Genomic DNA, 178367 nt, shown 5'->3' on the forward strand with positions numbered 1-178367 from the left:
ACGGGCGCAAGATGTCCAAGAGCTACGACAACACCATTCCGTTGTTCACCAGCGCCAAGGACATGAAAGACGCCATCTCGCGCATCGTGACCGATTCGCGTGCGCCTGGCGAAGCCAAGGACCCGGACACTTCGCACCTGTTCACCCTCTACCAGGCCTTCGCCACGCCAGAACAGTGCGCCGGGTTCCGCGACGAGTTGTTGCAGGGCCTGGGCTGGGGCGATGCCAAGCAGCGCCTGTTCCAGTTGCTGGACGGTCAGTTGGCGGAAAAACGCGAGCACTACCACCAGCTGATCGCGCGCCCGGCCGACCTTGAGGATATCCTGCTGGCGGGGGCCGCCAAGGCCCGCAAGATTGCCACCCCGTTCCTGGAGCAACTGCGCGAGGCGGTTGGCCTGCGCTCGTTCCGCAGCAGCGTGCAAACCAGTACCGAAGTGAAGAAAAAGGCCGCCAAGAGCGCGCGTTTCGTCAGCTTCCGTGATGAGGACGGCAGCTTCCGCTTCCGCCTGCTGGCCGCCGACGGTGAGCAACTGCTGTTGTCGCGCAGCTTTGCCGACGGCAAGAGTGCAGGTGCGGTGAGCAAGCAACTGCAGCAGGGTGCTGAGGCCGATGTGCGTGTGCAGGGCCTGGGTTTCGGCTTGTGGCTCAACGGTGAACAGGTTGCCGACGGGCCGCAGTTCGCCAGCGCAGAAGCGCGGGATGCAGCCATTCGAAGCCTGCACGAAGCCCTGACCCCACAACAGGACTGAGGCAATTCGCCGCAACTCCAATTGCCATAAAGCGGGCCGGTCGCTACAGTGACGGCCCGTTTTTTGTTGCCTCGCTAACGAATCATGACTCCCTTAGAACGCTATCAAGCAGATCTGAAACGTCCCGACTTCTTCCATGACGCGGCGCAGGAAACTGCTGTGCGTCACCTGCAGCGCCTGTACGACGACCTGGTACAGGCGCAGAACAACAAGCCAGGGGTATTCGGCAAGCTGTTCGGCAAGAAGGAGCAGACCCCGGTCAAGGGCCTGTACTTCTGGGGTGGAGTAGGGCGGGGCAAGACCTACCTGGTCGATACCTTCTACGAGGCGCTGCCGTTCAAGCAGAAAATGCGCACCCACTTCCACCGCTTCATGAAGCGTGTGCACGAGGAAATGAAGACCCTCAAGGGTGAGAAGAACCCGCTGACCATCATTGCCAAGCGCTTCAGCGAAGAGGCCAAGGTGATCTGCTTCGACGAGTTCTTCGTTTCGGACATTACCGATGCGATGATCCTCGGCACCTTGATGGAAGAGCTGTTCAAGAACGGCGTGTCGCTGGTCGCCACCTCCAACATCGTGCCCGACGGCCTGTACAAGGACGGCCTGCAGCGCGCGCGTTTCCTGCCGGCCATCGCCATGATCAAGCAGTACACCGACGTGGTGAACGTCGACAGCGGCGTGGACTACCGCCTGCGTCATCTGGAGCAGGCCGAACTGTTCCACTACCCGCTCAATGAGGCAGCGCACGAAAGCATGCGTGCCAGCTTCAAGGCGCTGACCCCGGAATGCACCCAGGCGGTCGAAAATGACGTGCTGATGATCGAGAACCGCCCGATCAATGCCTTGCGTACGTGCGACGACGTTGCCTGGTTCGACTTCCGGGCATTATGCGACGGGCCGCGTAGCCAGAACGACTACATCGAGCTGGGCAAGATCTTCCACGCGGTGCTGCTGAGCAATGTCGAGCAGATGGGGGTGACCACCGATGATATCGCGCGGCGTTTCATCAACATGGTGGACGAGTTCTACGACCGCAATGTCAAGCTGATCATCTCGGCTGAGGTGGAGCTAAAAGACCTGTACACCGGTGGGCGCCTGAGCTTCGAGTTCCAGCGTACCCTGAGCCGCTTGCTGGAGATGCAGTCGCACGAGTTCCTGTCTCGGGCGCACAAGCCCTGAGATCAGCGGCAAGCTTCTAGCTGCAAGCCTCAAGAAAAAGCCGGAGCAGGCCACGAGCTGCTCCGGCTTTTTGCTTTGTCTTGTAGCTTGCAGCTAGAAACTTGCCGCTGCTGGAAGCCCTCAAGCCTCCTGCATGAACTGCTGCCGGTACTGGTTCGGCGACAACTCGGTATGCTGGCGGAACAGCCGCGCAAAGAAGCTGGCATCGTCGTAACCGACCTCGTAACTGATGGTCTTGATGCTCTTGCGCGTGCTCGACAACAACCCCTTGGCCGTTTCGATCCGCAGCCGTTGCAGGTAGTGCAGCGGCTTGTCGCCGGTCGCCCCCTGGAACCGGCGCATGAAGTTGCGGATGCTCATGCCGTGGTTGCGGGCCACATCCTCGAAGCGGAACTTGTCCGCGAAGTGCTCTTCCAGCCAGTGCTGGATCTGCAGGATGATCAGGTCCTGATGCAGCTTCTGCCCGCCAAACCCCATGCGCCCCGGCGTGTAGTTGCGCTGCACTTCGTAGAGGATGTCGCGCGACACCGCACGGGCCACATTGGCCCCGCAGAAACGCTCGATCAGATAGATGTACAGGTCACAGGCCGAAGTGGCGCCGCCAGCGCAATAGATGTTGTCGGCGTCGGTCAGGTGCTTGTCCTGGTTCAGGCGGATCTTCGGGAAGCGCTCGGCGAAGCTGCTGAAGAAGCGCCAGTAGGTGGTCGCCTCCTTGCCGTCGAGCAGGCCACTTTCGGCCAGCCAGAACACGCCACTGGCCTCGGCGCACAGCACCGCGCCGCGGGCGTGCTGGTTACGCAGCCACGGCAGCACCTGTGGGTAGCGTTGCAGCAGGTTGTCGAAGTCGTCCCAGTAGGCTGGCAGGATGATGACATCGGCGTCATCCAGGCCGCCGTCGACCGGTAGCTGAACATTGCTGAAGCTGTCCACGGGCAGGCCATCGGGGCTCACCAGGCGGATCTCGAACATGGGCTGCAAGCCCAGGCCCAGCTGCTTGCCGTAGCGCAGGCTGGCGAGGTGGAAGAAGTCCTTGGCCTGCATCAAGGTCGAAGCGAACACCTTGTCAATGGCCAGGATGCTGACGCGCCGCAGCGACGCGGGGGGTTGGGTAAACATCATTGTCATTGTTCTTATAGGGTAGAGTGGTCAATCACCGGCTGGATCGTCTTATTTTTTTGGTCGAGCTGCAAGCGTCAAGCTTCAAGCTTCAAGCTTCAAGCTTCAAGCTGCAAGATAAAGCAGGTCAGCATGCGGACCGCTCTGTCTTGTAGCTTGTAGCTTGCAGCTTGCAGCTTGCAGCTTGCAGCTTGCAGCTTGCAGCTTGTAGCTTGCAGCTTGTAGCTTGCAGCTTGCAGCTTGCAGCTTGTAGCTTGTAGCTTGTAGCTTGCAGCTTGCAGCTTGCAGCTCTGATCAAGGTGCCGGGTTCGGCTGCGCCTGGTGAATGGCTTCGATCGCCGCCAGCAGCTCGTCGCTCAGGTGCAGCTCGGCGCTGGCCAGGTTGCTGTCCAGTTGCTCCAGGCTGGTAGCGCCAATGATGTTGCTGGTCACGAACGGCTGGCCCGTCACGAACGCCAGGGCCATCTGTGCCGGGTCCAGGCCGTGTTCGCGGGCCAGCTGCACGTAGCGGCTGCAGGCGGCCACGGTCTGCGGGTTGGAGTAGCGGGCAAAGCGGCTGAACAGGGTCAGGCGGGCGTTTTCCGGCCGAGCGCCGTTCTCGTACTTGCCCGACAGCATGCCGAATGCCAGCGGCGAGTACGCCAGCAAACCGCATTGCTCGCGAATGGCGACTTCCGCCAGGCCCACCTCGAAGCTGCGGTTGAGCAGGTTGTACGGGTTCTGGATCGACACCGCCCGTGGCCAGCCCCGGCTTTCGGCCAGTTGCAGGAATTTCATGGTGCCCCACGGCGTTTCGTTGGACAGGCCAACATGACGGATCTTGCCCGCCCGTACCTGGTCGTCCAGCACTTCCAGCGTTTCTTCCAGCGGCGTGAAGTGATCGTGCGGCAGGTGCTGGTAGCCCAGTTTGCCGAAGAAGTTGGTGCTGCGTTCCGGCCAGTGCAGCTGGTACAGGTCGATGCGATCGGTCTGCAGGCGCTTGAGGCTCTCGTCCAGCGCCGCGACGATGTGCTGGCGGTTGTGCTTGAGCTGGCCATCGCGGATGTGGCTGATGCCGTTGCCGGGGCCGGCAACCTTGCTGGCCAGCACCCAGTCATCCCGGTCACCGTTGGCCCTGAACCAGTTGCCGATGATGCGCTCGGTAGCGGCGTAGGTTTCCGCACGTGGCGGCACCGGGTACATTTCGGCCGTGTCGATGAAGTTGATCCCCGCGGCCTTGGCCCGGGCAATTTGGCCGAAAGCCTCTTCCTGGTCGTTCTGCTCGCCCCAGGTCATGGTGCCCAGGCACAGGGCGCTGACGTTGAGGTCGGTTCGGCCGAGCTGGCGGTATTCCATCGGGTAAACACTCCTTGGCAATGGAAGCTCATCAAAGCAGGTTGAAATTTCTCGCGCAATCTGGATAATTCAGCCCCTCTCCGCGTGGCGGAAGTGATGCACCATCACGCAGGAAGAACCCCGTCGAATATTGGCGTGCCCGACCCGAGCCCCCAAAAGCGTCAGTGTTCGGCTGCGCGCTTGCCCTTGGCAAGCTGTGCACTATCCAGTAAGATTCGCCGTCTATTTTTCGCTGGGCGGCCTCTGAGGCTTTAGAGAATGAAAACTTTTACTGCTAAACCGGAAACAGTAAAGCGCGAGTGGTTCGTAGTCGACGCCGCTGGCCAGACCCTGGGTCGTCTGGCTACCGAAATCGCTACCCGTCTGCGTGGCAAACACAAACCAGAATACACCCCTCACGTTGACACCGGCGACTACATCGTCGTTATCAACGCTGAACAGGTTCGTGTGACTGGTGCCAAGTCTTCCGACAAGATGTACTACTCCCACTCCGGTTTCCCGGGCGGTATCAAGGAAATTAACTTCGAGAAGTTGATCGCCAAGGCCCCTGAGCGTGTTATCGAAACCGCGGTCAAAGGCATGCTGCCTAAGAACCCGCTGGGTCGCGACATGTACCGTAAGCTGAAAGTGTACGCGGGTGCTGCTCACCCACACACTGCTCAGCAGCCTCAAGAACTGAAGATCTAACGGGATAGTTCATTATGTCGGCGACTCAAAATTACGGCACTGGCCGTCGCAAGACCGCAACCGCTCGCGTATTCCTGCGTCCGGGTACTGGTAACATCTCCATCAACAACCGTTCTCTGGACGTGTTCTTCGGTCGCGAAACCGCTCGCATGGTTGTTCGTCAGCCGCTCGAGCTGACCGAAACCGTTGAGAAGTTCGACATCTACGTCACCGTTTCCGGTGGTGGTGTCAGCGGTCAGGCCGGTGCGATCCGTCACGGTATCACCCGCGCGCTGATGGAATACGACGAAACCCTGCGTGGCGCTCTGCGTCGTGCTGGCTACGTCACCCGCGACGCTCGTGAAGTCGAGCGTAAGAAAGTGGGTCTGCGTAAAGCGCGTAAGCGTCCTCAGTACTCCAAGCGTTAATACCGCTTCGGCAGTCGAAAAGAGCCCGGTTCCTTGGAACCGGGCTTTTTTTTTGCCTTGAACTAACCTGTCAGCATGTCTGTGGCCGCTCGTCGCATAGACGCAGATCAAGCAAAGCGCTGGTAGTGGGCCCTTGCCCGGCTAATCCCTTGTCAGTGTGTGGATTTGTTTCTTACCATGGCGACCAAATTTTAGTGCCACAGACACAACCTAAGTACAGGCCTGGTTCAACAGGCCAAGCAAGCTGATGGGAGAGGACTGAATGAGCAATGACGGCGTCAACGCAGGCCGGCGCCGCTTCCTCGTAGCCGCGACATCCGTGGTCGGGGCAGCGGGAGCAGTGGGGGCTGCGGTACCGTTCGTGGGGTCATGGTTTCCCAGTGCCAAGGCGAAAGCCGCGGGAGCACCGGTGAAGGTCAATATCGCCAAGGTCGAGGCCGGGCAGCAGATGGTAGCCGAGTGGCGAGGCCAGCCGGTGTTCATCGTCAGGCGCACCGAGGAGATCCTCGGTAACCTGAAGAAAATTACCGGCGAATTGTCTGATCCCGATTCCAAGTCTTCGGTGCAGCCGACCTATGTCGACCCCGAAGTCCGCTCCATCAAGCCGGAAATCCTCATTCTCGTCGGCCTGTGCACGCACCTGGGCTGCTCGCCCACCTTCCGCCCGGAGGTTGCGCCAGCCGACCTGGGCCCTAAATGGGTGGGTGGCTACTTCTGCCCGTGCCACGGCTCCCACTACGACCTGGCTGGGCGTGTCTACAAGTCGCAGCCGGCGCCACTCAACCTGCCCGTACCGCCGCACTCGTACGAGTCGGACGATATCATCGTCATCGGCGTCGACCAGGAGAAAGCATGATGAGCAAGTTCATGGACTGGATTGATGCTCGCTTCCCCGCGACCAAGATGTGGGAAGATCACCTGAGCAAGTATTACGCGCCCAAGAACTTCAACTTCCTGTATTTCTTTGGCTCCCTGGCATTACTGGTGCTGGTCAACCAGATCGTCACCGGTGTGTGGCTGACCATGAGCTTCACGCCCTCGGCAGAAGAGGCATTCGCCTCGGTCGAGTACATCATGCGTGACGTCGAATATGGCTGGATTCTGCGCTACCTGCACTCCACGGGTGCTTCGGCGTTCTTCATCGTGGTTTACCTGCACATGTTCCGCGGCCTGCTCTACGGCTCCTACCAGAAGCCCCGCGAGCTGGTCTGGCTGTTCGGCATGTTGATCTACCTGGCGCTGATGGCCGAGGCCTTCATGGGTTACCTGCTGCCGTGGGGCCAGATGTCCTACTGGGGTGCCCAGGTCATCATTTCGCTGTTCGGTGCCATCCCGGTGATTGGTGGCGACCTCACCCAATGGATTCGTGGTGACTACCTGATCTCCGGCATTACCCTGAACCGCTTCTTCGCCCTGCATGTGGTCGCCCTGCCTATCGTCATCCTCGGCCTGGTGGTGCTGCACATTCTTGCCCTGCACGAAGTGGGTTCGAACAACCCCGATGGCATCGACATCAAGAAGAACAAGGACGAAAACGGCATTCCGCTCGATGGCATTCCGTTCCACCCGTACTACACCGTCAAGGATATTGTCGGCGTGGTGGTGTTCCTCTTCGTGTTCTGTGCGGTGGTGTTCTTCTTCCCGGAAATGGGCGGTTACTTCCTGGAAAAGCCGAACTTCGAGCAGGCCAACGCGTTCAAGACCCCGGAACATATTGCCCCTGTGTGGTACTTCACACCGTTCTACGCCATCTTGCGTGCGGTGCCTGACAAGTTGATGGGTGTGATCGCCATGGGGGCGGCGATTGCGGTGCTGTTCGTACTGCCCTGGCTCGATCGCAGCCCGGTGCGTTCCATGCGTTACAAAGGCTGGATCAGCAAGCTCTTCCTGCTGGTGTTCTGCGTGGCCTTCGTCATCCTCGGCGTGCTGGGCGTGCTGGCACCGACACCTGGGCGCACGCTGTTGTCGCAGGTGTGCACGGTGCTGTACTTCGCCTACTTCCTGTTGATGCCGTTCTACACAAGGCTCGAGAAGACCAAACCGGTTCCGGAAAGGGTGACTGGCTGATGAAAAAGTTGATTGCAGTATTTTTGCTGGCACTGATGCCTGCCTTTTGCTTCGCTGCCGAACACGGGCTGGAACTGGACAAGGTCGATATCGACCTGACCGACAAGGCCGCCATGCAGGACGGCGCGCGGACGTTCGCCAACTATTGCATGGGCTGCCACAGTGCCAAGTTCCAACGCTACGAGCGTGTGGCCGATGACTTGGGCATCCCCCACGAGCTGATGCTCGAAAAGCTGGTGTTTACCGGGGCCAAGATCGGTGATCACATGCAGATCGGCATGAAGCCCGAAGACGCCAAGACCTGGTTCGGTGCCGCGCCGCCCGACCTGACCCTGGTGGCCAGGGTGCGTGGTACCGATTGGCTGTACACCTACCTGCGCAGTTTCTACGAGGACCCCTCGCGGCCTTATGGGGTGAACAACAAGGTGTTCCCGAACGTCGGCATGCCCAACGTGTTGGTCGGCCTGCAGGGCAACCAGGTAATTGGCTGCAAGCAGGTGCAGACGGTGACCGATGGGAAGAAGCAATTCGACCCGTTGACCGGTAGCCCGATTACCCATGAAGCCTGTGACCAGCTGACCGTTACGCCGAAATCCGGTACCCTGACCGCCGAGCAGTTCGACGAGAAGGTCAAGAACCTGGTGACCTTCCTGGCCTATTCGGCCAACCCGGTCAAACTGGAAAGCCAGCGCATCGGTACCTATGTGTTGCTGTACCTGGCTTTCTTCTTCGTATTCGCCTATTTGCTCAAGCGTGAATACTGGAAGGACGTGCACTGATCACGCAGTAATTTCTGGTTGTTGAACGCGCCCGGGGCGCCTGGCAGAAATGCCAGGATGCCCCGGGCGCGTTTTCATTTAAAGTTGCACAGCATCTCGTGCGAGGAGCCGCTACATGGGCGCAACCAACAGGTTAGCCTGCTATTCCGACCCCGCTGACCATTATTCTCATCGGGTACGCCTGGTGCTGGCCGAGAAGGGTGTCAGCGTGCAGGTCATCGATGTCGATCCGGCGCGCCTGCCGCCCAGGCTGGCCGAGGTCAACCCGTATGGCAGTGTGCCGACCCTGGTCGACCGTGACCTGGCGTTGTATGAATCGACCGTGGTGATGGAATACCTCGAGGAGCGTTACCCGCACCCGCCGCTGATGCCGGTATACCCGGTTGCGCGCGGCAACAGCCGTTTGCTGATACACCGCATTCAGCGCGACTGGTGTGCCCTGGCCGATAGCGTGCTCGATTCGCGCAGCAGCGAGGCTGCCCGAAGTGAAGCGCGCAAGGCCCTGCGCGAAAGCCTGACCGGTGTTTCGCCATTGTTCAATGAGTTCGCCTGTTTCATGAGCGATGAGCAAAGCCTGGTCGATTGTTGTCTACTGCCCATACTCTGGCGCCTGCCAGTGTTGGGCATCGAGTTGCCCCGGCAAGCGAAACCGCTGCTGGATTACATGGAGCGCCAGTTCGCCCGCGAGCCATTCCAGGCGAGCCTGTCCTCTGTAGAACGTGAAATGCGTAAGCTTTAAGGAGCCGTTGATGAACTCCAGTCGCCCCTATCTGGTTCGAGCACTGTACGAGTGGATCGTCGACAACGATTGCACGCCCCATATGCTGGTCAATGCCGAATACGCACAGGTGCAGGTACCGGATGGTTTCGCCAATGATGGCCAGATTGTCCTGAATATTTCGCCAAGTGCTGTGCGCAACCTGCACATGGATAACGACGCGGTCAGTTTCGAGGGCCGTTTCAGTGGCGTGACCCATTTGCTGTTCGTGCCGGTTGGCGCCATCCTGGGCATCTACGCCCGCGAAAATGGCCAAGGCATGGTCTTCGAGCTGGAGCAGCCGCTGACGGATGGCGATGACCTGCAAGACGATGATGTGCAGCCGGATGACGATGGCCCGCCAGAAGGTGGTGGCCAGCCGCCGCGCCCGACTGGTCGACCAAGCCTGAAAGTGGTCAAGTAGTAAAAAAAGGCGACCTTGTAGGGTTAATGCCAGCAGTTAAGTAATTTGGGGCCGCTTTGCGGCCCTTCGCGGGCACGCCCGCTCCCACATGGAATCGCGTGTGGGAGCGGGCGTGCCCGCGAAGGGCTGCAAAGCAGCCCCAATAACGCTTGACTGACAGGCATCAACCTTGAAGGGTCGCCTTTTTTAGGCCGGGATTGTTGCCTTGCCGGCCCAGGGTTCCTCAGTCGATGTACTCGAAGAGTTTGACGATTTTTTGCACACCCGATACACCCTGTACTACGGCGGTGGCGGAATTGGCCTCCTGCTGGGTCACCAGGCCGAGCAGGTAGACGATACCGTTCTCGGTAATGACCTTGATTCGCGAACTGGGCACGGCGCTGTCAGTCAGCATCTGGGTCTTGATCTTGGTGGTCAGCCAGGCATCGTTGTTGCGCGCCAGAATCGAAGACGGCTGCATGACCTGCAGCTCGTTGTGCACCTTTTTCACCCGTTGAACCTGGCTGGCGGTTTGCTCGGCAAGGCTCTTGAGGTCGGCGCGTGGTGTTTGGCCAGCGAGCAGGACGATACCGTTGTAGCTGCTGACAACGATGTGCGAGCCCTTGTCCAGGTCCGGGTTGGCCTTGGAGATGTTGACCGCGGCTTTAGTTTCGATCAGCGAGTCGTCGATCTTGCTGCCGATGGTGCGCGTGCCGCGGTCGTCTTCAATGGGCGAATTGCGGGCAGAGGTGAGTACCGAGCTGCAGCCGGTAACGCTCAGGCACAGAGTCAGGGCCAGCAGGCCAAGGCGCATAGGGGTCATTCTTCACTCCCGAACAGTTGGCTGTCGATCAGGTCGCACAGGCAGTGGATCGCCAGCAGGTGGACTTCCTGGATGCGCGCGGTCACTGTCGAAGGTACGCGGATTTCCACGTCCTCTGGCAGCAGCAGCGAGGCCATGCCGCCGCCGTCGCGCCCCGTCATTGCTACGACAATCATTTCGCGGTCATGCGCGGCCTGGATCGCCTGGATCACGTTGGCCGAGTTACCGCTGGTGGAGATCGCCAGCAGAACATCGCCCGGTTGGCCCAGTGCGCGGATCTGCTTGGAAAAGACTTCGTTATAGCTGTAGTCATTGGCGATCGACGTCAGGGTCGAACTGTCGGTGGTCAAGGCGATGGCCGGCAAACTCGGGCGTTCGCGCTCGAAGCGGTTGAGCAGTTCCGAGGAAAAGTGCTGGGCGTCGCCGGCCGAGCCGCCGTTGCCACAGGCGAGCATCTTGCCCTCATTGAGCAGCGCATTGACCATGACCAGGCTGGCCTGCTCGATGTGCGGTGCCAGGATGTCCATCGCCTGTTGCTTGGTTTCGATGCTGGCCTGGAACAGCCGGCGAATTCGGGATTGCATGTCCATCTGGTGACCTTAAATGGGGCGGTGGCCTTTGTTACGCGCAACAACGACCAGCCCGCGATACATAGAGCAAAAAAAACGTAGAGGGTTCAGCACTCGAAGGCGTTTTTCAGCCACTGAAGCGGTTTGCCTGCATGGTGGCTACCCTGCAGGGCGACAACGTCGAAGCGGCAGGGGTGGTTGCCCCATTGGGGCTCCTTGAGCAGGAACAGGCTGGCCGCATGCACCAGCCGTTTCTGCTTGCGCCCATCGATACTGGCGAGGGCGCCTCCGAAGGCCGCGTGCAACCGGTAGCGGACTTCGACGAATACTACTGTATCGGCGTCGAGCATGACCAGATCAAGCTCGCCGCCTTTGCATCGCCAGTTGCGCGCCAGCAGCCGCAGGCCTTGCCCCTGAAGGTACTCAAGGGCTTGGGTTTCTGCAGCGTGGCCGGCGCCGGTCGGTGATGCTGCAGCCATCAGCGCGGGGTATCAGGCAGGCGCTTGACCTGGCCGCCAGCGAATTCAGCCCATGGCAGTTGGCGCTCCACACGCTGGTTGGCGTTGATGCTCAAGCTGCCGGAAAGGCCCTGGACGCGGTTATCCGGCAGCGCCTTCAGTTGGCCCAGTCGCGGTGCCAGGCTGTAGGCATCGACGCCCATGGCGTACAGGCGGCCCAGGCTGCCGGCCGCTTGCGGCCACTGCTGCACCACCTGTTGGCGCAGGCTGTTGCTGGTATCGAGCAGCCACGGGGTTTCGCAGAAGCGGATGCCGTTCATGTCGTTGTACTGGTTGACGTCACCGCTGGCGCTGTACAGGTTGGAAGTGGCGTACACCGGTACGTCACCGGCGTACTGGAAATTCAGGGTCGGCTTGATCTGTTGCGCTTGCTGAGGGGTAGAGGCAAGGAAGAGGAAGTCGATGTCCTGGCGGCGCGAAGGTTGTGCGGCGATGTTGCCGCCAACCGTGCTCTGCAGGCTCTTGGCGCGGCTTTCGCTCTGGCGCAGCTGGAACAGGTCGGCAATCTGCTGGGCCAGCGCAACCGGTTGCGCGATGCGTTGGGCTGCGAGCACGGTGCCGCCATTGCCTTCCCAGTCCTGGCGGAAGGCGGCCAGCACGCGATCACCCCATTCGCCGCTCGGCACCAGGGCTACGGCGCGGACCATGCCATCGGCACGGGCGCGACGGGATACTTCGCGTGCTTCGTCCTCGGCCGCCAGGCCGAACTGGAACAATTGCGGCGGGGCCACCTGGCCAGCATCGGCGTAGTTGAGCGCCAGGGTGGTGATCGGCAGTTGCGGTTTGCTGGCCAATTGCTTGACCAGCGGTTTTTCCAGCGGGCCGATGACCAGCTGCACGCCTGCGGCCTGGGCCTGGCGGTAGAAGTCGTCGAGCGAGCCGATGCGCGAGCTGTCGAACACCTGCACCGCAGGGGCGGCTTGGCCAGCCTGCTGGGCCTGGAAGTGGGCGGCCATGAAGCCGTCACGCAGGGCCCGGGCAACCCCGGCCAGTGGCCCTTCCTGGGGCAGCAGCAGGGCGATTTTGGTCAGCGGTTGGCTGGCCAGTTCCTTGAGCTTGACCAGTGGCACTGGCAACTGTTTGGCAGCCGGGTGGTCCGGGTGCTGTTTGACCCAGCTCTCGATGGCGCTCTGTTGCTGCTCAAGGGTGCCGGCACTTTTCACCGCCAGGGCCAGGCTGGTCCAGCCGGCCAGAGTCTGGTCAGTGGCCGGCTGCTGCAACTGCTCGGCCGGCAGCGAGGCGACCAAGGCCCAGATGGCGTCGTTGTTTGCGCTGGCGGCCTGGTCGCTGAGCAATGGGGCCAGCAGTACGCGCTGTTGCGCGGCGGCCAGGGCCTGGCCATCGGCCTCCAGCGCGGCGGCGTGCACGTAGTAGGTGCGCGCCTGCTGTTCCTTCGGCAGCTCGGGAACGTGCTGCAGGCTTGGGTGGGCCAGGGCGGCCAGGGCAGCCTTGGGTTGGTTGCGGCTCATGGCCAGTTCGGCCGCCAGGGTGCTGGCGAACACTTGCTGGGCCGGCTTGAGCGTGTCCAGCGGGACCTGCTCGAGAATGCGTGCGGCGCGGGGGAAGTCCTTCTGCTTGTAGGCCAGGTCGGCTGCGCTCAGGCGCAGCAGGGCGGCGTCTTGCGCAGACTTGCTGGAAGCAGCCTGCTCGAGCAGTTGCTCGATGCTGGCATCCGGGGTGCGTGGCAGTTCGCCCAGGCTGGATGAGGGCGAGCTGGCGCAGGCTGCCAGCAGGGCAGCGAGGCAGAGGGCTGTGAGCAGCCGCAGGCAAGCGATCATGTAAAGGTCCTGTTACTCGATCAAGTTGGCCGGCAATTGTACCCAAGCACTGGCCGGGGCGCGATGTTGCCGTGTCGATCCTTCACTATAGGTGGCTTGCCGCCGGTCGCGTATGAAGTTCTTTGCGCCCTGTTGCGGGCGCTCGGGCTACAATGGCGCCTTTGATCCGAATGACAGGTGTGCGCAGTGACTGATGTGGCAGGGGCTTCTAAATCCACCGTGGGAACGCTGTATGTGGTGGCAACTCCCATCGGCAACCTCGATGACATGAGCGCCCGAGCGCTCAAGGTGCTGGCAGACGTGGCGCTGATCGCAGCCGAAGACACTCGCCATTCGATCCGTCTGCTGCAACATTTTGGCATCGATACACCACTGGCGGCCTGCCACGAGCATAACGAGCGGGACGAAGGCGGGCGCTTTCTCGGCAAGCTGTTGGCCGGCGAAGATGTGGCGCTGGTTTCCGATGCCGGTACCCCGTTGATTTCCGACCCTGGCTACCACCTGGTGCGCCAGGCGCGGGCTGCCGGGGTCAGCGTGGTGCCGGTGCCGGGCGCCTGTGCCTTGATCGCGGCATTGTCGGCGGCGGGCCTGCCCTCGGACCGTTTCATTTTCGAAGGTTTCCTGCCGGCCAGGCAGGCGGGGCGCCTGGCACGCCTGGAGCAAGTGCGCGAAGAGCCGCGCACGCTGATTTTCTATGAAGCGCCGCACCGTATCCTCGAGTGCCTCGAGGACATGGAAACGGTGTTTGGCGGTGAGCGCCCAGCATTATTGGCGCGCGAACTGACGAAAACCTTCGAGACGCTCAAGGGCTTGCCCCTGGCCGAGTTGCGGGCGTTCGTCGCCGGTGATAGCAACCAGCAGCGCGGTGAGTGCGTGGTACTGGTCGGTGGCTGGAGTGCACCGGAGGGCGAGCAGGCCATCAGTAGCGAGGCCCAGCGCGTGCTCGACCTGTTGCTGGCCGAGTTGCCGCTGAAGCGGGCGGCGGCGCTTGCCTCGGAAATTACCGGCGTGCGCAAGAATCTTTTGTATCAACTTGCCCTGGATAAACAGAAGGCTCAGTAGTGGCAAATTGATATAAATGCTGCTGGCGCTTGTTCTTGAGCGCGTGTGCCGTTACCCTTGTCGGCGGAGAGTCGATCGGACAGTCGCTGCCGTCTTTTGTTCCGCAAAAGTTCGGGGGAGGAAAGTCCGGGCTCCATAGGGCAGAGTGCCAGGTAACGCCTGGGAGGCGTGAGCCTACGGAAAGTGCCACAGAAAATAACCGCCTAAGCACTTCGGTGCCGGTAAGGGTGAAAAGGTGCGGTAAGAGCGCACCGCACGGCTGGCAACAGTTCGTGGCTAGGTAAACCCCACTCGGAGCAAGACCAAATAGGGTTCCATCAGGCGTGGCCCGCGTCGGAACCGGGTAGGTTGCTAGAGGCGTCCAGTGATGGCCGTCGTAGAGGAATGACTGTCCTCGACAAAACCCGGCTTACAGATCGACTCTCCACCTTTCTTTTCTGCATCTTTCGATAGCAGACCCCCCTTTGGTAATACCGAAAAAATCTTACTCTTAATAAATCACTTTAAGTTCAAGCCCCAGTGGCTTGTGCGGGTTTGATTTTTCTCGTGTTTTTTTCATTGTGAAATACCTTTCACAATCCTTTAACGCGCTAAATCTCGGTCCTGTAAGGCTTTTCCTTCCGAACGTGCCTTGACGGTGCCTCCGGCGGATTCCTATAGTGTGCGCAAGTGGCAGAAAGTGGGATGAAGTGGGTTTTCTGGCACAAAAAAGATAACATTGTGGGGAATCGCAGCCGTGTTCCGCGGAGCCAACGCCGTCAGTCTCGATGCCAAGGGCCGTCTCGCCATGCCGAGCCGGTACCGTGACGAGCTCGATTCGCGTTGCAACGGTCAGCTGATCGTGACCATCGACGCCGTGGACCCGTGCTTGTGTGTTTATCCCCTCGATGAGTGGGAACAGATAGAAGCCAAGTTGCGTGCCCTGCCATCGTTGCGTGAGGAAAACCGCCGCCTGCAGCGATTGCTGATTGGCAATGCGGTAGACCTGGAACTCGATGGCAGTGGGCGTTTCCTGGTGCCGCCCCGTTTGCGTGAGTACGCCAAGCTCGACAAGAAGGCGATGCTGGTGGGGCAACTGAACAAATTCCAGCTGTGGGATGAAGATGCCTGGAACGCGGTTTCGGCAGCCGACCTTGCAGCTATTCAACAACCGGGCGCCATGCCCGACGAATTGCGTGACCTGATCCTGTGACCATAGATAGCGGCTTCAACCACATTACCGTCCTGCTCGACGAAGCTGTCGAGGCATTGGCCTTGCGCGCCGACGGTTGCTATCTGGACGGCACGTTTGGCCGTGGCGGACACAGCCGCCTGATCCTCAGCAAGCTCGGGCCGCAAGGGCGGCTGCTGGGCTTCGACAAAGACCCACAAGCGATTGCCACAGGGCAAGCGCTGGCGGCCGAAGACGGCCGCTTTGTCATTGTGCAGCGCAGCTTTGCCGAGCTGGGCGCAGAAGTGGCCGAGCGCGGCCTGCATGGCAAGGTCAGCGGCGTGTTGCTGGACCTTGGCGTGTCCTCGCCGCAACTGGACGACCCCGAGCGGGGCTTCAGCTTTCTCAATGATGGCCCGCTGGACATGCGCATGAACCCCGACCAGGGCGTCAGCGCTGCCGAATTCATTGCCACCGCACCGGTGGAAGAAATTGCTCGCGTGTTCAAGGAATACGGCGAAGAGCGCTTTGCCGGGCGCATGGCGCGTGCCGTGGTCGAGCGCCGCGAAAAGCAGCCGTTCACCCGCACTGCCGACCTGGCAGAGGTGCTCAAGGTGGCCAACCCGGCCTGGGAAAAGGGCAAGAACCCGGCTACCCGCGCCTTCCAGGGCTTGCGCATCCACGTCAACAATGAGCTGGGTGACCTGGAGGCGGGGCTCGAGGCCGCGCTCGACGCACTCGAAGTCGGCGGTCGGCTGGCGGTCATCAGCTTCCACTCGCTGGAAGATCGCATCGTCAAACTGTTCATGCGCAAGCTGGTCAAGGGCGAGGCCGACAACCTGCCACGCAACTTGCCGGTGCAGCACAAGGTCTTCGAGCCCAAGGTCAAGCTCATCGGCAAGGCCCAGTTCGCCTCCGAAGCCGAGCTCAAGGCCAACCCGCGGTCGCGCAGCGCCGTGATGCGTGTGGCGGAGAAGTTGCGGTGAGCAGGCTGTTCGCCAAGCCCTTGCCAGGCGGGAGCTTCCTGATGCTCCTGCTGTTCGTTGCCGTGCTGGTTTCGGCCATTGCGGTGTCCTACAGCGCGCACTGGAACCGCCAGTTGCTCAATACCCTGTACGGTGAGCTGAACGAGCGCGACAAGGCCCAGGCCGAGTGGGGCCGGTTGATCCTCGAGCAGAGCACCTGGACCGCTGCCAGCCGTATCGAGAACCTTGCGTCCGAGCAATTGAAGATGTGCGTGCCTGCGGCTGACGAAGTGCGGATGGTGGCGCCATGATGAAACTCGAAGGCGCACTGTACCCATGGCGCTTCCGCGTGGTCATCGGCCTGCTGGCACTCATGGTCGGGGCCATCTGCTGGCGCATCATCGACCTGCAGGTGGTCGACCGCGACTTCCTCAAGGGCCAGGGCGACGCGCGCAGCCTGCGCCACATCTCGATCCCGGCACACCGTGGGCTGATTACCGACCGCAACGGTGAGCCATTGGCGGTCAGTACCCCGGTCACGACCCTGTGGGCCAACCCCAAGGAAATGCAGGCCTCCAAAGAGCGCTGGCCGCAATTGGCAGCAGCGTTGGGACAAAACCCGCAGCAGCTGAGCGAGCGCCTGACCCAGCAGGCCAACAAAGAGTTCATCTACCTGGTCCGCGGCCTGACCCCGGAGCAGGGCCAGCATGTGCTCGACCTGAAAGTGCCCGGCGTGTACGGGCTGGAAGAATTCCGCCGGTTCTACCCGGCCGGTGATGTCACTGCGCATATGGTCGGCTTCACCGACCTGGACGACCACGGGCGCGAAGGGGTCGAGCTGGCCTATGACGAGTGGCTGGCCGGCGTGCCTGGCAAGCGCCAGGTGATCAAGGACCGGCGCGGCCGGCTGATCAAGGACATTCAGGTCACCAAGAACGCCAAGGCCGGGAAGACCTTGGCGTTGTCGATTGACCTGCGTCTGCAGTACCTGGCTACCCGCGAGCTGCGCAACGCCATTGCCGAACAGAACGCCAAGGCCGGCAGCCTGGTGATCATGGACGTCAAGACCGGTGAGGTCCTGGCCATGGTCAACCAGCCCACCTACAACCCCAACAACCGCCGCAGCATGTTCCCGGCGGCCATGCGTAACCGGGCGATCATCGACGTGTTCGAGCCAGGTTCGACGGTGAAGCCGATCTCCATGAGCGCAGCGCTGGAAAGCGGCCGCTGGAAACCTACCGACAAGGTCGAGGTATACCCCGGCAGCCTGCAGATCGGCCGCTACACCATCAAGGACGTGTCGCGCAGCGAGGGTCCGATCCTCGACCTGACCGGCATCCTGATCAACTCCAGTAACGTGGGCATGAGCAAGATCGCCTTCGATATCGGTGGCGAGGCCATCTACCGCGTGATGTCCCAGGTCGGCCTGGGCCAGTACACCGGCCTTGGCTTCCCGGGTGAGCGTGTCGGCAACCTGCCGAACCACCGCGAGTGGCGCAAGGCCGAGACGGCCACCCTGTCTTACGGCTACGGCGTGTCGGTGACCGCCCTGCAGTTGGTGCATGCCTACGCGGCATTGGCCAACGACGGCAAGATGGTCCCGCTGTCGATCCTCAAGGTGGACAAGGCGCCCGAGGCCGTGCAGGCCATTCCGAAGGAGACCGCGGAAACCATCCAGGGCATGTTGCAGCAGGTGATCGAGGCCCCGCGTGGCGTGTTCCGCGCCCAGGTGCCGTTCTACCACGTGGCCGGCAAGTCCGGTACTGCACGTAAAGCCACGGTGGGTTCCAAGGGGTACACCGAAAACGCCTACCGCTCGCTGTTTGCAGGCTTCGGCCCGATGAGCGATCCGCGTTACGCCATCGTCGTGGTGATCGACGAGCCAGGCAAGGGTGGCTACTTCGGTGGCCTGGTTTCGGCACCGGTGTTCAGCAAGGTCATGTCCGGCACCCTGCGCCTGATGAACGTGCCGCCAGACAACCTGCCGCCGCCAGCTGCTGCTGCACCTGCCGGGCAACCACAAGTCAATGCTGCCGCTGCCAAGGGAGGGCGTGGGTGATGACAATGCCATTGAGCAAACTGTTCGCCCACGCCAGCCGCGACCCGATGATCCGCGAACTGACCCTGGACAGCCGCAACGTGCGCCCGGGTGACTTGTTCCTGGCAGTGCCGGGGGCCAAGGTCGATGGCCGTGGGCACATTGCCGATGCCTTGGCCCGTGGTGCTGCCGCCGTGGCTTATGAAGAGCAGGGCGCCAACGTGCTGCCGTTGACCGATGTGCCGCTGATCCCGGTCAAAGGCCTGATCGCTCAGCTGTCGGATATTGCCGGCCGCTTCTATGGCGACCCCAGCCGGCAGCTGGACCTGGTCGGCGTGACCGGTACCAACGGCAAGACCAGTGTCACCCAATTGCTCGCGCAGGCTTTGGATCTGCTCGGCAAGCGCTGCGGCCTGATCGGCACCCTCGGTACCGGGTTCTACGGTGAACTGCAAAGTGGCCGCCTGACCACCCCTGACCCGATTGCCGTGCAGTCGACGCTGTATGGCCTGAAAAAGGCTGGCGCCAAAGCCGTGGCCATGGAGGTGTCTTCCCATGCCCTGGAACAAGGCCGCGTGGCTGCACTGGCTTTCGACATTGCGGTGATGACCAACCTGTCCCGCGATCACCTCGACTATCACGGCAGCATGCAGGCGTACGAAGCGGCCAAGGCCAAGCTGTTCGCCTGGCCGAGCCTGCGCTGCCAGGTGGTGAACCTGGACGACGAGTTCGGTCGGCGCCTGGCTCAAGCTTTCGACGATAGAGCGCCGGCAGATCCTATCGAGTCACGGCTGCTCAGCTATAGCCTGGAAAACCGGGACGCGGATCTATTCTGCACCAAGGCCGAATTCGATGACCATGGCGTGCGCGCCACATTGGTCACTGCCCAGGGTGAACGCATTCTGCGCAGCCAGTTGCTGGGCCGTTTCAACCTGAGCAACATGCTGGCGGCGGTGGCAACCCTGCTGGCAATGGACTTCGCCCTCGACGAGATTCTCAGCGTCATCCCCAAACTGCAAGGGCCGGTTGGCCGCATGCAGCGCCTGGGTGGCGGTGCCAAGCCATTGGTGGTGGTCGACTACGCACATACGCCAGATGCGCTGGAGAAGGTTCTGGAAGCCCTGCGCCCGCATGCTCACGGCCAGCTGCTGTGCCTGTTCGGCTGCGGTGGCGACCGTGATCGCGGCAAGCGCCCACTGATGGCCGAAGTGGCCGAGCGCCTGGCGGACCGCGTCCTGGTCACCGACGACAACCCGCGTAGCGAAGACCCGCTGCGTATCTTCGACGACATTCGCCCCGGTTTTGCCAAGCCTGCCGGGGTGGAGTTCATCGCTGGCCGCGGCGCGGCCATTGCGCACCTGATTGCCACCGCTGCTGCCGACGACGTGATCGTGCTGGCCGGCAAGGGGCACGAGGATTACCAGGAGATCAACGGCGAGCGCCATGAGTTCTCCGACTTGATCGAAGCCGAAAAGGCACTTGCAGCCTGGGAGGCTCCACATGCTTAAGCCCATGTCACTCAGCCAGCTGGCCCCGCTGCTGAACGGTCAGCAGATCGGCGCCGATGCGGCGTTCACCGGCGTCAGCATCGACAGCCGCAGTGTCAGTGCCGGGCAACTGTTCGTCGCCTTGACCGGCCCGCGTTTCGACGGCCACGACTACCTGGCCGATGTCAAAGCCAAGGGTGCCGTCGCGGCGCTGGTCGAGCGCGAGGTGGCCGATGTCGACCTGCCGCAATTGCGCGTGGCTGACTGCCGCCTGGCCCTGGGCCAGCTCGGGGCACTGAACCGTGCCGCCTACGACAAGCCAGTGGTGGCCATTACCGGTTCCAGCGGCAAGACCACAGTCAAGGAAATGCTTGCCAGCATCCTGCGCACCCGTGGTCTTGTGCACGCCACCCGTGGCAACCTCAACAACGACCTCGGTGCGCCGCTGACCCTGCTGGAAATCGCTGCGCAGCACAGTGCTGCGGTGATCGAGCTGGGCGCTTCGCGCATCGGTGAAATTCGCTACACCGTCGGCCTGACCCGGCCGCAGGTGGTCGTCATCAACAACGCCGGTACCGCGCATGTTGGCGAGTTCGGCGGCCCGGAGAAAATCGTCGAAGCCAAAGGCGAGATTCTTGAAGGCTTGGGCGAGGGCGGTATCGCCATTCTCAACCTGGACGACAAGGCCTTCGCGACCTGGAAGGCCCGTGCCGGGGCGCACAAGGTCATCAGCTTCGCCCGCAGCGACGCCCGTGCCGATTTCCATGCCAGCGCCATTGGGCGCGACGCCCGTGGTTGCCCGTCATTCCAGCTGCATGGCGCCGGCGAGGTGGCCCAGGTGCAGCTCAATGTGCTCGGTGAGCACAATGTCAGCAACGCCCTGGCCGCTGCCGCCGCTGCCCATGCCGTTGGTCTGAGCTTGGCTGGCATTGCAGCTGGCCTTGCGGCGGTGCAGCCGGTCAAGGGCCGCACCGTGGCGCAGATCGCGCCCAGTGGCGTGCGTGTGATCGACGACAGTTACAACGCAAATCCCACCTCGATGTGCGCGGCCATTGATATACTCGCCGGCTTCTCCGGCCGCACCGTCCTGGTGCTTGGGGATATCGGCGAACTGGGGCAGTGGGCGGAAGAAGGCCACCGGCAGGTGGGTGACTACGCGCGCGGCAAGGTCGACGCCCTGTACGCAGTGGGTTCCAACATGAAACATGCGGTCGAGGCGTTCGGCGCCAATGGCCGTCATTTCGCTACTCAAGCTGAGCTGATCGACGCGGTTAGTGCCGAAAACGCCAGCGACACCACTATTTTGATCAAGGGCTCGCGCAGCGCTGCGATGGAAAACGTCGTGGCGGCTTTGTGCGGTGCCAGCGGGGAGAAACATTAATGCTGCTGCTGTTGGCCGAGTATCTGCAACAGTTCCACAAAGGCTTCGCGGTCTTTCAGTACCTGTCCCTGCGCGGGATTCTGGGTGTACTGACCGCGTTGTCCCTGGCGCTGTGGCTGGGGCCGTGGATGATCCGTACGCTGCAAATTCGCCAGATCGGCCAGGCCGTACGTAACGACGGCCCGCAATCGCACCTGTCCAAGTCCGGCACCCCGACCATGGGCGGCGCACTGATCCTGTCGGCCATCGCTGTCAGCACCCTGCTGTGGGCCGACCTGAGCAACCGCTACGTCTGGGTTGTGCTGATCGTCACCCTGGCCTTCGGTGCCATCGGCTGGGTCGACGACTACCGCAAGGTGATCGAAAAGAATTCGCGGGGCCTGCCAAGCCGCTGGAAGTACTTCTGGCAGTCGGTGTTCGGCCTGGCGGCAGCGGTGTTCCTGTACAAGACCGCACCGACCAGCGTCGAAACCACGCTGATCCTGCCCTTCATCAAGGACGTCACCATTCCGCTGGGCGTCGGCTTCGTGGTGCTGACCTACTTCGTCATCGTCGGCTCCAGCAACGCGGTCAACCTCACCGACGGCCTCGACGGCCTGGCGATCATGCCCACGGTGATGGTCGGCGGCGCGCTGGGCATCTTCTGCTACCTGTCGGGTAACGTGAAATTCGCCGAGTACCTGCTGATTCCTTACGTGCCTGGCTCGGGCGAACTGATCGTGTTCTGTGGCGCCTTGATCGGTGCCGGCCTGGGCTTTTTGTGGTTCAACACCTACCCGGCACAAGTCTTCATGGGTGACGTCGGCGCGCTGGCGCTGGGCGCTGCCCTGGGCACCATCGCGGTGATCGTGCGCCAGGAAATCGTGCTGTTCATCATGGGCGGTATCTTTGTCGTGGAAACCCTGTCGGTGGTGATTCAAGTCGCCTCGTTCAAGCTGACCGGCAAACGGGTGTTCCGCATGGCACCGATCCACCACCACTTTGAACTCAAGGGCTGGCCAGAGCCACGCGTGATCGTCCGCTTCTGGATCATCACCGTGATCCTGGTGCTGATCGGCCTTGCCACCCTGAAACTGAGGTAGATGAGCGTGTCTTTGATCGCTTCCGACCAATTCCGCATCGTTGTCGGCCTCGGCAAGAGCGGCATGTCACTGGTTCGCTTCCTGGCGAGCCGGGGCATTGCCTTTGCGGTCGCCGACACCCGCGAGCAACCGCCGGAACTGGACACCCTGCGCCGTGAGTACCCGCAGGTGGAAGTGCGCTGTGGTGAACTGGACGTGGACTTCCTGTGCCGCGCCAACGAGCTGTACGTGAGCCCTGGCCTGGCCCTGGCTACCCCGGCCCTGCAGCAGGCCGCTGCGCGGGGCGTGCAGCTGTCGGGGGACATCGAGCTGTTCGCCCGCCATGCCAAGGCGCCGATCATCGCCATCAGCGGTTCCAACGCCAAGAGCACCGTGACCACGCTGGTGGGTGAAATGGCAGCCAAGGCCGGCAAGCGCGTGGCCGTGGGCGGTAACCTGGGGACCCCGGCACTGGACCTGCTGGCCGATGACGTCGAGCTGTACGTGCTGGAGCTGTCGAGCTTCCAGCTGGAAACCACCGACCAGCTCAATGCCGAAGTGGCCACCGTGCTGAACATCAGCGAAGACCACATGGACCGCTACAGCGGCCTGCCGGCCTATCACCTGGCCAAGCACCGCATCTTCCGCGGTGCCAGGCAGGTGGTCGTGAACCGCCAGGACGCCCTGAGCCGGCCACTGCCGGTAGAAGGCCGCCCTTGCTGGTCCTTCGGCCTCAACCAACCAGACTTCAAGGCGTTCGGCCTGCGCGAAGTGGATGGCGAGAAATACCTGGCGTTCGAATTCCAGGCATTGCTGCCGGTGCGCGAGCTGAAGATTCGCGGCGCCCATAACCAGAGCAATGCACTGGCGGCGTTGGCCTTGGGCCATGCTGCCGGCTTGCCGTTCGAGCCGATGCTCGAAGCGCTGCGCGAATTCGCGGGCCTGGCCCACCGTTGCCAGTGGGTGCGCGAGCGTGACGGCGTGAACTGGTACGACGATTCCAAGGCCACCAATGTCGGTGCTGCATTGGCCGCCATCGAAGGCCTGGGGGCCGATATCGAGGGCAAGCTGGTGTTGATCGCAGGTGGCGACGGCAAAGGCGCCGAGTTCGGCGCCCTGCGTGAACCGGTCAAGCGGTTTTGCCGCGCCGTGGTGTTGCTGGGCCGTGATGCCGAGCGCCTTGCCCAAGCCTTGGGTGATGACGTGCCGCTGGTGCGGGTAAAAACCCTCGACGACGCCGTGCAACAGTGCGCCGACCTGGCCCGGGCCGGGGATGCCGTGCTGTTGTCGCCAGCCTGCGCCAGCCTCGACATGTTCCGGAACTTCGAAGAACGCGGGCGGCTGTTCGCCCAGGCAGCGGGGGCCCTGGCATGATCTTCGGTGTGCTCAAGCCCTATCCGTCGCCGCTGATCAGCGGCCGTGGCATCGACCTCGACTTCGCGATGCTGGCCGGCTGCCTGGCCTTGCTCGGCCTGGGCCTGGTGATGATCACCTCGGCCTCCTCGGAAGTGGCTGCAGTGCAGTCGGGCAACCCGCTGTACCACATGTTCCGCCACCTGGTGTACGTGTTCCTGGGCCTGGTGGCTTGTGGTGCGACGCTGATGATCCCGATCGCCACCTGGCAGCGCATGGGCTTCCTCATGCTGCTGGGCGCCTTCGGCTTGCTGGTGCTGGTGCTGGTGCCGGGGATCGGCCGTGAAGTGAACGGCTCCATGCGCTGGATCGGCTTCAGCTTCTTCAACGTGCAGCCTTCGGAAATCGCCAAGGTGTTCGTGGTGGTCTACCTGGCCGGGTACCTGGTGCGCCGCCAGACCGAAGTCCGCGAGACCTGGATGGGCTTCTTCAAACCCTTCATCGTGTTGCTGCCGATGGCTGCGCTGCTGCTGATGGAACCGGACTTCGGCGCCACCGTGGTGATGATGGGCGCGGCCGCGGCCATGTTGTTCCTTGGCGGTGTCGGGCTGTTCCGCTTCAGCCTGATGGTGGTGCTGGCAGTGCTGGCGGTGTTCGTTCTGGTGCAGGCGCAGCCTTACCGCATGGCGCGCCTGATCACCTTTACCGACCCATGGTCCGACCAGTTCGGCTCCGGTTACCAGTTGACCCAGGCGTTGATCGCGTTCGGCCGTGGCGAGTGGCTGGGCGTGGGCTTGGGCAACAGCGTGCAGAAGCAGTTCTACCTGCCTGAAGCGCACACCGACTTCGTGTTCTCGGTACTGGCCGAAGAGCTGGGCGTGGTCGGCTCGCTGGTGACCATCGCCCTGTTCGTGTTCGTGACCGTCCGCGCCCTGTACATCGGCCTGTGGGCGGAGAAGGCCAAGCAGTTCTTCGCCGCGTACATGGCGTTCGGCCTGGCCTTCCTGTGGATCGGCCAGTTCCTGATCAACATCGGGGTGAACGTCGGCTTGCTGCCGACCAAAGGCCTGACCCTGCCGTTCCTCAGCTACGGGGGCAGCTCGCTGGTCATCTGTTGTGCTTGCGTGGGCTTGCTATTGCGTATCGAGTGGGAAAGCCGTACGCACCTGGGCAGCGAGGAGCACGAATTCAGCGAAAGCGATTTTGCCGAGGAGACCAGTCATGGCCGCTGACGGCAAGAACGTACTGATCATGGCCGGCGGTACCGGCGGGCACGTGTTCCCGGCCCTGGCCTGCGCCCGTGAGTTCCAGGCGCGCGGGTACAGCGTGCATTGGCTGGGCACCCCGCGCGGCATCGAGAATGAACTGGTGCCCCAGGCCGGCCTGCCGCTGCACCTGATCCAGGTCAGCGGCCTGCGCGGCAAAGGCAAGCTGTCGTTGCTCAAGGCACCCTTGACCCTGGTCAAGGCCGTTCTCCAGGCAAGGCGGATCATTCGCCAGCTCAAGCCGGTGTGCGTGCTGGGCTTTGGTGGTTATGTGACCGGCCCCGGCGGCGTGGCTGCGCGGCTGTGTGGCGTGCCGCTGGTGATCCATGAGCAGAACGCCCGCGCCGGTACCGCCAACCGCTTGCTGGTGCCGCTGTCTGCGCGGGTTTGCGAGGCGTTCCCGAACACCTTCGAGGCCAGCGACAAGCGCCGCACCACCGGCAACCCGGTGCGCCCCGAGCTGTTCCTGGATGCGCCGCGCGCGCCCTTGGCCGAACGCCGGGCACGGGTGTTGGTGCTGGGCGGCAGCCTGGGGGCGGAACCATTGAACAAATTGTTGCCTAAGGCCCTGTCCGAAGTGCCTGCTGCCGTGCGGCCCGAGGTGTTTCACCAGGCCGGCAAGCAGCACGCGCAGATCACCGCCGAGCGTTATCACGAGGCCGGCGTCGAGGCTCAGGTCGAGCCTTTCATCAAGGACATGGCCCAAGCCTATGGCTGGGCCGACATGGTGGTGTGTCGGGCGGGTGCGCTGACCGTCAGCGAGCTGGCGGCGGCAGGCCTGCCTTCGGTGCTGGTGCCGTTGCCTCACGCAATCGACGATCACCAGACCCACAACGCTCAATATCTGGCTCGCGAAGGTGCTGCCTTCCTGATGCCACAAGCGACAACTGGCGCAGCGCAGCTCGCTGAACGCCTGAACGAGGTGCTGATGCAACCCGAGAAACTCAATGTCATGGCAGGTACCGCACGGCGCCTGGCCAAACCTGCAGCAACCAGCACCGTGGTCGATATCTGCCTGGAGGTGGCCCATGGTTGAGAGCCAGAAAGCCATGCCCCAGCCGAAAATGGGTCGTATCCGTCGCATTCACTTCGTCGGTATCGGCGGCGTGGGCATGTGCGGCATTGCCGAAGTGTTGCTGAACCTGGGCTATGAAGTGTCCGGTTCCGACCTGAAAGCCTCGCCGGTCACCGAGCGGCTGGAGTCATTCGGTGCCGAGATCTTCGTCGGCCACCGTGCCGAAAACGCTGCCACTGCCGATGTGCTGGTGGTTTCCAGCGCCATCAACCCGGCCAACCCGGAAGTGGCCACCGCCCTCGAGCGGCGCATTCCGGTGGTACCGCGTGCCGAGATGCTCGCCGAACTGATGCGCTACCGCCACGGTGTGGCAGTCGCCGGTACACACGGCAAGACCACCACCACCAGCCTGCTGGCCTCGGTATTCGCCGCCGGCGGTCTGGACCCGACCTTCGTCATCGGGGGTCGCCTGACCGCGGCCGGCACCAATGCCCAGCTGGGCACCAGCCGCTACCTGATCGCCGAAGCCGATGAGAGCGATGCCAGCTTCCTGCACCTGCAGCCGATGGTGGCTGTGGTCACCAACATCGACGCCGACCACATGGCGACCTATGAAGGCGACTTCAACAAACTGAAGAAAACCTTCGTCGAGTTCCTGCACAACCTGCCGTTCTATGGCCTGGCGGTGATGTGCCTGGACGACCCGGTGGTACGCGAGATTCTGCCGCAGGTGAAGCGCCCGACCGTGACCTACGGTTTCAGCGAAGAGGCCGACATCCGCGCCATCAATGTGCGCCAGCAGGGTATGCAGACCCATTTCACCGTGCTGCGCCGCGACTGCGAGCCGCTGGACGTGTCGGTGAACATGCCGGGCAACCACAACGTGCTCAATGCCCTGGCCACCATCGCCATTGCCACTGACGAAGGCATCACTGACGAAGCCATCGTGCAGGGCCTTTCCGGCTTCCAGGGCGTTGGCCGTCGCTTCCAGGTCTACGGCGAGCTGCCGGTCGAAGACGGCAGCGTGATGCTGGTCGATGACTACGGCCACCACCCGACCGAAGTGGCCGCCGTGATCAAGGCTGTGCGTGGTGGCTGGCCAAGCCGCCGCCTGGTGATCGTCTACCAGCCGCACCGCTATAGCCGCACCCGCGACCTGTACGACGATTTCGTTCAGGTGCTGGGCGATGCCAACGTGCTGCTGCTGATGGAGGTGTACCCGGCTGGCGAAGAGCCAATACCTGGCGCCGACAGCCGGCAGCTGTGCCACAGCATTCGCCAGCGCGGCAAGCTCGACCCGATCTACATCGAACGTGGCGCCGAGCTGGCGCCACTGGTCAAGCCGTTGCTGCGCGCTGGCGACATCCTGCTCTGCCAGGGTGCCGGTGACGTTGGCGGCCTGGCCCCGCAACTGATGAAAAGCCCGCTGTTCGCTGGCGCCAAGCAGGAGAAGTCGAAATGACCAGCGCCTACGACAAGCTGCACTCTACCCTCGACGTGAAAGCGTTTGGCCGCGTTGCCGTGCTGTACGGCGGCAAGAGTGCCGAGCGCGAAGTGTCGCTCAAGTCCGGCGCCGCCGTGATCGATGCGCTGACCACCGCCGGTGTCGACGTCGTTGCCATCGACGTCGGTGACGACCTGCTCGACCGCCTGCAGAACGAGAAGATCGACCGCGCCTTCATCATCCTCCACGGCCGTGGCGGTGAGGATGGCAGCATGCAGGGGCTGCTGGAGTGCCTGGGCATCCCTTATACCGGTAGCGGCATCCTCGCTTCGGCCCTGGCCATGGACAAGCTGCGTACCAAGCAGGTGTGGCAGAGCCTGGGCATTCCTACCCCGCGCCACGCGGTGCTGGCGAGTGAAAGCGATTGTTTGCAGGCCAGTACGGAACTGGGCTTCCCGCTGATCGTCAAACCCGCCCATGAAGGCTCTAGCATCGGCATGGCCAAGGTGAACAGCGCCGAGGAACTGATCGCCGCCTGGCAAGACGCTGCCCAGTACGATTCCCAGGTACTGGTAGAGCAGTGGATCCACGGCCCGGAGTTCACCATTGCGGTGCTGCGCGGCCAGGTGCTGCCGCCGATCGCCCTGGGTACACCGCACGTGTTCTACGACTACGACGCCAAGTACATCGCCAACGATACCCAGTACCGCATTCCGTGCGGCCTGGATAGCGCCAAGGAACAGGAACTGATCGACCTGACCGCCCGTGCCTGTGATGCCGTTGGCATTGAGGGCTGGGGGCGGCTGGACGTGATGCAGGACGAGCAAGGCCGGTTCTGGCTGCTCGAAGTAAACACCGCACCCGGCATGACCGATCATAGCCTGGTGCCCATGGCGGCCCGCGCGGCTGGCCTGGACTTCCAGCAACTGGTGCTGGCAATCCTGGCCGAAAGCGTGGCGACGCGAGGTTAATCATCATGCAAGGCGCAATGATACGTCAGCAGCAACCCGTAACCGGCCGTAGCAAGCCGGTGCCGCGTGGTGCCAGCAGGCTGGTGGCCGACGAGCCCGTATCGGCGCGCCTGCCGCGGCCCAGCCTCGGCGGCCTGAAGCGCCTGCTGTGGCCGGTATTGCTGGTGGCAGCAGGCTTCGGTGCCTACGAAGGGGCCATCCGCCTGATGCCTTATGCCGACCGGCCCATCGCCAAGATCGATGTGCAGGGCGACCTCACCTACATCAGCCAGCAGTCGGTGCAGCAGCGTATCGCCCCTTACGTGGCCGCGAGCTTCTTCAGTGTCGACCTGCCGGCGATGCGTGCGGAGCTCGAGCAGATGCCCTGGATCGCCCACGCCGAAGTGCGCCGGGTGTGGCCTGACGAGGTGGTCATCCGCCTGGAAGAACAGCTGCCGGTGGCGCGCTGGGGCGACGAAGCCTTGCTCAACAACCAGGGCCAGGCATTCACCCCGCGTGAGCTGGCCAACTATGAGCACCTGCCGCAGCTTGCCGGGCCGCAGCGTGCCCAGCAACAAGTCATGCAGCAGTATCAGGTACTGAGCCAGATGCTGCGCCCCTTGGGCTTTTCCATCGCTCGCCTGGAGCTGCGCGAGCGAGGCAGCTGGTTCCTGACCACTGGCGCGAGCAGCGCCGGGCCGGGCATCGAGCTGCTGCTGGGGCGCGACCATCTGGTGGAGAAGATGCGCCGTTTCATTGCCATTTACGACAAGACACTCAAAGACCAGATCAGCACTATCGCCCGCATTGATCTGCGTTATTCCAACGGACTTGCCGTTGGTTGGCGGGAACCGATTGCACCGACGACGGCCCAACCCGCCGTTGCGAAGAATTAGAGAGAGGCAGGACCATGGCAAACGCGCATAGCGGCAAAATGATCGTCGGGCTGGATATTGGCACCTCCAAGGTGGTGGCACTGGTCGGCGAAGTGGGCGAAGACGGCACCCTGGAAATCGTCGGTATCGGCACACACCCGTCCCGCGGCCTGAAAAAAGGCGTGGTGGTGAACATCGAGTCGACCGTGCAATCGATCCAGCGCGCCGTCGAAGAAGCGCAGCTGATGGCCGGCTGCCGCATCCACTCGGCGTTCGTGGGCGTCGCCGGTAACCATATCCGCAGCCTGAACTCCCACGGCATCGTCGCCATCCGTGACCGCGAGGTCAGCCTGGCCGACCTGGAGCGGGTACTGGACGCGGCCCAGGCGGTGGCCATTCCGGCCGACCAGCGCGTGCTGCACACCCTGCCGCAGGACTACGTGATCGACAACCAGGAAGGCGTCCGCGAGCCGCTGGGCATGTCTGGCGTGCGTCTGGAAGCCAAGGTTCACGTGGTGACCTGCGCGGTCAACGCGGCACAGAACATCGAAAAGTGCGTGCGCCGCTGCGGCCTGGAAATCGACGACATCATCCTCGAGCAGCTGGCTTCGGCCTATTCGGTGCTCACCGACGATGAAAAGGAATTGGGCGTGTGCCTGGTCGACATCGGTGGCGGTACCACCGACATCGCCATCTTCACCGAAGGCGCGATCCGCCACACAGCGGTCATTCCGATTGCCGGCGACCAGGTGACCAACGACATCGCCATGGCCCTGCGTACCCCGACCCAGTACGCCGAAGAAATCAAGATCCGCTACGCCTGCGCCCTGGCCAAACTGGCGGGCGCTGGCGAGACCATCAAGGTGCCGAGCGTGGGCGACCGCCCACCGCGCGAGCTGTCGCGTCAGGCCCTGGCCGAGGTGGTGGAGCCGCGTTACGACGAGCTCTTCACCCTGATCCAGGCCGAACTGCGCCGCAGCGGGTACGAGGACCTGGTGCCAGCGGGCATCGTCCTCACCGGCGGTACCGCGAAGATGGAAGGTGCCGTGGAACTGGCCGAGGAAATCTTCCACATGCCGGTACGCCTGGGCGTACCGCACAGCGTTCGGGGCCTGAGCGACGTGGTTCGCAACCCCATCTATTCCACCGGCGTGGGCTTGCTCACCTACGGCCTGCTCAAGCAGTCCGAGGACATGGTCCTGACCGGCAGCAGCAACAGCAGCAACAACAGCTATGGCGATGAACCGAAGGCCCCAGTGCTTGAACGCTTCAAGCGCTGGGTACAGGGCAACTTCTAAGTTTCAAAGCAGTAGTGGTAGGCGCAACAACTAGAGAACTGTAAGGAGAGGGAAAATGTTCGAGCTCGTAGACAACGTCCCGCAAAGCCCGGTCATCAAAGTGATCGGCGTTGGTGGTGGTGGCGGCAACGCCGTCAACCACATGGTCAAGAGCAGCATCGAAGGCGTGGAATTCATCTGCGCCAACACGGATGCTCAGGCCCTGAAAAACATTGGTGCACGCACCATCCTGCAATTGGGCACTGGCGTGACCAAGGGCCTGGGTGCTGGCGCCAATCCGGAAGTCGGCCGTCAGGCCGCACTGGAAGACCGTGAGCGCATCGCCGAAGTGCTGCAAGGCACCAACATGGTGTTCATCACCACTGGCATGGGCGGCGGTACCGGTACCGGTGCTGCACCGATCATTGCCGAAGTGGCCAAGGAAATGGGCATCCTCACCGTAGCCGTGGTGACCCGTCCGTTCCCGTTCGAGGGCCGCAAGCGCATGCAGATCGCCGATGAAGGCATCCGCATGCTGGCTGAAAGCGTCGACTCGTTGATCACCATCCCCAACGAGAAACTGCTGACCATCCTGGGCAAGGATGCCAGCCTGCTGTCCGCCTTCGCCAAGGCCGACGATGTACTGGCCGGTGCCGTGCGCGGTATCTCCGACATCATCAAGCGCCCGGGCATGATCAACGTCGACTTCGCCGACGTGCGCACCGTCATGGGTGAAATGGGCATGGCGATGATGGGTACTGGTTGCGCCAGCGGCCCGAACCGTGCACGCGAAGCCACCGAAGCAGCCATCCGCAACCCGCTGCTGGAAGATGTCAACCTGCAGGGCGCCCGCGGCATCCTGGTGAACATCACCGCTGGCCCGGACCTGTCGCTGGGTGAATACTCCGACGTGGGTAGCATCATCGAAGCCTTCGCCTCTGACCACGCCATGGTCAAGGTCGGTACCGTGATCGATCCGGACATGCGTGACGAACTGCACGTGACCGTTGTGGCCACCGGCCTGGGCGCGCGTATCGAGAAGCCTGTGAAGGTGGTCGACAACACCCTGCAGACTGCCCAGCAGGCGTACGAAGCGTCCAACCCGGCGCCCGTTCGTCAGGAGCAGCCAGCCGTGAACTACCGTGACCTGGAGCGCCCGACCGTAATGCGCAACCAGGCCCACGCCGGTGCTGCGGCAGCCGCGAAAATGAACCCTCAGGATGACCTGGATTACCTGGATATCCCGGCATTCCTGCGTCGTCAGGCTGATTAATGGAATTTATCAGGGGTATAAAGGTGATTGGTATTCATCAAAGGTTGGGTCTGTTATCATCCCCAGCCTTTGTTGATACCTGTTCGCAATTTGCGCTGAAGCGGCCAATGCCATGATTAAACAACGCACCCTGAAGAATACCATCCGTGCCACAGGTGTCGGCCTGCACTCCGGGGAGAAGGTTTACCTGACCCTCAAGCCTGCACCTGTTGACACCGGCATCGTCTTCCGCCGCGCCGACCTCGACCCTGTGGTCGAGATCCCTGCGCGTGCGGCCAACGTCGGCGAGACCACCATGTCGACGACGCTGGTCAACGGTGACGTCAAGGTCGATACGGTCGAGCACCTGCTCTCCGCCATGGCGGGCCTGGGCATCGATAACGCCTACGTCGAGCTCTCCGCCTCGGAAGTGCCGATCATGGATGGCAGCGCCGGTCCCTTCGTATTCCTGATTCAGTCTGCCGGCCTGGAAGAACAGGACGCAGCCAAGAAGTTCATCCGCATCCTGCGTGAGGTGACTGTGGAAGAGGGCGACAAGCGCGCCACTTTCCTGCCTTTCGACGGTTTCAAGGTGAGCTTCGAGATCGACTTCGATCACCCGGTCCTCAAGGGCCAGACCCAGAGCGCGGTTGTCGACTTCTCCAGCACCTCGTTCGTGAAGGAAGTCAGCCGCGCCCGCACGTTCGGTTTCATGCGTGACATCGAGTACCTGCGCAAGCACAACCTTGCGTTGGGTGGCAGTGTCGAGAATGCCATCGTGGTCGACGAGACAGGTGTGCTCAACGAAGACGGCCTTCGTTCCGATGACGAATTCGTCAAGCACAAGATCCTCGACGCCATTGGCGACCTCTACCTGCTGGGCAACAGCCTGATCGGCGAGTTCAAGGGCTACAAGTCCGGCCACGCGCTGAACAACCAGCTGTTGCGCAAGCTGATTGCCGAAACCGATGCCTGGGAAGTGGTCACGTTCGAAGATGCCAGTACGGCACCGATCTCGTACATGCGCCCTGTTGCGGCCGTGTAAGTTCGAACACTCTCTCTAGTGTTGTAATCAAGGCCACCTTTGGGTGGCCTTTTTTATTGCTTGTCGCCAGCGTGGGCGGCCAAGCGCTCCAGTGCAGCGCGCAGCTTGGGGTCGGCGATGCCCTCGGCGGTGTCACGCAGGCTTGCCGCGGCGCTGGTGGACAGCTCGGCAGCATGCCCGCCGCGTTTGGCCGGTACCAGGGGCGGCTGCACCTTGTAGAGGATGCGCCGGAGGTTGCCAAAGGCTTCCATGGCCTGCAATGCGGCCAGCAGGCGCTTCTGCTGGTAGCGCAGGCGGGTAGCCCAATGGCCATCGGTAACCACCAGCAACAAGGTGCCATCGCGCCATGAGGCCACGTGGCAATGCTCGCGGGCAGCCGGTTGCAGCTGGCTTTCCAGCAGGCGCTGCAGGTGTTCCAGGCGTTCGGCCTGGTTCAGCAGCAGGCGCAGCGGGCGCACCTGGCGCAGCAGGGCCGAGGGTGGCTGGGCGGGGGAGGGTTTGTAGGCCATGGGGGTACGCATGAGGTTACAAGATCGGCAGTTTAACACCTGTAGAACCTGTGCTGGCCGCTTCGCGGGCACGCCCGCTCCCACAGGGATTGCGCAACACTCAGGCCTGTAGTGATCCTGTGGGAGCGGGCGCGCCCGCGAAGAGGCCAGCACAGGCAACGCAAGATAAGACTGGTTCTCGATACCTTTCATGTTGCCAAACCTTGAACTCAGGGAAAATGCCCCTATCTAAACCAAGCCCCTGCCAAAGCGCTGTGCCAGCATCGTGGAAATCCACCACTGTCCTCACCATCGTTTCCGGGTAGAATGCTCGTTCGCATGCGGCCTCAGGGCTGCACGGGCGACTCATGGGGCCGCCCTCCATCCCTACGTGTGGAAGATCCTGCCGATATGTTTGCGCCTTTGTTAAAAAAACTTTTTGGAAGCAAGAACGAGCGTGAAGTAAAACGCATGCTCAAGACGGTGAGTATCGTCAATGCCTTCGAAGAGAAGATGGTGGCCCTCTCCGACGAGCAACTGCGGGGCAAGACTGCAGAGTTCAAGGAGCGCCTGGCCAAAGGCGAGACACTGGACCAATTGTTGCCCGAAGCCTTTGCCGTGGCCCGCGAGGCCGGCAAGCGCGTGATGGGCATGCGCCACTTCGACGTTCAGTTGATTGGCGGCATGACCCTGCACGAAGGCATGATCGCAGAAATGCGTACCGGTGAAGGCAAGACCTTGGTCGGTACCCTGGCCGTGTACCTCAACGCACTGTCCGGCAAGGGCGTGCATGTGGTTACCGTCAACGACTACCTGGCCCGCCGTGATGCCAACTGGATGCGCCCGCTGTACGAGTTTCTCGGCCTGTCGGTCGGTATCGTATCGGCCTTCCAGCCGCCGGAAGAAAAGCGTGCTGCCTATGCGGCCGACATCACCTACGGCACCAACAACGAATTCGGTTTCGACTACCTGCGCGACAACATGGCGTTCAGCCAGGACGAGAAGTTCCAGCGTGAACTGAACTTCGCCGTGATCGACGAAGTGGACTCCATTCTCATCGACGAAGCGCGCACCCCGCTGATCATTTCCGGCCAGGCCGAAGACAGCTCCAAGCTGTACATCGAGATCAACCGCCTGATCCCGCGCCTGACCCAGCACATCGAAGAAGTCGAAGGCCAGGTCACTCAGGAAGGCCACTTCACCATCGACGAGAAGAGCCGCCAGGTCGAGCTCAACGAGGCCGGTCACCAGTTCATCGAAGAGATGCTGACCCAGGCCGGGTTGCTGGCCGAAGGCGAGAGCCTGTACTCGGCGCATAACCTGGGCCTGCTGACCCACGTGTATGCCGGCCTGCGCGCGCACAAGCTGTTCCACCGCAACATCGAGTACATCGTCCAGGACGGCCAGGTACTGCTGATCGACGAGCACACCGGCCGGACCATGCCGGGCCGGCGCCTGTCCGAAGGCCTGCACCAGGCCATCGAGGCCAAGGAAAACCTGAACATCCAGGCCGAGAGCCAGACCCTGGCTTCGACCACCTTCCAGAACTACTTCCGCCTGTACACCAAGCTGTCCGGCATGACCGGTACCGCCGACACCGAAGCCTTCGAGTTCCAGTCGATCTACGCGCTGAACGTGATGGTCATCCCGCCGAACAAGCCGCTGGCGCGCAAGGACTTCAACGACCTGGTGTACCTGACCGCCGACGAGAAGTACGCCGCGATCATTGCCGACATCAAGGAAAGCATGAAGCAGGGCCGGCCGATTCTGGTTGGTACCGCGACCATCGAAACGTCCGAACACATGTCGAACCTGCTGAAGAAAGAAGGTATCGACCACAAGGTGCTGAACGCCAAGTACCACGAGAAAGAAGCCGAAATCATCGCCCAGGCCGGTGCGCCGGGTGCCCTGACCATCGCCACCAACATGGCCGGCCGTGGTACCGACATCCTGCTGGGCGGTAATTGGGAAGCCGAGGTGGCCGCCCTGGAAAACCCGACCGCCGAGCAGATCGCCCAGATCAAGGCCGACTGGCAGAAGCGTCACCAGCAGGTGATCGAGGCCGGTGGCCTGCACGTGATTGCCTCCGAGCGCCACGAGTCGCGCCGTATCGACAACCAGTTGCGTGGCCGTTCCGGCCGTCAGGGCGACCCGGGTTCCAGCCGCTTCTACCTGTCGCTGGAAGACAGCCTGATGCGTATCTTCGCCTCCGACCGGGTGAAGAACTTCATGAAGGCCCTGGGCATGCAGGCGGGCGAGGCCATCGAACACCGCATGGTCACCAATGCCATCGAGAAGGCGCAGCGCAAGGTCGAAGGCCGCAACTTCGACATCCGCAAGCAGTTGCTTGAATACGACGACGTGGCCAACGAGCAGCGCAAGGTGATCTACCACATGCGCAACAGCCTGCTGGCGGCCGAGAACATTGGCGACACCATCGTCGAATTCCGCAAGGAAGTCCTGGACGCTACCATCAGCCAGCACATTCCGCCGCAGTCGCTGCCCGAGCAGTGGGACGTGGCCGGCCTGGAGGCATCGCTGGCCAGCGACTTCGCCATCAAGCTGCCGATCCAGCAGTGGCTCGACGAAGACGACCACCTCTACGAGGAGACGCTGCGCGAGAAGCTGCTGAACGAGATCACCACGGCCTACACCGAGAAAGAAGACCAGGCCGGCCTCGACGCCCTGCGTACCTTCGAGAAGCAGATTCTGCTGCGTGTGCTGGACGACCTGTGGAAAGACCACCTGTCGACCATGGACCACCTGCGCCACGGTATCCACCTGCGTGGCTATGCGCAGAAGAACCCCAAGCAGGAGTACAAGCGCGAGTCGTTCAGCCTGTTCCAGGAGCTGCTGGAGTCGATCAAGCGCGATACCATCCGCGTGCTGTCGCACGTTCAGGTACGCCGCGAAGACCCGGTCGAAGAGGAAGCCCGCCTGCGCCGCGAGGCCGAGGAGCTGGCCAGCCGCATGCAGTTCGAGCACGCCCCAGCCCCTGGCCTGGAAGGCGAGCAGCTGAGCGAGGAGGAGGCCGAAGTGGCCGTTGCCTCGGCGCCGGTGCGCAACGAGCAGAAGCTGGGCCGCAATGAGCCTTGCTGGTGTGGTTCGGGCAAGAAGTTCAAGCATTGCCACGGGCAGATCGAGTGATCTGACCTGGGTGTTGTAACCTGATACATCCTGGGGCCGCTTTGCGGCCCCGTTTTTTGTACATCCACCGAATTTTCTAGGAGCGCTCTAATGGCTGTTGGTCTTGGTCCTTTGCCCACCCTGCACCCGGTTGCGGGTTTTGAACTCGGCATCGCTTCTGCCGGCATCAAGCGTCCTGGGCGCAAGGATGTGGTGGTCATGCGCTGCGCCGAAGGCTCCAGCGTGGCGGGCGTGTTCACCCTCAACGCGTTCTGCGCGGCACCGGTGATCCTCTCCAAGCAGCGTGTACAGGGCACCGTGCGCTACCTGTTGACCAACACCGGTAATGCCAACGCCGGTACCGGCGCCCCAGGGCTGGCAGCCGCCGAACGCACCTGCGCCAAGCTGGCCGAACTGGCCGGCGTACCCGCCGAATCGGTACTGCCGTTCTCCACCGGGGTGATCGGCGAGCCACTGCCGGTCGAAAAGATCGAAGGCGCGCTGCAGGCCGCCCTCGATAACCTGTCGGAGAACAACTGGGCCGAAGCGGCCACGGGCATCATGACCACCGATACCTTGCCCAAGGGCGCCAGCCGCCAGTTCCAGCACGATGGCGTGACAGTGACCGTGACCGGTATCAGCAAGGGCGCCGGCATGATCCGCCCGAACATGGCCACCATGCTTGGCTACATCGCCACCGACGCCAAGGTTGCCCCGGCGGTGCTCAAGGACCTGATGCTGGACGGCGCCAACAAGTCGTTCAACCGCATCACCATCGATGGCGACACCTCGACCAACGATTGCTGCATGCTGATCGCCACCGGCAAGGCCAACCTGCCAGAGGTCACCGAAGCCAGTGGTGCGCTGTTCGAGGCCCTGAAAAAAGCCGTGTTCGAAGTGTGCATGGACGTGGCCCAGGCCATCGTGCGTGACGGCGAAGGTGCGACCAAGTTCGTGACCGTGCAGGTCAACGGCGGTGGCAACCACCAGGAATGCCTGGACGTCGGTTACGCAGTGGCCCACTCGCCGCTGATCAAGACCGCACTGTTCGCGTCGGACCCGAACTGGGGCCGTATTCTCGCCGCGGTGGGCCGTGCCGGTGTGCCGGAGCTGGACGTGAGCCTGATCGACGTCTACCTGGATAACGTGTGCATCGCCAGCCAGGGCGGCCGCAGCCCCAGCTACACCGAAGCCCAGGGCTCGGCAGTGATGGCCCAGGAAGAGATCACGATCCGGATCGAACTGGGCCGTGGCCAGTGCAGCGAAACCATCTGGACCACCGACCTGTCGCACGAGTACGTGAAGATCAACGCCGAATACCGTACCTGATGCAGTGCTGGGGTCGGGCAACGGCCCCACAATTCCAGAACCAGGAGACGAACCATGAGCGATCACCTGAACTTCGGCGACACGTTGCGCGCCTTGTTGCAGGCTGGCCTGGCGGAGCGTGAAGTGTGAAACGGATTCATGTTGTAGCAGCAGTCATTCGTGGCGCCGATGGCCGCATTCTGATCGCGCGGCGGGCCGCCACCCAGCACCAGGGTGGCCTGTGGGAGTTTCCCGGCGGCAAGGTCGAAGCCGGTGAAAGCGTGGATGCGGCACTGGCCCGCGAGCTGCGCGAAGAGCTGGGTATCGAGGTAAGCCGTTCGCGTGCGCTGATCAAGGTCAGCCACGACTACCCGGACAAGCAGGTGTTGCTGGACGTGCGTGAAGTGCAGGCCTTTACCGGCGAAGCGCATGGCGCCGAGGGTCAGCCGCTGGCGTGGGTTGCCCCGCGCGATTTGCCGCAGTACGAATTCCCCGAGGCCAACCAGCCGATCGTGGCTGCCGCGCGCCTGCCGGACCAGTACCTGATTACCCCCGATGGCCTGGAAGTGCCGCAACTGCTCAAGGGCATCCAGAAGGCGGTTGCCAGCGGCATTCGCCTGATTCAGTTGCGCGCCCCGGACATGTACGACCCCAAGTACCGCGACGTGGCGGTGGATGCGGTTGGGCTGTGTGCGGGCAAGGCGCAGTTGATGCTCAAGGGGCCGCTGGAATGGCTGGGCGATTTCCCTTCGGCCGGCTGGCACCTGACCGCGGCGCAGTTGCGCAAGTACGCCGCCAAAGGTCGGCCGTTTCCCCGCGAGCGGTGGTTGGCGGCTTCCTGCCACTGCGCCGAAGAGCTGGCACTGGCCGAGCAGATGGGCGTCGACTTCGTCACCCTGTCGCCAGTCCAGGCAACCCAGACCCACCCCGAGGCGGCGCCGTTGGGCTGGGACGAAGCTCGACGTTTGCTGGCTGGGTTCAGCAAGCCGGTGTACTTGCTGGGTGGGGTAGGGCCGGGTGAGCGCGAGCGAGCCTGGGAAGCCGGGGCCCAGGGTGTGGCCGGCATCCGGGCATTCTGGCCCGAGGCCTGAGCCATTGGGGCGGCCCTTCACGACACCGCGCAGGCCGCCCGGAACCTGTCAGCCCTGCGGCTTTTCAGCAGGCTGCCACAACACCTCGGCCACCCCCTGTCGCCGCCCGATGATCCGCGCCGCCACGAACAGCAGGTCGGACAGGCGGTTGATGTACGCCAGACCCACCCCTTCCAGTGGTTCCAGCGCATGCAGCTGCTGGCAGCGCCGCTCGGCGCTGCGCGCCAGGCTGCGGCACACATGGGCCTGCGCCACCAGCATCGAACCACTGGGCAGGATGAAGTTCTTCAGCGGCCCCAGCTCTTCGTTCCACACATCGATGACCGCCTCCAGGCGCTCCACTTCTGCCTGGTTCAAGGCCTGGTAGCTGGGCATGGCCAGCTCGCCACCCAAGTCGAACAAGCGGTGCTGACACGGCGCGAGCACCGTAGTGACCTCTTCCAGGCCTTGCTCGGCCAGGCCTGCCAAAAGCACCCCGAGTTGGCTGTTGAGGCTGTCTACCTCGCCAATGGCTTCTATGCGCGGGTGGCTTTTCGGCACCCGCCGGCCGTCGCCCAGGCCGGTTTCGCCCTGGTCGCCGGTACGGGTGTAGATCTTCGATAGGCGGTTGCCCATGTCATTGCTCCGGTAAGGTCGGCGCCGCTGCTGCCGGCTGGCCGAGGGGCAGGCGCAGGGTGAAGCACGTACCCTGGCCAGGCGTGGAGTGCACCTCCATCTGCCCCTTGTGGTTGTTGGTGATGATGAAGTACGAAACCGACAGGCCCAGCCCGGTGCCCTGGCCGATTTCCTTGGTGGTGAAGAACGGCTCGAAGGTGCGCTTGCGCACGGCCTCTGGCATGCCGACGCCATTGTCCTCGACCTGAATCTCCGCCCACGGCGGGTTCAGCCGGGTGCGCAGGGTGATCCGCCCCGGCTCGCTCGGTTGCGGGCGCAGGTGGATGGCCTGGGCGGCGTTCTTCAACAAGTTCAACAGTACCTGTTCCAGTTCGTTGGCAGTGCACGGCACAGGCCCCAGTTCAGGGTCGAACTGCCGGACGATGGCCTGCCCCTTGAAGTCGAAACCGATCGCCAGGTCGAAGTCGTTGCCGGCAATTTCCACCGCCTGGTCGATCAGCGCCGGCAACTCGCAAGGCTCCAGCTGTCGGTTGCTGCGGCGGCTGAAGCTGAGCATGTGGGTGACGATCTTCGCCGCGCGGGCCCCGGCCTGCTGAATGCCATCGAGCAGTTGCGGCACTTCGCGGCTGGCCAGGTAGCGGTTGATCATGGCCAGGTCGAGGCCAAGCTCGCTGGCCTGTTCCTGGTTGCGGGGCAGGTCTGCCGACAGGCGTCGGCGGATGTTCTGTACGTTGTGCAGGATGGCGCCCAGCGGGTTGTTGATTTCGTGAGCCATGCCCGCCGCCAGGCCGCCGACCGAGAGCATTTTTTCCGACTGGACCATCATTTCTTCCAGCGACAGGCGCTGGGTGATGTCGTCGATGCGGATCACCACGCCGCGCCCGCCGCCGCCGGTGAGCGGGTAGAAGGTGAGGGCGTAATGGCGCAGCTCGTCGCCCTTGGGCCAGGTGACCCGCTCGATCTTGGCCACCCGGTGCTTTTCCACGGTTTCCTTCAGTTGCGGCAGGAACGGCTTCAGCGGCTCGAAGGCGATGAATACCGGCTGGTTCAGCGCCTCATGCAACGGCGTGCCGGAGAGGACCGTGGCTTCGTGATTCCACTGGGTGACATAGAGCTGTTCGTCCAGGGCAATCAATGCCGAGGGCATCGAGTCGATGATGCTGTTGAGGTAGTTCTGGAAACCGGTGAGTTTTTTCTCGATCTTGCTGCGCACCTGCACTTCCAGTTCCAGCTTGCGGTTGGTATGGCGGGTTTCCTCGGCCAGGCCCTGGGCCTGGTCATAGGCATCCTGGAACTCGTCACGGGCGCGTTTGAGTTGCTGCTCACGGGCCTCGATGCGCGAAAGCATGGTGTTGAAGGCGTCGGCCAGGCTGCCGATCTCATCGTCGTTGCCACGCCGGGCGCGCAGGGCGTAGCTCTCTTCGCGGGTGACCTGGCGGCTGAGTTCTTCAAGCTGGTTGATCGGTTGGGTGATCAGGCGTTTGATCTGGCGGGCGATGAAGATCCACAGCAGGATGCTGAACACCAGGATAGCCAGGCTGGCACTGAGCGTGCCGGTGTAGAACGCGGTGGGCAGCTCGCTGCTGGCCACCAGCAACAGATGGGCCGGCGGGTTGGCCTCGCGCGGGATGCGGATCAGTTGGGTGCTGCGAAACTCCATCAGGCGCCAGCCGTCGATGTTGCGAAAGCGCTTGGGCAAGGTCAACGGGTCGCCATGCTGGAGTTGCGCCAGCATGCGACCGTCCCCCCCGTACACGGCTGCCGCGCGCAGCGGGGTGTAGCTGTCCAGCTCCTTGAGCAGGGCACTGGCGGTGTCTGGGGTGTCGCCCGCGCGCTCGGCCAGTTGCGGGTTGGCCACCAGCCGGCCGATGGTCTGCAGGGCCTGGGGTGCCATGCTCTCCTGGGTGATCCAGTAAGCCGCGCTGATGAAGGTGAGGTTGGCCACCAGCAGGATGGTCACCAGCAATACCAGCAGGGCCGCCAGCAGCTTCTGCCCGACCGGGAGGTTTTCCAGGCGATGGCGCAAGGTCATGGGCTAGGCAGTGTCCGTATCCAGGTAATAGGGCTGCGTCAGTCGCAGGGCAAGCCACGTAAGCGCAGGTGTTCGACCAGGCGTTGCAGCAGGTGTTCCAGTTGCGGCAGCTGCAGGCCGTGCCGGGCGGCAACCCGGCAGGCATGGCCGAGCAGGTAATGCACCTCGGTGCGTCGGCCTGCGTGCACGTCCTGGTACATGGAAGAGTAGTTGGCTGCGGTGGCCACGATCACCCGTTGCACTTCTTCGTCCAGGCCCTCGGCCGCTTGCGGCTGGCCACAGCGGCGTAGCAGTGCGGCCAGTTCGGTACACAGGCCATGTACTTCCCCCAGGTGGCCCAGCAAGCCGCCGTTCTGGCAAGCGTGCAGCACGGTCAGCGGGTTGATCGCGCAGTTGAGGGCCAGCTTGCGCCACAGGCGGGTGAGGATATCCACCGTCCATTCGGCAGGGATGCCTGCTTCGTGCAGGTCATCGAACCAGGCCGGCAGCGCCGGGTTGCGCGGGTCGCCCAGCCAGTTGAAGCCATGCCCGGCGAAACGCACTTGCCAGTCGCCTTCGCGGAAGGCGCCTTCGGTGCTGGAGGCGAAAACGCAGCGCGCCTGTGGCAGCAGGTCTGCCACCGCGTCCTGGCTGCCCAGGCCGTTCTGTAGCAGTAGCACGTCTGCGCCCTCGGCCAGGCGTGGTACCAGGCCGGCAATCGCCGGGGCCGCGTCGTAGGCCTTGCAGGCCACCAGCAGGCGATGGATCGGCCCGTCAGCCTGGGCGGTTTCGGCGGGTATGGCGTAGTGCCTGGGCTGTTCTTGCTCGATCAACGTCAGGCCGCCAGCCTGCTCATAGGCCTGCAGCCGTTGCCGATCGCGCAGCACCAGGCGCACTGCCTTGCCCGCGCGTGCCAGGCGGCAAGCCCACAGGCTGCCGAGGCTGCCGGCGCCGAGAATATGCCAGGTGCTGCTCATATGCGTTTCGCAACCCGTTATAATGAGCCCGCATTTTAACCGTCAAACCCGGCGCGCTCCATCTTCAGCCTGAGCGCGCTTTTATTTTGGGAGAACAACCATGCCTTCGTTCGACGTGGTATCGGAACTGGACAAGCACGAAGTGCAGAACGCGGTGGACAACGCCATCAAGGACCTGGACCGCCGTTACGACCTCAAAGGCAAGGGCTCCTTCGAGTTCAAGGACAAAGAGCAGACCGTGATGCTCACCGCCGAGGAAGAGTTCCAGCTCGAAGCCATGCTGGAAATCCTGCGCCTGGCGCTGGTCAAGCGCAAGATCGACGTGAAATGCCTGGAAACCAAGGACCCGTATGCGTCCGGCAAGGAAAAGAAACAGGAAGCCAAGTTCCGCGAGGGTATCGACAAGGACCTGGCCAAGAAGATCGTCGCCACCATCAAGGACGGCAAGCTGAAGGTGCAGGCCGCCATCCAGGGTGAGCAGGTACGGGTAACCGGCAAGAAACGCGACGACCTGCAGGAAGCCATTGCCTTGCTGCGGACCAAGGAATTCGAGATGCCGCTGCAGTTCAACAACTTCCGCGACTGATGCGGGTGTGGCCAGGAACCCCCATGGCTCAATGATGTCCATGGGGGCCGGGGCCGTGTGATAGCGCGGTCTGTTCTACCGTGTACTTGCCGTTCGGCATCAGGAGATGAATATGGATTTGAACGCTGAAGTCGATCAGCTGGTTCGCCAGTCGCAAACCTGGATCCCCTTGATCATGCAATACGGCAGCCGTGTGCTGCTGGCGCTGGTGACCCTGGCGGTCGGCTGGTGGATCATCAACAAGGTCAGCGCCCGCCTGGGCAAGCTGGTCGGCCTGCGCAATGCCGACCTGGCGTTGCAGGGCTTCATCAGCACCCTGGCCAACATCGTGCTGAAGGTCCTGCTGCTGGTCAGCGTGGCGTCGATGATCGGCATCGAGACCACCTCGTTCGTCGCGGCTATCGGTGCCGCCGGCCTGGCCATCGGCCTGGCGCTGCAGGGTAGCCTGGCCAACTTCGCTGGCGGCGTGCTGATCCTGATGTTCCGCCCGTTTCGCATCGGCGACTGGATCGAGGCACAAGGTGTTGCCGGCACTGTCGACAGCATCCAGATCTTCCACACCGTGCTGCGCACCGGTGATAACAAGACGGTGATCATGCCCAACGGCAGCCTGTCCAATGGCATCATCACCAACACCAACCGCCAGCCCACGCGCAAGGTGGTGTTCGATGTGGGCGTGGATTACGAGGCCGATTTGCAGAAGGCCCGCAATGTGTTGCTGGAGCTGGCCCAGGACCCTCGTGTGCTGGCCGACCCCGCTCCGCAAGCGGTGGTGGCGACGCTGGGTGACAGTTCGATCACCGTGTCGCTGCGCTTGTGGACCAAGACCGCCGATTACTGGGATGTGATGTTCATGCTCAACGAGCAGGCGCGTGACCGCCTGAAGGCCGAAGGGATCGACATTCCGTTCCCGCAGCGGGTCATTCGGGTGGTGCAGGAAACTGCCGCCCAGTAACAGCGCATCAGTGCCGGGGCTGCACAGCGGCCCCGCTTTTTTCGCCCCGATTACACTTGTTCACAGCAAACCTCTGCAATTTCTGGCATATACCCTGCTCCTGCCTGTCACCCCTGATATGCCATCATGAAACCACTGCTGTACATCACCCCCCTGCGGGCCTTGCTGTTTGGCCTGACCCTGGCCCTGTTCGAACTGCTGACCTACCTGGCCAGTGACGCGGTGATGCCGGCCATGCCGGTCGTGGTCGGCGACCTGAAGGCCAGCCCTGAATACATCCCCCATGCCCTCAACCTGTACTTGCTCGGTGGCGTTGTGCTGCAGTGGCTGATCGGCCCGCTGGCAGACCGCTATGGTCGGCGCCCGTTGCTGCTGGCCGGCTGCGCATTCTTCGGCCTGGCCTGCCTGGCGACCTTCTGGGCCCATGATATTGGCCTGTTCAACCTGTTGCGCCTGTTGCAGGGGATAGGCCTGGGCTTTGTGGTCACGGTCAGCTACCCGGCGCTGAATGAGGCATTCAGCGAGGCGGATGCCGTGCGCATGATGGCGCTGCTGGCCAATATCGCGCTGCTGTCGCCGCTGCTTGGCCCGCTGGTCGGGGCCTTGCTGTTGCAGTGGCTGGACTGGCGTTGGCTGTTCGTGGCTTTCGCCGTGGGGGCCGTGGTGTGCTGGGGGCTGCTGTACCGGCTCATGCCCGAAACCCTGGGGGTAGAGCGCCGCGACGGTTCGCGCCTGGCGTTCACGCCGATCCACCTGTTGCCATTGTTGGCAGGCTACGGCCAATTGCTCGGCAACCGCCGCTTTGTCGCGGGCAGCGCCGCCCTGGGCCTGGTCGGGTTGCCGCTGATTGGCTGGATTGGCCTGTCACCGGTATTGCTCATTCACGATGAGGGCCTGACGACCCTGGAATATGCGCTGTGGCAGCTGCCGGTGTTTGGCGGGTTGATCCTGGGCAACCTGATCATCAACCGTATTGCCGACCGCTACCCGCTGCCGGCCCTGGTTCGTGGCGCCCTGTGGCCGTACCTGGCAGGGTTGAGCGTGATGGTGCTGGCGACATGGTATTGGCCGAGCGTGACCAGCTTGGTGGCAGGCATGTCGTTGTATGCACTGGGCCTGGGTGTGGCCAACGCGGTGCTGTACCGCATGACGCTGTTTTCCAGCGAGCAAAGCAAAGGCCTGGTCTCGGCCATGCTGGGGATGATTACTATCGCCCTGTTGGGGCTGGGTGGGGCGTTGCTGGCCATGATCGGCGCCGGCGCCAGCTTGCTGCATTTCGCACTGGCGGCGGGGCTGGCGGGCGCGCTGGCGCTGTGGCCGTTGTGGTTTGTGGTGGGCGGCCGGCCGGGGCAAGGGGCCGTGGCTGACTGATCTGCAGTACCTGTGCCTTGTCGATCTGTAACTTGCCAAGGTCGCTATCGTGGCCTGCATGCGGGTCTTCCTGGTGCGACTCAATGCCATGCTCAGGACTGGCGAGCCTTGGCTGGATCTGGTGTTGCCTCAGCCGAAGAGGGTGTAGATCAACAGCCAAAATGCAGGACTCGAAGATCACACGGTTCCTGTGGGAGCGGGCGTGCCCGCGAACACCGGCACAGCCGGTGCCAGACACCGCGTCGCCTGCTTCGCGGGCAAGCCCGCTCCCACAATGAATCGCGCAGCTTTTCAAATTCTGAGAAAGACAGTTGCTCCTACAGGCGGGGCTGGCGGGCGCACTGGCGCTGTAACAGCCACACACAATCGCAATGTGGATTTACCCGCGTTGCCCATCAGGCCGCCGCGCCTGGCTCTGCAAGCGGTTTACCGCGGCCAGTCTCCTGGCGCCACTGCAAGGCGATCAGGATCAGCGTAGGCACGCCCAGCAGGGCAGTAATCAGGAAGAAGTCGTGATAGCCGAACTTCTCCACCATCACCCCCGAGTACCCACCGATCAACCGCGGCAGCAACAGCATGATCGAGCTGAGCAGCGCGTACTGGGTGGCCGAGAACTTCAGGTTGGTCAGGCTCGACAGGTACGCCACGAACGCAGACGTGGCCATGCCGGAGCTGAAGTTGTCCAGCGAAATGGTGACCACCAGCATTTCCAGGTTAGGCCCCATGTCCGCCAGCATCAGGAACAGGATGTTGGTGCCCGCCGAAGCCGCGCCACCAATGAACAGGATGGGCATGATGCCGAAGCGCACGATCAGCAGCCCGCCGATACCGGCACCGACCAAGGTCATGATCAGGCCGAAGATCTTGCTGACACTGGCGATCTGGTCTTTGGTGAAGCCCATGTCGATATAGAACACGTTGGCCATCACGCCCATCACCGTGTCCGACATGCGGTAGGTGGCGATCAGGCCTAGCAATAGCAAAGCCTGCCAGCGGTAGCGGGCAATGAAGTCGTTGACCGGGGTCAGCACCGGGGCCAGGCCGCGGCGGCCCAGGCTCGACAGGCACGCCCAGGTCAGCAGCACATAGAGGATCAGGCGCAGGAAGGCGCGGTCTTCGAGCAACAGGTCGAGCGGCGTGGCATCCCCGGAGATGACCGTGGACCAGCCGGTATTGAACATCTGGGTGAAACTGGCGGGCACCGACACCAGCAGGATGATCAGCACGAACACCGAGGCCATCTGGTGCACCAGGCCGTAGCGCGCAGCCGACAGCTGGGTGCGCAGCGGCACCGGCGGTTCGCGCATGACCAGGGTCGTGAACAGCGCGGGCAGCATCATCACCCCGAACATCACGTAGGTGCCGGCCCAGGCTTTATGCAGGTAACTGAAGCCGGTAGACCCGAACCACTCGGCGAAGAACAGCGCGCCGGCGGTGGCGAGCAGGGCGGCGACCCGGTAGCCGGCCATGTAGCTGGCGGCCAGGGCGGCCTGGCGCTGGTCGTCGGCGATTTCCAGGCGGTAGGCATCCACCGCGATGTCCTGGGTGGCCGAGGCAAAGGCCACCAGCACGGCCATGGCGATCAACCAGGATAGATGTTGTTGCGGATCGCACAGGCTCATGCCGACCAGGCCGATCACCACCAGTGCCTGCGACAGCAGCAGCCACGAGCGCCGGCGCCCCAGGCCGCCGAGCAGCGGCAGGCGCCATTGGTCGAGCAACGGTGACCACACCCACTTGAAGGCGTAGGCCAGGCCGATCAGGCTGGCGTAACCAATGGTTTCGCGGGCCACCCCAGCCTCGCGCAGCCACACCGACAGGGTCGAGAACACCAACATGTAGGGCAGGCCGGCGGCGAAACCGAGCAGCAAAAGTACCAGGGTTGACGGGCTGGCATAGGCAGCGAGCGCAGCGCGCCAGGTTTTACGGGGCATGGGCCAACATCTGCCTCAAGTTTTCGAAAACAAAGCGCGCACTCTAACCGCTGTGATCTGTCGGGCGCCAGCCATGGCGCGTCATATCCACACGATTGTTGGTCACATTCACGCCTTCTGCACGCAGCCGCGCCCGTTGTTCATCCCCGGCCGGTGTGCCCAGCGCCAGGCTCAGGCGGCCCCCTGCGCCCAGCACCCGGTGCCATGGCAGGCGGGTTTGCGCAGGCAGTTGCCCGAGGGTGCGCCCTACCCAGCGGGCTGCGCGGCCAAGCCCGGCCAGCGCTGCGAGCTGGCCATAGCTCACGACTTTGCCCGCCGGTACTTGGCCAAGCACCGAATACAGTGCCGTTCGTCGACCTTCGGCCGATTCCGGCATGTGCTCAGGTCCCCCAGACATGGCGCCCCCCTTGGGCTGTGGATGAAACCAGACAAATGGTCAGGTAAATGCGTATTGAACTCAATGCCAGGCTGCCGGTCTGTGCTTGCTCTGGTCGGCGGTAACTGGATAATGCCCGGCTTTTTTCTTCGAATCGAACCGTATTACGTCTATGCATTCTAGATCCCTGTTGTGCCTGCTCGCTGCTTCCCTGTGCGCCTCACCGGCGTTGGCCGATACCGTGTGGATGAAGAACGGTGACCGGCTCAGTGGCAAGATCAAAGTCTTCGATGGCGGCAAGCTGCTGCTGGAAACGCCCTACGGCGGCTCCATTGCCCTGGACTGGAAACAGGTGCAGACCCTGGAAAGCGACCAGGAACTGCTGGTCAAGCAGGACGCCTACACGGGCGAGAAGGCCAAGTCGCTGAAGGCCGCTGAACCGGGCAAGGTGACCTTGGCCAACGGCGAGGCACCCAAGACCGTGGAGCTGGCCAGCATCGAGCAGATCATGAAGCCCAAGCCCCTGGTCGAAGACTTCGTGTGGAAAGGCAACGTGGATGTGGCGCTGGACTACAAGCGCGCCGAAAACGATACCGACGACTACGATGTCAGCTTCAAGACCACGGCCCGCCACGGCCGCTGGCGGCACAACGCCGAAGGCGAGTACAACCGCGAAACCAAGGACGACGTCACCACCACCGACAACTGGAGTGCCGAATACGCGCTGGACCGCTTCATTACCGAGAAGTGGTTCTGGCAGGGGCGGGCGGAATACAAGCGTGACCGCATCGAAGACCTTGCCCGCCAGCGCACCGTCGGTACCGGCCCGGGTTACCAGTTCTGGGACAACGAACTCGGCGCATTCTCGCTGGGGTCGCTGATCAACCGCACCGACTTCGAGTACCAGGACGGCAGCAAGGACAACTTCTATTCCGCTGCCGTGAAGTGGGACTACACCCGTTACCTGATCGGCAAGAACGTGCAGCTGTTCACCAACGGCGAGCTCGCCAAACCGCTGGGTGGGGTGGCCGACTATTCACTGGATGCCGAGGTGGGGCTGCGCTACAAGGTTACCGAATGGGCTTCGCTCAACCTCAAGGCGGAGCGTGACATCATCAGCGGCACGAGTGAAAGCGATCTGGAGAAGACGCGCTATACCGCGGGCTTTGGCGTGACCTGGTAAACCGCCGGGCCGCACCGCGGCCCCATTGGCACCCGGTGTGATAATGCTTATCTTGTCACCCATCCCGTTTGCCACCAGGAGCCGCACCCAGTGAGTACCAACGCCATCCGCCCAGCCCGGGAACTGCTGCTCAAGGAATACCGCGGCGTGCTCTCGACGCATTCCAAGTCGATGCCCGGCTACCCGTTCGGCTCGGTGGTGCCGTACTGCCTGGACGCTCACGGCAACCCGCTGATCCTCATAAGCCGCATTGCCCAGCACACCCACAACCTGCAAAAAGATCCCAAGTGCTCGCTGCTGGTAGGTGAGCGCGAAGCTGAGGATGTGCAGGCGGTGGGGCGCCTTACGGTAATGGCCGAAGCGCACAAGCTGGTCGAGGCAGACGCCATCGAGGCTGCCGCCGAGCGTTACTACCGCTACTTCCCGGACGCTGCCGGCTACCATAAGGCTCACGATTTCGACTTCTGGGTGCTGCAGCCGGTACGCCACCGCTACATCGGCGGCTTCGGCGCGATCCACTGGCTCGACCAGGTCACCCTGGCCAACCCGTTCGCCGGCACGGCCGAGGCCAGCATGGTCGAACACATGAACAGCGACCATGCCAATGCCATAGCCCACTATGTGCAACTGACCGGCCTGCCGGACCATGCCGCAGCGCAAATGGCTGGGGTGGACAGCGAAGGCATGCACCTGCGCATCGGCCAGGGGGTGTACTGGTTACCCTTCCCGCATATTTGCAATACGCCGACACAAGTCCGCGAAGCCCTGGTTTTGCTGGCGCGCGCCGATCAGTGGCCCACGCCTGCAGGGGGCGAGGGTTGAAAAAGCGTGCACTTGCATCCACTTGATGGTCTTAAAGGAAGGTTCTCTTCCGACGAGGAATGCTTTGATGCGTGCTTTTCTACTGTTGCTTCTGCTGTTTCCAGTGCTGGAGCTGTTCGTATTCGTCAAGGTCAGCGCGGCCATCGGTTTCTTCCCGGCGCTGTTGCTGATCATCGCCGGTTCCGCCTTGGGTGTGCTGGTCATGCGTGTGGCTGGCCTGGCCACCGCCCTGCGCGCCCGGGAAAGCCTGCAGCGCGGTGAGTTGCCTGCCGAGGACATGTTCCAGGGCATGATGCTGGCGGTGGGCGGTGGTTTGCTGCTGCTGCCGGGCTTTATCAGCGACGTGCTGGGCCTGCTGTGCCTGCTGCCGTTCACCCGCCATCTGGCCGCGCGCAAGCTGCGCGAACGCGCCGAGGCCCAGGCCATGCGCCAGCGCGCGTTCCAGGACGACCCGTTCCAGGCCCAGCCGCGCGATGGCGGCCACCGGCCGAACGTGATCGAGGGCGAGTACGAGCGCCGCGACAAGTAACCACCGTTTTCCACTACGGGGCCGCACATGCGGCCCCGCGTTTTTTCCGCGAGCTGAAAAATTTTGTAGGGCAAGCCTTGTAATTGGATATGGCGGCCTCATGTATGTGGTCACCGCAAGGTTTCTGGCATTAACGCCAGACATTACTCAGGTGGCTTGCCCTTGGCGGGCTACCTTCCGGCAACGCCGGACAGCCTCAACCCGCCGGTTTCGATACCGGCCGATGAAAACCACAATTTGGGAGAGATCGACAATGAAGCTTCGTCCTCTGCATGACCGCGTAGTCATCCGTCGCAGCGAAGAAGAATCGAAAACCGCTGGCGGTATCGTCCTGCCGGGTTCGGCCGCTGAAAAACCTAACCGCGGCGAAGTCGTTGCTGTTGGCACCGGTCGCGTTCTGGACAACGGCGAAGTCCGTGCACTGGCCGTCAAGGTCGGTGACAAAGTGGTTTTCGGCCCTTACTCGGGCAGCAACACCGTGAAAGTCGATGGCGAAGACCTGCTGGTCATGGCCGAGAATGAAATCCTCGCCGTTATCGAAGGCTGATTTCCCCGACTTCCCGTTACTCCAAAGAATTTCCAAGGATTAAACGATCATGGCTGCTAAAGACGTAAAATTCGGCGACTCCGCTCGTAAAAAAATGCTGGTTGGTGTCAACGTTCTGGCTGACGCGGTAAAAGCTACCCTCGGCCCGAAAGGTCGTAACGTGGTTCTGGCCAAGAGCTTCGGCGCGCCAACCATCACCAAGGACGGCGTTTCCGTCGCCAAAGAAATCGAGCTGAAAGACGCTTTCGAAAACATGGGCGCCCAGCTGGTCAAGGAAGTCGCTTCCAAGGCCAACGACGCCGCCGGTGACGGCACCACCACCGCCACCGTTCTGGCCCAGGCCATCGTCAACGAAGGCCTGAAAGCCGTCGCTGCCGGCATGAACCCGATGGACCTGAAGCGCGGTATCGACAAGGCCACTGCTGCCGTTGTCGCCGAGCTGAAGAACCTGTCCAAGCCATGCGCCGATTCCAAGGCCATCGCTCAGGTCGGTACCATCTCCGCCAACTCCGACAGCTCCATCGGTGAAATCATCGCCGAAGCCATGGAAAAAGTCGGTAAAGAAGGCGTGATCACCGTTGAAGAAGGCTCGGGCCTGGAAAACGAACTGTCCGTCGTAGAAGGCATGCAGTTCGACCGCGGCTACCTGTCGCCTTACTTCGTCAACAAGCCAGACACCATGGTTGCCGAGCTGGAAAGCCCGCTGCTGCTGCTGGTCGACAAGAAAATCTCCAACATCCGCGAGCTGCTGCCTGTGCTGGAAGCCGTTGCTAAGGCCGGCCGCCCACTGCTGATCGTTGCCGAAGACGTCGAAGGCGAAGCGCTGGCTACCCTGGTAGTCAACAACATGCGCGGCATCGTCAAGGTTGCAGCGGTCAAGGCACCTGGCTTCGGCGACCGCCGCAAGGCCATGCTGCAGGACATCGCCGTTCTGACCGGTGGCCAGGTCATCTCCGAAGAAATCGGCCTGTCGCTGGAAACCGCTACCCTGGAGCACCTGGGTAACGCCAAGCGCGTGATCCTGTCCAAGGAAAACACCACCATCATCGATGGTGCTGGCGCTGACACCGAGATCGAAGCACGCGTCAAGCAGATCCGTGCCCAGATCGAAGAAACCTCTTCGGACTACGACCGTGAGAAGCTGCAAGAGCGTCTGGCCAAGCTGGCCGGCGGTGTTGCCGTGATCAAGGTCGGTGCTGGTACCGAAGTTGAAATGAAAGAGAAGAAAGCCCGCGTTGAAGACGCCCTGCACGCTACCCGTGCAGCCGTTGAAGAAGGCGTGGTGCCTGGCGGTGGTGTTGCCCTGGTTCGCGCCCTGGCAGCCATTATCGACCTCAAAGGCGACAACGAAGACCAGAACGTCGGTATCGCCTTGCTGCGCCGCGCTGTCGAAGCGCCGCTGCGCCAGATCACTGCCAACGCCGGCGACGAGCCAAGCGTTGTCGCTGACAAGGTCAAGCAAGGTTCGGGTAACTTCGGTTACAACGCTGCCTCCGGCGAGTACGGCGACATGATCGAGATGGGTATCCTGGACCCAGCCAAGGTCACTCGTTCGGCGCTGCAAGCTGCTGCTTCGATCGGCGGTCTGATGATCACCACCGAAGCTATGGTTGCCGACCTGCCAGAAGACAAGCCAGCTGCTGGCATGCCTGACATGGGCGGCATGGGTGGCATGGGCGGCATGATGTAAGCCAGCCTTACCCCCGGCACCATGAGAAAGCCCCGGTTCGCGAGAACCGGGGCTTTTTTTATTCTCCTGTGGGCGCCATTGGGCCGCTAAGCGGCCCCGGCTTCAGGCAACGCTGTTTTTGACCGCGGGCACTTCTACCATGCCCCGGCGATACAGCACCAGATAATACGACCCCAACCCGATCAACCAGCAGAACACCGCCGTCCACACGTTGTGCGACAGGAAGTGCGCCCCTTGCAGCATGCGCCCAACGCCAAGCAGCGAACCTGCCAGCAAGGCCACCACGAATGCCGCCCGCGCCAGGCGCGGCTTGCGGTCACGCAACATGAAGAACAGGCCGAACAGGCAGAACCCGGTCGCGGCATGCCCGCCCGGCCAGCACAGCCCGGGCTTGTCGGTGGCCGGCCGTGGTTGCAGCAGCTTGCTGTAGGTTTCGGTACCGCCAAACTGGGTGAGGCTCCAGGGGCACTGCACCTGCGTCACCTTCTTCAGGGGCGTGACAAACGCGGTGGACAAACCCAGCGCCAACACCAGGCAGCCCAGCTCGCGGCGCCAGCCAAACAGGCGCTTTACGAAAAAGCTGGCGGCGAAGGTCAGCAGCGCTATCAGCCCCAGCAGGATCACCCCCTGCTTGACCCGGTCATGCAGGATGTTTTCCAGCCAATAACTGTGGCGGCCAATGAACTGCCCGGCGACAGGGTCGAAGAACAGCTTGGCGAGGTCCATGTCGATCGACGTCAGCTCCAGCAGAATCAGGGCCAACGCGGTCGCCAACGGAATACCCAGGTACAGCCAGTAATTGATCGGGCGAGGGCGGGTTGCTTGCTGCATGGCGGCTCCAGGGCGGGAAAAAGATCGGCCATTGTCGTCGGCCCGCTATTCTGTGTCCGTGAAGGATCAGTGAAAAAACCGTCAAGTGCGGTGAATTTTTCCGGGGGCTGGTGCCCTGCAGGCATAGGCCGTAAGCTGCGCCTGCCGCGCACCACAGCGAGAAGCGCCGCACAGGAGAAACCGATGCGCATTCTTTTGGTTGAAGACAACCGCGATATCCTGGCCAACCTGGCCGATTACCTGGGCATGAAGGGCTATACCGTCGACTGCGCCCAGGATGGCCTGTCCGGGCTGCACCTGGCTGCCACCGAGCACTATGACCTGATCGTGCTCGACATCATGTTGCCCGGTATCGATGGCTACACGCTGTGCAAGCGCCTGCGCGAAGACGCCCGCCGCGACACGCCGGTGATCATGCTTACCGCCCGCGACCAGTTGGACGACCGCCTGCAAGGCTTCCGTTCCGGGGCCGACGACTACCTGCTCAAGCCGTTTGCCCTGTCCGAGCTGGCGGCACGCATCGAAGCCGTGCTGCGCCGGGCCCAGGGCGGCGGGCGGCGCAGCCTGCAGGTGGCTGATCTGAGCTATGACCTCGACACCCTGGAGGTCACCCGCCAGGGCCGCATGCTCAAGCTCAACCCGGTCGGCCTCAAGCTGTTGGCCGTGTTGATGCAGAAGAGCCCTCATGTATTGCGCCGCGAAGTGCTGGAAGAAGCCCTGTGGGGGGACGACTGCCCCGACAGTGACAGCCTGCGCAGCCATGTGCACCAACTGCGCCAGGTGATCGACAAACCGTTCGAAAAACCGCTGCTGCATACCGTCCATGGCGTCGGCTATCGCCTCGCCGAGGGTCGTGATGGAGTTTAAGCAAAGCCTTGCCCAGCGCATCATCATCGCCTTTGCCCTGATGAGCGCGCTGGTGGCCGGGGCCTTCGCCTTCGGTATCGTCGGCACCGTGCACCTGGTGGAAGAGCGGCTGATTTCATCGGTACTGGGCGGTGACTTGCAGCGCCTGCTGCGCATGGACAGCGTCAGCGACTGGAGCCACCGCCCGCGCCCCGACCAGTTGTTCTACTTCAGCGGTGGGCGGGACGACTTCGAGCTGCCCAAAGACCTGCGCCACCTGGACCGTGGCTTCCACGAAGTATTCCGCGACCAGCTTTCCTACCACGCGATGGTCGAGATCGTCGATGGCCGCCGCTATGTCTTGCTGCAGGACCAAAGCGACTTCGAGGAGCGCGAGCGTGTGCTGTTCGCGGTGGTGCTGGTGGGCTTCGTGCTCAGCCTGGTGCTGGCGGTGATCCTGGGCTGGCTGGTGGCGCGGCGGGTGATGGCACCGGTGATCCGCCTGGCGCGGCAAGTTCGCCACCGTGACCAGCTGCTGGGCCTGGCGCCGCCGTTGGCGCCGGACTACGCGGCGGACGAAGTCGGCCAGCTGGCGGTAGCGTTCGATGACACGCTGGGCCGCCTGCGCGATGCGCTGACCCGTGAACGGCTGTTCACCAGTGACGTCAGCCATGAGTTGCGCACCCCATTGATGGTGCTGGCCACGTCCTGCGAGCTGCTGCAGGAAAACCCCAACCTCGACACCCGCGCGCGCAGTCAGGTGGAGCGCGTGGCGCGGGCAACCGAAGAGATGCGCGAGCTGGTCAAGACCTTCCTGATGCTGGCCAGGGCGCAACGTGATGAAGGCGCAGTAGCCTCCCGGGCGACCCTGCGCGAAGTGGCCAACGAGCTGATCGGGGTGTGGCGCGACACCATCGAACAGAAGGGCCTGACCCTGTATTTCGATGGCCAGGCCAGTGCCAGCGCAGTGCTGTACAACGCGACCTTCCTGCAGTCGGTGATGGGCAACCTGCTGCGCAATGCGGCGCACTACACCGATGCCGGCTACATCCGCCTGAGCCTGGAAAGCAATGGCTTCAGCGTGGAAGACAGTGGCGTGGGCATACCGGAAGAACAGCGCGAAGCCATGTTCAAGCCGTTCGTGCGCGGTGACGAGCGGCGCGGCGAGGGTCTTGGGCTGGGCTTGTCGCTGGTGCAGCGTATCTGCGACGACCAGGGCTGGCGGGTGACCTTGACTTCTTCTGTACCCCATGGCTGCCGTTTCCATGTCGACTTGAGCAATACGCGGGTGAAAGAAGAGCCGGACGTCGTGGCTGGGTAATGTGTTGTTACACGTGTTACCGTGGCCAACACTTTTTTCACATCAGCATGACCTGATTCCTACGCGCATTTACCTAATGTGAGCGCAATGGAATCAGGAGATGCTCAATGCGTAGCCCTATCAAGCTTGAATTTTCCGAGAAGTACGACAAAGACCATGCCCGAGAGTACTTTCTCAAGCACCAGGATGGCTTGGCCCGCCGGCTGTCTCACAAGCGAGATGAACAACTGGCCCGCCGCGCACTGGCGCTGGCGGGTGAGCCTGGCCTGGTCCTGGACTTGCCCTGCGGCGCTGGTCGTTTCTGGCCGCTGCTGGCAGAAAAGAACAACCGCGTCATCATCGGTGCCGATAATTCCGAGGCGATGATCGAGACCGCCTGTGCTGCGCAACCGCCAGAAGTGGTGGCGCGGGTACGGCCTTTGCAGACATCGGCATTCGACATCGACTTGCCAGACAACTCCGTCGACAGCATTTTTTGTATGCGGCTGTTTCACCATATCGGCGAGGCAGCCCACAGAAAGAAAATTCTTTCTGAATTTCAACGAGTTAGCCGTGATAGTGTGATCTTGTCACTGTGGGTGGACGGCAACTTCAAGGCTTGGCGGCGCAGGAAACTGGAACAGCGCCGCAGCACCAAAGCCGAGCAGAATCATTACCAGAACCGGTTTGTGTTACCGGCCGACACGGTCGAAGAAGAATTCCGCGCCGCCGGTTTCAGGATCCAGGAACGCCTCGACTTCCTGCCGTTCTATGCCATGTGGCGGGTTTATGTATTGCGTAAGGGGTAGTGTTTGATGGCTGTAGCCCAGAATGGGGAGTCGCGCTTCGATTTTTACTGGCGCCAGCAAGGCGAGTGGGTAGAGGAGCCTAACCAGCGCCGGGGTGGCGAAAGTGGTGTGCAACGGCTCAACGATGCCAACGGCAAACTGCTGTATGCAAAGCGTCAGGTCGGGCATATCTATCGCAGCCTGTTGCACCCTTTCGGCCGGCCAACTGTGCTGCGTGAACTCGATGCGCTGAACAGCTTCGAGCAACTGGGGGTGCGTGTGCCGCGCCTGGTGTTCTGTGGTGCCCAGCGCGATGCCGACCACCAGTGGCGGGCGCTGCTGGTCAGCGAAGCACTGGACGGATTTGTGGAGCTGGACACCTGGCATGCCCAAGGTGCCCGAGACCGTTACCCACAGGTGGTCCACGAGCGCATGCTCAAGGACCTTGCCGAAAACCTGGCGCGCATGCACCTGGGCCATTGGCAGCACGGCTGCCTGTACGGCAAGCATGTGTTCGTCAAGGTGCTGGGTGAGGGCGAGCAAGCCCGTGTCGAAGTGGCGCTGCTCGACCTCGAGAAGTGTCGGCGACGTTTCAGTTGCCAGCGCGCGGCGGGTAACGACCTGCGCCAATTGCGCCGCCATTCGTCGCTCAACGAGGCGGAATGGCAGACGCTACTCTACTTTTACAAGGTGGTGTTTGGCAGCGCTGTCAAAGGGTTAGGGTAATGAAACTAGAAATAGCTCGAGCTTTGTTCCTGGTAGCGGGCCTGGCGGTGACCACTGTAGCGGTGGCTGCCTGGGAAGAGCCGAGGCCGACGGTATTCAGCAAGGCTGAGATGGCCGCCCAGTGCGCACTGCCGCGGGACGTGAAACCGCAGCAGAAGGCGAGGGTAGAGCCGGATCAGGATCTGTTGCTGTTGCTGTTCGGCCTGCGCCAAGGGTTGCGGCCATTTGGTTGAAACCGGTGTAGCTGTACATGCCAGAGGCCTCGCAAGCGCGAGGCCTCTGGCGTTTCTGCAGGTGGCCCTCGGTGGGCGGGTTTCAGGCGGCAGCAGGTTCCTTGGCCACCTTCTTGTGCGCCAGCAGGGTGTAGATACAAGGCAGCACGAACAGGGTGAACAGCGTGCCGATCGACATGCCGGTCGCGATCACGGCACCGATGTCGAAGCGGCTTACCGCCCCGGCCCCGGTCGCGAGGATCAGCGGCACCATGCCGAACACCATTGCCGCCGTGGTCATCAGCACCGGCCGCAGGCGAATCGCCGCTGCTTCTTCGATTGCCTCGCGCGCGCCCAGGCCAAGCTCATCACGTAACTGGTTGGCGAACTCGACGATCAGGATGCCGTGTTTGCTGATCAGCCCGATCAATGTCACCAGCCCGACCTGGGTGTAGATGTTCATGCTCGACAGGCCCAGGAACAGTGGCAACAGCGCCCCGCAGATCGACAACGGTACCGTAACCAGAATCACCAGCGGATCCCGGAAACTTTCGAACTGGGCCGCCAGGACCAGGAAGATGATCGCCAGCGCCAGGCCAAAGGTCACCCACAGTGCGCTGCCTTCTTGCACGTACTGGCGGGCCACGCCGGCATAGTCGAAGGCGTAACCTTCCGGTGCCTCTTCGCGGGCGATGTCCTGCACGGTCTTCAGCGCTTCGCCCAGGCTGACCATCGGTACGCCTTGAATGATGGCCGAGTTCAACTGCTGGAACTGGTTGAGCTGCCGCGGGCGAGCGCGGTCGGTGAGGGTGACCAGGGTCGCCAGCGGCAGCAGCTTGCCCTGGTCGTTCTTCACGTAGTAGTTGTTCAGCCAACCGGGGTTGTCGCGGTATGCGCGCTCGGCTTGAGCAATGACCTTGTAGCTGCGCCCGTCGAGGGTGAAACGGTTGATTTCGGCTTCACCCAGCAAGGTGGCCAGGGTACTGCCGAGGACGTCCATCGATACCCCCATTTGCGCCGCCTTGGCCCGGTCTATATCGACCACCACCTCGGGTTTGTCAAAGGCCAGGTCGATGTCGAGGAAGGCGAACTTGCCCGATGCCTGGGCCCGAGCCTTGATGCGTTGGGCCACCTCCAGCAGTGCCGGGTAGTCGCCTGCGGTGTTGATCACGAACTGGAACGGCAGGCCTTCGCCGGTGCCGGGCAGCGATGGCAGGTTGAAGCCGAAGATCTGCAGGCCGGCGACCTCTTCCAGCTTGGCCTGTACCAGTGGCAGCAGCTCCATTTGGGTACGCTCGCGCTCGTTCCAGGGCTTTAGCAGGAAGCCACCGATGCCGCTCTGCACACCATTGAAACCGTTGATCTGGAACGACGAATAGTATTCGGGGAAGGTCTTGAACAGTGGGGTGAACTGGTTGGTGTGGGCGTTGAGGTAGTCAAGGTTGGCTGGCTGCGGGGAGCTGCTGATCATGAAGATCACCCCCTGGTCCTCGTTGGGGGCCAGTTCGTTCTGGGTGAACTTCAGCAGTAGCGGAATCAGGCACAGGATGATCACGGCAAACACCAGCACCACCGGCCGGCTGTCGAGCGTGCCGTGCAGCAGGCGCTGGTAGCGTACCTTCAGGCGCGCGAACTGCCGATCGAGCCAGTGGGCCAGGCCGCTGGAATTCTGCTCGCGGCGCAGCAGCAGGGCGCACATCATCGGTGACAGGGTCAGGGCGACGATACCGGAAATGACGACTGCGCCGGCCAGGGTAAGGGCGAACTCCTTGAACAGCGCCCCGGTGAGCCCGCTGAGAAAGCCGATGGGCGCATACACCGCTGCCAGGGTGATGGTCATCGACACCACCGGCATGGCGATCTCGCGCGCGCCTTCCAGGGCTGCATCGAACGGCGACTGGCCTTCTTCGATATGCCGGTGAATGTTCTCCACCACCACGATCGCATCGTCCACCACCAGCCCGATGGCCAAAACCATGGCCAGCAGGGTCAGCAAGTTCAGCGAGTAGCCCATCATCTGCATGAAGAACAACACGCCAATCATCGACAGCGGAATGGTCACCACCGGGATCAGCACCGAGCGCAGGGCGCCAAGGAACAGGAACACCACTAGGATGACGATCAGCACCGCTTCGCCGAGGGTCTTGATCACTTCGTCGATGGAGGCCTGGATGAACAGCGTGGCGTCGTAGGCGATCGACACCTTCAGCGCCGAGGGCAACTGGCTTTCCAGGTCGGGCATGACCCGCCGTACTTCCTTGATCACCTCCAGCGGGTTGGCGGCGGGCGTGGCCTTGATGCCGATGTACACCGAGGGCGTGCCGTCGAATGAGCTGACGGTGTCGTAGTTCTCTGCCCCCATCTCCACCCGCGCCACGTCACCGAGCAGTACGCGGCTGTCGCCACTGGTCTTGACCGGCAGGGCGGCGAACGCCTCGGCTGACTTCAGCTCGGTGCTGGCGTTGATGCTGGTGACCACGTATTCGCCTTTGACTTCGCCGGCAGCGGACAGGAAGTTGTAGCGGCGCACGGCGTCGGTCACGTCGCTGGCCGCCAAGCCGAAACCGGCCAGTTTCACCGGGTCCAGCCACAGACGCATGGCAAATACCTGGTTACCGAGGATTTCTGCCTCGGCCATGCCGGGTAGCGTGGCCAGCTTGGGCTGGATCACCCGTGACAGGTAGTCGGTGATTTGCGGGTTGCTCATCTGTTCGCTGTAGAAGCTGATGTACATCAGCGCCGAAGCATCGGCGGCTTCCTTGCTGAGTACCGGGTCTTCGGCGTTCTGCGGCAGCTTGTTGCGCACTTCGTTGGCCTTGGCCAGCAGTTCGGTGAACAGCCTGTCGCTGTCGGCACCGATGCGCGCGTAGATGGATATGACGGAAAAATTCTGCCGGCTGACCGAGGTCATGTAGTCGATACCTTCGGCGCTGGCCAGGCTTTGCTGCAGCGGCTGGGTGATGTAGCCCTGGATGGTTTCGGCGTTGGCCCCGGGGTAGGCCGTGGTGACGGTGATCAGGGCGTTTTCCATGCGCGGGTACTGGCGGATCTGCAGCGTGTGCCAGGCCTGGATACCCAGCAACAGGATCAGCAGGCTGACCACGCTGGCCAGCACCGGGCGACGGATGAACGGGTCGGTGAACGCCATGCCAGCCTCCAGTCAGTCCTTGGTCGCGGCGCCCGCAGCGGGCTTGACGGCCTGGTCCTGGCCGATTCGGATTGCGGCGCCGGGGGTCAGCTTCAGCTGCCCGGCAGTGACTACCTGTTCCCCGGCCTGCAACCCTTTGCTGACCACCACCACGCCGTCACGGCGCTCGCCGGTCTGCACGGTGCGCTGTTCGGCGACCCATTGCGGTTGGCCCTGTTCATCGTGCTGCGGCTTGCCGTGCTGGTCCTTTTTAGCGGTGGCGACATATACCGAGTTGCCGTACAGGGTGTAGGTAATGGCACTTTCCGGCACCACCACCTGCAACTGCGGATCGGGCAGCAGGACCTGCAGGCTGGCGAACATGCCCGGCAGCAATTTGCCGTCGGGGTTGGCCAGGGTCGCGCGCACCAGCAGGTTTCGCGTGGTTTCATCGACCTTGGGGTTGATGGCGCTGAGGCGGGCGGGGAAGGTCTGGTCCGGGTAGGCAGCCACTTGCACCAGCACCTGCTGGCCGAGGCTCAGCCGGGGCAAGGCCTGTTCCGGCACGTTGAAGTCGACGTACAGGCCGGAGGTGTCCTGCAGGGTCGCGATGACGGTGCCTGGCGCCAGATAATCGCCGACATCCACCTGGCGGATGCCCAGGGTGCCACTGAAGGGCGCGCTGATGCTTTTCTTGTTCTTCGAAGCCTTGAGCTGCTCGACCACCGCCTGGTTGCGCTGGTACTGGGCATTGAGGCGGTCGTATTCGCCACGGGAGATCGCCGAGTCGCCCACCAGTTGCCGCCCGCGGCCGAAGTCGACCTTGGCCAGGCCCAGGTCGGCCACGGCGGTGCCGAGCAATGCGGTTTCCTGGTCATCGTTGAGCCGCAGCAGCAGCTGCCCGGCCTTGACCGTTTGCCCAGAGTCGAAATACAGGGCCTTGACGATGCCTTCGACTTCCAGGCTCAGCTCGACACCCTGCAGCGCCTTGAGGCTGCCGACCGCGGGCAGGCGCTGTTGCCACTGGCGTTGTTCGGCCAAGGCTGCCGCCACGGTGATAGGCGGCTTGGGGGCAGTGAACATCTGGATCTGCTGGTAGATCGAGAAAGCCTTGTAGCCCCCCAGGGCCAGCACGATCAGCAGAACCACGGCCAACATGATAAGCATGCGGCGGCGCAGCATAGGTCCGGTTCCTTGGATGCAGTTGTTATTCGTTCTGGCACGACAACGGGCGATCCTGCCCACGTGTGGATGGGGGAAGTATTGACTGTTTTTTGTCTGAAGGGGAGTAAATTGTCTGCACCGGCCCTATCGCTGGCTTGCCAGCTCCCACAGGGATCGCCTCAGGGCTGATAGATGCTGTGGCGAGCAGCTGGCAAGGGTAGCCGCAGTATCTTCAGCGCCTGTGAGATCGAGCGCCGCCCGCGCGGCGCATCGCGAGCTGCGCTCGCTCCTACGCTGTTTCGGGCCAATTATGCCTGTGGAATTTGCGCGCGAACGCCTTGGCGCATGCCTCAATGTCGCGTCGTATGAACCAGGCGGTCGCGCGCACCTGGCACAGGGGTTACTGGCCCGAAACAAACGTAGGAGCGAGCGCAGCTCGCGATGCGCCGCGCGGGCGGCGCTCGCTCTCACAGGCGCTGCATATCTTCTGACGAACATCTGCCAGCCCTGATGCGATCCCTGTGGGAGCTGGCTTGCCGGCGATAGGGCCCGTGAAGGCCACGGATCAATCAGACCAGATGCAGGTGGTTGTCCCAGAACCCGGACGGCAGGCTCATCGGTTGCCCGACCAGTTGTGCCTTGGTGCAATCGTAGAAGCGGCAGCGGCCCTGCCCGGAGGTCACGACAAACCCGTCCTTGACCGCACCGACCCCGGCACAGTCGGGCATAGGGGCGTCGAGCCGCACAGCGCCGCTGTCCAGGTCCCAGATGAACAGGCGGTTGGCCCGTGGCGCGGTCAGCGCCACCAGCCGCAGCTCGCTGTGGATAGCCACACTGGCGGTGTACTGGGCCATGGCCTGCAGTTGCTGCTCGGGCACCGGAAAGGCCTTGAACGGCTCGCCCGGGCGCTTGATGGCCAGCAACTCGGCCGTTTCATCGGCGTCGCCCATGAACTGCTGGCAGGCGGCAATGGTGCCATCGCTGCCCACTGCCAGGTGGCGCACGCTGTTCATCTGCTGGGCGAGGGTTTCCTTGCTCAACAAGGTGCCGTCACGCTGCATCAGCACCAGGCTCGGCTCCATGGCATCGAGGTTCATCTCGACCCGGCTTTCGGCCTCGGTGCGGATCCCGCCGTTGGCCACCACCAGGGTTTCGCCGTCGGGTAGCCAGGCCACCTCGTGCGGGCCAATGCCGTGGGTGGGGAGCTCGCCGGTGTGTACCAGGCGCGCACCTTCGAAGCGGTACACGCCGAGCACGCCCCGCCCCGGGTCGCGGGTGTCGTTCTCGGTGGCGTACAGCCATTCGCCGCCTTTGTGCACCACCGCATGGCCGTAGAAGTGCCGGTCCGCTTGCGAAACCACCGTTTGCAGCAAGCGCCCGTCGCGCAAGTCGACCAGGTAGCTTTCGGTACCGGGGCGGCGAGCGACGAACAGGGCGATCGGCTGTTCAGGGTGATGGATGATGGCATGGCAACGCTGGGCAACTTGGGTGCTGAACACCTGGGTGCCGTCCAGGCGGAACCCCACGGCATAGTGCTTGCCGTCGCCGTCGTCACGCGCCGAGAGCAGCAAGGGTTCGCTGCCTTTGTTGCGGAACAGGCTCCAGCCACCCAGGGTAAGGGCGCTGAGCAGTACGCTACCGAGTTTGATTGCCTGGCGTCGCAGCATGATCAGTCACCGTCGTTGGCATTGAAGCCCAGCTGGATGTTCAACGCCTTGGCCAGGTCGCCTTCGTGCAGGCGGTGGACCACGTTGAGGCTGTCATAGAGCTGGTTGAGGGTTTGTTGGCCCGCGTCGTCGGCCAGCAACTCGCCCAGGGTCTTCTGGTTGTCGGCCAGCAGTTTGAGCGAGGTAGCGTAGGCGGCGTCGATCTTGTCTGCCAACGCTTTCTGATCACTGGGCAGCAGGCCGCGCAAACCCTGGTTGTCGACCCCAACCCACACGGTCTGGGCAGCCTTGAGGGTGGCTTCCAGGCTTTTCAGTGAGCTGTGGCTGCGCCAGGCCTCGGCCTGCAGCGGCTGCGCGATGCCCTTGCTCTGGCGGCCCATGGGGGCGCCGAGTTTTTTCTTCAGCGTATCCAGTGCGGTCACCTGGGAGCGCAGCAGGTCGGCAATGGCCTCGTGGGAATCGGCGTAGCGCTGGTTGGGGAACTTGGTCATCTGCGAGAGCATGCCGTCGGTGCTGTTCCAGCTCTTGAGGATGTCCTCGGCCAACAGCTTCTGGTGCTCGCTGATGGCGACCAGCAGCGGGCAATAACGGGCCTTCTGTTCGGCTGTGGCGATGTCCGGCTTGCTGTCGAACAGAATGTATTCATAGGCCGACAGCCCACGCACCACCACGCTGGCCTTGCCCAGGGCGGCCACATCGACTGGCTTGTCGCCGTTGACCAATTGCTCTACCTGGCGGCCGACCAGGTTTTTCTTGTCGGGCCAGAACTGCACCTGCCAGGCGCGGTTGCCTTCGGCCAGTGGGCCCACCAGCAGCGGTTGCAGTTCAGCCCAGGCTTTTTGTGCGTTGAGGAAGTCGGCACGGGCCTTTTCCAGGTCTTCCTTGCCTTCGCAGTAGGCCAAGGCGCTGGCGGCCAGGGTACGGTCGGCTTCGACCCAGCGGCTGTAGGTGGGCAGGATCACCTGTTTGGCGATGGCGGCGGAGGTCACTGCTTGCGGGTCCTGCGGCGAGCAGGCGCCGAGGGCGAGTGCGGCGAGGCTGGTGAACAACAATTTGGGTCGGAACATGCCGGCTCCTTTGCGCGTTTAAAGGGAATTCAGGAACGCCAGCAGCGCGGCGCGCTGCTCGGCATTGAACGTAAGAACGAAATTGCGTGCCGCTTCGGCTTCGCCACCATGCCAAAGCACGGCTTCGAGCAGGTTGCGCGCACGGCCATCGTGCAGGAACTGGCTGTGGCCACTGACCGTTTCGCTCAGGCCGATGCCCCACAGCGGCGCGGTACGCCAGTCCTGGCCGTTGGCGGCGAATTCGGTGCGCTCGTCGGCCAGGCCCGGCCCCATGTCGTGCAGCAGCAGGTCGCTGTAGGGGCGGATGACCTGGTTGGCCAGCTCTGGTTCGGTTGCATCGGCGGCGGTGGTGAACTGCGGTGTATGGCAACCCTGGCAGCCGGCCTGGTAGAACAGGTTCTTGCCCGCCAGCACCTGTGGCGCGCCCACGTCGCGGCGTGCCGGCACGGCCAGGTTGCGGGTATAGAAGGTGACCAGGCGCAGAATGTTGTCGCTGACTTCCTTCTCGCCATCGGCGCCATCGCCATTGGGCGCAGCCAGGCACGCGGCTTGTGCCGCCGTGCAGTCGTCCTTGGGCTGCAGGGTACTGGTCAGGCCCATGTCGCCGGCGAAGGCATGCACGTTCTGCTGGTTGACGTTGGGTTGGCCGGCCTTCCAGCCGAAGCGCCCGACCACGGTCTTGCCCTGGGCGTCATCCCATACCCGGTTGGCCCGCCCGCGAATGCCGTCGTGGTTACGGTCGTCGGGGTCTTCGTTGGCCAGCAGGGCGGCTTCGGGGATGGCTTCGAGCAGGCCCAGGCCGATCATCGGCGGGGCCACCCGTGCGGAAAACCGGGTGTCGGGGTGCATCACGCCGTAGCCCAACTGAGTGATTTGCAGGCTTGGCTTGCGCAGTTGCACCTGATGGCCATCCTCGAACGTCACCGTGTGCTGGGCATAGCTCACCCGCACCTTGCCTTCCGGGGCCACGCCGGGGATGGCCATGTCTTGCAACTGGGTGCCATAGACCGGTTCCGGCACCACGCCGATGCGCTCGATCACCTTGGCCAGGTAGGGTTGGTCGGGGATAGACAGGCGCACCAGCATGCCGACGGCGTTGCTGTCATTGGCGGCTGGGGGGTGACCACGGCCGTCGCGCACATGGCAGTTCTGGCAGGCATTGGTGTTGAACAGCGGGCCCAGGCCATCGCGTGCAGTCGTGGTAGAGGGGGCGATCACCCAGGGGCTGCGGAAGAAGCTGTTGCCTACGGCGAAGTCCAGCCGCCGTTCCGGCGAAAGGTTGGCCGAGGGCTGGGCGTAGGCGTTGCGGTCACTGCGCTGTACGGTGGCCAGGCCAGCCGACAAGGCTTCGCCGGGCTCGGCCTGGGTGAAGCGCGGGGCGTCGTCACAGGCAGCGAGGGCAAAGGCCAGCAGCAAGGGGCTGAGTCGAAACAGCGACAAGGACATCGAGAATCCTGGGCTTGAGCAAAAAACCGGCGTGCAAGCTTAGCAGGCCCAGGATCATTGAATAAGAGCAATTTGCGTTTGCTCGATGAAATCGTCGTTGCTTGTGGCGCTCAGGCGAGATGCAGCTTGAACTGGCGGTTCACCAGGCTGACGATCAGGTTCTTGTGGCCACCATTGCGATTGTTGCCGGCCACTTCGATGACCTCGTCGCTGTCATAGTCCATGGTGTGGGCAGCGAGCTGTTTGATGGCATTCTCGTGGGCCGGTTTCCAGTAATCCTGGAAGACCCAGATGCTGGCTTCGGCAGCGGGGCCGAGAATGAGGCGCAAGGCTTTGTGGTTTTCATTGGTATTGCCGATCCACGGTACGGCCAGTTCGCCGTTCCAGGCGTGCTGGGCGCCGACTGCAACGCTTTTGCTGCGGTTCTCACCGTCGACCACGGTCAGGGTGTAGGGGGTGTTGTTGGCGATGGAGCACAGGTAGGTGACGCTGGCCATGTGAAGGTCCTTTTACGGTCGGGTTTCTGGGCGGGGTAGCGGGCTGCTCGGGCTGCGGTAGACGTAAACACCAAGCAAGGTGATCTCGTTGAAAGGCGGGTCCAGTTCGGCGGGGTCGAAGCGCCCCAGCAGCTGCAGGCCCTGGGCAAAGGCGACAGCCTCGAACATCTTGCGGTCGGGTTCGTTGGGGTCGTACAGGTAGATCTTGCCGGAGTGGGCAAGCACCCTGCACATCTCCAGGGCCACGTGGTAAGTGATGGGGGCGCCCATCAGGGTTACGTGGGGTATGGCGCGGGTGTCCAGCGGGAAACGGGGCGCATCGTATTCATCGACCTGATACAGGTGGGGGATGCGCTCGCCTGTGCGCGGCCCGTTGGAAATGCGCTGGCCGGCTTTATTCAGGTTATAGGCGTGGGTGAAGCCGGTAATGATGTCCTTGCCCCCCACGCGCTGAACGATTCGGCCTTCCCCCCAAACATCAAGAATCTGTAGCACTGCGCCCTCCGGCCTGGTGATCCCGTGAATGGGGCCAGAATGAAGGGCGAAAGGCAGGACAGGCATCTGGAACCACAGCACCTGCAGCACAAACGCAAACGCCCGGCACAAGGCCGGGCGTTCGGGGTGAGGCGCCGTTACCGAATCAGAACTCGTGGTCCGCGGTATCCGGGTTCAGGTTGGCAATACCGAGCTTGCCCGCAGCCTGTTCGATCGCACCGGTCTGCTTGACCAGGGCGGCGATGGCATCGCGAACGATCTGGTTGCCGGCAGCGTTGTCGGGGGCGATCAACTGGTCGTAGTGCTCGCCTTTCTGCGCATGGTCGACCATGACCTGGATCTTGGCCTCAGTGGCCTCCAGGTCGGCCTTGAGGGTGGCGTCGGCCGCCGGGTCAACCTTGGCTACCAGCGACGACAGGCTCGGGCCGCTGACCTTGGTGCCGTCCGGGCGGGTGTACTCGCCCAGGTAGACATTGCGGATACCCTTGGCATCGTAGAAGTGCGAGTAGTGGGTGTTGTCGCTGAAGCAGTCCTGCTCGTCTTCCGGCGAGTTGGCTTCCAGGGAAACCTTCATGCGTTCACCGGCCAGTTCGCCCAGCGACAGGCTGCCCATGCCGAACAGCATCTTGCGCAGGCCATCGTTGACCGGCTCGGCTTCGAGCTTGGCGCGGTAGTTGTCGGCGACGTTCGGAGCCCAGTTGCCGACCATCTCTTCAAGGTCGGTGACCAGCAACTGGGTCACGGCTTTGAGGTAGGCGCGGCGGCGCTCGTTGTGGCCGCCGGTAGCACCCTGGCCTTCCAGGTAGTCCGACGCCGGGCGGGCGCCTGCGCCTGGGCCGGTACCGTTGAGGTCCTGGCCCCACAGCAGGAATTCGATGGCGTGGTAGCCCGTGGCGACGTTGGCTTCGGACCCTGCCAGTTCGTTCAGGCTGGCCAGCTTCTCGGGGGTGATGTCCTTGACGTCGATCTTTTCTTCGCCGACCTGGATCTCGGTGTTGGCGATGATGTTGGCGCTGGCGGCGGGGTTGCCCAGGGCATGCTCGTAGCTCTTGTCGACATAGTCGATCAGGCCTTCGTCCAACGGCCACGCATTCACCTGGCCTTCCCAGTCGTCGATGATGGTGTTGCCGAAGCGGAAGGCTTCGCTCTGCAGGTAAGGCACGCGTGCAGCAACCCAGGCTTGCTTGGCAGCCTTCAGGGTTTCATCGTCTGGCTTGGCAAGGAACGCGTCGACAGCGGTCTGCAGGGTTTTTGCGGTGCTCAGCGAGTCGCTGTACACGGCATAGACCATTTCTGCGTAATGCTTGACCACGGCTTTGCCAGCGGCTTCGTCGACAGCCCCTGGCGCTGCAGCGGTGGTGCTGGCGGCAGCGGGTGCCTGCGCTTGCGCAGCGGCAGCCTTGTCGTCTTTTTCGCCGCAACCGGCGAGGGCGATGGCCATGGCCAGCAGACTGGCGGAGGCCAGAGGCATTCGAATCATTATGGGTTTCCTGCGTCGTGTGGTTGGACAGTGCGCCTAGGCATGCGAAACGGCAACATCATGCGAAAGATTTGCATTTGCTGTAAAGGGGCGGGGGCGTATTTCATGCAAATCCAGGTCGCTGGCTTGGCCGGCCGAGCAGGTTCAGAGCATCGAGACCTGATTGCGTTGGGCTTGCTTGAGGAAGTGGGTCAGTTCACGCGCCGACAACGGCTTGCTGTAGTGATAGCCCTGGCCCTCGTGGCAGCCCTGGGCAATGATGTAGGTTTCCTGCTCGGCGGTTTCCACGCCTTCGGCGATGACCTGCATGCCCAGGCTTTTGCCCAGCTGGATGATGGCGCGAACGATGGTAGCGTCGTCATCGTCGTCAAGCAGGTCCTGGACGAAGCTCTTGTCGATCTTGATCTTGTCCAGCGGCAATGACTTCAGGTAGCTGAGCGACGAGTAACCGGTGCCGAAGTCGTCGATCGCAATCAGCGCCCCGGAACGGCGCAGGCTCAGCAGGTGCTGGGCGGCGGTGCTGATGTCTTCCATCAGGCCGGTTTCGGTGACCTCCAGCTCCAGGCTGCGCGGTGGCAGGCGGTAGGCCTGCAACAGGTTGTTGACCACCCGCGGCAGCTCGCTGTGGTGCAACTGCACGGTAGACAGGTTGACCGCCATGCGCAGGTCGCTGAAGCCCAGGTCGTGCCATTCGCGCAATTGCCGGCAGGCCTGGTCGAGTACCCACTCGCCGATGCTGATGATGCTGCCGTTCTGTTCGGCCAGCGGGATGAACTGGTCGGGCGGCACCATGCCCAGTTCCGGGTGCTGCCAGCGCAGCAGGGCCTCCACGCCGACCACGCGGTGGTCGCGGTAGCTGATCTGTGGCTGGTACACCAGGTACAGCTGGTTACGCGGCAAGGCTTCGCGCAGGTCCTTCTCCAACTCGCGGCGGCGGCGCATTTCACTGTCGACGCTGGCAATGTAGAACTGGTAGCGGTTGCGCGAGCGGGCCTTGGCCAGGGTCATGGTCTGCTCGGCTTTCTGCAGGAGCTTTTCCGTGCTGTCGCCGTCTTCCGGGAACAGGGTGATGCCGATGGTGGCGCGCAGGCGGATCTGCTGGTGATCGAGGTCGAACGGCACCTCCAGGTCATCCAGGATGCTTTGCGCCAGTTCGGCAGCTTCGTAGGGCTGCTCGATGTTGGCTTGCACCAGGGCAAACTGGTCGCCGCCCAGCCGCGCCAGGGCACCCAGGCGGCCGCTATGCGCCCGCAGGCGGTCGGCCAGGGCCAGTAACAGTTGGTCACCCACCTGGTAACTGAATTGTTCGTTGATGCCCTTGAAGTCGTCCAGGCCCACGCACAGTACCGCCACCCGGTGTTGCAGGCGGCCACCGTCGACCAGGATCTTGTCCAGTTGCTGTTGCAGCTGCTGGCGGTTGGGCAGGCCAGTCAGGAAGTCGTATTGGGCCATGCGCTGCAGGCTGTTTTCCGCTTCGTGACGCAGGTGGGTGTTGCGCTCGATCGAAGCCAGCAACTGGTTGGCCGTGTTGACCCAAAGGCCCAGTTCGTTCTTTTCGTGCCCCTTCAGCAGCGGGATCTGGTGCTGGCTGGGGCGGTCGGGGTTGATCTGCGTGAGGTGCTCGATGATCTTCGACAGCGGCTTGGTCAGCAGCCAGTGGTAGACCAGGTACAGCACCAGGCCCATGGCCAGGGCGCGCAATACGCCGGAGATGAAGATGATGACCGCGTTGATCAGGAAATCTTCACCATACGAAGAGGTGTCGAGGGTGATGCTGAGGTCGCCGTAATATTCGCTGTAGGGGCCGCGGCCGACCAGTTGCGTGGTGTAGGTACGTTCCTGGCCGAGAATCAGGTCGGTCAGCCAGCGCATGGAGGTGTCCCGCAGCGGCCTGGACTTTTCTGCCAGCATGGTTTCATTCGGGTGGCCGATGGACGCCATGCGTACCGACTCGTCCTGGAACAGGCCTTCCATCACCTGCATGCCCATTTCACGGTCGAGGCTGTACACCGCCTGGGTCGACGGGTCGCGGAACATGTCGAGGATGCGCTGGGCATCGTTGTTCACGGTCTGGCGGGTCTTGTAGGTGTCGTAGACAATTTGCGCACAGCTGAGCAGTACGCCGACCGCCAGCGCCGACAGCAGCACGACCCTGAGCAACTTGACCGACAAGCTGTTCCGCAATTCCAGCTTCAATGGGGTTTCCTTAATCCATGCGCATGGCATCATTTTGCCATCAACGATGACGATACACTATCGGCCTACCATGAGCAGTGTATCGGTTGCCTGCCCCTGCAACTTGAGTGCGCTGTCTCAATCTTCCAAAGATTTGATGTTAGCGCGCTCTGCCGCCTGAGCAAGCAAAACCGTGCGGCTCGGTGTACCGGCGCGGCGGCCCCTGGCAGGCACAAAAAAACCCGGCACATGGCCGGGTTTTCTGTTCAAGGCTGGGTGACTCAGGCCTTGAAGGTCTTGCCTTCGAACTGCTCGGCAACGAAGGCCCAGTTGACCAGGTTCCAGAACGCCTCGACGTACTTCGGACGCAGGTTGCGGTAGTCGATGTAGTAGGCGTGTTCCCAGACGTCGCAGGTCAGCAGCGGGGTGTCGCCGCTGGTCAGCGGGCAGCCGGCGCCAATGGTGCTGGCCAGGGCCAGGGAGCCGTCGGCTTTCTTCACCAGCCAGCCCCAGCCGGAACCGAAGGTGCCGACCGAAGTCTTGGTGAACTCTTCCTTGAACTTGTCGAAGGAACCGAAGGCCGCGTTGATGGCATCGGCCAGGGCGCCGGTTGGCTGGCCGCCGCCGTTTGGCGACAGGCAGTTCCAGTAGAAGGTGTGGTTCCAGACTTGAGCGGCGTTGTTGAAGATGCCGCCCGAAGAGGCCTTGACGATTTCTTCGAGGGACTTGCCTTCGAATTCGGTGCCTGGGACCAGGTTGTTCAGGTTCACGACATAGGTGTTGTGGTGCTTGTCGTGGTGATACTCCAGGGTTTCCTTGGAGATGTGCGGCTGCAGGGCATCGTGGGCGTACGGCAGCGGCGGCAATTCAAAAGCCATGGTGGATCTCCTGATTCAGGTCTGTTTGCGGTTTGCGCAAGGCCGATCACGGGCGGCCCGATCAGCGTCGGCGAGTTTTTACTCTTTGCGACGCAAGGGCTGGATCATAGCACCGGGTCCGGCGCATAACCACGCAACAAACATAGGGAATAGAGGTTCCGGGGCGGTCGAGCCATGCCGACCGGTGGTCTCGGGCTCTGCCTGCCAGGGCCCTTGGGATCAGTTGAAGATCAACTGCGCCGCCACCGCAAACATCATGACCGCCACCATCAGGTCGAGCATGCGCCAGGTTGCCGGCCGCGCCAGCCACGGGGCCAGCCAGGCCGCGCCGAGCGCCAGGGTCGAGAACCACAGCAGTGAAGCGCTGGCGGCACCGGCCACATAAGCCCCGGGCTCGGTCTGCTGGGCGCCCAGCGAGCCGATCAGCAACACCGTGTCGAGGTACACGTGCGGGTTCAGCAACGTCACCGCCAAGGCACTGAGCAGTACCGCACGGCGTGAACGTGTGCCCTGGCCCTGCTGGTGCTGCAGGCTCTGTTTCGAACAGGCACTGCGCAAAGCCTTGGCCCCGTACCAGATGAGGAACACCGCACCGCCCCAGCGGGCGATCGCCAGCAGGGTCGGGTTGTGCGCCAGTACGGTGGCCAGGCCAAACACACCGGCCGCCACCAGGATGGCATCGCAGACGATGCACAGCACTGCCACCGGCAGGTGGTGCTCGCGGCGCAGGCTTTGAGCAAGTACGAAGGCGTTCTGGGCGCCGATGGCCATGATCAGGCCGAAGGCCACCAGCATGCCGTTGAGATAGCTTTGCCACATGGCCGGGCTCCCCGAAAAGGTCATAAAAGATGCTGGCCATTGTGTGGGTTGGGGCGGTATAAGAAAAACAAATAAAGCTGATCCCTCATTAGGAAAATCGATGTTCGACTACAAGCTGCTTGCCGCCCTGGCGGCCGTGATCGAACAGGGCGGTTTCGAGCGTGCCGCGCAAGTGCTGGGCCTGTCGCAATCGGCCATTTCCCAGCGCATCAAACTGCTCGAGGCGCGGGTCGGCCAGCCCGTGCTGGTGCGCGCTACCCCGCCCAGCCCGACAGAGGTCGGCCGCCAGTTGCTCAACCATGTGCAGCAGGTACGCCTGCTTGAACGTGACCTGCAGCGCCAGGTGCCGGCGCTGGACGAAGAAGGCATGCCAGAGCGCCTGCGCATCGCCCTCAACGCCGACAGCCTGGCCACTTGGTGGGCTGGCGCGGTGGGCAACTTCTGTGCGCAGCAGAACGTGCTGACCGACCTGGTGGTGGAAGACCAGGAAGTGGGCCTGAAGCGCATGCGTGCGGGTGAGGTGGCAGCCTGCCTGTGTGGCAGTGAACGGCCTGTGGCCGGGGCACGCAGCCTACCATTGGGGGCAATGCGTTATCGGGCGTTGGCCAGCCCCGGGTTCATGGCGCGCCATTTTCCCCAAGGCTTTGTCGCCAGCCGCCTGGCCCGCACCCCGGCCATCGTGTACGGCCCGGACGACTTCCTGCAGCACCGCTACCTGGCGTCGCTGGGCATGGAGGATGGTTTCCTGCACCACCTGTGCCCGTCATCCGAAGGCTTCCTGCGCATGACCGAGGCGGGCCTGGGCTGGGGGCTGGTGCCCGAATTGCAGGCCCGCGAGCAACTGGCCGGTGGGCAGTTGGTGGAAATTTGCAGCGATACCCCCATCGATGTGCCGCTGTACTGGCATCATTGGCGCAATGGCGGGCAATTGCTCGCGCAACTGACCGAGCATCTGCGGCATACGGCAGGGCAATGGCTGGTGCCGTTGTAGCCGCGGCTGGCGTCAGTTGCATCTGAAATCTGGCAAGACGGAGTGTTACATGCGAATTCTGGTCACCGGCGCGAGTGGCTTCATTGGCGGGCGCTTTGCGCGTTTCGCCCTGGAGCAGGGCCTGGACGTGCGGGTCAGCGGCCGCCGTGCGGAGGGGGTGGAGCACCTGGTCAAGCGCGGTGCCCAGTTCATCCCCGGCGACCTGAACGATGCCGAGCTGGCCCGGCGCCTTTGCCAGGGCGTCGAAGCGGTGGTGCACTGTGCCGGCGCGGTGGGGCACTGGGGGCGTTATCAGGATTTCCACCAAGCCAACGTGGTGGTCACCGAGAACGTGGTCGAAGGGTGCCTCAAGGAGCACGTGCGGCGCCTGGTGCACCTGTCGTCGCCGTCCATGTACTTCAACGGCCGCTCGCGCCTCGACATCCGGGAAGACCAGCTGCCGCGCCGGTTCCATGACCATTATGGGAAAACCAAGTACCTGGCCGAGCAGCAAGTGTTCGGTGCGCAGGAGTTCGGCCTCGAGGTGTTGGCACTGCGCCCCCGCTTCGTCACCGGGGCCGGCGATGCCAGCATCTTCCCGCGGCTGATGCAGATGCAGCGCAAGGGCCGGGTCGCGATCATCGGCAATGGCCTGAACAAGGTTGATTTCACCAGTGTGCACAACCTCAACGAGGCACTGCTCAGCGCCCTGTTCGCCGATGACCGGGCATTGGGCCAGGCCTACAACATCAGCAACGGCCAGCCGCTGCCGTTGTGGGACGTGGTCAATTACGTAATGCGCCAGATGCAGTTGCCGCAGGTGACCCGCTACCGTTCCTACGGCCTGGCCTACAGCCTGGCTGCGCTCAACGAAGCCGCCTGCATGCTATGGCCGGGGCGCCCGCAACCGACCTTGTCGCGGTTGGGAATGCAGGTCATGAGCCGTGATTTCACCCTCGACATCAGCCGCGCCAGGCAGTACCTGGACTATCAGCCGAAGGTCAGCCTGTGGACGGCGTTGGATGAATTCTGCGCCTGGTGGAAACATCAGCCCCCGGGGCAGTGAACGCGGCGCGCCGATTAGGGTCAGCAGTGCGCCGCGCGAGCGGTTTATACTCCTGTTTCTTTGCTATTACCGCGGTTGAACTCACCCATGCGCAACGATGCTCACGACGATTTCGATGATGTGCCAACCCTGCGGGCCGGCACCCCTGATGATGACGAACTGTTGCCGGCGCACGTGGCCCGTAGCCGCCAGAAGGCGGCCAGGCCGGCCAGCACCGGGCCTTTGTGGGTGCTGCTGGGGGCCTCGTTCATAGCCCTGGCCGGGCTGGGCTGGTGGAGCTTCCAGCAGATCTCGCTGATGGAGCAGCAACTGGTGGCCACCCAGGAAAGCTTTGCCCGCATCAGCGAGGATGCAGCGGGGCGCTTGCAGGCAATCAGTGGCAAGGTCGCTGCCAGCGAATCGTCGGTCAACACCGGCAGCGAGGCGCTCAAGCTGCAGATCCGCCAGTTGCAGGCCAGCCTGGCCGAGCAGAGCAAGCAGCAGCAAGGCGTAGCTGGCCAGGCCGGCGACCTGGGCAAGCGCCTGGAGCAGGTGCTGGCCGATACCCGTGAGCAGCAGAAAGCCGTGACCGAATTGCAGGGCCAGCTGCAGGCGCAGTTGAAGGCGGTGAATGCCGAGCTGGCGGCGTTGAAGTCGGGCCAGGTAGACGGTGGCAAGCTTGATGGGCAGCTCAAAAACCTGAGCGAAGAGGTGGCTGCGCTGAAGAAGCAGGGCAACCCGAGTGCGGCGATCGAAAGCCTGGAGCAGGACGTGCTGGTGCTCAAGACGCAAATGGAAAACCGCGGCTCCTCGGGCTCGAGTGGCGCATCGGTACAGGAGTTCGATGCGTTCCGCGGGCAGACCACGCGCAACCTCAACACCCTACAGAGCCAGATCCAGAACCTGCAGCAGCAAATCAACGCTCGGCCCTGAAATGGCCTGAACCCGCTGCTACAGGTGCACGGTAGCAGCGGGTTCGCTGGGTTACAGGCGCGGGTAATCGATATACCCCACCGGCCCCTTGCTATAGAACGTTTCGGGGTGCGCCTCGTTCAACGGTGCATCTGCTGCCAGGCGTGCCGGCAGGTCCGGGTTGGCAATGAACGGCACCCCGAACGCCACCGCATCGGCCTTGCCATCGGCCAGCGCTGCATTGGCACTTGCCTTGTCGAAACGCTCGTTGACGATGTATGGCCCACCAAACGCCGCCTTGATCAACGGCCCGATGCTATCGTCGGCTTCACGCTCCCGCGAGCAGATGAAGGCGATGCCGCGTTTGCCCAGTTCGCGGGCAACGTACGTGAACGTCTCGGCACGGTCGGCGTCACCCATGTCGTGGGCGTCGGCACGTGGTGCCAGGTGCACGCCGACCCGGTTGGCCCCCCACACCTCGATGGCGGCATCGGTCACTTCCAGCAGCAGGCGTGCGCGGTTTTCCAGCGAGCCGCCGTAGCGGTCGGTGCGCTGGTTGGTACTGCTTTGCAGGAACTGGTCGAGCAGGTAGCCATTGGCGCCGTGAATTTCCACACCATCGAAGCCGGCGGCCTTGGCGTTTTCTGCACCGCTGCGGTAGGCCTCGACGATGTCGCTGATTTCTTCGGTTTCCAGTGCGCGCGGGGTGGGGTAGTCACTCAGCGGGCGTACCAGGCTGACATGCCCCTTGGCCTGGATCGCGCTGGGGGCCACCGGCAGTTCGCCGTTCAGGTAGCTGGGGTGCGAGATACGCCCCACGTGCCACAGTTGCAGGAACATGCGCCCGCCAGCGCCATGCACGGCTTTGGTGACATTGGTCCAGCCGCGGACTTGCTCATCGTTCCAGATACCGGGCGTATCCGGGTAGCCGACGCCCATGGCGGTGACCGAGGTTGCCTCGCTGAGAATCAGCCCGGCGCTGGCGCGTTGGACGTAGTACTCGGCCATCAGAGCATTGGGCACGCGACCCTCGTCTGCACGGCAGCGAGTGAGTGGGGCCATGATGATGCGGTTGGGCAACTGCAGGTCGCCCAGGGTGATCGGATCGAAAAGCGTGGTCATGTCGGTTACCTGCTGGTCAAAGCGCTTGGCGCAGTTGTTCCAGGAACGCCTGGATGGTGGCTTCGTTGCGTTTGAAGAAATGCCATTGGCCGATCTTCTGGCTGCTGATCAGCCCGGCACGCTGCAAGGTGGCCAGGTGGGCGGAGACGGTCGACTGCGAAAGGCCGCAGCGTTGGTCGATCTGCCCGGCACACACACCGTTTTCGGTGCTGTGGTACTGGTCCGGGAACTGGTTTGCCGGGTCTTTCAGCCAGCTGAGAATTTCTCGCCTGACCGGGTGGGCCAGCGCTTTTATGATTTCGTCGAGATCGAGTGGCATGGCGTGAGGCTCGTTGTAGCGGTATATCGCGATAGGGCGAAATATAAATCGCTGAATGCCGATATCCAAATATCCAGTGGTGCTTAGCTGAGTGCAAATCGCTATATCGCGTTATAACGATATTAGGCGCCGCGGTGGTAGACTGCGCTCATGAACTACCTTGCACATTTGCACCTGGGCGGGCCGGCCCCGCAACAACTGCTGGGCAGCCTGTACGGCGATTTCGTCAAAGGCTCGCTGCACGGGCGCTTCCCGCCTGCCTTGGAGGCGGCTATCCGGTTGCACCGGCATATCGACAGCTATACCGACCGGCACCCATTGGTACTGGCGGCGCTGGCGCGGTTCCCGCGTGAGCGGCGGCGCTTCGCCGGCATCGTACTGGACGTGTTTTTCGACCACTGCCTGGCGCGGCATTGGCACGACTATGCCGAGCAGCCTTTGGCGCAGTTCACTGGCGCGTTTTATCGGGTATTGCTGGCGGAGCCTGAGCTGCCGGGGCGGCTGGCGCGCATTGCGCCGTTCATGGCTGCCGATGACTGGTTGGGCGCTTATGGCGACTTCGCCACGCTGGAACAGGTGTTCAACGGCATCGGCCGGCGGCTGTCGCGCCCAGACGCGATGGCGGGGGTGATGGTGGAACTGGAGCGGCTGTACGAGCCGCTGCTGGCGGACTTTCGCGCGTTCTACCCGCAATTGCAGGCGTTTGCAGCGGCGGGGCGAGTGTCAGGCGGCTGATGTTGGTTGCCTGTGGTGGCCCTATCGCCGGCAAGCCAGCTCCCACAGGGATCGCCTCAGGGCTGACAGGTGGTTGCCACAAGGTATGGCAGCGCCTGTTAGAGCGAGCGCCGCCCGCGCGGCGCATCGCGAGCTGCGCTCGCTCCTACGTTTGTTTCGGGCCAATTATTCCTGTGGGATTTGCGCGCGAACGCCTTGGCGCATGCCTCAAAATCGTGTCGTACGAACAAAGCGGCCGCGCGCGCCTGTCACAGGCGTTACTGGCCCGAAACAAACGTAGGAGCGAGCGCAGCTCGCGATTGCGCCGCGCGGGCGGCGCTCGATCTCACAGGCGCTGAAGATGCTCCGGCTACCCTTGCCAGGAACCATAGAATCTCCCACAAGTTCACTGCAGATTTGCAGGCCAACGCAGTACCTGTAAAGCCGGCTTGCCGGCGATAGGGCCGCAACATGAGATAGAGATCAGGCAGCCCGCGCCTGCCGCCGTGGCGCCGCCTCGACGTTTTCGAACCCATACAACGCCAGGTGAATCGCCTGCTGTGCCTGCATTGCCAGCAGCGCACGTTCCTTGCCCACAGTCCCGATGGGCGGCAACAGGTGAATGCACACCTGCGCACGTGGCTGGGCGAACAGGCGCAGCAGGTGCGCCACCAGGTCGTCGTTACCAACAAAAGGCGCAACCGGGTCGATCTGGCCGTCGCGCAGGTATTGGATGGCCACTGGCTGCACCGCTACGCCACGGTCGATGGCCGGTGCCAGCAGGCGGCCATGGAAAGTGCGCAAGGCGTGACCGCTGGTGGTGGTGCCTTCAGGAAAGATCAGCAGCGGCCTGGCCAGGCCCAGTTGCCTGGCAATCTGCTCGCGCAGCCGTTCGCTGTCGCCGCCCCCACGACGAATAAACAGCGTGCCGGCCTGTTCCGCCAGCCAGCCGGCCAGCGGCCACTGGCGCACTTCGGCCTTGGACAGGAATGACAGGGGCATCAGCATGCCCAGCAGGGGGATGTCGGTCCACGACACATGGTTGCTGACCCACAACATCGGCCGCTGCGGCAACGCACCGCGCACCTGCACGTCGAAGGGCAGGGCTGCGACCAGGCGCTTCATGAACAGGCAGGTCCAGCGCTGGCGCCGTTCGAGCGAGGCCTTCAGGCCTAGCCGCTGCCCCACGGCGATCACGCTGGCCATCAGCGCGCCGAGCAGCACGACCAGCAGCAGCCTGCAGACGCGGGCGAGTACCCGCAGCCTGGGCATCAGACTGCCGCCTTGAAGTGGCGGGCGTAGCGCGGGCACAGGTCGTCGCGCTTGAGCAGGATGAACACGTCGGCGACCTGGAAGTCTTCGTCCCAGCACGGCTCGCCGCAGATCTTTGCACCCAGGCGCATGTAGGCTTTGAGCAGCGGTGGCAGTTCGGCGATGACGTTGTTGGGCAGCGCCAGGTTCGGCAGCGGCTTCTTCGGTTCGGCGCGCAGGTGCTCGGTGCACAGGTAGCGCTCGCGCAGGCGCTGCATCACGGCCTGGGCCTGTACGCCACCGTCCTGCATGGGGATGCTGGCGCAGCCCATCAGGTAACGGTAGTGGCCTTCGTTGAGGACCTCGGCCAGCTCGCCCCAGAGCACGGCAATGGTGCCGCCATTGCGGTAGGCGGGGGCTACGCAGGTGCGCCCCAGTTCAAGGATCGGCCCTTGCAGCTGCAACAGGCCGTGCAGGCGGAATTCTTCTTCGCTGTAGAACCGCCCCAGGCTGCTGGCGGCCTGGTGGTCAAGCAGCCGGGTAGTGGCCACCAGCTTGCCGGTACTCAGGTCGCGTACACCAATGTGGCGGCAGTGCACGTCGTAGTCGTCCATGTCCAGGCCGTGCTCGGCACCTTTGAGTTTGGCCTTGAATTCTGCGCTGAACACTTGGTAACGCAAGGCTTGGGCTTCTTGCAGCGCCTTGGCGCCAACCAGGCGTTCGGCTTGCAGACGGCGTTCAGTGCTGTTGTCGCCAGCGTGAGCGATCCGAGTCATTGCGAGTCTCCATAAGCCAGCCATGAAGGGTTGCGGCCGGTCGGCTTTGTTGTGCAAAGTCAGCCTAGGTAGACGCGGTGTCACCCCGGTGAAGCTTTGGTGATGCTTGCGTGACAACCCCCAGGGGCTCGTACGTGCCATTCCAGGCCCTGCGGCCGCAGATAGACGCGGCGGGGCCGGTGCATTGGGCCGAGCTGTGGCAGCGGGATCAGGGGGTGATGGCGCTGGCTGCGGCGGCGCGGGAGAAACGGCTGCACAAGGCCTGGGCTGCTGTGGGCTCTGCACGAGTGCGCAAGCCCCAGCAGGGCACGCCGCTTGCTGCCGGTAAAGCGGGCGGGTAAGGTTGGCGGCTTGGTTTTCCGAGATTTGTCATGTTCAAGTTGCCCTCCGCGCTCTTCGCCCTGTTGCTGGCTGTTTGCCTGCCCGCCCATGCCAACTGGCACCTCGATGGCGAGTCTTCGCGCTTGTCGTTCATTACCGGCAAGAACGGCGATACCGCCGAAGTGCATCGCTTCCTGGTGCTGCATGGTTCGGTCGACAACAAGGGCGTGGCGGGCTTGCGCATCGAGATGGATTCGGTCAGCAGTGGCATCCCCCTGCGTGACGAGCAGATGCGTGACCAGCTGTTCGAGGTCGGCCGCTTTGCCGAGGCCACGGTGAAGGCGCAAATCGACCTGCGTCCGATCAATGACCTGGCCGATGGTGCCCAGATCGAGCTGCGCCTGCCGCTGACGGTCACCTTGCACGGGCAGTCGCACCGCTACAACGCCTTGTTGCTGGCAACCCGCCTGGATGCGCGACGGTTCCAGGTGGTCACCCTCGAGCCACTGCTGCTGCGTGCCGAGGACTTTGGCCTGCTGCCGGGGCTGGAAAACCTGCGCAAGTTTGCCAAGCTCAAATCCATCAACCCGTCGGTGCCGGTCAATGCGGTGCTGATTTTCACCGCGCGCTGACATGCCGGGGCCGGTATTTCCCTGGCGGGAGGGTAACCAGTTCGAGTTGCTGATCGACGGCCCCGAGTTCTTTCCGCGCATGCTTGCGGCGATCGAGCGCGCCGAGTCGCAGGTAGACCTGGAACTCTACCTGGTCGAGGCTGGGGCTTGTGCCGAGGCGGTGGTCGAAGCGCTGGAGCACACGGCCCGGCGGGGTGTGCGAGTGCGCTGCCTGTTCGACGACTACGGTTCGCTGGCCTTCAACAGCACGCTACGCCAGCGCTTGCTGGCGGCGGGCGTGGACCTGCGCTGGTACAACCGCCTACGCTGGAAGCGCGGCCTGCGCAACTTGTACCGCGACCACCGCAAGCTGCTGTTGGTGGACGAGCGCTGGGCCGTGGTCGGCGGCACGGGCGTAACCGATGAGTTCTGGACACCCGGCCAGGCGCGCAGTGACTGGCACGAGGTCATGGTACAGATGCAAGGCCCGGTGGTGGCCGACTGGCAAGTGCTGTTCGACCGCCAGTGGCATGCCAACAACCGCCGCACCGCATGGCGCCCCGCCGAGGGCTTTGGCTTGCCGCGCCTGCCCAAGGTGCCGGCGCAGGGGCAGGGCATGGGCCGGGTAGCCTACGCCGACGCCCGTCAGCACCAGGACATCCTGCACGCGCTGGTGCGCGCCCTGAACAGCGGCAAGCAACGGGTATGGCTGGCCACGCCCTACTTCTTGCCAACCTGGAGTGTACGCCGTTCCTTACGCCGGGCCGCCAGCAAGGGCCTGGACGTGCGGCTGCTGCTGACCGGGCCGCGCACCGACCACCCCTCGGTCAGGTATGCCGGGCACCGCTACTACCCGCGCCTGCTGCGCGCTGGTGTACGCATTTTCGAGTACCAGCCGTGCTTCCTGCACCTGAAGATGGCCGTGGTGGACGACTGGGTCAGCGTTGGCTCCTGCAACTTCGACCATTGGAACCTGCGCTTCAACCTGGAAGCCAACATCGAGGCACTGGACCCACCGCTGACGGCGGCCGTGGTCGCCAGCTTCGAGCGCGATTTTGCCCTGAGCGAGGAAGTCGACCTGGCCCATTGGCACGCCCGGCCGCTGTGGCGGCGGGTCAAGCAGCGCATCTGGGGCTGGCTCGACCGGCTGGTGGTGAACCTGCTCGACCGCCGCGACTGATAGCGGCTATCGTGCAATGACTGTTCACGGGCGAGCGAAGGAGTGTGTGCGATGACGGCGAAAAAAATTCTGATGCTGGTCGGCGATTACGTCGAGGATTACGAAGCAATGGTGCCGTTCCAGGCACTGAGCATGGTCGGCCACACGGTGCACGCGGTGTGTCCGGAGAAGCTGGCGGGGCAGACCGTGCGTACCGCGATTCATGATTTCGAGGGTGAGCAGACCTACAGCGAAAAACCCGGGCACAACTTTGCCCTGAACTTCGATTTCGTGCGCGTGCGGCCCGAGCGCTACGACGCGCTGCTGATCCCGGGTGGCCGGGCGCCGGAGTACCTGCGCCTGGACGAGAAGGTGCTGGAACTGGTGCGGGCGTTCGACCAGGCCGGCAAGCCGATTGCAGCAGTGTGCCATGGTGCGCAGTTGCTGGCAGCGGCCGGGGTGCTGGAAGGGCGCGAATGCAGCGCCTACCCGGCGTGTGCGCCGGAGGTGCGGCTGGCGGGTGGGACGTTCATCGACATCGCCGTGGACCAGGCCCATGTGGATGGCAACCTGGTAACCGCCCCGGCCTGGCCGGCGCACCCGGCGTGGCTGGCGGCCTTCCTCAAGGTGCTGGGCACCCGCATCGCCTGACAGGGGTGTTCGCAGGTGAACCCGCGAACAGGCCCGTACAGGCTCAACCTACCTGTTCAACCCAGTCATTGAGGTTGTAGTAGTTGGTCACGCGGGCAATCTTGCCGCAATGGATGTAGAAGAAGGCCCCGGCCGGCAGCACGTAGGTCTGCCCGTTCGCCGGCGGCAACCCATCGTCATTGGCCAGGTACTGGCCATGCACGGTGAACTCCGCCGCCGCACGGCTGCCGTCGGCGTTCTGCATGACCACGATGTCGGCCAGGCGCTCGCGGTAGCAGCGGTTCATCTTGTCCATGAACGCTGCAAACCTGGCCTTGCCCATCTGCCGCTCGCCCTGGTTGATGTCGTGGATCACGTCTTCGCTGAGCAGTGCCAGAAAGCCCGGCATGTCGCCGGCGTTGAAGGCGGCGTAGTACGCATTTACCAGTTCGGTAGCGGTCATGGAACAATACCTGTCGTGTAGGGAAAAGGCGGGTCGTTGCCCCGGATGATACGGTTCCCCCTCAAGCCCGGCTTAGCCGAGCGCGTCATCCACATCGACAAAACGACCGCCAAGCATGGAAATACGCCTGTTGCACGGCGCCGCTATCGCGCCCTATATCGATGACCTCGCTCGCTTGCGCCTCACCGTATTCCGCGAGTTCCCCTACCTGTACGACGGCACCCCGGAGTACGAAGCCGACTACCTGGCCAACTATGCCCGTTCCGGGCGCAGCCTGGTGGTGCTGGCGCTGGACCAAGGCCAGGTGGTGGGTGCATCTACCGGCCTGCCGCTGGTGGACGTGGCCCCGGAGTTCCAGCAGCCGTTCCTGGCCCAGGGGCGGGACCCGGCCAGCGTTTATTACTTTGGTGAGTCGCTGGTATTGCCGGAGTACCGCGGCCAAGGTTTGGGCGTGCGTTTCTTCATCGAACGCGAGTCTTATGCCCACAAACTGGCCGAGTTCGACTACTGCGCGTTCTGTGCGGTCGAGCGGCCCGGTGTACACCCGCGCCGGCCTGCAGACTACAAGCCGTTGCATGGCTTCTGGCGTAACCGCGGCTTCCTGCACGACCCGTCGCTGCGCACCCGCTATGCCTGGCGTGACCTGGACGAGCAGGAAAGCTCCGACAAGCTGATGTCGTTCTGGCTGAAGGAACTGCCGGTATGATCCGCCTGGCGGCCTGCCAGTACGCCATCGAACTGCATGAAACCTGGGACGCCTACGCCGATCACCTGCAGGGCCTGTGCGCCGAAGCGGTGGCGGCGGGCGCCCGTTTGCTGTTGCTGCCCGAGTATGCCGGGCTGGTACTCAGCGGCCAGTTGAAGGGTGAACAGCGGGGCGACCTGCTGGGTTCGATTGCCGGGATCCAACCGCTGATCGGCGCCTGGGCAGCCTTGTGTGAACGCATGGCCAGGCGCTGGGGCATCTACCTGCAGCCGGGGAGCGTGCCGGTGCTGGACAGTGACGGTGCCTACCGCAACCGCGCCTGGCTGTTCGGTCCCGAGGGGCCGCTGGGCTACCAGGACAAACTGATGATGACCCGCTTCGAGCGAGAGCAGTGGGGCATCAGCGCCGGCCAGGGGCTGCGGGTGTTCGATACTGCACTGGGGCGTGTAGGCATTCTGATCTGCTACGACAATGAGTTCCCGATGCTGGCCCGGCAGTTGGCCGAGTTGGGTGCCGACCTGATCCTGGCACCGAGCTGCACCGACACCGAGGCGGGCTATCACCGGGTGCGCATCGGTGCCCAGGCACGGGCGCTGGAGAACCAGATAGCGGTGTTGCAGAGCCCGACGGTAGGGCTGGCGGCCTGGTCGCCGGCGCTGGATGAGAATATTGGCCGGGCAGGGTTGTTCGTACCGCCGGACCATGGCATGCCGGGGGACGGTGTGGTTGCCTTGAGCGCAGCGCTGGAGCCGGGCAGAAGCCAGTGGCTGGTGTGTGACGTGGACCTTGAGGAAGTACGGCGGGTGCGGCGGGAAGGGCAGGTGTTTACCCGCAGGGACTGGCCAGAGCAGTTTGACAGAGTGCGTTGAAAGCAGAGGCGCCTGCTTCGCGGGTGAACCCGCTCCCACCGGGGACATGAGGTCCCTGTAGGAGCGGGTTCACCCGCGAAGCAGGCGCCGCTGTTACATCAGGTTTACTTGACTTCGACTGCCAGGCTCTGGGCAATCTTGCTCTGCCACAGGGCCGGGCCAGTGATGTGCACCGACTCACCGTTGCTGTCTACGGCAACGGTGACTGGCATGTCCTTGACCTCGAACTCGTAGATCGCTTCCATGCCCAGTTCGGCGAAGGCCAGTACCTTGGACTTGCGGATAGCCTGGGCTACCAGGTAGGCAGCGCCGCCCACGGCCATCAGGTATACGGCCTTGTTGTCCTTGATCGCTTCGATCGCGGTCGGGCCACGTTCGGACTTGCCGATCATGCCCAGCAGGCCCGTCTGCTCGAGGATCTGGCGGGTGAACTTGTCCATGCGGGTCGCGGTGGTCGGGCCGGCAGGGCCAACCACTTCGTCACCGACTGGGTCGACCGGGCCAACGTAGTAGATGAAGCGGCCTTTGAGGTCCACTGGCAGCGCTTCGCCACGGTTGAGCATTTCCACCATGCGCTTGTGCGCGGCGTCGCGGCCGGTCAGCATCTTGCCGTTGAGCAGGATGGTTTCGCCCGGCTTCCAGCTGGCGACTTCTTCCGGGGTGATATCGTCGAGGTTGACGCGACGTGCGCTTGGGCCGGCTTCCCAGACGATTTCCGGGTAGGCGTCCAGCGATGGCGCTTCCAGCTCGGCCGGGCCGGAGCCATCGAGCACGAAGTGCGCGTGGCGGGTGGCGGCGCAGTTGGGGATCATGCACACCGGCAGCGAAGCGGCGTGGGTCGGGTAGTCCATGATCTTCACGTCGAGCACGGTGGTCAGGCCACCCAGGCCCTGGGCACCGATGCCCAGTTGGTTGACCTTCTCGAACAGCTCCAGGCGGATTTCTTCCAGGCGGTTCTGCGGGCCACGGGCTTTGAGCTCATGAATGTCGATGGACTCCATCAACACTTCCTTGGCCATGACCGCGGCCTTCTCGGCGGTACCGCCAATGCCGATGCCGAGCATGCCAGGCGGGCACCAGCCAGCACCCATGGTCGGTACGGTCTTGAGCACCCAGTCGACGATCGAGTCGGACGGGTTGAGCATGGCCATCTTCGACTTGTTCTCCGAGCCGCCGCCCTTGGCGGCGACATCGACCTCGACCTTGTCGCCAGGCACGATGGAATAGTGGATAACGGCCGGGGTGTTGTCCTTGGTGTTCTTGCGGGCACCGGCCGGGTCGGCCAGGATCGAGGCACGCAGGACGTTTTCAGGCAGGTTGTAGGCGCGACGCACACCTTCGTTGATCATGTCGTCGACGCTCAGGGTGGCACCGTCCCAGCGCACATCCATACCCACGCGCACGAACACGGTGACGATACCGGTGTCCTGGCAGATCGGGCGGTGGCCGGTGGCGCACATGCGCGAGTTGATCAGGATCTGGGCGATGGAGTCGCGGGCAGCAGGCGACTCTTCGCGCAGATAGGCCTCGTGCATGGCCTGGATGAAATCGACGGGGTGGTAGTACGAGATGAATTGCAGGGCGTCGGCGACGCTCTGAATCAGGTCGTCTTGCTTGATCACGGTCATGCAGCGCGCTCCTCTTAAAGACGGGAACATTCATAGAGACGCTCGACGGTGCCGACCAGCATGTCGAGACGCCTTGCAAAGGCGCGCCGGCAGCATGGCCGACGCAAAAGGGCGCGGCAGTATAGCGTGCCTCACCGCGTGACACACCTGCGAGTGGTCTGGACCTTGGTCGGTTGAGGCTGGGCATCCTTTTTGCTGCTGACGCCTGTGGTTGGCCTTACTATCGACGGGCGCGCAGAGCGCCCCCCACAACCTGAAGCGGGAAGAGATACCTGAAGATGCCCGAACTTTGCGTAGGCGAGCACCGCTGGGCGGTGCCGACCGGCAGCAACCTGCTCGATGCCCTGAACGAGGCCGGGCTCAACGTGCCCTACAGCTGCCGCGCCGGAAGCTGCCACGCCTGCCTGGTGCACTGCCAGGCCGGGCAGCCGCTGGACGCCATGCCTGAGGCCATGGCCCTGGACCAGCACGCCCTGGGCTGGCGCCTGGCTTGCCAGTGCAGGGTGATCGAGGACTTGCAGGTTGCGTTGTTCGACCCGCAGCGCGATGGTGTGCCGGCGCACGTCTGTGCGCTGGACTGGTACGGTGACGTGTTGCGTGTACGGCTACGGCCCGAGCGGGCGGTGCGTTACCAGGCGGGGCAGCATGTGGTGCTGTGGAATGGTTCGGTAGCGCGGCCTTATTCACTGGCCAGCCTGCCGGGGGAAGATGACTTCCTGGAGTTTCACATCGATTGCCGGCGCCCCGGCGCTTTTTGCGACAAGGCTCGTGGTTTGCAGGTAGCAGATGTGCTGCGCCTGGGCGAATTCAGGGGGGGTGCGTTGCACTACGACCTGGATTGGCAGGATCGGCCGCTCTGGCTGCTGGCAGCCGGAACCGGGCTTGCGCCGTTGTGGGGGATCTTGCGTGAGGCCGTGCGGCAGGGGCATCGCGGCGAGATTCGGGTGCTGCATGTGGCGCGCAACAGCGCCGGGCACTATCTGGCTGAACCCCTGATGCAGCTGCAAGGCGTGCAGGTCGAGCTGGTCCTGGAAGAGCAGATGGATGAAGCGCTGGCGCGGTTGCGCCCGCCTTCGCGGCAGACGGTGGCGCTGGTGTGTGGGGCAGCGGGGAGTGTGGACCGGTTTGCGCGGCGGCTGTTCATTGCCGGCGTGCCGCGGGGGCAAGTATTTACTGACGTCTTCGTTGAACATGCCTGAGGCAGTCGGGTTGACTGTGCCGGCCTATTCGCGGGCTCGCCCGCTCCCACAGGGGTAACGACAGGCCTGAGGCTAGCGCTGTACCTGTAGGAGCGGGCATGCCCGCGAAGGGCCGCAGAGCGGCCCCCCTCTGAGGCAGGCTCAGCCGACCAGCGGATCACCCACATGCAGGATCTTCATGCCATTGGTGCCACCGATGGTGTGGTAGCTGTCACCTTTGGTCAGGATCACCCAGTCGCCTTGTTCTACCAAGCCGCGCTTGAGCAGTTCGTCGACGGCTGCCTGGCTGACTTTGTCAGCCGGCAGCGAAGCGGGGTCGAAGGCAATCGGGTAGACGCCACGGAACATATTGGCCCGTGCCTGCGTCGCGCGGTGCGGCGAGAGCGCGAAGATCGGCACGTGCGAGCGCAGGCGCGACATGATCAGCGGGGTGTAGCCGCTTTCAGTCAAGGCGATGATCGCCTTCACGCCCGGGAAGTGGTTGGCCGTGTACATCGCCGCCAGGGCGATGCTTTCGTCGCAGCGCTCGAAGGTGGTGTGCAGGCGGTGGCTGGAGCGCTGGCTGGTCGGGTGCTTCTCGGCACCGGAGCAGATGCGGGCCATGGCCTGTACGGCTTCGATCGGGTACGAACCGGCAGCACTTTCCGCCGACAGCATGACCGCGTCGGTGTTGTCGAGCACGGCGTTGGCCACGTCGGACACTTCGGCACGGGTCGGCATCGGGTTCTGGATCATCGACTCCATCATCTGGGTCGCCACGATCACTGCCTTGTTGTTGCGGCGAGCGTGCTGGATGATCTTCTTCTGAATGGCGATCAGCTCGGCGTCGCCGATTTCCACGCCCAAGTCACCGCGGGCGACCATGACGGCATCGGAAGCGAGGATCAGCTTGTCCAGGGTCTCGTCGTCGGCAACGGCTTCGGCGCGCTCGATCTTGGCCACCAGCCAGGCGCTGCCACCGGACTCGTCACGCAGCTTGCGCGCGTATTCCATGTCGCTGGCGTCCCGCGGGAACGACACGGCCAGGTAGTCCAGGTCCATTTCCGCAGCCAGCTTGATGTCGGCCTTGTCTTTTTCGGTCAGGGCCGGTGCGGTCAGGCCGCCACCTTTACGGTTGATGCCCTTGTGGTCCGACAGCGGGCCACCGATGATCACCACGCAGTGCAGGGCATCGGCGGTGGCGGTTTCGACGCGCATGACCACGCGGCCATCGTCGAGCAGCAGTTCGTCACCGACACCGCAGTCCTTGACCAGGTCCGGGTAGTCGATGCCGACGATATCCTGGTTGCCTTCGGTCAGCGGGTGGGCGGTGGAGAAGGTGAACTTGTCACCGATCTTCAGTTCGATGCGCTTGTTGGCGAACTTCGCGATGCGGATCTTCGGACCCTGCAGGTCGCCCAGCAGTGCAACATGGCGGCCGTTCTTGGCAGCGATGTCGCGGATCAGGCGCGCGCGGGCCTTGTGCTCGTCCGGCGTGCCGTGGGAGAAGTTCAGGCGTGCCACGTCGAGACCGGCAAGGATCAGCTGTTCGATCACTTCCGGCGAGTTGCTGGCGGGGCCAAGGGTGGCGACGATTTTGGTACGGCGGATGCTCATGCACAGACTCCTATAGTGAAGCGCAGCGAAAGGCTACTCCTGAATCTCGCTGTAGTCATTGTTCCGTTGCACTACCTGTGACTTCCGGGGTAGGGCAGCTGCAAGCTACAAGCAGTAAGCTACAAGGAAAAGCGCGCGCGGCATTCATGCCGCTCGTGGCGGCCTGGCACTTGTCGCTCGCCGCTGAAGAAAACCCGACAGCGGCCGATAGGTTTGCTATCAAAGGAGATTGCCATGCGAGCCCTGATCGTTTTTGCCCTCGCCGCCAGTGCTGTCGGCTGTACCCGCTGGTCCATGGACCACCACCTGAACAATGCCTATCGCGCCTATGACCGGGGTGATTGCGCGCGGGTGATGCTGGAGCTATCACAAGTAGACCGTACCAGCCGCGCGCGCCCGTTCATCCACCCCGAAGTGTCGCTGCTGCGCGGCCAGTGCCTGGAGCGCCAGGCGTTATACGTGGACGCCGCCCAGACCTACCAGTACCTGATCCAGCAATACCCGCGCAACGAGTACGCCTATCGCGCCCAGGCCCGCCTGCAGACGCTGGAGAAGCTCGGCCATTTGCGTGGTACCGAAGCGGCCGTGGCCCGGCCGGCGACTACTGCACCTTGGCGCTAATACAAAGGTGTGGTTTATTTCACGGGATTCGCAGCGCGTGCTGCGCTAATCTGTAACCCAGCTGTTACAACAACCGCCAGTACCTTGTATTCCTGGCATCAGGTACGGAATACACTCGCCATCATGTTCAACAAACGCCGCATCGAACGCCATCAGCTCCCTTGTGCCCTCAAGGTGTTCAACCGCTTTACCGACCAGGAAATCGGCCTGCTCGGCAACGCCTCGGAAGACGGCCTGATGGTCATCAGCCAACTGCCCGTGCTGGTAGGGCCCGATTATGAACTGCAACTTCGCATGCCGCTGGCCGGCGGCGGGTTCCAGTTCGTCAACCTGACCGCCAGTTGCCTGTGGTGCAGTGAGGACCAGACCCCTGGGCATTACGATTCGGGCTTCATGCTGCTGCAGGCCCCGCGCGAGTACGACGATTTCGTGCGCTCGCTGCGCGACTATTTCAGCTTCCGCCCGGCCAACGCCTCTGCCTGAGCCTTGGCGCCCTGGAATCGCGTTAGAATCGGGTCGATCTCGCAAGACAGGACGACCCCGTGACCTCCAGCATTTTCTGGCACGACTACGAAACCACCGGCATCAACCCGCGCTGTGACCGGCCGCTGCAGGTCGCCGGCCTGCGCACCGACTTCGACCTCAACGAGATCGACGAGCCGATCAGCCTTTACTGCCGCCCCGCCGACGATATTCTGCCGCACCCGGCCGCGTGCCTGGTGACTGGCATCACCCCGCAGTTACTGGCCGAGCAGGGCCTGTGCGAAGCCGAATTCATGACCCGCGTGCATGCGCAGCTGGCCCAACCAGGCACCTGTGGGGCGGGCTACAACACCCTGCGTTTCGATGACGAAGTGACCCGCTACAGCCTGTACCGGAATTTTTTCGACCCCTATGCCCGTGAATGGCAGGGCGGCAACAGCCGCTGGGACCTGATCGACATCGTGCGCACGGCCTACGCCCTGCGCCCGGAGGGCATCGAGTGGCCGCAGCAGGACGGGCGCACCAGCCTGCGTCTGGAGCTGTTGAGCAAGGCCAACGGCATTGATCACGGGCATGCGCATGAAGCGCTTTCCGACGTGCGGGCAACCATTGCCCTGGCGCGACTGATCCGGCAAAAACAGCCCAAGTTGTATGACTGGCTGTTCCAGTTGCGCAGCAAGCATAAAGTCATGGAACAGATCCGCTTGCTACAACCGCTGGTGCATGTATCCGGGCGTTTTTCAGCAGCGCGTAATTACCTGGGGGTGGTCTTGCCATTGGCCTGGCACCCGCACAATCGCAATGCACTGATTGTCTGCGACCTGCATCAGGAAACCCTGCCATTACTCAGGGAAAGTGCTGAAGTATTACGTCAGCGCTTGTACACCCGGCACGAGGATTTGGCCGAGGGCGAACTACCGGTGCCGCTTAAACTGGTACAGATCAATCGCTGCCCGGTACTTGCGCCACTGTCGGTATTACGCCCTGCCGATCAACAGCGGCTGGGCATCGACTTGACGTTGTTACAATCGCGCGGTGAACAGTTGGCCGATCAACAGGCGCAATGGCAGGACAAGCTGGAGCACATTTACGGCAAGGACGATTTCGCGCCGAGTGAGGACCCGGAGCAGCAGTTGTATAACGGTTTTATTGGTGACCGTGACCGGCGTCTATGCGAGCAAGTTCGTGCGCTGGAGCCGGCGCAATTGGGCCGGGGGCAGTGGCTGTTCGATGACCCGCGCTTGCCTGAGCTGTTGTTCCGTTACCGGGCGCGCAACTTTCCGGACACCTTGACCCCCGAGGAGCGCCAGCGGTGGTATGCGTTCTGCCAGCAGCGCCTTAGCCAGCCGCAGTGGGGGGCGCCGAACACATTGGGTGATTTCGAGCAGGCGCGCCTGCAAGCCTGGGAGCGCGCCGACGAGGCCGGGCGGCGCGTGCTGGAGGCATGGCAAGTACATGCCCGGAACTTGCAACAACAGTTTGCAATTGACTGAAGGGCAGACAATCAAAAACGCCGGCAATGTGCCGGCGTTTTTGATTGCGATAAGCAAAGGCCCGGGCTGAACAATCAGTCCAGCAGGGTAGCCCAGCTCTCGACCACGTCGCCGCCCCACTTGGCTTTCCACTCTTTCAGGGTCTTGTGGTTGCCGCCTTTGGTTTCGATCACTTCACCGTTGTGCGGGTTCTTGTATTGCTTGACCTTGCGGGCACGCTTGGTAGCAACAGCCTTGACGGTGCCACGCGGTGCTTTGCTCAGTTTCGACTCAGGGTCGAGCAGGGCAATCACGTCGCGCAGGGACTTGGAGTACTCGCCCATCAGGTTGCGCAGTTTGCCTTCGAACTCCAGCTCTTTCTTCAGCTTGTCGTCCTGCGACAGGTTGGCCAGGCGAGCCTGAAGTTCTTTGATGGCTTCTTCGGTGGCGCGGTACTCGTTGATCAGGGACATGGAGTGTTCCTTAATGCGTGTTCGGAAATGTGTGGGGCAATAATAGACAGCCGATACTCGCAAGTAAACATAATGTTGGGCAATTAACTGTTGATTAAGCTGTGACAATATTTCTCCGGTGAACAAAAATTTACATTAGCGTGTGCCATTTCGCCGGCTGTGTCAGATAGTGTCCACATTGCCAGCGTGGTTGCTACAGTGGCCGCGACCGCTGCAATCAATACTGCGCTTTTCCTTGCGTGCCGCTAGAATAAGCGCCTTTGCGAAGTTCTGGAGTCTCATTCATGCGCACCTATCGTCTGGTGATCGCCTGCCCCGACCGTGTAGGGATCGTGGCGAAAGTCAGTAATTTCCTGGCCTTGTACAATGGCTGGATCAACGAAGCCAGCCATCACTCCGATGAGCAGAGCGGCTGGTTCTTCATGCGTCATGAAATCCGCGCCGAATCATTGCCCTTCGGTATCGAAGCCTTCCGTGAGGCGTTTGCGCCGATTGCCGAAGAGTTCTCCATGACCTGGCGGATAACCGACTCGGCGCAGAAAAAGCGCGTGGTGCTGATGGCCAGCCGCGAGTCGCATTGCCTGGCTGACCTGTTGCACCGCTGGCATACCGATGAACTGGACTGCGAGATCCCGTGTGTCATTTCCAACCACGACGACCTGCGCAGCATGGTCGAGTGGCACGGCATACCGTTCTTCCATGTACCGGTCGACCCCAAGGACAAGGCCCCGGCCTTTGCCGAAGTGTCGCGCCTGGTCGAAGAACACGCGGCCGATGTCGTGGTGCTGGCCCGCTACATGCAAATCCTGCCGCCGCAACTGTGCCGGGACTACGCGGAGAAGGTCATCAACATTCACCACAGTTTCCTGCCGTCGTTCGTGGGTGCCAAGCCTTACCACCAGGCCGCGCTGCGTGGGGTGAAACTGATCGGTGCAACGTGCCACTACGTCACCGAAGAACTGGATGCCGGCCCGATCATCGAGCAGGACGTGGTGCGCGTCAGCCACGCCGACAGCATCGAAGACATGGTTCGCTTTGGCCGTGATGTGGAAAAGATGGTGCTGGCACGTGGCCTGCGTTATCACCTCGAAGACCGCGTGCTTGTGCATGGCAACAAGACGGTGGTCTTCGACTGATACCGTTGGGTTGCCTGCAAGCCTTTGGGGCTGCTCGGCAGCCCTATCGCTACGCTTGAGGAACATACCGATGGCCAAACGGCGCAACCAACCCACCGCCACGGCCCCGCCCACCGTAGGTGAAGGCTGCCTGGCGCGCTATGACCCGCAAGCGCTGGCCGACACCGACGGCACCGATTTCCCCGGCGCCGCCGAACTGTGGCAGCGGCTCAACCCGCCTGGCGCCGCCAGCGCGTCAGCAACGGACGCGCCAGCAGGCACACGAACACCGGCCCGCCTGCCAGCAGGTAAAAGTAATAAGTGACTGCCCGCCAGATGAGGATCGCCGCGGCGGCGGTGGAGCTGCCCACCAGCGGCGTCAGCAGGCTTGCAGACGTCAGCTCGGCCGCACCTGCCCCGCCCGGTAGCAGGCTGAATTGCCCGGCACTGAGCGACAACATCTGCACCAGAAAGCTGGGGATCCATGCCAGCTCCCCGCCCAACCCGCGCAATACCAGGTACAACACGCTGTAGCGCAGCCCCCAGTGGATGCAGGTGAGGGTGAACACCAGCGCCAGCGTGCGCTTGGGCAACTGCCAGGTCTGCGCCAGTGCGGCGATGAAGTGCAGCAGTTTGCGGGCCCAGCGGCGCTTGCGCGGTGCGGCCACGCCCAGGCGTTGCAGCAGCCTGCCGTTGAGGCGCATGAGCGCGCGGCGGTAGCGCAGCAAGCCGATCACCCCGACCAGCGCACTGCACAGCAGCAACGCACTGCCCAGCAACATGCTCTGCTGGCTGTGGCCCAGGCTGTGAAACAATGCGTAGCCCGCAATCGCCAGCATCGCGCAGAAAAAGAACAGCAGGTCGTTCAATTGGTCCATGGCGAACACGGCCCCACTGCGCGCCGGGCCGATGCGCTCGCGTGCCAGCAGCGCCATCAGGGTCAACGGGCCACCGCTGCCGCCGGGGGTGGTGCAGATGGCGAACTCGGTGGCCATCACCACGCCCAGGCTGCGCAGGTGCCCAAGCCTTGCGCCTTGCTGGCCCAGCAACAGGCGCAGGCGCATGGCGTTGATCACCCAGCACAGCAGGATCATGCCCAGCAGGGTCAGCAACAGGCCAGGATCGAACCCTTGCAACCGGGGCAGCAGGTCACTGCCGCCAAGCAGGGCTGGCACCAGCATTGCTGCGATAAGTGCCAGGCCTAGCCAGGCCAGACGGCTCATGCGCTGACCTGGCGGTCCAGCCAGGCGGACTTGGTGAGGGGTTCGCGACCTTGAGCCATCAGGGTGCGCAGGGTATTGAGCCAGTACTCGCGGGAGCTACGGTGGCGCATGTCCACCGGGTGCAGGCCCAGGCGCAGGGTTTCGGCGTTCTGCCACCGTCTGCACTGCCAGTCGCACAGGGCCCGCGAAAGCCCCCGGCGCCAAGCACTGCGGGCGCTCCACACCAGCCCTGGCGCCTTGATCGGGGTGAACTCGGGCAAGCGGTACAGGTGCTGCGGTGTGCTGGTGTAGCGCAAAGGCAGCTGGCGCAGCGCCTGGCGGGTGCCTTCGCTCATCAACCAGGCTGGCGCCACGAAACCTGCCACTGGCCATTGCTGTTGGGCGAACACGGCCAGGCCCTGTTCCAGGCGCTGCAGGGCCTGCTGTTGATCAAGGCCATAGAACTCGCCTTCGTGGGTATAGATACGGCGCATGAAGAAGTCGCCTGGCGTGCGCGGCGGCGGGCCGTTGTCGGCATGGTAGTAGCCATGCAGCGCCAGTTCGTCGCCCTCGGCCAGGCGCCGTTCAAGCAGGCGGCAGAACGCCGGTGAGCGCAACAGCGGGTTGCGCTGGTGAAAGTCCGGAACCACCAGCCAAGTCATTGGCACACCGCCGATAGCATCCACAGCCTCCACGAAAGGTTGGTAGTCGGGCCATGTTTCAGGCGCGACATCATGCAGTACCAGCATCAGGCTACGCGGTGCGGGGCGTGTCTCAAGCATGGGCGCGCACCAGAGGCTGATGGCCGAGCACGGCCTGGTAGTGCTGCAGCAGGCCCGCGACCACGTTGTCCCATGAATAGTGTTGCTCGACATGGCGGCGCGCCTGCGCGCCCAGCTTGCGCACACCTGCCTCGAATGCCTCGCGCACGGCTGTGGCCATGGCCTGGGCATCGTTGGCTGTACACAGGCGGCCGCACTGGTCATTGACGATTTCGCCGAAGGCACCCGCGCGCACGGCGACCACCGGCGTTGCACTGGCCATGGCTTCGAGAATGACCAGACCGAAGGTTTCCTGGTCGCCGGCATGCACCAGCAAGTCGGCGCTGGCCATCAGCCGGGCGACCTCCTCTGGCGGGCAGAACTGGCCGATGACACTGACGTTGTCCGGCACATTGGCGGGCATGCCGGAGCCCACCAACAGCAGGTGGTAGGGGTGGCCCAGCTGCTGCATGCAGGCCAGCAACACCGGCAGGTTCTTTTCCCGGGAGCCACGCCCGGCGTAGATCAGCAGGCGGGTGGTATCGGCGATACCCAGCTCGGCACGCACATTGGCGTCGCGTTTGGACGGGTGGAACGTGGCCAGGTCCACGCCCAGCGGCTGTACGTGTACATCGCGCACGCCCAGGCGGCGCAGTTTGTCGGCCATGACCCGGCTGGGGGCCAGCACCCGGTCGAAATTCCCGTATAGCTTGCTGACATAGGCCTCTACATTGGGCGTGAACCAGTTGCCCATGCGGTTGCTGACCAGCAGCGGCAGGTCGGAGTGGTAGAAGCCGATTACCGGCACGTCCAGCTGGCGCCGGGCCTCCAGTGCCGCCCAGGCAGTCAGGTACGGGTCGCCGACCTCGATCAGGTCCGGCTTGAGCGAACGCAGGGTCTTGCACCACGGGGCCAGGCGTACGGGGAAGCGGTAGCCTTTGCCAAAAGGCAGCGGCAGTGCCGGTACTTGGTAGATGCCGTCGGCATTGTGGGCGCTGGCACCAGGAATCAACAGGCTATGGCGTACGCCCTGGATGGCGTCGAGGCGGTGATGTTTGGCATCAAGATAAGTTCGTACGCCACCGCTGGCGGGGGCGTAGAACATGGTGATGTCGGCGATGTGCACGATCAGCATCCCTCCGGGATCGTCTTTCGGGTCTGTCATCTGGCGCTTGGTTGGCGGCGATGACACGCCTAAAGGTTGACCTTTCAGAAGGATAGTTTGTTCGATCGGGGTTGCGCGGCAAGCTGCCCCAGGGGAGGGGGTGAATCTGTTCCCCTGGGGCGCGTGGGACTAGATCCGGAAACTGCCCACCAGGTGCTTCAGGCGCCCGGCCTGCTGCTCCAGGTCGGAGCACGCACGCAGGGTGGCCTGCAGGTTCTCCACACCTTCCTGGTTGAGCATGTTGATCTCGTTGATATCCATGTTGATGGCTTCGACCACGGCAGTCTGCTCCTCGGTGGCGGTGGCCACCGACTGGTTCATGCCATCGATCTCGCCAATGCGCACGGTTACGCTGTCCAGCCGTTCGCCGGCCTGGTTGGCGATCTGCATGCTGTCGCTGCTGTGGCGCTGGCTCTGATCCATGGTTTCGACCGATGCGCGGGCACCCACCTGCAGTTCTTCGATCATGGCCTGCACCTGTTGCGCCGATTCCTGGGTGCGGTGGGCCAGGTTGCGTACCTCATCGGCCACCACGGCGAAACCACGCCCGGCTTCACCGGCGCGGGCCGCTTCGATGGCGGCGTTCAAGGCCAGCAGGTTGGTCTGCTGGGAGATACTGGTAATCACTTCCAGAATCTGGCCGATGTTCACGGTTTTGCTGTTGAGGGTCTCGATGTGCTCGCTGGAGGTGACGATCAGGTCCGAGAGCCGGTTCATCGCCGCAATGTTGCGCTCGACCACCTGTTGGCCTTCTTCGGCCAGCAGCCTTGCAGAGCTGGCGTGCTGCGAGGCCTGGGCAGCGTTGCCGGCGATTTCCTGGGCCGCGGCCCCCAGCTCGTTGATGGCCGCGGCCACGCTGTTGGTGCGGTTGGCCTGCTCATCGGAGTTGGTCATTGATGAGTTCGAGGCGCTGATCACCCGCAGCGCCACTTCGTTGACTTGCTCGGTGGCCGAGGACACTTCGCGGATGCTGCTGTGAATACGCTCGACGAAGCGGTTGAAGGCGTTGCCGAGAATGCCGAATTCATCGTGGTTATGGACGCGCAGGCGCTTGGTCAGGTCGCCCTCACCTTCGGCGATGTCTTCCATGGCGCGGGTCATGGTGTGCAACGGCTGCATCAGTACGCGAATCAGCAAGCCGAGCAAGGCGATGATGATGACCACGGCGACGACCGTGGCAACCACCGCCGAGGTGCGGAAGGTGCTCAGCATCGAGAAGGCCTTGGCCTTGTCCACCGACAGGCCAATGTACCAATTGGCCGAGGGCAGGCCGGTGATCGGGGTGAATGTCAGCAAACGTGCCTGGCCGTCGCTTTGCACTTCGGTCAGTTCGTTGCTCAGTTTGGGTGTGTGTTGCGGGAACAGGTCTGACAGCGACTTCATCACCAGGGCCTGGTCCGGGTGTACCAGGATCTTGCCCTGGTCATTGACCAGGAAGGCATAGCCCATACCACCAAAGTCCAGCGAGTTGATGATTTGCACCAGACCGTCCAGCGCCAGGTCGCCACCGACCACACCCACGCTGCTGGAGACCTTGCTGAGGATGCCGATGACCATCTTGTTGGTGGTCATGTCGATGTACGGTTCGGTCAACATGGCCCCGCTGGCATTCATGCCATCCTTGTACCAGGGTCGGGTGCGAGGGTCGTAACCGTCGGGCATCTTCGCGTCCGGGCGAACACTGAAGCCGCCGTCGATCTTGCCCAGGTAAACGGTCAGGAAGCTGGAGAGCAGTGCGCGCTGGCCCATGAAGGTTTCAGCGTTGGCCGGGTTCTGGGCAATGTTCTGCGCCAGGTTTTCCACCAGTTTGATACGCCCGTCGAACAGGTTGCGGATGTTGGTGGACGTGGAAGTACCCATTTCAGCCAGGTAGTTTTCCAGGTCCTCGCGGATGGCATTACGCTGCAGGTAATCGTTGTAAAGGGTGAAAAGGCTGAAGGCGAGTATGACGATCAGTGAGGCGGCCAACAGTATCTTGTGGCTGAAACGCAGGCTTTTATTCATGGCGTAATCGGTTCCGCTAAGGTTTTAATCAGGGCGTTCGCACGAGTGAGGCCGCAAGGCTGTGCAATATCCGGAAAAATCCCTTTTCGGTTGTTCCTCTCTTCTAAGGCGAATATCACCCGAAGGTATCGGCAGGTTTCAGTTAAAGCTTGAGCAGGGGATTAAAGAGATGTCGGAAACTTCGACCATAGTTGTGGGATCGGGCCCGGATGGCCAGCCGCTCGGGCAAGCCATGCGCCTGGCCAACCGCCACGGCCTGGTGGCAGGCGCCACCGGTACTGGCAAGACCGTCACCTTGCAACGCCTGGCGGAAGTGTTCAGTGACGCCGGGGTCGCGGTGTTTGCCGCCGACGTGAAAGGTGACTTGTGTGGCCTGGGCGCCGCCGGTGCACCGCAGGGCAAGGTGGCCGAACGCATCGCCGGCATGCCTTGGCTTGGGCATACGCCACGGGCCTACCCGGTGACGTTGTGGGACATCGCGGGGCAGTCCGGCCACCCGCTGCGCACGACCCTCAGTGAAATGGGGCCGCTGCTGCTGGGCAACTTGCTGGAACTGACCGACAGCCAGCAGGCGGCGTTGTATGCAGCGTTCAAGGTCGCCGACCGTGAAGGCCTGTTGCTGCTCGACCTGAAAGACCTCAAGGCGCTGCTTGCCCACCTGAAAGACAACCCGCAATTGCTGGGTGAAGACAGCGCGCTGATGACCACCGCCTCGACCCAGGCCTTGTTGCGCCGGCTGGCAACCCTCGAGCAACAGGGGGCCGAGGCGCTGTTCGGCGAGCCGGCGTTGCAACTGGAAGACCTGTTGCGTCCGGACCCCGATGGCCGCGGCCGGATCCACCTGCTTGATGCCAGCCGCTTGGTGCATGAAGCCCCCAAGGTCTACGCCACCTTCCTGTTGTGGCTGCTGGCCGAATTGTTCGAGCAGTTGCCCGAGCGCGGCGATGCCGAAAAACCGCTGCTGGCGTTGTTCTTCGACGAGGCGCACCTGTTGTTCAACGGCACGCCCAAGGCGCTGCAGGAGCGCCTGGAGCAGGTGGTACGGCTGATCCGGTCCAAAGGTGTGGGCGTGTTCTTCGTCACCCAGTCGCCGGGTGACTTGCCGGATGCGGTGCTGGCCCAGTTGGGCTTGCGCATTCAGCATGGCTTGCGGGCATTCACGGCGAAGGAGCAGAAGGCATTGCGGGCGGTAGCCGATGGCTTCCGCCCCAACCCGGCGTTCGACACCTTGAGCGTGCTCACCGAACTGGGCATCGGCGAAGCGCTACTGGGGGCGCTTGAAGAGAAGGGAACCCCGGCCATGGTCCAGCGCGTGTTGGTGGCACCGCCGCAATCGCGGATCGGGCCGTTGAGTGCTGCTGAGCGCGGTGCGCTGATTGCTGCTTCGCCGCTGGCCGGGCGCTATGACAAGCCGGTGGACCGTGAGTCGGCCTATGAAATGCTGACCCAGCGCAAAGGCGAGGCCGTGGAGCCGGCGCCGCAACCGAAGGCCGATGAAGAGAGCTTTGCCGACAAGGCCGGTGAGTTCTTGCAGAGTGCGGCGGGGCAGGCGATCAAATCGGCGGTGCGACAGGCAGCCAACCAGTTGGGGCGGCAACTGGTGCGGGGGTTGATGGGGTCGTTGTTGGGGGGCAGGAAAAAATAGTTGGCTGCCACCTGGACCGTATCGAGCCTGGGGGGGAATGCCAGTCAGTTAAGCGTTACTGGGGCTGCTTTGCAGCCCTTCGCGGGCACGCCCGCTCCTACAGGTTGGGCGCTGAACTCAAGAAATGCGCGATCCCCTGTGGGAGCGGGCGTGCCCGCGAAGGGTCGCAAAGCGGCCCCAAATTACTTAACTGACAGGCATTAGCCCCGTGGGCGCCTTTGTCTATTGCGGTGTCACTCAGCCAATGGCCTTGGACGCCAGCCAGAACAAGCCGGCCGCCAGGCCCATCGAGGCTGGCAGGGTCAGAACCCAAGCCATCAGGATGGTTTTGACGGTGCCACCTTGCAGGCCGCTTTTGTTGGCGACCATGGTGCCGGCCACGCCGGACGACAGCACGTGAGTGGTCGAAACCGGCAAGGCGAACACGTTGGCCATGCCGATGGCACAGGCCGCGGTGATCTGTGCCGACATGCCCTGGGCATAGGTCATGCCCTGCTTGCCGATCTTCTCGCCAACGGTCAGCACCACACGCTTCCAGCCCACCATGGTGCCCAGGCCCAAGGCCAGGGCAACGGCCACGATCACCCAGAACGGGGCATATTCAGTGGTAGCGGTAAGGTCTTTGCGCAGTTTTTCCAGGTCGGCCTTTTCGCGGGCTTCCAGGCCAGGCAGCTTGCCAACCTTCTTCGCGGTGTCGTCCAGGCACAGCAGGTAGCGGCGTACTTCAACGCGCTTCTCGGCAGCCAGGCTGTGATAGTCGGTCACGCCTTGCAACGAGGTCTGCAGTGCGGCGATGGTCGGCTCGGTCTGCTGCGGGTTGCAACTGAACTGTTCCGGCAGGTCGCTGGCCTTGGCCTTGCCCAGGGCCAGGAACTCGCCCAGGGTGGCGGCGTTGCGCTCGTAGAACTGGCTCATGTGCAAGGTGGCGTCGCGGGTACGCTCGATCTGATAGGTGGTGCTGTTCAGGTCGAGCACGAACTTGGCCGGAACGATACCGATCAGCACCAGCATGATCAGGCCAATGCCTTTCTGGCCGTCGTTGGAACCGTGCACGAAGCTCACGCCCATGGCAGAAACCACCAGGACCAGGCGGTTCCAGAAGGGCGGGTGCTTCTTGTCGTCGAGTTTACGGCGCTGTTCGGGGGTCTTGTGCATCTTCGACAGCGGGCGCCACCACTTCAGGCCGAGCAGCACCAGGGCAGCCACGGCGAAGCCGGCCATTGGCGAGACCACCAGCGACATGGCTATGTCGATGGCTTTCTGCCAGTTAACGCCGTCTCCGAGCGGGATGTCGTTGATCAGGGCATTGGCCAGACCTACACCCAGAATAGAGCCGATCAGCGTGTGCGAGCTGGAAGCGGGAATACCGAAGTACCAGGTGCCGAGGTTCCAGGTGATGGCCGCGGCCAGCAGGGAGAAGACCATGGCCAGGCCGTGCCCGGTGTTCACATTGATCAGCAACTCCACCGGCAGCAGGTGCACGATGGCGTAGGCCACCCCGACACCGCCCAGCAGTACGCCGAAGAAGTTGAACACGCCGGAGAAGAACACGGCGAGGTGGGGAGGCATGGCTTTGGTATAGATGACGGTAGCTACCGCGTTTGCGGTGTCATGAAAGCCATTGATGAACTCGAAGGCGAGTACGAAGGTCAAGGCGAGCAGCAGGCTCACCAATACCCAGGCATCCAGTCCGCTGAATAAATCGATCATGAAGGTTGTCTGGCGGTCATAGGGGGGCGGGATTATGCCAGAAAACCTTGGCAATCGATGCACCTCCAGCAGGCCGTTGGCACGGCCAAAAGCGCCAAAGCTGCCCTGCGAGCGGCCCTTGATTACAGGGCAAGTTCAGCTTAAATCGGCGAATTGCTGCGAAAAGCAGGTCAAAAACGTAAAGGTCCAGCTTCGGCGCTAATTAAAACGATCGTTTGAAATTTGTGAAAATCCATTTCACTTAGCTTGGGTAATAAGACCAACACGCCCGGCAGAGCCGGGCGGACACAGCGCTGCATTGACCCGGGTCAGGGGTTCTCGCTGCGTAGTTCCTTTTCCATGCGTTCCAGTTCCTGGCTGAAAGCCTGGTCTCGCAGGCTGGCGCGTTTGCGCCAGGGTTTGCGCTCCGGTTCCGTTTGTGCGGCATAGGTGGTGACTTCGCCGCCGTAGACATCCTTGTAACGTTCAGCCTGGCGCTCGAGTTCTGCGCGCAGTTCATCTTTCGTCACATGCAGTACCTGAATTAAGTGTAATCACGGGGGTAACGCGTTATGCGCTTGTGCGCGCTGTTCCGGCCGCAACGTCTTGGTTCCACGGAAGGTTCCGTGGGCACAATTGCGTCACGACTGTCGTGCCGATTATAGCAACCGATAATTTGCCGAACATCGTTATTTAACCAGCACCGCCATCATCCGACGCACGTTATGGCATGTGCGGGTAAACAAGTTGGGGCTTTCTTACAAGTTTGAAAGGCATGCCGGATAAAAGTTCGGGCAACAAGCTGACGAGGCGGGAATGAAAAACGGCCCCGCCGAAAGGCGAGGCCGTTGCCTGGGGACTTCTACGGTGGGTACCTGACCAGTCTCTCCAAAGAAGCCACATGTGGCAGGAGAAAGGTATAAGCAAAAGTGTCAGCGGTCAATTGCGATTATCGGCCGTTTGTTCGATAATCGCACGAACCGGCGTTTTTTTTGAGGTGTGCGATGAGTGACGAAACGGTGGACAACGCTTCTGCCAGCCCAGAGGCGGCACGGCCTGTGTTGGCGGCCATGGCGCCGCCGATCGTGGCCTCGCCGGCCAAGCGCATCCAGGCTTTCACCGGCGACCCGGACTTCATGACATCCCTGGCCCGTGGCCTGGCGGTGATCCAGGCTTTCCAGGAGCGCAAGCGCCACCTCACCATCGCCCAGATCAGCCACCGTACCGAAATACCCCGGGCCGCCGTGCGCCGTTGCCTGCACACGCTGATCAAGCTGGGCTATGCCACCACCGACGGGCGCACCTACTCGCTGCTACCCAAAGTGCTGACCCTGGGGCATGCCTACCTGTCATCCACGCCATTGGCGATTTCGGCCCAGCCGTACCTGGACCGCATCAGCGACCAGCTGCACGAGGCGGCCAACATGGCCACCCTCGAAGGTGACGACATCCTTTATATAGCCCGTTCGGCCACAGTCGAGCGCCTGATTTCGGTCGATTTGTCGGTGGGCGGGCGCCTGCCCGCCTACTGCACGTCGATGGGGCGCATTCTGCTGGCGGCGCTGGATGACACCAGCCTGCGCGAATACCTGGAGCGGGCCGACCTCAAGGCGCGCACCAGCCGTACCTTGCATGATGCCGAATCGTTGTTCGCCTGTATTCAGCAGGTCCGCGCCCAAGGCTGGTGTGTAGTGGACCAGGAACTGGAGCAGGGGCTGCGCTCGATTGCCGTGCCGGTGTATGACGCTTCCGGGCAGGTGCTGGCAGCCTTGAACGTAAGTACCCACGTCGGGCGGGTCACGCGCAGCGAACTGGAGCAGCGCTTCTTGCCGATCCTGCTGGCTGCCAGCCGGGACCTGTGCCACCAGCTGTTTGGTTGAGCGCGCAAGGGGGGGGGGCGCGCCAGCGGTTTTTTGAACAGGCAAAACGGTTTCCTGTGCGATAAACGCACAGTGTCGCTCGCGGCGAATTGCGTCACCTGCGCCCGCTGATTAATGTCTCTCGCAACGGTCGGCTGTGCCGACCGAACAAGAAAAACATGAGGCACATACCATGCATACTGTCCCTAGGCTGCTGCGCTCGCACCCGCATGCAGTTTCGTTGTATCCAGGCTGACCCAGGCCATTTTCCCTAGCGTTGCCCACCTGTACCGGCTAGCCGAGTGCAATGGCCTGGCTGTGCCCCCTATTCTGGATAACAACAATGAACCAAGCGCAAACCAACGTCGGCGCAAGCCTTGACGTCCAGTCGTTCATCAATCAGCAACCGTTGTCCCGCTATCAGTGGCGGGTCGTGCTGCTGTGTTTTCTGATCGTCTTCCTCGATGGCCTGGACACGGCCGCCATGGGCTTCATCGCCCCGGCCCTGTCGCAGGAATGGGGCATTGACCGTGCCAGCCTGGGCCCGGTGATGAGTGCCGCGTTGATCGGCATGGTCTTCGGCGCCCTGGGCTCGGGGCCGCTGGCCGACCGCTTTGGCCGCAAGGGCGTGCTGGTGGGTGCTGTACTGGTATTCGGTGGCTTCAGCCTGGCCTCGGCCTATGCCACCAACGTCGACCAGTTGCTGGTGCTGCGCTTCCTGACCGGCCTTGGCCTGGGGGCGGGTATGCCCAACGCCACCACGCTGCTGTCGGAGTACACCCCAGAGCGGCTCAAGTCGCTGCTGGTCACCAGCATGTTCTGCGGCTTCAACCTGGGTATGGCCGGCGGTGGCTTCATTTCCGCGAAAATGATCCCGGCCTATGGCTGGCACAGCCTGCTGGTAGTCGGTGGCGTGCTGCCGTTGCTGCTGGCCGTGGTGCTGATGGTCTGGCTGCCGGAGTCGGCGCGCTTCCTGGTGGTGCGTAACCGTGGCACTGACAGGGTGCGCAAGACCTTGTCGCCGATCGCCCCGCAGGTGGTGGCCGAGGCGGCGAGCTTCAGCGTGCCGGAACAGAAGGCCGTGGCCGCCCGCAACGTGTTCTCGGTGATTTTCTCTGGCACCTACGGCCTGGGTACCGTACTGCTGTGGCTGACTTATTTCATGGGCCTGGTGATCGTCTATCTGCTGACCAGCTGGCTGCCGACCCTGATGCGTGACAGTGGCGCGAGCATGGAGCAGGCGGCCTTTATCGGTGCCTTGTTCCAGTTTGGTGGCGTGCTGAGTGCGGTCGGTGTGGGTTGGGCCATGGACCGCTTCAACCCGCACAAGGTGATTGGCATTTTCTACCTGCTGGCCGGGGTATTCGCCTACGCCGTAGGGCAGAGCCTGGGCAATATCACCTTGCTGGCTACGCTGGTACTGGTGGCTGGTATGTGCGTGAACGGCGCCCAGTCGGCCATGCCGTCGCTGGCGGCGCGCTTCTACCCGACCCAAGGCCGGGCGACCGGGGTATCGTGGATGCTGGGCATCGGCCGCTTCGGCGCGATACTCGGGGCCTGGAGCGGCGCAACCCTGTTGGGCCTGGGCTGGAGCTTCGAGCAGGTGCTCACGGCGCTGCTGGTGCCGGCGGCGCTGGCTACCGTTGGGGTGGTGGTGAAAGGGCTGGTGAGCCACGCCGACGCCACCTGATAGCGAGGCCGGCCTTGCCGGCCAGGCGCTGTACGAAGGTGGGTAGCAAGGCAACAAATAGTTCGATAATCGCACGAATAGTCGATTATCGGATTGTAAGCTACCCACCGGCCTCCTTAATCTGAGCTTACTGAAGCACCCTGACCAGGAGCCTCCAATGCCACGTGCAGACCACCACCGAACCCACCGAAATCAAGCTGCCACCCCGCGTGACCTTGATGCCCGTACCGCCGCGGCCCATGGCCAGCCGGCAGGAGAAGCCTGATGCGAGACGTATTCATCTGTGACGCCATCCGTACCCCGATTGGCCGCTTTGGCGGTGCCCTGGCCGGTGTGCGTGCCGACGACCTGGCCGCCGTGCCACTGAAGGCGCTGATCGAGCGCAACCCCGGTGTGCAGTGGGACCAGGTTGACGAGGTGTTCTTCGGGTGCGCTAACCAGGCAGGTGAAGACAACCGCAACGTGGCGCGCATGGCGCTGCTGCTGGCCGGCCTGCCCGAAAGCATTCCGGGCGTCACCCTGAACCGCCTGTGTGCCTCGGGCATGGATGCCATTGGCACTGCTTTCCGCGCCATTGCCAGCGGGGAAATGGAGCTGGCCATCGCCGGGGGGGTGGAATCGATGTCGCGGGCCCCGTTCGTCATGGGCAAGGCCGAAAGCGGCTATTCGCGCAACATGAAGCTGGAAGACACGACCATCGGCTGGCGCTTCATCAACCCGCTGATGAAGAGCCAGTACGGCGTGGACTCCATGCCGGAAACCGCCGACAACGTGGCCGACGATTATCAGGTATCGCGCGCCGACCAGGATGCTTTCGCCTTGCGCAGCCAGCAAAAGGCCGCTGCAGCGCAGGCAGCCGGCTTTTTTGCCGAAGAAATCGTGCCGGTGCGCATCGCCCATAAGAAGGGTGAAGTGATCGTCGAGCGTGATGAACACCTGCGCCCGGAGACCACCCTGGAAGCGTTGACCAAGCTCAAGCCGGTCAACGGCCCGGACAAGACCGTCACCGCCGGCAACGCTTCGGGCGTCAACGATGGTGCGGCAGCACTGATCCTGGCCTCGGCTGAAGCGGTGAAGAAGCATGGCCTTACCCCGCGTGCCCGCGTTCTCGGCATGGCCAGCGGTGGCGTTGCGCCACGGGTGATGGGCATTGGCCCGGTCCCGGCAGTGCGTAAGCTGACCGAGCGCCTGGGTGTGGCGGTGAATGATTTCGATGTGATCGAGCTCAATGAAGCGTTCGCCAGCCAAGGCCTGGCAGTGCTGCGTGAGCTGGGCGTGGCCGATGATGCGCCGCAGGTGAACCCCAATGGCGGCGCGATCGCGCTGGGCCACCCGCTGGGCATGAGCGGTGCTCGCCTGGTGCTGACGGCGCTGCATCAACTGGAGAAAAGCGGTGGCCGTAAAGGCCTGGCGACCATGTGCGTGGGCGTCGGCCAAGGCTTGGCGCTGGCCATCGAACGGGTTTGACCTGTCCTGGCCCCTTCGTGGGGCAAGCCGGGTGTCACAGTATGGTCGTTGCCCACTGCACAACGGCAAACTGTGGCAGCAGGCTTGCCCCGCGAAGGGGCCGGCACCTTCGACTCAAGGCCAATTGCCAGCCTCAAGGCGGAACGAGGTGTTACCAGGTATGTCTAGAATAACCTGGGACCCTTCAGGAGTAATCTCACCATGACCTCAGCCTATTACACCGGTGAAGAGCGCAGCAAGCGCATCTTCGCTATCGTTGGTGCCTCTTCGGGCAACCTGGTGGAATGGTTCGACTTTTACGTCTATGCCTTCTGCGCGATCTACTTCGCCCCGGCGTTCTTCCCCTCCGACGACCCCACGGTGCAGTTGCTGAACACCGCGGGGGTATTCGCCGCAGGCTTCTTGATGCGCCCGATTGGTGGCTGGATCTTCGGCCGCCTCGCTGACCGCCATGGCCGCAAGAACTCGCTGATGATCTCGGTGCTGATGATGTGCTTCGGCTCGCTGATGATCGCCTGCCTGCCCACCTATGCCAGCATTGGCACCTGGGCCCCGGCGCTGCTGTTGCTGGCGCGCCTGATCCAGGGCCTGTCGGTGGGTGGCGAGTACGGCACCACCGCCACGTACATGAGTGAGGTGGCCCTGCGCGGCCAGCGCGGCTTCTTTGCCTCGTTCCAGTACGTGACGCTGATCGGCGGCCAGCTTTTGGCCGTGCTGGTGGTAGTGATCCTGCAGCAGCTGCTGACCGAGGATGAGCTGCGTGCCTGGGGCTGGCGCATTCCGTTCGTGGTCGGGGCCATTGCAGCACTGATCTCGTTGATGCTGCGCCGCTCGCTGCACGAAACCAGCAGCGCCGAAACCCGTCAGGACAAGGATGCCGGCACCATCAAAGGCTTGTTCAGCAACCACGCTGCAGCCTTCATCACCGTGCTGGGCTACACCGCAGGTGGGTCGCTGATTTTCTACACCTTCACCACCTACATGCAGAAGTACCTGGTGAATACCGCTGGCATGACGGCGAAGAACGCCAGTTATGTGATGACGGCTGCACTGTTCCTGTTCATGGTGCTGCAGCCGTTCTTCGGCATGCTGTCCGACCGTATTGGCCGACGCAATTCCATGCTGCTGTTCGGCGCGTTGGGAACGCTGTTCACCGTGCCGCTGCTGATGGCGTTGAAAACCGTGACCAGCCCGTTCATGGCCTTCGTGCTGATCAGCCTGGCACTGTGCATCGTCAGTTTCTATACCTCGATCAGCGGCCTGGTGAAGGCCGAGATGTTCCCGCCGCAAGTTCGCGCGCTGGGTGTAGGCCTGGCTTACGCGGTGGCCAACGCGGCATTCGGCGGTTCGGCCGAGTACGTGGCCCTGGGGCTGAAGACCATGGGTATGGAGAATACGTTCTACTGGTACGTGACAGCGATGATGGCGATAGCCTTCCTGTTCAGCCTGCGCCTGCCGAAGCAGGCCGAGTACCTGCACCATGATCATTAAGGAAGCTGCATGAGCAACCAACTGTTCGACGCCTACTTCACCGCGCCGGCCATGCGCGAGGTGTTTTCCGACCGTGGCCGCCTGCAGGGCATGCTGGATTTCGAGGCCGCGCTCGCCCGCGCCGAGGCTTCGGTCGGCTTGGTTCCGCACAGCGCCGTGGCCGCCATCGAGGCGGCCTGCCAGGCCGAGCGCTATGACGTAGGCGCCCTGGCCAATGCCATCGCCAGCGCTGGCAATTCGGCAATCCCGCTGGTGAAGGCGTTGGGCAAGGTGATCGCCACCGGCGTGCCCGAGGCCGAGCGTTATGTGCACTTGGGCGCTACCAGCCAGGATGCGATGGACACCGGCTTGGTATTGCAGTTGCGCGCTGCCCTCGACTTGCTGGAAAGCGACCTTGGCCAGCTTGCCGAAACCTTGGCGCAGCAGGCCTTGAAGCACGCCGACACCCCCATGGTGGGGCGCACGTGGCTGCAACATGCCACGCCGGTGACCTTGGGCATGAAGCTGGCCGGGGTGCTTGGCGCCGTGACCCGCCATCGCCAGCGCTTGCAGGCGTTGCGCCCGCGCTTGCTGGTGCTGCAGTTCGGCGGCGCCTCGGGCAGCCTGGCGGCCTTGGGCAGCAAGGCGCTGCCGGTGGCCGAGGCGCTGGCCGAGCAACTGCGGCTGGCCCTGCCGGAACAGCCTTGGCACACCCAGCGCGACCGCTTGGTGGAGTTTGCCTCGGTGCTGGGCATGATCGCCGGCAGCCTGGGCAAGTTCGGCCGCGATGTCAGCTTGCTGATGCAAACCGAGGCTGGCGAGGTGTTCGAGCCTTCCGCGCCGGGCAAGGGCGGCTCTTCGACCATGCCTCACAAGCGTAACCCGGTGGGGGCCGCCGTTCTGATCGGGGCCGCCACCCGGGTGCCGGGGCTGGTTTCGACGATGTTCAGCGCCATGCCCCAGGAACACGAGCGCAGCCTGGGGTTGTGGCATGCCGAATGGGAAACCCTGCCAGAAATCTGCTGCCTGGTCTCCGGTGCGTTGCGCCAGGCCCAGGTGATTGCCGAGGGGATGGAGGTGGATGCCGACCGCATGCGCCGCAACCTCGACCTGACCCAGGGCCTGGTGCTGGCCGAGGCAGTGAGCATTGTGCTGGCACAGCGCCTGGGCCGCGACCGCGCCCACCACCTGCTGGAGCAATGCTGCCAGCGCGCCGTGGCCGAGCAGCGTCACCTGCGTGTCGTGCTGGGTGACGAGCCGCAGGTCAGCGCCGAACTGTCCGCCGAGGAACTCGATCGCTTGCTCGACCCTGCCCATTACCTGGGCCAGGCCCGCGTCTGGGTGGCGCGCGCCGTGTCCGAACATCAACGTTTTACTGCCTGAAGGAGACCGCTGTGGCGCATTTGCAACTGGCCGATGGCGTTTTGAATTACCAACTCGATGGCCCGGCAGACGCCCCGGTGCTGGTCCTGTCCAACTCGCTGGGTACCGACCTGGGCATGTGGGACGCCCAGATGCCGCTGTGGGCCGAGCAATTTCGGGTGCTGCGCTACGACACCCGTGGCCACGGTGCATCGCTGGTCACCGAAGGCCCTTATTCCATGGAGCAACTGGGCCGCGATGTGCTGGCGTTGCTCGATGGCCTGGACATTGCCAAGGCGCACTTTGTCGGCTTGTCGATGGGTGGCCTGATTGGCCAGTGGCTGGGCATCAATGCCGGTGACCGGTTGCGTAGCCTGACCTTGTGCAACACCGCCGCCAAAATCGCCAATGACGAGGTGTGGAACACCCGTATCGACACCGTGCTCAAGGGCGGCCAGCAGGCCATGGTCGACCTGCGCGATGCGTCCATTGCCCGCTGGTTCACCCCAGGCTTTGCCCAGGCACAAGCCGCAGAGGCCCAGCGTATCTGCCAGATGCTGGCGCAGACCAGCCCCCAGGGGTATGCCGGCAACTGCGCGGCGGTGCGCGATGCCGACTTCCGTGAGCAACTCGGTCGCATCCAGGTGCCGACGTTGATCGTGGCAGGGACAGAAGATGTGGTAACCACCCCGGCGCACGGCCAGTTCATGCAAACCGGTATTGCCGGTGCCGAATACGTCGAGTTCCCGGCAGCGCACCTGTCCAACGTCGAGATTGGCGAGGCGTTCAGCCGCCGCGTGCTCGCCTTCCTGTTGGCTCACTGAGGACCCTGCCATGGACGAGAAACAACGCTACGACGCCGGCATGCAAGTACGCCGCGCGGTACTGGGCGATGCCCACGTGGACCGCAGCCTGGAAAAGCTCAACGACTTCAATGGCGAGTTCCAGGAAATGATTACCCGCCACGCGTGGGGTGACATCTGGACCCGCCCCGGCCTGCCACGTCACACCCGCAGCCTGATCACCATTGCCATGCTGATCGGCATGAACCGTAACGACGAACTGAAGCTGCACCTGCGCGCGGCGGCCAACAACGGCGTGACCCGCGACGAGATCAAGGAAGTGCTGATGCAGAGCGCGATCTACTGCGGCATTCCAGCGGCCAACGCCACCTTCCACCTGGCGGAGTCGGTGTGGGACGAGCTAGGGGTAGAGTCGCGTAGCTGACCCTCACGCGGCCCCGCCTGTAGGAGCGGCCTTGTGTCGCGATGGGCTGCGCAGCAGCCCCGGAATATCAGCTTCGCAGCTACGATTGCCGGGGCCGCTGCGCAGCCCATCGCGACACAAGGCCGCTCCTACACAGGTGCCGGGATTACAGCGCGACACAAGGCCGCTCAGGTGCCACGGTTACATCGAGCGTATGGCCACCGGGCCTGCGTTGCTTTCCACAGCCTGCTTCAGGGCCGGGCACAAGCCCAACATGAAGGCCGCTTCTGCCACCACGAACAAAGGCCCGATGATCAGGCCACTGATATCGTCCACAAACGCCGGTTTTCGGCCTTCGTAATAGTGGCCGACGAACTGGATGATCCAGCCCAGCACGAACGCGCCCACCCCGGCACCGAGCCAAAGCCCGGTAGGCTGCACCGCCAGCACCTGGCCAACCCACAGGCACAAGCCCAGCAACACCCCCATCACCAGCCCGAAGCGCAGGTCCAGGCGCAGGTAGAACCAGACCGAAGCCGCTGCCGCCAGCAGGGCAGGGGACAGCCATATGCCAGCAACCTCCCACCCGGGGCGGGACAGCAGGATGGTGACTGCCAGCACGATCATGGGGATGCCGATGAAGTGGGTGACGATGTTGCGCGGGTCGCGGTGGTAACTGGCGTACTGGCTCAGGTGGTCGACGAGCGTTTTCATTGTTGTGCCTCCCTGGTTTGCCTGGGCTGGTCAAGCTGCCTGTCAGGGCACTGCGCGGCGGTCACACGCCGCGACAGGCCCGGTACAGGCAACGGGTATAGCTCAGGATAGCCCGCAGCCACCACTATCATCAGCGGGGCGAATGGCAGGGGCGCCCCGCGGGCTTATCCAGCGGGGCCATGGCGCACATTGGCAGGGCTTACAGCAGGTTCAGCGGGTAGCTCACGATCAGGCGGTTCTCGTCGAAGGCGTTGGTGCTGAAGTCACGGCGCATGGTGGAGTTGCGCCATTTCACCGACAGGTCCTTGAAACTGCCCGATTGGATCACGTACGCCAATTCGGTCTCCCGGGCCCATTCCTTGCCATCATCAACGTTGCCGACGGTCACGTTCTCACCCTTGATATAGCGGTTCATCAGGGTCAGGCCGGGAACGCCAACGGTGGCGAAGTTGAAGTCATGGCGCACCTGCCAGGAGCGTTCCTTGGCGTTGTCGAAGCTGGAGTTGTAGCTGTCGTTGGCCAGGGTCCCGCCGCTGGTGCCATTGACTCGCATCCAGGCATCGTCGCCGCTGACCTTTTGCAGGCCCACGTAGAACGTATGGCCCTGGTAGCGCGCCGAGAGCAGCGCCGAGGCGGTACGGTTGTCCAGTTTGCCGGCGCGCTCGGCGCCGTCTTCCTTGCCGATGAAGTAGCCCAGGTTGGCGCCCAGGGTCCAGTCGCCCAGCGGCTGGCTGTGGGTCAGGTTCAGGTATTGTTGGTGGTAGATGTCCTTGAGCTGGGCATCCCACAGGCCAATCATGGTGCGTTTGTCGTTGAAGGTGTATTCGCCGCCACCGAAATTGAACCGGTCGGAGGTGAACGCGCCTTTGCCGTTCATCGACATGTCTTCCATGCTGGCATCGTTGCGCGGGCTGTTGCCGCGGAACTGGCCGGCGTACAGCGTCAGGCCGGCGATTTCCCGGGAGGTCAGCTGGCCACCGCGGAAGGTTTGCGGCAGCGAACGGCCGTCGTCCGAACGCAGGATCGGCAGCACCGGCATCCATTCCCCGACTTTCAGTTCGGTTTCGGAAAGCTTGGCCTTCAACGCCACACCCAGGCGGCCAAAATCATCGGCTGGGCGGCCGTCGTCGTGCACGGGTAGCAGGTGGGTGTTGGTGGTGCCTTTGCCACCGTCGAGCTTGACCGAATACAGGCCCAGCACGTCCACGCCGAAACCGATGGTGCCTTGGGTGAAGCCGGAGCGGGCATCCAGAATGAAGCTCTGCGTCCATTCTTCGGCCTTGCCCTGTGGGTTGGCCGGGTCAACGAAGTTACGGTTGATGTAGAAGTTGCGCAGGTTGAGGGTGGCCTTGGCGTCTTCCAGGAAACCGCCTTGGTCGGCAGCGAAGACGGGGAGGGCGCAGGACATGGCCAACAGGCCGGGCAGCAGCTGGCGTGCGGTTTGCGAAGTGCTCATCTGTCGTGGATCTCTTGTTTTTATGGGGCGTTGCGTGGGGGGATGGTGCGGCGTGAGGCGGGGGTGAGGCAATTCGTCGCAAACGGAAGGGGGCGATAATCGAACGGAATGTTCCAGTTGGTTAATTACTGACACATTTTGCAGCAGCCATGAAAAAGGCCCACCGCCAGGGTGGGCCTTGTGCTGTACCGAGCCAGGTCAGCCTTTGGGTGTATCCACCGCTGCTTGCTGGTTGGCCTGGCCAGTGCGCTCGTACCAGCCACCGCCCAGCGCCTTGTACAGGTTGACCTCGCTGGTCAGCTGCGACAGGCGATCGCCGATCAGCGCTTGCTGGGCACTGAACAGGTTGCGCTGGGCATCGAGGAAGGTCAGGTTGCTGTCGATACCGATACGGTAGCGGCGCTCGGCCAGGCGATAGTAGTCCTGGTTGGCTTGCACCAGGTCGCGTTGCGCCTGCAATTGCTCTTCGAAGGTCTTGCGCGCTGCCAGGCCATCGGAGACTTCCTGGAAGGCCGTCTGGATGGTTTTTTCGTACTTGGCGACGTTGATGTCCTTCTGGATTTTCGAGTAGTCCAGGCTGGCCTTCAGGCTGCCGGCGTTGAAGATCGGCAGGTTGATCTGCGGCTGGAACAGCCAGGTGCCCTGGCCGCCGGAGAACAGGTGGCCCATGTCGGGGCTCAGGCTGCCGGCGTTGGCCGTCAGGCTGATGCTTGGGAAGAACGCTGCGCGGGCGGCGCCGATATTGGCGTTGGCGGCCTTGAGCAGGTGTTCGGCTTCCTGGATGTCCGGGCGGCGCTGGAGGATGTCGGACGGCAAGCCGGCCGGTACTTCCGCCAGTTGATCGGCGTCGAGCTCCAGCGGCTTGGGCAGGTTGGCAGGAATGCCGGTGCCCAGCAGCACGGTCAGGCTGTTGACGTCCTGGGCGACCAGGCGCTGGTACTGCGAATACTTGACCCGGGCCCCTTCCACGGCGGTGCGTGCCTGGCTCAAGTCCAGTGCCGAGGCCACGCCCACTTCATTGCTGCGACGGGTGAGGTTGTAGCTTTCCTCGTAGGTCTTCAGCGTTTCTTCGGTCAGCTTGAACAGCGCCTGGTCGGCCTGCCAGGTGTAATAGGCGTTGGCCACGCTGGCCACCAGGGCAATTTGCGTGGACCGCCGTGCCTGTTCGCTGGACAGGTAGGTTTCCAGGGCTTGCTCGGTCAGGCTGCGTACCCGGCCGAACAGGTCCAGTTCATAGGCGCTAACACCCAGCGTGGCCGAGTATTGGCTGGTGATGCTGGACTCACCGGTTTGCGACATGTTCGCCGGTACCCGCTGGCGGCTACCGCTGGCGTTGGCGGAAACCGCCGGGAACAGGTCGGCCCGCTGAATGCGATACTGCGCGCGGTACGCGTCGAGGTTCAGTGCGGCAACACGCAGGTCGCGGTTGTTGACCAGCGAAGTCTGGATCAGCTGCTGCAGTGCCGGGTCACGGAAGAACTGGCGCCAGCCCTGTTCGGCAGCGGCGACGTCTGCCGATTGCGTGGGGGAATATGCAGGGCCTTGCGGCCACTGCGCAGCCACCGGCGATTCCGGGGTCTGGTAGTCAGGGATCAGCGAGCAGCCGCCCAGAATGAAAGCGGTTACCGCCAGGGACAACAAAGACTTGGTCATTGCCCAGCCTCATAACGTGGAGTTTCAGGGGTGGCGTCTTTTTCCGGCTTTTTGCTGCCGAACAGCGACGACACTGCGACGAAGAATAGCGGTACCCAGAAGATTGCCAGCACGGTCGCGCTGATCATGCCGCCGATCACGCCGGTGCCGATGGCGTGCTGGCTGCCGGCGCCCGCGCCGCTGGCGATGGTCAACGGTACCACGCCAAGGATGAATGCCAGCGAGGTCATGATGATCGGGCGCAGACGCATGCGGCAGGCTTCGATCGCGGCGTCGTACAGGCTGCGACCCTGCTCGTGCAGTTCCTTGGCGAACTCGACGATCAGAATGGCGTTTTTCGCCGCCAGGCCGATGGTGGTCAACAGGCCGACCAGGAAGTACACGTCGTTGGACAGGCCGCGCAGGCTGGTGGCGATCAGTGCACCGATGATACCCAGCGGTACCACCAGCACCACGGCGATCGGAATCGACCAGCTTTCATACAGCGCTGCCAGGCACAGGAACACGAACAGTACCGAGAGGGCGAACAGTGCCGGCATCTGCGAGCCGGAGAGTTTTTCCTCGTAGGACATGCCGGTCCAGGAGAAGCCCACACCGCTAGGCAGTTCGCCGGCAATGCGCTCGACCTCGGCCATGGCTTCACCGGTGCTGTAGCCAGGCGCCGGGGCACCGAGAATCTCCATGGCCTCCACACCGTTGTAACGCGACAGCTTGGGCGAACCGTAGCTCCACTCACCCTTGGCGAAGGAGGAGAACGGCACCATCTCGCCAGCGCCATTGCGCACGTACCACTTCTGCAGGTCTTCAGGGCTCATCCGCGCGTTGGCTTCGCCCTGGATGTACACCTTCTTGACCCGGCCACGGTCGATGAAGTCGTTGACGTAGCTGGCACCCAAGGCGATGGACAGGGTGTTGTTGATGTCGGCAATGGTCACGCCCAGGGCGCTGGCACGCTCGTCATCGATGGTCAGCTGGTACTGCGGCTCGTCGTTCAGGCCGTTCGGGCGTACGCCACTGAGCACTTTGCTCTGCGACGCCTTGGCCAGGAACTCGTTGCGCGCTTCCATCAGCTTGGCATGGCCGACACCGCCGCGGTCCTGCAGGAACACGTCGAAACCCGTGGCGTTACCCAGTTCCAGCACCGCCGGTGGGGCAAACGCGAACACCATGGCATCGCGGAAGGTGAAGAAGTGCTGCTGGGCGCGTTGGGCCAAGGCGAACACGCTGTTTTCCTGGGACCGTTCACCCCATGGCTTGAGCATGATGAATGCCATGCCCGAGCTTTGGCCACGGCCGGCGAAGTTGAAGCCGTTGACGGTGAATACCGACGACACGGTGTCGGCTTCATCCTTGAGCAGGTATTCACGCATCTGGTCGACCACCACCTGGGTGCGCTCGGCACTGGAGCCGGCCGGGGTCTGCACTTGGGCGAACAGCACGCCCTGGTCTTCCTCGGGCAGGAACGCGGTAGGGATGCGGGCGAACAGCCAGATCATGCCAACCACGATCAGTGCATAGGCCAGCAGGAACGGCACCTTGTTGCGCAGGATGGCACCCACGCTGCGCTCGTAGCCGTTGACGCTGCGGTCGAAGTTGCGGTTGAACCAGCCGAAGAAGCCACCTTTGGCGGTGTGGTGCTCGCCCTTTTTCAGCGGCTTGAGCATGGTCGCGCACAGGGCAGGGGTGAAGATCAGCGCCACCAGCACCGACAGCCCCATGGCCGAAACGATGGTGATGGAGAACTGCCGGTAGATTACGCCGGTGGAGCCACTGAAGAACGCCATGGGCAGCAGAACCGCCGACAGCACCAGGGCGATACCCACCAGGGCGCCCTGGATCTGCTCCATGGAGCGCTTGGTCGCCTCCTTGGGCGGCAGGCCGTCTTCGGACATGACCCGCTCGACGTTCTCCACCACGACGATGGCGTCGTCCACCAGCAAGCCGATGGCCAGCACCATGGCGAACATGGTCAGGGTGTTGATGCTGAAACCCGCAGCGGCAAGGATGCCGAAGGTACCCAGCAACACCACCGGCACGGTCATGGTGGTGATGATGGTGGCGCGGAAGTTCTGCAGGAACAGGTACATCACCAGGAACACCAGCACCACGGCTTCGATCAGCGTATGGATTACGCCACTGATCGACTCGGTGACCACCGGCGTGGTGTCATACGGGAATACCGCTTTCACCCCAGGCGGGAAGAAGGGTTCCAGGTCGCTGATGGTCTGGCGCAGCGCCTTGGCCGTGTCCAGGGCGTTGGCGCCGGTGGCCAGCTTCACGGCCAGACCGGAGGCCGGCTTGCCGTTGAACTGGGCGCTGATGGCATAGTTTTCACCGCCCAGGCCAACCTCGGCGACATCCCCCAGGCGCACCTGGGAACCGTCGTTGTTGACCTTGAGCAGGATCTTCTCGAACTGCTCGGCGGTCTGCAGGCGGGTCTTGCCGATGATGGTCGCGTTCAGCTGGGTACCCGGCATGGCCGGCAGGCCGCCGAGCTGGCCGGAGGACACCTGCACGTTCTGCGCAGCCACGGCGTTCTTGACGTCGACCGGGGTCAGCTGAAACTTGTTCAGCTTGGCCGGGTCGAGCCAGATGCGCATGGCGTACTGTGCACCGAACACCTGGAAGTCGCCCACACCGGCAGTACGCGAGATCGGGTCCTGCATGTTGGAGACGATGTAGTTGGCGAGGTCGTCCTTGGTCATGCTGCCGTCTTCGGACACCAGGCCGATCACCATCAGGAAGTTCTTCACTGCCTTGGTAACACGGATACCTTGCTGCTGCACTTCCTGCGGCAGCAGCGGGGTGGCCAGGTTCAGCTTGTTCTGCACCTGCACCTGCGCGGTGTCGGGGTTGGTGCCTTGCTCGAAGGTGGCGGTAATGGTCATGCTGCCGTCGGAGTTGCTTTCCGACGACACATAACGCAGGTTGTCGATACCGTTGAGCTGCTGCTCGATCACCTGGACCACGGTGTCCTGCACGGTCTGCGCCGAAGCGCCCGGGTAGGTCACGGCGATGGCGATGGCCGGCGGCGCGATGCTGGGGTACTGGTTGATCGGCAGCTTCAGGATCGACAAGGCCCCGACCAGCATGATCACCAAGGCGATCACCCAGGCGAAGATCGGGCGATCGATAAAGAACTTCGACATGGTTTACTCCGCTTTGGCGTCTGCTTTCGCCGCGTTGGCCTGATCAGGGCTGCCCGGCTTCTTGACGTTGGTGGCTTCGCTGACCTTGACCTCGACGCCAGGGCGCACGTACTGCAGGCCTTCGGTGATCAGGCGGTCACCCGGGTTGAGGCCTTCTTCGATCAGCCAGTCGCTGCCCAGGGTTCGGTTGGCCTTGAGCTGACGCAGTTCGACCTTGTTGTCCTTGTTCACCACCAGCGCGGTTGGCGCACCTTTCAGGTCGCGGGTAACGCCCTGTTGCGGGGCCAGAATGGCGTTGGCGTTGACCCCGGCCTTCAACCGCGCATGCACGAACATACCGGGCAGTAGGGTGTGGTCAGGGTTGGGGAACAGCGCACGCAGGGTCACCGAACCGGTGGTCTCGTCGACTGCGACTTCCGAGAACTCCAGGCGGCCTTCCTGCTTGAACAGGCTGCCGTCTTCGAGCACCAGCTGTACCGAGGCGGCGTTGTCGCCAGCCTTCTGCAACTGGCCGCTTTCCAGGTCGCGGCGCAGCTTGAGCAGCTCGGCAGTGGACTGGGTAACGTCGACGTAGATCGGGTCGAGTTGCTGGATGGTGGCCATGGCGTTGGTCTGGCCGTTGTTCACCAGCGCACCTTCAGTGACCGCTGAGCGGCCGATACGCCCGCTGATAGGGGCCAGCACCTTGGTGTAGCGCAGGTCGATCTGTGCACTTTTCAGCGAGGCTTCTGCCTGCAACCGTTTGGCATTGGCGTCGTCGTATTCCTGCTTCGACACGGCCTGCTCGTCGATCAGTTGCTTGTAACGCTCGGCCAGCGAGCGGGTAGCTTGCAGGTTGGCCTGGGCGTTACCTAGCGCTGCCTCGTACACGGCAGGGTCGATCTGGTAGAGCTGCTGGCCTTCCTTGACGTCGCTGCCTTCCTTGAACAGGCGCTTGAGAATGATGCCATTGACCTGCGGGCGCACTTCGGCAATGCGGTAGGCACTGGTGCGCCCCGGCAATTCCGAGGTCAGGGTGAAAGGTTGTGGCTGGATGGTTACGACGCCGACCTGAGGAGCCTGCGCCGCTGGCGCTGCTTCTTCTTTCTTACAGCCACTGAGCAGTGTTGCCAGGGCGACGGCGGAAACCAGAGCGGTAACGGCTGGCTTGAATTGCATGAGGATCCTCGGGTCGCAGGAGCAGGTAGACGCTCAAGAATAATGGAAGAGTCGAGATCTGGAGAAATTTGCTATCCGGTAGATAAATAGCTTGCTAAGGAATATACTTACATTCATGGTTGTTTGTAAATACCGCTTGGTTGTACCCAGGTACCGCCACAGCCCGTGATTAGCCCCGCCGCGAGGCGCCCTGCAGAGGTGCCCGCGAAATGTTCCCCCGTGCGCAGCGCGCGTTCGGGCCCGATGAGGTTGTACTGCCATGGTCCGTCGAACCAAAGAGGAAGCCCAGGAAACCCGCGCCCAGATCATCGAGGCAGCGGAAAAGGCCTTCTACAAGCGCGGGGTTGCGCGAACCACGCTGGCCGACATCGCCGAGTTGGCGGGGGTGACCCGCGGGGCGATCTACTGGCACTTCAACAACAAGGCCGAACTGGTGCAGGCGTTGCTCGACAGCCTGCATGAAACCCATGACCATTTGGCGCGCGCGAGCGAAAGCGAGGACGAGGTCGACCCGCTGGGCTGCATGCGCAAGCTGCTGTTGCAGGTGTTCAACGAGCTGGTGCTCGATGCCCGAACCCGGCGTATCAATGAGATCCTGCATCACAAGTGCGAGTTCACCGATGACATGTGTGAGATTCGCCAGCAGCGCCAGGCCGCAGTGCTGGATTGCCACAGGGGCATTACCCTGGCCCTGGCCAATGCCGTGCGCCGGGGCCAGTTGCCGGGCGAGCTGGATGTCGAGCGCGCGGCGGTGGCCTTGTTTGCCTATGTCGATGGCCTGATCGGGCGCTGGCTGTTGTTGCCGGACAGCATTGACCTGTTGGCGGATGTCGACAAATGGGTCGATACCGGGCTGGATATGCTGCGCTTGAGCCCGGCGCTGCGCAAATGACTCTTTGTTAAGGATTGTGAGGGAGTGTTTCCGCTTTGTATTAAGGGACGATTAATGCGTTGCGTTCCCTCAGCCAGGCACCGTGCCTGCACCATGGCCAGGTGCTCAACGGCCGCGCAGTTGCCGGTCCGGTAACGCCACCGCCGCGATCAGCCCTAGCACTGCGACCAGCGCGCTGCCCAGCAACAGCTGGCGGAATGTCTGCAGCAACCGCCCTTGGGTGGCCACGTCCACCTCGCCCGCCTTCAAGCTCCCCAGCAACGGGTTACCGAGCAATTCGAAACCGCCCTGGTGCAGCAGTGCCAGCAACAGGCTGGACATGCATGCCACGCCCATGGCCCCGCCCAGCGAGCGGAACAGGTTGGTGGTGCTGGTGGCGACGCCGATGTCCTGGCTGGCCACCGCGCTTTGCGTGGCTACCAGCGAGGTCGGGAACTGCAGGCCACAGGCTATCCCGGTCAACAGCATGAACAGTGCGCTGGGCAACGCCGACTGCGGCGAGGTGAAGGCCATGCCGACGATGGCCAGCGGCATCAATATTGCGCCGGCAAGGATCTGCGGTTTGTAGCGCCCGGTGAGGCTGGTCATGTGCCCACCGGTGAACGCCCCCATGGGCAGCCCCATCACCAGCGGGAGTAGATGCAGGGCGGCGCTGTCGGCCCCTGCACCGGTGATGCCTTGGTAGCGCAAGGGCATGAGCATGGTCAGGGAAATGGACTGGAAGCTGGCGAAGAAGATCACCCCCCAACACAGCACGGCTACCCGATTGCCGAACAGGCCAAGTGGCAGCAACGGTTCCGCGCAGCGGCTTTCGTGGGCAATGAACAAGCCCAGGCCCAGCACGGCGCAGGCGAACAATGCCAGCACGGCCGGGTCGCCCCAGCCATGGCCCTGGCCGACCAGGGTGATGCCCAGCAGCAGGCTGCCCAGGCCGAGAATCAACAGTACAGCGCCAAGGTAGTCGACCTGGGCCTGGCGGCGTTGTACCGGCATGCCCGCCAAGGCTCGCTGAATCGACCACAAGGCCAGCAGCCCCAGCGGCAGGTTGATCCAGAACACGCCGCGCCATGACAGGTATTCGGTCAACCAACCGCCCAGCACGGGCCCGGCGACACTGGCCACGGCATACATGCTGCTGAAGTAGCCCTGATAACGGCCACGCTCGCGGGGCGGCACGAAGTCACCGATGATCGCCTGGCTGACCGAGACCATGCCACCTGCGCCGATACCTTGCAGTACCCGGGCCAGCACCAGTTGCTGCATGTCCTGGGCCAGCGCGCAGGCGATCGAGGCCAGGGTGAACAGGCTGATGCCGGTCAGGATCATGCGCCGTCGGCCATACAGGTCGCCCAGTTTGCCGTAGATGGGCACGGCGATGGTCATGGCGACCATGTAGCCGGAAATGACCCAGGCCAGCAGGCCGACATCGTTGAACTGGGCCGAGATGGCTGGCAGCGAGACGGCGACAATGGTCTGGTCCAGGGCGCCGAGAAAGATCGCCAGCATCAGGGCGGTGAGCACGTTGCGCAGGGTGGTGGGGGGCAGGGCGGCGGTCACGGGGGTACCTTGGTTATCGGTTTTGGCATCTTCGCGGGCATGCCACTCCCACCGGTAAAGCTCAGGCTCGAGCATGAGCCCTATCTGTGGGAGCGGGCGTGCCCGCGAACAGGCCCTCGAATTGTAACCCGAGTTAGGTAGCTTCCTATGTACTAACTGCATCCCCTATGCCGAATCGGCATTGGCGTATTCATCCAGTGCAGCATGGCCGCGTGATATCGTTGGTATGCCACAGGGGCCGAATACCGCGGGTTGCACCAGCTTGGTGCAACATTATGCCGCAGGTTTCACGGGCCCCTGTCTCCCACACCTTTTATTCCTCTGCCTGCATGCCGAGCATGACCGCCCACATGGCGACGGTTGGAACAGGTCAGGTAGACCCGATTGCAGGGGTCGGTAGTTACCGTTCAAAATTTGCACATAATTGCGGAGTGATCATGCCCAAGGCTTCCCATCAAGATCTGCGTTTTGCCTTCCGCGAGCTGCTCGCTTCAGGTTCCTGTTACCACACCGCCTCGGTGTTCGATCCGATGTCGGCACGCATTGCGGCTGACCTGGGGTTCGAGGTCGGTATCCTCGGCGGCTCGGTCGCCTCGTTGCAGGTGCTGGCTGCGCCGGACTTTGCTTTGATCACCCTCAGTGAGTTCGTCGAGCAGGCCACCCGGATTGGCCGCGTGGCGCAGTTGCCGGTGCTGGCCGACGCCGACCATGGCTATGGCAACGCACTGAACGTGATGCGCACGGTGATCGAGCTGGAGCGCGCCGGGGTGGCTGCCCTGACCATCGAGGACACCCTGCTGCCAGCCCAGTTCGGGCGCAAGTCCACCGACCTGATCCCGGTTGATGAGGGCGTTGGCAAGATCCGGGCGGCATTGGAGGCCCGGGTCGATTCGTCGTTGTCGATCATCGCCCGTACCAATGCTGGCGTGCTCACCACCGAAGAAATCATCGTGCGTACCCAGAGCTACCAGAAGGCCGGTGCCGATGGTATCTGCATGGTGGGCGTAAAGGACTTCGAGCAGCTCGAAAAGATCGCCGAGCACCTGACCGTGCCCCTGATGCTGGTCACCTATGGCAACCCGAACCTGCATGACGACGAGCGCCTGGCACGCCTGGGCGTGCGCATAGCCGTCGATGGCCACGCGGCGTACTTTGCTGCAATCAAAGCCACCTACGACTGCTTGCGGCTGCAGCGCGGCAAGCAGAACAAGTCGGACAACCTCAGCGCCACCGAACTCTCGCACACCTACACCCAGCCCGAGGACTACATCCGCTGGGCCAAGGAGTACATGAGCGTCGAGGAGTGACCGGCAGGGCGCCGTCAACGCAACGGACGGCGCTCAAGGTACGGCGACAGGTGGGACCAAGGCGCATAGCCATGCCGGCTGGCCGGCGATGAGGCCATCATGCCCATGACAGATCGCGGTCCCACTCTGGGTCGTCCTTGAACCGCTCCACCAGAAAATCCAGCATGCTGCGCAAGGTGGCCGGCATGTGCTTGCGCGAGGTGTACACCGCATTCAGGTTCAGCTCGCGCGGCCTGGCGTGTGCCAGCAGCCGCACCAGTTCACCTTTGCGCAGGGCGTCGGCGGCCTGGTAGGTCGGCAACATGGCGATGCCGGCCCCAGCCAGTGCCGCCTTCTGCAAGGTCATTGCCTCATTGGCGCTGATGTTGCCGGCCACCGGCACGCTCACCTGCTGGCCGGCCACGTCGAAGTGCCACAGGCTATGGCCGAAGTAGGCATGGGTCAGGCAGTTGTGCCGGCTCAGTTCCTCGACCTGTTGCGGGGTGCCATGCTCGTGCAGATAGGCGGGTGCCGCACAGACCACCGACCGGCACACGCTCAGGCGCCTGGCAATCAGGTTGGGGTCCAGGTCGTTGCTGGTGCGGATGGCCAGGTCGATACGCTCGTCCACCAGGTTGACGGTGCGGTCGAGCATCTGCAGATCAACCTTCACGCCGGGGTAACGCTGTACATAAGCCGCGATGGCATCCACCAGTTGGGCCTGGCCGAACGAGGTGCTGACGCTGATGCGCAATGCCCCCTTGGGGGCATCGTCCGGCTGTTGTACTGCGGCCTGCAGGTCACCGGCCAGGTCCAGCAATTGCCGGCAACGGGGCAGGGTTTCCTGGCCGGCGGCCGTCAGGCTGAGCTTGCGTGTGGTGCGTTGCATCAGGCGTGCACCCACCCAGTCTTCCAGCTCGGCCAGGTAACGCGATACGACCGGCCGCGACAGTTGCAGGTGATCCGCCGCCGCTGACTGGCTGCCCAGGTCGACAACGGTGACAAAGACGCGCATGGCGTTCAGACGGTCCATGACTTGCTCGCTTTCAGAAACAAACTATGTCCAAGCATCGCATTTTTTGTTACGGATCGGGCAACTAAGCTGTGGGTCATCGATCTAGCGGAAGGCTTACCCAATGTCCCTGTTCACCCCTCTGCGTGGCCTGTTGCTGGCCTGCGTCACCCTCGCTGGTCCGGCCATGGCCGCCGAGCCTTTGCACCTGGAAGTCTACAACCCCGGCCACGACGCTATTTTCCCGGTGAGCTCGGTAATTGTCAGTGGCGAGCACGATGCGGTGCTGGTCGATGCCCAGTTCGGCAAGGCCCAGGCCGAGCAACTGGTGCAACGCCTGCGGGCGGGTGGCAAGCACCTGACCAGCATCTACATCAGCCACGGTGACCCGGATTACTACTTTGGCCTGGATACCGTGACCCAGGCGTTCCCCGACGCCAAGGTGCTGGCTTCGGCTGCCACCGTTGCGCACATCCGCCAGACCATGGAGGCCAAGCTGGCCTACTGGGGGCCGCAGATGGGGGCCGACAAACCGGCGCGGCTGGTGCTGCCTCAGGTGCTCGAAGGCGACCGCCTGACCCTGGAGGGGCAAGCCCTGGAAGTGGTCGGCCTGGACGGCCCTCAGCCTGACCGCAGTTTCGTCTGGATCCCTTCGATCAAGGCCGTGGTCGGCGGTGTCGTGGTAGCCGAGCACATTCATGTGTGGATGGCGGATACGCAAACGCCCAAGTCCCATGCCGACTGGCTGAGCACCCTGGCGCGCATCGAAGCGCTGGCGCCGCGCACGGTCGTCCCGGGCCACTACCTGGGCGATAGCAGCCGTTCGTTGGAGGCCGTGCGTTTCACGGCCAACTACATTCGCGATTTCGACAGCGAGGCCGCCAAGGCGAAAGATGCCGACGCGCTGATCAAGGCGATGAAGCAGCGTTACCCGGGCCTGGCCGATGAAAGCTCGCTGGAGCTGGGGGCCAAGGTCGCCAAGGGCGAAATGAAGTGGTAATTCCGTTCAGTTGATGGAGCGTATGACATGAGCAAGATTGCAATCATCGGCGCCACCGGTCGTGCTGGCAGCCAGTTGCTGGAAGAGGCCCTGCGCCGTGGCCATAACGTGGTGGCGATTGCCCGCGACCCGTCGCAGCTGCAGGGGCGTGACGGGGTGACCATCAAGGCGCTGGATGCCAAGGACGGCACAGCCCTGGAGGCAGCAGTGACAGGTGTGGATGCAGTACTGAGTGCAGCGCACTTCTCCACCATCGAGCCGCAGGCGATCATCGAGCCGGTCAAGCGTGCCGGGGTCAAACGCCTGCTGGTGGTTGGCGGTGCCGCCAGCCTGTTGCTGCCGTCGGGGCAGCGGGTGATCGACAGCCCGGATTTCCCGGAGGCCTACAGGGCCGAGGCCACGGGCGGTGTGCGTTTTCTGGAGGCGTTGCAGGGCGAGCAGGACCTGGATTGGACCTTCCTCTCACCGTCGGCGGAGTTTGTTGAAGGCGAGCGCAGCGGGCACTACACGCTGGGCAAGGACCATCTGCTGATCGGTGCGGATGGCAAGAGCTGGATCACCTTTGCCGACTATGCGATTGCCATGCTGGATGAGCTGGAGAAACCGCAGCATTCGCGGCAGCGGTTCACGGTCGGGTATTGAGTCGCCTGCTTCGCGGGCTCGCCCGCTCCCACAGGTAGTGCACAGGTTTCAAATACTGTGCGTCACCTGTGGGAGCGGGCGAGCCCGCGAACAGGCCTTCACAGGCTGGCCTGGCCCTCCAGCCAGTCCAGCAACTCCAGCAACCCCGCCGGCAGGTTCCTGGCCTGGCTCACCAGGTAGTAGCCCTTACCGGTCAGCACCTTCAGCGCAAACGGCATGCAAAGCCGCCCGCTACGCAAGTCATCGCCAATCAGCGACCAATCACCGATAGCCACGCCTGTCCCCTGAGACGCCATGGCCATGGCCATGTCCAGCGTTTCGAAGTGCTGCTTCGGCCCCTGCGCAGTCAGCGTTACCCCAGCCGCCTGCAGCCATAACCACCAATCATGCTCATCCCGCGAGGGGTGCAGCAACATGTGCCGCGCCAGGTCTTCAACTTGCTGCAAGGGCAGCGGCCCCTCACGCAAAGACGGTGCGCACACCGGCGTGAGTTGCTCATCGAACAGCTTGCGCACCTGCAGCCCGTGGTTCGGTGCCCCGCCATAGACCACCGCGGCATCAAAGCCCTCGCGGCGCAAATCCACGCCATGCTGAACGGTCGTGGTCAGTTCCACCGGTACATCCGGGCGCAGTGCCTGCCATTCCATCAGGCGCGGCAGCAGCCAGCGCATCACGCATGTGGGGGCCTTCAACTGCAGGGTCGTGCTGTGCTCTCCCACCTCACGCACCCCTTGTTCGATCAGCGCAAACACCTGTTGCACCCGTGGCAGCCAGTCCTGGCCTTCACGGGTCAGGCTCAAGCCGCGGGCCTGGCGCTGGAACAGGGCATAACCCAAGTGCTGCTCCAGGGCGGCGATCTGCCGGCTGACGGCGCCCTGGGTGATGTGCAACTGCTGCCCCGCGCGGGTGAAATTGCAGCACTGGGCGGTGATCAGGAAGGTATGCAAGGCGGGTAGGGGCGGGAGGCGTTTCATCGCAATAAGCCATGACTTCAGGACATGGCTAGTATGTGTTTTTTTGCATTGTGGCGATAGCCGTGGCTTGGGTCCAATAAGCGCATAACCCAACAAGATCGATGGTGAACCCCGATGGCAACCTGCGGCGAAGTGCTGGTCAAACTCCTTGAAGGCTATGGCGTGGACCATGTCTTCGGCATCCCCGGCGTGCATACGGTGGAGCTGTACCGAGGCCTGGCGGGCTCGTCCATTCACCATATCACCCCGCGCCACGAGCAGGGCGCCGGGTTCATGGCTGACGGCTATGCGCGCACCCGTGGCAAACCCGGGGTGTGCTTCATCATTACCGGCCCGGGCATGACCAACATCGCCACCGCCATGGGCCAGGCCTATGCCGATTCGATTCCGATGCTGGTGATCTCCAGCGTGCAGTCGCGTGACCAGTTGGGCGGTGGCCGTGGCAAGCTGCACGAGTTGCCTGACCAGGCGGCGCTGGTGGCGGGTGTCGCGGCGTTTTCGCACACCCTAATGAATGCAGCCGACCTGCCACAGGTATTGGCGCGGGCCTTCGCGGTATTCGACAGCGCCCGGCCGCGCCCGGTGCATATCGAAATACCGCTGGATGTGCTGGTTCAGCCCGCCGACCAACTGTTGCCAGGCCGCCCGGTACGGGGTAACCGGGCAGGGGCTGCACCGCAGGCCGTGGCGCAGATGGCTGAACGCCTGGCAAGCGCGCGGCGGCCATTGATCCTCGCCGGTGGCGGTGCCTTGGCAGCAGGTGCTGCGTTGGCCCGCCTGGCCGAGCACCTGCAGGCACCGGTAGCCCTGACCATCAATGCCAAGGGCTTGCTGCCATCCAGCCACCCGCTGCAGATTGGCTCGACCCAGTCGCTACCGGCTACGCGGGCGCTGGTGGCCGAGGCCGACGTGGTGCTGGCGATCGGTACCGAACTGGCCGAAACCGATTATGACGTGACCTTCAAAGGCGGTTTCGACATCCCGGGGAGCCTGCTGCGCATCGACATCGACCCGGACCAGACCGTGCGCAACTACCTGCCGGAACTGGCACTGGTGGCCGATGCCGAACTGGCTGCCGAAGCGCTGCTGGCGGCCTTGCAGGCGCAGCCGCAGGGGGTATACGACCGCAACTGGGGGCGGGCTCGCGTGACCAGGCTGCGGGACGCCTTGGCAACCGGCTGGGACCAGCCGACCCTGAGCCAGACACGCTTGTTGACGGCCATCGTGCAGCGCCTGCCCGGTGTTGTGTTGGTGGGCGATTCTACCCAGCCGGTCTACACCGGTAACCTGACCTTGGACATGGACCAGCCGCGCCGCTGGTTCAACGCCTCGACGGGCTACGGCACCCTGGGCTATGCCTTGCCGGCGGCCATGGGTGCCTGGTTGGGCAGTGCCGAGCACGCTGCTGAACGGGCGCCAGTGGTGTGCCTGATTGGCGATGGCGGCCTGCAATTCACGCTGCCGGAGTTGGCCAGTGCCGTGGAGGCGCAGGTGCCGTTGATCGTGCTGCTGTGGAATAACCAGGGCTACGAAGAGATCAAGAAGTACATGCTCAACCGGGCGATCGAGCCGGTCGGCGTGGATATCCATACCCCAGACTTCATCGGCGTGGCGCGGGCGTTAGGGGCCGCAGCGCAGAGCGTGGCGGATGTGGCGCAGTTGCAGGCGGCGCTGGGGCAGGCGGTGGAGCGCAAGGGGCCGACATTGATCCAGGTAGACCAGCACCAGTGGCAGGGCACGGTTGTCGGTTGAACATTGAGTCTTGGGTTGCTGGTGCTGGCCCTATCGCTGGCAAGCCAGCTCCCACAAATGGACTGCCCCCAAGAAGTTGGACACCAATCCAATTTCTTGGGGGCAGTCCACCCTGTGGGAGATTCTATGGTTCCTGGCAAGGGTAGCCGGAGCATCTTCAGCGCCTGTGAGATCGAGCGCCGCCCGCGCGGCGCTCGCTCTAACAGGCGCTGCCATACCTTGTGGCAAACACCTGTCAGCCCTAAGGCGATCCCTGTGGGAGCTGGCTTGCCAGCGATGGGGCCGGCACAGCCACCCTGAACTTCAGCCAGCATTGGCCCGCAACCGAGCCACATCCCGAATGGGCGGCGCGCCGTACAGCCGGCTGTACTCGCGGCTGAACTGCGAGGGGCTTTCATAGCCCACCCGGTAGGCCGCCACCGCCGCCTCGAGCCCGTCGTTGAGCATCAACCGCCGTGCCTCCTGCAGGCGCAGTTGCTTCTGGTACTGCAACGGGCTCATCGAGGTCACCGCCTTGAAGCGGTGGTGCAAGGTCGAGGTGCTGAGGTTGACCTCACGGGCCAGGTCCTCGATACGCAGTGGCTGTTGGTAGTGGTTGTTGAGCCAGGCGATGGCCTGGCAAACCCGGTGGGTCTGGCTGTTCGCCAAGGCGATTTCGTACAGCCGATAACCCTGCGGCCCACGCAACAGGCGGTAGAGGATCTCACGGCGGACCAGCGGCGCCAGCATGGGGATGTCGCGTGGGCTATCCAGCAGGCGCAGCAACCGCAACAGGGCGTCGAGCAACGCCGCATCGGTTTTATCCACGTACAGGCCACGGCCCGATGGCTTGTTGGGCACCAGCATCGGGCCGCTTTCGGCGATCAACTGGCTGATCTCGGCCGGGTCCAGGTCCATGCGCAAACCCAGGCTGGGGTGCTCGGGGCTGGCATCGAGCCGCACGCCGCTCAACGGCAGGGTGACCGAAACCACCATGTAGTGCAGTGGATCGTAGGCATACTGCTCGTCCCCCAGAAACAGGCTTTTGCTGCCTTGTGCAAGGATGCACAAGGCCGGTTGCGCCAGGGTGGGGACCGAGCGCACATTCTCGGTGTAGCGCACCAGGTACAGATCCGCGATGGCCGACGCCGGGCCGTGGGGCTCGCCGGCATGGCGGGTAATCAGCTCGGCCAGCTCCAGGCGCTGCAGTTCCAGGGTCGGGTCGGTGGGCGTGGCGATGGTCATGATGCTTTCCTCTGCTGACGGTCGCAGCATAGGTTTGGGCAACGGCCGACGCTAGTCGAAAGCTGCACGTCGCTTGCCTGATCCTGCCGCGCCGCAGGATCAGGCAAGCGGCGAGCAGTAATGGCCTAACGTGTCGTGCGGGCGAACCCCTAACCTTGGCAGCCTGGCTTTTTCGTCCGCTTGCTTCAAGGAGATTGTGCAATGGCCCTAAAACAACCGGTCACCCATCTTGCGTTCATTCGTGCCAGCAGCGGGCGCTCGGCGGAGCTTGGCGCGCGCCTGCGTGACCTGCTCGAGCCGTCGCTGCGTGCGCCGGGTTGCCTGAGCTTCAGCGTACAGCGTTCGCAGGCCGACGCTGACCTGTGGCTGCTCAGCGGCAGTTGGCAGGACCAACAGGCCATGAGTGGCTATTTTGCGTCGCCCACGCTGGAGGTGTTTGGTGAGCTGGTGCAGGCGCAGGTGGTCAGCAGCCTGGACTTGCATACATTCGACTGATGGCATGGCCCCTCCCACAGGGCGCGCGCTGGCTGGGGTTTGGGTTAACATGCCGGGCCATGATCAAGCAGGCAGAGAGCAACATGGCACGTAGGGAATTCCCGCAGTTCGAAGCGGTGTCGGCGATGGTGCCGGCCGAAGGTGGTGGCTATCACGCGGCCATCGCAGTCAAAGCCCTGGGTATGGGCGGCGCGCCGCGTTTTCACAAAGTGCTCGACGGCCAGGTGTTCAAGGGCGCCGTGGCCGCCGACGAAGCGGCCACGGCCGAACTGCAGCGCCTGCAAGGCGTTAGCGCTGAGGGTGAGCTGGTCTGGTGATCAGGCCGGCGGGCGGGCCATCTTGAACAGGTTGCCCAGCTCGAAATAGTCCGCCGGGCCACCACCGCGCAAGATAGGTTCGGCTGCCGCGGTATCGTAAATACCGTTCTTCAGCAGGTGGTCGGCAATGTGCACGGCCACCACTTCCCCAAGAATCAGCCAGCTGGGTACCAGCGCCTGGTCGGCCCGCTTGAGCTGGACGATCTGGCTGACCTTGCACTCGAACGCGACCGGGGTTTCGCCCACGCGCGGCACCTTGACCAGGCTTGACGGTGTGGCGGTGAGGCCGCTCAACTCGAATTCACTGACCTCGGCAGCCACGGGCGCACAGCTCTGGTTCATCTGCTCGGCCAGCGATCGCGTGGCCAGGTTCCAGACGAATTCACCGGTCTGCTCGATATTGTTCAGGCTGTCTTTGCGCCCGACACTGCAGAAACCGATGATTGGCGGGATGTAGTTGAAGGCATTGAAGAAGCTGTAGGGCGCCAGGTTCAAGCGTCCCTCGCGGTCTTGCGAAGAGATCCAGCCGATAGGACGAGGGCCGACGATGGCGTTGAAGGGGTCGTGGGGCAGGCCGTGGCCTTTGGCGGGTTCGTAGTAATACATTGTGCTGGGCTTACTGGCCCTACCTCCTGGTAGACAAGAAGCCTAGTGTGCCAAGCCTTTGCTTGCCTGCAAATGATCAAGCCCGGCAAAAGCCGGGCTGGGCGCTCGCAGCAGGGATCAGCTGATGCGGTTGGCGTTGGTGCGGTCGAAGCCGTCTTCGGCGAAGCGTTGGCCGCCAGTGCGGTCGAAGCCGTCTTCGGCGAAGCGTTGGCCGCCGGTGCGGTCGAAGCCGTCTTCGGCAAAGCGTTGGCCGCCGGTGCGGTCGAAGCCGTCTTCAGCGTAGCTGGCCGACTGGGTCTGGGCTGCGGCAAAGATGTGGGCATTGGTCCGGTCGAAACCATCTTCGGCAAAGGCGCCAGTGGCGAAAACCGACAGGGCCAGGGTGAGGATCAGTTTGTTTTTCATGGTCATTGCTCCAGGGGTTTGTGGGTTGTTTGTTTCCGTGACTTAAATATTACGCCCAATATGCTGATTAAAAAGCGCAAATATATGCACTAAATAATCGAGTTATTCGATATTTTAGGGTGCTGTAACCGTCGTATAGGCGTTTGCCTGGCCGGGCACGGGTTGATGCATGCACCCTTAATCAGTCAGCCCGTGCAGGCTGAAGGGTGGCAATTAATAGGGGATTAAGAAGAACACCTGATGCAGATCACCGATGAAGGTTTTTTCATCGCTTACCTACCTATTTTTCAGCCCACCAGCACCGTCGGCACCACGATGTCCGACTTCATGGACCCTACCCTGGGCATGGTCTATGCCATGAGCCGAATAGCTCAGCTAATCGGCTCATGGGGCATTAAGGGGGCATAAAAAAAGGCGCCCTGCACGTTGGGCGCCCTTGCAGAACGGCCTTACCGGGTCACTCGGTGGTGATACGTGAGTGCTGTTTGGTGTCCTTCATCGTCGCGTACACCAGCAGCGAGCAGGCGATACAGGCGGTGACGTACCAATAGAAGCCGCTTTCCATGCCCGCGCTCTTGAACCACAGCGCCACGTACTCGGCGGTGCCGCCGAAGATCGAAACGGTCAGTGCGTAGGGCAGGCCCACGCCAAGGGCGCGGATTTCGGTCGGGAACAGTTCAGCTTTGACCACGGCGTTGATAGAGGTGTAGCCACTGACGATGATCAGCGCTGCCATGATCAGGAAGAACGCCCCCCACCAGGTCTGGATGGTATGCAGGGTGCTGAGGATCGGCACGGTGAACAGGGTGCCCAGTACACCGAAGGCGATCAGGATCGGGCGCCGGCCGATCTTGTCGGACAGACCGCCGATCACAGGCTGCAGGCACATGAACAGGAACAATGTGGCGGCCGAGATCGTGGTCGAGTCGCTGATGCTCATGCCCACGGTATTGACCAGGTACTTCTGCATGTAGGTGGTGTAGGTGTAGAAGGCCAGGGTACCGCCCATGGTCAGGCCAACCACGGTCATCAGTTCCTTGGGGTGGCGCAGCAGGGTGCGCATCAGGCTTTCCTTGGCTTTTTCCTTCTTGGTGAACGAGGCGGTTTCTTCCATGCCACGGCGCAGGTACAGCGCGACCACGGCGCACAGCGCACCGATCACGAAGGGTACGCGCCAGCCCCAGGCATACAGCTGCTCGGTAGTCAGGGTCTGTTGCAGGACGATCAGCACTGCCAGGGCGATGAGCTGGCCGGAGATGAGGGTCACGTACTGGAAGCTGGAGAAGAAGCCGCGGCGGTCCTTGCTGGCCATTTCGCTGAGGTAGGTCGCCGAGGTGCCGTATTCGCCACCCACCGACAGGCCCTGCATCAGGCGGGCGATGACCAGCAGGACCGGTGCGGCGAAGCCGATGGTTTCATAGCCAGGCGTCAGGGCGATGACCAGCGAGCCGGCGCACATCAGCAGTACCGAGGCCATCAGCGCGGCCTTGCGGCCTTTGCGGTCGGCGTAAAGGCCCATCAGCCAGCCGCCGATCGGGCGCATCAAAAAGCCAACGGCGAAAATCGCGGCGGTGTTGAGCAGTTGTGCAGTGGAGTCGCCGGCCGGGAAGAAGGCCTTGGCGAAATACAGCGAGAATGCGGCGTAGACGTACCAGTCGTACCATTCGACCATGTTGCCGATGGACCCGCTGAAGATCGACTTCAGGCGGCTGGCGGTAGTTTTTTCTGCGGCAGGCGCAGCGGCCGCCCCAGCGGGCAGGGAGGTGGCGTTATCCATCAGGGATACCTTCTCGTTGTTGTTGTGGAGCGCGCCTGGGCGCAGCTGACACGAGCATTTGCAGAAGGTGTGCCAAACCGGGGTGGGCCGACCCAAACCGGGGCAATAGGCCGCTTTGCGGGCACTTTGCCGGCCACGCGCCTGCGAGCCAGGCCCTGAAAGTGCTTTGCATGGGCGGAATTCTGCCTATCGCCAGCCAGTGATAGGCGGAATTCCGCTTATCACTGGCCGGTAAAATCGTCCCGCGACAACCCGTGCCGCTGCATCTTTTCGTTCAGCGTTCGCCGCGGCAGTTGCAACGCCTCCATCACCGCACTGATCGCGCCCCCATGCTGGCGCAACGCTGCACGCAGGCACTGGGCCTCGAACGCCTCCATCTGCTCGCTCAGCGATTGCCCGGCAGGGGCCACCTCGGTACCGGGTGAACCCAGGCCCAATGCATGCCGCTCTGCCGCATTGGCCAGCTCGCGCACGTTACCCGGCCAGTCATGCGCCAGCAGTTGTGCCAGTTGCGCGCCCGACAGCGGCGGCGCAGCGCGGCCAAGCCGGTCGGCAGCAGCGCGGGCGAAGTGGTCGAACAGCAGCGGAATGTCTTCGCGCCGTTCGCGCAAAGGCGCCAGGCGCAACTCGGCAACGTTCAGGCGGTAGGCAAGGTCTTCACGGAAGCGCCCGGCACGGGCCTCCTCCAGCAAGTCGGGCTTGGTTGCGGCGATGATGCGCAGGTCAACGTTGATACTCTGGTTCGCCCCCAGGCGCTCGAGCTTCTGCTCCTGGATCACCCGCAGCAGTTTGGCCTGCTGGGCCAGCGGCATGCTTTCGATTTCATCGAGAAACACCGTGCCGCCGTTGGCATATTCCAGCTTGCCGACGCGCTTGCCCTGCGCACCGGTGAAGGCGCCGCTCTCATGGCCGAACAGCTCGGCCTCGAACAATGCCTCAGGAATGGCCGCGCAATTGAGCGCCACGAATGGCTTGGCCGCGCGTGGCCCGAAATCGTGGAGGCAGCGGGCTACACGTTCTTTGCCGCTGCCTGTCTCGCCCCGGATCAGCACATTGACCGGCAGGCTGGCCAGGTCCAGCACCTGCCGCCGCAGCAGTTGCACGCCCTGGGACATGCCCAGCAGCGTGCCTTCCAGGCGTGACTTGAGGTCCGCCTGCTCGTGCAGGCGGCGGTTCTCCAGCACCAACTGGCGTTTTTCCAGAGCCCGCCGCAGGCTGCCCAGCAGGTGTTGCGGGGTGAAGGGTTTTTCCAGGAAGTCGTAGGCCCCGTTGCGCATGGCCTCCACGGCCATGGGGACATCGCCGTGGCCGGTCAGCAGGATCACAGGCAGGTCGGGGTCGTCCGCCTGCAGGCGTTCGAGTAACTGCAGGCCACCCATGCCGGGCATGCGCACATCGCTGATGATCACACCCGGGAAGTGCTTCGGCAGCTGGCTCAGGCAGTCTTCGGCGCGGGCAAACAGCTGCACGTTGAAACCCGACAGGCTCAGCCATTGCTCGACCGCTGTGCGGATACTGGCTTCATCGTCGATGACGATCACTGAATTGAACATGCAGGCTCCAGGTCTTGGGGCAGGGTAAGGCTCAGGCGCGCACCGCCAGAGAGGTTCTCGGCCTGCAGCTGGCCGCCGACCTCATGGACGATACCGTAGGAGATCGCCAGGCCAAGGCCCAGCCCTTCGCCCACGGGCTTGGTGGTGAAGAAGGGGTCGAAGACCTTGGCCAGGTCGGCCTCGGCTATGCCGCCACCGGAGTCGAGCACACTCAGGCGCCACCGTTCGCCATCGGCTTCGATGCGGATCTCCAGGCGCTTGTAGCGTTTGTCGGCCATGGCGTCGAGGGCGTTGCGCAACAGGTTGATCAGTACCTGTTCCAGGCGGATGGCATCGCCCCGTACCCAGGCCGGGCGTGCGAGGTACAGCGCGACCTCGACCTGTTCGCTGCGGATACGCGTTTCCAGCAGGTGCAGTGCCTGATCGACCACGGTGGCCAGGTCCAGGCGCTCGCGCAAGCCCATCGGGCTGTTACGGGCGAAGGTCTTGAGGTGACTGGTGAGCGCTGCCATGCGCGTGAGCATCTGCTCCAGCGGCTCGAGTGCCTGCCGCGCTTCAGCAGACCGGCCATTGTCGAGCAGCAGGCGCACGGTTTCCAGTTGCATGCGCTGGGTCGTCAGCGGTTGGTTGATTTCGTGGGCCATGGCCGCCGACATCTGGCCCAGCGCGGCCAGTTTGGCGGATTGCACCAGGCCCTCCTGGGCGGTACGCAGCTCGCGGGTACGTTCCTCGACCTGGCGCTTGAGCTCTTCCCGGCTGCGCTGGCGCAGGCGTGCCAGGCGCAGGCGCTGGCTGATGAACAACGCCGCGAACACCAGGCTCAGCCATACGGCAGCAGCGCCGAGTGCGGCGTTGCGGCCGTCTGCCGCCACCTGCGGCTTGCGCAGCAGGTGCAAGGTCCAGCCTTCGCCTGCCAGCGGCAGGCTTTCCCACAGGTACTCGGCGCTGCCGTCGGGGCCTTGCACGCGGCTGAGGGTGCTGTTGGCAGCGAAGCGCGTGAGCACCTGATGGTGCAGCGGCACCAGCGGCTGCTTGTCGTACTGGCGTGTTTCGGCAAGTTCGGCACGGTCGGCGCCGCGCAGTGGCTGCAGCTCGCGGTAGCGCCAGCCGTCCTGGTTGGCAATGAAGGTGATGCCGCGGGCATCGCTGACCAGCAGGATATCGCTGCCCTGGCGCCATTCGCGTTCCAGCTCCGGGAACTCCAGTTTGACCACCATGGCGCCGAGAAAACGGCCATGTTCGTCGTTGACTGCGCTGGCCAGAAAGTACCCCGGTACCCCGCTGGTCACGCCAACGGCATAGAAGCGGCCCGTACCCTGGCTGCGGGTTTGCTTGAAGTAGGGCCGAAAGCCGTAGTTGGAGCCGACGTAGGTGCTGGGTAGCCGCCAGTTGCTGGCTGCCACGGCCAGGCCGGTGCGGTCGAGCAGTTCGAGGGTCGAAGAGTTGGCCGCACCATTGATACGTTCGAGCTTGCGGTTCAAGGCGCCTTGCACCGTCTCGCTGACCGGGCCGCGCAGGGCGTCGATCAGTTCCGGGTCCAGCGCCAGCACGGCTGGCAGGGCCCGGTAGCGGTCGATCAGCGTATGCAGGCTATTGGCGTACAAGCCCAGTTGCTGGTGGGCACGTTGTGCGTCGTTTTCCATGGCCTGGCGCTTGGCCTGGTGCATCGCCCAACCGGCACTGAGGGCAGTGCCTAGCAGGATCAGCAGGGTAATCAGCCCCAGCCGCAGGGCGCGAAAGGAAAAGGGCATGGCGCGGATCCGGGTCATTGGGACATCGGGGCTGGCCCTTACCCGGGCTTGCCCGCCCCCACGTGTGAGTACCTGTGGGAACGGGCAAGCCCGCGAAAGGGCAGGTACAGGCGACCGTTCAGTTACAGCAATTCAAAACTCTGCTGCTGCACCGCCTGGGAGTCGAGCCCGACCTGGACATTGAACTCCCCGGGCTCGGCAACCCGCTGCAACTGGCCATTGTAGAACTTCAGGTCTTCCTCGCTGATGCGGAAGCTCAAGGTGCGCGTCTCACCGGGCTTGAGCATCAGTTTCTGGAAGTTCTTCAGCTCTTTGACCGGGCGGCTCATCGATGCCGAGACATCCTGCAGGTACAGCTGCACCACGGTCTCGCCTGCCAGCTTGCCGGTGTTCTTCACCGTGACCTTGGCTTGCAGCGTATCGCCGCGCCTGAGGTTGTTGGCCGACAGCGTCAGGCCCGACAGCTCGAAGCTGCTGTAGCTCAGGCCGTAGCCGAACGGGTACAGCGGGCCGTTGGGCTCTTCGAAGTACTGCGAGGTGTAGTTGCCGGGTTTGCCTGGCGTGAACGGCCGGCCGATACGGGTGTGGTTGTAGTACATCGGGATCTGCCCGACCGAGCGCGGGAAGGTGAAGGCCAGCTTGCCGGACGGGTTGTAGTCACCGAACAGCACGTCGGCAATGGCATTGCCGCCTTCGGTACCGGCGAACCAGGTTTCGAGAATGGCATCGGCCTGTTCACGTTCCCAGCTGATCGACAGCGGGCGGCCGTTCATCAGCACCAGTACCAGTGGCTTGCCGGTCGCCTTCAAGGCCTTGATCAGTTCACGCTGGCTGGCAGGAATCTCCAGGGTGGTGCGGCTCGACGACTCGTGGGACATGCCGCGGGACTCGCCAACCACGGCCACTACCACGTCGGCTTGTTGCGCAGCCTTGACCGCTTCATCGATGAGCACCGCAGGGGGGCGCGGGTCGTCGACGATTTCCGGGGCATCGAAGTTGAGGAAGTTCAGGTAGTCGAGGATGGCCTTGTCGCCGGTGATGTTGGAGCCTTTGGCGTAGACCAGTTTGGCCTTGCCTTCCACGGCGCGGCGCAGGCCTTCGCGTACTGTGACCGAATGCGCCGGTTTGCCGTCGGCGGCCCAGCTGCCCATCATGTCGATCGGGGCATCGGCCAGGGGCCCGACCAGCGCGAGGGTCCCGGTTTTTTTCAGCGGCAGGGTCTGGTTGTGGTTTTCCAGCAGCACCAGGCTGCGACGCGCCACGTCACGGGCGGCTTCGCGGTGCAGGCGGTCGCTGCCGTAGTAGTCTTTCAGGTCGGTTTCGGCCTTGCCAATGCGCACGTACGGGTCCTTGAACAGGCCCATGTCGTATTTGGCCCCCAGCACTTCGCGCACGGCCTGGTCCAGTTCGTGCTGGCTCACCTCGCCAGACTTCAGCAGGCCTGGCAGTTCCTGGCCGTACAGGGTGTCGTTCATGCTCATGTCGATGCCGGCCTTGATAGCCAGCTTGGCGGCTTCGCGGCCGTCGCGGGCGACGCCATGGCGGATCAGTTCCTGGATGGCCCCGTGGTCGCTGATGGTCACACCCTTGAAGCCCCACTCCTTGCGCAGCAGGTCGTTCATCAGCCAGGTGTTGGAGGTGGCCGGCACACCGTTGATCGAGTTCAGCGCCACCATGACGCCCCCGGCACCGGCATCGAGTGCGGCGCGGTAGGGCGGCAAGTAATCGTTGTACATTTTCGGCAGGCTCATATCGACCGTGTTGTAGTCGCGCCCGCCTTCTACCGCACCGTACAACGCAAAGTGCTTGACGATGGCCATGATGCTGTCGGGGTTGGCCGGGCTGCTGCCCTGGAACGAGCGCACCATGACCTGGCCGATCTTCGAGGTCAGGTAGGTATCCTCGCCGAAACCTTCACTGGTGCGGCCCCAGCGGGGGTCGCGGGCAATATCGACCATGGGGGCGAAGGTCATGTCCAGGGCGTCGGCCGAGGCTTCGATGGCGGCGGTGCGGCCCACTTTGGCCACCGCGTCCATGTCCCAGGTGGCGGCCATGCCCAGCCCGATCGGGAAGATCGTGCGCTCGCCGTGGACGGTGTCGTAGGCGAAGAACATCGGGATTTTCAGGCGGCTGCGCATGGCCGCATCCTGCATCGGCCGGTTTTCCGGCGCGGTGCGGGAATTGAAGGTACCGCCAATGCGGCCAGCGGCGATTTCCTCGCGAATCTTGTCGCGCGGCATTTCCGGGCCGATGCTGATCAGGCGCAGTTGGCCGATTTTCTCGGCTTCGGTCATCTGGCTGACCAGATGGTCGATGAAGGCCTGCTTGTCCTGCAGGGGCGGGGCGGAGGTGGCGGCGAGGGCCGCCTGACTGGCAAGGCCCATGGCCAGGCCCAGCAAAGACAGTTTCATCATCAGTTCCGTTGTGGGGCCTCTGCCGTATCCAGGGTGGTACGCGCGCGGCCGAAGTTTTCAGGCGGCTATTGTTGTACGATTTGCAGGCAATGCTTCCAGCGGCCGATTATGCCTGAATATGTCACCCGCGGACGAAGCCCCGTATGCCGGGACAACAACTATAAGAAAGCTCAGAGACCGACGGCATGACCCCTTTTGACGAGTATGATCAGCGGCAGATTGCCGAAGCCATAGCCCGTGCCGAGCGGCACACCGACGCCGAACTGGTGACGGTACTGGCGCGGCGTGCCGACGACTATGCGTATTGGCCGCTGCTTTGGGCTGCCGTGCTGGCACTGGCCGTGCCGGGCCTGCTGCAGTGGCTGCTGGGCTGGCCGGGCGTGCGTGGCTTGTTGGTGGCCAACATGCTGCTGTTTGTCGGCTTGTGCCTGCTGCTGCGCAGCCCGCGCCTGGCCGGCTGGCTGATCCCCCAGGTGCTGCGCCGCTGGCGTGCTTCGCGCCTGGCGCACCAGCAATTTCGCGAGCTGAACCTGCAGCGCACGGCGGCTGGCACGGGGGTGCTGATTTTCGTCAGCGAGGCGGAGCGGCATGTGGAAATACTGGTTGACCGCGGCATCGAGCACTGCCTGGATGCCAGCGCTCGGGCGGCACTCGTCAGCCGGCTTGCCGAACAGGTGCGCCAGGGGCGGACCCTGCAGGGTTTTGTCGAATGCATCGAGGCCTGCGGCGAGTTACTGAGCGAGCAGGTGCCACCGACCCATGCGCGTAACGAGCTGCCAAACCGCCTGGTGATTCTCGACTGAGGCAGCATGCAGGCGCGCACTTGGATAAGGGCAGGCAGTTCGGGGCTGCTGTGCAGCCCATCGCCAGCCCCTATTGAACAATACATAACTTGTTGATTCAGCCGGGCCCTTGTGGGAGCGGGCGCGCCCGCGAACACCGGCGTAGCCGGTGCCAGCCACCGCGTTGGGCTCTTCGCGGGCTCGCCCGCTCCCACACAGGCCGCGTCGCGCTTGCGGCAGGTGTTTGCCACAAGCTATGCAGCGCCTAGCCTGGCCTGGGCGTGACGCGGCCGTGGGTGGCCAAGGTATGCCTGGCCGCACGGCACACGGTAGAATGAGCGTTCCGCTACCCAAGGCCCCTTTGTCCATGCCCGCCAGTCATTCCGCTTCCGCCGCGCCGGACGCACTCGCCCAGTTCCTCGACCTGCTGAACGCTGCCCTGCAGGGCGGCACGTTAAGCAAGCTGGTGCTGGCGCGCCATGTCGGTGCCGACCAGACCCTGCAACGAATCATCGCCAAGCCGCTGCAGGTCAAGGGCCAGCCCTGCCTGTCGCTGGTCTACCGTCACCAGACCCGAGACATCACCCGCAACCTGGCACTGGACGCTGCCTTGACGCTGGTGGCCGAGTTGCTGCCGGGCAGCTTCCGCAACGCCCACCTCTTCGATGCCGATGGCGAAGTACAGCTGACCTTCAGCAAGAAGGGCAAGCCGATCCTTCAGCGCCATGGCGCACAAGCCCCGCGCGAGGCCGCGCCCGCCAGTGGCCATGACCGTGAGAAAAAACGCTACCTGGAGCTGTCGCGCCCATTCCTGCGCGACCTTGGCGTGACCGACGCGCAGGGGGCACTGATCCCGTCCATGTCGCGCAAGTGGAAGCAGATCAACAAGTTCATCGAGGTCTTCGACCACGCCCTGGCCAGCGCCCCGGTGCCGACACAGCAGGTACTGCGGGTGGCCGACTTTGGCTCGGGCAAGGGCTACCTGACCTTCGCCATGCATGATTACCTGCGCAATACATTGGGCCGCGAAGCGCAGGTGACCGGGGTTGAACTGCGCCAGGACATGGTCGACCTGTGCAACGCCGCCGCGGTGCGGCTGCAGCATGCGGGCCTGGAGTTCCAATGTGGTGACGTGCGCAGCGTGGTGCCCGACGCCATCGAGGTGATGATCGCCCTGCATGCCTGTGACATCGCCACCGACTATGCCATCCATACCGGCATCCGCAGCAATGCCGCGATCATCATGTGTTCGCCGTGCTGCCACAAGCAGATCCGCCCGCAACTGCACAGCCCGGGCCTGCTGCAGCCAATGCTGCAATACGGCCTGCACCTGGGCCAGCAGGCCGAAATGCTCACGGACAGCTTGCGGGCGCTGTACCTGGAGGCCTGTGGTTATGAGACCAAGGTGTTCGAGTTCATCTCCCTGGAGCACACCAACAAGAACAAGATGATTCTTGCGGTGAAGCGGCGCCAGCCGGGCGACAACCGTGCGCTGCTGGAGAAAATCGCTCAGCTCAAGGCGTTCTATGGGGTGCAGGAGCATTGCCTGGAGACGCTGTTGCGGTGCGACGGGCTGCTCTGAGCGGGCGCGTATCCCTACCATCCCTACAGAATTCCTTTGCCCTTGATCGGTAATGCTTGTAGGGCATTTCCTAGCCGTGCCTTTCAAGGGGTTCTCTGATCAGCGTTTCTGTAGTGTGACGTGCTCAGTAGTCAGTTAGCCGGGTTGTCATTTGACAACCAATGAGCAGTAAGTCCACACTGGAGAAAAGCTGATGGCCCGCCCCAGTCATGCCAGGAAAGAGGTTGAATTGGCCTTGAGGCACGCGGAATCAAAGGGATGGAGAGTTGCGGTAGGCGGGGGACATTGTTGGGGAAAAATGTATTGCCCTTTCAACGATGCCGACTGTCGATGCGGGGAGTATTGCATTACCAGCATATGGAGCACGCCACGTAACGCCGGTAATTTAGCGCGACAGTTGAGGCGTGTGGTTGATCACTGTTCGGCTGACAGGCTGGCAATGTGTACCCCCAAGGAGGAGTAGCGATGGAGTATGAGTTCACTCTCAGGTATCAGCTGAGCGGGAACGAAGATATCGATGCGTTGCTGGAGCGCCTGGCTCAGTACGGATGTGATGATGCATTGGCTGGTGTAGGTCAACCTGGGCGTCTGGCATTGGCATTCACTCGCCAGGCGACATCTGCCAGGCAGGCCATCGAGAGCGCATTGAGTGATGTTGCCAGAGCGGTTCCAGGCGCTCGCCTGATCGAAGCGACCCCCGATCTGGTCGGGCTCAGCGATGTGGCGGAACTCATCGGTGTATCTCGGCAGAACATGCGCAAATTGATGCTCGCCCATGCAGGTAGCTTCCCAGTACCCGTGCATGATGGCAGCACCGCTCTGTGGCACCTGGCCGATGTGTTGCCATGGCTGCAGGCGCGAGGGAGCTACCCGATCGGCAAGAGCACGTTGGAGCTTGCGCGCATGGCAATGGCCGTTAACGTGTCCAAAGCATACGAACGCGTGCTCGGCGAGCCAGACCTGGCCCCTTCAACAGGCGCCTGAGGCTGGCCTCAACCTCGGGTGGCCACGGCTTCGATAGACAGCGATGCCTGCCCCAGCGGATGGGTCGTGGCATCGAAGAAGTGCAGTGACGTGCCCGGCATGGCGCCCAGGCGACCGACGAAATGCTGCTTCTGGTTGATCACCGACGCTTCACTCAACGGCCGAATGGCGATCGCCAGGTGCTTGGGCCCGGCCATTCGAATGGCGTCGAGCAGGTGCTGGTCAGTGCTGTCCAGGTGCTGGCCGAACAGGCACAGGCCACGGTGTTCCTGGGCCAGCTGCCCCAGGCACCAGCTGAGGTAGTCCGAGTGGCGGATGGCGCGCAGTTTCTCGTCGCTGCGGTCTTCATTGACGAACAGCGGCACCTCACCGGGAATGTTCACGGCAAAACCTTCCAGCAGCTCGGCGCTCTCGGCGCTGCGTTGACGGGTGGTGCCGTCGGGTTGCTTGAGCAGGTGCAAGCCACCGTGCAGGTGCATCACCCGGGTACCCTCGCTGCTGCGCCGGCGCACATCGAAGTAACCCTGCTCGTCGAACAGGTCGGCGAAGCCCTGCGGGGCATGTTGCAGGGCCCAAGGCAGCAGCAGGTCGTAGTTGCTGGTGTAGACGCTGCGATAGCCACGCAAGGCCTGATTGAGCACGGCCAGGGTTGCCGGGGGCATCAGCCGCCAGGGCAGATGCACGGTGCGCACGGCGTGGATCAGCGCTTCCTTGATCGAGTAATAGCGGTTGAGCGGCGCAGTGGAGTTGATGGCGAGCGCAGCATTGGCGCGCACGGTGGTGTTGAGCGCGCTGAGCACCGGTTCGAACAGCTCCGTGCCCAAGGACTTGAACAGGGCCTGGTCGCTGATCGCCAGGCCTTTCTTGCGACCGGCGCGTTGCGCCTCCTCGAACAGCGAGAAATAGCCGAACGGCTTCCACACTGCGCGGCTGGCGCCGTTACCCAGCAGCAGGGCATCGCAGGGGTGGCGGGCGGCAAGTTCCGGCCAGGGCAGGAGAGGGGCGTCGAGTGCAGGCATGCTGGGTCCATTGGTGGTGCGGGCGCGGGGCGACTTTAGCATGTCAGGCGGGGGCAAGGGGTATCAACCCTGCCTGGCCGTCGGCACGCTGCGCTTACGGTTACGCCATACCCGGTAGGCCCGGATGCCGGCGCGCACCGAACCGAACAGCAATTTGTCCTCCATCTCGCGCGCCATGCCCGAGCGCACCAGCATGCGCAGGAAGCTGCCGCGGGCACGGGCGATGGCGAAGAAAATGCCCTGCGCGGCCAGGGTGTCGCGCACTTCACGCAATGCGGCCATGCCGCTGACATCGATACTGGTCACGGCCTCGGCATCGAACAACACGGCCTTGGGCTGGGCCTCGCCTTGCACCGCCTCGAGAAGGCGCATCTTGAAGTAGTCGGCATTGAAGAACAGGATTGCGTCGTCAAAACGGTAGACCACCAGGCCGGGCACCGTCCGCGCATCCTTGAACTTGCGAATGTCGACCTGGCCTTCGGTGCCCGGCAGCCAGCCGAGCACGGCGTCGGTAGGCTGGTAGATGCTGTACAGCAGGCGCAGTATCGCCAAGGTCACGGCAAACACGATGCCGGGCAGCACGCCCAGCCCCAGCACCCCCACGGTGGTCAGCAGGCACAGCCAGAATTCGAAACGGCTCAGGCGCCGAATGTGGCCCAATGACTTGATATCGATCAGCCCCCAGCCAGCCATCAGCAGCACCGCGCCCAGCGCCGCCTGAGGGATCCACGCCATGGGCGCGGTGAAAAACAAAAGGATCAAGGCGATCACCAGGGCGGCGACGATGCCGACCAGCTGGCTTTTGCCCCCGACCATGTCGTTGACGGCGGTGCGCGAATCGGCACCGCTGATGGCAAAACCCTGGGAAACCCCGGCGGCCAGATTGCTCACGCCCAACGCCACGAACTCGTGGTTGGCGTTGATGGCGTAGCCATGCCGGGCAGCGAAACTGCGCGCGGTGAGCATGGCGCTGCAGAAACTGACCGTGGCGATACCCAGGGCGTCGCGCAGCAGGCTTTTCATTTCGGCCAGGTTGCTGTGTGGCCAGGCCAGTTGCGGGATGCCGGCCGGCACCGGGCCGAGTATGGCGACGCCGAAGCGGTCGAGGCCGAACAGACCCACCAGCAGCATGAACAGCGCCACCACCGTTAGCGCGGCCGGCAGGCGCGGGTAGCGGCGTGGCAGCCAGATCAGCAGGCCTAGGGCGGCCAGGCCGATGCACAACGTCAACCCGTGGATTTCGCCCAGGCGTTGGAGGAAGTTGATCAGGCTGAGGATGAAACCGTCGCCCTCGATGCTGAACCCCACCACCTTGGACAACTGCCCGGCGATCAGGCTCAGGCCGATACCGTTGAGGTAGCCGATCAGAATCGGCCGCGAGAAGAAGCTGGCGATGAACCCGGCCCGCGCAAGGCCAGCGGCAATCAGCATGACCCCGACCAGTACGGTGACGATGACCGACAGCTCGGCAGTGCGTTGCGGGTCGCCCAAGGCCAGCGGCGCCACGGCCCCGGCAATCATGGCGCAGGTAGCCGCGTCGGGGCCGACCATCAACTGGCGCGAGCTCCCGATCAGCGCGTAGACCATCATCGGCAGCACACAGGCGTACAGGCCGTACTGCGGCGGCAGGCCCACGATCTGGGCGTAGGCGATGGCAATCGGGATCTGGATGGCTGCCACCGACAGCCCTGCCTGCAGGTCGGCGTGGAGCCATTCGCGGCGGTAGTGCAGCAGGTTGGCAAGGCCCGGTAGCCAGCGGGAGAGCAACATGCGTCGTCCTTTCGAAATGTTTCACGAAACCTTGGGTGCATTGAAACGGATCGACAGGCAATTGGCCATGCTGCTGATCATCGAAAGCAGCAGATCGAAGCGATTGGTAGAAACGAAAAAAGGAGCGAACGCTCCTTTTGACAGCGATGACGTTGCCGGAACGCCATGCGGGGGAATGTAATGTGGAGCGGGTAGAGGGAATCGAACCCTCAACTAAAGCTTGGGAAGCTTTCGTTTTACCACTAAACTATACCCGCCTTACGCCGCACTTTTTACCAGAACCCTGCGGGAAATAGAAGCCCACGTTATAAAAAAAGCGTGTCGGCGCCCCATGCCGGCGGGTATCCGCACCAAGGCGCCGAGTTGCTCAGATAGCCAGTGCATGCTGCCCCTGTTGCAGCGGCTGGTAACGTTGCCGGGCTTCACGCAGGGTTGGCTTGAGGAAGCCCAGCATGGCATTGCGGGTGTCCTCGCAGGCGGCCTTGGTCTCCATGTCCAGAAAGTGCCCTGCACCGCGGATAACCCCAAACTGGCTGCGCCCCACGTGTTTGCCGAACTGCCGTGCATCTGCGGCCGTGGTGTACTCGTCGCGTTCACCATTGATGAACAACACCGGAATATCGATAGCGCGCGCGCCCTCCAGTGCCCGTGCCAGGTCATGTTGCAGCACCTGGTTGATGTGGAAGTGCATCTGCGCGTATTCGTGGCTGTCCAGGCTGCTGACGTGCCGGTAGTTGAACCGCTTGAACAGCGACGGCAGGTACTTGCCGATGGTGTCGTTGATCAGGTTGCCGACTTGATAGCGGTCGCAGGCGGCCAGGTACTGGCAACCGCGCGCCAGGTAGTCGCGCATTGGTTCATTGATCACCGGCGAGAACGAACTCACCACGGCCTTCTTCACACACCGCGGCTGGTGCGCCAGTGCCAGTAGCGTGCTGGCACCGCCCCACGAGAACGACATCACGTGGTCGGCCTGGAAGTGATCGATCAGTTCAAGGAGGATATGCGCCTCGGTCTCCTTGCTGATCAGCCGTTCGTGGCGGTTGTGCGGTTTGGATTTGCCCGCGTAGGGCTGGTCGAACAGGACGACATTGAACTGCGGGTGCAGGTTGCGCACCGTCTGGGCGAACGAGGCTGTGGTGGCCAGCGAGCCGTTGATCAGGATGATCGTATTCTCAGCCGCATCCGCGCGATAGAACTCCGTGTAAACCCGATACTGACCTTGAATATCAAGTACAGCGATTTCTGGCCTCATGTCATCGACTCCTGGCGCAAAAAGGGTATTCGCGTCACCTGGTGGCTTGTCGCGGCAACGGGTCGTTCACTTTTGGCGGCGGCTTGGCCGAACACTCAAGCCACTGGCTCAAAGAGAGCGCATTCCCGAAACAGGACATCAGGGTGCACGTTCTTTATGACAGGTAGGCATTCGCCTGAAGAGTAACCGGGGCCCTGTGTCGATCCTTGGCACTTGCGTCGACGGTGTTGTTGTATGGCGGGCAATCTGCCGTGCCCCAAGGCATCTAGGCCCTGGGTGGCCGACAAAAAGTGTCTGGGTCTACGATCGTGACTTAGCGGTCACATGCAGACTGACGATTGGGATTCAAGCAGGGGGGCGGGGATCCTGCAAGTGCCGTTCGGGCTTAATTGTGACGTTTGGCGCTGAGCGGTCGTATGGCGCGCGCTCAGCGGTAGGTTGCGCGAGTTCGCGGGCGGGCTAGACGGTGCCTATTTCTTCCGGCGTGAGTTGCCGAAAGGCGCCGGGCGCCAACCCCGGGTCGAGCCGGATCGCCCCCATGCTCTCCCGGTGCAGCCCCACGACCTTGTTGTCGAAAAACCCGAACATGCGTTTGACCTGGTGATAGCGCCCTTCGACAATCGCCAGCCGCGCCTGGCGCGGCCCTAGAATGTCCAGCTGGGCGGGCTGGGTGGTGAGGTTCTCAAAGGCGAAGTAGAAGCCTTCACGGAACTTGGCCACATAGTGCTCGGCAATCTCGTCCTCGGTTTCCACCAGGTACTGCTTGGGCAGCTTGGTCGCTGGCTGGGTCAGGCGGCGCGACCACTGGCCATCGTTGGTCAGGATCATCAGGCCGGTGGTGTTGAAGTCCAGGCGCCCGGCGATGTGCAGGTCTGCACGCAGCGCCGCCGGCAACAGCTCGAGCACAGTGGGGTGCTGTGGGTCGTGGGTTGCGCTCACGCAGCCGGCCGGCTTGTGCAGCATCAGGTAGCGCGCCGGGCGGCCAGCCTGCAGCAACTGCTCGTCCAGTTGCACCCGGCTGAACTCCCGCACCTCGGCCAGCGGGTCGCTGATGACCTGGCCATCCAGGCGCACACGGCGCTGGGCCAGCATCAGCCGGGCCTGCTGGCGGTTACAGTGGGGCAGGTTGGCAAGGAAACGATCGAGGCGCATGGCTTGGCGTCAGCTGGAAGGGCGTGATTGGAGTTGGTCTTCAACGGCGGCGCAGCGCGGGCACAGGCAGGCTTTGTCCCGCAGCGCGGCGGGCAGTGCCTGGAGCACGCTCGGGTCGATGGTGACACCGTAGCACCAGCAGGCCTGGGTGGCGCGGCGTGGGTCGGCCAGGCTGCAGTGGTTGAGCGCGCCGCAAGCGGGGCAGTGTTGCTGATCAGTCATGGGGTTTCGCTACAGACACGGTTGCGGCCAGCCTGTTTGGCACGATAAAGGGCACGGTCGGCGCGGGTCAGCAGGGTGTGCAGGGTATCCCCCGGTCGCAGGCTGCTCAGGCCGATGCTGGTGGTCAGGCGCAGTGGCTGGTCGTCATAGCTGAAGGTCAGCTGTTCGGTGCGCTGGCGGATCTTTTCCGCCACCTCGATGGCGTGCCGACCCTCGGCTTCACGCAGCAGCACGATGAATTCCTCGCCACCCCAGCGGCACAGTATATCCGACTGGCGCAGGCTGCTTTGCAGCACATTGGCGAACTGGCGCAGCACTTCGTCGCCTGCCAGGTGGCCATGGGTATCGTTCAACGCCTTGAAGTGGTCCAGGTCGAACAGCAATGCCATCAGCGGGCCATTGTCGCGCTGGGCTTCGCGCAGGGCCTGGGCAGCCAGCAGGTCGAAGCTGCGCCGGTTGAGCAGGCCGGTGAGGCTGTCGAGCGTCGCCAAGGCCTCTGTGCTGGCCTGATGGCGGCGGACCATGGCGTGTACCAGTGCCAGTACCACCAGGGTGATCATGGTGCAGATCGCCAGGTTCAGGTACAGCGAGTGACGAATGCGATCGAGCGCGCCGGTTTCCCGTTTGTCCACCAGCAGGTACCAGTCCAGCTCAGGCAACTGGCGCACGTTGAGGAAGTGGCTGTGCTGGTCGCTGTCACGGTACTCGTGGCTGCCTTCACTGGGTACAGGCCGTTCGGCTAGCAGGTCCTGCAGTTCGGGGTTGGCACTGAGCTGCTGGCCCACCTGTAGGCCATGCGGGCCGCCTGCCGAGCCGGTCAGCAGCACCTTGCCCTTGGCGTCGGTGAACAGCACCGCGCGCTGGTAGCGTTGTTGATAGCGGTCGATCAGCTTGACCACCGACGATACGCTCAGGCCGACACCGGCGGCGCCGATGAAGCGTTGCTGATAGTCATGCACCTGATAGTTGATGAATACGGTCAGGCTGTCATGGTTGGCCATGTCGAGGTCGACGTTGATCTCATAAGGCGCCTTGAGGTCACGCAGGCGGAAGTACCAGGCGTCGCGCCAGGCACCAGGGTCGACATGCTTGAGCACCCCCTTGGCCTGGTAGTAGGTCAGGGTGCGGTCGGATACGAAAAATGAGGTGAAGGTGTCCTGCTTGCCCATGATCTCGCCCAGGTAGCGGGTCATGCGTGCAGTGTCCTGCTCGCCGGACAGCACCCAGTCGCGCAGGAAGGTGTCCTGGGCCATCATCGAGGCGATCAGTACCGGGCGAATCAGGTCTTTCTGGATTTCCGAGTAGACCGTGTCGGAGGTCAGCGGCAATTCGGTGTTGATGATGCCGTCACGGATAGCGCTGCGCGAAGCGAAGTAACTGAGCAGCGAGGTGGCGAGAAAGCCGCAGGCCAGCAGCAACAGGAGGGTGAAGATCAGCGAACGCTGCGAAAACAGGGTGGAACGTAAAGGCATGATCTTCCCATGATGTGTGCCGAGCCGCCCATTCTAGTGAGGTGGCCCTGAAATGACTGCAAGTTTTTCGGTGCCCGAGCAGCTGTATCAAATTATTGCAGGAATGGCACTGCACCTTGTTACCGGTGTCTTATTCAATGTCGATGAACACATTTCGCATCGACGCCCGACAGCGCCGCTGTGCGGGCACTCCAGCGGTCCAGGAGGCCGCCATGTCCTATCGAATCCTGTTGATCGCCCTGCTGGGGTCGATGACTTCCGCCTGCGCGCCTTACTACGAGAGTGGCAGCTACTACCGCTCCGACTATTACACCAGCGACCGCTATGCAGCGCCCGGGTACTATCGTTATGACCGTTACTACGTGGCGCCACAGCCACGCTACTACTACCAGCCGGCACCACGCTACTACTACCAGCCCGCCCCGCGTTACCGCTATCAGCCCGCACCCAACTACCGGCCGCAGCCACGCCCGCCGGTGACCCAGTGGCACGGTAACCCGCGCCATGACTATGGCAACCGCCAGCGTGATGACTACCGGGGTGACCGGGACCGGCACGACTACCGCGATGGCAGCCAGCGCTACCCGCGGGGCGGCTGGCAATCCAATGGGCCAGGCAATGGCGGTGGGCCAGGTGATGGGCCGCGCGGGCAGGGGCAATGGCAGCGCTAGGCAGCCACTGCACTAACCCAGGTCCGCCAGCGGGTGACTGCCCTCCCACACCTTGGCGAAGTGCGCCTCAACCACCGCTGCGGGCACCTGCGCCACATCCGGCCAGTGCCAGCGCGGCTGGTTGTCCTTGTCCAGCAGGCGGGCGCGTACGCCTTCACTGAACTCCGGGTGGCGGCAGCAGTTCAGGCTCATGCAGTACTCCATCTGCAACACTTGCGCCAGTGACAGGTGTCGCGCCCGGCGAATCTGCTCCCAAACCAGATGGGCGGTCAGCGGGCAGCCTTGCTGCAGCCGTTGGCCGGCGTCGGCCAGCAATGGGTCGTCATGGTGCTTCAGGTTTTCCAGCGCGCGCCATGCGGCAGCCGCATCGGCAACATCGAGCAACGCGTCGATCACTGCCCGGCGCGGCAACCATTGAGCGGCCGGTAATTCGGCACACACGCGGTGCTGTTCGGCCTTGAGCAGGCTGTTGAGCTGCAAAGCGGTGTGTTCCTGCCAGTTCAGTTGCAGCAGCTCATCGACCAGGGTTTCTTGCTGGTGCTCACCCAGGAAGCGGTCGGCCAAACCCAGGTCCAGGGCATCGCGGGCGTTGAGCGGGGCGCCGGTCAGGCCAAGGAACAGCCCCAGTTTGCCTGGCAGCCGGGCCAGGAACCAGCTGGCACCCACGTCCGGGTACAAGCCGATGCTGACCTCTGGCATGGCCAAACGGCTGCTGGGTGTGACAATGCGCACGTTGGCGCCTTGCAGTAACCCCATGCCGCCGCCCAGAACATGGCCATGCCCCCAGCACAGCAACGGTTTGGGGTAGGTGTGCAGGCTGTAGTCCAGGCGGTATTCGGCGGCGAAGAAGGTGGCGGCCAGCGGTGGCACGCTGCCAGGTTGATCGCGGCAAGCCTGGGCCAGCGCGCGCACATCACCCCCCGCGCAGAATGCCTTGGCGCCGCTGCCACGCAACAGCACGCAGACCACCCCGGGGTCGCGCGCCCACGCCTGCAGCTGGTCGCCCAGCGCCTCGATCATCGGCAGGGTCAGGGCATTGAGCGCCATGGGCGCATCGAGGGTGGCGATGCCCATGCGGGCGCCATCGGCGCCGGTAAGCACCTCGCAATGAATGGTCATGGGCTACCTCGCGCAAGTCATGGCCCAAGTATGGCTTGCCTGGCCAATCATGCCGGTCGTCGGTCGGATCGTTTGACAAGCGGGTAGGGCTTACCTAGTGTCGCGCCATTGTTTATGGAAGGCCCCATGACTGACGACGACCGTATCAAACTCGAACCCAGCTGGAAGGCCGCGTTGCGCGGTGAGTTCGACCAGCCCTACATGCATCAGCTGCGCGAGTTCCTGCGTAGCGAGTACGCTGCCGGCAAGCAGATCTACCCGCCAGGGCCGCTGATCTTCAACGCGCTCAACTCGACACCGCTGCAACAGGTGAAAGTGGTGATCCTCGGCCAGGACCCTTACCACGGGCCGGGCCAGGCGCACGGCTTGTGCTTCTCGGTGCAACCCGGGGTGGCCACGCCGCCGTCGCTGGTCAATATCTACAAAGAGTTGCAGCGGGACCTGAACATCCCGATCGCCAGCCACGGCTACCTGCAAAGCTGGGCCGAGCAAGGCGTGCTGCTGCTCAACACCACCATGACGGTCGAGCGCGCGAATGCGGCCTCGCATGCCAAGAAAGGCTGGGAGCACTTTACCGACCGGATCATCCAGGTCGTCAGCGAGCAGTGCCCGCACGTGGTGTTCCTGCTGTGGGGCGCCCATGCGCAGAGCAAGCAGAAGCTGATCGATGGCACCAAGCACCTGGTGCTGAAGTCGGTGCACCCGTCACCGTTGTCGGCTTACCGCGGCTTTCTCGGCTGCGGGCACTTCAGCCGCACCAACAGCTTCCTCGAGCAGCGCGGGTTGGCGCCGATCAACTGGGCCTTGCCGCCGTTGTAGTCATGTGGACTGGCGCAGCGCCTGGCCAGCGGGTTCGCCGCTCGCCGGGCGCCGCGTTCATCGAGGCCTGGCGTTCCACGCGCGGAACAACGGCTCGGCCAGAAACAGCACCAGCAGCAGCCGCATCACCTGCAGTGCCGTCACCAGCGGCACCGACAGCTGCAGTGTCTCTGCGGTCAAGCTCATTTCGGCAATCCCGCCTGGCATCATGCCCAGTGTCAGCGAGCGCAAGTCCAGTGCCGTCAGGACGCTCAGTGCCCAGGCGGCCAGGGCGGCAATGGCCATGCACAATGCCGTGGCCAGCAGGGTGCGGGCGAGAAACGATGGGGCGCGGCGGAAGAATTCGCGGTTGAAGTGGCAGGCCAGGGCGCTGCCAATCAACCATTGGCCGATCTGGCTGGCGCCGTTGGGCAGGGCGATCTGCAGGTTGGTGGCCAGGCTCACCGAGGCCGCCACCAGCAGTGGCCCGAACAGCCATGGGTTGGGCTGGCGCAAGCGCTGCCACAGCAGGGCCACGGCGATGCCCAGCGGGGCAATCAGGGCCAACCAGCTCCAACTTACGCTGCCTGCGTGGTTGAGCGCGACGCCGTCGCCCAGCAGGTACTTGAATACTGCCGGTACGCACAACACCACAGCCAGCACCCGCAGGCTCTGCGCGGCCGCCACCTGGCTGAGCACCGCGCCGTTGCGCGCGCCAAGGTTGACCATCTCTCCCGAACCGCCGGGCATGCTGGCGAAGAACGCAGTGGCGCGGTCCTCGCCGCTGCGCCTGAGCAGCCACACGCTGATCACGCTGGTCACGGTAGTGAACACCGCGCTGAAGAAAATCAGGACGAAGTGGCTGGCGACTTGCTCGATCACCGCCGGGGTGAAGTGCAGGCCAATGCCGATGCCGATGACCCACTGCCCGCATCTGCGGCCATTGGGTATTTCCGGCAATTGCCAGGGCGTCAGGCAGCGCACCAGGATGATGGCCAGCAGCGAGCCGATCATCCACGGCAAAGGCCAGCCGACCTTGCTGGCGGCAAAACCCCCAGCAAGGCCGACCAGCCCGGTTGCAACGTACAGCGGCAGTGACCGGTCAGGCATCGGCCATGGCCCGACGCTGCTGCGCACGTTTGCGCCAGATGCGCAGCAGCGGCAGGGTCAGCATGCACAGGGTCAGCACCCATACCGACAGGCTGATGGGGCTTGACCAGAGGATGCCCAGTTCACCGTTGGAAATCGACAGCGCGCGGCGCAGGTTCTGTTCCATCAGGCCGCCGAGGATGAAGCCCAGCAGGATCGGCGACAGCGGGAAGTCCAGCTTGCGCAGGATGTAGCCCATGATACCGATGCCGACCATCAGGAACAGGTCGAAGGTGGTGGCGTGCACGGCGTACACGCCGATTGCGGTGATGATGGCGATCACCGGCACCAGCGCCCAGTTTGGTACGGCCAGGATGCGGGTGAAGATGCGGATCATCGGAATGTTGAGGATCACCAGCATGATGTTGGCGATGAACAGCGAGGCGATCAGGCCCCAGACGATGTCTGGCTGCTGCTCGAACAGCAGGGGGCCTGGGGTGATGTTGTACAGGGTCAGTGCACCGATCATCACCGCGGTGGTACCGGAGCCCGGTACGCCCAGCGTCAGCATGGGCACCAGGGCGCCACAGCAGGAAGCACCAATGGCGGTTTCGGGTGCCGCCAGGCCACGGGCGTCGCCCTTGCCGAACTTGCCGCTGGTGCCGGCGAGGCGTTTTTCGGTCATGTAGGCCACGGCGCTGGCCAGCGTAGCGCCAGCGCCCGGCAGCACGCCCATGATGAAACCGAGCAGGCCGCAGCGGATATTCACCACGAACACCGAAGCCGCTTCCTTGAAGTTGAACAGCATGCGCCCGGTGGCCTTGACCGCCTGGTGGCCATGGTGGGTCTTTTCCAGCAGCAGGAGGATTTCGCTGATCGAGAACAGGCCCAGTACCAACACCACGAACTGGATGCCATCGGCCAGGTGCACGCTGTCGCCGGTGAAGCGGTAGACGCCGCTGTTGGCGTCGATACCGACCGCCGACAGGAACAGCCCGATCAATGCGGCAATGAAGGTTTTCAGCGGTTTGTCACCGGCCATGCCGCCCAGGCAGACGATGGCGAACACCATCAGCACGAAGTACTCGGCGGGGCCGAAGGCAATCGCCCATTTGGCCAGCAGGGGGGCGAACAGCACCATGCCGCAGGTGGCGATGAGCGCACCGATGAACGAACTCCAGGCCGACAGCGACAGGGCAACGCCAGCCAGGCCCTGGCGGGCCATCGGGTAACCGTCGAGGGTGGTCATCACGGTCGAAGCCTCGCCCGGGATGTTCAGCAGAATCGAGCTGATACGCCCGCCGTATTCGCAGCCCAGGTACACCGCTGCCAGCAGGATCAGCGCCGATTCTGGCGGCAGGCCGAGGGCGAAGGCAATCGGGATCAGCAGGGCCACGCCGTTGATCGGGCCCAGGCCCGGCAGCAGGCCGACCACGGTGCCGATCAAGGTGCCGGACAGGGCGGTGACCAGGTTATAGGGGGACAGGGCAACGCCGAAGCCCTGGCCCAGATAGCTCAAGGTATCCATGTGTCAGTTCTCCAGTACGCTCAGCAGGCCAAGGGGCAGTGGCACGTCCATCACGCGGTCGAACAGCCAGTAGAGGAACAGGCTCATGCCCACCACCACGATGGCGCTGTGCAGCCAGCGGCCGCCGTACAGGCGCGCCATGGGCAGGCCTACCAGGATGGCACTGAGAATGAAGCCCAGGGGTTCGAAGGTGGCGGCGAAAACCAGCAGCAGGCCGACACACGCGGCGATCTTGATCAAGGTTGCGCGGTCCAGTTCTGGTTCGTCGTCCTTGCGCACGATCGGGGTCGGGCGGATAGCCAGGTACAGCAGGCCCAGGCCCATCAGGCCGAGCATCAGCAGTGGGTAGGCACGCGGGCCCACCGGCTCGTAGGAAAACGCCGCCTGGTAGGGCCAGGCCATTACGGCAAGCACGGCGCACACCGCCAGCAAGACCAGGGCGAAGATGCGTTGCAGGATCATGAAAAAATCCTCGTTGGGATCGCTTGTAGGAGCGGCCTTGCGTCGCGATCGGCCGCGAAGCGGCCGCAAAGCCAGCCTCTGCGATCTGTCTGAAGCATCGCACGGCTGTTCCAGGGGCCGCTTTGCGGCCCGATCGCGACGCAAGGCCGCTCCTACACAGGGAGGGTGGTGGATCCGGCAGGCTTACTGGATCAGGCCAAATTCCTTGGCCAGCGTCTTGTAGTCAGCCACTTGCTTCTTCACATAGCCGTCCAGTTCTTCGCCGGTCATGGCGAACGGGAACAGCTCGCGCTGGTCACGCAGTTTGGCGAAGTCTTCCGAAGCCAGCATCTTGTCGAACGACTGCTTCCACCAGGCGTAATCCTCGTCGCTGACCTTTGGCCCCAGGTAGAAACCGCGCACCACCGGCCAGACGATGTCATAACCCTGCTCCTTGGCAGTCGGGATGTCTTTCATCTCCGGCTCGTCCAGGCGGTTTTCCGAGAACACCGCGAGGATGCGCATGTTGCCGCTCTGAATGTGCGGCATGGAGTCTGAAATGTCGGTCGAGCCCACCTGAATGTGGCCGCCCAGCAGGGCCGTGGCAATTTCGCCGCCGCCTTCCAGGGCCACGTAGCGCAGGTCGCGCGGGTTGATCCCGGCGGCCTTGGCGATCAGGGCGGTCTGCATCCAGTCCTGGCTGCCGACGGTGCCGCCAGAGCCGATCACCACTTTGCTCGGATCTTTTTTCAGTGCTGCGACCAGGTCGTCGAGGGTCTTGTAGGGCGAGTCGCTCTTCACCGCGATGGCGCCGTAGCTGGTGCCGACCGCGGCCAGCCATTTCACGGCGTTTTCGTCGAAGCGGCCGAACTTGCCCTGGGCCAGGTTCAGCAACGAACCGCTGGACCAGGCCACCAGTGTGCCGGCGTCAGCCGGGCGTTGGGCGACCACGGCGTTGTACGCCACCGCGCCGACACCGCCGGGCATGTAGGTGACGCGCATGGGCTTGCTGAGGATCTTTTCCTGCACCAGGGCGCTTTGCACCAGCTTGCAGGTCAGGTCGAAACCGCCGCCCGGCGAGGCGGGGGCGATACATTCGGGGCGTTTCGGTTCGGCAGCAAGGGCGTTGCCGGCCAACAGCAGGCAGCCGGTAGCGAGGACGAGGCGGCGCAGTGAAAAGGTCATCGTCGATCTCCGTGAATGTTGTTGTTATCGGGTTAGGCTAGCGGCTTACCACAGCGCCACGCTGTAGCTCACCAGCAGCCGCACTTCGTCGGCATCGCGGGCGAGGTTGGAGCGGAATGTGGCGTTGCGCAACCGCACGGCCACGTTCTTCAACGGGCCGCTTTGTACGACGTACTTCATTTCGGTGTCGCGTTCCCACTCTTTGCCTTCGCCACCGGCGGCGCGGCTGACATTATCGCCGCTGATGTAGCGGGTCATGAAGGTCAGGCCGGGCACGCCCAGGGCGGCGAAGTTGTAGTCGTAGCGCGCCTGCCAGGAACGCTCGTCCTTGCCTGCGAAGTCGTTGATCTGCACGAAGTTGACCAGGTAGGGGTCGGCGCCATCCACATAAGGGAACGCGCTGTCGCCCGACAATTGCTGCCACGCGCCACTGACCTTGTGCCCACCCAGGGCGTAGCTGAGCATGCCGTTGAACGTGGTGTTGTCGATGTTGCCGGCCTTGGCGGCACCGGCGTCGTCGCTGATGGCCAAGCGCAGGTCGGCACCGAGGGTGCCTGGGCCCCACGGCTGGGTGGCGACCATGCCGATGAAGTGCTGGCGGTAGATATCGTCGAGCTGGGCGAAGTGATAGCTGCCGGTGATACGGTCGGTGAACTGGTAGTCGAGCCCACCCAGGGCCAGGTGATCGGCGCTGAACGAACCACCGAAGCGGCCATTTTTGTTGTTCAGGGCCAGATCTTCCCAATTGGTGTCGTTACGGTCCTTGGCTTTGTCCAGGCGCCCGCCAGTGAACGTCAGGCCCTTTATTTCCTTCGAGGTGAGCAGGCCGCCTTCGAAGGTTTGCGGCAGGATGCGGCCGTCGTTCGGTTGCAGGGTCGGCAGCTCGGGGATCAGCGTGCCGATCTTCAGTTCGGTCTGGGAGACCTTGACCTTGCCGGTCAGGCCCAGCTTGGAATACTCGTCGGCAGCCTTGCCGTCATCGTGGGTCGGCAGCAGGCCGGTATCGGTGCGGTCCGGGCTGGAGTCGAGCTTGATACCGAGCATGCCCAGCGCGTCCACGCCGAAGCCTACGGTGCCATCGGTGTAGCCGGACTCGAAGTTGAGCATGAAGCCCTGGGCCCATTCATCGCGCTTGGATTGTTGCGCGCTGGTGCCGTCGCGGAAATCGCGGTTGAAGTACATGTTGCGGGTTTCGAAGGTGGCCGTGCTGTCTTCGAAGAAGGCGGCCTGGCTCAGCGGGGCGACACCGGCGAGCGCCAGGGCGCTGGCGAGGGTGCTGGGGCGTGAGGCAAAGGAACGGGTAGGCGCAAACGCCTGCGGCTGTGCTGACAGCATCGTCGGTGACTCCGTTTATTGTTCTTATTCGTTGCACCTTGCTGGTGCTTTTTTCGGTGCGAGGCGCGACCGTAGGGCGATGCTAGGCAACGAACCTTTCGCTAACCTTTCAACCTGAAAGGTTGCCACAAGGGGCTTCACAGGCCCGGCGACAGCGGTACACTCCGCGCCATTGCCCCAGCCGAGAGGGAGAAACCGATGCGTGTGCTGCTGGTCGAAGACCACCTGCAACTGGCCGAAAGCGTGGCCTTGGCCTTGAAAAGCCTGGGCCTGACCGTGGATGTGCTGCATGACGGCGTGGCCGCCGACCTGGCTCTGGCCAGCGAAGAATACGCAGTGGCCGTGCTGGATGTCGGCTTGCCGCGCATGGATGGCTTTGAAGTGCTGGCGCGTTTGCGTGGGCGCGGCAAGACCCTGCCGGTGTTGATGCTGACCGCCCGCAGCGACGTCAAGGACCGGGTCCACGGCCTGAACCTGGGGGCCGATGACTACCTGGCCAAGCCGTTCGAGCTGACCGAGCTGGAAGCCCGGGTCAAAGCCCTGCTGCGGCGCAGCGTGCTCGGTGGGGAGCGCCAGCAGCGCTGCGGGCCGTTGGTGTACGACCTCGATACCCGGCGTTTTGCCCTTGGCGACGACAACCTGACCCTGACCTCCCGTGAGCAGAGTGTGCTGGAGGCGCTGATCGCCCGCCCGGGCCGGGTGATGAGCAAGGAGCAGCTGGCCGCCCAGGTCTTCGGCCTGGACGAGGAGGCCAGCCCCGATGCCATCGAAATCTACATCCACCGCTTGCGCAAGAAGCTCGACGGCCAGCCGGTAGCCATCGTCACCTTCCGCGGCCTGGGCTACCTGCTAGAGCATCGCGATGCGTGACAATGGCAGCCTGCGCGGGCGCTTGATGGGCAACCTGGCGTTGCTGCTGGTGGTGCTGATGCTGGCCAGCGGCCTGAGCGCCTACTGGAATGGTCGCGAGGCTGCCGATACCGCCTACGACCGTACCCTGCTGGCCTCGGCACGGACCATCGCCGCGGGGCTGTCGCAGCGCGATGGCTCGCTGAGCGCCGACGTGCCTTACGTGGCGCTGGACACCTTCGCCTACGACAGCGCCGGGCGCATTTACTACACCGTGCTCGATATCCAGCAGCGGCTGATTTCCGGTTACGAGAACCTGCCGCCACCGCCGCCAGGCACACCCCGCACCGACGATTACCCGGCGCTGGCGCGGTTCTACAACGCCACCTACCTGGGCCAGGACGTGCGCGTGGTCAGTTTGCTCAAGGCGGTGAGCGAGCCGAACATGAATGGCATGGCGGAAATCCGGGTGGCCGAGACCGAGGAGGCGCGGGTGAGCATGGCCCGCGGCTTGATGGCCGATACCTTGCTGCGCCTGGGCATGCTGGCGCTGGCGGCGCTGGTGATGGTGTGGTTCGCCGTCAGTGCGGCGCTGCGGCCGCTGGAGCGCCTGCGCACAGCGGTGGAGGAGCGCCAGCCCGACGACCTGCGGGCGCTGCCGGTGGTGCAGGTGCAGCGTGAGTTGGGCCCATTGGTGCGTGCCTTGAACCATTTCACTGAACGCCTGCGTGGCCAGTTCGAGCGCCAGGCGCAGTTCATTGCCGATGCCGCGCACGAACTGCGCACGCCGCTGGCGGCCTTGAAGGCGCGCGTCGAGTTGGGCCTGCGCTCGCCAGAGCCGCAGGCGTGGCGGGAAACATTGGAGTCTGCCGCCCAGGGCACCGACAGGTTGACCCATCTGGCCAACCAGTTGCTGTCATTGGCACGGGTGGAGAACGGCGCGCGGGCGATTGCCGAGGGCGGTGCGCAGCGCCTGGACTTGAGCCAACTGGCCCGGGAGCTGGGCATGGCCATGGCCCCCCTGGCGCACAAGCGCGGCGTTGCGCTGGCGCTGGAGGCCGAGGCGCCGGTCTGGCTGAAGGGCGAGCCGACGTTGCTCAACGAGCTGTTGAGCAACCTGGTGGACAATGCCCTGGCGCATACACCGCAGGGCGGCAATGTGATCATTCGCGTGCTGGCCCCGGCCGTGCTGGAAGTGGAAGACGACGGGCCGGGCATTCCCGAGGCTGAGCGCGAGCGGGTCTTCGAGCGGTTCTACCGGCGCAGTGCGCAGGGCAGCGGGTTGGGGCTGGCCATCGTGGGCGAGATCTGCCGGGCGCACCTGGCGCAGGTGAGCCTGCATGATGGCGCGAAGGGCGGGTTGCGGGTACGGGTGAGTTTTATCGCGGACTGACGCGGTGCCTGTGCTGGCCCACCGCCGGCCAGCGCAGGTTTGAGCGGGTCAGCGCAACATGCTCCGCGCCTCAAGCAGCTCTTCCACCTCAAGCTCGGTACCGAACGGCAAGCCCAGGTGGCGGTACGCCGGCAGCGCCGCCAACGGCCGCTGGCGCCCACGTTGGCTGATGCAACGCGCGATCTGCACGATGTCGATGTAGTCGACCTTGTCAGTCTGGCGGTCCAGGTCCTGAACCTGCGAGGGCAGGTTGACCAATTGCTCCGGAAACTCCCACGCCTTGAGAATCTTGTCACCCAGCGCCGGCTGGATCTGCTCGATCACATAATGCAGGCACACCGGGTCGGACAGCAGTTCGTTGTGCTCTTCGGCGTAGATCAGCACGGGCAGCGCGCCAATCTGGTTGACCAGCCCACCCAGGGTCGCCTGCTCAGGTTTGAGCTGGGTGTAGCGGCGCGTGATTTCGTAACTGATGCCCGCCACTTCCAGGCTGTTGGCCCAGATTTCCCGCAATTTTTGTTCTACGGCCGACGAGCGGGCGTGGAAAATCTGCTCGATGACCAGGCCGATGGCGAGGTTGCAGCTGTAGTTGATGCCCAGCCGCGTGATGGCGGTGTGCAGGTCGGTCACTTCTACCGCTGCGCGCAGCAGCGGGCTGTTGACGACCTTGATCAGGCGCGCCGAAAGCGCCGCATCACGGCCGATCACCTTGCTCAGGGCCGCTACGCTGATCTCGCTGTCTTCTGCCGCCTCACGGATGCTCAAGGCAACTTCGGGCAGGGTCGGCAGGACCAGGTCATCCTTTTCGATGGCATCGAGCAACTGTGCTTGAACCATCTCGGCCAGCTTGTTCATGGGCGTGTCTACCGCAGTGGTGGTGCGGCCCCGCCACGCGGGCGGGGCAGGCTGGTCAGCGCTGGATTTCCCGGTCGCGGTCCAGTTCGTAAGGCAGGGTCAGTACCTGCAGGCGCGGGCCTTCCAGGCTGCCCAGGTGCAGGTTGTCGTCCTCTACCGCCTCGGCACTCAGCACGGCGAGCAATTCGCAGCCGGCACCGTTGCTGGCGGCCAGCACCACTTCACCGACCGACGAGCCGTGGGTGGGCGAGAAGATTTCCGCCCCCGGCGCCGGAACGGCGGCCTGGTCCAGCGCCAGGCGGTACTGACGGCGCTTGAGCTTGCCCAGGTACTGCATGCGCGCGACGATCTCCTGGCCGGTGTAGCAGCCCTTCTTGAAGCTAACGCCATCGACGGCTTGCAGGTTGATCATCTGGGGAATGAACAGCTCGCGGGTCGGCCCCATGACCTGACCGATGCCGGCGCGGACCTGGCCGAGCAGCCAGTCGTTGAGGCTGCCTTCGGGCAGGGCGGCGGCGAGGGCCTGGCGCACGGGCTCGGCGTTGTCCGCCGGTACCCACAGCTCTACGCGGCCGGCGGACACGGTGACCGCGATCAGCCCGGTCTGGCGCACGGTGCTGCCCGCGGCGCTGGGCAGGTCGATCCCCAGTGCTTGCAGTGCCGCTTCGCCCCCTTGCAGGCCGAAGCGTGCCCAGGCGCTGCTCTCATCGGTGAGCGTGGCCTTTGAAAACACGGCGTACTTCTTCAGGTCGGCCAATTGCGCCTCGAGCAGCTCGCTGGCCATGGCCAGCAGGTAGCCGTTGCCTTCGGGCAGGATACGGAAGCTCGACTGCATGCGCCCCTTGACCATGCAGCGGGCGCCGAGGCCGGCATGTTCCTGGCTGAGATAGTTGATGTTGCAGGTCAGCTGGCCTTGCAGGAACTTGCCTGCATCGGAGCCGCGGACGGCGAGGATGCCCTCGTGGGACAGGGGGCAGAAGAAAGCGGAATCGGCCATGGGTCATCGCGGTGGCTAAAGACTGTCGGCCATCATAGAACGCCGGTAACAAAATAGGTAGGTGAGTAGACCAACGCCCGGTGCCGCTGCGCTCGCCTGGCTGTATACTGGCGGGCCATTCGAGGAGGGCCCCATGGTCGAACAAACTGAACTCAACCGGCTGTTCTGGCACAGCCGCCGCGGCATGCTGGAACTGGACGTGCTGCTGGTGCCTTTCACCCAGGAAGTCTACCCCACCCTCAACGAGGCCGACCGCGAACTGTACGTGCGCCTGTTGAGCTGCGAGGATCAGGACATGTTCGGCTGGTTCATGGAGCGCACCGAGTCTGAAGACCCGGAGCTGCAGCGCATGGTTCGCATCATTCTGGACCGTGTCCAGCCCAAGTGAGTGTTATGAGTGCCGCTGGCAGGGCTCGCGCCGGCTGCTGGCGGCCTACCTGGCATGCCAGGGGGTAGCCTGGCTCGCCGCGTGGGCAAGCGCGCTGCCAGCCTGGCTGGCGTTTACCCTCATCATTGCCTGCCTTGCCCACGCTGCCTGGGCGCTTCCCCGCCGTATTCTGTTGACCCATGAACAGGCCGTTACCGGCTTGCGCCATGAAGTGCGCGGCTGGCAGGTGTACACCCGTGGTGGTGGTTGGCAGCCGGTGCGGCTGTGCCGGGACAGCATGGCCCTGCCTGGGTTGGTGGTGGTGCGCTTTGAGCGCGCCGGGCGCTGGTTGGGGCAAAGCCAGTGTGTACCGCCGGATGCCCTGGGCGCGGATGAGCATCGGCGGTTGCGGGTGCGGTTGAAATTCAGCCGGCGGCGCTGGGGCGCTGCAGCGCTCAGGTCGGGCTGAGCACTGTGTCCTTTGCTTCGTCCAGCATGCCCGGGTAGTCCAGGGTGTAATGCAAGCCGCGGCTCTCCTTGCGCTGCATCGCCGACAGGATCATCAGCTCGGCCACCTGTGCCAGGTTGCGCAGTTCGATCAGGTCGCGGCTGACCTTGTAGTTACTGTAGAACTCGTCGATTTCATCCAGCAGCAACCGAATGCGGTGCTGCGCCCGCTGCAGGCGCTTGCTGGTGCGCACGATACCCACGTAGTCCCACATGAACCGCCGCAACTCGTCCCAGTTGTGCGCGATGATCACGTCCTCGTCCGAATCGGTCACCTGGCTGGCGTCCCAACCCGGCAGAGCCCTTGGCATGCTCACCTGCTGCAGGTTGGCCTCGATGTCGGCAGCCGCGGCGCGGCCATACACAAAGCACTCCAGCAGTGAGTTGCTGGCCATGCGGTTGGCGCCATGCAGGCCCGTGAAACTGGTTTCGCCAATCGCGTACAAACCCGGCACATCGGTGTGGCCGCGGTCGTCGACCATTACCCCGCCGCAGGTGTAGTGCGCGGCAGGCACCACCGGAATCGGCTGGCGGGTGATGTCGATGCCAAACGCCAGGCACCGCTCGTACACGGTGGGGAAGTGGCCCTTGATGAACTCGGCTGGCTTGTGGGTGATGTCCAGGTACACGCAGTCCACACCCAGGCGCTTCATTTCGTGGTCGATGGCGCGGGCGACGATATCGCGGGGCGCCAGTTCCTCGCGCGGGTCGAAACGTGGCATGAAACGCTCGCCATTGGGCAGGCGCAGCAGGGCGCCCTCGCCACGCAGGGCCTCGGTGATCAGGAAGCTCTTGGCCTGCGGGTGATACAGGCAGGTCGGGTGGAACTGGTTGAACTCCAGGTTCGCCACCCGGCAACCGGCCCGCCAGGCCATGGCAATGCCGTCGCCACACGCGCCGTCGGGGTTGCTGGTGTAGAGGTAGACCTTGGCCGCGCCGCCAGTGGCCAGCACGGTGAAGCGTGCCCCGAAGGTGTCGACCTCACCACTGTTGCGGTTGAGTACATAGGCGCCCAGGCAGCGCTCGCCAGGCAGGCCCAGGCGCCGCTCGGTGATCAGGTCGACTGCCACGCGCTGTTCCAGCAGCTCGATATTCGGGCGCGAGCGGGCCTGCTTGAGCAGCGTGGTGAAAATGGCGGCACCGGTCGCATCGGCGGCGTGGATGATTCGCCGGTGGCTATGGCCGCCCTCACGGGTAAGGTGGAACTCGAAGCCGCCATCGTCGACGCTGTTGTGCTCGTCGCGGGTAAACGGTACGCCTTGCTCGATCAGCCACTGTATGGCTTCGCGGCTGTGTTCGACCGTGAAGCGTACGGCGTCTTCATGGCACAGGCCGCCGCCGGCATTGAGGGTATCCTCCACATGCGACTGCACTGTGTCGGTATTGTCCAGCACCGCAGCGACACCGCCCTGGGCCCAGAAGGTAGAGCCATTGGCCAGGTCGCCCTTGCTCAGCACGGCGATGCGCAGGTGGCTGGGGAGGTTGAGTGCCAGGCTGAGACCGGCGGCACCGCTGCCGATCACCAGGACATCATGTTGGAATTGTTGGCTCATGTCGGGACACTAGTAATCTTTGGAGGGGGCGCGGCACAATAGCCACGCGCAGGTGGCATAGTGAAACTATTGTTCGCTCGACCGGGCTGCCTTTATAGCAGCCCCCGGTGGCCAATTTCCATGCCAGCTGCCAGCGTGGTCAACCTTTGTGGGAACTTTCCGACATGGCCGGAAATCCTATGAAGGTTGCCCGCACGCCACAAATTGCCGCGGCGACGCAGGGCGGCAGGCCTGTCCCGGCTGTCCCTGCGTACACGTAACCTGATTATCGACGAAGCCGGCGATGACCGTGCCTCGTCTTCCGTGCAAGCCGACCAAGGGCTGCAGGAAACTTGCTTGGAGGGGAGAACTTTTGCGAAAAGCCCGAGTCTATGGTTGCAAGCCTGAGCGATGGCTGTTGCAACGCTCCTTCGAGTTCACTGAGGAGTGTTCATGCTAACCCAGGAAGAGGATCAGCAACTTGTCGAGCGCGTGCAGCGCGGCGACAGGCGAGCGTTCGATCTGTTGGTGCTGAAGTATCAGCACAAGATTCTCGGGTTGATCGTGCGGTTCGTTCACGATACCCACGAGGCCCAGGATGTTGCGCAGGAAGCCTTTATCAAGGCCTACCGTGCACTTGGCAATTTCCGCGGCGACAGTGCGTTTTACACGTGGCTGTACCGCATCGCCATCAACACGGCGAAGAACTACCTGGTGTCCCGTGGAAGACGGCCGCCAGACAGCGATGTCAGCTCCGAGGATGCGGAGTTTTACGACGGCGATCATGGCCTCAAGGATCTTGAGTCTCCAGAGCGCTCGTTGTTGCGGGATGAGATCGAAGGCACCGTCCATCGCACCATCCAGCAACTGCCCGAAGACCTGCGCACGGCGCTTACCCTGCGTGAGTTCGATGGCCTGAGTTACGAAGACATTGCCAGTGTCATGCAATGTCCGGTGGGTACCGTGCGCTCTCGAATCTTCCGCGCTCGGGAGGCCATAGACAAAGCCCTGCAACCGTTGTTGCAGGAAACCTGAGACAGCGGCGACAGCCAAGAGAGGAACCGCCATGAGTCGTGAAGCTTTGCAGGAATCGCTGTCCGCGGTAATGGATAACGAAGCGGACGAACTGGAATTGCGTCGGGTGTTGAACGCCGTCGACGAAGCCGAAACCCGTGCCACCTGGTCCCGTTACCAGGTAGCACGCGCAGCCATGCACAAGGAGTTGCTGCTGCCCAACCTGGATATCGCCTCGGCGGTGTCTGCGGCGCTGGCCGATGAAGCCGTGCCGGCCAAGGTCAACAAGGGCCCGTGGCGCAGCATCGGCCGCCTGGCTGTGGCTGCTTCGGTCACCGTGGCCGTGCTGGCGGGTGTGCGCATGTACAACCAGGACGAGATCACCGGTGCCGAGCTGGCTGCCCAGCAGCCGGTCCAGCAGGGCGTAAGCGTGCCACAAGCACAGGGCCCTGCAGTATTGGCAGGTTATACCGAGAGCAGCGAGCAACCGACCGGGCCAATGGCCAACGGTGTGCTGCAGAACCAGGCCGGCTGGGACCAGCGTCTGCCAGGTTACCTGCGCCAGCATGCTCAGGAGTCTGCGCTCAAGGGTACTGAAACTTCACTGCCGTATGCCCGCGCTGCCAGCCTGGAAAACCGTTAAGTAAGGAGGCTCATGCGCGCGCTACCTCTCCTGACGCTGCTGGTTGGCAGCTGCATGACGGTGCCAGCGTTGGCAGCCAATTCTTCGCCCGAGGCGAGTGAATGGCTGAACAAGCTGGCACAGGCCGAGCAAAAACAGAGCTACCAAGGCGCTTTCGTCTACGAACGCAACGGTAGTTTTTCTTCCCACGATATCTGGCACAGGGTAGAGGGCGGCAAGGTCAGCGAGCGGCTATTGCAGCTCGACGGTGCTGCCGAGGAAATCGTGCGCGTGGATGGCAAGGTGGCGTGTGTCAGCGGCGCCTTGGCCAGCGGGGTTACCAGCCCTCCAGATACTGCACCGCGTGTGCTTGATCCCCTGAAGCTCATGGGTTGGTACGACCTGAGCGTGGCGGGCAAGTCTCGCGTGGCCGGGCGTGACGCGGTGATTGTGACGCTCACGCCGCGCGACCAGCACCGCTATGCCTTCGAATTGCACCTGGACCGCAAGACCGGCCTGCCGCTGCGCTCCTTGATGCTCAACGACAAGGGGCAGTTGCTGGAACGCTTCCAGATGACCCGTCTCGATACCGATGACCTGCCCAGCGACAGTGACCTGCAGCCAAGCGCCGCCTGCAAGCCTGTGCAGCATGTGGCCTCGGTCAGCAATGACAACATCGCCGCCTGGCGTTCGGACTGGTTGCCGCCGGGCTTCGAACTGGTCAACAGCACCGTGCACCGCGACCCCAAGCTTGGCAGCTCGGTCAGTAGCCTGATGTACGACGATGGCCTGGCGCGCTTCTCGGTGTTCCTCGAGCCGGTCAAGGATGACGGCGGTAACGATGTGCGCACCCAGCTTGGGCCGACGTCGGCGGTTTCGCGTCGTCTGAATACGCCCAAGGGCAAGGTCATGGTGACGGTCGTCGGTGAAATCCCCCTGGGTACGGCAGAGCGTGTTGCCCTGTCCATGCGACCTCAGGATGCCCAGGCACGCCAGTAATGGCGCCCGTTTGCGGGCCGTGCCAAAGGCAGCCGGGCATGCGCCTGAAATGAAATTAAAGCATTGTCATTTGCAATCCTGCGGCAAATTTTCTATAGGTCAGGCTTTCAGGAGCCTGGCCTTTCCTGTTTTGTGCAGGGGCCTTTCTAACTACCGCTCGTTGTGACGGGAGCCGTATGTCAATACCACGCTTGAAATCCTACCTAATGATGGTCGCCACCGTGCTGATGCTCGGCCAGGCGCTCACCGCCCAGGCCGACGAAGCCCTGCCGGACTTCACCACGCTGGTCGAGCAGGCCTCGCCCGCGGTGGTCAACATCAGCACCAAGCAGAAGCTGCCGGACCGCCGCGTCGCCCAGGGCCAGATGCCGGACCTGGAAGGCCTGCCGCCGATGTTCCGCGAATTCTTCGAGCGCAATATGCCGCAACAGCCGCGCTCGCCCCGTGGCGATCGCCAGCGTGAGGCCATGTCGCTGGGCTCTGGCTTCATCATTTCCAGCGATGGCTATGTATTGACCAACAACCATGTGGTCGCCGATGCCGACGAGATCATCGTCCGCCTGTCGGACCGCAGTGAGCTGCAGGCCAAGCTGATCGGCACCGATCCCCGTACCGACGTGGCCTTGCTCAAGGTTGATGGCAAGAACCTGCCCACCGTGAAACTGGGTGACTCCGAGAAGCTCAAGGTGGGCGAGTGGGTATTGGCCATCGGTTCGCCGTTCGGCTTCGACCATTCGGTGACCAAGGGCATCGTCAGCGCCAAGGGCCGCACCCTGCCCAACGATACCTATGTGCCGTTCATCCAGACCGACGTGGCCATCAACCCGGGTAACTCCGGTGGTCCGCTGTTCAACATGAAGGGCGAAGTGGTGGGTATCAACTCGCAGATCTTCACCCGTTCGGGCGGCTTCATGGGCCTGTCGTTCGCCATCCCGATCGATGTGGCGCTCGACGTTTCCAACCAGTTGAAGAAAGACGGCAAAGTCAGCCGCGGCTGGCTGGGCGTGGTGATTCAGGAGGTCAACAAGGACCTGGCCGAATCCTTCGGCCTCGACAAGCCGGCCGGCGCCTTGGTAGCCCAGGTGCTGGAAAACGGCCCGGCCGCCAAGGGTGGCTTGCAGGTGGGTGACGTGATCCTGAGCATGAACGGCCAGCCGATCGTCATGTCGGCCGACCTGCCGCACCTGGTCGGCAGCCTCAAGGATGGCGAGAAAGCCAAGCTGGAAATCATCCGCAACGGCAAGCGCCAGACCCTGGACGTGGCCGTGGGCGCCATGCCGGACGACGACGCCGACATCACCGCCGGTGCCGACGGCAGCACCGAGCGCAGCAGCAACCGCCTGGGTGTCGCGGTCGCCGACCTGACCGCCGAGCAGAAAAAATCCCTCGAGCTCAAGGGCGGCGTGGTGATCAAGGAAGTCCAGGATGGCCCGGCAGCGCTCATCGGCCTGCGCCCGGGTGACGTCATCAGCCACCTGAACAACCAGGCCATCGGCTCGGCCAAGGAATTCACCGAAATCGCCAAGGAACTGCCGAAGAACCGCTCGGTGTCGATGCGCGTGCTGCGTCAGGGCCGTGCCAGCTTCATCACCTTCAAGCTCGCTGAATAAGCGGCCAGGTGGGGCGAAAAGGGCAGCTTCGGCTGCCCTTTTTCATGAATATTCACAATTGACTGGCGGGTTGTTGTGTACAGTCGGGCAGAGGAATCTCCCATCTGCGAACAGCTTAAGGTACAATGCCCGGCTATTTTTCGGCGGGCGTCCGGCTCGCAGCCTTTTCGAGTGTTGACCCGTGAGTGATTTGAGTCATATCCGCAATTTCTCCATCATCGCCCACATCGACCATGGCAAGTCGACGCTGGCCGACCGTTTCATCCAGATGTGCGGTGGCCTGACGGCTCGCGAAATGGAAGCCCAGGTACTGGACTCCATGGACCTGGAGCGCGAACGCGGTATTACCATCAAGGCCCACAGCGTCACGCTGCACTACAAGGCGCAGGACGGCAAGATCTACCAGCTGAACTTCATCGACACCCCCGGCCACGTCGACTTCACCTACGAAGTCTCGCGCTCGCTGGCAGCCTGTGAAGGCGCACTGCTGGTGGTCGACGCCGGCCAGGGTGTAGAGGCCCAGTCGGTTGCCAACTGCTACACCGCCATCGAGCAGGGCCTGGAGGTCATGCCGGTCCTCAACAAGATGGACCTGCCCCAGGCCGACCCGGACCGCGTCAAGGACGAAATCGAGAAAATCATCGGTATCGACGCCACTGACGCCGTGGCCTGCAGTGCCAAGAGCGGTATGGGCGTGGACGAGGTGCTCGAGCGCCTGGTGCACTCGATCCCGGCACCCGAGGGCGAAATCGATGCGCCGCTGCAAGCGCTGATCATCGATTCCTGGTTCGACAACTACCTGGGCGTGGTCTCGCTGGTGCGCGTGCGCCAGGGGCGCGTCAAGAAGGGCGACAAGATCCTGGTCAAGTCCACCGGCAAGGTGCACCTGGTCGACAGCGTGGGGGTGTTCACCCCGAAACACACCCAGACCGCCGACCTGAAAGCCGGTGAAGTGGGCTTCATCATCGCCAGCATCAAGGACATTCACGGTGCCCCGGTCGGCGACACCCTGACCTTGTCCTCGACCCCCGAGGTCGAAGTGCTGCCAGGCTTCAAGAAAATCCAGCCGCAGGTCTACGCAGGCCTGTTCCCGGTCAGCTCCGACGACTTCGAAGACTTCCGCGATGCCCTGCAGAAGCTCACCCTGAACGATTCGTCGCTGCAGTACATGCCGGAAAGCTCCGATGCACTGGGCTTCGGTTTCCGTTGCGGCTTCCTCGGCATGCTGCACATGGAGATCATCCAGGAGCGCCTGGAGCGCGAGTACGACCTGGACCTGATCACCACCGCACCCAGCGTGATCTACGAGCTGGAGCTGAAAACCGGCGAAACTATTGTCGTCGACAACCCGTCCAAGCTCCCGGATGTTTCAGCCGTGGCCGACTTCCGCGAGCCGATCGTGACCGCGACCATTCTGGTGCCGCAGGAGCACCTGGGTAACGTGATCACCTTGTGCATCGAGAAGCGTGGCGTGCAGCGCGACATGCAGTTCCTCGGCAGCCAGGTGCAGGTGCGCTATGACATGCCGATGAACGAAGTGGTGCTGGACTTCTTCGACCGCCTCAAATCCACCAGCCGCGGCTATGCTTCGCTGGATTACCATTTTGATCGCTACCAGTCGGCCAACCTGGTCAAGCTGGACGTGCTGATCAACGGCGACAAGGTCGATGCCCTGGCATTGATCGTGCACCGCGACAACGCGGCCTACAAAGGCCGTGCGTTGACCGAGAAGATGAAGGAACTGATCCCTCGGCAGATGTTCGACGTGGCGATCCAGGCAGCCATTGGCGGCCAGATCATTGCCCGGACAACCGTCAAGGCGCTCAGAAAGAACGTACTGGCCAAGTGCTACGGTGGTGACGTCAGCCGTAAGAAGAAACTGCTGGAGAAGCAGAAGGCCGGTAAGAAACGCATGAAACAGGTGGGCAACGTGGAAATTCCACAGGAAGCCTTCCTCGCCGTGCTCAGGTTGGATAGCTAGGTCCTATGTCGCTAAATTTCCCGCTGTTGCTGGTCATTGCCGTATTCGTCTGCGGTTTGCTGGGCTTGATCGACTTGCTGTTCCTGGCCCCGCGCCGGCGTGCGGCAATTGCCAACTATCAGGGCAGCGTAAGCCAGCCTGAAATGGCGGTGGTCGAGCGCCTGAACAAGGAACCGTTGCTGGTCGAGTACGGCAAGTCGTTCTTCCCGGTGCTGTTCATCGTACTGGTACTGCGCTCGTTCCTGGTCGAGCCGTTCCAGATCCCTTCGGGGTCGATGAAACCCACTCTGGAAGTGGGCGATTTCATCCTGGTGAACAAGTTCTCCTATGGCATTCGCCTGCCGGTGATCGACAAGAAGGTCATCGAGGTGGGTGACCCGCAGCGCGGCGACGTCATGGTGTTCCGTTACCCGAGCGACCCGAACGTCAACTACATCAAGCGTGTGGTCGGCCTGCCAGGCGACGTGGTGCGTTACACCAACGACAAGCGCCTGTTCGTCAACGGGCAGCCGGTTGCCGAACAGCTGGTAGGGAGCGAGCCGGGCACCTTGGGCAGCGCCACGCTGTACAAGGAAAAGCTGGGCGAGACCGAACACCTGATCCGCAAGGAAATGAGCCGCTATCGCATGCCGCCGGACCAGCAATGGACCGTGCCGGCAGGCCACTACTTCATGATGGGCGACAACCGCGACAACTCCAACGACAGCCGCTTCTGGGATGACCCGAACATTCCCAAGGAGCTGCACGGCATGGTTCCGGACCGGAACATCGTCGGCAAGGCCTTCGCGGTATGGATGAGCTGGCCGGAACCCAAGCTCAGCCACCTGCCCAACCTGTCGCGGGTCGGTTTGATCCATTGATACCCATCGGCGCTGTCCAGCAGACAGCGCCGAATGCATTTCTGACATAGGCTGTGTTCTCAGGGATCGGGAGATTCGCCGCACATCGCGCGGCGGGCCACAGCCAAACAGTCTTTCAGGATGTTGATTTGAACAACGCGTTAAATAACCAACGGGTGGCCGCATGAGTGCTTCCCTTGCCCGTCTGGAGCGAAAGCTCGGCTACACCTTCAAGAACCAGGACCAGATGCTCCTGGCGCTGACCCATCGCAGTTACGCCGGGCGCAACAACGAGCGCCTGGAGTTCCTGGGTGACGCCATTCTCAACTTCGTCGCCGGTGAAGCGCTGTTCGAGCGTTTTCCGCAGGCCCGCGAAGGCCAGCTGTCGCGCCTGCGGGCGCGGCTGGTCAAGGGCGAAACCCTGGCCCGCCTGGCCCGTGGCTTCGACCTTGGTGAGTACCTGCGCCTGGGGTCCGGCGAGCTCAAGAGCGGTGGTTTTCGCCGCGAGTCGATCCTTGCCGATGCGCTGGAAGCACTGATTGGCGCCATTTACCTGGACGCCGACATGGAAACCGCCCGCGAGCGCGTGCTGGCCTGGCTTGCCAATGAGTTCGAGGGCCTGACCCTGGTCGACACCAACAAGGACCCGAAAACCCGGCTGCAAGAGTTCCTGCAGTCGCGCAGCTGCGAGCTGCCGCGTTACGAAGTGGTGGATATCCAGGGCGAGCCGCACTGCCGCACCTTCTTCGTCGAATGCGAAGTGGTGCTGCTGAACAACAAGAGCCGTGGCCAAGGCGTTAGCCGGCGTATCGCCGAGCAAGTTGCCGCTGCGTCTGCACTGATCGCCCTGGGCGTGGAGAATGGCAATGACTGATAGCAACCCGACCCGCTGCGGCTATGTAGCCATTGTCGGCCGCCCTAACGTGGGCAAGTCGACCCTGCTCAACCACATCCTCGGCCAGAAGCTGGCGATTACCTCGCGCAAGCCGCAGACCACCCGCCACAACATGCTCGGCATCAAGACCGAAGGTGATGTGCAGGCGATTTACGTCGATACCCCTGGCATGCACAAGGCCAACGACAAGGCCCTGAACCGCTACATGAACCGCAATGCTTCGGCGGCCCTGAAAGACGTCGATGTGGTGATCTTCGTGGTCGACCGTACCAAGTGGACCGACGAGGACCAACTGGTGCTGGAGCGCGTGCAGTACGTGACCGGGCCGCTGATCATCGCAGTCAACAAGACCGACCGCATGGAAGAGAAGGCCGAGCTGATTCCGCACCTGCAATGGCTGCAGGAGCAATTGCCGAACGCCGAGGTGATGCCGATTTCTGCGCAGCAGGGCCATAACCTCGAGGCGCTGGAAGCGCAGATCGCCAAGCACCTGCCGGAAAATGACCACTTCTTCCCGGAAGACCAGATCACCGACCGCAGCAGCCGTTTCCTGGCGGCCGAACTGGTGCGCGAGAAGATCATGCGCCAGCTGGGGGCCGAGTTGCCTTACCAGATCACCGTGGAGATCGAGGAATTCAAGCAGCAGGGGCACGTGCTGCACATCCACGCGCTGATCCTGGTTGAGCGCGATGGCCAGAAAAAGATCATCATTGGCGACAAGGGCGAGCGCATCAAGCGCATCGGCTCCGAGGCGCGCAAAGACATGGAAGTGCTGTTCGACTCCAAGGTCATGCTCAACCTGTGGGTCAAGGTGAAAGGTGGCTGGTCCGACGATGAGCGCGCATTGCGTTCACTGGGTTACGGCGACCTGTAAGCAATACTGTTGGGGCCGCGGTGCGGCCCATCGCTGGCAAGCCAGCTGCCACAGGTGCTGCACAAGCCCTGGGTGCGAAGCGGTCGGTGTGTGGCTTGCCGGCGATGGGCCGCACAGCCGCCCCACTGTGCGGTTTTCCTGGCTACAGGGAACGAGTGATCTCCCATGGAACAACCTGTCGGCCAGCCAGCCTATGTGCTGCACAGCCGCGCCTACAAGGAAACCAGTGCGCTGGTGGACTTTTTCACCCCGCAGGGCCGCATGCGCGCGGTACTGCGCCGTGCGCGCGGCAAGGGTGGCAGCCTGGTACGGCCGTTCGTGCCGCTGGAGCTCGAACTGCGCGGGCGTGGCGAGCTGAAGAATGTCGGTCGCATGGACAGCGCCGGCATCGCCGCCTGGTTGCATGGCGATGCACTGTTCAGCGGGCTGTACCTCAACGAGTTGCTGATGCGCCTGCTGCCTGCCGAGGCGCCATTCGTGGCCCTTTTCGAGCACTACGCACTCACCCTGCAGGCCTTGGCTGAGGGGCGCCCGCTGGAGCCGCTGCTGCGTTCGTTCGAATGGCGGCTGCTCGATGAGCTTGGTTACGCGTTTTCCCTGAGCCAGGACGTCAACGACCACCCCATTGCCGCCGATGGCCTGTACCGCTTGCGCGTGGACGCAGGCCTGGAACGGGTCGAGCTGGCGCAACCTGGCTTGTTCCGCGGCACCGAGCTGCTGGCCCTGGCGCAAGCCGATTGGAGCGCGGACGGTGCCTTGCTCGCCGCCAAGCGCCTGATGCGCCAGGCCCTGGCCGTTCACCTGGGCGGCAAGCCACTGGTCAGCCGGGAACTGTTTCGCAAGCGCTGATCACGACGTATGCTGTGGGCCTCAATCTTCAGGAGAGCCTTTCGTGACTCACAGCAACCGCATGCTTCTTGGCGTCAACATCGACCACGTGGCAACCCTGCGCCAGGCCCGCGGCACGCGTTACCCTGACCCGGTCAAGGCTGCCCTGGATGCCGAGGAAGCAGGCGCCGACGGCATTACCGTGCACCTGCGCGAAGATCGCCGGCACATTCAGGAGCGCGACGTGGTGCTGCTCAAGGACGTGCTGCAGACGCGCATGAACTTCGAAATGGGCGTCACCGAAGAGATGATGGCCTTTGCCGAGAAAATTCGCCCGGCGCACATTTGCCTGGTACCTGAAACCCGTCAGGAGCTGACCACCGAAGGTGGCCTGGACGTGGCCGGGCAGGAGGCACGGATCAAGGCGGCGGTCGAACGCCTGGCACGCACTGGCGCTGAAGTGTCGCTGTTCATCGATGCTGACGAGCGGCAGATCGAGGCCTCACGCCGGGTCGGCGCTCCCGCCATCGAGCTGCACACCGGGCGCTATGCCGATGCGCAAACCCCGGGCGAGGTGGCCGATGAGCTGCGGCGCATTGTCGACGGTGTGGCGTTTGGCGTGGGTCAGGGGCTGATCGTCAATGCCGGCCATGGCCTGCATTACCACAACGTCGAGGCTGTGGCGGCGATCAAGGGTATCAATGAGCTGAACATTGGCCACGCATTGGTGGCGCATGCCCTGTTCGTGGGCTTCAAGGCTGCTGTGGCCGAGATGAAGGCCTTGATCGTTGCGGCTTCGCGCTGATCTGTCAGTTACCTGTACCGGCCTATTCGCGGGTAAACCCGCTCCTACAGGGGTTGTGGTACCTATGTAGGAGCGGGTTTACCCGCGAAAGGGCCGGTACAGGCGGCCGATCACTCGGCAGGAAACACCAGGGTAAAGCGGGTCGGCCCCAAGGGGCTGCTGCTCACCTCAACCCGCCCGCCGTGCAGTTGCATGATCGATTTGACGATCGCCAGCCCCAAGCCGGTCCCGCCCTCCAACCGCGAGCGCCCCGAACCCACCCGGTAAAAGCGTTGGAACAGCTGTGGCTGCTCAGCCGCAGCGATGCCTGGGCCACGGTTCTGCACAGATAGCCGTATTTCGTTGCCTGTACGCTGGATATGCAAGTCTACCGGTTCACCCTCAGGGCTGTGCCGTATGGCATTGCTCAACAGGTTCGACAGCGCCCGTTGAACCATCAACCGGTCGCCCAACGCCGTGCCCCAACCCTGCACCCGCAGCGCTACGCCTTTGAGCTCGGCACTGAAGGCGAACAGCTCGACTACCCGGGCAGTCTCGTCGGCCAACGCCAAGGGCTTGAGCGCCACCTGGGTTTGCGGTTGGCTGACCTGGGCAAGAAACAGCATGTCATTGATGATGCGGTTGAGCCGGGTCAGCTCCTCGATACTGTCTTCCAGCACCTCCCGGTAGTTGGCGTTCTCCCGTTCGCGCGCCAGGGTCACCTGGGCCTTGCCCATCAGGTTGCTCAAGGGGGTACGCAGTTCGTGCGCCAAGTCGTCGGAGAACTGCGCGAGCTGGCTGACACCCTGGTCAAGGCGGTCGAGCATCACGTTGATGCTGCGCGCGAGTTCAGCCAGTTCCAGTGGCAGGCCGCTGGCGGGCAGGCGATGCTGCAGGTCCTGGGCCGAAACCTGGCCAGCGATGCGCCGAAAATGTCGCAGGGGCTTGAGGCCGCGCTGCATCAGCCACCAGGCCCCCGCGCCAATCAGCAGCAGCAGCAGCGGCAGCGCCAGCAGGGTTGAGTGCAGGTAGGCCTGCAACAGGGCGTTATCGTCGGCGCGGTTGAGCGACATCAGCACCTTGACTGGGGTGTTGTCACGCAGGCGCATCAACCGGCTGACGGTCAGGATCTGGTTGCCGCTGCTGTCGCGCCAGGCGTGAAAGGCCAGGCGTTCGTCGGTGGGCAGCTCAGCGACGCGCGAGTCCAGTGCCGGCCCCAGGCTGAGCAGGTGCGGGTGGCGGCTTTCCTGCGCCAGTACGCTGAGGCTGAGGTTGTCGTGGCCCATTACCAGGTCGAGCAGGGGGTGGGCCCTGGTGCCCAGGTCCTCGCTGCGCAGATCGACGCGCAGGTTGTGCTCGACCTGCAGCATCTTGCGCGCCAGGTCCTTGCGTGCGCGGCTGTCCAGCTCGTGATCCAGGGCGAACACGGCCAGGCAGGCCAGCAACAACACCAGCGCAGCGCCCATCAGCGTGACGCTAAGGCCCAGGCGCAAAGAGAGGCTGGTAGTCTTCAAAAACGCGCCTCCAGCACGTAACCGACACCGCGCAGGGTATGGATCAGTTTGGTGTCGAACGGGTCGTCGATCTTGGCGCGCAGGCGCCGGATCGAGACCTCCACCACATTGGTGTCGCAATCGAAATTCATGTCCCATACCAGTGAGATGATCTGCGTGCGCGACAGCACTTCACCGGTCTGGCGCATCAGCAGGTGGAGCAGGGCGAACTCCTTGGCGGTCAGGTCGATGCGTTGCCCGGCGCGATAGGCGCGGTGGCGGCCCGGGTCCAGCTCAAGGTCGGCGACCCGCAGGGTACTGGGTTGCAGTTGCTGGTCGTTGCGGCGCAGCAGGCTGCGAATGCGCGCCAGCAGTTCAGGGAATTCAAAGGGTTTGAGCAGGTAGTCATCGGCGCCCAGGTCCAGGCCCTTTACCCGGTCGGCCAGGCGGCCATGGGCGGTCAGCATCATGATGCGCGTGGCCGATTCGGCACGCAGGCGCTGAAGCACGGTCCAGCCATCGAGCTCGGGCAGGTTGACGTCGAGGATGACCAGGTCGTACGGGTGCTGGCGTGCCAGGTGCAGGCCGTCGGTGCCGGTATGGGCGCAGTCGACCACATAGCCGTTTTCGCGCAGCCCTTGCTGCAGGTAATCGGCGGTACGCAGCTCGTCCTCGATGATCAGTAGGCGCATGGGTTGGCTCGGTGTGGTGAAAAGGGGGCGATTCTCGACCCTGTAGTGACATCAGGGTCAAGGCGCAGGATGTTACGGCATGCGTTAGCGGCCGAGGCGTAGATAACGGATTTGTAATGCGGGTGTTATCTGGCTGTCCGTTGCGGCGCCGGCATGGCGATTGCGCCGGCACATTGCAGGACTGTAATCCGCGCCTCACCTTGCTGTTAGCCAGCCTCTGCGACCATGGCCTGACTGATCGGCTACCACGAGGCAACCCCGATGAACCTGACCAAATATCTACTGTTGGCCACCCTTGCCCTGGGCAGCGCCAGTGTCTACGCCGAGGGCGGTGCGGAGCGCTCCAGGCAGTTCTGGCAAGCGTTCCGCGAAGACCAGCAGCGCCTGCACGGCGACAAGCAGCAGGCCGTGGCCGAGCGCGAGCGCAAGGCGCAATAGAAGGCCCGTGAGGTGGCCAAGGATTGAGTCGCAACAGCGGCGCCGGCACTGCTCCCCGGCGTCGCTGTCTTCAGGCGCCCGCATGGGTAATGCCTGTCAGTTAAGCGTTAATGGGGCTGCTTTGCAGCCCTTCGCGGGCACGCCCGCTCCCACAGGGTGCTGAACTCAAGAAATGCGCGATCCCCTGTGGGAGCGGGCGTGCCCGCGAAGGGTCGCAAAGCGGCCCCGAATTACTTAACTGACTGGCATTACCCCCATGGGCGCTTTTTTTATTTGCGCGCCAGCAGGGTGGCCCGGCGTGGTGCGGGCAGGCCTTCGATGGTCTTGCTGTGGTCGTTCGGGTCGAGGAAGTCAGCCAAGGACTGGTAACGCATCCAGTCGGTGCTGCGCTGCTCTTCAATGCTGGTCACACTCACGTCGACGCAGCGTACGTCGCTGAAGCCGGCACGGCGCAACCAGCGCGCCAACGCCGGTACCGAAGGCAGGTACCAGACATTGCGCATCTGTGCGTAGCGGTCTTCGGGCACCAGCACCTGGTTTTCATCACCCTCGACCACCAGGGTTTCCAGTACCAGCTCCCCCCCTTTAACCAGGCAGTCCTTCAGCGCCAGCAGGTGCTCGATGGGCGAGCGGCGGTGGTAGAACACGCCCATGGAAAACACCGTATCGAACCCTTCCAGGTTGGCCGGCAGTTCTTCGAGCGCGAAAGGCAGGTGCCAGGCGGGCAGTTCCGGCAGGTACTGCTGCACCGCCTGGAACTGGCAAAAAAACAGCCAGTTGGGGTCGACGCCGATCACCATGTCGGCGCCCGCACCGAGCATGCGCCATTGGTAGTAGCCGTTGCCACAACCGACATCGAGCACACGTTTGCCCTTGAGATCCAGGTGGGGGGCCACGCGAGACCACTTCCAGTCGGAACGCCATTCGGTGTCGACGTGCACGCCGAACAGGTCGAACGGGCCTTTGCGCCAAGGTGACAGGCCCATCAAGGCCTGGCGCATCTGTGCACGGGTGGCCGCGTCGCAGTCGCAGTCCAGGCGCAGGCCGTTGACCAGGTCGACTTCACTCGGTTGCACGGCGGGCAAGGCTTCCAGCGCACCGCGCCAGCGGTCCAGGTCACCGTGGCCCTTTTCCAGCTTGGCTTGCAGTTGCGCTTGCAGGCCTTGCGACCAGGAAGCCAGGGGGGTACCCGCCAGGCGGCGGACCAGGGGAGACAGATCGATCATGGCAGGGCTATCAACGAGGCGAAGTTAAGGCATTGGAACCACGGCACCACTTTCGAGAAGCCGGCGGCAAGCAGGCGCTCCTGGTGGGTTTCGAGGGTATCGGGGCGCATCACATTTTCAATGGCGCTGCGTTTCTGGGCGATTTCGAGTTCGCTGTAACCGTTGGCCCGCTTGAAGTCCAGGTGCAGCTCATTGAGCAGGTCCTGGGCTTGTTCATCGGCGAAGCGCAGTTTTTCCGACAGGATCAACGCACCGCCGGGCAGCAGTGCCTGGCGGATGCGGGCAAGCAGTGCCAGGCGTTGATCGGGGGCGATGAATTGCAGGGTGAAGTTCATCGCCACCACCGAGGCGGGCTCGAAGGGGAGGGCGAGGATATCGGCTTCGAGCACCTGTACCGGCAACAGCTCCTGGAACATCGAGTCCTGGGCGGTTAGGTACTGGCGGCAGCGCTCGACCATGGCGGCGGAGTTGTCGACCGCGATCACCCGGCAGCCATCGCTGCGCACATGCCGGCGCAGCGACTGGGTAACCGCACCCAGCGATGCGCCCAGGTCGTAAAGAGCGGTATGCGGCTGGGCAAAGCGTGCGGCCAGCACACCGAGGTTTTCCACGATGGTTGGATACCCCGGCACCGAGCGATTGATCATGTCTGGGAACACGCGGACCACGTCCTCGTTGAAGACGAAGTCGGGCACTTGCTCCAGGGGTTGGGCAAAAAGGCGGTCGGGTTGTTTGCTCACGGCGGATCCAGGCTGCGGGTGGTAGGCAAGGGCGGCATTCTAGCCAAACCGCGGCCTGGATGCATGATTGGCTGACCGGCGCTGCAGCTCAGTTGACCCGAAGGGCGCAATCGAAGGTTTGCACGGGCGCGACGTCGGTGGCCCAAGGCTGCTGGTAGACCAGCACCAGCTTGCCTTCACCCCGGGCGTGGGCCTGGTAGCGCCAGGTGGACAAGCCCGAGCTGCCGACCATGCCTGTGTCGTCTGGCGCGCTGTAGACCTCGGGGCCAAGGCTGTGCAGTACACCGGCTGCCGGGTCCTGCACACGCCAACGGTAGCCGGTAGAGGGGTTGCTGGGCAGGCTCAGCGTGAGGTTCTGGCCAACCTGCAGGCGGATGGGGCACTCGCTTTCGGCGTCCAGTTCGACGGGTAGAGTGGGTTGCTGGGCGCAGGCGCCCAGCAGGGCGAAGCTCAGGGGAACGAGCAGACGAGGGGCGGTCATGTTGGCTCCGGAGGCTGGCGATGGCCTGAGGATAACCGATGATCAAGGAAATTTGTGGGGCTTGTGCCTGATGCCGGTCAGTCAAGCGGTTGGGGCCGCTGTGCGGCCCATCGCCGGCAAGCCAGCTCCCACAGGGATCGCCTTAGGGCTGACAGGTGTTTGCCACAAGGTATGGCAGCGCCTGTTAGAGCGAGCGCCGCCCGCGCGGCGCATCGCGAGCTGCGCTCGCTCCTACGTTTGTTTCGGGCCAATTATTCCTGTGGGATTTGCG

The 178367-nt window shown here is 63.2% G+C and carries 167 protein-coding genes, 1 tRNA gene, 1 other RNA gene and 3 pseudogenes (1 of these 172 only partly in view); 97 read left to right on the forward strand and 75 right to left on the reverse strand.

Annotated elements, in window-relative coordinates; genetic code table 11:
- Together DMX12_RS00260 and zapE are read left to right on the forward strand one after the other, a co-directional pair.
- A protein-coding gene (locus tag DMX12_RS00260) for a tryptophan--tRNA ligase (RefSeq protein ID WP_110675626.1) crosses the window boundary here: on the forward strand, positions 1-749 show its 3' portion. The gene continues 601 nt to the left of window position 1, outside the view; only the last 749 of its 1350 coding nucleotides appear in the window; its start codon lies beyond the left edge, outside the window; the stop codon is at positions 747-749.
- An 84-nt stretch (positions 750-833) separates the two neighbouring features.
- Positions 834-1928: a cell division protein ZapE gene (gene zapE, locus DMX12_RS00265; RefSeq protein ID WP_029886538.1), complete on the forward strand. Its 1095-nt coding sequence runs from the start codon at positions 834-836 to the stop codon at positions 1926-1928.
- A 120-nt stretch (positions 1929-2048) separates the two neighbouring features.
- On the opposite strand, the gene DMX12_RS00270 is transcribed toward zapE, so the two are convergent.
- Positions 2049-2969: a GlxA family transcriptional regulator gene (locus DMX12_RS00270; protein ID WP_172828420.1), complete on the reverse strand. Its 921-nt coding sequence runs from the start codon at positions 2967-2969 to the stop codon at positions 2049-2051.
- Positions 2970-3338: 369 nt separating this feature from the next.
- Complete coding sequence (locus DMX12_RS00275; RefSeq protein ID WP_110675628.1) at positions 3339-4379, reverse strand: NADP(H)-dependent aldo-keto reductase; 1041 nt, start codon at positions 4377-4379, stop codon at positions 3339-3341.
- A gap of 258 nt (positions 4380-4637) precedes the next feature.
- Here DMX12_RS00275 and rplM point away from each other — a divergent pair, with 258 nt between their 5' ends.
- The 7 genes from rplM to DMX12_RS00310 all read left to right on the forward strand — a co-directional run bounded on the left by rplM (position 4638) and on the right by DMX12_RS00310 (position 9500).
- Positions 4638-5066, forward strand: coding sequence for a 50S ribosomal protein L13 (gene rplM / locus DMX12_RS00280; RefSeq protein ID WP_003251819.1), 429 nt, complete (start codon positions 4638-4640; stop codon positions 5064-5066).
- A gap of 14 nt (positions 5067-5080) precedes the next feature.
- On the forward strand, positions 5081-5473 hold the full coding sequence (gene rpsI / locus DMX12_RS00285) for a 30S ribosomal protein S9 (protein ID WP_003260797.1): 393 nt from the start codon (positions 5081-5083) through the stop codon (positions 5471-5473).
- A 262-nt stretch (positions 5474-5735) separates the two neighbouring features.
- Entirely contained in the window at positions 5736-6329 is a 594-nt protein-coding gene (gene petA, locus DMX12_RS00290; RefSeq protein ID WP_009684434.1) for a ubiquinol-cytochrome c reductase iron-sulfur subunit, read from the forward strand.
- Complete coding sequence (locus DMX12_RS00295; RefSeq protein WP_029886541.1) at positions 6329-7540, forward strand: cytochrome bc complex cytochrome b subunit; 1212 nt, start codon at positions 6329-6331, stop codon at positions 7538-7540. The genes petA and DMX12_RS00295 overlap by 1 nt, the downstream gene beginning before the upstream one ends.
- Entirely contained in the window at positions 7540-8319 is a 780-nt protein-coding gene (locus tag DMX12_RS00300) for a cytochrome c1 (RefSeq protein ID WP_029886542.1), read from the forward strand. The genes DMX12_RS00295 and DMX12_RS00300 overlap by 1 nt, the downstream gene beginning before the upstream one ends.
- 115 nt (positions 8320-8434) lie before the next feature.
- Positions 8435-9058, forward strand: coding sequence for a glutathione S-transferase N-terminal domain-containing protein (locus DMX12_RS00305; protein ID WP_009684431.1), 624 nt, complete (start codon positions 8435-8437; stop codon positions 9056-9058).
- Positions 9059-9068: 10 nt separating this feature from the next.
- Positions 9069-9500, forward strand: coding sequence for a ClpXP protease specificity-enhancing factor (locus DMX12_RS00310; RefSeq protein ID WP_110675630.1), 432 nt, complete (start codon positions 9069-9071; stop codon positions 9498-9500).
- A 223-nt stretch (positions 9501-9723) separates the two neighbouring features.
- On the opposite strand, the gene DMX12_RS00320 is transcribed toward DMX12_RS00310, so the two are convergent.
- The 4 genes from DMX12_RS00320 to DMX12_RS00335 form a co-directional block, all read right to left on the reverse strand.
- On the reverse strand, positions 9724-10302 hold the full coding sequence (locus DMX12_RS00320; protein ID WP_009684429.1) for a BON domain-containing protein: 579 nt from the start codon (positions 10300-10302) through the stop codon (positions 9724-9726).
- Positions 10299-10892, reverse strand: a complete 594-nt coding sequence (locus DMX12_RS00325; protein WP_029887793.1) for a phosphoheptose isomerase — start codon at positions 10890-10892, stop codon at positions 10299-10301. The genes DMX12_RS00320 and DMX12_RS00325 overlap by 4 nt, the downstream gene beginning before the upstream one ends.
- An 86-nt stretch (positions 10893-10978) precedes the next feature.
- Positions 10979-11350 carry a YraN family protein gene (locus DMX12_RS00330; protein ID WP_054889886.1) on the reverse strand — a complete coding sequence of 124 codons (372 nt, stop codon included), beginning with the start codon at positions 11348-11350 and terminating at the stop codon, positions 10979-10981.
- Positions 11350-13167: a penicillin-binding protein activator gene (locus tag DMX12_RS00335; protein ID WP_009684425.1), complete on the reverse strand. Its 1818-nt coding sequence runs from the start codon at positions 13165-13167 to the stop codon at positions 11350-11352. Before DMX12_RS00335 ends, DMX12_RS00330 begins: the two co-directional genes overlap by 1 nt.
- 186 nt (positions 13168-13353) lie before the next feature.
- Between DMX12_RS00335 and rsmI the strand changes: the two genes are divergently transcribed.
- The 18 genes from rsmI to lpxC all read left to right on the forward strand — a co-directional run bounded on the left by rsmI (position 13354) and on the right by lpxC (position 32787).
- The gene (gene rsmI / locus DMX12_RS00340; protein ID WP_054913247.1) at positions 13354-14229 is read left to right on the forward strand and encodes a 16S rRNA (cytidine(1402)-2'-O)-methyltransferase; all 876 of its coding nucleotides are present in this window, start codon (positions 13354-13356) and stop codon (positions 14227-14229) included.
- 67 nt (positions 14230-14296) lie between these two features.
- Positions 14297-14657, forward strand: an RNA gene (gene rnpB / locus DMX12_RS00345) — RNase P RNA component class A.
- A gap of 308 nt (positions 14658-14965) precedes the next feature.
- Positions 14966-15421 carry a division/cell wall cluster transcriptional repressor MraZ gene (gene mraZ, locus DMX12_RS00350; protein WP_004575120.1) on the forward strand — a complete coding sequence of 152 codons (456 nt, stop codon included), beginning with the start codon at positions 14966-14968 and terminating at the stop codon, positions 15419-15421.
- The gene (gene rsmH / locus DMX12_RS00355) at positions 15418-16365 is read left to right on the forward strand and encodes a 16S rRNA (cytosine(1402)-N(4))-methyltransferase RsmH (protein ID WP_009684422.1); all 948 of its coding nucleotides are present in this window, start codon (positions 15418-15420) and stop codon (positions 16363-16365) included. Before mraZ ends, rsmH begins: the two co-directional genes overlap by 4 nt.
- The gene (ftsL, locus tag DMX12_RS00360) at positions 16362-16655 is read left to right on the forward strand and encodes a cell division protein FtsL (protein WP_110675632.1); all 294 of its coding nucleotides are present in this window, start codon (positions 16362-16364) and stop codon (positions 16653-16655) included. Before rsmH ends, ftsL begins: the two co-directional genes overlap by 4 nt.
- Positions 16655-18403, forward strand: a complete 1749-nt coding sequence (locus tag DMX12_RS00365; protein ID WP_161893096.1) for a penicillin-binding protein 2 — start codon at positions 16655-16657, stop codon at positions 18401-18403. Before ftsL ends, DMX12_RS00365 begins: the two co-directional genes overlap by 1 nt.
- Positions 18403-19890, forward strand: a complete 1488-nt coding sequence (locus tag DMX12_RS00370; protein ID WP_110675634.1) for a UDP-N-acetylmuramoyl-L-alanyl-D-glutamate--2,6-diaminopimelate ligase — start codon at positions 18403-18405, stop codon at positions 19888-19890. The genes DMX12_RS00365 and DMX12_RS00370 overlap by 1 nt, the downstream gene beginning before the upstream one ends.
- The gene (gene murF / locus DMX12_RS00375) at positions 19883-21250 is read left to right on the forward strand and encodes a UDP-N-acetylmuramoyl-tripeptide--D-alanyl-D-alanine ligase (RefSeq protein WP_029886555.1); all 1368 of its coding nucleotides are present in this window, start codon (positions 19883-19885) and stop codon (positions 21248-21250) included. Before DMX12_RS00370 ends, murF begins: the two co-directional genes overlap by 8 nt.
- Positions 21250-22332, forward strand: coding sequence for a phospho-N-acetylmuramoyl-pentapeptide-transferase (gene mraY / locus DMX12_RS00380; protein ID WP_003251852.1), 1083 nt, complete (start codon positions 21250-21252; stop codon positions 22330-22332). Before murF ends, mraY begins: the two co-directional genes overlap by 1 nt.
- A 6-nt stretch (positions 22333-22338) precedes the next feature.
- The gene (gene murD, locus DMX12_RS00385) at positions 22339-23685 is read left to right on the forward strand and encodes a UDP-N-acetylmuramoyl-L-alanine--D-glutamate ligase (protein WP_110675753.1); all 1347 of its coding nucleotides are present in this window, start codon (positions 22339-22341) and stop codon (positions 23683-23685) included.
- Positions 23685-24896, forward strand: coding sequence for a putative lipid II flippase FtsW (ftsW, locus tag DMX12_RS00390; protein ID WP_174824202.1), 1212 nt, complete (start codon positions 23685-23687; stop codon positions 24894-24896). The genes murD and ftsW overlap by 1 nt, the downstream gene beginning before the upstream one ends.
- On the forward strand, positions 24886-25965 hold the full coding sequence (gene murG, locus DMX12_RS00395; RefSeq protein ID WP_009684413.1) for an undecaprenyldiphospho-muramoylpentapeptide beta-N-acetylglucosaminyltransferase: 1080 nt from the start codon (positions 24886-24888) through the stop codon (positions 25963-25965). Before ftsW ends, murG begins: the two co-directional genes overlap by 11 nt.
- Complete coding sequence (gene murC, locus DMX12_RS00400) at positions 25958-27406, forward strand: UDP-N-acetylmuramate--L-alanine ligase (RefSeq protein ID WP_029886559.1); 1449 nt, start codon at positions 25958-25960, stop codon at positions 27404-27406. The genes murG and murC overlap by 8 nt, the downstream gene beginning before the upstream one ends.
- Positions 27403-28359 (forward strand): D-alanine--D-alanine ligase, encoded by a 957-nt coding sequence (locus tag DMX12_RS00405; RefSeq protein ID WP_029886560.1) that lies wholly within the window; start codon positions 27403-27405, stop codon positions 28357-28359. Before murC ends, DMX12_RS00405 begins: the two co-directional genes overlap by 4 nt.
- 5 nt (positions 28360-28364) lie before the next feature.
- A complete protein-coding gene (locus DMX12_RS00410) occupies positions 28365-29234 on the forward strand; it encodes a cell division protein FtsQ/DivIB (protein ID WP_029886561.1) in 870 nt (289 codons plus the stop codon).
- 14 nt (positions 29235-29248) lie between these two features.
- Positions 29249-30511 carry a cell division protein FtsA gene (gene ftsA / locus DMX12_RS00415; protein ID WP_009684408.1) on the forward strand — a complete coding sequence of 421 codons (1263 nt, stop codon included), beginning with the start codon at positions 29249-29251 and terminating at the stop codon, positions 30509-30511.
- A 55-nt stretch (positions 30512-30566) separates the two neighbouring features.
- Positions 30567-31763: a cell division protein FtsZ gene (ftsZ, locus tag DMX12_RS00420; RefSeq protein ID WP_009684407.1), complete on the forward strand. Its 1197-nt coding sequence runs from the start codon at positions 30567-30569 to the stop codon at positions 31761-31763.
- 112 nt (positions 31764-31875) lie between these two features.
- Positions 31876-32787 (forward strand): UDP-3-O-acyl-N-acetylglucosamine deacetylase, encoded by a 912-nt coding sequence (lpxC, locus tag DMX12_RS00425; protein ID WP_003260771.1) that lies wholly within the window; start codon positions 31876-31878, stop codon positions 32785-32787.
- Between the two features lie 53 nt (positions 32788-32840).
- Here the strand turns inward: lpxC and DMX12_RS00430 are convergent, their stop codons facing one another.
- Positions 32841-33296: a DUF721 domain-containing protein gene (locus DMX12_RS00430; protein WP_009684406.1), complete on the reverse strand. Its 456-nt coding sequence runs from the start codon at positions 33294-33296 to the stop codon at positions 32841-32843.
- Positions 33297-33686: 390 nt separating this feature from the next.
- Here DMX12_RS00430 and secA point away from each other — a divergent pair, with 390 nt between their 5' ends.
- The 3 genes from secA to DMX12_RS00450 all read left to right on the forward strand — a co-directional run bounded on the left by secA (position 33687) and on the right by DMX12_RS00450 (position 38800).
- Complete coding sequence (secA, locus tag DMX12_RS00440; protein ID WP_009684405.1) at positions 33687-36422, forward strand: preprotein translocase subunit SecA; 2736 nt, start codon at positions 33687-33689, stop codon at positions 36420-36422.
- A gap of 90 nt (positions 36423-36512) precedes the next feature.
- Positions 36513-37730 carry a bifunctional glutamate N-acetyltransferase/amino-acid acetyltransferase ArgJ gene (argJ, locus tag DMX12_RS00445; protein WP_009684404.1) on the forward strand — a complete coding sequence of 406 codons (1218 nt, stop codon included), beginning with the start codon at positions 36513-36515 and terminating at the stop codon, positions 37728-37730.
- A gap of 125 nt (positions 37731-37855) precedes the next feature.
- Positions 37856-38800 carry a Nudix family hydrolase gene (locus DMX12_RS00450; RefSeq protein WP_110675638.1) on the forward strand — a complete coding sequence of 315 codons (945 nt, stop codon included), beginning with the start codon at positions 37856-37858 and terminating at the stop codon, positions 38798-38800.
- 48 nt (positions 38801-38848) lie between these two features.
- Here DMX12_RS00450 and DMX12_RS00455 read toward each other — a convergent pair whose 3' ends face one another.
- Genes DMX12_RS00455 through DMX12_RS00465 form a run of 3 tightly spaced genes read right to left on the reverse strand, consistent with a single transcriptional unit; the run spans position 38849 to position 42403 of the window.
- Positions 38849-39415 (reverse strand): cob(I)yrinic acid a,c-diamide adenosyltransferase, encoded by a 567-nt coding sequence (locus tag DMX12_RS00455; protein ID WP_054905817.1) that lies wholly within the window; start codon positions 39413-39415, stop codon positions 38849-38851.
- Between the two features lies 1 nt (position 39416).
- On the reverse strand, positions 39417-41447 hold the full coding sequence (locus DMX12_RS00460) for an ATP-binding protein (protein WP_029887627.1): 2031 nt from the start codon (positions 41445-41447) through the stop codon (positions 39417-39419).
- Positions 41448-41485: 38 nt separating this feature from the next.
- Positions 41486-42403: a putative 2-dehydropantoate 2-reductase gene (locus DMX12_RS00465; protein ID WP_110675640.1), complete on the reverse strand. Its 918-nt coding sequence runs from the start codon at positions 42401-42403 to the stop codon at positions 41486-41488.
- 100 nt (positions 42404-42503) lie between these two features.
- On the opposite strand from DMX12_RS00465, the gene DMX12_RS00470 reads away from it, so the two are divergent.
- The 4 genes and pseudogenes from DMX12_RS00470 to DMX12_RS29660 form a co-directional block, all read left to right on the forward strand.
- Positions 42504-42989: a YajQ family cyclic di-GMP-binding protein gene (locus tag DMX12_RS00470; protein ID WP_009682794.1), complete on the forward strand. Its 486-nt coding sequence runs from the start codon at positions 42504-42506 to the stop codon at positions 42987-42989.
- A 112-nt stretch (positions 42990-43101) separates the two neighbouring features.
- Positions 43102-43944: a mechanosensitive ion channel family protein gene (locus tag DMX12_RS00475; RefSeq protein ID WP_009682793.1), complete on the forward strand. Its 843-nt coding sequence runs from the start codon at positions 43102-43104 to the stop codon at positions 43942-43944.
- Between the two features lie 126 nt (positions 43945-44070).
- Positions 44071-45315 carry an MFS transporter gene (locus DMX12_RS00480; RefSeq protein ID WP_110675642.1) on the forward strand — a complete coding sequence of 415 codons (1245 nt, stop codon included), beginning with the start codon at positions 44071-44073 and terminating at the stop codon, positions 45313-45315.
- Between the two features lie 34 nt (positions 45316-45349).
- Positions 45350-45463: pseudogene (locus tag DMX12_RS29660) on the forward strand (IS110 family transposase); the annotation flags it as partial.
- Positions 45464-45710: 247 nt separating this feature from the next.
- On the opposite strand, the gene DMX12_RS00495 reads toward DMX12_RS29660, so the two are convergent.
- Positions 45711-47249: an AmpG family muropeptide MFS transporter gene (locus DMX12_RS00495; protein ID WP_110675644.1), complete on the reverse strand. Its 1539-nt coding sequence runs from the start codon at positions 47247-47249 to the stop codon at positions 45711-45713.
- Between the two features lie 43 nt (positions 47250-47292).
- Positions 47293-47646 carry an MGMT family protein gene (locus DMX12_RS00500; RefSeq protein WP_029887494.1) on the reverse strand — a complete coding sequence of 118 codons (354 nt, stop codon included), beginning with the start codon at positions 47644-47646 and terminating at the stop codon, positions 47293-47295.
- A gap of 151 nt (positions 47647-47797) precedes the next feature.
- Here DMX12_RS00500 and DMX12_RS00505 point away from each other — a divergent pair, with 151 nt between their 5' ends.
- From DMX12_RS00505 to groL, 5 genes are all read left to right on the forward strand, one after another.
- A complete protein-coding gene (locus DMX12_RS00505) occupies positions 47798-48808 on the forward strand; it encodes a DUF481 domain-containing protein (RefSeq protein WP_029887495.1) in 1011 nt (336 codons plus the stop codon).
- 90 nt (positions 48809-48898) lie between these two features.
- Entirely contained in the window at positions 48899-49630 is a 732-nt protein-coding gene (locus DMX12_RS00510; RefSeq protein ID WP_110675646.1) for a HugZ family protein, read from the forward strand.
- A 67-nt stretch (positions 49631-49697) separates the two neighbouring features.
- Positions 49698-50159 carry an FxsA family protein gene (locus tag DMX12_RS00515; RefSeq protein WP_009684395.1) on the forward strand — a complete coding sequence of 154 codons (462 nt, stop codon included), beginning with the start codon at positions 49698-49700 and terminating at the stop codon, positions 50157-50159.
- Between the two features lie 253 nt (positions 50160-50412).
- Positions 50413-50706 (forward strand): co-chaperone GroES, encoded by a 294-nt coding sequence (locus tag DMX12_RS00520; RefSeq protein WP_029614823.1) that lies wholly within the window; start codon positions 50413-50415, stop codon positions 50704-50706.
- A 49-nt stretch (positions 50707-50755) separates the two neighbouring features.
- Positions 50756-52396 carry a chaperonin GroEL gene (gene groL / locus DMX12_RS00525; protein WP_009684393.1) on the forward strand — a complete coding sequence of 547 codons (1641 nt, stop codon included), beginning with the start codon at positions 50756-50758 and terminating at the stop codon, positions 52394-52396.
- Between the two features lie 102 nt (positions 52397-52498).
- Here the strand turns inward: groL and DMX12_RS00530 are convergent, their stop codons facing one another.
- Entirely contained in the window at positions 52499-53227 is a 729-nt protein-coding gene (locus DMX12_RS00530) for a phosphatase PAP2 family protein (RefSeq protein ID WP_009684392.1), read from the reverse strand.
- A 183-nt stretch (positions 53228-53410) separates the two neighbouring features.
- Here DMX12_RS00530 and colR point away from each other — a divergent pair, with 183 nt between their 5' ends.
- The 5 genes from colR to DMX12_RS00555 all read left to right on the forward strand — a co-directional run bounded on the left by colR (position 53411) and on the right by DMX12_RS00555 (position 57120).
- A complete protein-coding gene (gene colR, locus DMX12_RS00535) occupies positions 53411-54094 on the forward strand; it encodes a two-component system response regulator ColR (protein ID WP_009684391.1) in 684 nt (227 codons plus the stop codon).
- Complete coding sequence (locus DMX12_RS00540; protein ID WP_009684390.1) at positions 54084-55394, forward strand: HAMP domain-containing sensor histidine kinase; 1311 nt, start codon at positions 54084-54086, stop codon at positions 55392-55394. The genes colR and DMX12_RS00540 overlap by 11 nt, the downstream gene beginning before the upstream one ends.
- Positions 55395-55501: 107 nt before the next feature.
- Entirely contained in the window at positions 55502-56182 is a 681-nt protein-coding gene (locus tag DMX12_RS00545) for a class I SAM-dependent methyltransferase (protein ID WP_054913949.1), read from the forward strand.
- Between the two features lie 6 nt (positions 56183-56188).
- Positions 56189-56887 (forward strand): lipopolysaccharide kinase InaA family protein, encoded by a 699-nt coding sequence (locus tag DMX12_RS00550; RefSeq protein ID WP_110675648.1) that lies wholly within the window; start codon positions 56189-56191, stop codon positions 56885-56887.
- Positions 56887-57120: a hypothetical protein gene (locus tag DMX12_RS00555; RefSeq protein WP_029887498.1), complete on the forward strand. Its 234-nt coding sequence runs from the start codon at positions 56887-56889 to the stop codon at positions 57118-57120. Before DMX12_RS00550 ends, DMX12_RS00555 begins: the two co-directional genes overlap by 1 nt.
- An 82-nt stretch (positions 57121-57202) precedes the next feature.
- On the opposite strand, the gene DMX12_RS00560 is transcribed toward DMX12_RS00555, so the two are convergent.
- The 11 genes from DMX12_RS00560 to DMX12_RS00610 all read right to left on the reverse strand — a co-directional run bounded on the left by DMX12_RS00560 (position 57203) and on the right by DMX12_RS00610 (position 71914).
- Entirely contained in the window at positions 57203-60247 is a 3045-nt protein-coding gene (locus DMX12_RS00560; RefSeq protein WP_110675650.1) for a multidrug efflux RND transporter permease subunit, read from the reverse strand.
- A 12-nt stretch (positions 60248-60259) separates the two neighbouring features.
- On the reverse strand, positions 60260-61408 hold the full coding sequence (locus DMX12_RS00565) for an efflux RND transporter periplasmic adaptor subunit (RefSeq protein ID WP_110675652.1): 1149 nt from the start codon (positions 61406-61408) through the stop codon (positions 60260-60262).
- Positions 61409-61959: 551 nt separating this feature from the next.
- Entirely contained in the window at positions 61960-63057 is a 1098-nt protein-coding gene (locus DMX12_RS00570; protein ID WP_110675654.1) for a DUF1513 domain-containing protein, read from the reverse strand.
- A gap of 2 nt (positions 63058-63059) precedes the next feature.
- Positions 63060-64124: an imelysin family protein gene (locus tag DMX12_RS00575; protein ID WP_009686819.1), complete on the reverse strand. Its 1065-nt coding sequence runs from the start codon at positions 64122-64124 to the stop codon at positions 63060-63062.
- 18 nt (positions 64125-64142) lie between these two features.
- Positions 64143-65570: a di-heme oxidoredictase family protein gene (locus DMX12_RS00580; protein ID WP_054906133.1), complete on the reverse strand. Its 1428-nt coding sequence runs from the start codon at positions 65568-65570 to the stop codon at positions 64143-64145.
- Positions 65571-65680: 110 nt separating this feature from the next.
- Positions 65681-66067 carry a hypothetical protein gene (locus DMX12_RS00585; RefSeq protein ID WP_110675657.1) on the reverse strand — a complete coding sequence of 129 codons (387 nt, stop codon included), beginning with the start codon at positions 66065-66067 and terminating at the stop codon, positions 65681-65683.
- A gap of 12 nt (positions 66068-66079) precedes the next feature.
- Positions 66080-66562 (reverse strand): hypothetical protein, encoded by a 483-nt coding sequence (locus tag DMX12_RS00590; RefSeq protein WP_110675755.1) that lies wholly within the window; start codon positions 66560-66562, stop codon positions 66080-66082.
- A gap of 145 nt (positions 66563-66707) precedes the next feature.
- Positions 66708-68042, reverse strand: a complete 1335-nt coding sequence (locus tag DMX12_RS00595; protein ID WP_009686823.1) for an imelysin family protein — start codon at positions 68040-68042, stop codon at positions 66708-66710.
- A gap of 144 nt (positions 68043-68186) precedes the next feature.
- Positions 68187-70238, reverse strand: a complete 2052-nt coding sequence (locus DMX12_RS00600; protein ID WP_029887117.1) for a bifunctional diguanylate cyclase/phosphodiesterase — start codon at positions 70236-70238, stop codon at positions 68187-68189.
- Between the two features lie 260 nt (positions 70239-70498).
- The gene (locus tag DMX12_RS00605; RefSeq protein WP_009686825.1) at positions 70499-71095 is read right to left on the reverse strand and encodes a superoxide dismutase; all 597 of its coding nucleotides are present in this window, start codon (positions 71093-71095) and stop codon (positions 70499-70501) included.
- Between the two features lie 219 nt (positions 71096-71314).
- Entirely contained in the window at positions 71315-71914 is a 600-nt protein-coding gene (locus tag DMX12_RS00610) for a LysE/ArgO family amino acid transporter (protein WP_009686826.1), read from the reverse strand.
- A gap of 100 nt (positions 71915-72014) precedes the next feature.
- Here DMX12_RS00610 and DMX12_RS00615 point away from each other — a divergent pair, with 100 nt between their 5' ends.
- The 3 genes from DMX12_RS00615 (at position 72015) to DMX12_RS00625 (ending at position 74862) form a co-directional block, all read left to right on the forward strand.
- Positions 72015-72905 carry a LysR family transcriptional regulator ArgP gene (locus tag DMX12_RS00615; protein ID WP_029887119.1) on the forward strand — a complete coding sequence of 297 codons (891 nt, stop codon included), beginning with the start codon at positions 72015-72017 and terminating at the stop codon, positions 72903-72905.
- 49 nt (positions 72906-72954) lie between these two features.
- The gene (locus tag DMX12_RS00620; RefSeq protein ID WP_110675661.1) at positions 72955-73950 is read left to right on the forward strand and encodes an NAD(P)-dependent oxidoreductase; all 996 of its coding nucleotides are present in this window, start codon (positions 72955-72957) and stop codon (positions 73948-73950) included.
- An 87-nt stretch (positions 73951-74037) separates the two neighbouring features.
- Positions 74038-74862: a hypothetical protein gene (locus tag DMX12_RS00625; RefSeq protein ID WP_009686829.1), complete on the forward strand. Its 825-nt coding sequence runs from the start codon at positions 74038-74040 to the stop codon at positions 74860-74862.
- A gap of 51 nt (positions 74863-74913) precedes the next feature.
- Here the strand turns inward: DMX12_RS00625 and DMX12_RS00630 are convergent, their stop codons facing one another.
- On the reverse strand, positions 74914-75963 hold the full coding sequence (locus DMX12_RS00630) for an alkene reductase (protein WP_110675663.1): 1050 nt from the start codon (positions 75961-75963) through the stop codon (positions 74914-74916).
- A gap of 16 nt (positions 75964-75979) precedes the next feature.
- Positions 75980-76282, reverse strand: coding sequence for a helix-turn-helix transcriptional regulator (locus DMX12_RS00635; RefSeq protein ID WP_054906130.1), 303 nt, complete (start codon positions 76280-76282; stop codon positions 75980-75982).
- Between the two features lie 150 nt (positions 76283-76432).
- Here DMX12_RS00635 and DMX12_RS00640 point away from each other — a divergent pair, with 150 nt between their 5' ends.
- Positions 76433-77017: an ACP phosphodiesterase gene (locus DMX12_RS00640; RefSeq protein ID WP_054906129.1), complete on the forward strand. Its 585-nt coding sequence runs from the start codon at positions 76433-76435 to the stop codon at positions 77015-77017.
- Between the two features lie 462 nt (positions 77018-77479).
- Here the strand turns inward: DMX12_RS00640 and DMX12_RS00645 are convergent, their stop codons facing one another.
- Entirely contained in the window at positions 77480-78268 is a 789-nt protein-coding gene (locus tag DMX12_RS00645) for a lysophospholipid acyltransferase family protein (RefSeq protein ID WP_110675665.1), read from the reverse strand.
- Positions 78268-79023, reverse strand: a complete 756-nt coding sequence (gene olsB / locus DMX12_RS00650; RefSeq protein ID WP_110675667.1) for an L-ornithine N(alpha)-acyltransferase — start codon at positions 79021-79023, stop codon at positions 78268-78270. Before olsB ends, DMX12_RS00645 begins: the two co-directional genes overlap by 1 nt.
- Positions 79024-79148: 125 nt before the next feature.
- Here olsB and DMX12_RS00655 point away from each other — a divergent pair.
- From DMX12_RS00655 to DMX12_RS00670, 4 genes and pseudogenes are all read left to right on the forward strand, one after another.
- Positions 79149-79364, forward strand: a pseudogene (locus DMX12_RS00655) (hypothetical protein); the annotation flags it as partial.
- Positions 79365-79394: 30 nt separating this feature from the next.
- Positions 79395-79976: a YceI family protein gene (locus DMX12_RS00660; protein ID WP_009685647.1), complete on the forward strand. Its 582-nt coding sequence runs from the start codon at positions 79395-79397 to the stop codon at positions 79974-79976.
- A 1-nt stretch (position 79977) separates the two neighbouring features.
- Positions 79978-81135, forward strand: a complete 1158-nt coding sequence (locus tag DMX12_RS00665) for a phosphatidylserine/phosphatidylglycerophosphate/cardiolipin synthase family protein (protein WP_110675669.1) — start codon at positions 79978-79980, stop codon at positions 81133-81135.
- Between the two features lie 51 nt (positions 81136-81186).
- Positions 81187-81765 carry a DJ-1/PfpI family protein gene (locus tag DMX12_RS00670; RefSeq protein ID WP_009685645.1) on the forward strand — a complete coding sequence of 193 codons (579 nt, stop codon included), beginning with the start codon at positions 81187-81189 and terminating at the stop codon, positions 81763-81765.
- A 43-nt stretch (positions 81766-81808) separates the two neighbouring features.
- On the opposite strand, the gene DMX12_RS00675 is transcribed toward DMX12_RS00670, so the two are convergent.
- Positions 81809-82207: a nuclear transport factor 2 family protein gene (locus DMX12_RS00675; RefSeq protein WP_029887342.1), complete on the reverse strand. Its 399-nt coding sequence runs from the start codon at positions 82205-82207 to the stop codon at positions 81809-81811.
- Between the two features lie 115 nt (positions 82208-82322).
- On the opposite strand from DMX12_RS00675, the gene DMX12_RS00680 reads away from it, so the two are divergent.
- Entirely contained in the window at positions 82323-82913 is a 591-nt protein-coding gene (locus tag DMX12_RS00680) for a GNAT family N-acetyltransferase (RefSeq protein ID WP_009685643.1), read from the forward strand.
- Positions 82910-83782, forward strand: coding sequence for a carbon-nitrogen hydrolase family protein (locus DMX12_RS00685; RefSeq protein ID WP_110675671.1), 873 nt, complete (start codon positions 82910-82912; stop codon positions 83780-83782). Before DMX12_RS00680 ends, DMX12_RS00685 begins: the two co-directional genes overlap by 4 nt.
- Before the next feature lie 104 nt (positions 83783-83886).
- On the opposite strand, the gene DMX12_RS00690 is transcribed toward DMX12_RS00685, so the two are convergent.
- The gene (locus DMX12_RS00690) at positions 83887-85410 is read right to left on the reverse strand and encodes a fumarate hydratase (protein WP_009685641.1); all 1524 of its coding nucleotides are present in this window, start codon (positions 85408-85410) and stop codon (positions 83887-83889) included.
- A 278-nt stretch (positions 85411-85688) separates the two neighbouring features.
- On the opposite strand from DMX12_RS00690, the gene DMX12_RS00695 reads away from it, so the two are divergent.
- Positions 85689-86609, forward strand: a complete 921-nt coding sequence (locus DMX12_RS00695; RefSeq protein ID WP_110675673.1) for an iron-sulfur-binding ferredoxin reductase — start codon at positions 85689-85691, stop codon at positions 86607-86609.
- A 141-nt stretch (positions 86610-86750) separates the two neighbouring features.
- Here DMX12_RS00695 and pyk read toward each other — a convergent pair whose 3' ends face one another.
- The gene (gene pyk, locus DMX12_RS00700) at positions 86751-88205 is read right to left on the reverse strand and encodes a pyruvate kinase (RefSeq protein WP_009685639.1); all 1455 of its coding nucleotides are present in this window, start codon (positions 88203-88205) and stop codon (positions 86751-86753) included.
- Between the two features lie 234 nt (positions 88206-88439).
- Between pyk and DMX12_RS00705 the strand changes: the two genes are divergently transcribed.
- From DMX12_RS00705 to sbcB, 3 genes are all read left to right on the forward strand, one after another.
- Positions 88440-88826 (forward strand): tol-pal system YbgF family protein, encoded by a 387-nt coding sequence (locus DMX12_RS00705; RefSeq protein ID WP_009685638.1) that lies wholly within the window; start codon positions 88440-88442, stop codon positions 88824-88826.
- A gap of 123 nt (positions 88827-88949) precedes the next feature.
- Positions 88950-89309: a PilZ domain-containing protein gene (locus DMX12_RS00710; protein ID WP_009685637.1), complete on the forward strand. Its 360-nt coding sequence runs from the start codon at positions 88950-88952 to the stop codon at positions 89307-89309.
- Positions 89310-89368: 59 nt separating this feature from the next.
- A complete protein-coding gene (gene sbcB, locus DMX12_RS00715; RefSeq protein ID WP_054912075.1) occupies positions 89369-90802 on the forward strand; it encodes an exodeoxyribonuclease I in 1434 nt (477 codons plus the stop codon).
- 74 nt (positions 90803-90876) lie between these two features.
- Here the strand turns inward: sbcB and mvaT are convergent, their stop codons facing one another.
- Complete coding sequence (mvaT, locus tag DMX12_RS00720; protein ID WP_009685634.1) at positions 90877-91254, reverse strand: histone-like nucleoid-structuring protein MvaT; 378 nt, start codon at positions 91252-91254, stop codon at positions 90877-90879.
- A gap of 284 nt (positions 91255-91538) precedes the next feature.
- On the opposite strand from mvaT, the gene purU reads away from it, so the two are divergent.
- Complete coding sequence (gene purU / locus DMX12_RS00725) at positions 91539-92390, forward strand: formyltetrahydrofolate deformylase (RefSeq protein ID WP_047149623.1); 852 nt, start codon at positions 91539-91541, stop codon at positions 92388-92390.
- Between the two features lie 209 nt (positions 92391-92599).
- Here purU and DMX12_RS00735 read toward each other — a convergent pair whose 3' ends face one another.
- The 5 genes and pseudogenes from DMX12_RS00735 to DMX12_RS30195 form a co-directional block, all read right to left on the reverse strand.
- Entirely contained in the window at positions 92600-93592 is a 993-nt protein-coding gene (locus DMX12_RS00735) for a lysylphosphatidylglycerol synthase transmembrane domain-containing protein (protein ID WP_110675676.1), read from the reverse strand.
- Positions 93589-94353 (reverse strand): DUF2334 domain-containing protein, encoded by a 765-nt coding sequence (locus DMX12_RS00740; RefSeq protein WP_110675678.1) that lies wholly within the window; start codon positions 94351-94353, stop codon positions 93589-93591. Before DMX12_RS00740 ends, DMX12_RS00735 begins: the two co-directional genes overlap by 4 nt.
- Positions 94346-95467, reverse strand: a complete 1122-nt coding sequence (locus DMX12_RS00745; RefSeq protein WP_029887350.1) for a glycosyltransferase family 1 protein — start codon at positions 95465-95467, stop codon at positions 94346-94348. The genes DMX12_RS00740 and DMX12_RS00745 overlap by 8 nt, the downstream gene beginning before the upstream one ends.
- A gap of 159 nt (positions 95468-95626) precedes the next feature.
- On the reverse strand, positions 95627-96391 hold the full coding sequence (locus DMX12_RS30190; RefSeq protein ID WP_371928247.1) for a methyl-accepting chemotaxis protein: 765 nt from the start codon (positions 96389-96391) through the stop codon (positions 95627-95629).
- A 93-nt stretch (positions 96392-96484) separates the two neighbouring features.
- Positions 96485-97501 (reverse strand): annotated as a pseudogene (locus tag DMX12_RS30195) (cache domain-containing protein); the annotation flags it as partial.
- Between the two features lie 169 nt (positions 97502-97670).
- Between DMX12_RS30195 and DMX12_RS00755 the strand changes: the two are divergent.
- Positions 97671-99146, forward strand: a complete 1476-nt coding sequence (locus tag DMX12_RS00755; RefSeq protein WP_110675682.1) for a helicase HerA-like domain-containing protein — start codon at positions 97671-97673, stop codon at positions 99144-99146.
- Between the two features lie 237 nt (positions 99147-99383).
- On the opposite strand, the gene DMX12_RS00765 is transcribed toward DMX12_RS00755, so the two are convergent.
- Positions 99384-100856: an inorganic phosphate transporter gene (locus DMX12_RS00765; RefSeq protein ID WP_009685626.1), complete on the reverse strand. Its 1473-nt coding sequence runs from the start codon at positions 100854-100856 to the stop codon at positions 99384-99386.
- A gap of 308 nt (positions 100857-101164) precedes the next feature.
- Positions 101165-101365, reverse strand: coding sequence for a hypothetical protein (locus tag DMX12_RS00770; protein WP_009685625.1), 201 nt, complete (start codon positions 101363-101365; stop codon positions 101165-101167).
- A gap of 474 nt (positions 101366-101839) precedes the next feature.
- Here DMX12_RS00770 and pcaR point away from each other — a divergent pair, with 474 nt between their 5' ends.
- From pcaR to pcaC, 7 genes are all read left to right on the forward strand, one after another.
- Positions 101840-102715, forward strand: a complete 876-nt coding sequence (gene pcaR, locus DMX12_RS00780; RefSeq protein ID WP_009685624.1) for a pca regulon transcriptional regulator PcaR — start codon at positions 101840-101842, stop codon at positions 102713-102715.
- A 322-nt stretch (positions 102716-103037) separates the two neighbouring features.
- Positions 103038-104384 (forward strand): MFS transporter, encoded by a 1347-nt coding sequence (locus DMX12_RS00785; protein WP_054912070.1) that lies wholly within the window; start codon positions 103038-103040, stop codon positions 104382-104384.
- A 261-nt stretch (positions 104385-104645) separates the two neighbouring features.
- Positions 104646-105851 carry a 3-oxoadipyl-CoA thiolase gene (gene pcaF, locus DMX12_RS00790; RefSeq protein ID WP_175442624.1) on the forward strand — a complete coding sequence of 402 codons (1206 nt, stop codon included), beginning with the start codon at positions 104646-104648 and terminating at the stop codon, positions 105849-105851.
- Between the two features lie 201 nt (positions 105852-106052).
- Complete coding sequence (locus tag DMX12_RS00795) at positions 106053-107342, forward strand: MFS family transporter (protein WP_110675686.1); 1290 nt, start codon at positions 106053-106055, stop codon at positions 107340-107342.
- Between the two features lie 9 nt (positions 107343-107351).
- Positions 107352-108704, forward strand: coding sequence for a 3-carboxy-cis,cis-muconate cycloisomerase (locus DMX12_RS00800; protein ID WP_110675688.1), 1353 nt, complete (start codon positions 107352-107354; stop codon positions 108702-108704).
- An 11-nt stretch (positions 108705-108715) separates the two neighbouring features.
- Positions 108716-109507 carry a 3-oxoadipate enol-lactonase gene (gene pcaD, locus DMX12_RS00805; protein ID WP_110675690.1) on the forward strand — a complete coding sequence of 264 codons (792 nt, stop codon included), beginning with the start codon at positions 108716-108718 and terminating at the stop codon, positions 109505-109507.
- Positions 109508-109517: 10 nt separating this feature from the next.
- Complete coding sequence (gene pcaC, locus DMX12_RS00810) at positions 109518-109910, forward strand: 4-carboxymuconolactone decarboxylase (protein WP_047583944.1); 393 nt, start codon at positions 109518-109520, stop codon at positions 109908-109910.
- A 180-nt stretch (positions 109911-110090) separates the two neighbouring features.
- Here pcaC and DMX12_RS00815 read toward each other — a convergent pair whose 3' ends face one another.
- The 5 genes from DMX12_RS00815 to ttgA all read right to left on the reverse strand — a co-directional run bounded on the left by DMX12_RS00815 (position 110091) and on the right by ttgA (position 118019).
- Entirely contained in the window at positions 110091-110603 is a 513-nt protein-coding gene (locus tag DMX12_RS00815; RefSeq protein WP_054914179.1) for a DUF962 domain-containing protein, read from the reverse strand.
- A 199-nt stretch (positions 110604-110802) separates the two neighbouring features.
- Complete coding sequence (locus DMX12_RS00820; RefSeq protein WP_110675692.1) at positions 110803-112059, reverse strand: OprD family porin; 1257 nt, start codon at positions 112057-112059, stop codon at positions 110803-110805.
- A gap of 198 nt (positions 112060-112257) precedes the next feature.
- A complete protein-coding gene (locus tag DMX12_RS00825) occupies positions 112258-113712 on the reverse strand; it encodes an AdeC/AdeK/OprM family multidrug efflux complex outer membrane factor (RefSeq protein WP_054912198.1) in 1455 nt (484 codons plus the stop codon).
- Entirely contained in the window at positions 113709-116861 is a 3153-nt protein-coding gene (gene ttgB / locus DMX12_RS00830) for a multidrug efflux RND transporter permease subunit TtgB (RefSeq protein ID WP_029887533.1), read from the reverse strand. The genes DMX12_RS00825 and ttgB overlap by 4 nt, the downstream gene beginning before the upstream one ends.
- Before the next feature lie 3 nt (positions 116862-116864).
- Positions 116865-118019 (reverse strand): toluene efflux RND transporter periplasmic adaptor subunit TtgA, encoded by a 1155-nt coding sequence (gene ttgA / locus DMX12_RS00835; RefSeq protein WP_009685610.1) that lies wholly within the window; start codon positions 118017-118019, stop codon positions 116865-116867.
- A gap of 259 nt (positions 118020-118278) precedes the next feature.
- Between ttgA and ttgR the strand changes: the two genes are divergently transcribed.
- Positions 118279-118911 carry an efflux transport transcriptional regulator TtgR gene (gene ttgR / locus DMX12_RS00840; protein WP_054912197.1) on the forward strand — a complete coding sequence of 211 codons (633 nt, stop codon included), beginning with the start codon at positions 118279-118281 and terminating at the stop codon, positions 118909-118911.
- A 105-nt stretch (positions 118912-119016) separates the two neighbouring features.
- Here ttgR and DMX12_RS00845 read toward each other — a convergent pair whose 3' ends face one another.
- Positions 119017-120468 (reverse strand): MDR family MFS transporter, encoded by a 1452-nt coding sequence (locus tag DMX12_RS00845; RefSeq protein ID WP_110675757.1) that lies wholly within the window; start codon positions 120466-120468, stop codon positions 119017-119019.
- Positions 120469-120905: 437 nt separating this feature from the next.
- Here DMX12_RS00845 and DMX12_RS00850 point away from each other — a divergent pair, with 437 nt between their 5' ends.
- Entirely contained in the window at positions 120906-121775 is an 870-nt protein-coding gene (locus DMX12_RS00850; RefSeq protein WP_009685607.1) for an oxaloacetate decarboxylase, read from the forward strand.
- 97 nt (positions 121776-121872) lie between these two features.
- Here the strand turns inward: DMX12_RS00850 and DMX12_RS00855 are convergent, their stop codons facing one another.
- The gene (locus tag DMX12_RS00855; RefSeq protein WP_110675693.1) at positions 121873-122787 is read right to left on the reverse strand and encodes a LysR family transcriptional regulator; all 915 of its coding nucleotides are present in this window, start codon (positions 122785-122787) and stop codon (positions 121873-121875) included.
- 103 nt (positions 122788-122890) lie between these two features.
- On the opposite strand from DMX12_RS00855, the gene DMX12_RS00860 reads away from it, so the two are divergent.
- On the forward strand, positions 122891-123766 hold the full coding sequence (locus tag DMX12_RS00860; protein WP_110675696.1) for an MBL fold metallo-hydrolase: 876 nt from the start codon (positions 122891-122893) through the stop codon (positions 123764-123766).
- Between the two features lie 27 nt (positions 123767-123793).
- The gene (locus DMX12_RS00865; protein WP_110675698.1) at positions 123794-124408 is read left to right on the forward strand and encodes an NAD(P)-dependent oxidoreductase; all 615 of its coding nucleotides are present in this window, start codon (positions 123794-123796) and stop codon (positions 124406-124408) included.
- Between the two features lie 98 nt (positions 124409-124506).
- Here the strand turns inward: DMX12_RS00865 and DMX12_RS00870 are convergent, their stop codons facing one another.
- Positions 124507-125382, reverse strand: coding sequence for a LysR substrate-binding domain-containing protein (locus DMX12_RS00870; RefSeq protein WP_110675700.1), 876 nt, complete (start codon positions 125380-125382; stop codon positions 124507-124509).
- Between the two features lie 114 nt (positions 125383-125496).
- On the opposite strand from DMX12_RS00870, the gene DMX12_RS00875 reads away from it, so the two are divergent.
- Positions 125497-127134: a 5-guanidino-2-oxopentanoate decarboxylase gene (locus DMX12_RS00875; protein ID WP_110675702.1), complete on the forward strand. Its 1638-nt coding sequence runs from the start codon at positions 125497-125499 to the stop codon at positions 127132-127134.
- Positions 127135-127437: 303 nt separating this feature from the next.
- Here the strand turns inward: DMX12_RS00875 and DMX12_RS00880 are convergent, their stop codons facing one another.
- A complete protein-coding gene (locus tag DMX12_RS00880) occupies positions 127438-128358 on the reverse strand; it encodes an AraC family transcriptional regulator (RefSeq protein ID WP_110675704.1) in 921 nt (306 codons plus the stop codon).
- Positions 128359-128559: 201 nt separating this feature from the next.
- Between DMX12_RS00880 and DMX12_RS00885 the strand changes: the two genes are divergently transcribed.
- Both DMX12_RS00885 and DMX12_RS00890 read left to right on the forward strand, forming a co-directional pair.
- Positions 128560-128853, forward strand: a complete 294-nt coding sequence (locus DMX12_RS00885) for a putative quinol monooxygenase (RefSeq protein WP_054905633.1) — start codon at positions 128560-128562, stop codon at positions 128851-128853.
- Between the two features lie 59 nt (positions 128854-128912).
- Positions 128913-129170: a hypothetical protein gene (locus DMX12_RS00890; protein WP_009683090.1), complete on the forward strand. Its 258-nt coding sequence runs from the start codon at positions 128913-128915 to the stop codon at positions 129168-129170.
- On the opposite strand, the gene DMX12_RS00895 is transcribed toward DMX12_RS00890, so the two are convergent.
- Positions 129171-129776, reverse strand: coding sequence for a flavin reductase family protein (locus DMX12_RS00895; RefSeq protein WP_009683089.1), 606 nt, complete (start codon positions 129774-129776; stop codon positions 129171-129173).
- A 117-nt stretch (positions 129777-129893) separates the two neighbouring features.
- Positions 129894-130181 carry a hypothetical protein gene (locus tag DMX12_RS00900; protein WP_110675706.1) on the reverse strand — a complete coding sequence of 96 codons (288 nt, stop codon included), beginning with the start codon at positions 130179-130181 and terminating at the stop codon, positions 129894-129896.
- A gap of 240 nt (positions 130182-130421) precedes the next feature.
- On the opposite strand from DMX12_RS00900, the gene DMX12_RS29225 reads away from it, so the two are divergent.
- A complete protein-coding gene (locus tag DMX12_RS29225; protein WP_156089060.1) occupies positions 130422-130589 on the forward strand; it encodes a hypothetical protein in 168 nt (55 codons plus the stop codon).
- Positions 130590-130638: 49 nt separating this feature from the next.
- Here DMX12_RS29225 and DMX12_RS00905 read toward each other — a convergent pair whose 3' ends face one another.
- From DMX12_RS00905 to bglX, 4 genes are all read right to left on the reverse strand, one after another.
- On the reverse strand, positions 130639-131958 hold the full coding sequence (locus DMX12_RS00905; RefSeq protein ID WP_009683086.1) for an MFS transporter: 1320 nt from the start codon (positions 131956-131958) through the stop codon (positions 130639-130641).
- 221 nt (positions 131959-132179) lie between these two features.
- The gene (locus DMX12_RS00910; RefSeq protein WP_110675708.1) at positions 132180-133511 is read right to left on the reverse strand and encodes a sigma-54 dependent transcriptional regulator; all 1332 of its coding nucleotides are present in this window, start codon (positions 133509-133511) and stop codon (positions 132180-132182) included.
- Complete coding sequence (locus tag DMX12_RS00915) at positions 133496-135262, reverse strand: ATP-binding protein (RefSeq protein ID WP_110675710.1); 1767 nt, start codon at positions 135260-135262, stop codon at positions 133496-133498. Before DMX12_RS00915 ends, DMX12_RS00910 begins: the two co-directional genes overlap by 16 nt.
- A gap of 122 nt (positions 135263-135384) precedes the next feature.
- Positions 135385-137676: a beta-glucosidase BglX gene (gene bglX / locus DMX12_RS00920; protein ID WP_110675712.1), complete on the reverse strand. Its 2292-nt coding sequence runs from the start codon at positions 137674-137676 to the stop codon at positions 135385-135387.
- A 185-nt stretch (positions 137677-137861) separates the two neighbouring features.
- Here bglX and DMX12_RS00925 point away from each other — a divergent pair, with 185 nt between their 5' ends.
- The 4 genes from DMX12_RS00925 (at position 137862) to DMX12_RS00940 (ending at position 141024) form a co-directional block, all read left to right on the forward strand.
- Positions 137862-138479 carry a TPM domain-containing protein gene (locus DMX12_RS00925; RefSeq protein ID WP_110675714.1) on the forward strand — a complete coding sequence of 206 codons (618 nt, stop codon included), beginning with the start codon at positions 137862-137864 and terminating at the stop codon, positions 138477-138479.
- A 346-nt stretch (positions 138480-138825) separates the two neighbouring features.
- Entirely contained in the window at positions 138826-140040 is a 1215-nt protein-coding gene (locus DMX12_RS00930; protein ID WP_110675716.1) for an SAM-dependent methyltransferase, read from the forward strand.
- 193 nt (positions 140041-140233) lie between these two features.
- Positions 140234-140503 carry a hypothetical protein gene (locus DMX12_RS29665; RefSeq protein WP_082416127.1) on the forward strand — a complete coding sequence of 90 codons (270 nt, stop codon included), beginning with the start codon at positions 140234-140236 and terminating at the stop codon, positions 140501-140503.
- Positions 140504-140505: 2 nt separating this feature from the next.
- Positions 140506-141024: an AlpA family transcriptional regulator gene (locus DMX12_RS00940; RefSeq protein WP_054912184.1), complete on the forward strand. Its 519-nt coding sequence runs from the start codon at positions 140506-140508 to the stop codon at positions 141022-141024.
- A gap of 8 nt (positions 141025-141032) precedes the next feature.
- Here DMX12_RS00940 and DMX12_RS00945 read toward each other — a convergent pair whose 3' ends face one another.
- On the reverse strand, positions 141033-142043 hold the full coding sequence (locus DMX12_RS00945) for a DUF4917 family protein (RefSeq protein WP_110675718.1): 1011 nt from the start codon (positions 142041-142043) through the stop codon (positions 141033-141035).
- A 63-nt stretch (positions 142044-142106) separates the two neighbouring features.
- Positions 142107-143813: a SulP family inorganic anion transporter gene (locus DMX12_RS00950; protein WP_110675720.1), complete on the reverse strand. Its 1707-nt coding sequence runs from the start codon at positions 143811-143813 to the stop codon at positions 142107-142109.
- Here DMX12_RS00950 and DMX12_RS00955 point away from each other — a divergent pair.
- Positions 143812-143994 carry a hypothetical protein gene (locus DMX12_RS00955; protein ID WP_110675722.1) on the forward strand — a complete coding sequence of 61 codons (183 nt, stop codon included), beginning with the start codon at positions 143812-143814 and terminating at the stop codon, positions 143992-143994. The genes DMX12_RS00950 and DMX12_RS00955 overlap by 2 nt on opposite strands.
- A 2-nt stretch (positions 143995-143996) precedes the next feature.
- Here the strand turns inward: DMX12_RS00955 and DMX12_RS00960 are convergent.
- From DMX12_RS00960 to DMX12_RS00980, 5 genes are all read right to left on the reverse strand, one after another.
- Positions 143997-144070, reverse strand: a tRNA-Gly gene (locus tag DMX12_RS00960).
- Between the two features lie 110 nt (positions 144071-144180).
- On the reverse strand, positions 144181-145068 hold the full coding sequence (locus DMX12_RS00965) for an alpha/beta fold hydrolase (protein WP_110675724.1): 888 nt from the start codon (positions 145066-145068) through the stop codon (positions 144181-144183).
- A gap of 459 nt (positions 145069-145527) precedes the next feature.
- A complete protein-coding gene (locus tag DMX12_RS00970; RefSeq protein ID WP_009683071.1) occupies positions 145528-146220 on the reverse strand; it encodes a pseudouridine synthase in 693 nt (230 codons plus the stop codon).
- A gap of 9 nt (positions 146221-146229) precedes the next feature.
- Positions 146230-146442: a cysteine-rich CWC family protein gene (locus DMX12_RS00975; protein WP_009683070.1), complete on the reverse strand. Its 213-nt coding sequence runs from the start codon at positions 146440-146442 to the stop codon at positions 146230-146232.
- Complete coding sequence (locus DMX12_RS00980; protein WP_110675726.1) at positions 146439-147914, reverse strand: sensor domain-containing diguanylate cyclase; 1476 nt, start codon at positions 147912-147914, stop codon at positions 146439-146441. Before DMX12_RS00980 ends, DMX12_RS00975 begins: the two co-directional genes overlap by 4 nt.
- Positions 147915-148126: 212 nt before the next feature.
- Here DMX12_RS00980 and DMX12_RS00985 point away from each other — a divergent pair, with 212 nt between their 5' ends.
- Positions 148127-148585, forward strand: a complete 459-nt coding sequence (locus DMX12_RS00985; protein ID WP_029886127.1) for a hypothetical protein — start codon at positions 148127-148129, stop codon at positions 148583-148585.
- 12 nt (positions 148586-148597) lie between these two features.
- On the opposite strand, the gene DMX12_RS00990 is transcribed toward DMX12_RS00985, so the two are convergent.
- Positions 148598-149704: an enoyl-CoA hydratase/isomerase family protein gene (locus tag DMX12_RS00990; protein WP_029886128.1), complete on the reverse strand. Its 1107-nt coding sequence runs from the start codon at positions 149702-149704 to the stop codon at positions 148598-148600.
- Positions 149705-149830: 126 nt separating this feature from the next.
- Between DMX12_RS00990 and ung the strand changes: the two genes are divergently transcribed.
- The gene (gene ung, locus DMX12_RS00995) at positions 149831-150523 is read left to right on the forward strand and encodes a uracil-DNA glycosylase (protein ID WP_009683066.1); all 693 of its coding nucleotides are present in this window, start codon (positions 149831-149833) and stop codon (positions 150521-150523) included.
- Between the two features lie 57 nt (positions 150524-150580).
- On the opposite strand, the gene DMX12_RS01000 is transcribed toward ung, so the two are convergent.
- The 5 genes from DMX12_RS01000 to DMX12_RS01020 form a co-directional block, all read right to left on the reverse strand.
- Positions 150581-151612, reverse strand: coding sequence for an AbrB family transcriptional regulator (locus DMX12_RS01000; RefSeq protein WP_110675759.1), 1032 nt, complete (start codon positions 151610-151612; stop codon positions 150581-150583).
- Entirely contained in the window at positions 151605-153119 is a 1515-nt protein-coding gene (locus DMX12_RS01005) for a tripartite tricarboxylate transporter permease (protein WP_009683064.1), read from the reverse strand. The genes DMX12_RS01000 and DMX12_RS01005 overlap by 8 nt, the downstream gene beginning before the upstream one ends.
- 3 nt (positions 153120-153122) lie before the next feature.
- The gene (locus tag DMX12_RS01010; RefSeq protein WP_054912179.1) at positions 153123-153581 is read right to left on the reverse strand and encodes a tripartite tricarboxylate transporter TctB family protein; all 459 of its coding nucleotides are present in this window, start codon (positions 153579-153581) and stop codon (positions 153123-153125) included.
- 183 nt (positions 153582-153764) lie between these two features.
- Positions 153765-154745 carry a tripartite tricarboxylate transporter substrate binding protein gene (locus DMX12_RS01015; protein ID WP_054912178.1) on the reverse strand — a complete coding sequence of 327 codons (981 nt, stop codon included), beginning with the start codon at positions 154743-154745 and terminating at the stop codon, positions 153765-153767.
- Positions 154746-154790: 45 nt separating this feature from the next.
- Positions 154791-156080, reverse strand: coding sequence for an OprD family porin (locus DMX12_RS01020; protein ID WP_009684775.1), 1290 nt, complete (start codon positions 156078-156080; stop codon positions 154791-154793).
- Positions 156081-156278: 198 nt separating this feature from the next.
- Here DMX12_RS01020 and DMX12_RS01025 point away from each other — a divergent pair, with 198 nt between their 5' ends.
- Positions 156279-156950 (forward strand): response regulator, encoded by a 672-nt coding sequence (locus DMX12_RS01025; RefSeq protein ID WP_009684774.1) that lies wholly within the window; start codon positions 156279-156281, stop codon positions 156948-156950.
- A complete protein-coding gene (locus DMX12_RS01030; RefSeq protein WP_009684773.1) occupies positions 156943-158322 on the forward strand; it encodes a sensor histidine kinase in 1380 nt (459 codons plus the stop codon). Before DMX12_RS01025 ends, DMX12_RS01030 begins: the two co-directional genes overlap by 8 nt.
- Before the next feature lie 48 nt (positions 158323-158370).
- Here DMX12_RS01030 and DMX12_RS01035 read toward each other — a convergent pair whose 3' ends face one another.
- Positions 158371-159177 carry an HDOD domain-containing protein gene (locus tag DMX12_RS01035; protein WP_009684772.1) on the reverse strand — a complete coding sequence of 269 codons (807 nt, stop codon included), beginning with the start codon at positions 159175-159177 and terminating at the stop codon, positions 158371-158373.
- Between the two features lie 55 nt (positions 159178-159232).
- Entirely contained in the window at positions 159233-160174 is a 942-nt protein-coding gene (locus DMX12_RS01040) for a folate-binding protein YgfZ (protein WP_110675728.1), read from the reverse strand.
- Between the two features lie 133 nt (positions 160175-160307).
- Between DMX12_RS01040 and DMX12_RS01045 the strand changes: the two genes are divergently transcribed.
- Positions 160308-160562 carry a succinate dehydrogenase assembly factor 2 gene (locus DMX12_RS01045; RefSeq protein ID WP_009684770.1) on the forward strand — a complete coding sequence of 85 codons (255 nt, stop codon included), beginning with the start codon at positions 160308-160310 and terminating at the stop codon, positions 160560-160562.
- On the forward strand, positions 160546-161010 hold the full coding sequence (locus DMX12_RS01050; protein WP_110675730.1) for a protein YgfX: 465 nt from the start codon (positions 160546-160548) through the stop codon (positions 161008-161010). Before DMX12_RS01045 ends, DMX12_RS01050 begins: the two co-directional genes overlap by 17 nt.
- Here DMX12_RS01050 and nadB read toward each other — a convergent pair.
- Entirely contained in the window at positions 160997-162601 is a 1605-nt protein-coding gene (nadB, locus tag DMX12_RS01055) for an L-aspartate oxidase (RefSeq protein ID WP_110675733.1), read from the reverse strand. The two genes, DMX12_RS01050 and nadB, sit on opposite strands and share 14 nt — an antisense overlap.
- A 432-nt stretch (positions 162602-163033) precedes the next feature.
- On the opposite strand from nadB, the gene rpoE reads away from it, so the two are divergent.
- The 10 genes from rpoE to pdxJ all read left to right on the forward strand — a co-directional run bounded on the left by rpoE (position 163034) and on the right by pdxJ (position 173047).
- Entirely contained in the window at positions 163034-163615 is a 582-nt protein-coding gene (rpoE, locus tag DMX12_RS01060) for an RNA polymerase sigma factor RpoE (protein ID WP_003252049.1), read from the forward strand.
- Positions 163616-163646: 31 nt separating this feature from the next.
- Positions 163647-164237: a sigma-E factor negative regulatory protein gene (locus DMX12_RS01065; protein WP_110675735.1), complete on the forward strand. Its 591-nt coding sequence runs from the start codon at positions 163647-163649 to the stop codon at positions 164235-164237.
- A 12-nt stretch (positions 164238-164249) separates the two neighbouring features.
- A complete protein-coding gene (locus tag DMX12_RS01070) occupies positions 164250-165215 on the forward strand; it encodes a MucB/RseB C-terminal domain-containing protein (RefSeq protein ID WP_110675737.1) in 966 nt (321 codons plus the stop codon).
- Positions 165216-165391: 176 nt separating this feature from the next.
- Complete coding sequence (locus tag DMX12_RS01075) at positions 165392-166825, forward strand: DegQ family serine endoprotease (RefSeq protein ID WP_029886109.1); 1434 nt, start codon at positions 165392-165394, stop codon at positions 166823-166825.
- 181 nt (positions 166826-167006) lie between these two features.
- On the forward strand, positions 167007-168806 hold the full coding sequence (gene lepA / locus DMX12_RS01080) for a translation elongation factor 4 (RefSeq protein ID WP_110675739.1): 1800 nt from the start codon (positions 167007-167009) through the stop codon (positions 168804-168806).
- Positions 168807-168811: 5 nt separating this feature from the next.
- Positions 168812-169666 (forward strand): signal peptidase I, encoded by an 855-nt coding sequence (gene lepB, locus DMX12_RS01085; protein ID WP_009684762.1) that lies wholly within the window; start codon positions 168812-168814, stop codon positions 169664-169666.
- A gap of 163 nt (positions 169667-169829) precedes the next feature.
- Positions 169830-170519, forward strand: coding sequence for a ribonuclease III (gene rnc, locus DMX12_RS01090; RefSeq protein WP_009684761.1), 690 nt, complete (start codon positions 169830-169832; stop codon positions 170517-170519).
- The gene (gene era, locus DMX12_RS01095) at positions 170512-171414 is read left to right on the forward strand and encodes a GTPase Era (RefSeq protein WP_003252061.1); all 903 of its coding nucleotides are present in this window, start codon (positions 170512-170514) and stop codon (positions 171412-171414) included. The genes rnc and era overlap by 8 nt, the downstream gene beginning before the upstream one ends.
- Before the next feature lie 165 nt (positions 171415-171579).
- A complete protein-coding gene (recO, locus tag DMX12_RS01100) occupies positions 171580-172263 on the forward strand; it encodes a DNA repair protein RecO (protein WP_110675741.1) in 684 nt (227 codons plus the stop codon).
- Between the two features lie 61 nt (positions 172264-172324).
- Positions 172325-173047 carry a pyridoxine 5'-phosphate synthase gene (pdxJ, locus tag DMX12_RS01105; RefSeq protein WP_232108691.1) on the forward strand — a complete coding sequence of 241 codons (723 nt, stop codon included), beginning with the start codon at positions 172325-172327 and terminating at the stop codon, positions 173045-173047.
- Between the two features lie 110 nt (positions 173048-173157).
- On the opposite strand, the gene DMX12_RS01110 is transcribed toward pdxJ, so the two are convergent.
- Positions 173158-174540, reverse strand: a complete 1383-nt coding sequence (locus DMX12_RS01110; RefSeq protein ID WP_110675745.1) for a heavy metal sensor histidine kinase — start codon at positions 174538-174540, stop codon at positions 173158-173160.
- Positions 174537-175211 carry a heavy metal response regulator transcription factor gene (locus DMX12_RS01115; RefSeq protein WP_009684757.1) on the reverse strand — a complete coding sequence of 225 codons (675 nt, stop codon included), beginning with the start codon at positions 175209-175211 and terminating at the stop codon, positions 174537-174539. The genes DMX12_RS01110 and DMX12_RS01115 overlap by 4 nt, the downstream gene beginning before the upstream one ends.
- Before the next feature lie 261 nt (positions 175212-175472).
- Between DMX12_RS01115 and DMX12_RS29360 the strand changes: the two genes are divergently transcribed.
- Complete coding sequence (locus DMX12_RS29360) at positions 175473-175649, forward strand: hypothetical protein (protein WP_177411207.1); 177 nt, start codon at positions 175473-175475, stop codon at positions 175647-175649.
- Between the two features lie 269 nt (positions 175650-175918).
- Here the strand turns inward: DMX12_RS29360 and cmoB are convergent, their stop codons facing one another.
- From cmoB to DMX12_RS01135, 3 genes are all read right to left on the reverse strand, one after another.
- Positions 175919-176875, reverse strand: a complete 957-nt coding sequence (gene cmoB / locus DMX12_RS01125; RefSeq protein ID WP_054882225.1) for a tRNA 5-methoxyuridine(34)/uridine 5-oxyacetic acid(34) synthase CmoB — start codon at positions 176873-176875, stop codon at positions 175919-175921.
- Positions 176872-177615 (reverse strand): carboxy-S-adenosyl-L-methionine synthase CmoA, encoded by a 744-nt coding sequence (gene cmoA / locus DMX12_RS01130; protein WP_110675749.1) that lies wholly within the window; start codon positions 177613-177615, stop codon positions 176872-176874. The genes cmoB and cmoA overlap by 4 nt, the downstream gene beginning before the upstream one ends.
- An 88-nt stretch (positions 177616-177703) precedes the next feature.
- Entirely contained in the window at positions 177704-178096 is a 393-nt protein-coding gene (locus DMX12_RS01135) for a protease inhibitor I42 family protein (RefSeq protein ID WP_110675751.1), read from the reverse strand.
- Positions 178097-178367 lie beyond the last annotated feature (271 nt).

Source organism: Pseudomonas sp. MB-090624 (genome assembly GCF_003205245.1).
Classification (GTDB): Bacteria; Pseudomonadota; Gammaproteobacteria; order Pseudomonadales; family Pseudomonadaceae; genus Aquipseudomonas; species Aquipseudomonas juntendi.

Coding starts and splice junctions, on each gene's coding strand:
- zapE (WP_029886538.1), top strand. CDS start 834: ATGACTCCCTTAGAACGCTATCAAGCAGATCTGAAACGTCCCGACTTC.
- DMX12_RS00270 (WP_172828420.1), bottom strand. CDS start 2,969: ATGCAGGCCAAGGACTTCTTCCACCTCGCCAGCCTGCGCTACGGCAAG.
- DMX12_RS00275 (WP_110675628.1), bottom strand. CDS start 4,379: ATGGAATACCGCCAGCTCGGCCGAACCGACCTCAACGTCAGCGCCCTG.
- rplM (WP_003251819.1), top strand. CDS start 4,638: ATGAAAACTTTTACTGCTAAACCGGAAACAGTAAAGCGCGAGTGGTTC.
- rpsI (WP_003260797.1), top strand. CDS start 5,081: ATGTCGGCGACTCAAAATTACGGCACTGGCCGTCGCAAGACCGCAACC.
- petA (WP_009684434.1), top strand. CDS start 5,736: ATGAGCAATGACGGCGTCAACGCAGGCCGGCGCCGCTTCCTCGTAGCC.
- DMX12_RS00295 (WP_029886541.1), top strand. CDS start 6,329: ATGAGCAAGTTCATGGACTGGATTGATGCTCGCTTCCCCGCGACCAAG.
- DMX12_RS00300 (WP_029886542.1), top strand. CDS start 7,540: ATGAAAAAGTTGATTGCAGTATTTTTGCTGGCACTGATGCCTGCCTTT.
- DMX12_RS00305 (WP_009684431.1), top strand. CDS start 8,435: ATGGGCGCAACCAACAGGTTAGCCTGCTATTCCGACCCCGCTGACCAT.
- DMX12_RS00310 (WP_110675630.1), top strand. CDS start 9,069: ATGAACTCCAGTCGCCCCTATCTGGTTCGAGCACTGTACGAGTGGATC.
- DMX12_RS00320 (WP_009684429.1), bottom strand. CDS start 10,302: ATGACCCCTATGCGCCTTGGCCTGCTGGCCCTGACTCTGTGCCTGAGC.
- DMX12_RS00325 (WP_029887793.1), bottom strand. CDS start 10,892: ATGGACATGCAATCCCGAATTCGCCGGCTGTTCCAGGCCAGCATCGAA.
- DMX12_RS00330 (WP_054889886.1), bottom strand. CDS start 11,350: ATGGCTGCAGCATCACCGACCGGCGCCGGCCACGCTGCAGAAACCCAA.
- DMX12_RS00335 (WP_009684425.1), bottom strand. CDS start 13,167: ATGATCGCTTGCCTGCGGCTGCTCACAGCCCTCTGCCTCGCTGCCCTG.
- DMX12_RS00365 (WP_161893096.1), top strand. CDS start 16,655: ATGAAACTCGAAGGCGCACTGTACCCATGGCGCTTCCGCGTGGTCATC.
- DMX12_RS00370 (WP_110675634.1), top strand. CDS start 18,403: ATGACAATGCCATTGAGCAAACTGTTCGCCCACGCCAGCCGCGACCCG.
- murF (WP_029886555.1), top strand. CDS start 19,883: ATGCTTAAGCCCATGTCACTCAGCCAGCTGGCCCCGCTGCTGAACGGT.
- mraY (WP_003251852.1), top strand. CDS start 21,250: ATGCTGCTGCTGTTGGCCGAGTATCTGCAACAGTTCCACAAAGGCTTC.
- murG (WP_009684413.1), top strand. CDS start 24,886: ATGGCCGCTGACGGCAAGAACGTACTGATCATGGCCGGCGGTACCGGC.
- murC (WP_029886559.1), top strand. CDS start 25,958: ATGGTTGAGAGCCAGAAAGCCATGCCCCAGCCGAAAATGGGTCGTATC.
- DMX12_RS00405 (WP_029886560.1), top strand. CDS start 27,403: ATGACCAGCGCCTACGACAAGCTGCACTCTACCCTCGACGTGAAAGCG.
- DMX12_RS00410 (WP_029886561.1), top strand. CDS start 28,365: ATGCAAGGCGCAATGATACGTCAGCAGCAACCCGTAACCGGCCGTAGC.
- ftsA (WP_009684408.1), top strand. CDS start 29,249: ATGGCAAACGCGCATAGCGGCAAAATGATCGTCGGGCTGGATATTGGC.
- ftsZ (WP_009684407.1), top strand. CDS start 30,567: ATGTTCGAGCTCGTAGACAACGTCCCGCAAAGCCCGGTCATCAAAGTG.
- lpxC (WP_003260771.1), top strand. CDS start 31,876: ATGATTAAACAACGCACCCTGAAGAATACCATCCGTGCCACAGGTGTC.
- DMX12_RS00430 (WP_009684406.1), bottom strand. CDS start 33,296: ATGGCCTACAAACCCTCCCCCGCCCAGCCACCCTCGGCCCTGCTGCGC.
- secA (WP_009684405.1), top strand. CDS start 33,687: ATGTTTGCGCCTTTGTTAAAAAAACTTTTTGGAAGCAAGAACGAGCGT.
- argJ (WP_009684404.1), top strand. CDS start 36,513: ATGGCTGTTGGTCTTGGTCCTTTGCCCACCCTGCACCCGGTTGCGGGT.
- DMX12_RS00455 (WP_054905817.1), bottom strand. CDS start 39,415: ATGGGCAACCGCCTATCGAAGATCTACACCCGTACCGGCGACCAGGGC.
- DMX12_RS00460 (WP_029887627.1), bottom strand. CDS start 41,447: ATGACCTTGCGCCATCGCCTGGAAAACCTCCCGGTCGGGCAGAAGCTG.
- DMX12_RS00465 (WP_110675640.1), bottom strand. CDS start 42,403: ATGAGCAGCACCTGGCATATTCTCGGCGCCGGCAGCCTCGGCAGCCTG.
- DMX12_RS00470 (WP_009682794.1), top strand. CDS start 42,504: ATGCCTTCGTTCGACGTGGTATCGGAACTGGACAAGCACGAAGTGCAG.
- DMX12_RS00475 (WP_009682793.1), top strand. CDS start 43,102: ATGGATTTGAACGCTGAAGTCGATCAGCTGGTTCGCCAGTCGCAAACC.
- DMX12_RS00480 (WP_110675642.1), top strand. CDS start 44,071: ATGAAACCACTGCTGTACATCACCCCCCTGCGGGCCTTGCTGTTTGGC.
- DMX12_RS00495 (WP_110675644.1), bottom strand. CDS start 47,249: ATGCCCCGTAAAACCTGGCGCGCTGCGCTCGCTGCCTATGCCAGCCCG.
- DMX12_RS00500 (WP_029887494.1), bottom strand. CDS start 47,646: ATGTCTGGGGGACCTGAGCACATGCCGGAATCGGCCGAAGGTCGACGA.
- DMX12_RS00505 (WP_029887495.1), top strand. CDS start 47,798: ATGCATTCTAGATCCCTGTTGTGCCTGCTCGCTGCTTCCCTGTGCGCC.
- DMX12_RS00515 (WP_009684395.1), top strand. CDS start 49,698: ATGCGTGCTTTTCTACTGTTGCTTCTGCTGTTTCCAGTGCTGGAGCTG.
- DMX12_RS00520 (WP_029614823.1), top strand. CDS start 50,413: ATGAAGCTTCGTCCTCTGCATGACCGCGTAGTCATCCGTCGCAGCGAA.
- groL (WP_009684393.1), top strand. CDS start 50,756: ATGGCTGCTAAAGACGTAAAATTCGGCGACTCCGCTCGTAAAAAAATG.
- DMX12_RS00530 (WP_009684392.1), bottom strand. CDS start 53,227: ATGCAGCAAGCAACCCGCCCTCGCCCGATCAATTACTGGCTGTACCTG.
- colR (WP_009684391.1), top strand. CDS start 53,411: ATGCGCATTCTTTTGGTTGAAGACAACCGCGATATCCTGGCCAACCTG.
- DMX12_RS00540 (WP_009684390.1), top strand. CDS start 54,084: ATGGAGTTTAAGCAAAGCCTTGCCCAGCGCATCATCATCGCCTTTGCC.
- DMX12_RS00545 (WP_054913949.1), top strand. CDS start 55,502: ATGCGTAGCCCTATCAAGCTTGAATTTTCCGAGAAGTACGACAAAGAC.
- DMX12_RS00550 (WP_110675648.1), top strand. CDS start 56,189: ATGGCTGTAGCCCAGAATGGGGAGTCGCGCTTCGATTTTTACTGGCGC.
- DMX12_RS00555 (WP_029887498.1), top strand. CDS start 56,887: ATGAAACTAGAAATAGCTCGAGCTTTGTTCCTGGTAGCGGGCCTGGCG.
- DMX12_RS00560 (WP_110675650.1), bottom strand. CDS start 60,247: ATGGCGTTCACCGACCCGTTCATCCGTCGCCCGGTGCTGGCCAGCGTG.
- DMX12_RS00565 (WP_110675652.1), bottom strand. CDS start 61,408: ATGCTGCGCCGCCGCATGCTTATCATGTTGGCCGTGGTTCTGCTGATC.
- DMX12_RS00570 (WP_110675654.1), bottom strand. CDS start 63,057: ATGCTGCGACGCCAGGCAATCAAACTCGGTAGCGTACTGCTCAGCGCC.
- DMX12_RS00575 (WP_009686819.1), bottom strand. CDS start 64,124: ATGTTCCGACCCAAATTGTTGTTCACCAGCCTCGCCGCACTCGCCCTC.
- DMX12_RS00580 (WP_054906133.1), bottom strand. CDS start 65,570: ATGTCCTTGTCGCTGTTTCGACTCAGCCCCTTGCTGCTGGCCTTTGCC.
- DMX12_RS00585 (WP_110675657.1), bottom strand. CDS start 66,067: ATGGCCAGCGTCACCTACCTGTGCTCCATCGCCAACAACACCCCCTAC.
- DMX12_RS00595 (WP_009686823.1), bottom strand. CDS start 68,042: ATGATTCGAATGCCTCTGGCCTCCGCCAGTCTGCTGGCCATGGCCATC.
- DMX12_RS00605 (WP_009686825.1), bottom strand. CDS start 71,095: ATGGCTTTTGAATTGCCGCCGCTGCCGTACGCCCACGATGCCCTGCAG.
- DMX12_RS00610 (WP_009686826.1), bottom strand. CDS start 71,914: ATGTGGCAAAGCTATCTCAACGGCATGCTGGTGGCCTTCGGCCTGATC.
- DMX12_RS00615 (WP_029887119.1), top strand. CDS start 72,015: ATGTTCGACTACAAGCTGCTTGCCGCCCTGGCGGCCGTGATCGAACAG.
- DMX12_RS00620 (WP_110675661.1), top strand. CDS start 72,955: ATGCGAATTCTGGTCACCGGCGCGAGTGGCTTCATTGGCGGGCGCTTT.
- DMX12_RS00625 (WP_009686829.1), top strand. CDS start 74,038: ATGCGCAACGATGCTCACGACGATTTCGATGATGTGCCAACCCTGCGG.
- DMX12_RS00630 (WP_110675663.1), bottom strand. CDS start 75,963: ATGACCACGCTTTTCGATCCGATCACCCTGGGCGACCTGCAGTTGCCC.
- DMX12_RS00635 (WP_054906130.1), bottom strand. CDS start 76,282: ATGCCACTCGATCTCGACGAAATCATAAAAGCGCTGGCCCACCCGGTC.
- DMX12_RS00640 (WP_054906129.1), top strand. CDS start 76,433: ATGAACTACCTTGCACATTTGCACCTGGGCGGGCCGGCCCCGCAACAA.
- DMX12_RS00645 (WP_110675665.1), bottom strand. CDS start 78,268: ATGCCCAGGCTGCGGGTACTCGCCCGCGTCTGCAGGCTGCTGCTGGTC.
- olsB (WP_110675667.1), bottom strand. CDS start 79,023: ATGACTCGGATCGCTCACGCTGGCGACAACAGCACTGAACGCCGTCTG.
- DMX12_RS00660 (WP_009685647.1), top strand. CDS start 79,395: ATGTTCAAGTTGCCCTCCGCGCTCTTCGCCCTGTTGCTGGCTGTTTGC.
- DMX12_RS00665 (WP_110675669.1), top strand. CDS start 79,978: ATGCCGGGGCCGGTATTTCCCTGGCGGGAGGGTAACCAGTTCGAGTTG.
- DMX12_RS00670 (WP_009685645.1), top strand. CDS start 81,187: ATGACGGCGAAAAAAATTCTGATGCTGGTCGGCGATTACGTCGAGGAT.
- DMX12_RS00675 (WP_029887342.1), bottom strand. CDS start 82,207: ATGACCGCTACCGAACTGGTAAATGCGTACTACGCCGCCTTCAACGCC.
- DMX12_RS00680 (WP_009685643.1), top strand. CDS start 82,323: ATGGAAATACGCCTGTTGCACGGCGCCGCTATCGCGCCCTATATCGAT.
- DMX12_RS00685 (WP_110675671.1), top strand. CDS start 82,910: ATGATCCGCCTGGCGGCCTGCCAGTACGCCATCGAACTGCATGAAACC.
- DMX12_RS00690 (WP_009685641.1), bottom strand. CDS start 85,410: ATGACCGTGATCAAGCAAGACGACCTGATTCAGAGCGTCGCCGACGCC.
- DMX12_RS00695 (WP_110675673.1), top strand. CDS start 85,689: ATGCCCGAACTTTGCGTAGGCGAGCACCGCTGGGCGGTGCCGACCGGC.
- pyk (WP_009685639.1), bottom strand. CDS start 88,205: ATGAGCATCCGCCGTACCAAAATCGTCGCCACCCTTGGCCCCGCCAGC.
- DMX12_RS00705 (WP_009685638.1), top strand. CDS start 88,440: ATGCGAGCCCTGATCGTTTTTGCCCTCGCCGCCAGTGCTGTCGGCTGT.
- DMX12_RS00710 (WP_009685637.1), top strand. CDS start 88,950: ATGTTCAACAAACGCCGCATCGAACGCCATCAGCTCCCTTGTGCCCTC.
- mvaT (WP_009685634.1), bottom strand. CDS start 91,254: ATGTCCCTGATCAACGAGTACCGCGCCACCGAAGAAGCCATCAAAGAA.
- purU (WP_047149623.1), top strand. CDS start 91,539: ATGCGCACCTATCGTCTGGTGATCGCCTGCCCCGACCGTGTAGGGATC.
- DMX12_RS00735 (WP_110675676.1), bottom strand. CDS start 93,592: ATGAGCCGTCTGGCCTGGCTAGGCCTGGCACTTATCGCAGCAATGCTG.
- DMX12_RS00740 (WP_110675678.1), bottom strand. CDS start 94,353: ATGCTTGAGACACGCCCCGCACCGCGTAGCCTGATGCTGGTACTGCAT.
- DMX12_RS00745 (WP_029887350.1), bottom strand. CDS start 95,467: ATGCTGATCGTGCACATCGCCGACATCACCATGTTCTACGCCCCCGCC.
- DMX12_RS30190 (WP_371928247.1), bottom strand. CDS start 96,391: ATGACCAACTCCGATGAGCAGGCCAACCGCACCAACAGCGTGGCCGCG.
- DMX12_RS00755 (WP_110675682.1), top strand. CDS start 97,671: ATGTCGGAAACTTCGACCATAGTTGTGGGATCGGGCCCGGATGGCCAG.
- DMX12_RS00765 (WP_009685626.1), bottom strand. CDS start 100,856: ATGATCGATTTATTCAGCGGACTGGATGCCTGGGTATTGGTGAGCCTG.
- pcaR (WP_009685624.1), top strand. CDS start 101,840: ATGAGTGACGAAACGGTGGACAACGCTTCTGCCAGCCCAGAGGCGGCA.
- DMX12_RS00785 (WP_054912070.1), top strand. CDS start 103,038: ATGAACCAAGCGCAAACCAACGTCGGCGCAAGCCTTGACGTCCAGTCG.
- DMX12_RS00795 (WP_110675686.1), top strand. CDS start 106,053: ATGACCTCAGCCTATTACACCGGTGAAGAGCGCAGCAAGCGCATCTTC.
- DMX12_RS00800 (WP_110675688.1), top strand. CDS start 107,352: ATGAGCAACCAACTGTTCGACGCCTACTTCACCGCGCCGGCCATGCGC.
- pcaC (WP_047583944.1), top strand. CDS start 109,518: ATGGACGAGAAACAACGCTACGACGCCGGCATGCAAGTACGCCGCGCG.
- DMX12_RS00815 (WP_054914179.1), bottom strand. CDS start 110,603: ATGAAAACGCTCGTCGACCACCTGAGCCAGTACGCCAGTTACCACCGC.
- DMX12_RS00820 (WP_110675692.1), bottom strand. CDS start 112,059: ATGAGCACTTCGCAAACCGCACGCCAGCTGCTGCCCGGCCTGTTGGCC.
- DMX12_RS00825 (WP_054912198.1), bottom strand. CDS start 113,712: ATGACCAAGTCTTTGTTGTCCCTGGCGGTAACCGCTTTCATTCTGGGC.
- ttgB (WP_029887533.1), bottom strand. CDS start 116,861: ATGTCGAAGTTCTTTATCGATCGCCCGATCTTCGCCTGGGTGATCGCC.
- ttgA (WP_009685610.1), bottom strand. CDS start 118,019: ATGCAATTCAAGCCAGCCGTTACCGCTCTGGTTTCCGCCGTCGCCCTG.
- ttgR (WP_054912197.1), top strand. CDS start 118,279: ATGGTCCGTCGAACCAAAGAGGAAGCCCAGGAAACCCGCGCCCAGATC.
- DMX12_RS00850 (WP_009685607.1), top strand. CDS start 120,906: ATGCCCAAGGCTTCCCATCAAGATCTGCGTTTTGCCTTCCGCGAGCTG.
- DMX12_RS00855 (WP_110675693.1), bottom strand. CDS start 122,787: ATGGACCGTCTGAACGCCATGCGCGTCTTTGTCACCGTTGTCGACCTG.
- DMX12_RS00860 (WP_110675696.1), top strand. CDS start 122,891: ATGTCCCTGTTCACCCCTCTGCGTGGCCTGTTGCTGGCCTGCGTCACC.
- DMX12_RS00865 (WP_110675698.1), top strand. CDS start 123,794: ATGAGCAAGATTGCAATCATCGGCGCCACCGGTCGTGCTGGCAGCCAG.
- DMX12_RS00870 (WP_110675700.1), bottom strand. CDS start 125,382: ATGAAACGCCTCCCGCCCCTACCCGCCTTGCATACCTTCCTGATCACC.
- DMX12_RS00875 (WP_110675702.1), top strand. CDS start 125,497: ATGGCAACCTGCGGCGAAGTGCTGGTCAAACTCCTTGAAGGCTATGGC.
- DMX12_RS00880 (WP_110675704.1), bottom strand. CDS start 128,358: ATGACCATCGCCACGCCCACCGACCCGACCCTGGAACTGCAGCGCCTG.
- DMX12_RS00885 (WP_054905633.1), top strand. CDS start 128,560: ATGGCCCTAAAACAACCGGTCACCCATCTTGCGTTCATTCGTGCCAGC.
- DMX12_RS00890 (WP_009683090.1), top strand. CDS start 128,913: ATGATCAAGCAGGCAGAGAGCAACATGGCACGTAGGGAATTCCCGCAG.
- DMX12_RS00895 (WP_009683089.1), bottom strand. CDS start 129,776: ATGTATTACTACGAACCCGCCAAAGGCCACGGCCTGCCCCACGACCCC.
- DMX12_RS00900 (WP_110675706.1), bottom strand. CDS start 130,181: ATGAAAAACAAACTGATCCTCACCCTGGCCCTGTCGGTTTTCGCCACT.
- DMX12_RS29225 (WP_156089060.1), top strand. CDS start 130,422: ATGCAGATCACCGATGAAGGTTTTTTCATCGCTTACCTACCTATTTTT.
- DMX12_RS00905 (WP_009683086.1), bottom strand. CDS start 131,958: ATGGATAACGCCACCTCCCTGCCCGCTGGGGCGGCCGCTGCGCCTGCC.
- DMX12_RS00910 (WP_110675708.1), bottom strand. CDS start 133,511: ATGTTCAATTCAGTGATCGTCATCGACGATGAAGCCAGTATCCGCACA.
- DMX12_RS00915 (WP_110675710.1), bottom strand. CDS start 135,262: ATGCCCTTTTCCTTTCGCGCCCTGCGGCTGGGGCTGATTACCCTGCTG.
- bglX (WP_110675712.1), bottom strand. CDS start 137,676: ATGATGAAACTGTCTTTGCTGGGCCTGGCCATGGGCCTTGCCAGTCAG.
- DMX12_RS00925 (WP_110675714.1), top strand. CDS start 137,862: ATGACCCCTTTTGACGAGTATGATCAGCGGCAGATTGCCGAAGCCATA.
- DMX12_RS00930 (WP_110675716.1), top strand. CDS start 138,826: ATGCCCGCCAGTCATTCCGCTTCCGCCGCGCCGGACGCACTCGCCCAG.
- DMX12_RS29665 (WP_082416127.1), top strand. CDS start 140,234: ATGGCCCGCCCCAGTCATGCCAGGAAAGAGGTTGAATTGGCCTTGAGG.
- DMX12_RS00940 (WP_054912184.1), top strand. CDS start 140,506: ATGGAGTATGAGTTCACTCTCAGGTATCAGCTGAGCGGGAACGAAGAT.
- DMX12_RS00945 (WP_110675718.1), bottom strand. CDS start 142,043: ATGCCTGCACTCGACGCCCCTCTCCTGCCCTGGCCGGAACTTGCCGCC.
- DMX12_RS00955 (WP_110675722.1), top strand. CDS start 143,812: ATGCGTCGTCCTTTCGAAATGTTTCACGAAACCTTGGGTGCATTGAAA.
- DMX12_RS00950 (WP_110675720.1), bottom strand. CDS start 143,813: ATGTTGCTCTCCCGCTGGCTACCGGGCCTTGCCAACCTGCTGCACTAC.
- DMX12_RS00965 (WP_110675724.1), bottom strand. CDS start 145,068: ATGAGGCCAGAAATCGCTGTACTTGATATTCAAGGTCAGTATCGGGTT.
- DMX12_RS00970 (WP_009683071.1), bottom strand. CDS start 146,220: ATGCGCCTCGATCGTTTCCTTGCCAACCTGCCCCACTGTAACCGCCAG.
- DMX12_RS00975 (WP_009683070.1), bottom strand. CDS start 146,442: ATGACTGATCAGCAACACTGCCCCGCTTGCGGCGCGCTCAACCACTGC.
- DMX12_RS00980 (WP_110675726.1), bottom strand. CDS start 147,914: ATGCCTTTACGTTCCACCCTGTTTTCGCAGCGTTCGCTGATCTTCACC.
- DMX12_RS00985 (WP_029886127.1), top strand. CDS start 148,127: ATGTCCTATCGAATCCTGTTGATCGCCCTGCTGGGGTCGATGACTTCC.
- DMX12_RS00990 (WP_029886128.1), bottom strand. CDS start 149,704: ATGACCATTCATTGCGAGGTGCTTACCGGCGCCGATGGCGCCCGCATG.
- ung (WP_009683066.1), top strand. CDS start 149,831: ATGACTGACGACGACCGTATCAAACTCGAACCCAGCTGGAAGGCCGCG.
- DMX12_RS01000 (WP_110675759.1), bottom strand. CDS start 151,612: ATGCCTGACCGGTCACTGCCGCTGTACGTTGCAACCGGGCTGGTCGGC.
- DMX12_RS01005 (WP_009683064.1), bottom strand. CDS start 153,119: ATGGATACCTTGAGCTATCTGGGCCAGGGCTTCGGCGTTGCCCTGTCC.
- DMX12_RS01010 (WP_054912179.1), bottom strand. CDS start 153,581: ATGATCCTGCAACGCATCTTCGCCCTGGTCTTGCTGGCGGTGTGCGCC.
- DMX12_RS01015 (WP_054912178.1), bottom strand. CDS start 154,745: ATGACCTTTTCACTGCGCCGCCTCGTCCTCGCTACCGGCTGCCTGCTG.
- DMX12_RS01020 (WP_009684775.1), bottom strand. CDS start 156,080: ATGCTGTCAGCACAGCCGCAGGCGTTTGCGCCTACCCGTTCCTTTGCC.
- DMX12_RS01025 (WP_009684774.1), top strand. CDS start 156,279: ATGCGTGTGCTGCTGGTCGAAGACCACCTGCAACTGGCCGAAAGCGTG.
- DMX12_RS01030 (WP_009684773.1), top strand. CDS start 156,943: ATGCGTGACAATGGCAGCCTGCGCGGGCGCTTGATGGGCAACCTGGCG.
- DMX12_RS01035 (WP_009684772.1), bottom strand. CDS start 159,177: ATGAACAAGCTGGCCGAGATGGTTCAAGCACAGTTGCTCGATGCCATC.
- DMX12_RS01040 (WP_110675728.1), bottom strand. CDS start 160,174: ATGGCCGATTCCGCTTTCTTCTGCCCCCTGTCCCACGAGGGCATCCTC.
- DMX12_RS01045 (WP_009684770.1), top strand. CDS start 160,308: ATGGTCGAACAAACTGAACTCAACCGGCTGTTCTGGCACAGCCGCCGC.
- nadB (WP_110675733.1), bottom strand. CDS start 162,601: ATGAGCCAACAATTCCAACATGATGTCCTGGTGATCGGCAGCGGTGCC.
- rpoE (WP_003252049.1), top strand. CDS start 163,034: ATGCTAACCCAGGAAGAGGATCAGCAACTTGTCGAGCGCGTGCAGCGC.
- DMX12_RS01065 (WP_110675735.1), top strand. CDS start 163,647: ATGAGTCGTGAAGCTTTGCAGGAATCGCTGTCCGCGGTAATGGATAAC.
- DMX12_RS01070 (WP_110675737.1), top strand. CDS start 164,250: ATGCGCGCGCTACCTCTCCTGACGCTGCTGGTTGGCAGCTGCATGACG.
- DMX12_RS01075 (WP_029886109.1), top strand. CDS start 165,392: ATGTCAATACCACGCTTGAAATCCTACCTAATGATGGTCGCCACCGTG.
- lepB (WP_009684762.1), top strand. CDS start 168,812: ATGTCGCTAAATTTCCCGCTGTTGCTGGTCATTGCCGTATTCGTCTGC.
- rnc (WP_009684761.1), top strand. CDS start 169,830: ATGAGTGCTTCCCTTGCCCGTCTGGAGCGAAAGCTCGGCTACACCTTC.
- era (WP_003252061.1), top strand. CDS start 170,512: ATGACTGATAGCAACCCGACCCGCTGCGGCTATGTAGCCATTGTCGGC.
- recO (WP_110675741.1), top strand. CDS start 171,580: ATGGAACAACCTGTCGGCCAGCCAGCCTATGTGCTGCACAGCCGCGCC.
- pdxJ (WP_232108691.1), top strand. CDS start 172,325: ATGCTTCTTGGCGTCAACATCGACCACGTGGCAACCCTGCGCCAGGCC.
- DMX12_RS01115 (WP_009684757.1), bottom strand. CDS start 175,211: ATGCGCCTACTGATCATCGAGGACGAGCTGCGTACCGCCGATTACCTG.
- DMX12_RS29360 (WP_177411207.1), top strand. CDS start 175,473: ATGAACCTGACCAAATATCTACTGTTGGCCACCCTTGCCCTGGGCAGC.
- cmoB (WP_054882225.1), bottom strand. CDS start 176,875: ATGATCGATCTGTCTCCCCTGGTCCGCCGCCTGGCGGGTACCCCCCTG.
- DMX12_RS01135 (WP_110675751.1), bottom strand. CDS start 178,096: ATGACCGCCCCTCGTCTGCTCGTTCCCCTGAGCTTCGCCCTGCTGGGC.